This is a genomic window from Marinobacter shunpengi (genome assembly GCF_045449715.1).
GTDB lineage: Bacteria > Pseudomonadota > Gammaproteobacteria > Pseudomonadales > Oleiphilaceae > Marinobacter.
The window spans coordinates 1-203,171 of record NZ_JBJJLA010000011.1 but is presented as its reverse complement, the minus strand read 5'-3'; the positions used below and the strand labels follow the sequence as shown (position 1 = coordinate 203,171).

203 protein-coding genes are annotated in these 203,171 nt (G+C 62.0%); 112 read left to right on the top strand and 91 right to left on the bottom strand.

Features of this window, described 5'->3' with window-relative positions; genetic code table 11:
- The first annotated feature begins 78 nt into the window (after nt 1-78).
- From ACJO3T_RS06520 to ACJO3T_RS06480, 9 genes are all read left to right on the top strand, one after another.
- Entirely contained in the window at nt 79-504 is a 426-nt protein-coding gene (locus tag ACJO3T_RS06520) for a secondary thiamine-phosphate synthase enzyme YjbQ (RefSeq protein ID WP_406961617.1), read from the top strand.
- 55 nt (nt 505-559) lie between these two features.
- Nucleotides 560-1,174, top strand: coding sequence for a lysophospholipid acyltransferase family protein (locus ACJO3T_RS06515; RefSeq protein WP_406978102.1), 615 nt, complete (start codon nt 560-562; stop codon nt 1,172-1,174).
- 111 nt (nt 1,175-1,285) lie between these two features.
- A complete protein-coding gene (locus ACJO3T_RS06510; RefSeq protein WP_406961620.1) occupies nt 1,286-1,711 on the top strand; it encodes a hypothetical protein in 426 nt (141 codons plus the stop codon).
- A gap of 58 nt (nt 1,712-1,769) precedes the next feature.
- Nucleotides 1,770-2,435, top strand: a complete 666-nt coding sequence (locus ACJO3T_RS06505; protein WP_406961622.1) for a hypothetical protein — start codon at nt 1,770-1,772, stop codon at nt 2,433-2,435.
- A gap of 89 nt (nt 2,436-2,524) precedes the next feature.
- Nucleotides 2,525-3,142 (top strand): hypothetical protein, encoded by a 618-nt coding sequence (locus ACJO3T_RS06500; protein ID WP_406961624.1) that lies wholly within the window; start codon nt 2,525-2,527, stop codon nt 3,140-3,142.
- Nucleotides 3,143-4,231 carry a rhomboid family intramembrane serine protease gene (locus ACJO3T_RS06495; protein ID WP_406978101.1) on the top strand — a complete coding sequence of 363 codons (1,089 nt, stop codon included), beginning with the start codon at nt 3,143-3,145 and terminating at the stop codon, nt 4,229-4,231.
- Nucleotides 4,232-4,427: 196 nt separating this feature from the next.
- On the top strand, nt 4,428-6,539 hold the full coding sequence (locus ACJO3T_RS06490; RefSeq protein ID WP_406978100.1) for a PQQ-dependent dehydrogenase, methanol/ethanol family: 2,112 nt from the start codon (nt 4,428-4,430) through the stop codon (nt 6,537-6,539).
- A 317-nt stretch (nt 6,540-6,856) separates the two neighbouring features.
- Nucleotides 6,857-8,326, top strand: a complete 1,470-nt coding sequence (locus tag ACJO3T_RS06485) for an MFS transporter (protein ID WP_406978099.1) — start codon at nt 6,857-6,859, stop codon at nt 8,324-8,326.
- Complete coding sequence (locus tag ACJO3T_RS06480; protein ID WP_406961632.1) at nt 8,326-10,086, top strand: bifunctional protein-serine/threonine kinase/phosphatase; 1,761 nt, start codon at nt 8,326-8,328, stop codon at nt 10,084-10,086. Before ACJO3T_RS06485 ends, ACJO3T_RS06480 begins: the two co-directional genes overlap by 1 nt.
- A gap of 220 nt (nt 10,087-10,306) precedes the next feature.
- Here ACJO3T_RS06480 and ACJO3T_RS06475 read toward each other — a convergent pair whose 3' ends face one another.
- The gene (locus tag ACJO3T_RS06475) at nt 10,307-11,515 is read right to left on the bottom strand and encodes an MFS transporter (protein ID WP_406961634.1); all 1,209 of its coding nucleotides are present in this window, start codon (nt 11,513-11,515) and stop codon (nt 10,307-10,309) included.
- A gap of 164 nt (nt 11,516-11,679) precedes the next feature.
- On the opposite strand from ACJO3T_RS06475, the gene ACJO3T_RS06470 reads away from it, so the two are divergent.
- Together ACJO3T_RS06470 and ACJO3T_RS06465 are read left to right on the top strand one after the other, a co-directional pair.
- A complete protein-coding gene (locus ACJO3T_RS06470; RefSeq protein ID WP_406961636.1) occupies nt 11,680-12,336 on the top strand; it encodes a phosphoribosyltransferase in 657 nt (218 codons plus the stop codon).
- Nucleotides 12,337-12,463: 127 nt separating this feature from the next.
- Complete coding sequence (locus tag ACJO3T_RS06465; RefSeq protein WP_406961638.1) at nt 12,464-12,739, top strand: acylphosphatase; 276 nt, start codon at nt 12,464-12,466, stop codon at nt 12,737-12,739.
- Between the two features lie 28 nt (nt 12,740-12,767).
- Here ACJO3T_RS06465 and ACJO3T_RS06460 read toward each other — a convergent pair whose 3' ends face one another.
- From ACJO3T_RS06460 to ACJO3T_RS06430, 7 genes are all read right to left on the bottom strand, one after another.
- The gene (locus tag ACJO3T_RS06460) at nt 12,768-14,123 is read right to left on the bottom strand and encodes a PhoH family protein (protein WP_406978098.1); all 1,356 of its coding nucleotides are present in this window, start codon (nt 14,121-14,123) and stop codon (nt 12,768-12,770) included.
- A gap of 91 nt (nt 14,124-14,214) precedes the next feature.
- Nucleotides 14,215-14,709, bottom strand: a complete 495-nt coding sequence (locus tag ACJO3T_RS06455) for a CBS domain-containing protein (RefSeq protein WP_328187059.1) — start codon at nt 14,707-14,709, stop codon at nt 14,215-14,217.
- Nucleotides 14,710-14,784: 75 nt separating this feature from the next.
- Entirely contained in the window at nt 14,785-15,042 is a 258-nt protein-coding gene (gene minE, locus ACJO3T_RS06450) for a cell division topological specificity factor MinE (RefSeq protein ID WP_406961642.1), read from the bottom strand.
- 5 nt (nt 15,043-15,047) lie between these two features.
- Nucleotides 15,048-15,857, bottom strand: coding sequence for a septum site-determining protein MinD (gene minD, locus ACJO3T_RS06445; RefSeq protein WP_406961644.1), 810 nt, complete (start codon nt 15,855-15,857; stop codon nt 15,048-15,050).
- Between the two features lie 47 nt (nt 15,858-15,904).
- Nucleotides 15,905-16,648, bottom strand: a complete 744-nt coding sequence (minC, locus tag ACJO3T_RS06440; RefSeq protein ID WP_406978097.1) for a septum site-determining protein MinC — start codon at nt 16,646-16,648, stop codon at nt 15,905-15,907.
- Nucleotides 16,645-17,028, bottom strand: coding sequence for a HopJ type III effector protein (locus tag ACJO3T_RS06435; protein ID WP_406961647.1), 384 nt, complete (start codon nt 17,026-17,028; stop codon nt 16,645-16,647). The genes minC and ACJO3T_RS06435 overlap by 4 nt, the downstream gene beginning before the upstream one ends.
- Nucleotides 17,025-17,318, bottom strand: coding sequence for a DUF1244 domain-containing protein (locus ACJO3T_RS06430; protein ID WP_406978096.1), 294 nt, complete (start codon nt 17,316-17,318; stop codon nt 17,025-17,027). Before ACJO3T_RS06430 ends, ACJO3T_RS06435 begins: the two co-directional genes overlap by 4 nt.
- 96 nt (nt 17,319-17,414) lie before the next feature.
- Between ACJO3T_RS06430 and dinB the strand changes: the two genes are divergently transcribed.
- A complete protein-coding gene (gene dinB / locus ACJO3T_RS06425; RefSeq protein WP_406961650.1) occupies nt 17,415-18,482 on the top strand; it encodes a DNA polymerase IV in 1,068 nt (355 codons plus the stop codon).
- On the opposite strand, the gene ACJO3T_RS06420 is transcribed toward dinB, so the two are convergent.
- A complete protein-coding gene (locus tag ACJO3T_RS06420; protein ID WP_406978095.1) occupies nt 18,457-19,044 on the bottom strand; it encodes a phosphatase PAP2 family protein in 588 nt (195 codons plus the stop codon). The genes dinB and ACJO3T_RS06420 overlap by 26 nt on opposite strands.
- Nucleotides 19,013-20,230, bottom strand: a complete 1,218-nt coding sequence (locus tag ACJO3T_RS06415; protein ID WP_406978094.1) for a glycosyltransferase family 4 protein — start codon at nt 20,228-20,230, stop codon at nt 19,013-19,015. Before ACJO3T_RS06415 ends, ACJO3T_RS06420 begins: the two co-directional genes overlap by 32 nt.
- 201 nt (nt 20,231-20,431) lie before the next feature.
- On the opposite strand from ACJO3T_RS06415, the gene ACJO3T_RS06410 reads away from it, so the two are divergent.
- The 4 genes from ACJO3T_RS06410 (at nt 20,432) to ACJO3T_RS06395 (ending at nt 24,611) form a co-directional block, all read left to right on the top strand.
- Nucleotides 20,432-21,469 (top strand): NADP(H)-dependent aldo-keto reductase, encoded by a 1,038-nt coding sequence (locus ACJO3T_RS06410; RefSeq protein WP_406978093.1) that lies wholly within the window; start codon nt 20,432-20,434, stop codon nt 21,467-21,469.
- 260 nt (nt 21,470-21,729) lie between these two features.
- The gene (locus ACJO3T_RS06405; protein WP_406961658.1) at nt 21,730-22,047 is read left to right on the top strand and encodes a hypothetical protein; all 318 of its coding nucleotides are present in this window, start codon (nt 21,730-21,732) and stop codon (nt 22,045-22,047) included.
- Nucleotides 22,048-22,158: 111 nt separating this feature from the next.
- A complete protein-coding gene (locus ACJO3T_RS06400; protein ID WP_406961660.1) occupies nt 22,159-24,129 on the top strand; it encodes an acetyl-CoA hydrolase/transferase C-terminal domain-containing protein in 1,971 nt (656 codons plus the stop codon).
- 14 nt (nt 24,130-24,143) lie between these two features.
- Complete coding sequence (locus ACJO3T_RS06395) at nt 24,144-24,611, top strand: FKBP-type peptidyl-prolyl cis-trans isomerase (protein WP_328187080.1); 468 nt, start codon at nt 24,144-24,146, stop codon at nt 24,609-24,611.
- On the opposite strand, the gene ACJO3T_RS06390 is transcribed toward ACJO3T_RS06395, so the two are convergent.
- On the bottom strand, nt 24,527-25,354 hold the full coding sequence (locus tag ACJO3T_RS06390; RefSeq protein WP_406961662.1) for a lysophospholipid acyltransferase family protein: 828 nt from the start codon (nt 25,352-25,354) through the stop codon (nt 24,527-24,529). The genes ACJO3T_RS06395 and ACJO3T_RS06390 overlap by 85 nt on opposite strands.
- A gap of 61 nt (nt 25,355-25,415) precedes the next feature.
- Nucleotides 25,416-26,180 (bottom strand): GNAT family N-acetyltransferase, encoded by a 765-nt coding sequence (locus tag ACJO3T_RS06385; protein ID WP_406961664.1) that lies wholly within the window; start codon nt 26,178-26,180, stop codon nt 25,416-25,418.
- A gap of 342 nt (nt 26,181-26,522) precedes the next feature.
- Here ACJO3T_RS06385 and ACJO3T_RS06380 point away from each other — a divergent pair, with 342 nt between their 5' ends.
- Together ACJO3T_RS06380 and ACJO3T_RS06375 are read left to right on the top strand one after the other, a co-directional pair.
- On the top strand, nt 26,523-27,269 hold the full coding sequence (locus tag ACJO3T_RS06380) for a response regulator (protein WP_406961666.1): 747 nt from the start codon (nt 26,523-26,525) through the stop codon (nt 27,267-27,269).
- Nucleotides 27,270-27,304: 35 nt separating this feature from the next.
- A complete protein-coding gene (locus ACJO3T_RS06375) occupies nt 27,305-28,855 on the top strand; it encodes an ATP-binding protein (RefSeq protein ID WP_406961668.1) in 1,551 nt (516 codons plus the stop codon).
- 274 nt (nt 28,856-29,129) lie between these two features.
- On the opposite strand, the gene ACJO3T_RS06370 is transcribed toward ACJO3T_RS06375, so the two are convergent.
- Both ACJO3T_RS06370 and argF read right to left on the bottom strand, forming a co-directional pair.
- Nucleotides 29,130-30,197, bottom strand: coding sequence for an ABC transporter ATP-binding protein (locus tag ACJO3T_RS06370; protein WP_406961670.1), 1,068 nt, complete (start codon nt 30,195-30,197; stop codon nt 29,130-29,132).
- A gap of 34 nt (nt 30,198-30,231) precedes the next feature.
- On the bottom strand, nt 30,232-31,149 hold the full coding sequence (argF, locus tag ACJO3T_RS06365; RefSeq protein WP_406978092.1) for an ornithine carbamoyltransferase: 918 nt from the start codon (nt 31,147-31,149) through the stop codon (nt 30,232-30,234).
- Between the two features lie 335 nt (nt 31,150-31,484).
- On the opposite strand from argF, the gene grxD reads away from it, so the two are divergent.
- Nucleotides 31,485-31,811, top strand: coding sequence for a Grx4 family monothiol glutaredoxin (gene grxD, locus ACJO3T_RS06360; protein WP_328187094.1), 327 nt, complete (start codon nt 31,485-31,487; stop codon nt 31,809-31,811).
- A 110-nt stretch (nt 31,812-31,921) separates the two neighbouring features.
- Here grxD and ACJO3T_RS06355 read toward each other — a convergent pair whose 3' ends face one another.
- From ACJO3T_RS06355 to ACJO3T_RS06340, 4 genes are all read right to left on the bottom strand, one after another.
- Nucleotides 31,922-34,177, bottom strand: coding sequence for a DUF1631 domain-containing protein (locus ACJO3T_RS06355; protein WP_406978091.1), 2,256 nt, complete (start codon nt 34,175-34,177; stop codon nt 31,922-31,924).
- A gap of 223 nt (nt 34,178-34,400) precedes the next feature.
- Complete coding sequence (locus ACJO3T_RS06350) at nt 34,401-35,003, bottom strand: Yip1 family protein (protein WP_406961676.1); 603 nt, start codon at nt 35,001-35,003, stop codon at nt 34,401-34,403.
- Between the two features lie 164 nt (nt 35,004-35,167).
- A complete protein-coding gene (locus ACJO3T_RS06345; RefSeq protein WP_406961678.1) occupies nt 35,168-36,457 on the bottom strand; it encodes an HlyC/CorC family transporter in 1,290 nt (429 codons plus the stop codon).
- Nucleotides 36,458-36,515: 58 nt separating this feature from the next.
- Entirely contained in the window at nt 36,516-37,322 is an 807-nt protein-coding gene (locus ACJO3T_RS06340) for a cytochrome C assembly family protein (protein WP_406961680.1), read from the bottom strand.
- 227 nt (nt 37,323-37,549) lie between these two features.
- Here ACJO3T_RS06340 and ffh point away from each other — a divergent pair, with 227 nt between their 5' ends.
- The 10 genes from ffh (at nt 37,550) to recJ (ending at nt 47,691) form a co-directional block, all read left to right on the top strand.
- On the top strand, nt 37,550-38,938 hold the full coding sequence (gene ffh / locus ACJO3T_RS06335; protein WP_406961682.1) for a signal recognition particle protein: 1,389 nt from the start codon (nt 37,550-37,552) through the stop codon (nt 38,936-38,938).
- A 143-nt stretch (nt 38,939-39,081) separates the two neighbouring features.
- Nucleotides 39,082-39,324, top strand: coding sequence for a 30S ribosomal protein S16 (gene rpsP / locus ACJO3T_RS06330; protein ID WP_406961684.1), 243 nt, complete (start codon nt 39,082-39,084; stop codon nt 39,322-39,324).
- Between the two features lie 22 nt (nt 39,325-39,346).
- On the top strand, nt 39,347-39,874 hold the full coding sequence (gene rimM, locus ACJO3T_RS06325; RefSeq protein ID WP_406961686.1) for a ribosome maturation factor RimM: 528 nt from the start codon (nt 39,347-39,349) through the stop codon (nt 39,872-39,874).
- Between the two features lie 2 nt (nt 39,875-39,876).
- Nucleotides 39,877-40,623 (top strand): tRNA (guanosine(37)-N1)-methyltransferase TrmD, encoded by a 747-nt coding sequence (gene trmD / locus ACJO3T_RS06320; RefSeq protein ID WP_406961688.1) that lies wholly within the window; start codon nt 39,877-39,879, stop codon nt 40,621-40,623.
- Between the two features lie 40 nt (nt 40,624-40,663).
- Nucleotides 40,664-41,020, top strand: coding sequence for a 50S ribosomal protein L19 (rplS, locus tag ACJO3T_RS06315; protein ID WP_328187106.1), 357 nt, complete (start codon nt 40,664-40,666; stop codon nt 41,018-41,020).
- Nucleotides 41,021-41,146: 126 nt separating this feature from the next.
- On the top strand, nt 41,147-42,088 hold the full coding sequence (xerD, locus tag ACJO3T_RS06310; RefSeq protein ID WP_406961690.1) for a site-specific tyrosine recombinase XerD: 942 nt from the start codon (nt 41,147-41,149) through the stop codon (nt 42,086-42,088).
- Between the two features lie 237 nt (nt 42,089-42,325).
- On the top strand, nt 42,326-43,090 hold the full coding sequence (locus ACJO3T_RS06305; protein ID WP_406978090.1) for a thioredoxin fold domain-containing protein: 765 nt from the start codon (nt 42,326-42,328) through the stop codon (nt 43,088-43,090).
- Between the two features lie 95 nt (nt 43,091-43,185).
- Nucleotides 43,186-44,487 carry a homoserine dehydrogenase gene (locus ACJO3T_RS06300; RefSeq protein WP_406961694.1) on the top strand — a complete coding sequence of 434 codons (1,302 nt, stop codon included), beginning with the start codon at nt 43,186-43,188 and terminating at the stop codon, nt 44,485-44,487.
- A gap of 11 nt (nt 44,488-44,498) precedes the next feature.
- A complete protein-coding gene (gene thrC, locus ACJO3T_RS06295; RefSeq protein ID WP_406978089.1) occupies nt 44,499-45,899 on the top strand; it encodes a threonine synthase in 1,401 nt (466 codons plus the stop codon).
- A 43-nt stretch (nt 45,900-45,942) separates the two neighbouring features.
- On the top strand, nt 45,943-47,691 hold the full coding sequence (recJ, locus tag ACJO3T_RS06290; protein ID WP_406961698.1) for a single-stranded-DNA-specific exonuclease RecJ: 1,749 nt from the start codon (nt 45,943-45,945) through the stop codon (nt 47,689-47,691).
- A 120-nt stretch (nt 47,692-47,811) separates the two neighbouring features.
- Here the strand turns inward: recJ and lnt are convergent, their stop codons facing one another.
- Genes lnt through miaB form a run of 5 tightly spaced genes read right to left on the bottom strand, consistent with a single transcriptional unit; the run spans nt 47,812 to nt 53,029 of the window.
- Nucleotides 47,812-49,338, bottom strand: a complete 1,527-nt coding sequence (gene lnt / locus ACJO3T_RS06285) for an apolipoprotein N-acyltransferase (RefSeq protein ID WP_406978088.1) — start codon at nt 49,336-49,338, stop codon at nt 47,812-47,814.
- Entirely contained in the window at nt 49,328-50,176 is an 849-nt protein-coding gene (locus ACJO3T_RS06280) for a CorC family transporter (protein WP_406978087.1), read from the bottom strand. The genes lnt and ACJO3T_RS06280 overlap by 11 nt, the downstream gene beginning before the upstream one ends.
- Nucleotides 50,173-50,646 (bottom strand): rRNA maturation RNase YbeY, encoded by a 474-nt coding sequence (ybeY, locus tag ACJO3T_RS06275; RefSeq protein ID WP_406978086.1) that lies wholly within the window; start codon nt 50,644-50,646, stop codon nt 50,173-50,175. Before ybeY ends, ACJO3T_RS06280 begins: the two co-directional genes overlap by 4 nt.
- Nucleotides 50,643-51,623, bottom strand: a complete 981-nt coding sequence (locus ACJO3T_RS06270) for a PhoH family protein (RefSeq protein ID WP_406961706.1) — start codon at nt 51,621-51,623, stop codon at nt 50,643-50,645. Before ACJO3T_RS06270 ends, ybeY begins: the two co-directional genes overlap by 4 nt.
- A 59-nt stretch (nt 51,624-51,682) precedes the next feature.
- A complete protein-coding gene (miaB, locus tag ACJO3T_RS06265; protein ID WP_406978085.1) occupies nt 51,683-53,029 on the bottom strand; it encodes a tRNA (N6-isopentenyl adenosine(37)-C2)-methylthiotransferase MiaB in 1,347 nt (448 codons plus the stop codon).
- A 177-nt stretch (nt 53,030-53,206) separates the two neighbouring features.
- On the opposite strand from miaB, the gene trmH reads away from it, so the two are divergent.
- On the top strand, nt 53,207-53,914 hold the full coding sequence (gene trmH / locus ACJO3T_RS06260) for a tRNA (guanosine(18)-2'-O)-methyltransferase TrmH (RefSeq protein ID WP_406978084.1): 708 nt from the start codon (nt 53,207-53,209) through the stop codon (nt 53,912-53,914).
- Here trmH and ACJO3T_RS06255 read toward each other — a convergent pair.
- The 8 genes from ACJO3T_RS06255 to gatC all read right to left on the bottom strand — a co-directional run bounded on the left by ACJO3T_RS06255 (nt 53,846) and on the right by gatC (nt 62,243).
- Nucleotides 53,846-54,085, bottom strand: coding sequence for an addiction module protein (locus ACJO3T_RS06255; protein WP_406978104.1), 240 nt, complete (start codon nt 54,083-54,085; stop codon nt 53,846-53,848). The genes trmH and ACJO3T_RS06255 overlap by 69 nt on opposite strands.
- 86 nt (nt 54,086-54,171) lie before the next feature.
- Nucleotides 54,172-55,191 (bottom strand): nucleoid-associated protein, encoded by a 1,020-nt coding sequence (locus tag ACJO3T_RS06250; RefSeq protein WP_406978083.1) that lies wholly within the window; start codon nt 55,189-55,191, stop codon nt 54,172-54,174.
- Nucleotides 55,192-55,334: 143 nt separating this feature from the next.
- Entirely contained in the window at nt 55,335-56,993 is a 1,659-nt protein-coding gene (cysN, locus tag ACJO3T_RS06245) for a sulfate adenylyltransferase subunit CysN (protein ID WP_406961714.1), read from the bottom strand.
- A 1-nt stretch (nt 56,994) separates the two neighbouring features.
- Complete coding sequence (gene cysD / locus ACJO3T_RS06240; protein ID WP_406978082.1) at nt 56,995-57,903, bottom strand: sulfate adenylyltransferase subunit CysD; 909 nt, start codon at nt 57,901-57,903, stop codon at nt 56,995-56,997.
- A gap of 184 nt (nt 57,904-58,087) precedes the next feature.
- Nucleotides 58,088-58,534: a PilZ domain-containing protein gene (locus ACJO3T_RS06235; RefSeq protein ID WP_406978081.1), complete on the bottom strand. Its 447-nt coding sequence runs from the start codon at nt 58,532-58,534 to the stop codon at nt 58,088-58,090.
- 476 nt (nt 58,535-59,010) lie between these two features.
- The gene (gatB, locus tag ACJO3T_RS06230) at nt 59,011-60,462 is read right to left on the bottom strand and encodes an Asp-tRNA(Asn)/Glu-tRNA(Gln) amidotransferase subunit GatB (RefSeq protein ID WP_406978080.1); all 1,452 of its coding nucleotides are present in this window, start codon (nt 60,460-60,462) and stop codon (nt 59,011-59,013) included.
- Nucleotides 60,463-60,484: 22 nt separating this feature from the next.
- Nucleotides 60,485-61,930 (bottom strand): Asp-tRNA(Asn)/Glu-tRNA(Gln) amidotransferase subunit GatA, encoded by a 1,446-nt coding sequence (gatA, locus tag ACJO3T_RS06225; RefSeq protein ID WP_406978079.1) that lies wholly within the window; start codon nt 61,928-61,930, stop codon nt 60,485-60,487.
- 25 nt (nt 61,931-61,955) lie between these two features.
- The gene (gatC, locus tag ACJO3T_RS06220) at nt 61,956-62,243 is read right to left on the bottom strand and encodes an Asp-tRNA(Asn)/Glu-tRNA(Gln) amidotransferase subunit GatC (protein ID WP_406961725.1); all 288 of its coding nucleotides are present in this window, start codon (nt 62,241-62,243) and stop codon (nt 61,956-61,958) included.
- A 178-nt stretch (nt 62,244-62,421) separates the two neighbouring features.
- On the opposite strand from gatC, the gene ACJO3T_RS06215 reads away from it, so the two are divergent.
- From ACJO3T_RS06215 to ACJO3T_RS06185, 7 genes are all read left to right on the top strand, one after another.
- A complete protein-coding gene (locus ACJO3T_RS06215; protein ID WP_328189475.1) occupies nt 62,422-63,462 on the top strand; it encodes a rod shape-determining protein in 1,041 nt (346 codons plus the stop codon).
- 108 nt (nt 63,463-63,570) lie between these two features.
- Nucleotides 63,571-64,455 (top strand): rod shape-determining protein MreC, encoded by an 885-nt coding sequence (gene mreC, locus ACJO3T_RS06210; protein ID WP_406962369.1) that lies wholly within the window; start codon nt 63,571-63,573, stop codon nt 64,453-64,455.
- Complete coding sequence (mreD, locus tag ACJO3T_RS06205) at nt 64,455-64,931, top strand: rod shape-determining protein MreD (protein ID WP_406961727.1); 477 nt, start codon at nt 64,455-64,457, stop codon at nt 64,929-64,931. Before mreC ends, mreD begins: the two co-directional genes overlap by 1 nt.
- Nucleotides 64,932-64,956: 25 nt before the next feature.
- Nucleotides 64,957-65,565: a Maf family protein gene (locus tag ACJO3T_RS06200; protein WP_406961729.1), complete on the top strand. Its 609-nt coding sequence runs from the start codon at nt 64,957-64,959 to the stop codon at nt 65,563-65,565.
- Nucleotide 65,566: 1 nt separating this feature from the next.
- Nucleotides 65,567-67,051, top strand: a complete 1,485-nt coding sequence (gene rng / locus ACJO3T_RS06195) for a ribonuclease G (RefSeq protein ID WP_406961731.1) — start codon at nt 65,567-65,569, stop codon at nt 67,049-67,051.
- Between the two features lie 5 nt (nt 67,052-67,056).
- Entirely contained in the window at nt 67,057-71,019 is a 3,963-nt protein-coding gene (locus ACJO3T_RS06190) for a YhdP family protein (RefSeq protein ID WP_406978078.1), read from the top strand.
- A gap of 34 nt (nt 71,020-71,053) precedes the next feature.
- On the top strand, nt 71,054-71,887 hold the full coding sequence (locus ACJO3T_RS06185) for a carbon-nitrogen hydrolase family protein (RefSeq protein ID WP_406961735.1): 834 nt from the start codon (nt 71,054-71,056) through the stop codon (nt 71,885-71,887).
- 46 nt (nt 71,888-71,933) lie between these two features.
- Here ACJO3T_RS06185 and yjgA read toward each other — a convergent pair whose 3' ends face one another.
- The 11 genes from yjgA to ACJO3T_RS06130 form a co-directional block, all read right to left on the bottom strand.
- Complete coding sequence (yjgA, locus tag ACJO3T_RS06180) at nt 71,934-72,476, bottom strand: ribosome biogenesis factor YjgA (RefSeq protein ID WP_406961737.1); 543 nt, start codon at nt 72,474-72,476, stop codon at nt 71,934-71,936.
- Between the two features lie 17 nt (nt 72,477-72,493).
- On the bottom strand, nt 72,494-72,763 hold the full coding sequence (locus tag ACJO3T_RS06175) for an HPr family phosphocarrier protein (protein WP_406961739.1): 270 nt from the start codon (nt 72,761-72,763) through the stop codon (nt 72,494-72,496).
- Complete coding sequence (gene rapZ, locus ACJO3T_RS06170) at nt 72,760-73,650, bottom strand: RNase adapter RapZ (protein WP_406961741.1); 891 nt, start codon at nt 73,648-73,650, stop codon at nt 72,760-72,762. Before rapZ ends, ACJO3T_RS06175 begins: the two co-directional genes overlap by 4 nt.
- Before the next feature lie 65 nt (nt 73,651-73,715).
- The gene (gene ptsN, locus ACJO3T_RS06165) at nt 73,716-74,183 is read right to left on the bottom strand and encodes a PTS IIA-like nitrogen regulatory protein PtsN (protein ID WP_406961743.1); all 468 of its coding nucleotides are present in this window, start codon (nt 74,181-74,183) and stop codon (nt 73,716-73,718) included.
- A 93-nt stretch (nt 74,184-74,276) separates the two neighbouring features.
- Nucleotides 74,277-74,585: a ribosome hibernation promoting factor gene (gene hpf, locus ACJO3T_RS06160; RefSeq protein WP_328189485.1), complete on the bottom strand. Its 309-nt coding sequence runs from the start codon at nt 74,583-74,585 to the stop codon at nt 74,277-74,279.
- A 30-nt stretch (nt 74,586-74,615) separates the two neighbouring features.
- Nucleotides 74,616-76,121, bottom strand: coding sequence for an RNA polymerase factor sigma-54 (locus ACJO3T_RS06155; protein ID WP_406978077.1), 1,506 nt, complete (start codon nt 76,119-76,121; stop codon nt 74,616-74,618).
- Between the two features lie 233 nt (nt 76,122-76,354).
- Nucleotides 76,355-77,080 (bottom strand): LPS export ABC transporter ATP-binding protein, encoded by a 726-nt coding sequence (gene lptB / locus ACJO3T_RS06150; RefSeq protein ID WP_406978076.1) that lies wholly within the window; start codon nt 77,078-77,080, stop codon nt 76,355-76,357.
- An 11-nt stretch (nt 77,081-77,091) separates the two neighbouring features.
- On the bottom strand, nt 77,092-77,631 hold the full coding sequence (gene lptA / locus ACJO3T_RS06145; RefSeq protein WP_406978075.1) for a lipopolysaccharide transport periplasmic protein LptA: 540 nt from the start codon (nt 77,629-77,631) through the stop codon (nt 77,092-77,094).
- A complete protein-coding gene (gene lptC, locus ACJO3T_RS06140) occupies nt 77,615-78,235 on the bottom strand; it encodes an LPS export ABC transporter periplasmic protein LptC (protein WP_406961751.1) in 621 nt (206 codons plus the stop codon). Before lptC ends, lptA begins: the two co-directional genes overlap by 17 nt.
- On the bottom strand, nt 78,235-78,804 hold the full coding sequence (locus ACJO3T_RS06135) for a KdsC family phosphatase (RefSeq protein WP_406961753.1): 570 nt from the start codon (nt 78,802-78,804) through the stop codon (nt 78,235-78,237). Before ACJO3T_RS06135 ends, lptC begins: the two co-directional genes overlap by 1 nt.
- A gap of 10 nt (nt 78,805-78,814) precedes the next feature.
- Nucleotides 78,815-79,783: a KpsF/GutQ family sugar-phosphate isomerase gene (locus ACJO3T_RS06130; RefSeq protein WP_406961755.1), complete on the bottom strand. Its 969-nt coding sequence runs from the start codon at nt 79,781-79,783 to the stop codon at nt 78,815-78,817.
- Nucleotides 79,784-79,989: 206 nt separating this feature from the next.
- Between ACJO3T_RS06130 and ACJO3T_RS06125 the strand changes: the two genes are divergently transcribed.
- The 11 genes from ACJO3T_RS06125 to ACJO3T_RS06075 all read left to right on the top strand — a co-directional run bounded on the left by ACJO3T_RS06125 (nt 79,990) and on the right by ACJO3T_RS06075 (nt 88,868).
- Nucleotides 79,990-80,817, top strand: coding sequence for an ATP-binding cassette domain-containing protein (locus ACJO3T_RS06125; RefSeq protein WP_406961757.1), 828 nt, complete (start codon nt 79,990-79,992; stop codon nt 80,815-80,817).
- Entirely contained in the window at nt 80,810-81,604 is a 795-nt protein-coding gene (gene mlaE, locus ACJO3T_RS06120; RefSeq protein ID WP_406961759.1) for a lipid asymmetry maintenance ABC transporter permease subunit MlaE, read from the top strand. Before ACJO3T_RS06125 ends, mlaE begins: the two co-directional genes overlap by 8 nt.
- Nucleotides 81,604-82,062: an outer membrane lipid asymmetry maintenance protein MlaD gene (gene mlaD, locus ACJO3T_RS06115; protein ID WP_406978074.1), complete on the top strand. Its 459-nt coding sequence runs from the start codon at nt 81,604-81,606 to the stop codon at nt 82,060-82,062. Before mlaE ends, mlaD begins: the two co-directional genes overlap by 1 nt.
- Before the next feature lie 30 nt (nt 82,063-82,092).
- A complete protein-coding gene (locus tag ACJO3T_RS06110) occupies nt 82,093-82,788 on the top strand; it encodes an MlaC/ttg2D family ABC transporter substrate-binding protein (protein ID WP_406978073.1) in 696 nt (231 codons plus the stop codon).
- Entirely contained in the window at nt 82,785-83,087 is a 303-nt protein-coding gene (locus ACJO3T_RS06105; protein ID WP_406978072.1) for an STAS domain-containing protein, read from the top strand. The genes ACJO3T_RS06110 and ACJO3T_RS06105 overlap by 4 nt, the downstream gene beginning before the upstream one ends.
- A gap of 51 nt (nt 83,088-83,138) precedes the next feature.
- The gene (locus ACJO3T_RS06100; protein ID WP_406961767.1) at nt 83,139-83,381 is read left to right on the top strand and encodes a BolA family protein; all 243 of its coding nucleotides are present in this window, start codon (nt 83,139-83,141) and stop codon (nt 83,379-83,381) included.
- 69 nt (nt 83,382-83,450) lie between these two features.
- Nucleotides 83,451-84,713: a UDP-N-acetylglucosamine 1-carboxyvinyltransferase gene (gene murA, locus ACJO3T_RS06095; protein WP_406961769.1), complete on the top strand. Its 1,263-nt coding sequence runs from the start codon at nt 83,451-83,453 to the stop codon at nt 84,711-84,713.
- 40 nt (nt 84,714-84,753) lie between these two features.
- Nucleotides 84,754-85,407 (top strand): ATP phosphoribosyltransferase, encoded by a 654-nt coding sequence (gene hisG / locus ACJO3T_RS06090; protein ID WP_406978071.1) that lies wholly within the window; start codon nt 84,754-84,756, stop codon nt 85,405-85,407.
- A gap of 277 nt (nt 85,408-85,684) precedes the next feature.
- Nucleotides 85,685-87,004, top strand: coding sequence for a histidinol dehydrogenase (gene hisD / locus ACJO3T_RS06085; protein ID WP_406978070.1), 1,320 nt, complete (start codon nt 85,685-85,687; stop codon nt 87,002-87,004).
- Nucleotides 87,005-87,013: 9 nt separating this feature from the next.
- Nucleotides 87,014-88,072 (top strand): histidinol-phosphate transaminase, encoded by a 1,059-nt coding sequence (gene hisC / locus ACJO3T_RS06080; protein ID WP_406978069.1) that lies wholly within the window; start codon nt 87,014-87,016, stop codon nt 88,070-88,072.
- A gap of 52 nt (nt 88,073-88,124) precedes the next feature.
- Nucleotides 88,125-88,868 carry a Nif3-like dinuclear metal center hexameric protein gene (locus ACJO3T_RS06075; protein WP_406961777.1) on the top strand — a complete coding sequence of 248 codons (744 nt, stop codon included), beginning with the start codon at nt 88,125-88,127 and terminating at the stop codon, nt 88,866-88,868.
- Between the two features lie 42 nt (nt 88,869-88,910).
- On the opposite strand, the gene ACJO3T_RS06070 is transcribed toward ACJO3T_RS06075, so the two are convergent.
- Complete coding sequence (locus ACJO3T_RS06070; RefSeq protein WP_406961779.1) at nt 88,911-89,357, bottom strand: Z-ring associated ZapG family protein; 447 nt, start codon at nt 89,355-89,357, stop codon at nt 88,911-88,913.
- A gap of 313 nt (nt 89,358-89,670) precedes the next feature.
- Between ACJO3T_RS06070 and zapE the strand changes: the two genes are divergently transcribed.
- Entirely contained in the window at nt 89,671-90,768 is a 1,098-nt protein-coding gene (gene zapE, locus ACJO3T_RS06065) for a cell division protein ZapE (protein WP_406978068.1), read from the top strand.
- Nucleotides 90,769-90,861: 93 nt separating this feature from the next.
- On the opposite strand, the gene ACJO3T_RS06060 is transcribed toward zapE, so the two are convergent.
- From ACJO3T_RS06060 to ACJO3T_RS06025, 8 genes are all read right to left on the bottom strand, one after another.
- Nucleotides 90,862-91,800 (bottom strand): glucosaminidase domain-containing protein, encoded by a 939-nt coding sequence (locus tag ACJO3T_RS06060; RefSeq protein WP_406978067.1) that lies wholly within the window; start codon nt 91,798-91,800, stop codon nt 90,862-90,864.
- Between the two features lie 72 nt (nt 91,801-91,872).
- Nucleotides 91,873-92,439, bottom strand: coding sequence for a YfaZ family outer membrane protein (locus ACJO3T_RS06055; protein ID WP_406961785.1), 567 nt, complete (start codon nt 92,437-92,439; stop codon nt 91,873-91,875).
- A gap of 147 nt (nt 92,440-92,586) precedes the next feature.
- Nucleotides 92,587-92,790 carry a DNA gyrase inhibitor YacG gene (gene yacG / locus ACJO3T_RS06050; protein WP_406961787.1) on the bottom strand — a complete coding sequence of 68 codons (204 nt, stop codon included), beginning with the start codon at nt 92,788-92,790 and terminating at the stop codon, nt 92,587-92,589.
- On the bottom strand, nt 92,790-95,171 hold the full coding sequence (locus tag ACJO3T_RS06045; RefSeq protein ID WP_406961789.1) for a response regulator: 2,382 nt from the start codon (nt 95,169-95,171) through the stop codon (nt 92,790-92,792). The genes yacG and ACJO3T_RS06045 overlap by 1 nt, the downstream gene beginning before the upstream one ends.
- Before the next feature lie 31 nt (nt 95,172-95,202).
- Nucleotides 95,203-95,946, bottom strand: a complete 744-nt coding sequence (gene tsaA / locus ACJO3T_RS06040; protein ID WP_406961791.1) for a tRNA (N6-threonylcarbamoyladenosine(37)-N6)-methyltransferase TrmO — start codon at nt 95,944-95,946, stop codon at nt 95,203-95,205.
- Between the two features lie 8 nt (nt 95,947-95,954).
- Nucleotides 95,955-97,025 (bottom strand): hypothetical protein, encoded by a 1,071-nt coding sequence (locus ACJO3T_RS06035; protein WP_406978066.1) that lies wholly within the window; start codon nt 97,023-97,025, stop codon nt 95,955-95,957.
- 7 nt (nt 97,026-97,032) lie between these two features.
- Nucleotides 97,033-97,644 (bottom strand): dephospho-CoA kinase, encoded by a 612-nt coding sequence (gene coaE / locus ACJO3T_RS06030; RefSeq protein WP_406978065.1) that lies wholly within the window; start codon nt 97,642-97,644, stop codon nt 97,033-97,035.
- Nucleotides 97,645-97,791: 147 nt separating this feature from the next.
- Entirely contained in the window at nt 97,792-98,940 is a 1,149-nt protein-coding gene (locus ACJO3T_RS06025; protein WP_406961797.1) for an isocitrate/isopropylmalate dehydrogenase family protein, read from the bottom strand.
- A gap of 209 nt (nt 98,941-99,149) precedes the next feature.
- Between ACJO3T_RS06025 and ACJO3T_RS06020 the strand changes: the two genes are divergently transcribed.
- Entirely contained in the window at nt 99,150-99,920 is a 771-nt protein-coding gene (locus ACJO3T_RS06020; RefSeq protein ID WP_406961799.1) for an EAL domain-containing protein, read from the top strand.
- 15 nt (nt 99,921-99,935) lie between these two features.
- A complete protein-coding gene (locus ACJO3T_RS06015) occupies nt 99,936-100,292 on the top strand; it encodes a hypothetical protein (protein ID WP_406961801.1) in 357 nt (118 codons plus the stop codon).
- 10 nt (nt 100,293-100,302) lie between these two features.
- On the opposite strand, the gene ACJO3T_RS06010 is transcribed toward ACJO3T_RS06015, so the two are convergent.
- Nucleotides 100,303-101,220: a LysR family transcriptional regulator gene (locus ACJO3T_RS06010; RefSeq protein WP_406961803.1), complete on the bottom strand. Its 918-nt coding sequence runs from the start codon at nt 101,218-101,220 to the stop codon at nt 100,303-100,305.
- 134 nt (nt 101,221-101,354) lie between these two features.
- Here ACJO3T_RS06010 and ACJO3T_RS06005 point away from each other — a divergent pair, with 134 nt between their 5' ends.
- Together ACJO3T_RS06005 and ACJO3T_RS06000 are read left to right on the top strand one after the other, a co-directional pair.
- Complete coding sequence (locus ACJO3T_RS06005) at nt 101,355-102,044, top strand: histidine phosphatase family protein (protein ID WP_406961805.1); 690 nt, start codon at nt 101,355-101,357, stop codon at nt 102,042-102,044.
- Between the two features lie 31 nt (nt 102,045-102,075).
- Nucleotides 102,076-102,849 carry an SDR family oxidoreductase gene (locus tag ACJO3T_RS06000; protein WP_406961807.1) on the top strand — a complete coding sequence of 258 codons (774 nt, stop codon included), beginning with the start codon at nt 102,076-102,078 and terminating at the stop codon, nt 102,847-102,849.
- Nucleotides 102,850-102,920: 71 nt separating this feature from the next.
- Here ACJO3T_RS06000 and dacB read toward each other — a convergent pair whose 3' ends face one another.
- Nucleotides 102,921-104,447 carry a D-alanyl-D-alanine carboxypeptidase/D-alanyl-D-alanine endopeptidase gene (gene dacB, locus ACJO3T_RS05995; protein ID WP_406978064.1) on the bottom strand — a complete coding sequence of 509 codons (1,527 nt, stop codon included), beginning with the start codon at nt 104,445-104,447 and terminating at the stop codon, nt 102,921-102,923.
- A 345-nt stretch (nt 104,448-104,792) separates the two neighbouring features.
- Between dacB and ACJO3T_RS05990 the strand changes: the two genes are divergently transcribed.
- Nucleotides 104,793-105,206, top strand: a complete 414-nt coding sequence (locus ACJO3T_RS05990) for a GFA family protein (RefSeq protein ID WP_406961811.1) — start codon at nt 104,793-104,795, stop codon at nt 105,204-105,206.
- On the opposite strand, the gene ACJO3T_RS05985 is transcribed toward ACJO3T_RS05990, so the two are convergent.
- Entirely contained in the window at nt 105,207-106,325 is a 1,119-nt protein-coding gene (locus tag ACJO3T_RS05985; protein WP_406961813.1) for a PQQ-dependent sugar dehydrogenase, read from the bottom strand.
- Nucleotides 106,326-106,859: 534 nt separating this feature from the next.
- Between ACJO3T_RS05985 and ACJO3T_RS05980 the strand changes: the two genes are divergently transcribed.
- Nucleotides 106,860-107,075: a dodecin gene (locus tag ACJO3T_RS05980; RefSeq protein WP_406961815.1), complete on the top strand. Its 216-nt coding sequence runs from the start codon at nt 106,860-106,862 to the stop codon at nt 107,073-107,075.
- 17 nt (nt 107,076-107,092) lie between these two features.
- On the opposite strand, the gene ACJO3T_RS05975 is transcribed toward ACJO3T_RS05980, so the two are convergent.
- Complete coding sequence (locus tag ACJO3T_RS05975; protein ID WP_406961817.1) at nt 107,093-107,545, bottom strand: YaiI/YqxD family protein; 453 nt, start codon at nt 107,543-107,545, stop codon at nt 107,093-107,095.
- 177 nt (nt 107,546-107,722) lie between these two features.
- On the bottom strand, nt 107,723-108,535 hold the full coding sequence (locus ACJO3T_RS05970; protein WP_406978063.1) for a hypothetical protein: 813 nt from the start codon (nt 108,533-108,535) through the stop codon (nt 107,723-107,725).
- Nucleotides 108,536-108,863: 328 nt separating this feature from the next.
- Here ACJO3T_RS05970 and pdhA point away from each other — a divergent pair, with 328 nt between their 5' ends.
- The 5 genes from pdhA (at nt 108,864) to aqpZ (ending at nt 114,326) form a co-directional block, all read left to right on the top strand.
- Nucleotides 108,864-109,946 (top strand): pyruvate dehydrogenase (acetyl-transferring) E1 component subunit alpha, encoded by a 1,083-nt coding sequence (pdhA, locus tag ACJO3T_RS05965; RefSeq protein ID WP_406978062.1) that lies wholly within the window; start codon nt 108,864-108,866, stop codon nt 109,944-109,946.
- Nucleotides 109,943-110,971 carry an alpha-ketoacid dehydrogenase subunit beta gene (locus ACJO3T_RS05960; RefSeq protein ID WP_406978061.1) on the top strand — a complete coding sequence of 343 codons (1,029 nt, stop codon included), beginning with the start codon at nt 109,943-109,945 and terminating at the stop codon, nt 110,969-110,971. The genes pdhA and ACJO3T_RS05960 overlap by 4 nt, the downstream gene beginning before the upstream one ends.
- The gene (locus ACJO3T_RS05955) at nt 110,968-112,089 is read left to right on the top strand and encodes a dihydrolipoamide acetyltransferase family protein (RefSeq protein ID WP_406961825.1); all 1,122 of its coding nucleotides are present in this window, start codon (nt 110,968-110,970) and stop codon (nt 112,087-112,089) included. The genes ACJO3T_RS05960 and ACJO3T_RS05955 overlap by 4 nt, the downstream gene beginning before the upstream one ends.
- Before the next feature lie 281 nt (nt 112,090-112,370).
- On the top strand, nt 112,371-112,760 hold the full coding sequence (locus ACJO3T_RS05950) for a hypothetical protein (RefSeq protein WP_406978060.1): 390 nt from the start codon (nt 112,371-112,373) through the stop codon (nt 112,758-112,760).
- 876 nt (nt 112,761-113,636) lie between these two features.
- The gene (gene aqpZ, locus ACJO3T_RS05945) at nt 113,637-114,326 is read left to right on the top strand and encodes an aquaporin Z (protein ID WP_406978103.1); all 690 of its coding nucleotides are present in this window, start codon (nt 113,637-113,639) and stop codon (nt 114,324-114,326) included.
- Between the two features lie 157 nt (nt 114,327-114,483).
- Here the strand turns inward: aqpZ and ACJO3T_RS05940 are convergent, their stop codons facing one another.
- A complete protein-coding gene (locus ACJO3T_RS05940) occupies nt 114,484-114,675 on the bottom strand; it encodes a hypothetical protein (protein WP_406978059.1) in 192 nt (63 codons plus the stop codon).
- Nucleotides 114,676-114,848: 173 nt separating this feature from the next.
- On the opposite strand from ACJO3T_RS05940, the gene ACJO3T_RS05935 reads away from it, so the two are divergent.
- The 5 genes from ACJO3T_RS05935 to ACJO3T_RS05915 all read left to right on the top strand — a co-directional run bounded on the left by ACJO3T_RS05935 (nt 114,849) and on the right by ACJO3T_RS05915 (nt 119,222).
- On the top strand, nt 114,849-115,406 hold the full coding sequence (locus ACJO3T_RS05935) for a dihydrofolate reductase family protein (protein ID WP_406978058.1): 558 nt from the start codon (nt 114,849-114,851) through the stop codon (nt 115,404-115,406).
- 278 nt (nt 115,407-115,684) lie between these two features.
- Nucleotides 115,685-115,975: a type II toxin-antitoxin system RelE/ParE family toxin gene (locus tag ACJO3T_RS05930; RefSeq protein WP_406978057.1), complete on the top strand. Its 291-nt coding sequence runs from the start codon at nt 115,685-115,687 to the stop codon at nt 115,973-115,975.
- Nucleotides 115,962-116,255 (top strand): HigA family addiction module antitoxin, encoded by a 294-nt coding sequence (locus ACJO3T_RS05925; protein ID WP_406978056.1) that lies wholly within the window; start codon nt 115,962-115,964, stop codon nt 116,253-116,255. The genes ACJO3T_RS05930 and ACJO3T_RS05925 overlap by 14 nt, the downstream gene beginning before the upstream one ends.
- Nucleotides 116,256-116,326: 71 nt before the next feature.
- On the top strand, nt 116,327-116,953 hold the full coding sequence (locus tag ACJO3T_RS05920; RefSeq protein ID WP_406978055.1) for a DJ-1/PfpI family protein: 627 nt from the start codon (nt 116,327-116,329) through the stop codon (nt 116,951-116,953).
- Between the two features lie 226 nt (nt 116,954-117,179).
- Nucleotides 117,180-119,222 carry a PhoX family protein gene (locus tag ACJO3T_RS05915; protein ID WP_406978054.1) on the top strand — a complete coding sequence of 681 codons (2,043 nt, stop codon included), beginning with the start codon at nt 117,180-117,182 and terminating at the stop codon, nt 119,220-119,222.
- A gap of 75 nt (nt 119,223-119,297) precedes the next feature.
- Here ACJO3T_RS05915 and ACJO3T_RS05910 read toward each other — a convergent pair whose 3' ends face one another.
- The 3 genes from ACJO3T_RS05910 to ACJO3T_RS05900 form a co-directional block, all read right to left on the bottom strand.
- Complete coding sequence (locus ACJO3T_RS05910; RefSeq protein WP_406978053.1) at nt 119,298-120,353, bottom strand: NAD(P)-dependent alcohol dehydrogenase; 1,056 nt, start codon at nt 120,351-120,353, stop codon at nt 119,298-119,300.
- Between the two features lie 201 nt (nt 120,354-120,554).
- A complete protein-coding gene (locus tag ACJO3T_RS05905; RefSeq protein WP_406978052.1) occupies nt 120,555-121,112 on the bottom strand; it encodes a CBS domain-containing protein in 558 nt (185 codons plus the stop codon).
- A 90-nt stretch (nt 121,113-121,202) separates the two neighbouring features.
- Nucleotides 121,203-121,502, bottom strand: a complete 300-nt coding sequence (locus tag ACJO3T_RS05900; protein WP_406978051.1) for a hypothetical protein — start codon at nt 121,500-121,502, stop codon at nt 121,203-121,205.
- 259 nt (nt 121,503-121,761) lie between these two features.
- Here ACJO3T_RS05900 and ACJO3T_RS05895 point away from each other — a divergent pair, with 259 nt between their 5' ends.
- The 4 genes from ACJO3T_RS05895 to ACJO3T_RS05880 all read left to right on the top strand — a co-directional run bounded on the left by ACJO3T_RS05895 (nt 121,762) and on the right by ACJO3T_RS05880 (nt 124,822).
- Nucleotides 121,762-122,592, top strand: coding sequence for a helix-turn-helix domain-containing protein (locus tag ACJO3T_RS05895; protein ID WP_406978050.1), 831 nt, complete (start codon nt 121,762-121,764; stop codon nt 122,590-122,592).
- A 40-nt stretch (nt 122,593-122,632) separates the two neighbouring features.
- Nucleotides 122,633-123,241 (top strand): LysE family translocator, encoded by a 609-nt coding sequence (locus ACJO3T_RS05890; protein WP_406961868.1) that lies wholly within the window; start codon nt 122,633-122,635, stop codon nt 123,239-123,241.
- A 50-nt stretch (nt 123,242-123,291) separates the two neighbouring features.
- On the top strand, nt 123,292-123,843 hold the full coding sequence (locus ACJO3T_RS05885; protein ID WP_406978049.1) for a GNAT family N-acetyltransferase: 552 nt from the start codon (nt 123,292-123,294) through the stop codon (nt 123,841-123,843).
- Between the two features lie 76 nt (nt 123,844-123,919).
- Entirely contained in the window at nt 123,920-124,822 is a 903-nt protein-coding gene (locus ACJO3T_RS05880) for a hypothetical protein (protein WP_406978048.1), read from the top strand.
- Between the two features lie 47 nt (nt 124,823-124,869).
- On the opposite strand, the gene ACJO3T_RS05875 is transcribed toward ACJO3T_RS05880, so the two are convergent.
- From ACJO3T_RS05875 to ACJO3T_RS05845, 7 genes are all read right to left on the bottom strand, one after another.
- Nucleotides 124,870-125,730, bottom strand: coding sequence for a hypothetical protein (locus ACJO3T_RS05875; RefSeq protein ID WP_406978047.1), 861 nt, complete (start codon nt 125,728-125,730; stop codon nt 124,870-124,872).
- A gap of 20 nt (nt 125,731-125,750) precedes the next feature.
- Complete coding sequence (locus ACJO3T_RS05870; RefSeq protein WP_406978046.1) at nt 125,751-126,734, bottom strand: glycosyltransferase family 2 protein; 984 nt, start codon at nt 126,732-126,734, stop codon at nt 125,751-125,753.
- Nucleotides 126,731-127,873 carry a polysaccharide pyruvyl transferase family protein gene (locus tag ACJO3T_RS05865; RefSeq protein WP_406978045.1) on the bottom strand — a complete coding sequence of 381 codons (1,143 nt, stop codon included), beginning with the start codon at nt 127,871-127,873 and terminating at the stop codon, nt 126,731-126,733. The genes ACJO3T_RS05870 and ACJO3T_RS05865 overlap by 4 nt, the downstream gene beginning before the upstream one ends.
- Nucleotides 127,874-127,877: 4 nt before the next feature.
- Complete coding sequence (locus tag ACJO3T_RS05860; protein WP_406978044.1) at nt 127,878-129,368, bottom strand: alkaline phosphatase family protein; 1,491 nt, start codon at nt 129,366-129,368, stop codon at nt 127,878-127,880.
- 32 nt (nt 129,369-129,400) lie between these two features.
- The gene (locus ACJO3T_RS05855; RefSeq protein WP_406978043.1) at nt 129,401-130,912 is read right to left on the bottom strand and encodes a lipopolysaccharide biosynthesis protein; all 1,512 of its coding nucleotides are present in this window, start codon (nt 130,910-130,912) and stop codon (nt 129,401-129,403) included.
- A 400-nt stretch (nt 130,913-131,312) separates the two neighbouring features.
- Nucleotides 131,313-133,313: a Fe(3+)-hydroxamate ABC transporter permease FhuB gene (gene fhuB / locus ACJO3T_RS05850; RefSeq protein ID WP_406978042.1), complete on the bottom strand. Its 2,001-nt coding sequence runs from the start codon at nt 133,311-133,313 to the stop codon at nt 131,313-131,315.
- Nucleotides 133,310-134,260: an iron-siderophore ABC transporter substrate-binding protein gene (locus ACJO3T_RS05845; RefSeq protein ID WP_406978041.1), complete on the bottom strand. Its 951-nt coding sequence runs from the start codon at nt 134,258-134,260 to the stop codon at nt 133,310-133,312. Before ACJO3T_RS05845 ends, fhuB begins: the two co-directional genes overlap by 4 nt.
- A 180-nt stretch (nt 134,261-134,440) precedes the next feature.
- On the opposite strand from ACJO3T_RS05845, the gene ACJO3T_RS05840 reads away from it, so the two are divergent.
- Nucleotides 134,441-136,102, top strand: coding sequence for a multidrug ABC transporter permease/ATP-binding protein (locus ACJO3T_RS05840; RefSeq protein ID WP_406961888.1), 1,662 nt, complete (start codon nt 134,441-134,443; stop codon nt 136,100-136,102).
- Between the two features lie 75 nt (nt 136,103-136,177).
- On the top strand, nt 136,178-136,357 hold the full coding sequence (locus tag ACJO3T_RS05835; protein ID WP_328186311.1) for a hypothetical protein: 180 nt from the start codon (nt 136,178-136,180) through the stop codon (nt 136,355-136,357).
- A 105-nt stretch (nt 136,358-136,462) separates the two neighbouring features.
- Here the strand turns inward: ACJO3T_RS05835 and ACJO3T_RS05830 are convergent, their stop codons facing one another.
- On the bottom strand, nt 136,463-136,669 hold the full coding sequence (locus ACJO3T_RS05830) for a cold-shock protein (RefSeq protein WP_328186309.1): 207 nt from the start codon (nt 136,667-136,669) through the stop codon (nt 136,463-136,465).
- Nucleotides 136,670-136,900: 231 nt separating this feature from the next.
- Nucleotides 136,901-137,869: a ribonuclease Z gene (locus ACJO3T_RS05825; RefSeq protein ID WP_406978040.1), complete on the bottom strand. Its 969-nt coding sequence runs from the start codon at nt 137,867-137,869 to the stop codon at nt 136,901-136,903.
- Nucleotides 137,870-137,965: 96 nt separating this feature from the next.
- Between ACJO3T_RS05825 and ACJO3T_RS05820 the strand changes: the two genes are divergently transcribed.
- Nucleotides 137,966-139,546 carry a PQQ-dependent sugar dehydrogenase gene (locus ACJO3T_RS05820; protein WP_406978039.1) on the top strand — a complete coding sequence of 527 codons (1,581 nt, stop codon included), beginning with the start codon at nt 137,966-137,968 and terminating at the stop codon, nt 139,544-139,546.
- 87 nt (nt 139,547-139,633) lie between these two features.
- Nucleotides 139,634-139,831 carry a hypothetical protein gene (locus tag ACJO3T_RS05815; RefSeq protein ID WP_328186304.1) on the top strand — a complete coding sequence of 66 codons (198 nt, stop codon included), beginning with the start codon at nt 139,634-139,636 and terminating at the stop codon, nt 139,829-139,831.
- 86 nt (nt 139,832-139,917) lie between these two features.
- Here the strand turns inward: ACJO3T_RS05815 and ACJO3T_RS05810 are convergent, their stop codons facing one another.
- The gene (locus ACJO3T_RS05810; RefSeq protein ID WP_406978038.1) at nt 139,918-141,636 is read right to left on the bottom strand and encodes a hypothetical protein; all 1,719 of its coding nucleotides are present in this window, start codon (nt 141,634-141,636) and stop codon (nt 139,918-139,920) included.
- 183 nt (nt 141,637-141,819) lie between these two features.
- On the opposite strand from ACJO3T_RS05810, the gene ACJO3T_RS05805 reads away from it, so the two are divergent.
- From ACJO3T_RS05805 to ACJO3T_RS05790, 4 genes are all read left to right on the top strand, one after another.
- Nucleotides 141,820-142,143, top strand: a complete 324-nt coding sequence (locus ACJO3T_RS05805; protein ID WP_406961899.1) for an antibiotic biosynthesis monooxygenase family protein — start codon at nt 141,820-141,822, stop codon at nt 142,141-142,143.
- Between the two features lies 1 nt (nt 142,144).
- Nucleotides 142,145-142,411 (top strand): DksA/TraR family C4-type zinc finger protein, encoded by a 267-nt coding sequence (locus tag ACJO3T_RS05800; protein ID WP_406961901.1) that lies wholly within the window; start codon nt 142,145-142,147, stop codon nt 142,409-142,411.
- 137 nt (nt 142,412-142,548) lie between these two features.
- A complete protein-coding gene (locus ACJO3T_RS05795; protein WP_406961903.1) occupies nt 142,549-143,283 on the top strand; it encodes a helix-turn-helix domain-containing protein in 735 nt (244 codons plus the stop codon).
- 73 nt (nt 143,284-143,356) lie between these two features.
- The gene (locus ACJO3T_RS05790) at nt 143,357-143,740 is read left to right on the top strand and encodes a VOC family protein (RefSeq protein WP_406961905.1); all 384 of its coding nucleotides are present in this window, start codon (nt 143,357-143,359) and stop codon (nt 143,738-143,740) included.
- 20 nt (nt 143,741-143,760) lie between these two features.
- On the opposite strand, the gene ACJO3T_RS05785 is transcribed toward ACJO3T_RS05790, so the two are convergent.
- Both ACJO3T_RS05785 and ACJO3T_RS05780 read right to left on the bottom strand, forming a co-directional pair.
- On the bottom strand, nt 143,761-144,345 hold the full coding sequence (locus tag ACJO3T_RS05785) for a 2-hydroxychromene-2-carboxylate isomerase (RefSeq protein ID WP_406978037.1): 585 nt from the start codon (nt 144,343-144,345) through the stop codon (nt 143,761-143,763).
- Nucleotides 144,346-144,363: 18 nt separating this feature from the next.
- Nucleotides 144,364-145,092 (bottom strand): SDR family oxidoreductase, encoded by a 729-nt coding sequence (locus ACJO3T_RS05780; RefSeq protein WP_406978036.1) that lies wholly within the window; start codon nt 145,090-145,092, stop codon nt 144,364-144,366.
- Between the two features lie 112 nt (nt 145,093-145,204).
- Between ACJO3T_RS05780 and ACJO3T_RS05775 the strand changes: the two genes are divergently transcribed.
- Nucleotides 145,205-145,681, top strand: a complete 477-nt coding sequence (locus tag ACJO3T_RS05775) for a winged helix-turn-helix transcriptional regulator (protein ID WP_406961911.1) — start codon at nt 145,205-145,207, stop codon at nt 145,679-145,681.
- 65 nt (nt 145,682-145,746) lie between these two features.
- On the opposite strand, the gene arfB is transcribed toward ACJO3T_RS05775, so the two are convergent.
- Nucleotides 145,747-146,157 carry an alternative ribosome rescue aminoacyl-tRNA hydrolase ArfB gene (gene arfB, locus ACJO3T_RS05770; protein ID WP_406962371.1) on the bottom strand — a complete coding sequence of 137 codons (411 nt, stop codon included), beginning with the start codon at nt 146,155-146,157 and terminating at the stop codon, nt 145,747-145,749.
- A gap of 73 nt (nt 146,158-146,230) precedes the next feature.
- Nucleotides 146,231-147,100: a LysR family transcriptional regulator ArgP gene (locus ACJO3T_RS05765; RefSeq protein WP_406978035.1), complete on the bottom strand. Its 870-nt coding sequence runs from the start codon at nt 147,098-147,100 to the stop codon at nt 146,231-146,233.
- A 100-nt stretch (nt 147,101-147,200) separates the two neighbouring features.
- Between ACJO3T_RS05765 and ACJO3T_RS05760 the strand changes: the two genes are divergently transcribed.
- A complete protein-coding gene (locus ACJO3T_RS05760; RefSeq protein WP_406978034.1) occupies nt 147,201-147,809 on the top strand; it encodes a LysE/ArgO family amino acid transporter in 609 nt (202 codons plus the stop codon).
- Between the two features lie 8 nt (nt 147,810-147,817).
- Here the strand turns inward: ACJO3T_RS05760 and ACJO3T_RS05755 are convergent, their stop codons facing one another.
- Nucleotides 147,818-148,198: a ribbon-helix-helix domain-containing protein gene (locus ACJO3T_RS05755; protein WP_406961916.1), complete on the bottom strand. Its 381-nt coding sequence runs from the start codon at nt 148,196-148,198 to the stop codon at nt 147,818-147,820.
- Nucleotides 148,199-148,254: 56 nt separating this feature from the next.
- The gene (locus ACJO3T_RS05750) at nt 148,255-148,824 is read right to left on the bottom strand and encodes a DJ-1/PfpI family protein (RefSeq protein ID WP_406961918.1); all 570 of its coding nucleotides are present in this window, start codon (nt 148,822-148,824) and stop codon (nt 148,255-148,257) included.
- A 166-nt stretch (nt 148,825-148,990) separates the two neighbouring features.
- Here ACJO3T_RS05750 and ACJO3T_RS05745 point away from each other — a divergent pair, with 166 nt between their 5' ends.
- Nucleotides 148,991-149,578, top strand: a complete 588-nt coding sequence (locus ACJO3T_RS05745; RefSeq protein ID WP_406978033.1) for a CPBP family intramembrane glutamic endopeptidase — start codon at nt 148,991-148,993, stop codon at nt 149,576-149,578.
- Nucleotides 149,579-149,587: 9 nt separating this feature from the next.
- On the opposite strand, the gene ACJO3T_RS05740 is transcribed toward ACJO3T_RS05745, so the two are convergent.
- The 6 genes from ACJO3T_RS05740 to ACJO3T_RS05715 all read right to left on the bottom strand — a co-directional run bounded on the left by ACJO3T_RS05740 (nt 149,588) and on the right by ACJO3T_RS05715 (nt 154,976).
- The gene (locus ACJO3T_RS05740) at nt 149,588-150,094 is read right to left on the bottom strand and encodes a C40 family peptidase (protein ID WP_406961922.1); all 507 of its coding nucleotides are present in this window, start codon (nt 150,092-150,094) and stop codon (nt 149,588-149,590) included.
- A 105-nt stretch (nt 150,095-150,199) separates the two neighbouring features.
- Entirely contained in the window at nt 150,200-150,826 is a 627-nt protein-coding gene (locus ACJO3T_RS05735) for a hypothetical protein (protein ID WP_406961923.1), read from the bottom strand.
- Nucleotides 150,827-150,842: 16 nt separating this feature from the next.
- On the bottom strand, nt 150,843-151,244 hold the full coding sequence (locus tag ACJO3T_RS05730) for a DUF2721 domain-containing protein (protein ID WP_406961924.1): 402 nt from the start codon (nt 151,242-151,244) through the stop codon (nt 150,843-150,845).
- A 104-nt stretch (nt 151,245-151,348) separates the two neighbouring features.
- Nucleotides 151,349-152,740 (bottom strand): Re/Si-specific NAD(P)(+) transhydrogenase subunit beta, encoded by a 1,392-nt coding sequence (gene pntB, locus ACJO3T_RS05725; RefSeq protein WP_406978032.1) that lies wholly within the window; start codon nt 152,738-152,740, stop codon nt 151,349-151,351.
- A 10-nt stretch (nt 152,741-152,750) separates the two neighbouring features.
- A complete protein-coding gene (locus tag ACJO3T_RS05720) occupies nt 152,751-154,325 on the bottom strand; it encodes a Re/Si-specific NAD(P)(+) transhydrogenase subunit alpha (protein ID WP_406978031.1) in 1,575 nt (524 codons plus the stop codon).
- Nucleotides 154,326-154,400: 75 nt separating this feature from the next.
- Nucleotides 154,401-154,976, bottom strand: coding sequence for an NnrU family protein (locus ACJO3T_RS05715; RefSeq protein ID WP_406961930.1), 576 nt, complete (start codon nt 154,974-154,976; stop codon nt 154,401-154,403).
- 165 nt (nt 154,977-155,141) lie between these two features.
- Here ACJO3T_RS05715 and ACJO3T_RS05710 point away from each other — a divergent pair, with 165 nt between their 5' ends.
- From ACJO3T_RS05710 to ACJO3T_RS05685, 6 genes are all read left to right on the top strand, one after another.
- Entirely contained in the window at nt 155,142-155,462 is a 321-nt protein-coding gene (locus tag ACJO3T_RS05710; RefSeq protein WP_406978030.1) for a putative signal transducing protein, read from the top strand.
- Complete coding sequence (locus ACJO3T_RS05705; RefSeq protein WP_406978029.1) at nt 155,462-155,671, top strand: hypothetical protein; 210 nt, start codon at nt 155,462-155,464, stop codon at nt 155,669-155,671. Before ACJO3T_RS05710 ends, ACJO3T_RS05705 begins: the two co-directional genes overlap by 1 nt.
- A gap of 7 nt (nt 155,672-155,678) precedes the next feature.
- Entirely contained in the window at nt 155,679-156,338 is a 660-nt protein-coding gene (locus tag ACJO3T_RS05700; RefSeq protein ID WP_406961935.1) for a DUF2238 domain-containing protein, read from the top strand.
- Nucleotides 156,339-156,408: 70 nt separating this feature from the next.
- Nucleotides 156,409-156,798, top strand: a complete 390-nt coding sequence (locus ACJO3T_RS05695; protein ID WP_406978028.1) for a DUF2784 domain-containing protein — start codon at nt 156,409-156,411, stop codon at nt 156,796-156,798.
- A 12-nt stretch (nt 156,799-156,810) separates the two neighbouring features.
- Entirely contained in the window at nt 156,811-157,374 is a 564-nt protein-coding gene (gene thpR, locus ACJO3T_RS05690) for an RNA 2',3'-cyclic phosphodiesterase (protein WP_406961937.1), read from the top strand.
- Between the two features lie 35 nt (nt 157,375-157,409).
- Entirely contained in the window at nt 157,410-157,784 is a 375-nt protein-coding gene (locus ACJO3T_RS05685; protein ID WP_406961939.1) for a thiol-disulfide oxidoreductase DCC family protein, read from the top strand.
- Between the two features lie 17 nt (nt 157,785-157,801).
- Here the strand turns inward: ACJO3T_RS05685 and ACJO3T_RS05680 are convergent, their stop codons facing one another.
- On the bottom strand, nt 157,802-158,941 hold the full coding sequence (locus tag ACJO3T_RS05680) for an aminotransferase class V-fold PLP-dependent enzyme (RefSeq protein ID WP_406978027.1): 1,140 nt from the start codon (nt 158,939-158,941) through the stop codon (nt 157,802-157,804).
- Between the two features lie 223 nt (nt 158,942-159,164).
- On the opposite strand from ACJO3T_RS05680, the gene ACJO3T_RS05675 reads away from it, so the two are divergent.
- The 10 genes from ACJO3T_RS05675 to ACJO3T_RS05630 all read left to right on the top strand — a co-directional run bounded on the left by ACJO3T_RS05675 (nt 159,165) and on the right by ACJO3T_RS05630 (nt 170,437).
- Nucleotides 159,165-160,769, top strand: a complete 1,605-nt coding sequence (locus ACJO3T_RS05675) for an alkaline phosphatase family protein (RefSeq protein ID WP_406978026.1) — start codon at nt 159,165-159,167, stop codon at nt 160,767-160,769.
- A gap of 87 nt (nt 160,770-160,856) precedes the next feature.
- Entirely contained in the window at nt 160,857-161,333 is a 477-nt protein-coding gene (locus tag ACJO3T_RS05670) for a copper chaperone PCu(A)C (protein WP_406978025.1), read from the top strand.
- A 391-nt stretch (nt 161,334-161,724) separates the two neighbouring features.
- Complete coding sequence (locus ACJO3T_RS05665) at nt 161,725-162,534, top strand: polysaccharide biosynthesis/export family protein (RefSeq protein ID WP_406978024.1); 810 nt, start codon at nt 161,725-161,727, stop codon at nt 162,532-162,534.
- Nucleotides 162,535-162,556: 22 nt separating this feature from the next.
- Nucleotides 162,557-163,921 carry a Wzz/FepE/Etk N-terminal domain-containing protein gene (locus tag ACJO3T_RS05660; RefSeq protein ID WP_406961948.1) on the top strand — a complete coding sequence of 455 codons (1,365 nt, stop codon included), beginning with the start codon at nt 162,557-162,559 and terminating at the stop codon, nt 163,919-163,921.
- Entirely contained in the window at nt 163,918-164,799 is an 882-nt protein-coding gene (locus tag ACJO3T_RS05655; protein WP_406961949.1) for a CpsD/CapB family tyrosine-protein kinase, read from the top strand. Before ACJO3T_RS05660 ends, ACJO3T_RS05655 begins: the two co-directional genes overlap by 4 nt.
- Before the next feature lie 130 nt (nt 164,800-164,929).
- Nucleotides 164,930-166,174, top strand: coding sequence for a polysaccharide biosynthesis protein GumE (locus ACJO3T_RS05650; protein ID WP_406978023.1), 1,245 nt, complete (start codon nt 164,930-164,932; stop codon nt 166,172-166,174).
- Nucleotides 166,171-167,301: a glycosyltransferase family 4 protein gene (locus tag ACJO3T_RS05645; RefSeq protein WP_406978022.1), complete on the top strand. Its 1,131-nt coding sequence runs from the start codon at nt 166,171-166,173 to the stop codon at nt 167,299-167,301. Before ACJO3T_RS05650 ends, ACJO3T_RS05645 begins: the two co-directional genes overlap by 4 nt.
- Entirely contained in the window at nt 167,298-168,422 is a 1,125-nt protein-coding gene (locus tag ACJO3T_RS05640) for a glycoside hydrolase family 5 protein (protein WP_406978021.1), read from the top strand. The genes ACJO3T_RS05645 and ACJO3T_RS05640 overlap by 4 nt, the downstream gene beginning before the upstream one ends.
- A 24-nt stretch (nt 168,423-168,446) precedes the next feature.
- On the top strand, nt 168,447-169,664 hold the full coding sequence (locus tag ACJO3T_RS05635; RefSeq protein WP_406978020.1) for a GumK N-terminal domain-containing glycosyltransferase: 1,218 nt from the start codon (nt 168,447-168,449) through the stop codon (nt 169,662-169,664).
- The gene (locus tag ACJO3T_RS05630) at nt 169,661-170,437 is read left to right on the top strand and encodes a WecB/TagA/CpsF family glycosyltransferase (protein WP_406978019.1); all 777 of its coding nucleotides are present in this window, start codon (nt 169,661-169,663) and stop codon (nt 170,435-170,437) included. The genes ACJO3T_RS05635 and ACJO3T_RS05630 overlap by 4 nt, the downstream gene beginning before the upstream one ends.
- Before the next feature lie 20 nt (nt 170,438-170,457).
- Here the strand turns inward: ACJO3T_RS05630 and ACJO3T_RS05625 are convergent, their stop codons facing one another.
- Both ACJO3T_RS05625 and ACJO3T_RS05620 read right to left on the bottom strand, forming a co-directional pair.
- On the bottom strand, nt 170,458-171,579 hold the full coding sequence (locus ACJO3T_RS05625; protein WP_406978018.1) for a porin family protein: 1,122 nt from the start codon (nt 171,577-171,579) through the stop codon (nt 170,458-170,460).
- 310 nt (nt 171,580-171,889) lie between these two features.
- Complete coding sequence (locus ACJO3T_RS05620) at nt 171,890-173,344, bottom strand: undecaprenyl-phosphate glucose phosphotransferase (protein ID WP_406961963.1); 1,455 nt, start codon at nt 173,342-173,344, stop codon at nt 171,890-171,892.
- Nucleotides 173,345-174,264: 920 nt separating this feature from the next.
- Between ACJO3T_RS05620 and ACJO3T_RS05615 the strand changes: the two genes are divergently transcribed.
- Nucleotides 174,265-176,334, top strand: a complete 2,070-nt coding sequence (locus ACJO3T_RS05615) for a hypothetical protein (protein WP_406961965.1) — start codon at nt 174,265-174,267, stop codon at nt 176,332-176,334.
- Nucleotides 176,335-176,474: 140 nt separating this feature from the next.
- Here ACJO3T_RS05615 and ACJO3T_RS05610 read toward each other — a convergent pair whose 3' ends face one another.
- The 3 genes from ACJO3T_RS05610 to ACJO3T_RS05600 all read right to left on the bottom strand — a co-directional run bounded on the left by ACJO3T_RS05610 (nt 176,475) and on the right by ACJO3T_RS05600 (nt 182,846).
- Complete coding sequence (locus tag ACJO3T_RS05610; protein ID WP_406961967.1) at nt 176,475-177,860, bottom strand: sodium-dependent transporter; 1,386 nt, start codon at nt 177,858-177,860, stop codon at nt 176,475-176,477.
- Nucleotides 177,861-178,108: 248 nt separating this feature from the next.
- Nucleotides 178,109-179,290, bottom strand: coding sequence for an amino acid aminotransferase (locus ACJO3T_RS05605; RefSeq protein WP_406978017.1), 1,182 nt, complete (start codon nt 179,288-179,290; stop codon nt 178,109-178,111).
- Nucleotides 179,283-182,846: an indolepyruvate ferredoxin oxidoreductase family protein gene (locus ACJO3T_RS05600; protein WP_406978016.1), complete on the bottom strand. Its 3,564-nt coding sequence runs from the start codon at nt 182,844-182,846 to the stop codon at nt 179,283-179,285. Before ACJO3T_RS05600 ends, ACJO3T_RS05605 begins: the two co-directional genes overlap by 8 nt.
- 157 nt (nt 182,847-183,003) lie before the next feature.
- Between ACJO3T_RS05600 and ACJO3T_RS05595 the strand changes: the two genes are divergently transcribed.
- The 6 genes from ACJO3T_RS05595 (at nt 183,004) to ACJO3T_RS05570 (ending at nt 188,529) form a co-directional block, all read left to right on the top strand.
- Nucleotides 183,004-183,486 (top strand): Lrp/AsnC family transcriptional regulator, encoded by a 483-nt coding sequence (locus tag ACJO3T_RS05595; RefSeq protein WP_406961973.1) that lies wholly within the window; start codon nt 183,004-183,006, stop codon nt 183,484-183,486.
- Nucleotides 183,487-183,667: 181 nt separating this feature from the next.
- Complete coding sequence (locus tag ACJO3T_RS05590) at nt 183,668-183,838, top strand: DUF1328 domain-containing protein (protein WP_328185498.1); 171 nt, start codon at nt 183,668-183,670, stop codon at nt 183,836-183,838.
- Between the two features lie 225 nt (nt 183,839-184,063).
- Nucleotides 184,064-185,461, top strand: coding sequence for an alkaline phosphatase PhoX (locus ACJO3T_RS05585; RefSeq protein WP_406961975.1), 1,398 nt, complete (start codon nt 184,064-184,066; stop codon nt 185,459-185,461).
- 29 nt (nt 185,462-185,490) lie between these two features.
- Nucleotides 185,491-186,039 carry a hypothetical protein gene (locus ACJO3T_RS05580; RefSeq protein WP_406961977.1) on the top strand — a complete coding sequence of 183 codons (549 nt, stop codon included), beginning with the start codon at nt 185,491-185,493 and terminating at the stop codon, nt 186,037-186,039.
- A gap of 202 nt (nt 186,040-186,241) precedes the next feature.
- Nucleotides 186,242-188,089 (top strand): cation:proton antiporter, encoded by a 1,848-nt coding sequence (locus ACJO3T_RS05575; RefSeq protein WP_406961979.1) that lies wholly within the window; start codon nt 186,242-186,244, stop codon nt 188,087-188,089.
- 47 nt (nt 188,090-188,136) lie between these two features.
- Complete coding sequence (locus tag ACJO3T_RS05570; protein WP_406961981.1) at nt 188,137-188,529, top strand: nuclear transport factor 2 family protein; 393 nt, start codon at nt 188,137-188,139, stop codon at nt 188,527-188,529.
- A gap of 37 nt (nt 188,530-188,566) precedes the next feature.
- Here the strand turns inward: ACJO3T_RS05570 and ACJO3T_RS05565 are convergent, their stop codons facing one another.
- Nucleotides 188,567-190,036: an RICIN domain-containing protein gene (locus tag ACJO3T_RS05565; protein ID WP_406978015.1), complete on the bottom strand. Its 1,470-nt coding sequence runs from the start codon at nt 190,034-190,036 to the stop codon at nt 188,567-188,569.
- 318 nt (nt 190,037-190,354) lie between these two features.
- Here ACJO3T_RS05565 and ACJO3T_RS05560 point away from each other — a divergent pair, with 318 nt between their 5' ends.
- From ACJO3T_RS05560 to mdoH, 5 genes are all read left to right on the top strand, one after another.
- The gene (locus tag ACJO3T_RS05560) at nt 190,355-191,014 is read left to right on the top strand and encodes a class I SAM-dependent methyltransferase (protein ID WP_406978014.1); all 660 of its coding nucleotides are present in this window, start codon (nt 190,355-190,357) and stop codon (nt 191,012-191,014) included.
- Between the two features lie 228 nt (nt 191,015-191,242).
- On the top strand, nt 191,243-192,550 hold the full coding sequence (locus ACJO3T_RS05555; RefSeq protein ID WP_406978013.1) for a ShlB/FhaC/HecB family hemolysin secretion/activation protein: 1,308 nt from the start codon (nt 191,243-191,245) through the stop codon (nt 192,548-192,550).
- 155 nt (nt 192,551-192,705) lie between these two features.
- On the top strand, nt 192,706-194,241 hold the full coding sequence (locus tag ACJO3T_RS05550; protein WP_406978012.1) for a glucan biosynthesis protein G: 1,536 nt from the start codon (nt 192,706-192,708) through the stop codon (nt 194,239-194,241).
- A gap of 53 nt (nt 194,242-194,294) precedes the next feature.
- Nucleotides 194,295-194,582 carry a hypothetical protein gene (locus tag ACJO3T_RS05545; protein ID WP_406961991.1) on the top strand — a complete coding sequence of 96 codons (288 nt, stop codon included), beginning with the start codon at nt 194,295-194,297 and terminating at the stop codon, nt 194,580-194,582.
- Nucleotides 194,566-196,677 (top strand): glucans biosynthesis glucosyltransferase MdoH, encoded by a 2,112-nt coding sequence (gene mdoH, locus ACJO3T_RS05540; RefSeq protein ID WP_406961993.1) that lies wholly within the window; start codon nt 194,566-194,568, stop codon nt 196,675-196,677. The genes ACJO3T_RS05545 and mdoH overlap by 17 nt, the downstream gene beginning before the upstream one ends.
- Nucleotides 196,678-196,685: 8 nt before the next feature.
- Here mdoH and ACJO3T_RS05535 read toward each other — a convergent pair whose 3' ends face one another.
- On the bottom strand, nt 196,686-198,305 hold the full coding sequence (locus tag ACJO3T_RS05535; RefSeq protein ID WP_406978011.1) for a L,D-transpeptidase family protein: 1,620 nt from the start codon (nt 198,303-198,305) through the stop codon (nt 196,686-196,688).
- A gap of 188 nt (nt 198,306-198,493) precedes the next feature.
- Here ACJO3T_RS05535 and ACJO3T_RS05530 point away from each other — a divergent pair, with 188 nt between their 5' ends.
- From ACJO3T_RS05530 to ACJO3T_RS05520, 3 genes are all read left to right on the top strand, one after another.
- Nucleotides 198,494-199,231 (top strand): murein L,D-transpeptidase catalytic domain family protein, encoded by a 738-nt coding sequence (locus ACJO3T_RS05530; protein ID WP_406961997.1) that lies wholly within the window; start codon nt 198,494-198,496, stop codon nt 199,229-199,231.
- 98 nt (nt 199,232-199,329) lie between these two features.
- Complete coding sequence (locus ACJO3T_RS05525; protein ID WP_406978010.1) at nt 199,330-200,025, top strand: SDR family NAD(P)-dependent oxidoreductase; 696 nt, start codon at nt 199,330-199,332, stop codon at nt 200,023-200,025.
- A gap of 69 nt (nt 200,026-200,094) precedes the next feature.
- Nucleotides 200,095-201,237, top strand: coding sequence for a patatin-like phospholipase family protein (locus ACJO3T_RS05520; RefSeq protein ID WP_406978009.1), 1,143 nt, complete (start codon nt 200,095-200,097; stop codon nt 201,235-201,237).
- Between the two features lie 11 nt (nt 201,238-201,248).
- Here the strand turns inward: ACJO3T_RS05520 and ACJO3T_RS05515 are convergent, their stop codons facing one another.
- On the bottom strand, nt 201,249-202,691 hold the full coding sequence (locus tag ACJO3T_RS05515; RefSeq protein ID WP_406978008.1) for a phospholipase D family protein: 1,443 nt from the start codon (nt 202,689-202,691) through the stop codon (nt 201,249-201,251).
- An 82-nt stretch (nt 202,692-202,773) separates the two neighbouring features.
- Here ACJO3T_RS05515 and ACJO3T_RS05510 point away from each other — a divergent pair, with 82 nt between their 5' ends.
- On the top strand, nt 202,774-203,145 hold the full coding sequence (locus ACJO3T_RS05510) for a VOC family protein (RefSeq protein ID WP_406978007.1): 372 nt from the start codon (nt 202,774-202,776) through the stop codon (nt 203,143-203,145).
- Nucleotides 203,146-203,171 lie beyond the last annotated feature (26 nt).

Genomic DNA, 203,171 nt, shown 5'->3' with positions numbered 1-203,171 from the left:
CCCCCGGCACTCCAGCCAGCCCCCAGTGTCCAATCCTGTATAGTGATAGTTCCGCAAAGGTACGGAAGGGGAGCCAAAATGATCTGGGACCAGACCACCATCCAGCTTCAGGAATACCCGAGAGGCGTCCACCTCATCACCAACGAGGTTCTCTCAAACGGGCCGGAACTGGTTAACTGCCAGGTCGGCCTGCTGCACCTGTTTATCCAGCACACCTCCGCCTCCCTGGCCATCAACGAAAACGCCGATCCCGACGTACGTGGCGACGTCGAACGCCACCTCAACGTCATGGTGCCGGAAAACGCGCCCCACTATGAACATACCCTGGAAGGCCCTGACGACATGCCTGCCCACATCAAAAGCATCCTCGTGGGCACCAGCCTTACCATCCCCGTCAGCGACGGCCACCTGGCACTGGGCACCTGGCAGGGCATCTACCTCTGCGAACACCGTAACCGTGGTGGCGGCCGACGCATCGTGGCGACCCTGCAGGGGCGCTGGTAAACGCCGCCGGGGGTTGGGGTAGAATGACGCCTCGCCATGAGGAGGAGGCAGTACCGTGGCCCAGCAACACCAACCAACAAGAACAACACCCACCAGGCGTCAGCGCCTGGCCATGAAGCTCATCAACCTGGCCGGCTGGCGGGTGCCCCCGTTTCCGGACGTGGACAGGGCCATCGTGGTGGGCGGTCCCCACACCTCCAACTGGGACGGTGTTATCGGCCTTACCGCCGCCGTTGCCCTGGGCCTGAACGCCCACTTCCTGATCAAGCACAGCGCCTTCAAGGGGCCGCTGGGGTGGTTACTGCGTAAACTGGGTGGTATTCCCGTGGATCGCAGCAGGGCCGGTGGCGTGGTGGGGCAGGCTATTGAAACCCTCCGGCAGAGCGACCGCCTGATCCTCGTCGTGGCCCCTGAGGGCACCCGCAGCAACGCCCGCCAGTGGAAGACCGGATTCCACCACATCGCCCGGCAAGCGGGGGTGCCCATCGTGGTCACCGTGGCGGACTACGGCACCCGCGAACTGCGGTTTCCGCTGGTCCTGCAGCCTACCGACGATCTGGAAGCAGACCTGGAACAACTCTACCAGTGCTTTGCCAGCGTCACCCCGAAACACCCTGACAAACTGTCCGACCCGGTCAGGGAGAGATTTCAGGCCCGTCATCGGCAGTAGGCGGCAGATTCTCAAAGTGTGACGAGGTTTGCATTCCTCATGCGTGCCAATCCGTACTATTCCCGGGTTCGTTACACGGACGTCATACAACCAACTCAAGGAGATTCAAGAGTGAACGTGAATAAACCGGTTTCCCTCATTGGCGGTATCGTTGCCTCCCTGATGCTGGCCAACAGCGCCCAGGCCAGTTGCGACATGGCCGTCGTTGGTCATATGTACCTCTCCTACGTCAGGCAGATCACCCTGGAAGAAAGCCCGGCGGAAGCCTACAAGGCCGTCAAGGCGGATCTGCAGGCCCTGGCCGACGACCAGAAAGTGGAGAACTTCTCCATCACCTCGTCAGACATGTCCGTCAGTGCCGGCGGCTACAGCCGTGGGCTTAACCTGCATATTTCCGTGGGTGCCCAGATGGCACCTAACGCGGATGTCATCGATGCCTTCTTCCGGGAAACCCAGCCGGAAAGCTTCTCCTACTCCGAATCCGTGTGCATGGGTTACGGTGAGGACGAAGAGGCGGAAGAAACCGCAGACTCCTAGGCCCTCTGATCAGTCCAACAGTCAGGAGCCGGCACCTGCGGGTGCCGGCGAACCGCTCATGACCCGACCAGCCGTTCCGGCAGAGCAAGCCTACCTGGCGGCCCTCGACCTTGAAGCCGAGGGCCGTACCGATGAGGCATTGGCCGCCTACCAGTCGGTCATTGATCACCATGGCCAGTCGCTGTGGTCCGATGCTGCTACCCAGGCCATGGATCGCATTGCCGGGGGTGTTCCCCTGAGCATCCGGTTGAGTGAGGCCCGGGTACCTTTCTACAAGCGCTTCACCCGTCCATTGTCATTCCGGCATGCCCTGGTCACGGCCTTGATCGTGATTATCCAGTCAGCGGTAACGGGCCCGCCCGTTGCCGGGAGTTGGCTCGTTCTGGTGTCCATGCAACTCGATCCTGTTCCATTCATTTATATGGTGGGTGGTATTCCCGCCACGGTGTCGGGGGTGTTGTTCGCCGCCTGGATTCTGCGTTACTGCCATCTGAGAGGTTATATGCCTGAACATGTGGTACCTGCTGGCATGATCTGCGGTGCCATTGGCGTGGTTTTTTCCTATTGGGTGCTGTGGTTGATGACGACCGGCAACGCGCTGCCTGCGTGGGCTGTCATGTTCCTGGTAATCCATGGCCTGGCCGGTGGTGCATTCACGGGCTGGCTGGGGGCAAAGCTGGTCTGGTACCGGATGGACCGGGACGCTCCACCATACCCGGTTTAGAATACTGGACGACGCCCCCGGAAATCATTAGCCTACGATCTTTATCGTATGCATCTTATATCTACACAATTTATCAGGGAGGATGAACCGTGGCGTCACCCATTGCCAAGGGTAAGCAGATCGGCGGTCGGGCCGGTGAAAAGCTCAAGGACATGGACCACCACGACCTGGTCAAGTCCGGCTTCTGGATATCCCAGATGTTCGTGGTGGCGGCCACCATCATCGGCGTCTACCTGGCCGCCCACGCAGGCCTCAAGCAGGCTATTATCTTCGACAGCCTGACAAGCCAGGAATCCAGCTACTACCTGCGCAAGTCCCTCCACGACGAGCTGGCGGACAACGTGGCTGCACTGCATGCCTATAATGACGATACCCTTTCCCGCAGTCCGCCCCAGTCGGAGCTGGAGAATAACCGGCCGGTGTTGTCCAGGTTCGTCTGGGACACCATGCGCTATTCCCCCAATACCTTCGAAATTCCCAGTCCGTTCCTCACCGGTGCCCGACGGTTTCACCTGAAGGCGGACGAGATTGTCCGCAAGGCCGAGGGACGGGTGTATGGCGCAGGCTATGCGTCGCAGCAACTGACGGCCCTGCTGGACGACGTGGAGGCAAACCTGCTGCCGAACCTGCGGGATAACCATGAAGCCCTGGCAGCGGACCTGGCCGCCCAGGGTATCGATGTCACGGTTCTCAAGGAGACAGAGTAGATGAGCGCCAAGAAGTACTGCCCCACCTGTGAACGCCAGCCACTGGAGGAACATGACTTCCACGGGGAAGAGGTGGATGTGTGTCGCCAGTGCCAGGGTGTGTGGTTCGAGAAGAGTGACCTGGACAACCTCATCGCCGCCAAGTGCGACCAGGTGGAGGAAGCCGATTACACCGACAACCTGGGTGAACACCAGCGCCAGGCCCGGTGCGACTGCCCGGACTGTGGCAAGCGCATGCAGGTGTTCCATTTGCTGGAGGAATACCACCTGGACCTGCGGGTGTGCGTTGCCTGCTCCGGTGCCTGGGCCACCCGGGAGACCGTGTTCCAGGTGGTCAACTCCTCGGCCATCAAGCATGCCCTGGAAGACATGAACCGCAATATCTCCTGGAAGACCTGGGTGTTCGAGTTCCTGTCCCGCATGCCGGTGGAGTATAACGTCAAGGCCCGCCGAACCCCCTGGGTTACCTGGACACTCATCATCGTCAACGTCCTGATATTCATGGGGTATGCGTTCGACAACCAGGCTACCTGGCAGGTGATCGAGCAGTTCGCCATGACCCCCTCCGACATCCAGGCCGGCGAGAACCTGTGGACCCTGATCACCGCCACCTTCCTGCACGGGGGCTGGCTGCACCTGGCCGGCAACATGTACTTCCTGTGGCTGACCGGTGACAACCTGGAAGATGCCCTGGGCCACTGGCCGTTCCTGCTGCTCTACCTGTTGTGCGGTGTCCTCGCCGGCCTGGTGAGCGTGCTGGCGAACCTGGGCGGTACCATCCCCTCGGTGGGCGCCAGCGGGGCGATTGCCGGGCTGTTCGGCATGTACCTGATGTGGTACCCCAATGCCAGCCTGACCTTCATGTTCTTCTTCTGGCAGAAGAAACTGGCTCCGGTCTGGTACTTTGCCCTGTGGCTGGGTCTGAACTTCCTGGGTATGGTCCTGGGGGAGCAGGGCGTCGACTACTGGGCCCACATCGGCGGCTTCGCGGCGGGGCTGGCCATCGGGGCGGCCATGCGCGGCTATGTCTGGCGGTCGAACCCGTTGCTGGCCCATCTGGCCGGGCCGGAGGTCCAGGTACGGCGATAGCAGTGGGTTCGCCTGTCGCCATCCATTCGCCAGCGCCGGTTGGACAAACCACCAAGCGTAGTCAATAGTTCCCTACAGGTAGTGAAGATCGGTCAACTGTCCAGTCTTCACCGCCTGCTACCTGACACTACAAGAACAAAAGGATCGCTCCGCCCCGGTGGTTTGCCGAAACGGAGGAGTGAGGGAGATATGGACTATGCAACTTTGTACCCGCCTGACGGCTGTCGGGCTAGTGGGCCTGTGCGCCCTGTCGGCACAGGCCGACACTGCCGGTGGCATTGATACCGCCGCCATTATCGCCAATGACCGCACCACGGAAAACTGGCCAAGCTACGGCCTCAACTACGCGGAAACGCGCTTTTCCCGGCTCGACCAGATCAACGCCGATAACGTGGGCAAACTGGGGCTGGCCTGGTCCTATGACCTGAAGTCCCGCCGGGGTGTGGAAGCTACGCCGCTGGTGGTGGACGGGGTCATGTACGTGACCGCGTCCTGGTCCGTGGTCCACGCCATTGATGCGGCCACCGGCGAAGCCCTCTGGACCTACGATCCCCAGGTGCCCCGGGAATGGGCGGTCAAGGGCTGCTGTGACGTGGTCAACCGGGGCGTGGCCATCCACGACGGCAAGGTTTTCGTGGGGGCCTTTGACGGCTACCTCCATGCCATCGACGCCGCCACCGGCGAGCGCCTGTGGAAGGTGGATACCCTTATCGACCGCGACAAGCCCTATACCATCACTGGCGCGCCGAGGGTGATCAATGGCCGGGTGATCATCGGTAATGGCGGCGCCGAATATGGCGTACGGGGCTACCTCACGGCCTACGACGTGAAGACCGGCGAACAGGCCTGGCGCTGGTTCTCCGTGCCCGGCAACCCGGACGAGCCGTTCGAAGACGAAAGCATGAAACGGGCCGCCGAGACCTGGGACCCCGCCGGAAAATGGTGGGAAGAAGGGGGCGGTGGCACCATGTGGGATTCCATGGCCTACGACCCGGACCTGGACCTGCTGTACGTGGGGACCGGCAACGGCACCCCCTGGAACCGGCTGCAACGCAGTCCCGCCGGTGGCGACAACCTCTACCTCGCCTCCGTGGTGGCCCTGGACCCGGATACCGGCGAATACCAGTGGCATTACCAGCACACACCGGGGGACTCCTGGGACTACACCTCCACCCAGCACATTATCCTGGCGGACCTGGAGATCGACGGTGAAAAGCGCAAGGTGCTGATGCAGGCGCCTAAGAACGGCTTTTTCTTCGTCATTGACCGCACCAACGGTGAGTTTATTTCGGCGGAACCCTTCGTGCAGGTGAACTGGGCCGAGGGCTATGACGAGGACGGCCGCCCCATCGAAGTGGCGGGTGCCCGCTCACGCACCGATCCCTGGGAAACCATTCCGTCTCCCTACGGTGCCCACAACTGGCACCCCATGTCCTTCAACCCGGAAACCGGTCTGGTCTATATCCCGGCCCAGGGGGTTCCCCTGGTGGTGCAGAACAACCCGGGCTACGAGTACAACAAGCCGACGCCGGGCAGCCCCAACGCCGGGCTGGGCTGGAACACCGGGTATTTCTTTGCCAATGTGGCGCCGGAGGCAACGCCCTTCGGCACCCTGCTGGCCTGGGACCCGGTGAAGCAGGAGGAAGCCTGGCGTGCGGAGTACGTCTCGCCCTGGAATGGCGGCACCCTGTCCACCGCCGGCGACCTGGTGTTCCAGGGCACCGCCGATGGCCGCTTTATCGCCTATAACGCCCGCACCGGTGACCCGCTCTGGCAGACGCCCGTAGGGTCCGGTGTGGTGGCGGCACCCTCCACCTGGGAACATGACGGAGAGCAGTATGTGTCCGTTGCCGTCGGCTGGGGCGGTGTCTACGGTATCACCCAGCGTGCCACGGACACCGTGGGTCCGGGCCGGGTGTTCACCTTCCGGCTGGAAGGGGACGCGGACATGCCGGAATCCATGGTGCTGCGCCAGCCCGGGGAGCTGTTGCAGGGCGTGAGCTACAATCCGGACGATGTGGCGCCCGGTGGTGCACTGTATATGACCAACTGCCTGCTCTGTCATGGTGTACCGGCGGTCAATAACGGTGGCAACCTGCCCAACCTGGGGTATTCGCACCCGGCGATGATCCGCAATATCGAGGATATCGTCTTCACCGATGCCCGCAAGGTTTTGGGAATGCCCAACTTCAAGGGCGAATTGACTGAGCGTGAGCTGGAGCAGATCGTAGCCTTTATCCAGGGTTCCGCCGATGCCGCCCGGGCGGCCATGGCGGAGCAGGACAAGGCCGCCGCATCGGATAACTGACACTTCCCCTCAACACCCGTGTCTGGTGCACCTAGTGAGTGCGCCAGAAACGGGCCTGCCCGTAACTGGTGCGCCCCTCCGCACCCGATAATGCCCCTGCTATTCGTTAACTGCACGGTTTCAGGGAATTTTCTCCTGTTGGAACTGTTCTTGCAGAACGGTGAATGTCTTAGAAAACCGGTTACGGCTGCTGGCAATGGTGTCACCGCTGAAGAATCCGACGCTTGCCAGCGTCTCCGTAACAGCCTGCGAGCCCTTCAGCGTGACCCATCCCGCCGCCCGACCGGAGCAAGTTCATCCGTTTACAGGGCAGGTTTATGTCAGAACAGGCATTTCGATTCTTTTCCTTCCAGGGACGCACGCGAATCCTCCACCTTAGCTGGGTGGCGTTCTTCATCAGTTTCCTGGTGTGGTTCAACCATGCGCCCCTGATGTCCGCCATTCGTGAGCAGTTCGGGCTGTCCACCTCGGAGGTCAATACCCTCCTGCTGCTGAACGTGGCGCTTACCATTCCCGCCAGGATCCTCATCGGCATGGCGGTGGACGCCCTCGGCCCCCGCCGGGTCTACAGCCTGGTGCTGGTGTTGTCCGGCCTGTTCTGTCTCGCCTTTGCCATGGCCGAATCTTTCGCCCAGCTTGCCGTGACCCGTTTCCTGCTGGGCTTTGTGGGCGCCGGCTTCGTGGTCGGTATTCGCCTGATCAGCGAGTGGTATCCGGCCCGGGAAGTCGGGTTTGCCGAGGGCATCTATGGTGGCTGGGGCAACTTTGGCGCCGCCTTCGCGGCCCTGTCCCTGCCCACCGTCGCGCTGATGTTCGGCGGTGATGACGGCTGGCGCTACGCCATCGGCAGTACCGGGGTGATCGCCATCCTGTATGCCGGTATCTTCTATCATCAGGTGCGGGATACCCCGAAAGGCTCCACCTACTTCAAGCCCAAGAAGGGTGGTGCCATGGAGGTGACCTCCAAGGGCGATTTCCTGCTTTATTCCATAATGAATCTGCCGCTGTTTCTGGCCCTGGCGCTGATCGTCTGGCAACTCAGCCCGGCCCGCCTGGGACTGCTGGGGGATATCACGTCCCTGGCTCTGTACGGGGTGGTGCTGGTGATGGCGGCCGTGCAGTTCCTGCGAATCTGGCAGGTGAATGGCCATGTCTTCTCCCAGCCGGTGCCGGAGTTCGACCGCTACCCCTTCAAGCAGGTGGCCCTGCTCAACCTGGTGTACATGGCGGCGTTCGGCTCGGAACTGGCCGTGGTGTCCATGCTGCCACTGTTCTTCCTGGACACCTTCGACATCTCGCCTCTGATGGCCGGCGCCCTGGGCGGCACCTTTGCCCTGATGAACCTGATTGCCCGCCCCGGCGGCGGTTACATCGCTGACCGCTTCGGGCGCAAGTTCACCACCGGCCTGATGCTGCTGGGTATCTGTATCGGCTATGGCCTGATGTCCCGCATCGATGGCAGTTGGCCGTTGCCCATGGCGGTGGCCCTGGTGGTGGTCTGCTCGCTGTTTGTGCAGGGGGCCTGCGGTGCGGTCTATGCCTCGGTGCCTCTGGTCAAGCGCCGGCTGACCGGGCAGGTGGCCGGCATGACCGGCGCCTACGGTAACGTGGGCGGTGTGGCGTTCCTGGTGGTGCTGGCCATGGTGACACCGGCCCAGTTCTTCCTGGTGCTCGGGGGCATCGCCTTCCTGATCCTGGTCATGGTCTCCGTGTTCATGGAGGAGCCTGGCCCCCAGACCAGCGAGGTCATGCCCGACGGCACTGTTCGAATGATCGAGGTACCCTGATGGACCTGGTCTCCATGCGCCCGGACAAACCAGCGGAAAAACCGGTGCAGCCGGAACGGATGCTGGTACGCTGCGGCCAGTACACGGATGCCGGGCGCAAGCCGGACAATCAGGACTGCCTGGGGGCCCTGGTCCCGGAAGGGGAGGCCCTGCGCATGAAAGGCATGGCGGCGGCGGTGGCCGATGGGGTCAGTGCCGCCGAAGCGGGCCGGGAAGCGGCGGAGGCCTGCGTACGGGGCTTTATCAGCGACTACTACAGTACCCCGGATTCCTGGACCGTGGAAACCTCCGCCAGCCGCGTGCTGGGGGCGCTCAACCGCTGGCTCCATGGCCGTGGTCACCAGCGCCACGGGGATACCTCGGCCCTGGTCACCACCTTCTCGGCGGTGGTGATCCGCAACCGCATGGCCTACCTCTTCCATATCGGCGACAGTCGCATCAGCCTGGTGCGGGACGGTTGCCTGGAACGCCTGACCCGGGATCACCATGCCGCCATCGGCAACCAGCGTTTTGCCCTGTCCCGGGCCATGGGGGTCGAGCTCAACGTGGAGATCGACGTACACCGGGTCGCCCTCAAGTCCGGTGACCGCCTGCTGATGACCACCGACGGCATCCACGGCGTTCTGGATGACCGTGCCATGGTGCGGTTCGGGGGCCACGGGGATCCGGAGCAGGCGGCGGAAAGCCTGGGCAAGGCCGCCTATCGCCGTGGCAGCGACGACAACCTGAGCGCCCTGGTGTTGGTGGTGGACGAGCTGCCCCGGGAGGATCTGGCCTCCCACTACGAACGCCTCACCAATCTGCCGTTTCCGCCCCTGCTCAAGCCGGACCAGGTGCTGGATGGCTACCGGATCATCCGCGAGATCCATGCCAGCACCCGCACCCAGGTGTACCTGGCGGAACCGACGGATGGCGGTGGTAAGGTAATCCTGAAGACACCGTCCCCCAACTACGTGGATGACCCGGCCTATATCGACCGTTTCCTGAACGAGATCTGGGTCAGCCGCCGGGTGAGCAGCCCCCATGTGGTGCAGGGGCTGGCGCTACCGGAAGACCGACAGTGCCTGTATGCCCTCACCGAGCATGTGCAGGGCCAGACATTGCGGGAGTGGATGCAGGACAACCCCAACCCGTCCCTGGCCACGGTACGGGACCTGATCCGGCAGGTGGCCCTGGGCCTGCGGGCCCTGCACCGGCTGGAAATGGTGCACCAGGACCTGAAGCCGGAGAACATCATGATCGACCAGCGGGGCACCGCCAAGCTGATTGACCTGGGCTCGGTGCGCATCCGGGGGGTGGAGCAGATTGCCGGACCCTGGGCCAATGGCGCCTGGGCGGGCACCGCCAGTTACGCGGCCCCCGAGTGCCTGGATGGCCAGCCAGGTACACCGGCGTCGGACCGTTATTCCCTGGGTGTGATTGCCTACGAGATGCTGACCGGGGCACTACCCGGCCAGCCGCCGGACCGCCCCGGGGGCCGGCGGCGCACCGGTTATCGCAGTGCCCGGGAGATCAACCCGGAAATCCCGCCCTGGGTGGATGCCTGCCTGGGCAAGGCGGTCTCCGAACGGGTGGGCAACCGCTACCAGGCCCTGTCCGAGTTCCTGCAGGACCTGGAGCACCCCAACCCGAAACTGCTGCCGTCCTCCAGCCCGCCACTGATCGAGCGGGTACCGTCGGATACCTGGTGTTTCGTGGCCACCCTGTCGCTGCTGCTGAACCTGGTGTTATTGATGGTGCTCTATCAGACCTGGCCCTGAGCCTTGCCAGAGTGTGCCGGACTATCCATTGACCAGTGCCTGGCCGGTCAGGTGATGATCTATGACCGCCAGTAGCTGCCGGGTGGCGTGGGTCAGGCTGCCATCGTTGTGTATGGTGGCGAACCGGTGTTCCAGCCGGGCCGGCAGGCGGCGGGAGCGTGCGATGCGGGCGTCGATCTCGTCCGCGCTTTCCCGCCCCCGGTCCGGTCACCACACGGTATTACGCGACGGTGGCCACCCGTTGCTGGCTCTTGCGGCTGTACCAGCAGAGCACCACGCCGCCGGCCATCAGCGCGGAGGTGATGGCGAAGGCCCGGCTGAAGCCTCCCATGGATTCCACGATCACCCCGGCGGCGGCCGGGCCGACCAACTGGCCAATGGCGAAGAACAGGGTCACGAAGCTGACCGCCACCGGTGCCAGTCTTGGATGTACGGTTTCGGTGGATGCTGCCAGCACGGAGGTGAAAAGCCCGGACACGCAAAGGCCCATGACGATGTAATGCACGGCGAAGGCGGGCAGGGTGGGAGATACCACCGGCAGGGCCATGGCGAGGGAGCAGGCACCCATGGACATGACCAGGGAATTGGAGCGCCCCAGTCGGTCCGACACCCAGCCCCACAACGGCCCGGCTACCAGGCCCAGCAGCCCCATGGCGGCGGCCAGCCGACCGGCGACCAGCGACGGGATGCCGGACTCCAGGGCGTAGCTGTACATGAAGATGGTCTGCACGATATAGGTCAGGCCCACGATGCCGTAGATCAGCCCGACATTGATCACGTGGGGATTGCGATAGACCCCCGACCGGGCCGCCGGTACCGGGTCCGACGAGCTACCGCTACCTCCGCCCTGGGGCGGGTTGCGCAGGAACAGCCCCACCACCACGCCGGCAACTACGGCGAAGGCGCCGAACACGCCCCACACCATGCGCCAGCCCTGATCCGGCCAGGTGGTGGTGAGCCAGGGCACCAGAGCACCCGCCAGGAACAGGCCGAGGCCGACACCACCGTTGGCAAAGCCGATCACCGCGCCGCGCTTTTCCGGATACCAGCTTCCCAATAGTGAAATCAGCGGGGTGTAACCGAACGCGGTGCCAAAACCCAGCAGTGCCATCAAGGCCATACTCAGCCAGTAGTTGTCGGACAGTGCCAGCCCGGTGAAGCCGGTCGCCGCGAAGCACAGGCCGATAAAGATGGCCTGCTTGCCCCCGTAGCGGGAGGCAAAGACGCCTGCCACCATCAGCATGGTCAGATAGCCCAGGGCGGTGACCGTGCCCAGGTTGGCCCCTTCGGCATAGTCCAGGCCGAGTCCTTCCAGCATGCCGGGCATCACTAGGCCATAGGCCAGGCGGGCGAAGACCACCAGGGTAATGGTGCACAGCATGCCAATGGCAACCATCAGCAACAGAGGGGGACGGGTCGACTCATTCATGGGGGTTGGCTTTATCTTATTAGTAGACTATCTAAAAGTAAGTGAATCAGCACCACGGGTCAATGAGGGGCTGTCGGGGCCGGCGGAAAAGCCTATGAACTCCCTTGAACTGTCGGTTTCTGTCCACAAGCTGAAAGTTAGAGACCGCGCAAAAGGGGACAGCCATGGACTTGCCGATACCAAACCGCACAGAGGCCGGTCGTGAACTGGCCGCCGCGCTTGCCGCCGGGCCCGGCGGCCCTCCACCCCTGGTGCTGGCCCTGCCCCGGGGCGGGGTGCCGGTGGCGGCGCCGATTGCCGAGCGCCTGGAGGCGCCGCTGGACCTGATGGTGGTCCGCAAGCTGGGCTTTCCCGGCCACGAGGAATTTGCCATGGGGGCGATTGCCAGCGGCGGGGTGCGGATCATGAATGATGCCATGCTGCATCGCCAGCCGGTGTCACAGCAGGTCATCGACCGGGTGGCCCGGTCCGAACTGGCGGAACTGGAACGCCGGGAAAGGACATACCGGGGTGACCGGCCGGCGCCGGACCTGGTCGGGCGTCCCGTGATTCTGGTGGACGATGGCCTTGCCACCGGGGCCACCATGCGTGCCGCTATCCGTGCCTGCCGGGAGCAGGGCGCCACCTCGGTGTGCGTCGCGGTGCCGGTGGGTCCGCCCGATACCGTGGCGCAACTGCGCGGGGAGGCGGATGAGGTGGTGTGCCTGGCCACACCGGAACCGTTTGCGGCGATTGGCGAGTGGTACCGGGTCTTCGATCAGACCGGCGACGACGAAGTCCTGCAGTTGCTGGAGTCGGCCTGGCAGCGGGAAGGGCCGTAGCTTCTCTGTCCACGTTCAGGCGGTTTGTGAGAGCGGTCGTCCGGCTCCTGCATCGGATCGGCAGGATCCTGCTGGCGGGTATGGTTTATGCTGACTGACAGCACTTTACTGCGAACGGGAGATTGCCATGGCAAACGAACAACGTCACCTGCTGGTGGAAGGCCATGTACAGGGGGTTTCCTTCCGCGCCTATACCGAACAGAGGGCCAGCGAACTGGGCCTTGAAGGCTATGTAAGAAATCTGCCCGATGGCCGTGTGGAAGTGGTGGCCGAAGGTCCGGAAGACCACTTGCAGGCGCTGGAGGACTGGTGCTGGCAGGGGCCGCCCGCGGCCAGGGTCAGCCTGGTGAGGTCCGAGGCCCGGCCCGCCAGTGGCGGCTTCAGCGGTTTTTACATCCGCTGAAGCCGGTCTTCCATCTGGTTAGCGGTGGCTACAGGTTGGCCTCGGCGAATTCGGCCAAGACCGATCGTGGCACGCCCTGCAGGTGTACATGGGCACCATGGCGGAAGCCCTTGAAGCGCTCCGTCATGTAGGTCAGGCCTGAACTGAGGGCGCTCAGGTAGGGGGTATCGATCTGCGCCAGGTTGCCCAGGCAGATCACCTTGGAGCCATTGCCGGCCCGGGTGATGATGGTCTTGATCTGGTGCGGCGTCAGGTTCTGGCTCTCGTCGATGATGATCAGGCTGTGCTGGAAGCTGCGGCCACGGATGTAGTTCATGGACTTGAAGTGCAGGGGCACCTTGCTGAGGATGTAGTCCACGCTGGCGGTCATGTTCTCGTCGTCCTCGTGGAGAGCTTCGAGGTTGTCCACGATGGCCCCCAGCCAGGGCTCCATCTTTTCCGCCTCGGTACCGGGCAGGAAGCCGATGTCCTCATCCAGGCCCTGGGTGGACCGGGTGGCGATAATGCGCTTGTAGGCCTTGCTGGCCACGGTCATCTCGATGCAGGCGGCCAGCGCCAGGATGGTCTTGCCGGAGCCGGCGGAGCCGGTCAGGTTCACCAGGTGCACCTCCGGGTCCAGCAACAGGTTCAGGGCCATGGCCTGGTAGATATCCCGGGGCACCAGGCCCCAGACTTCCTCGTCCATCAGGTCCTGGTGGTGCATGTCCTGCAGTACCAGGGTGTCCTCGTCCACATCCACCACCTTGCCGATAAAGCCCTGCTGGTCGATCACGAACTCGTTGATGTTCAGCTTCGACAGTTCCCCTTCACGCTTGAGGATATGCTCGGTAACCGCCTCCCGCTGCACGGTTTCCACCTTCTGGATCTTGTCCCAGAAGGAGTTGGGGAACTCGTGGTAGCCCTTGGGCAACAGGTCGATATCGTCCAGCAACTGGTCGTTGTGGTAGTCCTGGGCCTCGACCCCGAAGCCCCGGGCCTTCAGTCGCATGTTGATGTCTTTGCTGACCAGGATGATGTCCCGGGACTTGAAGCGGGACTGCAGCTCCGCCAGGGTGTTGATGATCTTGTTGTCATTCAGGTGCTCCGGCAGGGAATGGTTGCCGGTGTGTCCGGTGCTCATGAGAATGGACAGGGTGCCCAGCGGCTTCGCCTTCTTCGCCCGCACGATGGGTACGCCCTTCTCGATATCCTTGGGGCTGGCATCCCCCAGCAACTTGTCGATATTGCGGATGGCCTGACGGCAGTCCGCGGCAACCGCCTGCTTGCCGGACTTGAGACTGTCGAGCTCTTCCAGGACCGTCATCGGCAGGATGACATCGTGTTCTTCGAAATTGAGGAGGGCGTTGGGATCGTGAATCAGGACGTTGGTGTCGAGAACGTACATTTTTCGGCGAGCTTGCGATGCTCTGGGCATAGGGCGCGATACCTCTCTGGCAGGCGTCTAGCAGGTTCAAACCCCCGTGGCAGCGTCGGGTTCAGTCACCGTCGGCACAGCGCCGGGTCAGGGATTTGTCGGATATGAGTTTCAGCATGTCGTAAGTGGTTATGATTCCCGTAATTTTCTTGTCCTTTCTGACGAAGATCCGATGCAGGTGTTCTCCCATCATGATATCCGCAATGTCTCTTACCGGCGTCGTCTCGTCAACCGAAAACACCTGCGGCGTCATGATATCGCGAACTTCCACCGGTAATCGGGTCATCTCTTCCAGGAAGGCCATGCGCAGCCGGCGCACTTCCCGCTGCTCCTCGGGGGTCAGTCGGGCCCAGGCCCTGGGCTTGCGGTCCGACGACCAGCGGAATTCGGCGATGTCCTTGAGGGTGGCAATGCCGACAATGTCACCGTGATCGTCCGCCACGGGGCTACCGGTGATTTCGTGTTCGGTGAGAAAGCGCGCAAGGTGATCCATGGTCCAGGATTCCGGAACTGCCTTCACGCTGGGGGTCATGATGTCGCGGGCAAGAACGGTCATGGGGTCCCTGTATCCTTCTGGCGCCTGCCATGCGCCGGTGATTACCGGCCCGGCCACTTCGGCCGGGCCAGCGGGTTATCGGTGTTCGGGCAGGGTGACGTTCAGCTCGAGAACCGAGCAGTCATCATTCCGGTCCACCTCCACCTGAACCATATCATCCTCAATCTGGACGTATTTGCGGATAACCGCAAGCAATTCCTGCTGGAGCTGGGGCAGGTAGTCGGGCTGATCCCGTTTGCCCCGCTCGTGGGCCACGATGATCTGCAGGCGCTCCTTGGCAACGCTGGCCGACCCGGTGTTCCTGCGGGACCGGAAGTAGTCGAGGAAGCTCATCCTGTTTACCCCTTGAACATCCGTGCGAAAAAGCCTTTCTTCTGGAGGTTCATGAAGCGGTGTTCCCGCTCCTCGCCCAGAAGCCGTGCGACGGCATCGTCATAGGCCTGACCGGCATCACTCTGATCTTCCAGGATGACCGGGGTGCCCTGGTTGGAGGCATTGAGCACCACCTGGGATTCCGGGATCACGCCCAGCAGGGGAATGGCCAGGATTTCCTCAACGTCCGCCACCGAGAGCATTTCGCCTTTTTCCACCCGCTCCGGGTTGTAACGGGTCAGCAGCAGGTGTTCCTTCACAGGATCCTGGCCCATCTCCGCACGGCGGGACTTGCTCTGCAGGATACCCAGGATACGGTCGGAGTCCCGCACCGAGGAAACCTCGGGGTTGGTGACCACAACGGCCTCATCGGCATAGTACAGCGCCATCAGGGCGCCATGCTCGATACCCGCCGGCGAGTCGCAGACAATATAGTCGAAGGTTTCCGACAGCTCGTTGAGGATCTTTTCCACGCCATCCTTGGTGAGGGCTTCCTTCTCCCGGGTCTGGGAGGCGGGCAGGATGTAGAGACTTTCGACCCGCTTGTCGCGGATCAGGGCCTGGTTGAGGGAGGCATCCCCCTGGATGACGTTAACAAAGTCATACACCACCCGGCGCTCACAGTTCATGATCAGGTCGAGGTTGCGCAGGCCAACGTCGAAATCTATCACCACTGTCTTGTGGCCACGGCGGGCCAGGCCGGTACTGATGGAGGCGCTGGTGGTGGTCTTGCCAACCCCGCCCTTTCCTGATGTGACAACAATGATTCTAGCCAAGGTTGCGATCCTGTGTGCTGATAATGGGTTTCCGGGATTGTCGCCCCTCAGGTACGTTCCAGCGGTGTCACCACCAGCAGGTCGTCCCTGAGCTGGACCTGCGCGGCGGCTTTCCAGCCCGATTCCTGCAGGTCTTCCGAGATTTTATAGTGACCGGCGATGGACACAAGCTCTGCTTCCAGAGACTGGCAGAATACCCGGGCGCTTTCCAGCCCGTGAACCCCGGCCAGTGCCCGGCCACGCAGGGGCCCGTAGACGTGGATGTTACCTGCCGCCAGCACTTCTGCGCCAGCCTGTACGGGTGCCAGGATGATTAAATCCCCTTCAGGAGCGTACACCTGCTGGCCTGAGCGCACCGGTTGGGATACCACCCGGGCCGCGACAGGTTCCACCGGTGCGGAGGGCGCGGCTTCCGGTGCGGGCTCGCTGGCTTCAGGGGGGGTATCCCGGTCCTGGCGGCTGTTGCCGGGCAGTATGGCCAGGGCGGCGTGACGGGCCAGCCGGCGCTGGTCATCGTTGCCGCCCCTGACGCCAACCACATGGATATTGTGGCGACGGCAGGTGCCCAGCAGTTTGAAGAAATCCAGCTCCCCGGTCGGGCCCTCGTAGTTATCGAGGCTGACAATAATGGGAATGTCCTTGAAGAAGCCGGGGGCCTGGCGGATCTTTTCCCGAAGTGCCAACTCGAAGGAATCCTCGTCAAAGAAAGCCAGCTCCAGGGCGGTGAGGGAAACGGTGGTGCTCTTGAGCTGGAATGCGGGCCGTTCAGAGGCCTGCGGGGCGTCAGTCATGCTGGATTATCCTGGTTTGGGGAAAGATGGGGCGTCAGTGGCCGCAGCGGGGGGGCATCAAAGCGGATGCCGGACCAGCCGGTGGTCATGAACTGGCGGATGTTGCCATGGCTGGTGCCCGCCGGGTCATCGAGCACACCCTGGTAGTGACGGCCGAACAGGGACAGTACCTGGGCCTCGGTCAGGTTGCCGAACTGACCCAGGGCAAACACCTTGCAGGATCCCTCATTCTCGCCGGCGTCATTATACAGCGGGCCGTTGCGGAAGCCCGTGGGCGCGTAGTCGAAATGGCGATCCACCAGCGCCAGGGTATCCTCGAAGTCGGAATGCCCGGCCTGCAGTGAGGCCAGGTGGATCCTCAGGGCCTCGTTCACTTTCATCCCTGGTGCTCTCCGTCATGGGCCTGTTTCGGTCCGGTCTGGTAGCGGGCTTTCCACTCCTCGTAGGGCATGCCGTAAATATGTTCCCGGGCTTCGGGATCGGACAGTTCCACGCCCCGGTCGGCGGCTTCGGCCCGCACCCACTTGGACAGGCAGTTGCGGCAGAACCCGGCCAGGTTCATCAGATCGATGTTCTGGATCTCGGTGTGCTCCTGCAAGTGCCTGACCAGTCTGCGGAAGGCGGCCGCTTCAATCTCGGTTTGTGTCTGCCCGGAGAATTCGGTGCTCATGGTGCTGGTGTCCCGTCGGGTAAATGTCTGACATTCTCGGCATGATACCGTAAGATACAAGGCTGTACATTTATACAGAGCCCCTGAAGCATAGCCATGCCGCGCAAGATCATCCACATCGACTGCGATTGTTTCTACGCCGCGGTGGAAATGCGGGACGATCCCTCGCTCCGGGATCTGCCCATCGCCGTGGGCGGGCAGGGCGGTCGTGGGGTGGTCACCACCTGTAACTACCGGGCCCGGGATTTCGGCGTGCGCTCGGCCATGCCCGGCGGCGAGGCCCGCAGGCTTTGCCCCGACCTGGTCATGGTACCCCTGGACATGCCCCGATACCGTGACGTATCCCGCCAGGTGATGGCGATTTTCCGGGAGGTCACCGACCTGGTGGAACCCCTGTCCCTGGATGAGGCGTTCCTGGACGTCAGCGACGTGGAGGCCTTTCAGGGCAGTGCCACCCTGATCGCCCGGCATATCCGCGAGCAGGTACGCGAGCGTATCGGCATCACGGTGTCCGCCGGCGTGGCCCCCAACAAGTTCCTGGCCAAGATTGCCAGTGACTGGCAGAAGCCGGACGGACTGTTCGTGATCACCCCGGATGAGGTGGATGACTTTGTCAGGGAGCTGCCGGTGGAAAAGCTGTTTGGCGTGGGCCGGGTTACCGCCCGCAAGCTCCATGACCTGGGGGTGATTACCTGTGGCGACCTGCAGCAGGTGGGGCAGCCGGAACTGGTCAGGGCCTTTGGCAAGCAGGGGTTGCGCCTGTGGGACATGGCCCATGGCCGCGATGAACGCCCCGTGGTGGTGACCCGGGTGGCCAAGTCGGTGAGCGTGGAGCGGACCTTTTCCCGTGACCTGCCGGGCAAGGCTGCCTGCCAGCAGGTGATGCCCGGTCTGGTGGATGACCTCAACCGTCGCCTGGAGCGCAAGAGTGACCGCAAACCGTTGCACAAGCTGTTTATCAAGATTCGCTACAGTGACTTTTCCACCCACACCCTGGAGCGCGTCAGGGAGCCAGGAGCGGCCCCGGAGCCGGAGGTGGGTGAGTTCAGTCCATTGCTGGACGAGCTGGTCACCGATGAGCAGCGACCGGTACGGTTGCTGGGGGTGGGGGTTCGTTTCCGGGAGGACAGCGCGCCGGTTACCCAGCTAAGGCTGTTCGAGTAGCCGTCAAGATCATCAGGAGCTCCGCGCCCCACACCGTGGCGATCAGCCCCATCAGGCCGCCGATCACGGCGCCGGCCAGCACGTCACTGGGATAGTGCAGGCCCAGCACCACCCGCGATGCGGCCACCGCCAGGGTAAACGGCAACACCAGGATCGCCAGGGCCGGCAGGGTCAGGGCCAGTACCGTGGTAAAGCAGACCGCATGCAGGGTATGCCCCGATGGGAAGCTGTAGCGATCCAGGGGCGGTGTGCCGCAATGGATCACCGGGAAGGAGATGAACGGTCGCTCCCGCACCAGCCAGCGCTTGAGCAACTTGTAGGTAATGGTGCAGGCAAGTCCGGCACCGGTCATCAGCAGGGCGATGGCCAGCCCCTCTTCCGGGTAGATCAGGGGTAGGGAGAGGATGAGGGCGTACCACAACCAGCCGTCCCCCAGCCGGCTGACCACCTTGAACAGGGTCAGCACCGGTCGGTAGCGGAGGCTGCGGTTAATGGACCGGCACAGAGCGAACTCCGCCTGGTCCACCTGGCTAAAGAAGCGGGATACCCGGGGTGACGGCATGGTAACGGTCTCTCCTGTTCAGCTTCAGGGTGAGTTGTTCGAACTGTTCCACCTGGCTGTCCCAGTCCAGGTCCAGGGCATCAAGCCTTGCCTGGTGCCGGATATTGGCCAGCAGCGTGTTCTGCTGCGCCAGAGTCAGGGCGTGTTCCACAAAGGCCTCATCGTCGTCCAGTCGCGCCATCATGCCGTTCTCGCGATGGCGTATATGCTCGCTGGCGGCGGCGTCATCGAAGGCCACTACCGCCAGGCCACTGGCCATGGCTTCGGTGACCACATTGCCAAAGGTATCGGTCTTGCTGGGAAACAGGAACAGGTCGCCGGAGGCATAGTGCCGTGCCAGTGCCTCTCCCTTCTGGATGCCGCAGAAGACGTAGTCCGGGTGTTTCTGCTGTAGCCGCCTGCGCTGGGGGCCGTCCCCCACCAGGATGAACCTGGCTCGCGGATGGAGGGCCCGGATGCGCTCGAAACAGGACACGGCGAGCTGCAGGTTCTTCTCCGACGCCAGCCGTCCCACATACAGGACCGCCCGGTCCTGGGGTTGCAGGCCCCATTCGGCCCGCAGTTCCTGGTCCCGCTTGTGGGGGGTGAACTGGCGACAGTCGACGCCCCGGCTCCACAGCCCGATTGGGTGGATGCCCATGGCGTCCACCTGGGCCGCCATGCGACGGGTCGGCACCAGGGTCAGGGCGGTGCGGTTGTGGAACCAGCGCCCGTAGCGTTTCAGCATCCGTTCCAGGAAGGCTGCGTGATAGTGGCGGCTGTAACTGTGGAAGTTGGTGTGGAAGCCGGAGCATACCGGGATGCCCAGCCTGCGGGCCACGGCGACCGCAGTCACGCCCAGGGGCCCCTGGGTGGCCACGTAGACCAGGTCCGGGCGCTGCCTTTTCCAGAGCGCCAGCAGGCGCTTGCGCCGGGTCAGCCCGAACTGCAGTTCCGGGTAGCCGGGCAGGGGCAGACCCGCAACCTTGACCAGATCCTGGCAGAGGTCGGTGGACTGGGCGGCATCCGTCGCCGGGGCCCGGTCCGAACGCTGCACCGGCCTGACCACCTGTACCTGGTGCCCATTCGCGCTCAGCCCCCGGCAAAGGTACTTGAGGGTGTTCGCCACACCGTTGATCTCCGGAGGAAAGGTTTCGGAGACCACGGCAATGCGACGATTCAGGGGCTGACTGCTGGCTTCATTCATTCAGTAACCTTGCTGGATGATTCTGTTGGTTGCGGTTAACCTCTTGATCTGTTGATGAGACAGATGGCTGTATTTCGTTATTCCACTATGGAAACCCAATGTGACAGCCAGACTTCAGCAATGTGACATTCCCTTGAAACCCGCGTCCTGACTGAGTTCCTGGGCGCGCACCTGTAACCGGAACAAGCCGTTGGAGGAAGGATGGAGATGCGAAAGCTGGGTCGTAGTGACCTGGACGTCAGCCTGATTTGCCTGGGTACCATGACCTGGGGAGAGCAGAACACCGAGCAGGAAGCCTTCGAACAACTGGATTACGCCGTGGGGGAGGGCATCAACTTCATCGATGCCGCCGAGATGTACCCGGTGCCGCCCCGGGCGGAAACCCAGGGGCTTACCGAACAGTACCTGGGCAACTGGCTGGTCCGCCGTGGCCGGCGGGACGACCTGGTGATTGCCTCGAAGGTGGCTGGGCCCGGCAACGGCCTGACCTACCTGCGGGACGGTCCCCGACTGACCCGGGACCACATCCGTGCCGCCTGCGACGCCAGCCTGAAGCGGTTGCAGACCGACTATATCGATCTCTACCAGGTGCACTGGCCGGACCGTAACGCCAACTTCTTCGGCCGGCTCGGGTACAGGCACAAGGAGAACGAAGACCAGACGCCCATCGAGGAAACCCTGGGCGCACTCCATGAGCTGGTACAGGAGGGCAAGATCCGACACATTGGCCTGTCCAACGAAACCCCCTGGGGCACCATGAAGTACCTGCAACTGGCGGAACAGCATGGTTGGCCACGACCGGTCAGTATCCAGAACCCGTACAACCTGCTGAACCGGACCTTCGAACAGGGGCTGACGGAAATCGCGCACCGGGAGGATGTCGGGCTGCTGGCGTACTCACCCCTGGCCTTCGGCATGCTGACCGGCAAGTACCTGGATGGCAAGCGCCCCGAGAACGCCCGTATCACCCTGTTCCGGCGGTTTGTGCGATACCAGGGGGAGCGTGCGGAGCAGGCTATCCGTGCCTACTGCCAGCTGGCCCGGGAACATGGTCTGTCACCGGCCCAACTGGCCCTGGCCTGGGTCAACAGTCGCCGTTTCCTGACCAGCAACATTATCGGTGCCACCAGCATGGAGCAACTGCGGGAGAACATCGGTTCCGCCCGTGTGGAACTGAGCGATGATGTGGTTGATAAGCTGGAAGAGCTGCATCGGGAGTTCACCTACCCCTGCCCCTGAGAATGGACGGCAGCAGCCTGGGAGGCTCCCTGCCCGATCGGGGCGGGGTGGTCTCCCGCAGGCTATGATTGTTCTCCCTGCCGGAAGCCGTGATCCAGCCTGGAAATATGCTGTTACAAATAATAACAAAAGGCTTCGAAAAGTCGGGCGCTGCTGTGCAAGGAATCACAGAGTTCCATGACCAAACCATTAGACTTTAGCCATAAATTGTAAAACCTATTTTACAAAGAGCTGAACGGCTCGTGCTGGCTGGATTTCTGATGATTATTCGTATTTTCGTCGCATTACTGATACTCAACACGGTGGCTTTCGTCGTCCGTGCTGAGGCGGGCGAGCGGGAAACACTGCCCGACGAGGTGTACAGTGGTGAACCTGCCGAAGTCCAGGACCGTATGTCCGGCGACTTTATCTATGACGACGAAGATGCCATTATGGATCTGGGGTCCCGCCTGCTGAGCTGGCAACTGTCCGGCCAACCAGGGGAGTCCCGCCGTTACGCGTCGGATCCTGCCCGGGCCGACCACTCCGTCGCCCTGATCAGGGAGGGGGCCGCCCTCAACCTGAGCTGGAAGTTCTGACCCCCTGTATCTGAAAGCCGCCTGTCACACCTTTCTCTCCTGAATTGTCAGTTTCCCGTTGACGTGGGATCATCGCCGGACAGCACCAACGACGGGAGACTGTTGCCTATTATGTCGGATACTCCGGAGAGGTTCAGGGAAACAACCGCCGAGGCCTGTGTCGAGGCCATCATTCACCGGGTGGGAAAGACTCTTGTGGTGGGCCTGCCGCTGGGGCTGGGCAAGCCGGTACGCCTTATCAATGCGCTCTATGAGCGGGCCCGACAGGACAGTTCCATTGACCTGCATATTCTCACCGCTATCTCGCTGCTTGCCCCCCGGGGCAGTTCGACCCTGGAGCGCCGGTTCCTGGATCCTTTCGTGAGGCGTCTGTACGGCGATGTCCCGGAACTTGCCTACGCCCGGGATGTGCTGGACAAGCGTCTGCCCGACAATGTGCGGGTATCCGAATTCTTCTTCAAGGCGGGCAGTTTCCTCAACAATGAGGACCAGCAACGCCACTATATCTGCACCAACTACACCCACGCGGTAAGGGACCTGATGGCCCAGGGGGTGAACGTGGTCTGCCAGATGGTGGCGCCGGCCCGGGAAGAGAGGGGTGACCTGAGCCTGAGTTGCAACCCCGACCTGACCCTGGATCTGCTGCCGTTGCTGAGGCAACGGGAAGCCGCCGGCCACAAGGTGGCGGTGGCCGGGGAGCTCAACAGCAACCTGCCCTGGCTGGGGCACCAGGCGGCGGTGCCGCCAACGGATTTCGATGTGCTGCTGGACCAGCCGGACACCGACTATCCCCTGTTCCCGGTCCCCGAGGGTTCCATCAGTCCCGCGGATCACCTGATCGGCTTCTACGCCAGCACGTTGCTCAGGGACGGCGGTACCCTGCAGGTGGGCATCGGTTCACTGGGGGCGGCGGTGGTCCACAGTACGATCCTCCGTCACAAGCACAACGATCAGTGGAATGCCCTGTATGAACGACTGCGGGTGGCCAGCCGCTTCCCCTTCGTCACTGGCGAGGGGGACACGGGCATCTTCCGGGAAGGGTTGTACGGCTGCAGTGAGATGATGGTGGATGGCTTCATGCACCTGATGCAGGCGGGCATCCTCAAGCGGGAAGTGTACGACGACCTGGAGACCCAGGAACGGGCGAACCGTGGTGAGCCGGTGCATGAGCCCGGTGTGGTCCTGCACGGTGGCTTCTACCTGGGCCCCGGTGATTTCTACCAGACCCTGCGGGACCTGGGCGAGAGCGACCGCCGTCGCATCGCCATGACCAGCGTGAATTTCATCAATGACCTCTATGACCACCGGTTTGGCAGCCAGCGGCTGAAGGCCGCCCAGCGCCGTCATGCCCGGTTCGTCAACTCGGCGATGATGCATACCCTGTCGGGGGCGGCGGTGTCCGACGGCCTGGACGATGGTCGCGTGGTCAGTGGGGTGGGTGGTCAGTACAACTTCGTGGCCATGGCCCATGACCTGCCGGAGGCCCGTTCCGTCATCACCCTGCGCAGTACCCGCCAGAGCGGTGGCGAGACCGTGTCCAATATCGTGTTCAGCTATGGGCACTGCACCATCCCCCGCCACCTGCGGGATATCGTGATCACCGAGTATGGCCTGGCGGACCTGAGGGGCAAGCCTGACGAAGAGGTTTACCTGGCCCTGATCCGCATTGCCGACGCCCGCTTCCAGCCGTCCCTGCTGGCCCGGGCACAGAAGGCAGGCAAGGTGCGCAAGGACTTCCGGCTACCGGACGCCTGGCGGGAGAATACCCCGGAGCATGTGAGCCGGATGCTGGCGTCCGTAGGGGAGGGGGACGCGTTTCCGCCGTTCCCGTTCGGCTGCGATTTTACCCCCGAGGAACTGACCCTGGCGAAAGCCCTGCAGGGGCTGAAGTCGGCAACAGCAGACACCCGTGGTAAGCTGCGCACCTTCGCCAGGGCCGTGCGCGTGGATGTGAAACGTCCGGAGCTGAAACCCTACCTGGAGCGCATGGGGTTGTTGTCCACTGGAGGGCCCTCGGCCTGGCTGAACCGCCGGCTGCTGACGGTTGCCCTGGAGCAGGCCGGCGCCCTTGAACAACCTTGAGAGTCCCGTTACTGATGCAACGACCCATGATCTATACCGTCCACTACCGCCTCAAGAACCAGACCGGTGAGGTGGTGGACACCTCGGAGGGGGGCGAGCCTCTGCACTTCCTGGAAGGTTCCGACAACGTCATCGAGGGTATCCAGAAGGCAGTCAGCGGACGCTCGCCGGGGGATTGCCTGGAAGCGACCATTCCGCCGGCCCTGGCCTACGGTGAGCACAATCCGGATCTGATCAGGAAGGTGCCCCGTTCTGCCTTCGAGGGAGTCGAGAACCTGCAGGTGGGCATGAAGTTCCAGACCAATACCGGCGAGGAGGCCCAGGTGGTGCAGGTGGTCGGCATTGACGGCAACCTGATCCGGGTGGACGCCAACCACCCCCTGGCGGGTTTTACCCTCTACTTCGATCTGGAGATCATCTCCGTGCGTGAAGCCACCGACGACGAGGTAGCCGCCGGGCAGCCTCTGACCCCCGCGTCCTGATGACTGCTCCGTAGCCCCTCGACGATCACGTCCCGGACCCGGTTGCTGAGGTCCCGGGCGCTCTCGCCGGGCTGCGGTACCACCGGCTGGTGCCAGGTAACATGCACCGACGGTGCCGGAGCGGCCAGCATGCGCATCAGGTGGTGGTGGAATTCGTCGTCGCCGATAAACGGAGCGATGTGGCATGGGTCACCTTCCCTCAGATAGGCAATGCTGACCGGCACGATGGGTACGTCCGCCGCGGTTGCGGCACCGATCAGTCGCGGGAAAAAGGGCAATACCGTCAGGCCCGCGGAGGTTGTGCCCTCGGGGAAGATCAGCACTGACTCGCCGGCTTCCAGGGTTTTCCGGATATCGTCCCGCCTTTCCGCGGCTTCACCGCTGCCGCGCTTGATGAACAGCGTCCCCGCCTGCCGGGCCAGCCAGCCCACCAGCGGCCAGTTACCCACTTCCGCCTTGGACAGGAAACGGACTTTCATGAGACCGCCGAGGACCGGAATGTCGGTCCAGGAAATGTGATTGCTCAGCAACAGCGCGGGCCCCGGAGGTAACGGTCCGGACTCGTGGATACGCACACCGATGCAGCGGCAGCAGCACTTGAAGCAGATCCTGGCCACCGGAGAACGGTTGAGCCGTCGAGGGCTTACCAGATCGGCGACCAGGAACAGGATGGCAATGATGGTGGTGATGCTCAGGATGAGTATCAGAAGGGGCAGTCTGATCAGCAGGCGCAACGCTGCCATAAATATCTCCACAATGACGCCGGAGTACAGGGCGGGGCTTTGCCCGCCCTGTACTCCGGCGTTAGCTGCCCGAGCCGCCCCGGCGCATGAAGTGGCGGCTGTATCGGGCGGACAGTTCACTGACTTCCAGCAGTACCAGCACGTCGGCGCAACGGAACTCCGGATCCCAGCAGGGTTCTCCGCACACCCTGGCCCCAAGGCGCATGTAGGCGCGGATCAGCGCCGGAATATCCACCGGGCGTTCCGAATCGACCTGGGTCAGGTGGGGCAGTGCACGTCGCGGCCAGACGCGGTCGTCTTCGCAAGAAAGATACCGGTCCTGGAGGTGGCGGGCAATACGCCAGGCCCTCAGGCCGCCATCGGTCATGCTGATACTGGCGCAGCCGATCACCCGGTCGATCCGGTGTTCGATCAGCCAGCCCGCCAGTGTGGCCCAGAGCAGGCTGATGGTGGCGCCGTTGCGATAGTCCGGGTGGACGCAGGTGCGACCCAGTTCAGCCACCCGTCCGGGGCGAGACAGCAGCTGTGACAGGTCGAACTCGTTTTCCGAATAGAATCCGCCGGATTCGCCGATCTGGTCCTGACGCAGGATCCGGGTGGTGGCCACCAGTTCACCGGTGGTGCTGTCGGTGACCATCAGGTGATCACACCAGGCGTCAAAGGGATCGGCGTCCAGGCCCGGGATGTCTGATCCCAGGTCCGAGTCATATTCGGCCGAGAATACGTCGTATCGGAGCCGCTGGGCCTGTTGCACCAGTTCCGGTTCCCGGGTGACCCGGGTCAGCAAACGACGGGAAACAGCAGCGCGAGCGGTTTGGGCAGTCATGGCAAGCTCTCTTTTTGTCCATTTCAGGACAAGGCTATGAAGGACCTGTGACACCCCCATGACCTCACAATGACGACTTTGTGACGGTGTCAGCTTTCCGGGGCAGGGCTACTATGGCGGCTGGCCCAGAAGCTGCTATCTTTTGTGACTGAAGGTAACAGTGCGTGGCATCATGTATTTCCCGCATCAGTATGTATAATCGTTGTTACATGATTCGGGTAAGCTGCTGACTTTACTCGTGACCGATAGCCGCCCCGAACCGGCAGGCGGGGCGAAATGTAAAGCAAGGCCGGGGCGCCCCCATGCATGGGCGCTCCCGAACGCATAACAACATAATCAGAGATGGACGGCGTGGAACAGACAAACGAAGGCTGGAGAATCCTCATTGTCGAGGATGACGAACGTTTGGCGGACCTGACACGGGAATACCTTGAGAGCAACGGTCTGGTGGTCAGCCATGAAAGTCATGGCGGCAACGCCGTTGAACGTATCCGCAATGAACGCCCTGATCTGGTGGTGCTGGATCTGATGCTGCCGGGGGAGGATGGTCTGTCCATCTGCCGGCGCGTGCGTCCCTTCTTCCAGGGGCCGATCATTATGCTGACCGCCCGCAGTGACGATCTGGATCAGGTGCTTGGCCTTGAAATGGGGGCTGACGACTACGTGGGCAAACCGGTCAAGCCCCGCGTCCTGCTGGCCCGTATCCGGGCCCTGTTACGTCGTGCTGGTGGCCCCGCCGGGGCCGAGGGCGAGGATGCCGGTGGTGAATCCGGCGAGGAACCGGTACGCCTGCAGTTCAACGACCTGGTGGTGGACCGTTCCATGCGGGAAGCCTGGCTCAATGACGAGAGCATCGACCTGACCAGCGCCGAGTTCGACCTGCTCTGGCTGCTGGCTCGTAGCGCTGGCCGGGTACTGAGCCGGGAGGAAATTTTCACCGCCCTGCGCGGAATCGAGTACGATGGCCAGGACCGCTCCATTGACGTCAGGGTGTCGCGCATCCGGCCCAAGATCGGGGATGACCCGGTACATCCCCGTCGTATCAAGACCGTTCGCAGTAAAGGCTACCTGTTCGTCAAGGAAGCCTGACCGAGAATCGGGCGGTACTGCCAACGGGACACTAGATGCCCTTTACCTTCACGATCAAGTTGTTCGCCCGTCTGGCCGGTCTTGCGGCGCTCATTGTGCTGATCTGTTCACTGGTCTGGAGTGGACTGTCCGCGGTCCGGCACCAGGCCTGGCAGGAACGCCTGACGGAGCCGCTGATGACCTGGTTGGCCCGTACCCCCATGCCGGAGCAGCAGTACCACTGGCTATCCCCCCTGTACGATTTCCGCGTGACCACCGCCGCCAGGTTGGGCCTGGAACCGGTGGTCCGTGAGCGATTGCAGTATGGGCAGACCGTGGTGCTGTCCGACCGGATCGGCCCGCGGGCCCTGGCCGCCCGGGAGAATGGCGGTATCGTCACCATGCGCCTGCGTAACCTGTACCGGGATCTGGCCGAAGCCACGGCGATGACGGTGCTGTGGCATCTGAACGAGGCCCGTCCCGCCGACCGAGCCGATACCGCGAGCCTGTTGGCCAGGGAGCTGAACGTTCGCCTCGATGCCATTGATAAGACCGGTCAACTGCCGCCACCCGAGGTCCTGGAGGAGGTGTCACGGCGGGGGATGGTGTTCTTCGGGGGGGCGCGGCAGGGGCAGGTGATGCTGCGACTGGAGGACGGTTCCCTGATGCATATGGCCATGCCGCCGGGCTTCCGGTCGCTGCCCTGGCCGGTATTCCTGCTGCTGGTGGGGCTGGCGGCGCTGGTGCTGACCCTCGCTGTGCGCCTGCTCATGCGCGACCTGGACCAGAATCTGCGAACCGTGGAGTCGGTGGCGGTGCGCATTGCCCGGGGTGAACTGGAGGCCCGCATAGAGCCGGGGCAGGGCAACCTGGTATCCCGCCTGTCCCGTTCCTTCAACGGCATGGCGGACCAGATCCAGCGGCTGGTGGAGGTGCAGCGGGAGATGATCCATGCGGTGTCCCACGAACTGCGAACCCCGGTGGCCCGGATTCGTTTCGGGGTGCAGATGATCGAGACGGCAAAGGATGAGCAGACCCTGCACCGGCAACTGGATGGCATCGACAACGATATCCAGGAGCTGGATGAACTGATTGACGAAATACTCACCTATGCCCGCCTGGAACAGGGCGGCCCGGTCTTCAGCCTGCGTCCGGGCAGCGTTACCGACATCGTGCGCCAAGTGGTGGAGGAGCAGCAGGTTATCCATCCGCAGACCCGTATCGAAGCCGTGATCCCCGAAGCATCGGAAATCTGTGCCGAGAGTGATATCGAACCCCGCTACCTGCACCGTGCGATCCAGAACCTGGTGGGCAATGCCTGCCGCTACGCGTCGGGCGAGGTCAGGGTCCGTTGCCTGCTGGATGAGGAGAACTGCCGCATTGACGTCGAGGATGATGGCCCCGGGGTTCCCGAGCAGGACTGGGAGAAGGTTTTCAGTGCCTTTGCCCGCCTGGATGACAGCCGTACCCGGAATTCCGGTGGTTACGGGCTGGGGCTTTCCATCGTCAAGCGGATCCTGTTCTGGCACGGTGGCCAGTCTTTTGTGGGGCGCAGTAACGAACTCGGCGGTGCCCGGTTCAGCCTGGTCTGGCCGCGCCGGCAGTAGCGGGCTATCTCCGGCCTGGGCCCGCCAGGGAACAGTCCGAGCCGACCCATAACATGATTTTACAAACAAACACCAAAGCACAACGGACCTTCCCGCCGGAACGACTAGGATGGAAGGTGAAAGGCAGGGTAATTTCCCCCAGCGGGTAAAGTGGTTGTTCTGCCAGGAGTGTTGTTCTTACGAACTTTCCTTGTTTCATTCGTCATTGTATGGCCGGCCATCCCCGATGACCGGTCTTTTTTTTGCCTTTGTTCCGGGAGGGGCCGCCGGGGCTTCAGGTGCGGGGGAAGGCGATCAGGTGGTCTGCCTCCACCCGCACGGGAACGTGTTCCCCCAGCCGGAAGTCCAGATGACTGCGGAACAGGGCCTCGAACTCGGTATCGTCCGAGAGGTGGAAGCGGTAAAGAGTTGAGGTACCCGCAAAGGTCTTCTCGACCACCTTGGGTTTCAGGTCGGAGTCGGCATCGTAGACGATGTCATCCGGCCGGATCAGGACATCCAGCAGGGTGCCCGGTTGCCACTGGCTGGTACGCTTGCCGACCAGCCTGCCCAGTTCCGATTCGATGGTGCCGGGCCCCAGGGCCTGGCCCGGAATGAACGCCCCCTGTCCCACAAAGCCCGCCACGAACCGGTTCGCCGGCTCATGGTAGAGATTGTAGGGCACGTCCCATTGCTGTACCTGTCCATCCCGGAGCACCGCCACCTGGTCACACATGGCAAAGGCTTCCTGCTGGTCATGGGTAACCAGCAGTGCGCTGATGCCAAGGTCCTTGAGGATATCGCGGACATCCAGGCTCAGGCGCCGGCGCAGGTCCGCGTCCAGGCTGGAGAAGGGCTCGTCCAGCAGGATCAGTGTGGGTTCGGGCGCCAGCGCCCTGGCCAGGGCCACCCGTTGTTGCTGGCCGCCGGAGAGCTGGTGGGGATACTGGTCCGCCAGGTCCTGCAGATGCACCAGCTCCAGCAGGCCAGCCGTCTTGGCGTGTCTTTCTCGGCGACTCAGCCCTTTCAGGCCGAAAGCCACATTGTCGGCAATGGTCAAGTGAGGGAACAGGGCATAGTCCTGGAACACCATGCCAATGCGCCGTTGTTCCGGTGGCAGGGTAAAGCCCGGTAGGCTGATGGCCTGGTCATTCAGCCGGATCTCTCCCGTACTGATGGGCAGGAAGCCGGCCAGGGCCCGGAGGATGGTGCTCTTGCCGCAGCCACTGGGGCCCAGGAGGCAGCCGATATCGCCATGGCCGAGGGCAAAACGGACGTCGGCCACCACGTTCTCCGCACCATAGCCGCAGCCCAGTGCTCGTACGTCCAGCAGCCAGCTGTGGGGCGGATTGGGTGGGGGCATGGGGTGACTCCGCGTGGGTCCCTGTGGTGATTGGTTAAGGTTCCAGTGTTCCCAGGATCAGGAATTCCAGCAATGCCTTCTGGGCGTGCAGTCGGTTCTCCGCCTCGTCCCAGACTACGGAGCCCGGGTGGTCCAGCATGTCATCGGAGATCTCCTCGCCCCGGTGGGCCGGCAGGCAGTGCATGAACAGGGCGTCACGGGCCGCCAGGTCCATCAATGCCGGATTGACCTGGTAGGGGGTGAAGATGGCCCGGCGGGCATCCGCCTCCTGTTCCTGTCCCATGGAGGCCCACACGTCAGTGGCGATCAGGTTGGCGCCACGGGCCGCTTCCCGGGGATCCTCGAACACGGTGACGCAGTCCCGGTGACTGTCCAGCAGGCCGCTGTCCGGCGCGTAGCCTTCCGGGCAGGCCACGTTCAGGTGGAAGCCGAAGATCCGGGCAGCGTTGATGTACGAGTTGCACATGTTGTTGCCATCCCCGACCCAGGTCACGGTGGCGCCGGCGATATCCCCCCGGTGCTCCCGGAACGTCTGCATGTCGGCCAGCAACTGGCAGGGATGGAAATCGTCGGTGAGGGCGTTGATCACCGGCACCCGGGAGACGCTGGCAAAACGGTCCACCTTGTCATGGGCGAAGGTCCGGATCATGACCGCATCCACCATGCTGGATATGACCCGGGCGGAATCCTCGATCGGTTCACCGCGGCCCAGTTGGGTGTCCCGGGGGGAAAGGAACATGGCGCTGCCACCCAGCTGGGACATGCCCGCCTCGAACGAGACCCGGGTGCGGGTGGACGACTTCTCGAAGATCATCGCCAGTACCCGGTTACCGAGACTGTTGCGGACCTTTCCCGCTTGCCATTCACGGCGCAGGAAGCTGGCATGGTCCAGCAGGCCCGTCAGTTCATTAAGGGTCAGGTCATTGAGTGTCAGAAAGTGTCTTACTGCCATGGCGATGTCCGTTGTCTTTCCCTGGCCGACAGCAAATAGGAAACCATCCGGGTTGCGGGGTTCGCACCGGCTATACGGCCCTGATTGTGGGGATGCCCCGGCATGCCTCGGGTACAGCGCTTGCAGCCTGTCAGGGCGTTCCTGCTTGTCCTCCGGGACCATGACGGTAAGAGCCCCTCGGGACGAAAAGAATCAAGTCTATAGGGTTCCCCGGGGGATGACAATCCGGCGCGGCGTGCCGCACCTGGCGATTACCATACCTGAGTCTGTTGGTCGGAATTGGGGTTCCCGTGTACAATGCAAGTCAGTTCGATACCGTTTGAAGAGGTGTGATTGTGGATATCAATGAGCAGATCAAAGGCCAACTGGAAGAAAATCCGATTCTTATCTATATGAAGGGCACCCCCCAGGCTCCCCAGTGCGGTTTCTCTTCTCGTACCGTGCAGGCGCTGATGGCCTGTGGTGAGCGCTTTGCTTTCGTTAACATCCTGGACAATCAGGAGCTGCGTGAGGCCCTGAAGAGCTACTCCAACTGGCCCACCTATCCTCAGCTCTACATTAACGGCGAGCTGGTGGGTGGTTGCGACATCGTGCTGGAGCTGTCCGAATCCGGAGAGCTGGCGGAGATGGTCAAGGCGGCCGCCAAGCAGCAGGAAGCCTGAGCTGCCGCTCACGTAGAAGTAGCCTTCCGGAAATGCGTTGACAGTCCGGGCTTACAGGCATGAAAAAAGCGCCCCACAGGGCGCTTTTTTTGTTTCGGGCCGGAATCCGGTCAGGCCTGCTTGCGGAGGCTTCCCACCACGGCGTCCAGGGCCCGGTCGATGAGGGCGCCCTGTTCCAGGACGGTGAGACGGCCCCTCTGCATCTCGTGGGCGAGGTCGACACGGGTTTTCTCGATGACTTTCAGGCCCATGCGGTTGACGAAGACAAAGCAGTCGGCCTCGTCGATAATCGTGGACAGCTTGCAGCGGAAGCTGGAGCCGTTCACCAGGCGGAACTCCACCCACTGGCCGACGTTGATCGATTCGATGTGCGGCAGATATTCCGCCACGCCGGCTTCCAGCGGCTCTTCCTGCTCAAAGGTCTCCTCGATGACCGGTTCCTCGGGCTCCATGTCATCCGGCTCCCTGGCCTCTGCCAGCGCCAGGTTGCGGAACGCCTCGGTCAGCTCATGCTTGAGCTGGGCCATCATCTCGTCCAGCCGTGACGAGTTGTAGGAAACCTCCTCCAGGCCGGCCCGCAGGGCCTTGAGCAGGCGGGGAACCACCCGTACCCACTGATCCCGCTCGTCGTCGTCCAGGTGGGGGTAGAGGCACCAGATCAGGTCGTCCACCACACGCACCGACTGCTCCCAGCGATGTTCCACATCGTTACGCAGATAGGCCAGGAACATGACGCGGCTCCAGCCGTTCACCAGGATGTCGTGAATGGTCGGGGGCACGGGGCGGCGGGCCAGTTTTTCCCGGAGCAGGCGGTCCACCGTGTCCTGGGCTTTCTGGGACTTGATGCGGCCTCGTTCGGATTCGCGGGTGCGCTGCTCCACCAGGGAGGCCTTGCGATTCTCCCGGGTCAGGAACTGGTCGAATTCCTCGCCCAGGGTTTCGAACAGCTGGATGTCGCCGTCGAACTCGTCGAGGATACGGGCGACGATGTTGTGGATCTGCTCGTAGAGCTTGTCGCGGGATTTCTCATCCGCATTGCTCCAGCCGATACCGGCCCGGGCCAGGGAGTTCAGCAGCTTTCTGGCGGGATGGTTGGCGCGGCTGAAGAAGGACTTGTCCTTGATCACCACCTTCAGGATGGGAATCTGGAGACGGCTGATCAGTACCTGGATCGGGGCAGACAGGTTGTAGTCGTCCAGGATGAACTCGAACAGCATGGAGACCAGGTTGATCAGGTCCTCGTCCATCTCCTGGAGGGCGGCGTGCTTGCCTTCCTCAGGCTGCTGGCTCTCCAGGACATGCTCGATCAGGTCCCGCAGATCCACGGTAACCGGTTCGCCGGCGCTCAGGTTGCCCTGGGGCGCATTTTGCCGGGCGGTGTTGGCGGACGCCTGGGACAGCATCTGCAGCAGTTCGGCACCGCCGACGATATGGATCTCGGTGCCACCATGGCCCTGGGCGTCACCATAGTAGCTGGTGCTGTAGCTGCGGTGGCCCCGCTGTTCGGCCAGTAGCTGCCGGATCTGTTGGAACAGAGCGTCGTTTTCCCGGACCTGGTAACTTTCCTGTGCTTCCGCGGCCCGGGTCTGGTCGCCGGTGGTTGCCTGGTGGCCGGAGGGCGACGGAGCGCCGCTGGTCTGCGGGGTTTCCTGGCGATTCTTACCCTGGTAGCGGAAATTGGGCACGATGCCGGCCTGGACCAGGATGCGGTTTGCCTCGTCCATCAGCATGCCGAGGTTGGCCACCACATAGCGGTCGAACTGCTTGAGCACGATGAGCCGTTCGCGGATCTGGATCTCAAAGGCGCCGGCGGCCTCGGCAAAGGCACGGCAGACATGGTCCGGCAACATCGGATTGACCGGCCGCTCCTCGGAGGCGTTCGGGTAGATCACGGTAAATCGTGTCTGCAGTTGCAGCAGGGGCCCCTGAAAATAGACGCGGGCCTTGGATATCATGGCGTTAAGGGCGACCTGCTCTTCCAGGTCGTCGTCCTGTACCAGAGACAGGCTCTCCGCCGAGGCGCTCTCCTGATGCTGGAGGTTGTCCTGGGACTGCTGGTCGGCGTTTGCCAGGGGAGGGTGGTCGAACAGTGCGCCCACGGAGTGCTGGAACTGCTTCTCGACACCCTTGCGCTTGATGCGGATTTCCCGCATCGCCTCGAAATAGCGGTTCTGCTCGTTGTTGCTGCGGGCGTTATTGGCAAGCTCGAACAGGGAATCATCCACGGCATCGAAAGCCCCCTGCAGAAGGTCGCCAAGGCCGGCTACCACTGTGTCCCGGATCCGGGACACTTCCGGAGGAACTGATACCGGCGACCCTGCACCCGGACGGTCGTGCAGGTAATGTATGCCGGATTGTCTGTTCATGGCTGACTCCTGATACGCCTCAACCGGATACGTTACCGAGCTTACTCTCTGGATTGGTACTTTATATGCGTAATCTATCGCAAAATATACTGAGGTTACACGATTAATTATTGTTAACCGGATAACGGGTTCAAACTCCGGGTATCCGGCACTTCCGTTATGCTCCTAATAAACAGGCCGGCCCTTGCGGGTCGGCCTGTTCGAAAACTGATGGTTGTCAGGATCAGCTGACGTACTGTGGCCCTATTCCCATGCTCCAGACCACCACGCTGATGGCTAGCAGTCCGACAAACATGACCAGGCCCACGGTGAGTACGGACGAGGCAAACATGAAGCCCCGGTCTTCCGGAATCTTCATGAGAATGGGCAGGCCCTCGTACAGCAGGTACACCGCGTACGCGATGGCTGCGGTACCAACGGCCATGTTCACCCAGATATTGGGATACACCGCGATCACACCCAGCAGGAAGATGGGGGTGGCTGTATAGGCGGCCAGGGTGACACCCCGGGGGGTGGATTCTTTCACGTCATAGGTGGCGGCGAAGAAATCAATGAACTTACCGATGATGTAGATCCCTACCAGCATGGCCATGTAGGCAAGGGCGCAGAGCTGGAGCGCGCTGCCGGTGGTCAATCGTATGAGCTGGGAACCCCCCACCTGCCAGCCGACCTGTGTGGTGCCATAAAAGGCAGCCGCGGCCGGAATCAGGGCCAGTAGCAGGATGTGGCCGAAATAGAGTTTGCTGACCGATTCCGAGTCTTCCCGGATCGCTTTCCACTCTTCATCAGGGTGTGTAAACAAACCAACTGTATGTGAAAGGCTCATGGACCTTCTCCTCAACTATTATTGTTGTTGAATGCTATTGCTGTTGGATACGTAGCTACTCGCACAACTCAAGTTTTGGGTAGGGGGGTAGGTCCGGTCAAGAAACTGGTTAAATCATGATCTTTCTAAAAAAACGTAGTTAGATCGCACGGATATAAGGGCGGTCAGCCGGTTTTCTTCCTGCGGAAGGATTTCTTTCGTGGCAGGGGGTGCACGATTGCAGCCTTCACCACATTATCCTTGATCTGCAGGACCTCGGTGCGATAGCCCCGTATCACCAGGCACACGTTGGTGTCGGGTATGGTTTCCAGGGTTTCCGTGATCAGGCCGTTGAGGGTCTTGGGGCCGTCGGTGGGCAGCTTCCAGCCCAGGTCCCGGTTGATGATACGCACGGCGGCCGTACCGTCGATGATATAGGTGCCATCGTCCTGGGGAATGATATCCGGGCTAGTTTCCGAGTAGTCGGTGGTGAAGTCCCCGACGATCTCCTCAAGTATGTCCTCCAGCGTGGCAAGGCCCAATACGTCGCCGTACTCGTCCACCACGATGCCGAAGCGCCGTTTGGCCTTCTGGAAGTTGATCAGTTGGGTGTTCAGCGGCGTGCTCTCCGGGATGAAATAGGGCTCTCGGGAGAGCTGCATCAGCATGGCCTTGTTGACGTCCTCCTGCATCAGCAGGCGGGAGATGTTGCGCAGGTGCAGCACCCCCTGGATGTTGTTGATGTCACCCTTGTAGATGGGCAGGCGGGTGTGCTGGCTGGTGCGGAGCTGGCGCAGGATGTCGTCGATGTCGTCTTCCAGGTCCACCCCCACAATCTCGTTGCGCGGCACGATGATGTCGTTGACCGTGACCTTTTCCAGGTCGAGGATGCTGACCAGCATGTCCTTGTGTTTGGACGGGATCAATGCGCCGGACTCGTTGACCAGTGTGCGCAGTTCCTCCCGGGACAGGTGGTCGGAACTGGCCTCGTCCGGAGAGATTCTCAGCACCCGAAGGATGGCGGTGGTGAACAGGTTCACCGACCAGACCACCGGGTAGAGGATTTTCAGCAGCGGCCCCAGTACGTAACTGGCGGGAAAGGCGATTTTCTCGGGAAAGAGCGCGGCCAGGGTTTTCGGGGTTACCTCCGCGAAAATCAGGATGACAATGGTCAGCAGTACGGTGGCAATGGCAATGCCGGCGTCCCCCCAGAGACGGATGGCGATCACCGTGGCGATGGACGAGGCAAAGATGTTGACGAAGTTGTTGCCGATCAGAATGACGCCGATGAGCTGGTCGGTGCGCTGCAACAGGGACTGCGCCCGGCGTGCGCCCCGGTGGCCGGTCTTGGCCATATGTTTGAGCCGGTACCGGTTCAGGGACATCATCCCGGTCTCGGAACTGGAGAAGAAGGCGGACAGGACGATCAGGCCGGCAAGGAGTATGAACAGCGCCGTAAGCGATGCCTCGTTCAAGGGAGCGGGTCCTTATGTTGCGGATGAACGGGAAAAATAGGAACAGGGCCGGTGGGTGTCAACCAGTCCGGTGGAAGATCAGTTCCAGCACGAATTTGCTGCCGTAGTAGGCCAGCATCAGCAGGGCGCATCCCGCCAGCGTCCAGCGGCTTGCGGTGATGCCGCGCCAGCCCTGTGTCTGGCGGCCGATCAGCAGGGCCGCGAACACCGCCAGCGAGATCAGCGAGAAGATGGTCTTGTGGGCCAGGTCCTGGGCGAACAGGTCGCTCACGAATAGCGCGCCGGTAACAATGGCCAGCACCAGCAGGATAACGCCGGCCCAGAGCAGCTCGAACAGCATGGATTCCATAGTCTGCAGTGGTGGCAGGTTACGCACCAGGGGGCTGTTGTAGTTGCGCTTGAGCTGGCGGTTCTGGAAATAGAGCAACAGCGCCTGTCCCGCCGCCAGGGTGAACAGGCTGTAGGCGGTGACCGACAGGGCAATGTGGGACAGGATGCCCCAGTCATCCCGCTGTATAAAGCGGGGCGGCGTGTGGGTGAGCAGGGCGAACACCACAGTCAGGCAGGCCAGGGGATAGGCCCCCAGGAACAGGCTGTCCACGGGCTTGGTCAGGTTCATGACCAGCAGGATCGCCACCACCAGCCAGGAAATCAGCAGGGAACTCTGGAAGAATCCCAGGTTCAGGGCGCCGCCGGTAAACAGGGTCTGCCAGAGCAGCATGCCGTGGGCCACCAGACCCAGGCCGCCGATTACCGTCACAATGTGCTTGTTGACGCTGATGCGTCCGCGAAAGCCCAGGGCCTGAAAGGCAGTACCAATGCTGTAGAGGAACAGGGTGGTGACAGCGAGAATCAGCGTTCCCATGGCATTCCTGGCTGGTGGTTATGTGATATGGTCCGGGCTTCCTTCGTTCAGGAGATGGAATTTGCCGGGCTGGTCGTTTCAGCGCGTTAGTCTGGTTATAATGTCGCGATTGTGCAACCGGAATCAACCGGTAAGTGCCTGACGTTATTCTATAGGGTCGTTTATACGCTGGCCCGGTACGACGTCGGCAACAGGCAATTCATTTTTCAGGGCTTACGGGTACCACCATGTTTGAAAACCTGACAGACCGACTCTCGGGGAGTCTCAGGAAAATTTCCGGCCAGGCCAAACTGACCGATGATAATATAAAGGAGACCCTGCGGGAGGTCCGCATGGCCCTGCTGGAGGCCGATGTGGCCCTGCCGGTGGTCAAGTCCTTTATTGAGGGGGTGCGTCAGCGGGCCGTGGGGCAGGAGGTTCAGCGCAGCCTGACGCCGGGCCAGGTGTTCGTGAAGGTGGTTCAGCAGGAGCTGGAACAGGTGATGGGTTCCGGCGATGAAAAGCTGAACCTGTCCGTGCGCCCGCCGGCAGTCATCATGATGGCCGGTCTCCAGGGTGCGGGTAAGACCACCACGGTGGCCAAGCTGGCCCGGCTGCTGAAGGAGCGGGAAAAGAAATCGGTGATGGTGGTCAGTGCCGACGTCTATCGCCCGGCCGCCATCAATCAGCTGGAAACCCTTGCCGGTGAGGTGGGGGTGGAGTTCTTCCCCAGTTCCACCGATCAGGACCCCGTGGCCATTGCCGAGGGCGCCATCGATGCCGCCCGCAAGAAACACCTGGATGTGGTGATCGTGGACACCGCCGGTCGCCTGCACGTAGACGAGCAGATGATGGGCGAGATCGGTCGCCTCCACAAAGCGGTGGATCCGGCGGAAACCCTGTTCGTGGTGGACGCGATGACCGGTCAGGACGCGGCCAATACCGCCAAGGCGTTCAGTGAAGCCCTGCCGCTGTCTGGTGTGGTGCTGACCAAGACGGATGGCGACGCCCGTGGCGGCGCCGCGCTGTCTGTGCGCCACATCACCGGCAAGCCCATCAAGTTCATGGGTGTGGGCGAGAAATCCGATGCCCTGGAGCCCTTCCATCCGGACCGGGTGGCCTCGCGCATCCTGGGCATGGGGGATGTGCTCTCCCTGATAGAGGACGCCGAGCGCAAGCTGGATAAGAAGAAGGCTGACAAGCTCACCCGGAAGATCAAGAAGGGCAAGGGCTTCGATCTGGAGGATTTCCGCGACCAGCTTCAGCAGATGAAGAACATGGGGGGTATGGCCGGCCTGCTGGACAAGTTGCCCGGCATGGGGCAGATGGCCCAGGCGGCCCAGAGCCAGGTCAATGACAAGACCTTTGGCCAGATGGAGGCGATCATCTGCTCCATGACGCCGAAGGAGCGCCGCTTCCCGGACAGCATCAATAACTCCCGCAAGCGCCGTATTGCGGCTGGTTCCGGCACCCAGATACAGGACATTAACCGCCTGCTGAAACAGCACAAGCAGATGCAGAAGATGATGAAGAAATTCGGCAAGAAAGGCGGTATGCAGAACATGATGCGGGGCATGCAGGGTATGATGCCTCCGGGTGGTGGCGGTGGTGGCATGCCACCATTTGGCCGTATGTAGAAATCGGGACGGGATGCCTGTTTTCTTTGCCGGGGAATTAGCATAGAATAGCGCCCCTTTCGAGTATGGGTCGACGTGTGGTTGCCATGGCAGCCGGCACGCATCGTACAAAGTTCGTACAACTGAACAGGATATTGGTCGAAATGGTAACAATCCGTTTGGCTCGTGGCGGCGCCAAGAAGCGTCCGTTCTACCACTTGGCAGTAACAGACAGCCGTAAGGCCCGCGATGGTCGTTTCATCGAGCGCGTAGGTTTCTTCAACCCGATCGCCCGCGGTCAGGAAGAGCGCCTGCGTGTGAACCAGGAGCGTGTTGACTACTGGATCAGCCAGGGCGCCCAGCCTTCCGAGCGTGTCGCTCAGTTGCTGAAGACTGCCGCCAAGTAACACGATTGTCCGGGGTCCTGGCATGGCACAGCATCCACAGGAAACTGTGATCGGCCGGATTACCTCGGTCTTCGGGGTCAAGGGGTGGCTCAAGGTCTACTCCTATACCGATCCCGTCGACGGCATACTGAACTACCATCACTGGACGCTGATCCAGGACGGCAAGCGGTTTGCCGCGGAGCTTGAAACCGGTCGCCGCCAGGGGCAGGGGATCGTGGTAAAGCTCAAGGATATTGACGACCGTGACCTGGCCCGGACCTACGGCGGTGCCGAGATCCGGGTGCCGACCTCCGAGCTTCCGGAACTTCCGGAAGGGGAGTATTACTGGCACCAGTTGGAGAAACTGGCCGTGTTTACGGTAGAGGGTGAGCGTCTGGGTAAGGTGCATCACCTGCTGGAAACGGGCTCCAATGACGTTCTGGTGGTCAGGGCCGACGAGGCCTCCATCGACCAGCGTGAGCGCCTGATTCCCTATCTTCCGGACCAGGTGGTTCGCGAGGTGGATCTGGCGGCAGAACGCCTGGTGGTGGACTGGGACCCGGAGTTCTGAGGGTGTGGATTGGCGCTGTCAGTCTGTTCCCGGAAATGTTCGGCGCGGTGACCGATGTGGGGATTACCGGCAGGGCGGTACGGGATGGTCTGCTGACCTTCCGTAGCTGGAACCCCCGGGAGTTCACCCATGACCGGCATCGTACCGTGGATGACCGGCCCTATGGTGGCGGCCCCGGTATGCTGATGAAGATCCAGCCGCTGCGGGATGCCATCCATGCCGCCCGCGAGGAAGCGCCGGGCAGGGCCTGTGTGGTTTACCTGTCGCCCCAGGGCGAAAGGCTCGACCAGCAGGTGGTGGAATCCCTGGCGTCTCAGGATAGTCTGATCCTGGTGGCAGGTCGCTACGAGGGTGTTGACGAACGCCTGATCTCGACGGAAGTCGATCGGGAAGTGTCACTGGGGGATTTTGTCCTCTCCGGTGGCGAACTGGCGGCCATGGCCGTCATTGATGCGGTTACACGCCTCATCCCCGGAGCGCTGGGTCATGCGCAGTCAGCGGAGCAGGATTCCTTCGCTGACGGGTTGCTGGATTGTCCGCACTACACCCGGCCCGAAGTTTACGAAGGTCAGGCGGTGCCGGATGTATTGTTAGGCGGTCACCACGAACAGATCCGGCGCTGGCGGCTGAAAGAGTCGCTGAGGCGAACCCGGGAGCGACGCCCCGACCTGCTGGCGCAGCGGGTGCAGACGGACGAAGAGCGTGAGCTGCTGGACGAGATTTTAAACGAACCGGGTGCCTCTGATTGAATCAGGGCATTGAGAGATTGGGTATCAGGAGCACATTACGATGAGTGGTAAGAACGACATCATCAGTCAGATCGAAGCGGAGCAGATGACCAAGGAAATTCCCGAGTTTGCACCGGGGGATACCGTGGTTGTTCAGGTTCGCGTAACCGAGGGTAACCGTGAGCGTCTGCAGGCCTTTGAAGGCGTGGTTATCGGCAAGCGCAACCGGGGTATGAACTCCTCCTTCACCGTTCGCAAGGTTTCCTACGGTGTGGGCGTTGAGCGTACCTTCCAGACGTTCTCCCGTCTGATCGACAGCATTTCCGTGAAGCGTCGCGGCGATGTTCGTCAGGCCAAGCTGTACTACCTCCGCGAACTGTCCGGCAAGGCCGCACGGATCAAGGAAAAGCTGAACTGAGTTCCAGTTCGGTTGGCATCAGAAGCGGCGGGTTCATGAACCTGCGACGGTTTCCGGAAAAGGGCGGCTCTGGCTGCCCTTTTTTGCGTTGCGGGCTCCGGTTTTCCGGCAGGAAGGTGGAACACCATGGCCAACAGGTCTGAGAAAACCTCCGTCAGGGATGAAGACCAGCGTCTGCTTCAGATGTTTCTGGATGCGATCTGGCTGGAGGACGGTCTGGGGGAGAAGACCCGGGCTGCCTACGGCAGCGACCTGCGCAAGCTGTCCCAGTGGCTGGCGGAGCGACCTGGATCGCCACTGCTGCAGCAGGCGAGGCGCGATGACCTGCTGGGCTGGATATCTGCGGCGTTTGTGGAAGGGCGCAAGAACGCCACCGCCGCCCGGCGGCTGTCGGGGATCAGGCGCTTCTACCGTTACCTGCTGCGGGAGAAGCTGATCGCGGAGGATCCCACTCTGCGTATCGAAAGCCCCCGGCTGTCCCGGCGGCTGCCGGATTCCCTGTCCGAAGGGGATGTGGAGGCGTTGCTGGACGAACCCCTGGGGGACCAGGTGCAGGATGAGCGTCTGGAACTGAGGGATCGGGCCATGCTGGAAATCCTCTATGGCTGTGGGCTGCGGGTCAGTGAGCTGGTGTCGTTGCGGGTGGATCAGGTCAACCTGCGTCAGGGTGTGGTCCGGGTCATTGGCAAGGGTGACAAGGAGCGCCTGATTCCCGTGGGTGAAGAAGGGGTGGACTGGCTCCTGCGCTATATGAACGAGGCCAGGGGTGATCTGCTCCGGGGCCGGATGTCCGATGATCTGTTTCCCGGCAACCGGGGCACGGCCATGACCCGGCAGGCCTTCTGGTATCGTATCCGGCACTATGCCCAGCGGGCCGGCATCCGCAAGAAACTGTCCCCGCACACCCTGCGCCATGCCTTTGCCACCCATCTGCTGAACCATGGCGCCGACTTGCGGGTGGTGCAGATGCTGCTGGGGCATGCGGACCTGTCCACCACCCAGATCTACACCCATGTGGCGCGGCAACGGCTACAGGATCTCCACCAGAGCCATCACCCGCGTGGGTAACCCGGCGTCCGGGTGTCGTAGCCCACTGAACTTTTTCACCTCGTCCCAGTCACATTACCGGTGTCGGGCAATTGCTTCGATACCATCGCTTTGGTTTACTGTGACCCCGATGGTTGTCGGAATGGCTTGGCCTGGATGGCTTGAAGGTGACACGACTTCCGGCAGGGATGCAGCCACAATGGCGGGGTTGCTGATTGCCCGGCATTGACTTCATTTACCCAGTACGCAGGATGATCCATGAGCCTTTCGTTCTTCCGTTTTTTCCCCCTTCCATCATCAATTGCCCTGGCCGCAGGCCTGGTGCTGGGCCTGACCGCCATTGCGCCCACGGCCCACGCTGAAAGCGCCGAGGACGTTATCACCCAGCGGCTGGGGGAGACCGTGCCGGGTTTGCAGGTGCACGGCGTGACGGAGTCGGCGGTGCCTGGTCTGTACGAGGTCCGGACCAACAACCGCAGCATGATCTACGCCACGGAAGACGGCGAGTACATTATTGCCGGTGAGATGCTGCAGCTTACCGACAAGGGTGTGGTGAATGTCACCGAGCAGACCCGGTCCGTTGAGAGGGCCAGGGTGATCTCCGGATACGACCACGAGGAACTGATCACCTACCGGGCCGAGGGTGAAGAGAAGGCGGTGATCGGGGTGTTTACCGACATTGACTGCCCTTACTGCCGCAAGCTGCATGACGAGATGGATCGCCTCAACGAACTGGGCATTACGGTCAACTACTACGCCTACCCCCGTTCCGGCCCTGGTACCCCGTCGTTCCGCAAGTACGAGTCGGTATGGTGTGCCGAGGACCAGCAGGCGGCCATGGACCAGGCCAAGGCCGGCGAAACGGTGCCCCAGGCGTCCTGCGACAACCCGGTGGGGGAGCAGTTCCAGTTGGGGGGGCAGGTTGGCGTTTCCGGCACCCCGGCAATCGTGCTGGAGGATGGCAAGATGATCAACGGCTACGTGCCGGCGGACAAGCTGGCTGAGGGTCTGGGCCTTATGTGAGCGTCCACCGGTAATGGCACGGCTGATGCTGTTCTGAGCCCTGCTAATCGGTATACTATGCCCGCTATTCATTCATCGGGCATTGAGGTGGAAGCTTGAAAGAAGTCAGGGTCGGAATCTGCGGACTAGGAACCGTCGGTGGCGGAACATTCAATGTGCTGGCCCGGAACGCCAGCCTGATTTCCGGTCGTGCCGGTTGCAACATCCGCACAGTGCGGGTGGCCACCCGTACCTGGCGGGATGATATCGACCTGGGGGAAATTCCCTTCAGCACCGATATCATGGATGTGGTCAATGACCCTGACGTGGATGTGGTGGTCGAGCTGATCGGCGGCTACGAAGCGGCGCGGGAACTGGTCCTGGCGGCCATTGCCCGGGGCAAGCACGTGGTCACCGCCAACAAGGCACTGATCGCCGTGCACGGCAACGAAATCTTCGAGGCCGCCGACAGGGCCGGCGTGGTGGTTGCCTACGAGGCTGGCGTGGCCGGTGGCATTCCCGTGATCAAGGCCATTCGCGAGGGTATGGCGGCCAACCGTATCGACTGGCTGGCGGGCATCATCAATGGTACCGGCAACTACATCCTTACCGAGATGCGCAAGGGCCGTGCCTTCAACGAGGTACTGCAGGAAGCCCAGGACCTGGGCTACGCTGAGGCCGATCCCACCTTTGATGTGGAAGGGGTCGATGCCGCCCACAAGCTCACCATCATGGCCTCTGCCAGCTTCGGCGTACCGCTCCAGTTCGACCGTGCCTACACCGAAGGCATCTCCCGCCTGACTCCCTACGACATTGCCCATGCCGAACTGCTGGGCTATCGCGTCAAGCATCTGGGTATTGCCCGCCGCCGTGAGGGCGGTATCGAGCTGCGGGTGCATCCCACCCTGGTCCCCCAGAGTCACCTGATTGCCCAGGTGGATGGCGTGCTGAACGCCGTGCTGGTGGACGGCGACGCCGTGGGCCAGACCATGTACTACGGTCCGGGCGCCGGTGACGAGGCCACGGCCTCCGCCGTTATCGCCGATATCGTGGATGTGGCCCGTGCCATACAGGGCGGCGGTGAAGGTCGCGTGCCATACCTGGGCTTTGCGCCGGAGGCCATCGAGGACCTGGAAGTGCTTCCCATGGAGTTCACCCAGTCTGCCTACTACCTGCGCATCCAGGCCCTGGATCGTCCGGGTGTTCTGGCCAAGGTGGCCTCCATCCTCAGTGAGCATGGCATCAATATTGAGTCCATCATGCAGAAGGAATCCGAGGTCCAGGATGGCCGGATTCCGGTGATTATCCTGACCCACACGGTCCAGGAGCGTCAGGTCAACCAGGCCATTGAGGAGCTGGAAGCCCTGGATGAGGTGGACGACCAGGTGGTTCGCATCCGCGCTGAAAACTTCAACTGACAGGTACGCACGTGAGATACATCAGTACACGGGGCGAAGCCCCCGCCCTGGGCTTCGAGGACGTTCTGCTGACCGGTCTGGCGACCGATGGCGGGCTCTATGTGCCGGAATCGCTGCCCCATTTCAGCCTGGAGGAAATCCGTAGCTGGCGCGGGCTGTCCTACAGCGAACTGGCCTTCCACATCATGTACCCGTTTGTGGACGACGCCATTCCGGAAGCCGATTTCCGACGGATGCTGGAAGACACCTACGACGTGTTCGCCCACAAGGCGATCGCGCCGCTGGTGCAGCTGGATGCCAACGAATGGGTGCTGGAGCTGTTCCGTGGCCCGACCCTGGCGTTCAAGGATTTCGCCCTGCAACTATTGGGTCGCCTGCTGGACTATGTGCTGGAGAAGCGCGGCGAGCACGCGGTGATCATGGGGGCCACCTCCGGCGATACCGGTTCCGCCGCTATCGAGGGCTGCCGTCGCTGTGAGCATGTGGATATCTTCATCCTGCATCCCAACGAGCGGGTGTCGGAAGTCCAGCGCCGGCAGATGACCACGGTGCCGGGGGATAACATCCACAACATTGCCGTGAAGGGCAACTTCGACGACTGCCAACGCATGGTAAAGGCCAGCTTCGGCGACCAGTCCTTCCTGGGGGGCAAGGCCCGGCTGGCGGCGGTCAACTCCATCAACTGGGCGCGGATCATGGCCCAGATCGTCTACTACTTCCAGGCGTCCCTGTCCCTGGGTGGTCCCGACCGTTCCATGGCGTTCTCGGTGCCCACCGGCAACTTTGGTGACATCTTTGCCGGCTACCTGGCGAAGAAGATGGGCCTGCCCATCTCCCAACTGGTGATCGCCACCAACCGCAACGATATCCTCCACCGCTTCATGAGCGGCAACCGGTACGAACAGCACAAGCTGGAGCATACCCTGTCGCCGAGCATGGATATCATGGTATCCAGCAACTTCGAGCGCCTGCTGTTCGACCTGCACGGGCGTGACGGTGCCGCCGTCAAACTGCTGCTGGAGAACGCCGCCAAGGGGCCGGTCAGCATAGAGGACTACCGCTGGCGTCATGCCCGCAAGCTGTTTGACAGTGATGCGGTGGATGACAGGACCACCTGTGAGACGATCCGCCAGGTCTATGACGACAACGAATACCTGCTGGATCCCCACACGGCCATTGGTGTCACGGCCGCCAGGACCTGTCGCCGTGACCAGAGTGTTCCCATGATTACTCTGGGCACCGCCCATCCGGCCAAGTTCCCGGATGCCATCGCCCAGGCCGGGCTCTCCGTGAAGCCGCAACTGCCGGCCCATATGGCCGACCTGTTCGAGCGGGAAGAACGTTACACGGTGCTGGAGAACAACCTGACTTCCGTCCAGGATTTCATGGCCAAGCACTGGAAGTTCGCCTGATGATCCCGGGAAGGGCTGCCTTCCCGGGCACCGTTGAGTGTCTATGACTCCCAAGAAGATCCTGCGTCGCCCCGGCCCGGACACTGATCCGGACTGGGGCAGTGACCTGCCGCCCCTGTTACGCCGGCTCTATGCGGCCCGGGGGGTGTCCTCCGATGCCGAACTGGCCTATACCCTCAAGCACCTGGCGTCGCCCATGCAGTTACAGGGCATCGACCGTGCCGTGGAACTGCTGGCCGACGCCATCGGGCAGCAGCAGAAAGTGCTGATCCTGGGGGACTTCGATGCCGACGGCGCCACCAGCACGGCAGTGGCCATGCTTGGACTGTCGATGCTCGGGCTGGGCCAGATCGATTTCCGCGTACCGAGTCGTTTTGCCGATGGTTACGGGCTTACGCCGGGGATTATTCACCGGTTGGTGGAGGAGGGTGAGACGCCTGACCTCCTGGTGACCGTGGACAATGGTATTTCCGCCCACGAAGGCGTGCGGGCCGCCCGGGAGGCAGGCATGCAAGTGGTGGTCACCGATCATCACCTGGCCGGTGACACCTTGCCGGACGCCAATGCTATCGTGAACCCCAACCAGCCGGGGTGCCCATTCCTGAGCAAGCACGCCGCCGGGGTGGGGGTGATGTTCTATGTGCTCACAGCCCTGCGCAAACACCTGCGGGAACAGGGCAGGCTGCCGCAGCCGGAGCCCAACCTGGGCAACCTGCTGGATCTGGTGGCCCTGGGTACGGTGGCGGACGTGGTGCCCCTGGACCACAACAACCGCATCTTCGTGGAACAGGGCCTGCGCCGCATCCGGCAGGGCCTGGCCCGGCCCGGTATCCTGGCGCTGCTGGAGGTGGCAGGCCGTGATCACACCGCCATCAGCTCCACCGACCTGGGCTTTGTGCTGGGGCCGCGCCTGAATGCCGCCGGCCGTCTCGACGACATGAGTATCGGTATTGCCTGCCTGCTGGCGGATGATCCGGATGAGGCCCGGCGACTGGCCCGGGAACTGGATACCTTCAACCGGGAGCGTCGCTCCATCGAAAAGGACATGAAGGCCCAGGCCCAGGACCTGCTGGCGTCCATGTCACTGGACATCGAGGGGCTGCCCTGGGGGCTGGCCCTGTTCGATCCGGATTGGCACCAGGGCGTGATCGGTATCCTGGCGGCCCGTATCCGCGAGCAGACCCACCGGCCTACCATCGCCTTTGCCCCGGACGACGACGGTGAGCATATCAAGGGATCGGCCCGGTCCATTCCCGGCCTGCATATCCGCGATGCCCTGGCGGTGGTGGATACCCGTCACCCGGGGCTGCTGAAGAAGTTTGGGGGCCATGCCATGGCCGCTGGCATGACCATCGCTGGCGACGACCTGGAACGCTTCAGCCAGGCCTTCGACGAGGCGGTGAGGGATTCCCTGACGGAAGCGGACCTGGAGGCGGCGGTGATCACCGACGGGCCGCTAAGCCCCGAGGAGCTATGCCTCGAAACGGCCCACCTGCTGAAGCGTGCGGGACCCTGGGGGCAACACTTTCCGGAACCCATGTTCGACGGCGAGTTCCGGGTGATCAGCCAGCGCATTGTGGGGGAGAACCACCTGAAGCTGGTGCTGCAACCGGTGGATGGCCGTGAGGCGGTGGATGGCATCGCCTTCAATACCGGGCCGGAAGTACCCGACTATACACGCAGCGGTGCCCGGGTGGTCTACAAGCCGGATGCCAATACCTTCCGGGGGCGTACCAGCCTGCAATTGCTGATTGATTACCTGGAGCCCTGCTCTGCACAGACCTCACGTTAACCATTCCCTCTCCCCCTTGAGGGAGAGAGGAAGCGCCCGCAGAGCGCCTGAGATTGGACGGCGGAGTTAGTTTCGTCCCCCTCTCCCTCCAGGGGAGAGGGGCTAGGTATGTAGTGCAGGTCAGGGCTTGGGAATCACCCGCTCCCGCACAAACACGATCAGTATCGCTACCAGCGTCAGCACCGGCCAGGAGCCGGTCAGCATGAACGGTGTGTTGCCACTGGCGGTGCGAATCTCGCCATCCATGACCGCGCGCTCAAACTGGGGAATCTGCCCGGCGATCTGTCCCTTCTCGTCGATCACCGCCGTTACCCCGTTGTTGGTGCCCCGCAGCATGTAGCGCCCGGTCTCCAGAGCCCGCATCCGGGCCATCTGCAGGTGCTGGTGGGGGCCGATGGAGTCCCCGAACCAGCCGTCGTTGCTGATGGTCACCAGCATATTGCCCCGGCGGGCGTTCCTGGCGACGAAATCCGCATAGGCCACCTCGTAGCAGATGGCTGGCGTGAGCCTGGCGTCGCCGGCCACCAGTGGGTCCTGGTATTCCGGACCGCGGCTGAAGCTGGACATGGGCAGGTCGAAGAAGCCGATAACGCCACGCAACCACTGTTCCAGGGGAACATACTCCCCGAACGGCACCAGTTTCTGCTTGTGGTAGACCCCGCCGTCCTGGGCGCCAATGGCCATAATGGAATTATGGAAGGTGTAGTCCTCCCGCGCGGCACTGTAGGTGTACCAGGGGATGCCGCTGATCAGCGTACTGCCTTCACCGAGTTTGGATTGAATATGCTCGATGATCGGGCCGGCCTGGTCCTGGGTGATGGGGATCGCGGTTTCCGGCCACAGGATGATATCCCGGTTCCAGTCGTCCTCGGTGAGCCCCAGGTAGATCACCAGCTGATCCCGCAGGAAATCCGGGTCCCACTTGATCTGCTGGGGAATATTGCCCTGCATGGTGGCGAAGCTCAGGGTGTCATCGGACACCTGGGTCCACGGGATACGATTCAGGGCCGGGCCGGCGAGCCAGATGGCGAGAGTGCAGGCACCAAGGATCGCCGCCTGTGTTACCCGCCTGGCGCGGACCAGCCCGTAAAGGGCATACAGGGCTGCGCCGGTGGCGGTGACCATCAGGGTGATGCCGTGGACGCCAGTAACCGGTGCCCAGCCCGCCAGCGGGCCATCCACCTGGGCGGTCCCCAGGTACAGCCAGGGGAAACCCGTCAGCAGCCAGCCACGAACCCAGTCCGCCAGCACCCACACCGCCGGAAACAGGATCAGGCGACGTACCGGGGTGTCCTTCGCCAGTTTGCCCCAGAACCAGAACGCCAGCCCGTGTACCAGCGCCAGGCCGGCGACGAACAGCGCCATCAGTGTGATGGCGATGGGGGTCGATGTATTACCGTACTCGCTGATGCTGATGTAAATCCAGGTCACCCCGGACGCAAACAGCCCCAGCCCGGTCAGCCAGCCGGCCAGGAACAGGTGGCGGGCAGCCAGGGGCAGGGCGGCGAACACGATCAGGGCGGTGGACAGGGGGCCGAACCACCACCAGTCCCAGGGGGAAAAGGTGAGTGTCTGCAGCGCCCCTGCCAGTAGCAGGATCAGACCGTTGAGCCAGCGTGGTGTCCTGGCCAGGGGGTTACTCAGCATCGTCCCGTGTCACCTGCAGTAACCGGATCACGCGGTTGTCGGCGTTGGCGATAGTGAAGGTGAAGCCGTGAAAGCTGGTAGTTTCGCCCCGGCGCGGCAGGTGGCCGAACTCCTTGAGCACGATGCCGCCAATGGTATCGAACTCCTGCTGGTCCATTTCGGTCCCGAAGAACTCGTTGAAGTCTTCCACGGAGGTCACCGCTTTCACCGCCCAGGAACCATCGCCGTGGGGCTTGATATTGGTTTCCTCGTCGAAATCGTGTTCGTCCTCAATCTCGCCGACAATCTGTTCCAGCACGTCCTCAATGGTGATCAGGCCGGCAGTGCCGCCGTACTCGTCCACCACGATGGCCATGTGGTTGCGGTTTTCCTTGAACTCCTTGAGCAGCTGGTTGAGGCGCTTGCTCTCGGGCACAAAGGTGGGTGGACGCAGGATCTCGCGGATGCGGTTCCAGTTGAGGTCGTTATTGAGCGCCAGGGGTAGCAGGTCCTTGGCCAGCAACACGCCGGTAACGTCGTCCTGGCTGTCGCCGATCACCGGGAACCGGCTGTGGGCGGAGTCGATGATTTCCTGCAGGAAGGCCTTGGGCTCCTGGGAAGCCTTGACGGTGACCATCTGGGAGCGGGGGATCATGATTTCGTCGACGCGCATGTCGATGACCTGCATGGCGCCTTCGATGATGCTCATGGCATCGGTGTCGATAATGTTGTGCTCTTCGGCGTCGCGAAGGATCTCCAGCACGTCCTCGACGGACTCAGGCTCGCTGGAGAAAGCCTGGGATATTCGCTCCAGCCAGGATTTTCGGTCCTGGCCGCGACTCGACTGATCGTCGCTCATGAGTGTGGTTCCGATTCCTCTGTCTCATAGGGGTTGCCGTAGCTAAGGTCGGCCAGCAACCGGATTTCCAGGGCTTCCATAGCCTCGGCCTCGTCATCTTCAATATGGTCGTAACCCTGAAGATGCAACAGGCCATGGATGACCATATGGGCCCAGTGTGCCTCTGGTGTCTTGTCCTGTTCGGCGGCCTCCCGGGCCACCACCGGCGCGCAGATCACCAGATCTCCGGCCAGAGGGACTGTTATACCGGCTGGCGCCTCAAATGGGAAGGACAGCACGTTGGTGGGCCGGTCCTTGCCACGATACTGGTGGTTCAGGGCCTGACTCTCCGACTCGTCCACCAGGCGCAGGGTGACTTCCGAATCATGGGCCTGTTGCCAGCCGGCCCGGGCCCAGCGGGTCAACTGGTCGTCTCCGGGCAGTTCACCGCTATCGATGACCCGTTGGATGTCGACCGTCAGTTCGCTCATACCGGGTCGTCTTCGTTGAAGCTGTCGTAGGCTTCCACAATCCGCTGCACCAGCGGATGGCGGACCACGTCGCCGGACTCGAAGCGGGTGAAGCCGATACCCGACACCTTGCCCAGCACGCTGGCGGCATGGATCAGGCCGGAGTTCTGCCCCCGGGGCAGGTCCACCTGGGTGGTGTCGCCGGTGATCACCGCGGTGGAGCCGAAGCCGATCCGGGTCAGGAACATTTTCATCTGTTCCCGGGTAGTATTCTGACTCTCGTCGAGAATGATGAAGGAATTATTAAGCGTCCGTCCGCGCATGAAGGCCAGGGGGGCGATTTCGATCACGCTCTTCTCGATCAGGCGGGTCACCTGGTCGAAGCCCAGCATTTCGTAGAGGGCGTCGTAGAGCGGACGCAGGTAGGGGTCTACCTTCTGGGCCAGGTCGCCGGGCAGGAAGCCAAGTTTTTCGCCGGCCTCCACCGCCGGGCGGACCAGCAGGATGCGTTTGACCTGTTCGTCCTTCAGGGCTTCCACGGCGCAGGCCACGGCCAGCCAGGTCTTGCCGGTGCCGGCGGGGCCAATGCCGAAGTTGACGTCGTGGTTGCGGATGTTGTGGACGTACTTCTGCTGGTTCTTGCCCCGGGGCCGGGCCTGCAGTTTCGGGGTCTTGATGACGATCTGGTTGCCGTCCCACTCGGAGGCTTCGGGAAGGCGCTCGAAGCCGGATTCCCGGATGAACAGGTGGACGGTTTCCGGGCTGATGTCGTCGGTGGCTTCGGTTTCCCGATACAGGTGGCGGATGACTTCGGTGGCGGCGGTGGCGTTCTCCGGCTGGCCTTCGATGCGGAAGTGGTGGCCACGGCGGCCGATGCGGACGTCCATGCGGCGTTCGATGTGCTTGAGGTGCTCATCGAACTGGCCGCACAGGACGGCGAGCCGGCGTTGGTCGGCGGGGCTCAGATCGAATTGTCGGGCTTCGGTGGTGGTAGTCAATCTTTCCTCTGTTCTGGTTTTGGGGGTTGGGCCACGGGAGAGGGTGCTGGAGTCAGCCCTCAGTATAGTTCGTCGTTGACCGGTATACCCCTCAGGGAGTTCGGTAAAGCTTCCTTGATTTCCACATCAATAAAGTTACCAACCACCTCGGGATTGTCGTGGCGGAAGTTGACGATGCGGTTGTTCTCGGTACGACCGGCGTATTCGCCCGGGTCTTTCTTGGACAGGCCGGTGACCAGGATTCGCTGGGTGGTGCCCACCATCTTGCGGCTGATGTCCATGGCCTGCTGGTTGATGCGCTCCTGCAGGATGGCCAGGCGCTGCTTCTTGACATCCATGGGGGTATCGTCCGGCAGGTCGGAGGCCGGGGTGCCCGGTCGTGCGCTGTAGACGAAGCTGAAGGACACGTCGAAGCCGATATCGTTGATCAGCTTCATGGTGTCCTCGAAGTCTTTTTCGGTTTCCCCCGGGAAGCCGATGATAAAGTCGGACGAGAAGCTGATGTCCGGGCGGATCCTGCGCAGGCGGCGCAGCTTGGATTTGTACTCCAGGGCGGTGTGGCCCCGCTTCATGGCCGCCAGGATACGGTCGGAACCGCTCTGGACCGGCAGATGGAGGTGGCTGACCAGTTCCGGTACCTTTTCGTAGACGTCGATCATGGCGTCGGTGAATTCCACCGGGTGTGAGGTGGTGTAGCGGATGCGGTCGATACCGTCGATGGTGGCAATAACCTCGATCAGTTCCGCCAGGTCCATGACATCACCGTCGTGGGTGTCGCCCCGGTAGGCGTTGACGTTCTGGCCCAGCAGGTTGACCTCGCGCACGCCCTGGCTGGCCAGGTGGGCCACTTCCACGATGACGTCGTCCACCGGGCGGCTGACTTCCTCGCCCCGGGTGTAGGGCACCACGCAGAAGGTGCAGTATTTGCTGCAGCCTTCCATGATGGAGACGAAGGCGGAGGGGCCGTCGGCGCCAGGCTCCGGCAGGTTGTCGAACTTCTCGATTTCCGGGAAGCTGACGTCCACCACGCCGACGCCGTTACCCTTGGTCTTGATCTCGGTGATCATGTCCGGCAGGCGGTGCAGGGTCTGGGGGCCGAACACCATGTCCACGTAGGGGGCACGATCGATGATGGCCTGGCCTTCCTGGCTGGCAACGCAGCCACCCACGCCGATGATCAGCTCGGGCTTGTGCTTCTTGAGACTCTTCCAGCGGCCGAGCTGGTGGAAGACCTTCTCCTGGGCCTTCTCGCGGATGGAGCAGGTGTTCAGCAGCAGGATGTCGGCGTCTTCCGCCGTATCGGTCATTTCCACCGCTTCGCCGGTCTTGAGCAGGTCCGCCATACGGGCGGAGTCGTACTCGTTCATCTGGCAGCCGTGGGTCTTGATAAATAGCTTCTTGGCCATGGGTCTCAACTAACGTGGTGAATTCGGCGCCTGCGGACGCTGGCAGAACTGGACCGGGTATTATAACGGTGTGGCTAATCATCAACCACCGTTGTCTCGGTTAGTTGGTAGCCGATTGTGGTAAAATGCCTGGCTCTTCGGCAACCGCCACTACCGAAAGCAGTTAATGAACCTGATATGACTCCTGAACGCCTTGCCCGAATCAAGCACATCCTGGACACTCGTCAGCCCGACATCAGCGTGCTGACCGACCAGGTCCACAAGCCCCGCAACCTGTCCGCCATTATTCGCTCCTGCGATGCCTTTGGCCTGGCCAATATGCACGTGGTGTGGCCAAAGGAGGGCTTCCGGGCGTTCCGCAAGACCGCCGGCGGCAGCTATAACTGGGTGCGCACCCACACCCATCCCACCATGGATGACGCGGTAGCGAGCCTGAAAGCCAGTGGCCACAAGCTATACGCGGCACAACTGTCAGACCGGGCGGTGGACTATCGTGAGGTGGACTATACGGTGCCCTGCACGGTGATCATGGGCAACGAGGTGGACGGCGTCAGCGCCAGCGCCTCGGACCATGCGGACGAGCACATTGTCATCCCCATGATGGGGATGGTCGAGTCCCTGAACGTGTCATCCGCCTGCGCCATCATCCTGTCCGAGGCCCAGCGCCAGCGAAAACTCGCCGGTCTGTTCGACCAGCGCCGCCTGCCGGACGACGAGTATAGGCGCCTGCTGTTCCAGTGGTGCCAGCCCACCGTCAAGCGCTACTGCGATGACCGCAACCTGCCGTACCCGCCCATTGATCCGGAAACCGGTGAGTTAATTGATGGGGTGGGGTGGATGAATGAAGTTCGCAGGCAGCGGCATCCGGATTTGATCAGCGACTGACACGCCCTTCGTCTGGCCAAGACCCAGGTAGTTCACCTGGTTTTCCTGAATCCGGGAAGTTCTGTGCTGTAGTTCTTCACCGTGCCATTGGAGTGAAGCAGGCAGCTCACTGTCGCGGGTCAAGGCGTCCCAGAGCTGTTCCATGGCTCTGATCTTCTCAAGACTGGTCATGCGGTCGACGTTGTCCATGGCTTTGTCCGTGCTCATGAGTGTGTACCCATCGTATGCATCAGATGCCGAACGGGTTCACGACACCTTCACTCGCTATCGCGCCCTTCCAGATACCGCTGCAACTGCTCCCGCAGGGCCTTGGGCAGTCGGGTGATGGTGAGGGCGTCCTTGTCCCGGTCGTAGTAGACCGCCTGGTTGACCAGGTCGGAGGAGAAGGACAGGCTCATGCCGCCGCCCGAGCCGGCGATGCGGACCAGTTTCTTGACCTTGCGGTGGTCCGGGTGCAGTACGCCACTCTCGGGTACTTCGGCATTCTGTGAGGCGAACTCCCGGAAGCGCTCCGGCTGGCTTTCATCCAGGTAGCCGGACAGGGCATCGATGGCCACCGGTTCACCCAGGGCGTGCTGCTCCTTGCAGAATTCATAGGCCTTGGCCCGTACCTCGCCGGCTTTCTCCGGTTCCGAGGACTTGGCGAAGGCTTCCACGGCGTCCAGGAAGGTGACGGTTTCCTTTTCAACATCGACCTGGTTGGTGAAGCCGCACAGGCGGATAAACAGGTCACCGCCTTCCCCGGTGCCACGGCCGTGGACCAGGGTCAGGTAGTTTTCCCCGGCGTTGTTACCCAGCCAGTCATCCAGTTCGATGCGCACAGCCAGGTTCAGCCTTGACAGGCTCAGTACGTCGGTGGCGTCCAGGGCCTGCTTGTTGTCGAAGCGCATGGCGCTGTCGGATTCCAGTACCAGCAGATAGACTACTTCGCCATCCGCCAGGGCCTCGTGGACCAGCATCAGGTGGCCGGCAAATTCTTCCTGGGCGCCGTTGAGCAGTTCCTGGAACTGGCCGAACAGGCGGTCGGTAAGTGAGGCGAAGGTCTGCTTCTCTTCCATGTAGTCCTTCAGCCAGGCGCTGAAGGGGCTTTCGCCGATATCCTCGGAGAAACGACCGTATTTCTTGCCGGGCTTGCTGTTGAACAGCCGCTTCATCTGCTTGTGGAGCATCTCGTAGTCGCCACCGGGTTCCTGCAGGGGCTCTCCGGATTGCAGGCGGGCGGGCTGGCCGGGTTGGTACTGGCTGGCAAAGGCGGTTCGGAGTTGCTTGATGGCCATAGACGAATGAATCCTGATGGATGGGTAAAATGGAACAGGGCCCGATTTTGCCATGGTCGGGCACGGGGTGACACCGGTATAAACGCAAACAGCCCCGGCTTCGTGAAAAGCCGGGGCTGTTGCGACAGGGATGGCAGTCCGTATTAGACGCGCTTGTCCCGGACCAGGCCCTGGATCAGCTCGTTCACCGCGTCGGGAATGGCGTCCTCGCTATCCGCAGTGACGCTGGCGGAGGCCACGTCGGAGCCGAGATTGACGGTAACGGCGATCAGGCCGTGGGCGGCCAGCAGTTGCGCCGCGCGACGGCGATCATCGGCGGAGCCGGCGTTCTCCTCGGTGAGCACGACCGAGGTCTTGCCCTGGTCGAACAGGGCCCGCTCCACGGCAATGGCCAGGTCTTCCGCCTTACGACCGTTGCAGGCCACGATGGCCGGTTTCTGGGCCAGGCGGCGCTCACGCTCTTCGGCAGTCACCGGATCGAGCGACTCCACCTTGCCTGCTGTGCCGGCCACCATGCCGGCGCCGACGGTGACGTTGGTCAGCCGGTCGATGACGATAAAGCTTCCGGTGGCGTGGTTGCGCGGGTAGGCGTCAAACGCGATGGGCTGGCTCAGGGTCAGTTCACAGAGGCCAATTTCGTTCAGCGCGAGCTGGCTGGGGTTGGCCTTCTGTTCCAGGGTGTTCACGTCGGTCTGGTGGTGAATCTTCTTCACCGTGCCGGAGGTGAAGGTGGGCCCCAGCTTGATGTCATAGAGACGACCGGTTTCCAGCGGGGCGTCGGTCATCCAGACAATGTTGGCGGTGAAGCGGTTGCCCACCTCCGGCTCATCATCCACCTTGACCAGCATGTCGCCCCGGCTGATATCGATCTCGTCGTTCAGGGTCAGGGTCACGGCCTGATCGATGTACGCTTCCTCAAGGTTGCCGTCGAAGGTGACGACTTCCTTGACGGTGCTGGTGCGACGGGATGGCAGGGCCATCACCGCATCACCCGGACGTACCACGCCGGAGGCGATAGTGCCGCAGAAGCCCCGGAAGTTGAGGTTGGGGCGGTTGACGTACTGTACCGGGAAGCGGAAATGCTCCAGGTTCTTGTCCCGGGAGACTTCCACGGTTTCCAGGATTTCCATCAGCGGCTGGCCGGTAAACCAGGGCGTGCTCTCGCTCCTGTTCACCACGTTGTCGCCTTCCAGCGCGGAGATGGGCACGAAACGGATGTCCTTCAGGCCCAGCTTGGCGGCGAAGGCCAGATAGTCTTCCTTGATCTCGTTGAACCGTTCCTCGCTGAAGTCCACCAGGTCCATCTTGTTCACCGCCACCACGATATGGCGAATGCCCTGGAGGGAGGCGATGAAAGAGTGCCGGCGGGTCTGGGTCAGCACGCCGTGACGGGCGTCGATCATCAGGATCGCCAGTTGTGCCGTGGACGCACCGGTGGCCATGTTGCGGGTGTACTGCTCGTGGCCCGGGGTGTCGGCAATGATGAACTTGCGCTTGTCGGTGGAGAAGTAGCGATAGGCCACATCAATGGTGATGCCCTGTTCCCGCTCCGCCTGCAGGCCGTCCACCAGCAGGGCCAGGTCCAGCTTCTCGCCGGTGGTGCCCATCTTGGCGCTGTCGCTCTTCAGGCTGGCCATGTGATCTTCGTAGATCATCTTGGTGTCGTGGAGCAGGCGCCCGATCAGGGTGCTCTTGCCGTCGTCCACGCTGCCGCAGGTGAGCAGGCGCAGCAGCTCCTTGTTCTCGTGCTGTTTCAGGTAGGCCTGAATATCTTCTGCAATCAGATCTGACTGGTGTGACATCTTAGAAATACCCTTCCCGCTTCTTCTGTTCCATGGACCCGGCTGAATCGTGGTCAATCACGCGGCCCTGGCGCTCGGAGCTGGTGGCCAGCAGCATTTCCTGGATGATCTCCGGCAGGGTGTCTGCCTCGGACTCAATGGCGCCGGTCAGCGGGTAGCAGCCCAGGGTGCGGAAGCGCACGGATTTCATCTCGGGCTTCTCGCCTTCCTTGAGGGGCATGCGGTCGTCGTCGACCATGATCAGGGTACCATCCCGCTCGACAACCGGGCGCTTGGCGGCATAGTAGAGCGGAACGATCTCGATATTTTCGAGGTAGATGTACTGCCAGATATCCAGCTCGGTCCAGTTGGACAGGGGGAACACCCGGATGCTCTCACCCTTGTTGATCTTGCCGTTGTAGATGTTCCACAGCTCCGGGCGCTGGTTCTTCGGGTCCCAGCGATGGTATTCGTCCCGGAAGGAGTAGACCCGCTCCTTGGCGCGGGACTTTTCCTCGTCCCGGCGGGCACCGCCGAAGGCGGCGTCAAACTTGTACTTGTCCAGGGCCTGCTTGAGGGACTGGGTTTTCATGATATCGGTGTGTTTGGCGCTGCCATGGGTAAACGGCCCCACGCCCTGCTTAACACCTTCTTCATTGATATGGACGATCAGGTCGAGGCCATATTCCTTCGCCTTGCGGTCCCGGAACGCAATCATCTCTTTGAATTTCCAGGTGGTGTCCACATGCATCAGGGGAAACGGCGGTTTACCCGGGTAGAATGCCTTGCGTGCCAGGTGCAGCATGACCGCGGAATCCTTGCCGATGGAGTAGAGCATCACGGGGTTATCAAACTCCGCGGCGACCTCCCGGATGATGTGGATGCTTTCAGCTTCCAGCTGTTTCAGATGGGTCAGGTTGTACGTGGTCATAGTTCCGCTCACCGAGTGCCTGGGGACGTGCCCAGACAGGGAAAAATAGGATTAATTTGAGGATGGGTACTATATCAGGGAGCGGTACTTATAAGAAGGTGAGCTAGTAGAGTTTACAGCTATAACAATATGCTGCCGGCGATGGGCCGGCCATCGCAGCATGGGTGTTTACGACCGTGGATGATCAGACCATGCGGTCGGCCAGCAGCCGGTGGACGTACTGGTCCACGTAGTCGAAACCGCGCCCGTCGAAATCCACGAATCGGATGCCCAGGTGGAACTCGTCCCTGGCCATGCGTCGCAGGTGGGCGATATGGCAGCGGGCCGAGAGCTGGACGGACTGCTGTGACAGTACCGGTACTTCAAAGCGGGCGGTGACGTCGATCCAGTCGCCGGGGGCGGGGGCCCGCTTGCCGGGGATCAGGGTTTCGGTGACCTTGCTGGTGCAGCGGATCATCATCCCGGAACGGGACAGGTTGCAGATTTCGCATTCGATGGCCGGCTGGCCGGGGCGATTGAGGGTGACGCTCAGATTTACATCGGCTCGCTGTTGATCACGCAGGTTGGGTTCCGCAGCACGGGGCTTGACCCGCATTGGCTTGGCGGACTCGACATCGAGTGGCTTTCCCATGGTGACACCTTGTTCGATCATGTTACCTGTCGTTCCCCGAAGCGAGGACGGTAACGAATCTCTGAAAAAGCCCCTGGTCCGCATCCTGCGATCCTAACAACTACCTCTTCTGTCGGTGACTCCTCGCCGGTCGGAAAATCAACCGGTGCCAGGCCTCTTTTTCAGAGGCTCGTAGAAACCTAACGTAACTTCGGGCCAAGATTATAATTTTAGCTATCTGCCGGAGTGTAATTGGTTGATTGCTGACCAGCAAGGTGGTGTGTCGTGACCTGGGTCATATAAATAAACATCCGTTTGAGATTTTGGCCTTGGGTGCATGGGCGTCGGGCCGGGGGATCTTTTCGTAGCAGCGCCATGGATGGCGCGGTGCAAGGTCGGTCCAGGGAAGGGCCGTGAATTGCGGCGGAAAAAGGGGTGCCACCCCGGTCCCAGCCACCCAGTTAGGGAAGGCTGGGACCGGGGTGGCTATCAGGCAGTCAGCCGCCGAGCTTCTTCTGCAGAATCTCGTTGAACAGCTTGGGGTTACCCTGGCCCTTGGAGGCCTTCATCAGGGGGCCCATAAAGCCGCCAAGCATCTTCTTGCGCTTCTTGGGATCTTCCTCGTTCTGGTACTGGGCCACCTGATCCGGCATGCCGGCCAGGACCTCGTCCACCATTTTCTCCAGTTCGCCAGTGTCGGACACCTGCTTCAGGCCCTTGGCGTCGATGATGGCGTCCACATCGTTGTTTTCACCGGTCCACAGCGCTTCGAACACCTTCTTTGCACCAGCGGAAGAGACCGTGTTGTCGGCAATGCGGGTCACCAGGGCGCCCAGTTGTTCGCCGGAGATGGGGGAGTCGGCAACAGAGCGTTCCTCGGCGTTCAGGCGTGCGGAGAATTCGCCCAGGATCCAGTTGGCGGACAGCTTCGCGTCCTTGCCGGACGAGGCGGTCTGTTCGAAGAAGGTGGCCAGCTTTGAGTCTCCCGCCAGCAGGCCGGCATCGTAGTCGTTCAGGCCGTACTGCTCCTGGAAGCGGGCCTTACGGGCATCCGGCAGTTCCGGCAGGCTGTTGCGTGCCTCGTCGATGAAGGCCTCGTCCAGCACCACCGGCAGCAGGTCCGGGCAGGGGAAGTAACGGTAGTCGTTGGCTTCCTCTTTTGTGCGCATGGAGCGGGATTCGTCGCGATCGCCGTTGTAGAGGCGGGTTTCCTGCACGATCTCGCCGCCATCTTCCAGGATGTCCATCTGCCGCTCCACTTCGTGGGCGATGGCCTGCTCCATGAAGCGGAATGAGTTCAGATTCTTGGTTTCGGTGCGGGTACCCAGGGTGTCGGAGCCCTTCGGCTTGAGGGAGATGTTCACGTCAAAACGCATGGAACCCTGGGACATATCGCCGTCGCAGATGCCCAGCGAGGTCACGATGCCATGGAGTTTCTTGGCGAACGCCACGGCTTCGTCGGCGTTGTTCATGTCCGGCTCGGTGACCACCTCGATCAGCGGGGTGCCGGCGCGGTTCAGGTCCACGCCGGTCATGCCGTGGAAATCCTCATGCAGGGACTTGCCGGCGTCTTCCTCCAGGTGAGCGTGGTGGATACGGACCCTCTTGCTCTCACCGTTGGGCAGGTCGATGTCCACAAAGCCCGGCCCCACGATGGGGCGTTCGAGCTGGGTGGTCTGGTAGCCCTTGGGCAGGTCCGGGTAGAAGTAGTTCTTGCGCTCGAACACCGAGCGGCGCTCGATCTCGGCGTTGACCGCCAGCCCGAACATCACCGCATAGCGGAAGGCATTCTCGTTGGGCACCGGCAGGGTGCCGGGCATGGCCAGGTCAACGGCGTTGGCCTGGGTGTTGGGCTCGGCGCCGTAGGCGGTGCTGGAGCCGGAAAAGATCTTGGTCTGTGTAGCGAGCTGAACGTGGATTTCCAGCCCGATGACGATATCCCATTGCATGTGACATTCTCCTCCGTCGGGCTTATTGGGGCTCGCGCTGGTGCCAGTCGGTCACCTGTTGGAACTGGTGGGCGGCATTGAGCAGCCGGGCCTCGGAGAAGTAATCCCCGATGATCTGCAGGCCCACCGGCAGGCCGTCGACAAAGCCCGCGGGCACCGACATGGCGGGGACGCCGGCCAGGTTGACGGCGATGGTGAACACGTCCTCCAGGTACATGGTGACCGGGTCGGTGTTCTTCTCGCCCTGAACAAAGGCTGGCGATGGCGACACCGGGCTCATCAGTACGTCGACCTCTTTGAAGGCATTGATGAAGTCCTGCTGGATCAGACGGCGTACCTTCTGGGCCTTGAGGTAGTAGGCGTCGAAGTAGCCGGCGGAGAGGGCATAGGTGCCCACCAGGATGCGGCGTTTCACTTCCTCACCGAAGCCTTCGGCCCGGGTGCGGGTGTACAGGTCCATCAGGTCCTTCGGGTCCTCGCAGCGGTAGCCGTAGCGCACGCCGTCAAAGCGGGACAGGTTGGCGGACGCCTCCGCCGGGGCGATCACGTAGTAGGCGGCGATGGCCAGCTTGGCGTTGGGCAGGGAGACTTCCTTCACCGTGGCGCCCAGTTTCTCGTATTCGCGGACGGCGTTGCGAACCTGTTCTTCCATGGCGGGGCTGAGCTGGTCGGAGAAGTATTCCTTCGGCAGGCCGATGGTCAGGCCCTTCATGGACTCGTTCAGGGTGGCGGTGTAGTCCGGCACCTCGCGATCGATGCTGGTGGAATCCTTCGGGTCGAAGCCCGCCATCACGTTCAGCATCATGGCGTTGTCTTCGGCGGTACGGGCGATGGTGCCGCCCTGGTCCAGGCTGGAGGCAAAGGCGATCATGCCATAGCGGGACACGCGGCCGTAGGTGGGCTTGAGGCCAGTGACGCCGCACAGCGATGCCGGCTGACGAATCGAGCCGCCGGTATCCGTGGCGGTGGCCGCCGGTACCAGTCGCGCCGCGACCGCCGCCGCTGAACCACCGGATGAGCCACCCGGTACCCGGCGCTCACCCCAGGGGTTGGTGACGGCGCCAAAATAGCTGGACTCGTTGGAGGAGCCCATGGCGAACTCGTCCATGTTGGTCTTGCCCAGGCAGACCGCGCCCGCCTGGCGGAAGTTGGCGGTGACCGTGGCGTCGTAGGGCGGGATAAAGTTTTCCAGCATCTTCGAGCCACAGGTGGTGCGGACGCCATTGGTGCAGAAAATGTCCTTGTGGGCGAAGGGAATGCCGGTCCAGGGAGTGGCATTGCCGGCAGCGCGCTGCTGGTCGGCGGCTTCGGCATCGGCCAGGGCCTGTTCTTCGGTGACAGTGATGAAGCTGTTGTAATGCCTGTCTTCCTGGCGGATGCGGTCCAGGAACTGCCGGGTCAGTTCCACGCTGGAGACTGTGCCGCTGGCCAGTTCGCGGGAAAGGTCTGCTACGGATTTGTTGTGCATGATGAGTCCTGGTGTCGCTGGTGGATCACTCGATAACGCGGGGAACGAGGTAGAGGCCATTCTCCGTGGCCGGCGCGATGGCCTGGAAAGCGGCCCGCTGGTCGCTCTCGGTGACCTCGTCCGGGCGCAGCTTCTGGACCGCGTCCAGAGGGTGGGCCAGGGGTTCTACCGACTCGGTATCGGCGGCGCTGAGCTGGTCCACCAGGTCGAGGATATTGCCCAGGTCCTTTTCCAGGGCGGACACCTGCTCATCATCCACCTGGATGCGGGCAAGCACCGCGACTTTTTCGATGTCCTTGCGGGAAATGGTCACGCATTGCCTCCGGGGTCGTGAAAAACGACCATGTTAACAGATCAGGGGGGGTGCGCAGTACCCTGACAAGGCGGTAACAGCCTGTAACGCGGCGGATCACGCCTTGCCTGCGGGGGTGCTCGCTGCTAAAGTTGCGGCATCATTTCCCTACGGCATTTCTCAGGTTGAAATAAAGCGAATGTTGAAACGTATCCGAGGCCTTTTTTCCAGCGATCTCTCCATTGATCTTGGTACCGCTAACACCCTTATTTATGTCCGTGAGCGGGGGATCGTCCTGAATGAGCCATCGGTCGTGGCCATCCGCACCAACAACTCCCAGAAGACGGTTGCGGCTGTCGGTACCGAAGCCAAGCGCATGCTGGGCCGTACTCCGGGCAATATCACCGCCATCCGCCCCCTCAAGGACGGTGTGATTGCGGATTTTGTGGTCACTGAGAAAATGCTGCAGCACTTCATCCACAAGGTGCATGAGAACAGCTTTATCACCCCCAGCCCCCGGGTGCTGGTGTGTGTGCCCAGCAAGTCCACCCAGGTGGAGCGCAAGGCCATCCGTGAATCGGCCCTGGGTGCCGGAGCCCGTGAGGTGTTCCTGATCGAGGAGCCCATGGCCGCGGCCATCGGCGCCGGCCTGCCGGTGGAGGAGGCCAGCGGTTCCATGATCGTGGATATCGGTGGTGGCACCACCGAGATCGCCATCATCTCCCTCAACGGCATTGTCTATGCCGAGTCCGTGCGGGTGGGTGGTGACAAATTCGACGAGGCCATCGTCACCTATGTGCGCCGTAACTATGGCAGCCTGATTGGCGACTCCACCGCAGAACGCATCAAACACGAGATCGGCTGTGCGTATGAGGGTGTCGAGATCCGTGAGATTGATGTGCGCGGCCGTAACCTGGCGGAGGGCGTGCCCCGTTCCTTCACCCTCAACAGTGAAGAAATCCTCGATGCGTTGCAGGAATCCCTCGCCCAGATCGTGCAGACGGTCAAGAGCGCCCTGGAACAGTCCCCGCCCGAACTGGCTTCCGACATTGCCGAGCGTGGCATCGTGCTCACCGGTGGTGGCGCGCTGCTTCGTGGCCTGGACAAGCTGATCAGCGAGGAAACCGGTCTGCCGGTGATTATTGCCGAAGACCCGCTGACCTGTGTTGCCCGTGGCGGCGGCAAGGCCCTGGAAGTGATCGACCGCAGCGGCATTGGAATGTTCTCCCAGGAGGGGTGATCATGGCACCAGGTGCCGTCCTGACAGCCTCGCTCCCGACACCGCCGCTGGAGGGAAACCTCAGCGGCGGTCGCGTAATCGGGGCAGGGGGGCTGTGCCATTAAGACCATATTCGTTCAGGGCCCGGTCCCCGGCTTTCGGCTCCTGGTGGTACTGGTGCTGTCACTGGCGCTGATCGTGGCGGATGACCGGTTCGATCGTCTGGAGCCGGTACGCAGCGGCATCGCCAGTGCCCTGGCCCCGGTGTTCTGGCTGGGCAATGCGCCGGACCGGTTCGGTGGCTGGTTTGCCGGCGTGATGACCCCTCGCGAAGATCTCCTGGAAGAAAACGAGGCCCTCAAGGCCCGGCTGATGATTCTGGAGCGCCGGGCCCTCAAATACGGCGCCCTGGCCGCCGAAAATACCGAACTCCGGGAACTGATGAACGCCTCCGCCTCCGTGGACGACCGTGTCGTGGTGGCGGAAGTGGTGGGGGTGTCACCGGACCCCTTCTCCCATGAGGTGATTATCAACAAGGGCGAGCGTGACGGCGTTACCGCCGGGCAGGCCATCCTTGACGCCAATGGCCTGATGGGCCAGGTGTTGTATACCTCCGCGTTCACCTCCCGGGTACTGCTGGTATCCGACAGCAGCCACGCGGTGCCGGTGGAAGTGCTCCGTAACGGCCTGCGGGCCATCCTGCTGGGCAACGGTGATATCGGTCAGCTTGAGCTGGTCCATGTACCGGATACCGCCGATATCCGTGAAGGGGATGTGCTGGTCAGCTCCGGGTTGGGCGGCCGCTTCCCCAAGGGTTACCCGGTGGCGGAGGTGTCATCCATCACCAAGGATCCCGGCGCCCCGTTCGTCACCATCCATGCCACGCCACTGGCCAGCCTGAGCCGCAGCAAAATGGTGCTTGTGGTCTTCCAGGAAGCCGGTGCCGCCAGTCCCGATGAACTATACGACCAGCAGCGCACCGCCCCGGATGGCAACGGCGGGGAGGGTAACTGATGCTGTCGATCATCAGCTATCCGGTCATGTTCGTCAGTATCCTGGTGTCCCTGGTGCTGAGCATCTCCCTGTTCCCGTCGGGGTGGTTCGAGTTCCGCCCGGAATGGCTGGGATTGATGGTGTTCTACTGGACCTTCCGGGCACCGGCCCAGTTTGGCATTCTCATGGCCTGGTTCCTCGGGCTGTTGCTGGATGTGCTGGAGGCAACGCCCCTGGGCGTCAATGCCCTGGGTATGGCGATGATCGCCTTCCTGGTGCTGACGGTACACCAGCGACTGCGGATGTTTCCCCTGATCCAGCAATGCGTGATCGTATTCCTGCTGCTGGGAATCAACCAGATGCTGGTTCACTTCATCAAGCAGCTTCTGGGGGCGGAGTCCGCCGGTTTTGACTACCTCTGGCCGGCTGCCACCAGTGCCGTGCTGTGGGTGGTGCTGTGCCCGGTGCTCGACAAGCTCAACCTCAGGCTCGGTTGAAGCAGGTAACAACGGGAACGATACCATGACGGAACGGGTCATACTGGCCTCGGCGTCACCACGCCGGGCGGAACTGCTCAGGCAGCTTGGTCTATCCTTTGATACATTGCCAGTCGATATTGACGAGACAGCGCACCCGGGAGAAGCTCCCGCGGACTATGTACTGCGACTGGCACGGGAAAAGGCCCTGGCTGGCTACCGGCGTAACAACCGGCCTGACGCCCTCGTACTGGGTTCCGACACCACCGTGGTTCTGGGCGATCGTATCCTGGGCAAGCCGGAGGATACTGACGGCGCCAGGCGTCTGTTACAGTCGCTGTCAGGCCGTGAGCATCAGGTGATGACCGGGGTGGCACTGGCTACCCGGGATGGCGTGGAGGCCAGGGTCATCGTGACCGACGTCCGGTTCCGCACGCTGGACCCGCAGGAGATTGACGCCTACTGTGCCACGGGCGAACCCATGGACAAGGCCGGCGCGTACGGTATCCAGGGGCGCGGGGGCGCCTTTGTCACCACGATCCGGGGCAGCTACAGCGCCGTGGTGGGACTGCCCCTGGATATCACCGCCGGCCTGCTGGCCGATGCCGGCCTGCCGGTCTGGAATTACTGGAATTCCTCAACAGACGGAGAATGACATGAGCGAAGAAATCCTGATCAACGTTACCCCCGTGGAAACCCGGGTGGCACTGGTTGAGAACGGGATGCTTCAGGAGGCTTATGTCGAACGTACCAGCCGTAAGGGCATCGTCGGCAATATCTTCAAGGGCAAGGTGGCACGGGTGCTGCCGGGCATGGAAGCGGCCTTCGTGGACATTGGCCTGGAGCGGGCCGCCTTTATCCACGCCTCGGACGTGTTACCGGTCAATGCCGATGACAACGGGGAGCCGTCGGATGGCCCCCGAACCGTACCGGATATCCGCACCCTGTTGCGGGAGGGGCAGTCGCTGGTGGTCCAGGTCACCAAGGACCCCATCGGTACCAAGGGCGCCAGGCTGACCACCCAACTTTCCATTCCCTCCCGCTACCTGGTATTCATGCCCGGTGTCCGTCATGTGGGTATTTCCCAGCGTATCGAGGATGAAGACGAGCGCACCCGGCTCAAGAATACCCTGGAAACCGCCATTGGCGAGCAGGAATCCTGCGCCGGCGGCTTCATTATCCGTACCGCGGCGGAGGGCGTCTGCGATGAGGATATCCTGGCGGACATGGCCTACCTGCAGCGCCTGAACCAGTCGATTATCGACCGCATCGAACACGCCAAGGCCCCTGCCATTGTCTATCAGGACCTGCCCCTGTTCATCCGCACCATCCGGGACCTCATCCGCCCCCAGACCGAGAAGGTCCGTATCGATTCCCGGGAGAGCCACCAGAAGGTCATGGAATTTGTCCGGGAGTTCGTGTCGGAATTCGAGAACAAGGTGGAGTACTACCCCGGGGAGCGCCCCATCTTCGACCTGTACAGTGTCGAGGACGAGATCCAGAAGGCCCTCAGCCGTAAGGTCCAGCTCAAATCCGGGGGCTACGTTATCATCGACCAGACCGAGGCGATGACCACCATAGACATCAATACCGGCGCCTTCGTCGGCCATCGTAACCTGGAAGAGACCATCTTCAAGACCAACCTGGAGGCGGCCCGGGCCATCAGCCGGCAGCTTAGGTTGCGCAACCTCGGTGGCATTATCATCATCGATTTCATCGACATGGATGATACGGAACACCAGCGCCAGGTGCACCGCATGTTGGAGAAGATGCTGGAACGGGACCATGCCAAGACCAAGATCACCGGCGTCTCCGAGCTGGGTCTGGTGGAAATGACCCGTAAACGGACCACCGAGAGCCTGGGGCAGATCCTGTGTGAGCCCTGTCCCATCTGTGACGGCCGCGGCTTCCTCAAGACCGGGGAAACCGTATGCTATGAGGTCTTCCGCGAGATCTTGCGGGTGAACCGAGCCTACGAGGCAGAGAGTTACCTGGTGATGGCGTCCCAGAAGGTGGTGGACCGACTGCTGGATGAGGAAGCCGACAATGTGGCGGACCTGGAAACCTTCATCGGCAAGTCGATCCGGTTCCAGGTAGAGCCATTCTACAGCCAGGAACAATATGATGTGGTCCTGCTCTGAGTGTGATGTCCCAGCAACCCCCACCGCCCCCGGCCGGCCCGGCCCCTGACCGAAGTCGCCGCCGACCCTTCCACGGCCTGTTGCTGACAGCCGCCGTCTGGCTGCTTGTATTCCTGCTGCTGATCGTTGCCGCCGCCACCACCGGGGCCCGGTATCTGGCCAGGCACATCGACGATTACCGCCCCGCTATTGAATCCGTGCTGAGTGAACGCCTGGGTCAGGACGTGACCATTGGCAGTCTGTCCGCAGACTGGCAGGGACCTGATCCGGTCTTGCAGGTGAACAACCTGCAGATTGACCACCATTCCGATACTGATGCCCGGGCGGTCGGCCTCCAGCACCTGCTGTTGCGGCTCGATGGTCCGCGGTCATTGCTCCGCCTGGGGCTGGTTTTCGAGAGGATGGAAGCGGACGGCCTGGACCTGGTCCTGGCCCGGGGGGGCGACCGCGGCCTGGGCATCGAAGGCCTGAACCTGCCCGAAATCGGTCCCGGCCTGGCGGACGGCGCCGAGCTGTCGGGAGAACAATGGCTGCAACCCCAGCGCTGGTTGGATGAGCTGGCGGGCCGTATATCGAATCCGCAGGTCCGCCTGACCCACCTGACACTGGGGCTGCGGGCGCCGGATACCGAAACCGTGTTCGTGGATATTCCGCAACTGGACCTGGCCTACAGTGACCAGCAGATGTCCGCCTCCGGTCGCGTCATGCGCCAGGGAACCCTGGACCAGCTCGCCACCTTCTCGATCCGGGGGCGCGACCTCTTCGAAGGCCGTTTTACCGGACGGGTGTGGGCGGACATCACGCCCGGTGGCGTGCTTGAGGCAATTACCCGTGGGCTTGAATGGCGCGACTTCCAGTTGCAGGAACTGGACGCCAGCGCCAGTGCCTGGCTGACGTTCAACAATGGCCGGCTGGAGCGGGTCAATGGCCGGCTCCGGATGCCCCGTCTGCGGCTGACCAGTGACCTGGCTAACCTGCCCGCTCTGGAGGAACTCACCGCGAGTGTCGGCTGGCGCCGGAGCGACGATGGCGGCAGCCTCCACATCCGGGACCTGCAATGGCGCTGGCAGGACGAGATGGTCACCGGCATGGCCGTGAAACTTGACCATGACCGGCTGTCGTTCCGGATCGGGGCCTCCGGGGTTTCCCTTGGCCCCCTGGTTCATATGGCGGTGACCTCGAACCTGTTGCCCGCCAGGGCGGAACCCGAAATCGCGGGCCTGAAGCCAGCGGGCCGACTGTCGTCCCTGCAGGTGCGGGTGCCACGAAACCAGCCCGGCGAGTTCGAGCTGTCGGCCAGTCTCGATGGCGTTTCCGTCCAGCCCCACCGGGGGGCGCCTGGGGGCCGTAACGTCCGGGGAGAGCTCTGGCTGAGCCGGCACGGCGGCAGGATCAGGGCCCGGGGTGAGGACATGATCCTGGACTTCCCGAAGTTGTTTGCCGGGCCCCTGACTTTCAGCCGGGGGGACGCGGATGTGGCCTGGCGGCTCGATGGCGGCATCACCCGGGTGTTTGCCCGGGACATGGAGGCCACCTACGGAGAGGGCACCCGGGTGGGGGGCGCCTTCGATCTGAGGCTGGACCGTTACGGCGAGGATAACCTGGGGCTGAAGCTCGCCATTGAGAATGCCGACGCCGGCATGCTGCCCTCGGTCCTGCCGGTGGGGGAACTGGATCGCGACCTCTACGAGTGGCTGACCACCGCGATCACCGGGGGCGAGGTGGTTAGTGGCGAGTTCTACGGCCATGGCCAGATCGGGGAAGGGCTGCCCCGGCACAGTTTCAGTACCGCCATGGAATACCGGTTCCGGGACGCCAGTATCGTCTACGACCCGCAATGGCCGGAGGTTACCGGCGCTGCAGGCACGGTCACCATCCACAACGGCGATGCCCGTGTAGTGCTGGACCAGGCGGTGACCGGTGGATTGCGGCTGAACCGGGGCGAGGTCTCGGTAGTCGGGGGTGACGGGGCACCCACAATCACCGTGGACACCAGTGCCCGGGTCAATGGCGAACAGGCGGGGTACTGGCTCAACGAGACCCCGCTGGGTGAGATGGCCGGCGAGGCGAGGCAGGGGGTGTCCCTGGGGGGCAACTACGAACTCGACCTGGCCCTGGGCGTACCCCTGGCGGCCGGACAGGCGGTGTCGGTCAACGCCAGGCTGCGGACGCAGAACGGCAGTCTCCGGTATCCCCCGGCCGATCTGGAGTGGCAGGACATCCGTGGCGGGCTGCGGTACAGCACCCGGGATGGCTTCAGCGATGATGCCCTGTCAGCGACCTTCATGGGTCAGCCAGTCAGTGTACGATTCCGGGCGGATCCGGCCCGGGGGGCGTTGACCATCATCCAGACCGGCCAGGCGGACCTGGTCACCCTGGCCCGTGAGCTGATGCCCCAGGAGCAGCGAGTACCCGGTGTGTCGGGAACACTGCCCTATACCGCCCGACTGGATTTCGTGCCCGGTGCCGACGCCCGTCTGGCGGTCACCGCCGATGCCTCAACGATCCGGTCGCAGTGGCCGGCGCCCCTGTCCCGGGAGACCGGTTCCGGCGACAACCTGGAGGTACTGCTGCGCTGGCCCGAGGGCGATCAACTGCTGCTGGAGGCCCAGTGGGGCGAGCGTCTGTCGGCGGCACTGGAATGGCGGGGGTCCCGCTTCCATGGTGGCCAGGTGGTCATCGGTGACGGATCGGCCCGCTTCCCGGTGGAAGGGGGGCTGCTGGTTCGTGCCGCATTTGACCGGTTCGCGCCTGCCCGCTGGCTGCCCTGGCTGGAGCAGTTGGGCGTGACCGGTGACGCCCCGTCGGGGGCGGAGTCCGGGGGTACCGGTCAGCGGTTTGACTGGCTGAACAGTGTCGATCTGAGGATGAACGAGCTGATCCTGGGAGATCATGCGGTTCCCGGTCTCCGGGTAACGGCACGGCCCAGGGAGGACGGCTGGCTGCTGACAACCAATTCCGATCGTGCGGTGGGTCGGGTACGGATTCCCGATTCCGGTGATCGCATCTGGGTCGACCTGGACCGGCTCAGTCTGGCCCGGGACCACGAACAGGATACCGGGGGTAGTGCCGTGCCGGCGTTGCTCACCCCCTCTGAACAGCTTGATGCGTTCCGGGGCATGGCGGCGGGGCAGTGGCCGGAGGTGGAGGTTCGTATCGCCTCATTGATCCTGGGGGACGATCCCGCCGGCTCCTGGTCATTCGTATTGTCACCGTCACCGGATCAGGTGACGTTGATGGACCTCCAGGGCCGCCTGGAGTCGCTGGTATTTGATGGTCAGCTTCGTTGGGGGGTCACCTCCGGCGAGGAGGTCACCCTGGTGCAGGGGGTACTGGAGGGCGGCGGGCTCCAGGGCCTGGCCAGCCTGGTGGGCAAGGAAATACCGATGACCAACAAGAACTCGGTGATCGACCTCAATATTGCGTGGCCCGGTCGCCCCGACCAGTTCGCCGCCGGTCGCCTGAGTGGGGAATTCAGTGTCAGGCTGGATGATGGCGTAATCCTGCAGAATAACGAGACGGCCCAGATCTTCCGGGTCTTCAACCTGCTCAACACCGACACCCTGCAGCGTCGCCTGCAGTTTGATTTCTCCGATCTCTATGAGGCGGGGGTCGCCTTTGATGCCATCTACGGCAAGGCAAAACTGGATAACGGCGTGCTGACCTGGGATCCGGACCTGCAACTGGCGGGCCCCTCCGGGGCGCTGAGGCTATCGGGGCTAACCAACCTGGCGGCGGAAACCCTGGACATGCGGCTGGTGGTGATCCTGCCGCTGACCCAGAACCTGCCCCTGGCGGCAATCCTGATGGGCGCCTCGCCGCCGGTGGGGGGTGCCCTGTTCGTACTGGATAAACTGCTGGGTGAACCGTTGAGCAAACTGACCAGTGCCACTTATAGTGTAAGGGGAACCTGGGATAATCCGAAGGTGGACCTGCGGAACATCTTCGATTCCGGGAACCAGGAATAGTCCGTCCAATCAGGCAGCCCCGATGGAGATCGCCATGGCGAATGCCCAGACCGTCGCCGCCATTCAGATGGTGAGCACAAGGGATATTGACGACAATCTTGACCAGGCCTCCCGGCTGCTGGCCCGGGCGGCCGAGCAGGGAGCCCGGGTGGCGGTACTGCCGGAGAACTTTGCGGTGCTGGATACCGCCAACATGCCGTTGCACGGTGGTCGCGAGGTGGCCTCAGACGGCCCCATCCGCAGTTTTCTGGCGGAACAGGCCCGCAAGCACGGGCTCTGGATTGTTGGCGGCTCACTGCCCATTGCTGCCCGGCCAGATGGCTCCGCCCTGGAGAACCGGGTAAGGGCCAGTTGTGTGGTGGTGGACGACCAGGGCACGGAAGTCGCCCGCTATGACAAGATCCACTTGTTCGATGCCATGGTGGAGGACAGTCAGGGACAGTACCGGGAATCGGACACCTTTGAACCCGGCGAGCAACTGGTGACGGTGGACACGCCCGTGGGCCGGCTGGGGCTGGCGATCTGCTATGACCTTCGCTTTCCTGAGATGTTCCGGCAGTTGCGCGAACGGGGAGTGGACTGGGTTACCCTGCCCAGCGCCTTCACCTGGCATACCGGCGACGCCCACTGGCACCCCCTGGTCCGGGCCCGGGCCATTGAGAACCAGGTCTGGATGGTGGCGCCGGGGCAGGGGGGGCAGAACAGCGAGCGCCGCCGCACCTATGGTCACTCGGTGATCGTCGATCCCTGGGGCAAGGTGGTCAAGGAGCTGGCCGAAGGGGCTGGGGTGCTCGTCACCGAGCTGGATCCGGACTACCTGCAGCAGGTCCGCAAGCGCATGCCGGTGTGGGAGCACCGGCGACTGTAGTCTGTCGATCAGCGGATGAACCCGAGGGAATGCCGGAACCGGCGAATCAGCCAGCCTGCTCGGCGTCGTCGATACACTCCCGCAGGTAGCGGAACAGTTTCCGGCCCTGGCCGGTGTTCTTGTCCGTCTTGACATCCCTCTGGGCGTTCCTCAGCAGGTTGCGGAGGTGCTGCACGTCCGCCGTCGGGCAATGGCCGACAAATTCCGCCACGGCGGCGTTGCCCTCGGCGATCAGGCGGTCACGCCAGCGCTCGGCCAGGTGATGGCGGCGGGTGTGTTCCTCGCTGCCGGCGTCAAAGGCTTCCACGGCGCGGCGCAGGGCCTCGGGATCGTCCTCGTTACGGATCACCTTGCCGATGTATTGCAGGTGCCGGCGCCGGGCCTCGTGCTGTCGGATACGGCGGGATTCCTGGATCGCCGCCTTCAGCGTCTCACTCATGGGCAGGGTGGCAAGCTGTTCATCGCCCAGGTCCAGCATGTGTTTGCCCAGCTCCTGCAGTGCCTGCATTTCGCGTTTGACCTGCGACTTGCTCTTGATCAGCTCGTCTTCGTCGCCGGTCGCTTCCCGGGATGGATCGTATTTGCTCACGGCTGTTCTCTCATGGGTTACTGGCCCTCACCAAAATAGTCATTAATCAATGCCTCAAGGGCTTCGATGGCCTGCTGTTCATCAGGGCCGTCCGCTATCAGTTCTACTTCCGTTCCCTGGCTGGCGGCCAGCATCATCACCGGCATGATGCTCTTGGCGTCCACCTCGCGGTCACCCTTGGACAGCAGTACATGGCTTTCGAAGGCCGATGCCGTCTCGACCAGTTTGGCGGCCGCCCGGGCATGCAGCCCGAGCTTGTTGATGATGGTAATGGGTTGGCGGATCATGCCGTACCGCTGGTTTTCGGGTTCAGGTGGGGCAGTTCCGTGTGCCGGGTCTGGACCCGGTTGTACTGCCGGCTGAAATAGCGGGACAGTTGTTCGCACACGTAGACGGACCGATGCTGTCCGCCGGTACAGCCGATGGAAATGGTCATGTAGCTGCGGTTGCTCTTGCTGAACTGGGGCAGCCAGCTTTCCAGGAAACGGGTCAGGTCATCGATCATACGGTTAGTCATGTCGTCGGAGCCCAGGAAATCAATGACCGGCTGGTCCATGCCGGTGTATTTGCGCAGTTGCGGGTCCCAGTAGGGGTTGGGCAGGCAGCGGACGTCCAGAACATAGTCGGAATCCACCGGCACACCGTGCTTAAACCCAAACGACTGGAACAGCAGTGCCAGCTCCTGCTCACGGCGGCCGATAATTCGCTGCTTGACCATATCCCGGAGCTCGTACATGGACAGCTCGGTGGTGTCCAGGTACAGGTCCGCCAGTTGGGCGATGGGTTCCAGCAGCTGCTTCTCGTAGCGGATGGCCTCGGTGAGCGAGGTGTCGTCGTCGCTCAGGGGGTGCTTGCGCCGGGTGGCATGGAAACGCTGCAGCAGGGACTGTTCGGTGGCATCCAGATAGATGATCTCGGTGGTCATCCCCGAGTCCAGCAGCCGCTGATGGATAGCCTCGAAATTGGCAATCTCGCTGGACAGGTTGCGGGCATCAATGCTGACCGCAATCTTCTCCAGCCGGCTGCCCGAGTTGCGTGAGGTGGCCTCGGTGGTCAGCGGGAACAGCAGCCCGATGGGCAGGTTGTCGATGCAGTAGTAACCCAGATCCTCCAGCACATGGAGGGCGGTACTCTTGCCCGAACCGGAACGTCCGCTAACGATGATCAGCTTCATGAAACTTGTCCCCTGGCGACTTGGCCGACATTGAGCGCGAGTATACGCGACATGCCGGGAAAGGATCAGGTGTTGCCGGTCATCTTCTGGTGGAGACCTTCGGCGGTCTCGCAGGCCCGAAGGGCATCGCAGAAGCTGCGGTCATTGAATTGCTCGGCAAGCTGGCTGAGTAGCTCCAGGTGCTCTGAGGTGGCTTCGCGGGGCACGATCAGTGTGAACAGGAGATCCACCGGCTGGTTGTCGATGGCGTCGAAGGCTACCCCTTCCTCCATCGTGACCAGGGCCCCGACCACGCGGGTGCACCCTTCGAGCCGGCAGTGGGGAATGGCAATACCCTGACCGATGCCGGTGCTCCCCAGCCGCTCCCGGGCTACCAGGTTATTGAAGATCTGGGTTTCATCCAGCTCCGGATACTGTCCGGCCACCTTTTCCGCGATAAATTCCAGAATCCGCTTCTTGCTGGTGCCATTGACCCGGCAATGGGTGAGTTCCGGCGCCAGTATGTTGTTGATGGTCAAGGTCGAATCGGTCATGGATGCTCGTCGGTCCCGATAAAAAAATGCTGCGGTACGAGTCCGTACCGCAGCGTTGTGAGTCAGATTATAGCCGTTCCGGTATCGCAATGGTTAGCGGGCAGTTGCTCCGTGCATCCGGTCAACGTTCTTTTCCTTGTGCTTGAGGATCTGCCGGTCAAGTTTGTCCACCAGGGCATCGATGGCGGCGTACATGTCATCGTTTTCAGCCTTCGCGTGGATTTCGCCGCCGACCACATGCAGCGTGGCTTCCGCGATCTGGCGCACCTTTTCCACCTCCAGGGTTACCTGACAGTTGCTGATGTGATCGAAGTGGCGCTCAAGTTTTTCGAATTTCTCGTTGATGTAATCCTTGAGGGAGGGAGTCAGTTCGACATGATGACCGGAAATGTTCAGTTGCATGGGCTTCTCCTGTTTGTCAGACCCTTTGTGTCAGACCAGTCGCTTCCGCTCGTTGGAGGGCGGAATATGCATGGCTTCACGGTACTTTGCCACCGTTCGCCTCGCCACCTTGATGCCCTGCTCTCCCAGCATGGTGGCAATCTTGCTGTCACTGAGCGGCTTTTTCGGGGTTTCCGCCGCAATCAGTTTCCTGATCATTGCGCGAATGGCCGTGGACGAGCATTCGCCGCCTTCCTCGGTGCTCACGTGGCTCGAGAAGAAGTACTTCAGCTCGAAGATGCCACGGGGCGTGTGCATGAACTTTTGCGTGGTGACCCGGGAAATGGTGGATTCGTGCATTTCCACAGCCTGGGCGATGTCCGACAGGATCAGCGGTTTCATCGCCTCTTCCCCATGGTCCAGAAAACCCTGTTGATGTTCAACTATTCGTGTCGCCACCTTCAGCAGGGTCTCGTTCCGACTCTGCAGGCTCTTGATGAACCATTTCGCCTCCTGGAGCTGATCCCGCAGATAGGTGTTGTCGGCACTGCTGTCGGCACGCCTTATAAGGGAAGCATAGCTGGCATTGACACGAATGCGCGGGGCAATTTCAGGATTCAGTTCCACCCGCCAGCGGCCCTTGTCCTTGCGTACGATCACGTCCGGAATCACGTAGTCCGGCTCGGAGGTGTCCAGGGCGTTGCCCGGGTGCGGGTTGAGGGCGGTGATCACCGCCAGCACTTCCCGCAACTGGTCTTCCTTCAGGCGACTGCGCCGTAACAGTTGTGCGTAGTCGCGGTTACCCAGCAGGTTGATGTAGTGGGTGATCACCAGTCGCGCCTTGTCCAGCCACGGGGTGTCTGCGGGCAATTGGTTAAGCTGGATCAGCAGGCATTCCTGCAGGTCACGGGCAAAGACACCGGGCGGGTCGAAGTGCTGCAGGCGGCGCAGGACGGCTTCCACCTCGTCCATTTCCACCGGGTCCTCGTCTTCGTCGTCCATCAGCCCGGAATGGATTTCCTCCAGTGCGGAGGTCAGGTAGCCGCGCTCATCCACGGCATCCAGCAGGGCATGGGCGATGGCGGCATCCCGCTCGCCCATGGGGGTCAGGTTGAGCTGCCACTCCAGATGGTCGTGCAGGGTCTCGGTAGTGGGACTGCGGCTTTCGAAATCGGAGTCATTGTCGTCATCGCCCCGGGAGGCGGGAGCCGGCGCGGACTGGTAGATATCGTCCCAGGCGGTGTCCACCGGCAGGTCGTCGGGGATGTTGTCGGACGGGTTGTTGTCCGCCGACCAGTCCGATTCCTCCCAGGTATTGTCGGCTGCGGACTCACCTTCCGAGGCGCTGACCGACTCCTCGTTGTTGTCCCGCTCGGCGTCGGAAGACTCGTCGGTGTCTTCCTCCTCGGAGGTTTCCAGCATCGGGTTGGAGTCCAGGGCCTGCTGGATTTCCTGTTGCAGGTCCAGTGTGGAAAGCTGGAGCAGACGGATCGCCTGTTGCAGTTGTGGGGTCATCGTCAGGCTCTGACCCATCTTTAACTGTAAGGAGGCTTTCATCACCATGGTTTCACATCCATCGCCCTTCTGAGGTAGCCGGTAACAGAATCGTTGCTAAAAAACACTGATTCAGCTCAAAAAATAGCTGAAGTCAGGCAAAAAAATCAGCATTACCGGATACTTGGAAATAACAAGCAAGTTCTTTGCCGAGTGTACCCCCTTGCTGCTGTCAACACAATTGCAGGGCGTGCGGACTGTGTTGCAGTGTGTAATGGGCACGGTCTGGCGTCGGATTACAGCCTGAACTCGTTCCCCAGGTAGACTTCCTTCACCTGCTGGTTGGCCAGGACTTCATCCGCGGACCCAGAGGCAATGATGTGGCCGCTGCTGACGATGTAGGCCTTTTCGCATATATCCAGCGTTTCCCGCACGTTATGGTCGGTGATCAGTACGCCGATCTGCTTGTCCCGCAGGTGGCGGATGATCTGCTTGATGTCGCTGACGGAGATGGGATCCACCCCGGCAAACGGTTCGTCCAGCAGGATAAAGGCCGGTTCCATGGCCAGTGCCCGGGCGATTTCCACCCGCCGGCGCTCACCCCCGGACAGGGCCATGCCGGCGCTGTCACGGATATGGGTAATGTGGAATTCATGCAGCAGTTCTTCCATCTTGTCCTGGCGCTGCTTCTTGTTGAGGTCTTTCCGGGTTTCCAGGATCGCCATGATGTTGTCGCTGACCGACAGCTTCCGGAATACTGACGCTTCCTGGGGCAGGTAGCCGATGCCCTGCCGTGCCCGCCCGTGCATGGGCAGGGGGGTGATGTCCTTGCCGTCGATGCTGATGTGGCCGTGATCCGCCGGCACCAGGCCGACGATCATGTAGAAGCAGGTGGTCTTGCCGGCGCCATTGGGGCCCAGCAGTCCCACGATCTGGCCGCTCTCGATGCTCAGGGATACATCGATAACCACCTGTTTCTGTTTGTAGCTCTTGGCGAGATGATTTGCCTGCAATAGTGCCATGGAAACAGCCGTCAGTTGTTGTTGCCGGAGTTGTTGCCCCGGGGCTGGATAACCATTTCAACCCGTCCGGACCCCTCGCCCTCCGCGGTCCGGCCCTCACCGGTAACCACGCGGTTGGCGGTGTTGTAGTTGATCACGGCACCACGGAACTCGTCACCGCCTTGCTTCACCACGGCCTCCCGCTCGAAACGTAGCAGGTTGTCGGGAGCGGAATAGTGGATGAGCAGGGCTTTGGCGTCCACCGGGCCTTCGGTCTCGGTAGCGGGCCGGGAATAGGTGGCAGGTTGTCCGCGGGCGTCGATACGGTCAAGGCCCTGGGCGTTTCGGTGGACATCGACCCGGTCGGCGGTGAGCAGGATCCCCCCCTGGCGGACCTCGACGTTGCCCCGGTAGATGGCGATGCCCTGGTTGTCGTCCAGGCGGGCCGAATCCGCGGTCACCCGGATCGGTTCGTTGGAGTCCAGGTTGAAGGCCAGGGCGGGCAGGGCCGGGCCCAGAACCAGCGTTGACAGCAGTAGCAGGCGACCTGCCAGGTTACTGACGGGTTTCATAGATCCCCTCGACTGAGTTTTCCAATTCCAGCACCCGTTCATCGAACCAGCCGGTCATGCCTCGGGCGTGGGTGATGCTGCCCGGCGACTTCAGGGTGACGGGGCGATCGGTTGTCGCCCTGCCGGCGGGATTATCGATGCGAAGGTACTCGGTGAGCAAGATGGCATTACCGCCTTCCACGCTTCGGGTGACTTCCACGTTGCCTTCCAGTTCCATCACTTCGGTGTCCATGTGGTACAGGCCATGGTTGGCGTCCAGCAGCCAGCGCAGGTCGGCCTCATGATCATACAGAGTGGCGTCCGGCGCTTCCAAAACTGCCTGCCGGCGGTCGTCGAACTGTTCCGTACGAGGGCTTGAGGCTACCAGCTTGGGGCGGCCCTGGGTATCGAACGAGCGGAATTCACCGTCATTGATAAAGGTGTCGGGCTCACTGGCGCCCCGTAGCTCCATGGCGTCGGTATCGACGGTGGCTGGCTCATCGCTGTGCCACAGCAGGAAACCCAGGGCCACGACGGCGATCAGCAGGCCGGGGTTGCGGATGCCCGGGCGGGCCAGGAAATCCAGGACCCTCAGCAGCAGGTGGCGGGGATTCTCTGACGCCATCAGGTGTCCCCCAGCCAGGTCAGCAGTTCGCCGTCCAGGTGCCCCCGGGCCGACAGCAGCAGGTCGGTGAGCTCCCGCACGGCACCCGAACCGCCGGCGGCGTGGGTGCAGAAATCGGCGTGCTGGCGCACGAACCAGTGGCCGTTAGGCACGGTAACACCAAACCCGGCATAGCGGATGGCGGCCAGGTCTGGCAGGTCGTCGCCAATGTAGGCCACCTGGGCCGGCTGCAGTTGTCGCTCGGCCATAATTTCCCGCAGGGCGGCGATCTTGTCCTCCCGGCCCTGGAGCAGGGTGGTGATGCCGAGGCTGGTCATGCGCCGCTCGGTGAGCGGGGACTGGCGACCGGTGATCACCGCCACCTCAATGCCGGCGGCCATGGCCTGCTTGAGGCCAAGCCCGTCGAGGATGTTGAATGCCTTGAGTTCATCGCCGCTGGCAGAGAACAGCAGGGAGCCGTCGGTCATCACGCCGTCCACGTCCAGGGCCAGCAGGGCAATCTCCCGGGCCCTGGTGAGTGCGTCGTCCGGCCACTCCGGCCGGCTGTTGGGTGCCGTCTCCTCGGTCATTACCACTCCGTCAGATCACGCCGGCGCGCAGCAGGTCGTGCATGTTGAGGGCGCCCACCAGTTCGTCGTTGCGGTCCAGCACGGGCAGGGCGTTGATCTTCAGCTCCTCCATGATGTGCAGGGCCTCGGCGGCGAGCTGGTCCTCATGGATGGTGCGTCCGTTGCGGGTCATGACATCACGGATCAGGGTCTTGTGGATGTCGATGGACCGGTCCAGGGTCCGGCGCAGGTCGCCGTCGGTGAAGATACCCACCAGCTTGCCGTCCTCGTTGATGACCGTGGTCATGCCGAGGCCCTTGAGGGAGATTTCCAGCAGGGCGCCGGACAGGGGGGTGTTCTCCTGTACCTTCGGTACCCGGTCATCGATGTGCATGATGTCGGACACCCGCAGCAGCAGTCGCCGTCCCAGGGTGCCACCGGGGTGGGAGAAGGCGAAATCCTCGGCGCTGAAGCCGCGGGCCTCCAGCATGGCCACGGCCAGGGCGTCGCCCATGACCAGGGTGGCGGTGGTGCTGGAGGTGGGGGCCAGCCCCAGGGGGCAGGCCTCCTTGGCCACGCTGATGTCCAGGTTGGCCACGGCCTCCCGGGCCAGGGTGGAATCCGGGTTGCCGGTCATGCTGATCAGGGGGGCGCCCATGCGCTTGATCAGGGGCAGGATGGTCAGTACCTCAGCGGTGTTGCCGGAATTGGAAATGGCGAGTACCACATCCTGGGGCGTGATCATGCCCAGGTCGCCATGGCTGGCTTCACCGGGGTGGACAAAGAACGATGGCGTGCCGGTACTGGCCAGGGTGGCGGCTATCTTGTTGCCGATATGACCGGACTTACCCATGCCGGTCACCACCACGCGGCCCTGGCATGCCATCATCACCTCGCAGGCATGGACGAAGTCATCGCCGATGCGCGTGGACAGGGCCTCCACGGCCTGGCGTTCCACTTCGATGGCCTGCAATGCGGCAGAGACATAAGGCTTGTTCATGGGGCTCCTGGATTGCTCCGATCCGGGGCTGGTGCCACCGGGGGTGTAACAGGGGCGACAGTATATCATCAACCCGGCCTCCGGGCCTTCCCGCAGGGGGTGTTCGCTGGCTGCCGGGCCTCTCCTGCCAAACTTTAACACCCCCGACCATTGAGCGGCAGCGCAAGTTGGCATACTGTACGCCAAATTTTCCGGCAGTTTCTGACATGTCTGACTCATCCTGCATCACTCTCGATGATGTTGTCTTTACCCGGGGGAACCGGCGCATCTTCGACGGCGTGACCCTGAGCATCCCCCGTGGCCGGATCACCGCCATCATGGGGCCCAGCGGTACCGGCAAGACCACCCTGCTGCGGCTGATCGGTGGCCAGCTCAGGCCGGATAGCGGCCGGGTCACGGTGGAGGGTGAGGACGTGCCCAGGCTGGGCCGCAAGGCCCTCTACCGGCTGCGTGAGCGCATGGGCATGCTGTTCCAGAGTGGCGCGCTGTTCACCGACCTGAGTGTGTTCGAGAATGTGGCCTTCCCGCTGCGGGTACACACCGCCCTGCCGGAGGACATGATCCGGGACATCGTGCTGATGAAGCTGGAGGCCGTGGGACTGCGGGGTGCCCGGGACATGATGCCCGCTGAACTCTCCGGGGGCATGACCCGCCGGGTGGCCCTGGCCCGGAGCATCGCCCTGGACCCCGAGCTGATCATGTACGACGAGCCCTTTGCCGGCCAGGATCCCATCGCCATGGGCGTGCTGGTGAAACTGATCCGTGACCTCAATACCACCATGGGACTGACCAGCGTGCTGGTCTCCCATGACGTGCCGGAATCCCTCAGTATTGCCCATTACGCCTGCATCATCGCCGACGGCCAGGTAATCGGCGAAGGCTCGCCGGACGAGCTCAGGAATCACTCGTCGCCCCGGGTGCAGCAGTTCCTCCATGGTCAGCCGGACGGGCCGGTGCCGTTCCATTACCCGGCACCGGATGCCGGAGCGGACTGGGGCAGCGCCGACCGGGTGGGGGAGGGGCGCCATGGTTGACGGGCTGGTGGATCGTGTCGCCGGGCTGGGGCGCAGCGCACTGGCCGTGGTGGCCTCCCTGGGGCGGGCATCTATGTTCCTGTGGGGCGCCCTGGCCGGGGTGCCCCGGCCGGCCGTCGGGTTGCCGCTGCTGGTGCGCCAGCTCTATACGGTGGGGGTGCTGTCACTGGCCATCGTGGTGGTGTCGGGGCTGTTTATCGGTATGGTGCTGGCGCTTCAGGGCTACTCGATCCTCAGTGACTTCGGGTCGGAAAGCGCCATTGGCCAGATGATTGCGTTGACCCTGTTGCGGGAGCTGGGGCCGGTGGTGACGGCATTGCTGTTTGCCGGCCGGGCCGGTTCCGCCCTGACGGCGGAAATCGGCCTGATGAAGGCCACGGAACAGCTTTCCAGTATGGAGATGATGGGCGTGGATCCCCTGCGCCGGGTGATCGCGCCCCGCCTGTGGGCCGGTTTCATCTCCATGCCGGTACTGGCGCTGATCTTTTCGGTGGTGGGCATCTGGGGCGGTATGCTGGTGGGTGTCCAGTGGCTGGGTGTATTCGAAGGCTCCTACTGGGGCAACATGCAGGCGTCCGTGGCGTTCCTGGATGATGTGGTCAACGGCCTGGTCAAGAGCCTGGTGTTCGGGTTCGTGTGCACCTGGATCGCGGTGTACCAGGGGTACGACTGCGTGCCGACCTCGGCGGGTATCAGTTCGGCCACCACCAGGACGGTTGTGTATTCATCATTGGCGGTCCTGGGGCTGGATTTTGTCCTCACCGCTGTCATGTTCGGGAGTTTCTGATGGCCCAGAGAACAACGGAAATCATGGTTGGCCTGTTCATCCTGGCGGGTGGTGCGGCGCTGCTGGTGCTGGCACTGCAGGTGAGCGGGCTGACTTTCAAGCCGGGTGGTGAGACCTACACGGTGTCCGCCTACTTCAACGATGCTGGCGGTCTGGCGCCGCGCTCCCGGGTCTCCATGGCCGGTGTAACCGTGGGGCGGATCCGCGAGGTGGCCCTTGACCAGGAGACCTTCCAGGCGCGGGTGGTGATCGATATCGAGGCAGGGTATGACAGCATTCCCGCCGACAGCTCAGCAATCATACGTACATCGGGCCTGCTGGGTGAACAGTATATTGATATTTCACCGGGTGGGGACCTGGAATCCCTGGCGGACGGAGATACTTTCTACGAAACCCAGTCAGCGCTTAACATTGAGCGTGTGATCAGCAACTTCGCCTCCGGTCAGGGTGGCGAGTAGTCAGGCAAGGACATAAAACAGGAGAGACCCATGACCGCGGTTCGATCGATCAACCAATACGCCATCATGCCCTGGGCGCTGGCCGTTTTCGCGCTGGTAGCGGCCTTGCTGGTACGGCCCGCCGCCGCCAACAGCGAGCAGTTGGCGAGCTATGTGGACGAGAACACCCAGAAGCTGGTGCAAAGGCTCAATGAGGAAAAAGGGCTGTACAACGAGGACCCGGATGCCTTCTACCGGGAAATGGAAAAGACCCTTGAGGGCTTTGTCGATTTCCGCCGTATTGCGGCCCGGGTCATGGGCCGTTACGCCAGACAGACGACACCGGAACAGCGTGACGACTTCGTGGTCCGTTTCAAGCGCAGCCTGTTCGAGAGCTATGCCCAGGCCCTGGTGAATAACTCCGATGGCTTTGAGATCGCGGTCCAGGGTGCCCGGATCAACCCGAGGGACGAGGACCGGGCCTCCGTGGACATGCTGGTCACCACCGAGTCCGGTGACCGCTACCAGGTAACCTATTCCATGTACCGCAACACGGATGGCGGCAACTGGATGATGGAAAATGTCATTGTGGAGGGCGTGAATATCGGCCTGGCCTTCCGTGACCGGTTTGCCCAGGAGATGGAGTCCCGTCGCGGTGACGTGGACGCGGTGATAGAGAACTGGGGCGACGCCGTGGCCTCCCTCAACCTGGACGAGGAAATGGATAAGGGCGCGGACAACGAATGAGTGCCAGCGCTGAGCCCGCCGGTGACTGTCTGACACTGGCCGGGCGCATCCATGCCGGCAATGTGCTCGAGATCAGGCGGCGGGGTGAAAGCTGGCTGGCCTCCCTGTCGTCGGGCACCAACGCCCGCGTGGACCTGGCCGCCACCTCCACCGCCAGCAGCGTGTTGCTGTCGCTGCTCCTGTGCCTGCATCGTCAGGCGGACCGGCGGCAGGTCTCGCTGACCTTCATCGGAGTACCGGACGACCTGCTCGGGCTCTCCCGTCTCAACGGTGTTTCCCGCTGGCTGACCGCCTCCTGATAATCCGGTACAATTCCGCTTTCGTTTCGCACAAATTGAGGTTATACGCGTATGCAACCCCAGGACGTTGCCGAACTGGTTCGCAAAGAGCTGCCCGACTGCGAGATCGAGGTACAGAGCGAAGGGAACCATTACCTGGTCGTGGCCGTTGGCGACCGCTTTGAAGGCATGTCTCCGGTGAAGAAGCAGCAGCTTGTCTATGGCGCGCTGCGGGAGCAGCTGGATGACGGTACCATCCATGCCCTGACCATTCGCGCATTCACTCCGGCCCAATGGGCGGCCCGGCAACAGTAAGCCGACGTACAGCGGCCGGTTCCTGACTACCGGTTCATAACGGTTGGCTCACAACTACAGGAATTCATCGTGGACAAACTACTTATCCGGGGTCGCCAGCCGCTTGACGGCGAGATTCGCATCTCCGGAGCCAAGAACTCAGCCCTGCCGATCCTGGCGTCAACGCTGCTGGCGGATGAGCCGGTAACGGTGGGCAATCTGCCGCACCTCAACGACATTACCACCATGATCGAGCTGCTCGGCCGCATGGGCATTGAGGTGATGATTGACGAGAAGATGAGTGTGCAGGTAAATGCCAGTACCATCAAGGAAACCGTCGCGCCTTACGAGTTGGTGAAGACCATGCGGGCCTCCATCCTGGTGCTGGGGCCGCTGGTGGCCCATTTCGGCGAGGCCGAGGTGTCCCTGCCCGGTGGTTGTGCCATCGGCAGCCGGCCGGTGAACCTGCACATTCAGGGGCTGGAGCAGATGGGCGCCGAGGTGCGGGTGGAAAATGGTTACATCCACGCCAAATCCAATGGTCGCCTGAAGGGCGCCCATATCTTCCTGGACACGGTGACCGTGACTGGCACCGAGAACCTGATGATGGCGGCGGCCCTGGCCGACGGTGTCACCATCCTGGAAAACGCCGCCCGGGAGCCGGAAGTGGTGGACCTGGCGGAATGCCTGATCGCCATGGGCGCGGATGTCCGGGGTCATGGCACCGCCACCATCGAGATCCACGGTGTGGAGCGGTTGCACGGCTGCCATTACGATGTGCTGCCGGACCGGGTGGAAACCGGTACCTATCTGGTGGCTGCTGCCGCCACCGGTGGCCGGGTGCGGCTGAAGGACACCCGGGAAGACCTGCTGGAAGCGGTGTTGCTCAAGCTGGAAGAGGCCGGGGCCCATATCAGCACCGGCAAGGACTGGATCGAGCTGAACATGAAGGGTAACCGGCCGAAGGCGGTATCCCTGCGCACGGCCCCCTATCCGGCATTCCCCACGGATATGCAGGCCCAGTTCGCGGCCATGAATACCGTGGCCGAGGGTACCGGCACCATCGTGGAGACGGTGTTCGAGAATCGCTTCATGCATATCCAGGAGCTTGGCCGTATGGGGGCCGATATCACCTTGGAAGGCAACGCCGCGATCATCAAGGGTGTGCCGCATCTGACCGGCGCGCCGGTGATGGCCACGGACCTGCGGGCTTCCGCGAGTTTGGTGATTGCCGGGCTGGTGGCGGACGGTGACACCATCGTGGACCGCATCTACCATATCGACCGTGGCTATGAGTGCATCGAGGAAAAGCTCCAGCTGCTGGGCGCGAGTATCCGCCGGCTGCCGGCCTGAGGCCGGACCGGACAAGACATTCAGACCGGACTGATCACCGATGACCGAGACATCGATTACCATTGCGCTGTCGAAGGGGCGCATCCTTGACGAGACGATTCCTTTGTTGAGGGAAGCCGGCATTGAGTTTGTGGACGACATCAAAAAGTCCCGCAAGCTGGTGTTCCCGACCACGGATCCGAATGTGCGCCTGCTGATCATCCGCGCCACGGATGTGCCCACCTATGTACAGTATGGTGGTGCGGATCTGGGGGTGACTGGCAAGGATGTGTTGATGGAGCATGGCGGCGAAGGGCTGTATGAGCCCCTGGACCTGAATATTTCCCGCTGCCGGCTGATGACTGCCGGGGTGAAGGGGCAGGAAGCGCCCCAGGGCCGCCTGCGGGTGGCTACCAAGTTTGTGAATCTGGCCCGGCGCTATTACGCGGCCCAGGGGCGGCAGGCGGATATCATCAAGCTCTATGGGGCGATGGAGCTGGCGCCGTTGCTGGGGCTGGCGGATGAGATCGTGGATATCGTGGATACCGGTAATACGCTTAAGGCCAATGGGCTGGAGCCGCGGGAGCTGATTGAGAATATCAGTACCCGGCTGGTGGCGAACCGGGCTTCCATGAAGATGAAGCATGAGCTGTTGCAGCCCATTGTTGAGAAGATGGGGCAGGCGGTTGAGGCTCGGCGGGTCGTCGAAGCCTGATTTTTGGTTTTGGCTTGGGAGTACGGCTCGCGCCCGGCTAAGCGGTAAGGCTTTCCGGGACACGCCGTGAATCCATCCATGGAGGCTCTTCAAAAACGTCCGTGTTTTTGAAGGTCCCGGAAAGCCTTACCGCTCATCCGGGCTCCTTTGGGAGTTGCCTTCAGGAGGCTCAAGGAACGCCGCCCCTCGCGTTCGACGGTCCCGGAAAGGCTTCCCGGCCCGCCCAAACTACTCCGGAGTGTTATCTCCAAACTGTGTATAAACCTCAGGGTGACCTATGACAGACGTGACTATTACCCGATTGTCTGCTTCCGATGCAGGCTTTGATGACGCGCTCAGCAAGCTGTTGGCTTGGGACGACAGCGTTGACCATCAGGTAAACGAGTCGGTCCGTCATATTCTGAGCGAGGTAAAGCTACGGGGCGATCAGGCGGTGATGGAGTTTACCGCGAAGTTTGATCAGCTTGAGGTGGCCTCCATGGCCGAGCTGGAGATTTCCCAGACGCGTCTGGAGCAGGCCCTGGAGAGCATTCCGACCGATCAGCGGGACGCCCTGGAAGCCGCTGCCGATCGCATCCGTGACTACCACCAGCGTCAGAAGCAGGATTCCTGGCAGTACGAGGATGCCGATGGCACCGTGCTGGGCCAGAAGGTGACGCCGCTGGACCGGGTGGGGCTGTATGTGCCCGGTGGCAAGGCGGCCTATCCGTCGTCGGTGCTGATGAATGCGCTTCCCGCCAAGGTGGCGGGTGTCGGCGAGGTGATCATGGTGGTGCCCACCCCGGCGGGGGTGGTGAATGACATGGTTCTCGCCGCTGCTGCCATTGCCGGTGTCGACCGGGTGTTTACCCTTGGTGGCGCCCAGGCGATTGGGGCGCTGGCCTACGGGACCGAGACAGTGCCGGCGGTGGACAAAATTGTGGGGCCGGGCAATATCTTTGTGGCTACGGCCAAGCGTGAGGTGTTCGGCACCGTGGGCATCGATATGATCGCCGGGCCGTCGGAGATTCTGGTGATCTGTGACGGCAAGACCGATCCGGACTGGATTGCCATGGATCTGTTCTCCCAGGCGGAGCACGATGAGCAGGCGCAGTCCATTCTGGTGAGCCCGGACGCCGCGTTTCTGGATGCGGTGGAAGACAGTATCCGTAAGCTGCTGCCGACGATGGAGCGCGGTGAAATTATTGCCCGGTCCCTGTCCGACCGTGGTGCGCTGATCCAGGTAAAGGACCTGGATGAGGCCGCGGTGGTGTCCAACCGGATTGCTCCAGAGCACCTGGAGCTGTCCATTGAGGAGCCCCAGGCGCTGGTGGAGAAGATCCGTCATGCCGGTGCCATCTTCATGGGCCGCTATACCGCCGAGGCTCTGGGCGACTACTGCGCGGGTCCCAACCATGTGCTGCCCACCTCCGGTACGGCGCGGTTCTCGTCGCCGTTGGGGGTCTATGACTTCCAGAAGCGCTCGTCGCTGCTCGGGTTTTCCGCCGCCGGTGCTGATCGCATGGGGCGGGTAGCTTCGGTGCTGGCCAGGGGGGAGGGGCTGACGGCCCACGCCCGGTCCGCCGAATACCGCGTCGATTCCGACAGCGAGTCCTAAGGAGCCGTCATGAGCAAGTTCTGGAGTCCCCTGGTACGTGAGCTCAAGCCCTACGTGCCGGGGGAGCAGCCGAAGATGCAGCGGCTGGTGAAGCTGAATACCAACGAGAACCCCTACGGCCCCTCGCCCAAGGTGCTTGAGGTGATCCGTCAGCAGGCGGACGACAGCCTGCGCCTGTACCCGGACCCGGAGAGTGAGCGGCTTCGTGGGGTGATTGGCGATTACTATGACGTATCGCCGGAGCAGGTCTTCGTGGGCAACGGCTCGGACGAGGTGCTGGCCCATATCTTCCAGGGGCTGCTCAAGCAGGACAGGCCTATCCTGTTTCCGGACATCACCTACAGTTTCTATCCGGTTTACTGCGGGCTCTATGGTGTGGAAAGTCGCCTGGTGCCCCTGAACGGGGACTTCGGGATCAACCCGGAGGACTACCGGGTGCCCAACGGTGGCGTGATCTTCCCGAACCCGAATGCGCCCACGGGCCGGTTCCTGCCACTGGATGATGTGGAACAGATCGTTGCCGGTAACCCGGACAGTGTCGTGGTGGTGGATGAGGCATACGTGGATTTCGGCGGTGAGAGTGCTATCGCCCTGGTGGACCGGTACCCGAACCTGCTGGTCACGCAGACCCTGTCCAAGGCCCGTTCACTGGCCGGGCTGCGGGTTGGCTTTGCGGTGGGGCATCGGGACCTGGTGGAGGCCCTGAACCGGGTCAAGAACAGCTTCAATTCCTACCCCCTGGACCGGCTGGCGCAGGCGGGTGCGGTGGCCGCCTTTGAAGACGAGGCCTGGTTCAACCATACCCGCAAGCAGGTGATCGCGGAGCGGGAGCGGGTGACAGAGGCCCTGACTGAGATGGGCTTCGAGGTGCTGCCGTCCGCCGCCAACTTCATCTTCTGTCAGCATGGATCGGTGTCAGGCGATACCCTGGCCGCCCAACTGCGTGAGCGCGGTATTATCGTGCGATACTTCGACAAACCCAGGATCGACAACTTCCTGCGTATCACCATTGGTACCGACGGACAGAACGACGAATTACTGTGGGCACTCGGCGAACTGACCGGCTGAGAACGGCCGGGTTTTCCGGGCCTGCCTGTCCGCTGACCGATAGGAGTCACTCATGGCAACACGCAACGACATCCTCCAGACCCTTAACCAGTGGCTGACCCCCGAAAACTTCCAGGACTACTGCCCTAACGGCCTGCAGGTGGAAGGTCGCGACGAGGTCTCGAAGATCGTCAGCGGCGTGACCGCCTCCCAGGCCTTTATTGATGCGGCGGTAGAAGCCGGCGCCGATATGATCCTGGTGCACCACGGCTATTTCTGGAAGGGCGAGCCCCAGCCGGTCACCGGCATGAAGAAAGCCCGCATCAAGACCCTGCTGACCCATGACATCAGTCTGGTGGCCTACCACCTGCCGCTGGATGATCATCCGGAGTACGGCAACAACCGCCAGCTGGCGGAGACGCTGGATATCCGCAACCCGCGACCACTGGGTGGATTGCTGTGGGAAGGGGAACTGGCGGAGCCCATGACCCCGGAGGCCTTTGCCGGTTTCCTGCAGGAGCGGCTCAGCCGCCAGCCCCTGCACGTGGGCGCCGGGCCCGAGCAGATCCGGCGGGTGGCCTGGTGTACCGGTGCCGCCCAGGGATTCCTGCCCTCGGCGGTGGAGGCGGGCGTGGATGCCTACATCAGTGGTGAGGCGTCGGAGCCCACCACCCATACCGCCCGGGAATGCGGCATCCATTACTTCGGGGCTGGTCACCATGCCACCGAACGCTACGGTGTGCAGGCACTGGGCAAGGCCCTGGCGGAGACGTTCGGGGTCTCACACCAGTTCATTGACTGCGATAACCCGGTGTAACGGCGACGCCAGGCCGGTTGGCCTGGCAGACGCGGTCTCAAGTCAGGCCTTGGCCTTTTCCTCGTCGGTCAGGCCGTAACCCTCGTCCAGGGTGCCTTTCTCGTCGGGATCCTTCTTGGGCGCATAGTCCCTGGGGGGTTCCGCCACGTCGCCATCGCCGCTCTTGGCTCCGGTCAGACGGGCGCGCTGCTTCTCCTGTTCAAGCTCGTCCAGCCACTCGTCGTCGTTGGCCAGGCGGTTGGCGCCGCGGGCCATGTGGTGATTGACATCGCGGAAGGCATCGTTGAAGCGCCGCAGCAGGTGCGCCGATTCCATGAAGTGTTCGTTTACCTGTGCCTGGTAACGGGTGTACTCGTTGCGCAGTTCTTCCATCTGCTGTTCGGTACGGCGCTGTCGCAGGGTCGTGCCCTGGCTGGAGCGGCCAATCAGAAGGCCAATGATCAGTCCTACGGCTAATGCGGCAACAGCTGCCAGAATCAGGTTGGTCATAGGGTTATCGTCCTGTCGGAAGTCCTTTTTAGCGTCAAGGGCGGTGTTGTCCGGAGGAGCGGGTCGGTCGCACCACCGGTTACCCCGCTATGCCTCCAGCCCGCCCCGGCCGGGAACATTATGATTTCAGTATACCCGTTTAGGGCGGGCCCTGCCCATGGTCTCATACCCCTACGAAGGTTTTGTTGATTTATTGCAACTTTGATCTGTCGGGTGTTTACCGGCGTTGCCCGCAAGATGGCGATTTTTATGAAAATCAGCGACAATAGCGACCCTTTCGATTACCACTGCTCCCGACAGGAGAAGGCTCTGAATGACACCCTGGGAACGATACCAGCAAGACCTGGAACGCCCTGATTTCAAGGCGGATGCGGCTCAGGAAGACGCTGTGCGCCGACTGCATGCGTTGTACGAGAAACTGGTTGAAGCGGAGAACGAGCGCAACCGGCCGCTGAAGAAACTGTCGCTGAAGGTACGGAAAGGTCGTGAGGAACCGGTCAAGGGGCTCTACTTCTGGGGTGGCGTTGGTCGTGGCAAGACCTATCTCATGGACACCTTCTATGAATCACTGCCCTTCGACCGCAAGATGCGGGTGCACTTCCACCGATTCATGCAGCGGGTGCACAATGAACTCAAGGCCCTGAAGGGCGAGAAGAATCCCCTGGAAAAGGTCGCGGCCCACTTTGCCGAGGAGGCCCGGGTCATCTGCTTTGATGAGTTCTTCGTGTCCGATATCGGCGATGCCATGATCCTGGCGACACTGATGGACGGGCTGTTCAGCCGTGGCGTGTCGCTGGTGTGCACGTCCAATATCGAGCCGGACGGGCTGTACAAGGACGGTCTGCAGCGGGCGCGGTTCCTGCCTGCCATCGACCTGGTCAAGAAGTACACGGATGTGGTGAATGTGGACGGGGGAGTGGACTATCGCCTGCGGACTCTGGAACAGGCCGAACTCTATCATTCGCCCCTGGACGAACAGGCGGATATCAGCCTGCAGAAGAGTTTCGATGGCCTGGCGGTGGAAGCTGGCAGCCATTCCCTGAACCTGGAAGTCAACGGTCGCAAGCTGCAGGCCCGGGCCCATTCCGACGATGTGGTGTGGTTCGAGTTCCGGGAGCTTTGCGATGGCCCCCGCAGCCAGAATGACTACATCGAACTGGCCCGGGAATTCCAGACCATTATCGTGTCCAACGTACCGGTGCTGGGGGGCGACAAGGATGACCAGGCCCGCCGGTTCATCAATATGATCGATGAATTCTACGATCGTAACGTCAAGGTTATCCTTTCCGCGGAGGCCCCGATTACCGAGCTGTATGCCGGTGGCCGGCTCGGTTTCGAGTTCGAGCGCACCGAGTCGCGGTTACTGGAGATGCAATCCCGGGACTACCTGGGCGCGCCCCACAAGGCCTGAGAGCCTTGATAGCCGCGTTGCGCCGGCTCGATTTGGACTCGCCAAACCTTCGCCACCGCGCCTTGCTCTCAAGGCGCTCAGTGACTCAACAGGTTAGTCGACAGAAGCGGTGTTGGTGTCCTCGGCCGGCTCGTAACCCGGCTGCAACCGCTCCTCCGGAGCCGTGGCCAGGTCCATGAGCCCTTCGATATTGTCACGGCTGACAATGGTGTCCCGGTATTGCTGGTCATACCACACCAGGTTGTTGTAGCGGATCATGCTCCGTAACTCCTGGATGTACTCGTGACCCCGTTCCGAATAGTCCCCCAGGCCGGCGGCCAGTTCGCTGCCGGTGGGGTAGCCACCGCTCTGATGAGCCTTTTCCCGCAGTACCCGAAGCTCATGGTAGGCCGGATGCCGGTTCAGGTTCTGCACGTAGGCCCGTACCGAGTGATAGGCGGAGCGGAAACGGGCGACTTCGTAGTTGGCGCCCTCGGGCCGGCTCAGGGGGACCAGGCCGCAGCCCGGCGAGAAGCACCACTGGCCGAACAGGTTGTTGCCCTGGCGAGCGAACCGGGAGGTACCCCAGGCGGACTCGTTGGCGGCCTGGGCGAGTACCAGGGAGGGCGGTATGGTGTCCAGACGGCGCAGCAGCCGCCGGAACATCTCATCGCTGCCGGTCTCCTGATCCACCCGCAGGCGTTCGGCCTGCTTCGCCAGCCACTCGATATCGTTCTCGCTGAGGGTTTCCTTTACCTGCAGGTCCAGCAGGTGCTGGCGTTGCAGCAGTATCCGGCTGTTCACCAGCAGGGTGCGGCTGTACAGGTAGGAGAAGAAGGCGGCCTTCTTTTCCGTCACATCCTGATAGAGATGGAAGTCAGGCAGGGGATCGAGGATCCACCGGGGCAGTTCCGGCAGGGTGGCCAGTTCCACGTCCTCTTCCGCGTCATCCGTGCGGGGTTCCGGCGGCGGAGGTGGGGTGTGCAGGACGCCCCACAGCGCCGCCAGGGTAAACGGGATGATCAGAAGGAGACTTCTTGAACCGGCAGACATTCGAATCCTCGCAGTGACTGTGACATCGGGAGTGTAACAGTCACTACGAGGAAAGGTCTGTTCAGGTTTGTATCAGAAGAAGATCTTCATGCCGGCCATGACACCTTCATCCAGGTTGATGTCGGCGCTGCTGTCGTCCAGATCGGTGTTCACATAACGGTAGCCCGCGTACACGTCGGCATTGCGGATGACCCGGTAGCTGACCCTGGCTTCGATGTCGGTGACAGCGTCGGAGTCCCCGAACGACAGGATGCTGGGGGCGTAGTGGGCGCTGCCACCGACCGACAGGCCCGGAACGTTGGGAATGTTGACCGTGGCATAGCCGCCGATGCCAACGCCGCCGCCATCCAGGTCGTCATCGTCCCACAGCAGGCCCCGGAAGCCGATGCCGGCAGTGGTCGGCAGGTTGCCCAGGGCGGTCTGGCCCTGGGCGTGGAACTCGCCATTGATCAGGTGACGGCTACCTTCGTGGTAGGTGTAGCCGGCGCCGGCCTGGATGTCGGACCGGGCATCAAAGAAGTTGACCTGGCCCTTGACGGACTCGTTGGTCAGGCTGAAATCCGCGTCGGCGGCCAGGGCCGGTGCTGCCGCGATTGACAGGGCAGCGGGCAGGGCAATGGCAGAAGTCCTAAACAGCATGGTGGGGTACCTCTGGAGTTGGTTGATTCGTTCCGATCAGATGTTGTTGTGAACGTGGTGGCATATTACCGGTGGGGCGTACCACGCTCAACTTAAAGTCCGTTCAGCCGCCGTTAACGACGGTACGGACGCGGTTGATGGTCGGTTTCAGTGGGAGTGATCGGCGTCCTGCTGTTGCAGGGACTCCATCAGGTCATCCTCCGACACCGGCTCCTGGGAGGGAATGCGGTAATCCTCGCTGGCCCAGGCGCCCAGGTCGATCAGGCGGCAGCGGTCGGAGCAGAAGGGGCGGTGGGGGTTGCTGTCGGTCCATTCCACCGGGGTCTTGCAGGTCGGGCAATCTACAAACATCAGGATTCTCTTGCGGCCTCGGGTTGGGTCTCTGAACAGTATTGTTCCAGAACCGCCCGCAACATGTCGATATTGACTGGCTTGGCCACAAACACATCCATCCCCGCCTCGCGGCTGCGCTCCTCGTCCTGTTCCATGGCGCTGGCGGTCAGGGCGACCACGGGGGTGTGCGGCAGGCTGTGCTCCTGCTCTTCCTGGCGGAGCTGGCAGGTGGCCTCGTAGCCATCCAGTTCCGGCATCACGCAATCCATGAAGATCAGGTCGAAGTGCCCGGCGCGCCACTGCTCAAGCGCCTGTTGGCCATCGACGGCGGTGCTGACCCGGCAGCCCAGCTTTTCCAGCAGGCGCTGGGTCAGGGCCCGGTTCACCGGGTTGTCCTCGGCCAACAGGACGTCCATGGGGCCGCAGGGCAGGGGCATCGGTGTCGGCAGCGGCGCCATCGGGGCCTGCAGAGAGAAGCGGGTCAGGAACCGGCGTTCGCCCCGGTCGGCATCCTCGAACAGCTGGTTCAGCATGGGCGCCAGGCGGGATTCGCGCAGAGCCTTGCTGAGAAAGGCATCGGCACCGGATTCCCGGAAATGCTCGCCATCGCCCCGCTGCGGGTTGGCGGACAGCACGAAGATGCGGGTACTCTGCCACCCCGGGTTTTCGCGGATCTTGCGGCACAGCAGGTCGCTCTCCATATCCGGCACGAACCCGTCCAGGATCACGGCATCAAAGGGTGTGCCGGTTTCGTCGGCGGTGGCCAGGGCTGCGAGGGTCTCGGCGCCGGAACGTACAGCCTCGATGTCCACTTCCAGCCGCGACAGCATCTCCAGGGTAATCTTGCGGGACAGAGCGTAGGAGTCGGTCACTAGGATGCGCCGACCCCGTACCTTGCCAAGGTTGGCCCGGGTTTTCGGGGCCCGGTTGCTGGCTTCCGGCAGGCTGATCTCCAGCCAGAAGGTGGAGCCTTCGCCGGGGGTGCTCTCCACGTCCAGGTGGCCGTCCATCAGCTGTACCAGTTGCCGGCAGATGGTCAGGCCCAGGCCGGCCCCCGGCAGTTGCCGGCGGGACCGGGCGTTGAACTGGACATAGGGCTCGAAGATCAGCGGCAGGTTATCGGCGTCGATGCCGATACCGGTGTCCTCCACCGACAGCCGGAGCTGGGCATTGCCACCCTTACGCCCAAGCAGTTCGGCGCTGACCAGGACATGGCCGGAGTCGGTGTAGCGGATGGCATTGGAGGTGAGGTTCAGCAACACCTGGCGGACCCGGATCGGGTCGCCCACCAGGTGTTCGGGCAGGTTCTCGTCCACCCGCAGCTCCAGGGCCAGGCCCTTGTCCCTGGCCCGGGGGCCGAGCATGCTCACCATATCGTTGAGGGTTTCCCGCAGATCGAACTCGATGGCGTCCAGCTCCAGCTTGCCCGCCTCAATGCTGGAGATGTCCAACAGGTCGTTAATGATGGCAGACAGGCCTTCCGCCGCATGCATGAGGGTGTCCACATAGTCCTGCTGTTCCTGGTCCAGCCGGGTGTCCTGGAGCAGGCTGGCGTAACCCAGCACGGATTGCAGCGGGATCCGCAGTTCATGGCTCAGGTTGGCCAGGAACAGGTTCTTGGCGTGGTTGGCGCGAATGGCTTCATCCCGTTCGTCCATGGACTGGCGGCTGGTCTGCCGCAGGTCCCGGGTTTCCTCCAGCAGACGTTCCCGCATCTGGTTGAGGGCGTGCTCCATCTCGCTCAGTTCGTCGGGCCGGGACGGTGGCGTACGGTTCAGGCGCAGGGGTTCGATCAGGGCGTTGAGGTTGAGGCGGGTGGTGTAGTTGGCCATGGCCTCCAGGTGGCGGGACAGCATGATACGCACAATCAGCAGCAGCCCCAGGGTACCCAGCATGACGATAATCGACTGGAACAACAGCAGTACAATGGCTCGTTCCCTGACCGCCGCCTGCACCTGGTCCGCCGAGGAGGTCAGGATGAGCCGGCCGACATTGGGGCTGTTCACCAGCTCCGAGCGGGTCATCCTCAGCGGATGTTGATGGCTGATCACGTCCCCTTCCGGGTAGTCGCCGATGCTGAATTCACGGCCGTCGGCGGTGACAATCCGGGCGTGCTGGATAACCTCGAAGGACAGCAGGTCGCCCAGCATGTGTTCCACTTCACGGAAGTTCATCAGCCAGAGTTGCTGGCTGAGATTGCCCTCGATGATTTCAGCGGTTTTCTGTTGCAGGTTGCGTATTTCGGCGAGCCGGCGGTTGGTCTCACCGGCCAGTTGCAGCCCGGTGGCCACTACCGCTACCAGCATGCTGAAAAGCAGCACGTAGAGCAGCAGGCGCGCGGCCAGCGGTCGAACGCTGAGGTTGCGGGTAAAGGCAGCAATCACTCGTGATGCAGACAAGGCACATGATTCCCTGTGATACAGAATTCCGTCAGGCAGTGTAACAGACTGTCAATATAACAACACCGACCATGTCAAACCTGAAACGGACATTCAGGTCATAAAGATGCGCGCCGTAGATACGGTCTTCGTCCTGACGGCCTCGCCGGAACGAGGGTCTGGGATCGTAACTGGTGACATCTTCAATTAATCCTTTCAGGTCAGGGTAGCGCTCCTCCCCAAGCGCGGCAAGCTGGGCTTGTGCTTCTGTCGAAAAGCGCACGGGAAGGCGGTCCGGCGCTTCCTCGCCAGCCCAGCCGACCCGGGCATCGGGCACCGAGTCGGCGAACGGCAGGTAGGGCTTGATGTCCAGTATCGGGGTGCCATCGATCAGGTCATGGTCGCGGATGCGAAGGATCAGGTCACCTTCCCGCCGGGCCAGGCCCTCGTTGCGTACCACCGACAGCCCCAGGCTGTTGGGACGAAAGGGCGAGCGGCTGGCGAACACGCCCACCTTGCGGTTGCCCCCCAGCCGTGGCGGGCGCACCACGGGGCGCCAGTCGGCCCTGACCGCTTCATGAAACTGGAAGGTCAGCCACAGGTGGCTGCAGCTCTCCAGGCCCCGGAAGGCATCCTCCCGGTTGAAAGGGGGCTGGATAACCAGTTCGGCCCAGGCATGGCGGGTCAGGCCAGGTTGCCGGGGTACCGCGAACTTGTCCCGGAAGCAGGAACGGGTATAGGCCACCGGGGTCAGTGTCAGGGCGTCTTCGGCGGGTATGGACGGGTGGCGCGGCACAAGGGCTCCTAATCGCGTAGCACGTTGCCGGAGAAGAACATCTCAACACGCAGCAGCAGCGAGGTATCGTCCTTGAAGTCATTCTCCCGTTCGAACTCGATGGACGGTATGACTTCAGCGTACAGCCAGTCATGGTAGAGGCGGTAGCGCCAGGTGACATCGGCGAAGATGCTCTCATGCCGCCAGTTGGGCTCGCTGTCACCCAGCACCCCGAAACGGGGGTTCAGTTCCGAGCGGTTGTTCAGGTGCTTGTGGAAATCGAAGATCTGCGCCACCTCGAAATTGCGGTCATCGTGGTGCCAAACCGCTTCGGAGCTTGCCAGGAAGGTCCAGCCGTCGCCGATGTCCTTGCCGAAACCAAGCCAGGTGGAAGCCCCCCAGCCATCCTGGTGGAAATAGTACACCCGCTGGCGTGCGGACAGTTTCCAGTCAGCCAGGTCCCAGCGGCCACGGGCGGTGGCACGCCAGAAGGCGTCCGGGGGAAATCGCAGGCGCGCGCCCACGTCGTTGCTCAGGTTGATGGCGTCGGTAATGTCGGTCAGGTAGCTCAGGGCGCCAGTGGGGTCGGTGTCGGTGCGCTCATCGGAGGTCAGTTGCCGGTTCCGTCGACGTTCATCGAGGGGGACCAGGTCATCACTCTCGCTCTCCACCACCACCCGCAGTTTTTCTTCCGCAGTGGGCAGGTCCAGCTTGAAGCGGGCCTCGGGGTCAAAGTCGAAGAGTTCGCCGGTGCGTGATTCCGTGGCCAGCCCAAGGCGGAGATAGCTGGCATTGTTGGGCACGGCGCGGGGGTTACCGGACAGCGTGCGGTCCGCCCAGGCGCCCAGTGCCTGCACCCGCCGCGACTGGGTGTGTTCCTGGCGGATCACCCAGTTGGAGAAGTGTATCCAGTAGGAATCCTCCGGCTCCAGCCAGTACTCGTCCGGGGTGAAGGTGAAGAACTCCGGTGGCAGGCGGTCCGGTGACAGTTCATCGGACGGGCGGATTTCCGCCCGGGTGATGCCGGCGGCCAGGGTTGCCGCCAGGAACACACCAAGTACGGGCCAGGGCCGGACGCCGGTCGTGAGATCAGGTACCACTAGTTGCTCAGCCCCGGGTCATGTCCGTTAGTTGTTGATGCAGCGATGCCACCTGCGACCGGACCTGTTCCAGGGGCTGGTCGTTGTGGATGACATAGTCGGCACGTCCGAGCCGGTGCTGGCGGGGCATCTGGGCGGCGATAATTCGCTCCACCTGGTCCCGGTCGTTGCTGTCGCGGCTCATGGTCCGTTCGATCTGGGTTTCCTCGGGGACATCCACCACAATGGCCTTGTCGACCAGCGTGTGCTGGTCGGTTTCCAGCAGCAGTGGTGACACCAGCAGAACGTAGGGCTGGTCGTAATCGGTGGGCTGGAGCTGTCGCGCCAGTTCGTCACGGATGGTGGGGTGCAGCAGCCCCTCCAGCCATTCCCGCTCGTTGGCATCCTGGAAGATGATGGTGCGCAGGGCGGCCCGGTCGAGGGTACCGTCCGCCTGCAGGATCTGATCCCCGAAGTGTGCGGCGATTTCTGTCAGGGCGGGGGTGCCGGGCTCGACCACTTCCCGGGCAACGATGTCCGCGTCCACCCAGTGTACGCCCAGATCGCCAAACATGGTTGCCACAGTGGATTTCCCGCTACCAATACCACCGGTCAGTCCGATTACTGCAGGGTTGCCCATTCACACCTCTTTTTCTTGTGGTTGACGACGCTGCCGGAATCGATTGTCCGCACAGGCGCCGCCGTGGAATCCTGGCGGATTTTGCCATGGACCCGGTACCACTTGCACCTTTCCTGTTCCGTTATCGCAAACGGGCCAAGGCGTTATTCAGAGTCTCCCTCGCACGGAATCGCCGATTTCTCGGGTGTCACGACGGGTTCCGCCGTTTTCCGCCAGGTCGGCGGCAACGGCATCAAAAAGCTCAAGCCCGGCGGTGCCCAGCAGCGGTTCCCGGCGGCCCAGCCACTCCAGCATGCGGGCGGTGGTGAACAACATCGCGGTGGGATCGGCAATGCCCTGGCCGGCGATGTCCGGGGCGCTGCCGTGGGTGGGTTCGAACATGGAGGGCAGATCCGGGTTGTCCGGGTTCAGGTTGCAGGACGGGGCCACGCCCATACCGCCGGAGAGCACGGCGGCCAGGTCGGTCAGGATATCCCCCTGAAGGTTGCTGGCCACCACCACGTCGAACGCCCAGGGAGACTGCACGAATTTCATACAGGCGGCGTCGATCAGCTCGTGGTGAGTGGCCACATCCGGGTAATCGGCGGCCACTTCCTCAAAAACCTCGGTGTACATATCACCCCAGTAACGCAGGGCATTGCGCTTGGTCACTACGCACACCTGGCTCTCGCACCGTTGACCGGAACGGGTGGGAAATTCCCGCTTCTGGCCATCCCGGCGACGGGCATCGGCCCGCAGGCGGGCCTGTTCGAAACCGTAGCGGATGATGCGTTCGGTGCCACGGCGGGTGAACACCTCCATCTGGGTGGCCACCTCATGCTCGGTACCCTGGCGCAGGCGACCGCCCTGGCCCACGTACTCGCCCTCGCTGTTCTCCCGGATCACCAGCATGTCGATGTCCCGGGCGCGGTCGTCCGCCAGGTACTGCCGGGCGCCGGGCAGCAGGCGGGCGGGCCGTTCGCAGACCCACTGGTCGAAGCCCTTGCGCATATCCAGCAGCGGTGCCAGGGACACGCTGTCCGGCAGCAGGTAGCGGTCCGGGTCGTCCATGGGGCCCGGATCTCCCAGGGCGCCCAGCAGGATGGCGTGGTAATCCCGGAGCTGTTCCAGCGCGTCCCCGGGCATGACTTCACCGTACTGCTCGTGCCAGGCGTGGGAAGGCCAGGGAAAGCGGGTCCACTCGACGGGAAGCTGGTGCTTTTCCCGTAGTGTCTCCAGGCAATGAACCGCCTCGGTTACCACTTCCGGACCAATCCCGTCACCGGGCATGACAGCGATACGCAGGGGCTGGGGCATGGGGCCGCTCCTTGAGAGGGAATTTACAGAGTTTTGCAACAGGACCCCCGAGTAATGCGTATTCTTGGTACAGAATCCGGGCGTCCGGGTTGATAGACAGTGTAGACACCCGGGCGGTTTTCGTCAGTATTTCAGGACGTTTACCCCTGGCGGGACGCTGTCTATAGTGAGTGAGGTAAACCTTGGTTCATCAGATCAGAGGAGTAGGCGTGGAACGACCCGAAGTACTGTTTGACGAGTCCCACTGTGATCAGTGTGCCTGTGGTGAGGGTCTGGACTTCCAGTTCTCGTTCGCCTACCAGCCGATTGTCGATGTTTCGGATAACAGTGTGTTTGCCTACGAGGCCCTGGTCCGGGGGCCGGAGGGCGAAAGCGCGTGGAGTGTCCTGTCGAAGGTGAACGAGCGGAACCGCTACGCGTTTGACCAGATCTGCCGGGTCAAGGCCGTCAAGCTGGCGTCCCGGCTGGGTATGGAGGCCATGCTCAGCATCAACTTCATGCCCAATGCGGTCTACCAGGCGGAATACTGTATTCGCACGACACTGGCGGCAGCGAAAACCTACAATTTCGATACCCGCAGGATCATCTTTGAACTGACGGAGAGCGAGGATCTGTCTTCAATTGATCATCTGGTTTCGATTATAAAAGCCTATCAGGACATGGGGTTCAGTACAGCCATTGACGACTTCGGCGCGGGTTTTTCCCGTTACAATATCATGACGGCCAGCCCGCCGGACCTGCTCAAACTGGATATGGGCCTGATCCGCAATATCGACCACGAGCCAAACAAGCAGGCGGTGGTCAACGGTATTATTACCATGATGGCGGAACTGGGTGGCCGTATCGTGGCCGAAGGCGTGGAAACCGTTGAGGAATATGCCTGGTTGCGGGGCCGTGGTATCCGGTTGTTCCAGGGCTACCTGTTCGCCCGGCCCGGGTTCGAATTGTTGCCCAGGCCGCATTTTCCCGATCTCGGATAATCTGGAGAGAATCCCTTGTTCTATCGTCTGGTGACCCTGGCTGGCGGCGTACTGTTTGTCGGCGTGCTCTATGGACTGATCTGGCTGTTCTGCCGCTGGTTCCTGCGTGGTCACCAGGTGACCGACCAGCTCAACGACCGTGCCACTGTACTGGCGACCTGGACCTTCACCGGGGTTTGCCTGGGGATCGTTTTCGCCGTGTTCGGTGCCTTCGTGCTCGGGCCCTGGGCTTTCTATCGCACGGCGCGGGCCCACGATGTGGCGGTATCGGACGGCGCCGCTGTCTGGTGGGGGCTGGGCGTGGTGACGCTGGCCATGGCCCTGACGGCGGCCGGGTTCGCCGGTTTCCTGTGGCTGGTCGGGGTCTTCTGAGCCAGGACTGTTAGCGGATCAGCTTTTGCTGTTCAGCCACCACGGCGTGGAACTGTTCCCGCAGCCAGATCAGCGCCGGTTCCTTTTCGTAGGCCCGGTGCCAGTACAGGTGCGCGTCCACGTCCGGTAGTCCTTCCGGCGGGTTGAGGATCCGGGTATCCGAGCGGGTGGCGATCTGCCGGGCGTAGGCTTCCGGCATGGTCAGCAGCAGGTCGGAGGTTTCCACCACCTGGCAGGCGGCATAGAAGTGCTGACAACGCAGGCGGATCTGTCGTTGCAGGCCGAGCCGTGACAGCTCGAAATCCTCCACACCCGGCCCCTCGCTGCGGGACGATACCAGGATGTGCCGGGCCGAGAGGTAGTTCTCCATGGTCAGTGGTTCCGCGGCCAGGGGGTGGTCTTTCCTGACCAGCACCACCAGGCGGTCCTTGCGCAGTCGTTCATGGGCGGTCTGGTCACTGACCGGTAGCAGCACATCCACCGCGAAATCCACCTTGCCGGCGGCCAGCAGGCTTTCCATGTCCCGCCGGGCGATGCGCTGGCTGTTGATCTCGATCTCCGGGTAGTCGTCCAGCTTGCGCACCAGTTGTGGCAGGAAGGTGGACTCCAGCACATCCCGCAGGGCCAGGGCGAAGGTCTTGCGGTGGCTGGCCGGGTCGAAGGCGTGGAACTGGTTGACGGCGCTGTGGATCTGGTTAAGCCCGGGGCGCATGGATTCCACGAACCGGCGGGCCAGGGGGGTTGGCACCATCCGATTGCCCTGGCGTGAAAACAGAGGATCGCCGAAATGCTCCCGCAGGCGCGCCAGGGAATGACTGACCGCCGGCTGGGTCAGGTGGAGCGCCCGCGCGGCCCGGGTCAGGCTGCCTTCCCGATAGATGGTATCGAACACGTGAAGAAGGTTAAGATCTAGCCGGTTTGAGGCCATGGATTGCTCCCGGGATTGTTGCGGCGATAAGTTCGGATTATGGTCAGGGATAAGAATAATTCAGTCGTGTAATAGTATACAGGCCTATAGACTGCCCCGTTGCGAAAAAAATGGGTGTATCGGAGGACCGAGTAGTGGCAACCATTTACCTGATCCGTCATGGCCAGGCCAGCTTCGGCAATGACAACTATGACCAGCTTTCACCCACGGGCTGGGAGCAGGCCCGCGTTCTGGGGCGCTGGCTGGCCGGCAGGGTGCACCCGGATGTGGTGATTGGCGGTGACATGCAGCGCCACCGGGAGACTGTGGAGGCCATCGCCAGCGGCTACCGGAGCCCCTTTCCGGACATGCAGGTTGCCACCGGCTTCAACGAATTTGACCACACCGCCGTGGTGCACCGTTTCAGGCCGGAGTGGGCGGACCGCGAACGGATGCAGGCGGACCTGCAGGCGGCGGACAAGCCCGCGAAGTTCTTCCAGCAAACCTTCGTCCAGGCGGTGGACCGCTGGACCAGTGGCGAGTACGACAACGAATATCCGGAAACCTGGCCCCAGTTCAAGGCGCGGGTGCAACAGGCCCTGGATGACCTGGTCGACTGGGCCAGCGGTGGCGATGTGTTTGTGTCCACCTCGGGCGGTCCCATCGCGGTGATTATGCAGAGCCTGCTGGGGATCAGTGACCGCAAGGCCCTGGGCCTCAACGAAGTCATTGCCAACACCAGTGTCACCCGGGTGCTGTACTCCGGGCGCCGTCGCAGTCTGGCGGTCTTCAACAATTACAGCCACCTGGAGGCGGAAGGGCCGGAGATGGTCACCTTCCGCTGAGGCGGAATCCGACACGATTAAGGAGAGAAACATGAGCAAGAAGAATCTGTTTGACCTGCAGGGCAAGGTGGCCCTGGTCACCGGTGCCAGCCGGGGGATTGGCGAGAGTGTGGCACGCCTGCTGGCGGACAACGGTGCCCACGTTATCGTCAGTAGCCGCAAGATCGACGGTTGTGAGGCGGTCGCCAGCAGCATTCGCGAGAACGGTGGCAGCGCCGAGGCCGTGGCGTGCCATATCGGCGAGATGGCACAGATCGAGTCCATCTGGCAGCACATCCGCGACAACCACGGCAAGCTGGATATCCTGGTGAACAACGCTGCTACCAACCCCTACTTCGGCAAGATCGAGGACACCGACATCGGTGCCTTCCAGAAGACTGTTGACGTGAACATCCGGGGCTACTTCTTCATGTGTGCCGAGGCGGCCAAGCTGATGAAGGCAAACGGCTGCCAGGGCGCCATCGTCAACGTGGCCTCGGTAAACGGCGTCACACCGGGCATGATGCAGGGCATCTATTCCATCACCAAGTCCGCGGTGATTGCGATGACCCGTTCCTACGCCCGCGAGCTGGGCCCGGACAATATCCGTGTCAACGCGCTGCTGCCGGGGCTGACCGACACCAAGTTCGCCAGCGCCCTGACCAGCAATGACAGCATCCGCGACCGGGCCCTGGAGCATATTCCCATGCACCGTATGGCCGACCCGGACGAAATGGCCGGCACCGTGCTGTACCTGGTGTCCGATGCCTCCAGCTACACCACCGGCACCTGTGTCAACGTGGATGGCGGTTACCTGACGGTCTGATCAGGCAGGGTCGCCGTCATGAAAAAGCCCCGGCAGTACCGGGGCTTTTTTGTGCGTCAATGAAAACCGCGTTACTGGGTGCCGGCCTGGGACAGGGCGGTACCGGTGGGCGGGTTGGTGTGCAGGGTATACAGCACCTTGTCGAGGATGGACTGCCCCTTCCAGGCGGGTGAGTGGTTGATGATGCCCACCACCGCCCAGGTGGTGTTATTGTCATCCCGCGTGAAACCGGCCACGGAGCGCACATCCTGCAGGGAGCCGGTCTTGATGCGGCCCATGCCCTCCATGTCCAGGTCACGCAGGCGCCGGGCCATGGTGCCGTCCATGGCCGTCAGCGGCATGGAGGTCATCAGGTCGGCACTGTAGGGGCTGGACCAGGCATTGGTGAGAATGGCGGACAGTTGCCGTGCAGTCATGCGGGCATGGCGGGACAGGCCGCTACCATTGTCGATAACCATACCCTGGGTATCGATGCCCTTGCCTTCCAGCCAGTCGTAGATGGCGCGGATACCGGACACGCGGTCGTCGTTATCCGCCGGGTGACGGTTTTCGGCGCCTATGGTGATCAGCAACTGGCGGGCCATGACATTGCTGCTCCACTTGTTGATGTCACGGACCATGGTGACCAGGTCCGGAGACGTGGTGCTGGACACCAGCCGGCTGCCGGACGGGGTCACGCCCTGGCGCCAGCCACCGCTGATGGTGCCGCCCAGTTCCTGCCACATGGAGATAATAAGCTCGCCGCTGTACTGGTCCTGGGGCAATAGCGACAGGTAGGAGGTGGTACGACAGCCTTCCGGCAGTTCCCCTTCCACGGTCACGGTGACATTGCCCCGATTGTCGAAGACCGGTTCCCAGGTAAACCGGCGGCGGCTCGGGCAGGGGCCTTCCTCGATGGCGGTGATGCGGTTGTCGATGGTGATGGCGGGCAGGGCAGGCGTCGCCCAGGCCTGGGTGCCGCGCTCATCGGCGCGGACCTGGAAGTGCACCAGGTTCATGTTGAGCAGTACCGGTGACGGCTCCACCAGGAATGGCCGGTGGGGATTGTTGCCGTTGTCATGGAACTTGGGCAGGCCGTCCGGCAGCGCGAACACCCGGCCGTCCAGCACCACATCGCCCTCGATATTACGCACGCCCATGGCGCGTATTTCCCGCAGGACCACCCAGAGGCGTTCGATGGTCAGCTTGGGGTCACCGTCGAAATAGACATAGAGGTCGCCCTTGAGGGTGTCACCCTCGAAGTCGCCATCGGTGTAGAAACGGGTGGTCCAGCGATAGTTGGGCCCCAGGATTTCCAGGGCGGCATAGGTGGTGAGCAACTTCATGATGGAGCCGGGGCTCATGACGGTATCGGCATTGATAAACTGCTCGATACCCGGGCCATCAAGGGGAACGGCGGCGACGCTGAGACCATTGACGTCGTCCAGGGATTCCTGGGCCAGCCCCTGGACTTCATTGCTCCAGAGGCGGGGTTCGGTGGTGGTTCCTTCGGCCGCGGCGGTGACCGGCAGGGAAAGCAGGGCTGCCGCAGTCAGGCCCGCGCCCAGGGAGCGGTAAAGGCCGGTCAGGTCGACTGCGATGGATCGAAGTTGCCACATTCCACAAGCTTCCGTTCTGTTGGTTTCAGTGTCCCTTCGACAGGACACCAGGTGCTTCGCCAGCGTTTGTTGTCAGGCGCCCCGGGACGATGCCGGTCCACAGTCCGGCATTCTGCGCAGACTCTAGGTCAGACAGAAACAACAACTGGATTAACAATAGCTCATTTTCTGTTCCGCTACTATGTTCTGAGCCTATACATAACGTTAAAAAATGACAGCAGGGTGCCGGAATTACAGCAATTTTGTGACGAGAAGTTACAGAATGTGCTGCCCGCGTTAGCGCGGGTTGCTAGAATGCCGGCCAAACGTTCACTGATGTATTCGATAAATCAAGGGGTTGGGGAAATGCTGACAGGACACTGCCTGTGTGGTGAGGTGAAATTCGAGTATGACGGCCCCCTGGGGCCCGTGGCCCTGTGCCACTGCAGCCAGTGCCGCCGCGCCCACGGCAGTGCCTTTTCCGCCAGCGCCCCGGTGCAGAAGGTGCATTTCCGGTTTACCGGAGGAGAGGACCGGATTACCGAGTACGAGTCCCGGCCCGGCAAGTATCGGGCGTTCTGCCGCACCTGCGGCAGCCAGCTCTATAGCCGGGTGGACGCCATCCCCGGCATCCTGAGGTTGCGGGTGGGGGTGATCAACGAGCCCCTGGGCAGGGGCCCGGCCGCCCATGTCTTCACCGGTTCCAAGTCAGACTGGTTCACCATCACCGATGACGTGCCCCAGTACGAGAAGACGGAGCGGGCCAACGACCCCCACTGATTATTCCGCTGGCAGGATGCGCAAAACCTGGCCGTCGGATTCGTCGGTCAGCAGCCACAGGTGCCCATCCGGCCCCATGATGACCGAGCGGAGTCGCTTACCGAAATCCGTGAGCAGGTCCTCCTCCCCGGTGATTTCACGGCCATCCAGTTCCAGTCGCACCAGTTTTTCCATCTTCAGGGCCCCTACGAACAGATCACCCTGCCATCGGGGAAAGTCATCCCCGGTATAGAAGGCCATGCCGGACGGGGCAATGGATGGGTCCCAGTAGTGCAGGGGCTGGGCCATGCCTTCCTTGTGGGTCTGTTCGGTGATGGTGGTTCCGCTGTAGTTGATGCCGTAGGTGATCACAGGCCAGCCATAGTTGGTGCCCGCCTCGATCACGTTCACCTCGTCGCCACCGCGAGGGCCGTGTTCATGGCTCCACACCGCACCGGTATCCGGATGCAGGGTCATGCCCTGGATGTTCCGGTTGCCCAGGGTGAACAGGGTATTGGCGCCCTCCTGACCGTGGAAGGGGTTGCTGTCCGGGGCATCACCGTCGATGGTGATCCGGTGCACCGCCCCGGCATCGTCGTTGATGTCCTGGGCCCGGTCCCGTTCGCCCCGGTCACCCACGGCCACGTATAGGTAGCCGTCTTCCGGGATCACCATACGACCGGCAAAGTGCCGGCTGGCACCGGAGCGGGGCAGGGCCTCGAAGATAACACGCACGTCCTGCAGGGCCTGGTCACGGTATTCCGCCCGGGCAACCCGGGTGGTCAGGCCGTCGCTGTTGCGGTGGGCATAGCTCAGGAACAGCAGCCGGTTGTCCTCGAAATCCGGGTGCAACAGCACGTCCAGCAGGCCGCCCTGTCCGGTGGCTGCTACCTCAGGGACACCGGAGACCGGCTCGGCCAGCAATTGCCCGTTGCGGATCACCCGCAGGCGACCGGCCCGTTCCGTCACCAGCTTGTCGCCGCCGGGCAGGAAGGCAATGGACCAGGGGTTTTCCAGGCCAGAGGCAACGGTCTCCAGCCTGAAATCCGCCTGGTTTGAGGTGTAACGGTCCGCCGCCATGGTGGCCAGGGGAGTGGCTGCCAGGGTCAGGGCGGCGGTCAGTGTCAGCAGTCGTTGCATGGTCGTCTCCGCAGGTTGGTGGCGCTGTGTGAACGGCGCTGTGTGGAGGGAGAGCCTCAATGGTTTGATCATATCAACCACGCCGGGCCCGGCGTGGTGAGTAAGATTACTGTTTCTTCATCGGACGAATGCCCGTCCGGGGACCACCAAATTTACGAACGGGCTGATGACTGGATCATTATTGCAAATAAGAATCAATATCATTAATGTGTGAGGTAGGTTGTAATCACGCAATCCATTTCCGTGATTGCCTTGGCGATAGGGAGACAACCGTGTTCGAGCACGAACTGAAAGAGGGACTCAAGATTGCCGCTGCCGCCGGCCTGTTCATTCTGACCCTGGCGACCATCGTCGCTTTGGTGGGAACCGGAGTCTGACGCCAGCCGCGACAGCGAAAACCTGTGGGTTAAAAGCCACGTAATCGACCAGGTCCTTGAAGACCGGTACGACGGGCCTCAGGGATATCCTGTGCCATACTGGGGTTGTCACCCCGGTGACGCGCTTTTACGAGGAAACCGACAGGAGGCTTTTCCCATGTCTGATCATCACGTGTACAAGAAGACCGAGGTGGTAGGCTCCTCAAGGACCAGTATTGAAGACGCCATTGAGAATGCCCTGGCGGAATGCGCCAAGAGCATTCGCAACATGGAGTGGTTCGAAGTCACCGAAACCCGTGGCCATATCGAGAATGGCAAGGTGGGCCATTACCAGGTCAGTCTCGTGGTGGGTTTCCGTCTCGAGAACAGTTAGCCTTCCTGTTATCCCGGTCAGCGGTGGTGGTTCTTCTGCAGCCACCGGTCCAACTGGTCGGCAAATTCCTTGCGGTCCTGTTGGCTGAAGGCCGATGGGCCGCCGGTCACCTGCCCGGCGTTACGCATCTCTTCCATGAAATTCCTCATGGCCAGACGCTGGCGGATATTGTCGCGGGTGAAGGCCTGCCCCCGGGGGTTGAACACATCCGCCCCCTGCTCAATGGCCTCCGCCGCCAGGGGAATATCCTGGGTAATCACCAGGTCGCCGTTGCTGAGCTGGGCCATGATTTCATTGTCTGCCACATCAAAGCCGTGGGCCACCTGCCGGGACTTGATCCAGGGGCTGGGGGGGAGCTTGATGATGTGGTTGGCAATAAACGTGGTTTCGATCTGCCAACGGGTAGCCGCCCGGCAGAGAATTTCACGGATGGGCACGGGACAGGCGTCGGCATCGACCCAGATCGGCATGGTAATGGCCTCCGGAACAGGAATGGCGGGAGTGTAACCGGCTGCGGACGGTATTGGTAGCCGATCACCCTGTCCGGCCTGTGCCCACCGGGGATGCTCCCCAGGGTAACTGCGGCCCTGAAACACGAAAGCCCGACAGATGCCGGGCTTTCAACGATCAGAAGGCCGCCTCTGGAATTACAACGTCTGCAGGAACCCGTTGATGGTCTCACGCTGGTTCTTGGCGTCTTCCTTCGTCTGGAACACCACCTTCTGGCCATCGCGCCCCAGGTTCATGCTGTCGGCGAAGCCGCAGTCCACCTCGGAGACTTCCCGGACCCGTTCCTTGAAGCCGTCGTCGCTGAGGCAGAGGTATTCCATTTCCGCCGCCACCTGGCCGCAGTAGCCGGAGATGCTCAGGCTGTTCAGCTGTTCATTGCTGAGTGCCTCCCAGTCAACCCGGGTGGTTACCGGGCTGCCGCACACCTTGCTGGCGGACTCGTCGATGGCCTGCAGTGCACTCTGCTGGCGTTGCAGGGCCTTGCCCCGATCAAAGCGGGCCAGTTCGGCCTGTACGCCTTCGGTCATCTGCTGCTCGTACTGGGCCGTCAACTCATCAAGGCTGATCTGTGCGCTGCGTTTCTCGTCGGTCTTGACCGCGTAGGGTTCCTGATGGCCGGGTACGTAGACGGTGTAATCTGTGGGTGCCCAGTAGGAGTTGGTGTACACCACCAGCGAGCGCATCTTGCCGTCAACCTCGGCCCGGTAGGCGCGGCTGCTGTCCTCGCGCTCCTCGATATCGGCCAGCATGACCACCCCGTCCAGGGGGTGGTTAACACCGCTGAGTTTTACCAGTGCCTGGCTGTCGTCGGCGGTATGGGCCACAACGGCCTCCAGGTCGCTATCGCTGACCAGGGCCAACGGGCTATCCCCCAGCTCCAGGGCATGGGCCGACAGTGACAAAAGCGCAAGGGCTGCAGAAGCAACAAAAGTGGAAAGGGTCCGGGTCATGGGGTGAGTCCTTGTGTCCTGTTGAGCGGGGGATACCAGTGCGTCCGTCAGCGATTTATAAACAGACGTCTAGCTTCCTACCGCTGCCGATTTTGATGTCATTCCCTGTCATGCACAAGACGATAGTACATAACGTCTCAGATTCTATTTCGCAGCGAGAACTGTGTCTCGTTTTCGTTGATCAAACTTTCATCATCGACTAAAACCTAAAGGAGTACAGCTAATTCTGTACCCCACGTAAGCCGGTGTGATCCACCGGTCAGTGAACCAACAGCCAGCGTGACCCGACGGCCACAAGCCGGAACGGTGACGGTGTGAGGAGACGGGGATGAAACAACATCACGACTTCACGGTGGTGAGCGCCCGCTATCTGGATGAAGCCGGCCAGCCACTGGACAACCTGCCTGAACTGGCATCGGATACCCCGCGACTGCGGGACGCCTATCGCAACATGGTGCTCACCCGCACCCTCGACCAGAAAATCATTGCCCTGCAGCGTACCGGCAAGTGCGGCACCTATCCCTCGGTGCTCGGCCATGAGGTGATTGGCACCGCCATCGGCCAGTGCATGGACCACCACGACGTGTTCGTACCCTATTACCGGGACCAGGCCACGCAGCTCATCCGCGGTGTCCCCATCGTCAACATGCTGCTCTACTGGGGCGGCGACGAGCGCGGCAGCGCCGGCTGGGAGCGCTGCCCCGAGGACCTGCCCATAGCCGTCCCCATTGCCACCCAGTGCTGCCATGCCGTGGGCATCGCCACCGCCATGCGTATCCGCGACGAAAAACGGGCGGTGCTGGTCACCCTGGGTGACGGAGCCACCTCCAAGGGCGACTTCCTGGAGAGCATCAACCTGGCGGGCGCCTGGCACCTGCCGGTGGTGTTCGTGGTGGCCAACAATCAGTGGGCCATTTCCACGCCCCGGGGCCTGCAGACCGGCAGCGAGACCATCGCCCAGAAGGCCATCAGCGGCGGGCTGCCGGGCCAGATCGTGGACGGCAACGACTATTTCGCCGTCAGTGAGGCGGTGGACCATGCCCTGGAGCGGGCCCATGGCGGCAAGGGCGCGTCGGTGATCGAGGCGGTCACCTACCGCCTGGGGGACCACACCACCGCCGACGATGCCACCCGCTACCGCAGCGCGGAGGAGCTCAAGGCCGCCTGGGAGCAGGACGGTATCAAGCGCTTCCAGAGCTACCTGCACAATGCCGGACTGTGGGACGCCGACCAGGAGAAAGAGTTACAGGCCCACTGCAAGGATATGGTGGAGAAGGCCGTACAGCGGTATCTGGACAAAGCGCCGGAACCACCCACCGCCATGGTGGACTACCTCTTCGATACCCTGCCGACAGCCTTGCAGGGCCAGCGTGAAAAACTCGCCCGCATCGGGCAGGGAGGTAACCCATGAACGCGTCCGTGGAGAAAGCCATCAACCACCAGCAGGGGGATGAAGTGAGCCGCGACGTCACCCTGGTGGAGGCCGTCAACATGGCCCTGGCCCGGGAAATGGAGAACGACGACAACGTGGTGGTGCTGGGGGAGGACATCGCCACCAACGGCGGCGTGTTCCGGGCCACCGTCGGCCTGAAGGAACGCTTCGGCTACAAGCGGGTGATGGACACGCCCCTGGCGGAAACCCTCATCGCCGGCACCGCCGTGGGCCTGGCCACCCAGGGCTTGAAACCGGTGGCGGAGTTCCAGTTCATGGGCTTTATCTACGCCGGCCTGGAGCAGATCATCAGCCACGCCGCCCGCATGCGGAATCGCACCCGGGGCCGGCTGCATTGCCCCATTGTCTATCGCGCGCCCTTCGGCGGTGGCATCCATGCCCCGGAACACCACAGCGAGAGTACCGAGGCCCTGTTCGCCCACATCCCCGGCCTGCGGGTGGTGATCCCCAGTTCCCCGCAACGGGCCTACGGGTTACTGCTGGCGGCCATCCGCAACCCGGATCCGGTGATCTTCCTGGAGCCCAAGCGCATCTACCGGGCCGTCACCCAGACCGTGAAGGACAACGGCGATGCGCTGCCGCTGGACACCTGTTTCACCCTGCGGGAAGGGGACGACGTCACCCTGATCAGCTGGGGCGCCTCTATCATGGAAACCCTGCAGGCCGCCGACCGGCTGGCGGAGCAGGGGGTATCCGCGGAGGTGATCGACGTGGCCACCATCAGCCCCCTGGACCGGGAAACCCTGCTGTGCTCCGTGGCCAAGACCGGTCGCGCGGTGATTATCCACGAGGCCTGCCGTAACGGCGGCTTCGGCGCGGAAGTGGCGGCCAGCATTGCCGAGGGCGCCTTCCTGGACCTGCAGGCGCCGGTGGTTCGCGTTACCGGCTACGACACCGTCATGCCGTACTACCGCAATGAGGCCCATTATCTGCCGAAGACGGAAGACATCGTCCAGGCGGTGGAGGAGGTGATCGCACTATGAAGTACTTCAAGCTACCCGACCTGGGCGAAGGCCTGCCGGAAGCGGAAATCGTGGAATGGCATGTGAAGGTGGGCGATACCGTGGAAGTGGACCAGACCCTGGTCAGCGTGGAAACCGCCAAGGCCATCGTGGAAGTGCCGTCACCGGAGGCCGGTGTGATCGCCAAGCTGTTCGGCGAGGCCGGCGACATCATCCACACCGGTGAACCCCTGATGGCGTTCGAGGGGGAGGGGGATGACAGCGGCACAGTAGTAGGAGAGCTAAAGGGCTCCGATAAAGGTGAGGAAGGCAGCCAGGAGGACCAGTTCATCATCGGCGCCGCCCCCTCCAGCAAACGGGCCAGGGCCAACCGCGCCACCCCGGGCGTGCGGGCCCTGGCCGAGCGCCTGGGCGTCAGCCTGGAAGCCATCAAGGGCAGCGGCCCCGGCGGGCTGATCACCAACGACGACGTGCACCGCCAGGCCAGCCACCAGAAACAGCTCGGCGAAGCCGAAGGCCTGCGTGGCCCCCGGCGCACCATGGCCAAGAACATGGCCCTGTCCCACGCCCAGGTGGTGCCGGTGTCCATCTTCGAGGACGCCGATATCCACGACTGGCCGAAGGGCACCGACATCACCATGCGCCTGGTGCAGGCCATCGCCCACGCCTGCGAGGCCAGCCCGGCCCTGAACTGCTGGTTCGACGGCGACAACCTCAGCCGCCGCCTGCTGGACGAAGTGCACATCGGCATCGCCGTGGACACCCCGGACGGCCTGTTCGTCCCGGTGCTGCGGGACGTCAACCACCGCACCATGGACGACCTGCGAAAAGGCCTGGAAAACCTCCGCGAAGCCGTCGCCACCCGCAAGATCCCACCCCAGGAAATGCAGGGCGCCACCATCACTCTGTCCAACTTCGGCACCATGACCGGCCAGTACGCGAACCCCATCGTCAGCCCTCCCCAGGTGGCGATTGTCGGCGCCGGCAAGATCCGGGAGAAGGTCGTGCCTCACGAGGGTAAACCAGCGGTGCGGCGAATCATGCCCCTGTCCGTAACCTTTGATCACCGGTCCGCAACCGGGGGAGAGGCTGCGCGGTTTATGGCGGGGTTGGTGGATTCGTTGCAGAGCGTGCCGTGATGCGGAGCGACCCTTGACCCAGGCCCCGCCCCGGCGGGGCTTTTTCGTTTGAGGCAGGGTAAAGATTGGTGTAAGTTGAATTCATTAAAAAATATTTAATGATTGGGCGGTAAAAGGAATACGCCAGATGATTGCGGAGATTCTTTGGCTGGACCTGTAAGTCATTTTTATTTTTGAATGTTTTTTAAGTGCGCAAGCGGTTCATTTTGCAATAATGAAGCGGTCAGATTTTTACAATCATAAAGAGGTCTATTTAACTGCTGTTATGCATCGGGACAAGTATGAGCACTAAGCCTATTCTTGAGAGTGATTTTTACCATGACGGAAGAGGCCCTGAGCTTCAAAGAGTCGTGTGGAAACTAAGGGGAGCTGTCCTCGTCGGCTTCGAGTATTTCAATCCTGACGATAAATATGTCCCTGACAATTTGAAGCACTTGGTGTTAGAAGGAGTTGAGGCGTATAGCATGGCCTCTGAAGAGGTACACGGTAGCATTCTGGTCACTGGAGATAGTAGAGTAGCGATATTTGAGGTTATGGATTCCAAGTGGCTGGCCTCACTAAATCAAGCGCACCTTTCTGATTGCACGCACTACCAGGTGATGTTCTACGACGAAGTCTTTGACCTGGTATGTAGAGGCATAAAGTCAGGCTTTGGACATATCAATGTATAACAAGTGACTGTGGTGTCAATTCCGTAAATTAGGCCATTTTTTCACGCCACGGATCCTGGTTTTTCATCATGGTATTGAGCACCGCAATCATCTTTCTCATGCAGGCAATGAGGGCAACTTTCGGTATCTTCCCCTAGGCTTTCAGGCGCTCGTAGAATCGCTGTAAGCGGTCCACGAACCTCATCTTAACCACCTGACCGGAATTCGCCAGACTGCAAGCCTCTGATGAAGGAGGCTGACCATGAACCATCAACTGATCTCATCCCAAGCCTTCTGGTTGGGACACTTGTACCACGTGCATGCATTAGGTCAGAGCCTGAGTGCCTATACTCAGGAACAGGGACTCAGCTTTGCGGACTTGATGACCTGGCGACGCTGCTTACGCACTTCAAAGGCCGTTTTCTGCAATGCCGGCATAGCCTGAAGAAGCACCAATGCATCCAAAACTCCCGCATCAGCCAATCGCCGGAATGGCTCTGGCCGCCAGGTCTGATTCTCTTTCGCAAACACACGTCTCGAGCTATACCGACTGGATGACGCACCGGGTAGACAGTCTGCAGTGCAAAGAGATCTACAGTCATCGAATGTCGGTGGCGGAACCGGTATTTGCAACATTGGCACCACAAAATGGTTAACCGCTTCAGTCTGCGGGAAAGGAAGTAGGTGCAGGGCCAGTGGCAGCTATACTGCCTGATGCACACTGTTGAGAAACCGGCCAATAAAAGGAGACTGAGCGGATATTGCCGACAGCAAAAAATGCACCTGCCAGAGGTGGGTGATCAAAGAACAACTGCAGTGGTTGGTGGAAACGGCCCGGAATCGAGTTTTTCTACAGCCTTGTTGGACAGGATGGTCAACAATACGAAGGAGGACAGTATGAAGAAATATAGCGCAGAGTTCTTTGGAACATTCTGGCTGGTTCTTGGTGGATGCGGCAGCGCCGTTTTAGCGGCTGCGTTCCCGGATGTTGGCATTGGCCTGCTTGGCGTGGCACTGGCGTTTGGTCTGACCGTGCTCACTATGGCCTTCGCCATCGGGCATATATCTGGCTGTCACCTCAACCCGGCCGTTTCTTTTGGTCTCTGGGCCGGTGGTCGCTTTCCCGCAAAAGAGCTGCTGCCCTACATTGTTGCGCAGGTCTTGGGCGGGGTTGTAGCAGGGGGCGTTCTGTATCTTATTGCTTCCGGTAAGCCAGGCTTTGATTTATCCGCCGGCTTTGCCTCAAATGGATACGGTGCCCACTCGCCTGGCGGGTATAGTTTGCTGGCAGCCCTGATAACTGAAGTGGTCATGACCATGATGTTTCTCCTTGTCATTATGGGCGCTACTGACAAACGGGCACCACAGGGTTTCGCACCGATTGCCATTGGTTTGTGCCTGACTCTCATCCATTTGATTAGCATCCCGGTTACAAACACCTCGGTGAATCCTGCACGCAGTACGGGCGTTGCTGTGTTTGTAGGCGATTGGGCGATTTCACAGCTTTGGCTTTTCTGGGTAGCTCCGATAATTGGCGGTATGCTCGGTGCGGCGATCTATCGGTTTATCGGTAGTGAAGAAAACTAAGCAGGAAAATGCCCAGCACATATGAGCCTTCTCGGAATCAATAGGCAATAGTCATTTTTTGGGGCAGCGCCAGCGGCCAATCGTGAACCCATGAGCGAGAACGCCTGCTTCGCTAGTCTCGCGGGGCTGTCAGGCACTCGGGAAAATCGGGACAGATTTATGTTCTGGGCCGTCCGGGTGGCCTGGCTTTGATGCGGAAGCCAATAAGGCGCTCGACCTCCTCGATGAAGCGGTCGCCGCTCTTCAGCTTGTTTTTGTCGATGGCAGCCTGTATCGCCAGAAAATAAATCTGTCCCGGTTTTCGGTCCTGGAGATAAAATGCTACTGAACCACTTAACCAATCAATCAAGTTCGTTCCGGCCCTCTGGGCCTGCACCGGACGCCCTTTACGCTGCGCTCCAAGGGCGCCGCTTATTTTCGCGTTAGGCGACACAAGGTGAGTGCCTCGCGACTTGGACTTGGGCTTGTGCCTTTGGAGCCAGACGACGAGCGGCTCGTCACAAATCTAGAACGGAGGACACAATGGGACTCTTGACCTTCAGCATCAACGCCACCCTGGACGGCTGCGTCGATCACGAGGAAGGAATTGCTGACGACGAGACACACGCCTTCTTCACCCGCCTCATGGACGAGAGCGGGGCCATGCTGTGGGGCCGGGTCACCTACGAGATGATGGAGGGCTACTGGCCAGCGGTCGCCCGCGGCGACGCGGAGGCACCGCCAGCGATGCGCGAGTGGGCGGTCAAGCTGGAGGCCAAACCGAAGTACGTGGCTTCCTCGACGCGAAAGGACTTCCCGTGGGCCAACAGCCACCCTATCTCCGGCGACCTACGCACGGCCGTACAGAAACTCAAAGACGCGACCCCGAACGGCGTACTTCTCGGCAGCGGCAAGCTCGCGACCGAACTGGATCGGCTGGATCTGATCGACGAGTACCAGTTGCTCGTCCATCCCAGGATCGCCGGCCACGGCCCGACTCTGTACGAGAGCGGGCTGCCCAGCACGCGACGGCTCGAGTTGATCTTGGTGAAGCCGCTCCGCAATGGCGCGGTTGCCATGCACTACCGACGCGCGCGCTGACTGGGAGATTGTCATGTCACCTAACAAGTGACTGTGGTGTCAAACTTGGACTCCCGCCGCTTTGCGGCTTCAAGCTGGCGCGTGAACCGGCGTTAAGGCTCCGAGTTACCCACCACCGAATAGTAGACACCGTAACCATCCCCTAAAATCGGCGCTCTGATCGATCGCTGACGCATAAAACCGGTTGCAGCGGATGGTCTGCTACGCAGCCTCCGGGCGGGGAGTCATAATGTCTAAGCTCCATTGTTGCGCGATGCGCAACATGCTGCCATCCTCTCATGATTAAATCATTCCGTCACAAAGGACTGAAACGGTTCTACTCGACCGGCAGCACCGCAGGCATACAGCCTGACCACGCCAGGAAACTGCGTATGCAGTTGGCTGCTCTGGATACCGCCACTTCGGTGGAGGACATGGATATCCCTGGCTTTCGGCTTCATCCATTGAGGGGAAAGACAAAGGGCGTTGGTCGGTTCGGGTTAACGGTAATTGGCGCATGGCGTTCGAATTTCAGGACGGCAACGCCTACATTCTTGATTATGAGGATTATCACTGATGGCCATGCATAATCCGCCGCATCCTGGTGAATTCATTCGGGAAGTGTACCTGGAGCCTTTCGGTATCAGTGCCCGTCAGCTTGCGTCCAGTCTGGGGGTTTCACCCTCCACGTTGTCTCGGCTGCTCAAAGGGGATAGTGGTATTAGCCCGGAGATGTCTCTTCGGCTATCCAGGGTTCTCGGGCGTAGTCCTGAAAGCTGGTTGGCGATGCAGGATATCTACGATCTTTGGGTGGCCCGCAATACGGTCAATCTGGATGGAATTCATCCCCTGGACTTCGAAGCAGCTTAGCCAGTGGCTGTGTAACCGTCCCCTGCCTGCTGCACCACCCTGGGGAAGGGTGGCTCTGAAAGGAGAAAACCATGAACTTCGGAATCGTCATCTTCGACCAGGCTGAAGAACTTGATTTTGTGGGTCCGTGGGAGATGGTCACCATGTGGAGCCGGTTTGCCGATGGGCCGGAGGAGTGCCTGCTGGTTGCCGAGAAACCAGGGCCCGTGACCTGCGCAAAGGGCATGTCGGTCAATCCGCACACCACCTTTGCGGAATGCCCCCCGCTTGACTATCTGCTGGTGCCGGGCGGTGAAGGAACACGGCGGGAAGTGTCGAATCCGGAGATGCTGTCCTTTGTTTCGACCCAGGCCCAGAGTGCCAGGGCTGTTCTCTCGGTGTGCACCGGGTCGTTTGTGCTGCATGCGGCCTCGCTTCTTTCCGGCAAGCGCGCGACAACACACTGGCGCTCCCTGGACAGGTTGCGGGCGTTGGGGGATGTGGACGTCCTGGAGCAGCGTTATGTGCAGGACGGAACGGTCTGGTCGTCTGCCGGGGTCTCCGCCGGCACCGATATGGTGCTGGCCTTTATCGCTGAGGTTGCGGGTGAGGCGGCGGCTGGCAAGGTTCAGTTTGGTGCCGAGTATTACCCGTCCACCAGAAAGTACGGGGGCTTCGAGGAACACGCGAAAGCGCCAGCGTATGTGAGAAGCTCCTGAGGTCTGCGGTTTCGGAACACGCCGGAAGTCACGCCCCTGCTGCAGCCTCAGGACAGGCTACCCACGACTCATCCACTTTTGATGTTTATGTGAACGTTTTTTTATCTGTAGATCAGACACATAGCATTCATCGTAACGAAACGTAACCGTCACGGTACCGTCAACTAATTCTCTCATCCTGCCAAGGCTATCAACATCACAACCATGGCCGCGAGAGAGAATAAAGATGGACCAGAAACACTACAGTATTGAACACATTACCGGTGACCACGAGCACGAGCCGGTGGTCAACCATTCCGGCAACCGTCCCTTCCAGTCCGTGCTGTCTGCACGTATGGAGCGCCGTACCGTGATGAAGGGCGGCGTGGGCGCCGCGCTGGCGAGCCTGATGGGGGTGTCTGCGCTTGGCCTGGTGGGCTGTTCCAGTGACGACGATGACGATGATAGCGCGGAGCAGCCCGGCGACGGTTCCTCCGGTGGCTCGGTGACCCTGGGCTTCGAGGCGGTTATGCCGTCTACTGCCAATGAAATTGTGGTGCCAGCCGGCTACACGGCTACGGTATTCCTGCCCTGGGGCACCCCGATTACCGGCGGCTATCCCGAGTTCCAGCCGGACGGCACCAACACCGGAGCCCAGCAGGAAGAGCAGGTGGGCATGCACCACGACGGTATGACCTTCTACCCGATCGACGTCAAGACCGGCGGCAACAGCTCCGAGGAAGGGCTGCTGGTGATGAACCACGAGTACATCGACATTGACGCCCTGCACCAGAATGGTCCGACCGTTGATGCCGGCGTTCGCACGGTAACCGATGAGGTGCGCAAGGAAATCGCCGCCCACGGGGTCAGTGTCTGCCATATCCGGAAAACCGACGACGTCTGGGACCTGGTGTTCGGCAGCGAATACAACCGCCGCATCACCGGTGCCACCGGGATGGACATCCGCGGGCCGCTGCGTGGCCACGACAAGCTGGTCACCGCCTACAGCAATGATGCCACCGCCACCCGCGGCACCCTGAATAACTGCTCCATGGGCCCGACACCCTGGAACACCTACCTGGCTGCCGAAGAGAACTGGCACGGCTACTTCAAGAACGACGATACCCCGCTGCCCCGGGAGCATGCCCGCCATGGCATTGGTACCGGCACACGCTACGCCTGGGAAACCGCCACGGGCGGCACCAACGGCGAGTATGAGCGGTTCAATGCCACCAGCGTTGAGGCGTCCGCGGACCTGGACTATCGCCACGAGCCGAACACCTACGGCTACATGGTGGAAATCGACCCGTTCGCGCCGGAGTCCCGCCCGCAGAAGCGCACCGCGCTGGGACGCTTCGGCCACGAGGGCGTTATCTTCGCCCCCGCCACCGAAGGCGAACCGGTGGTGTGCTATTCCGGTGACGACAGCCGTTTCGAGTATATCTACAAGTTCGTGTCCGCCCAGCCGTACCACGCCGACACCGCCAGCGGTGACCTGCTGGACGAGGGCACCCTGTACGTGGCCCGCTTCAACGAGGATGGCACCGGTGACTGGCTGGCACTGTCCCTGGACGATGCGGATTTCGTCAGCGCGATGAACGCGGCCGTCGGCACCCAGGTGGGCGATATCCAGTTCGATACTCCCTTCGCCGACCAGGGCGAAGTGCTGCTGAACACCCGCCTGGCCGCCGACATCATGGGCGCCACCCCCATGGACCGCCCGGAGTGGGGCGCCGTGGATCCCAACACCGGCGAGGTGTACTTCACCCTGACCAACAACACCCAGCGGACTGAAGACCAGGTCAACGCCGCCAACCCCAATGCCAACAATGAGACCGGTCATATCATTCGCTGGAGCGAGGATGGTGGGGATTACGCCGCCACCAGCTTCCAGTGGGATATCTTTGTGTTTGCTGGCGTGGCTGGTACCGAGACGGTAGTGGACGGCGAAGCCGTGGTGACGCTGGACGAAAGCAATATCTTCAACAGCCCGGATGGCCTCTGGTTTGACGGCAGCGGTCGTCTCTGGATCCAGACCGACGGAAGTGATGCGGCGCCCTACCAGAACAACATGATGCTGGCTGCCAACCCGGAGACCCGTGAGATCAAGCGGTTCTTCGTTGGCCCGGTGGGCTGCGAGGTCACCGGTGTGACCAGCACGCCGGACCAGACCAGCATGTTCGTGGGCATCCAGCACCCGGAAAGCTGGCCGGCCGGTTCTGCCGCAGGCCATCCCCGTTCATCGGCGGTGCTGGTGACAAAGGATGACGGTGGCGTGATCGGCGCCTGATAGCCTACCGTCGCAAGAAAAAAGCCGGCCCCCGTGGCCGGCTTTCTCGTTGGCGGCTTGGTCAGGAAAACGCCTTCAGTCGTCCTTCAACGACTTCATATCAATCACGAACCGATATTTCACGTCGCCCCGCTTCATGCGCTCATAGGCGTCGTTGATGTTGTGGATATCCAGCATCTCGATATCGCACCCGATGTCGTGCTCCGCGCAGAAATCCAGCACCTCCTGGGTTTCCGGCATGCCGCCGATCAGTGACCCGGTGAGGATGCGGCGCTTGCCGATCAGGTTCCGTGAATGCACCGTGGGCTCGATGGGTTCGATCATGCCCACCAGGATGTGGGTGCCGTCCACCTTCAGGGTTTCCAGGTAGGGGTTCAGGTCGTGGTGGACCGGGATGGTATCCAGCAGGAAGTCGAAGTTCAGTGCCACTGCCGCCATCTGGTCCGGGTCTGTGGAGACGACCACGTGGTCGGCCCCCTGTTTCCTGGCCTCCGCCACTTTGCTTTCGGAGCGGGTGAAAATGGTGACCTCGGCCCCCAGGGCCCTGGCGAACTTGACGCCCATATGACCCAGGCCGCCCATGCCCAGCACCCCGACCTTGTGGCCCGGGCCCACGCCAAAGTGCTTCAGCGGTGAATAGGTGGTGATGCCGGCACAGAGCAGGGGCGCGGCGGTGGCCGGGTCCAGTTGTTCGGGCACCCGGACCACAAAACGGTCGCTGACCACGATGCGCTCGGAGTAGCCGCCGTAGGTGCGCAGGCCATCGTGGCGGTCGGTGCCGTTGTAGGTGGGGGTCATGCCTTCCCGGCAGTACTGTTCAAGGCCCTGTTCGCAGGAGGAACACTGACGGCAGGAATCCACCATGCAACCAACGCCGACCCGGTCTCCCACCTGGAACCCGCTGACATCACTGCCAACGGCGGTGACGCGCCCGATGATCTCATGACCGGGTACCACCGGGTACAGGGTGCGGCCCCAGTCGTTCTGGGCAAAGTGGATATCGGTGTGGCAGACACCGCAGTAGTCGATCTCGATGGAGACATCGTCCGGTCGGGGCGTTCGGGGCTGGAAACCGAAAGGCGCCAGTCCGGAGGTTTCCGATTGGGCCGCGTAGGCTTTCACATCTGACATGGTTGTCCTCATTTTTTGGTTTTTGGCGGACGGGGTTGGAACCATCCAATCTCGCATGTGCCCGCAGTCCTGTAAAGGATGGCAATAGGGGGCACCGGGAGTGCGTTGCATTCAGGGAAGGTGTGGCACGGCTGCCGATCAACAGCCGTGCGGCGGCCCGTTCAGGCCAGGCCGGCAGGCATGACACCTGCCGGCTGATCATCAATGGACGGCGCTGAACACCCGGAAGAAATCCGACCGGTCCTGGATATCGATCGGCAACCGGAGTTTCCGGGAGATGTCGCTGGAGGAGAAAATTCCCCGCACCGAGTGGGTATGCTGGTCGACCACCAGGCAGTGTTGCTGGCGATAGTCCTTGAGCAGGGTGACGACATCGCCAATGGTGGCTTTGGCCACCTCGTCAATACCCATTGCCATCAGTTCGCCCTTGGGGACCATCAGGTCCGTTACCGCGATGTCGCTACGGGAATAACCCTCGGCAACCTTCTGCACGATCTTGCGCTCGGCAAGGTCGTCGGAGCTGATAACGCCAACAAACCGGTCGGCCTCGTCCACCACGAACTTCAGGCGAACGTGGGTGCGGATCATCATTTCCCGGGCCTGGACCGCGGTGACCGAGGCGTCGATCACCAGCGGCTGGACCAGGCTGAAGTCGGTGAAGAACTCCAGCGCGGGTGTTTCCAGGGATACGCTGGAGGTGCCATGGGGCGACGCCAGCTCGTCGACGCTGGAAACGGGGTAAAGGGTCAGTTTCTTCATGGAGACCACTCCTGATTTCTCGACCAGGCCCCTATGGGCCTGACATAACGGATTGGGTCAGGTGCGGGCAGGGCCCCGTCCTGTTGTGCGTTAAATCCGGTGGTCGAGAAAGGGAGGGGCGCGAATGCGGTGGTTGTCCTGGAAGTCTGTACCGGTTTCGGAAACCAGTACCTGTTGGTGGGGCGTACCGGAGGCAAGTGTCAGGGCTTCGAAGCCGGGCGATAGCACGGCATCGCCGGTATCCGTAGCGGGCTCTTTATCCCTGTCGACATCCAGTTGATGCGCGGTGTCAGCCCAGCCGGTGTCGGAGACAATACGATCCTGCCCCGTAGCAGGGCCGGCGGCCAGCAACACGATAAGCAGTAACAGTATGCGCACTACGGTTTCCATGCCCGGTTCTAATGATCAAACGGGACATCAGCGGCCACTATGGGGCCACAATGTCCGGCCATGACACTGATATTAGTCAAAACTTATCGTTAGTATGTCACTCTGTTTGCGGGCACGGAAGCGGGGCGGTATCCGTTATATCCGAAACTGACGCCCGACCGCCCACTCAGCAATATTGTCCAAGCAAGCCAACCGGGATGGCGTTAGAGTATCGGTACGTCGGGGCTGATAGGGCCCGGAAACAGGCCGGGAGAGCGTTGTGGAACAGGACAGCCAGTTTCAGTTCATCAAGAGCGAGCACTTGCCGGAGGTGACTGCCCTGCAGGCGGCCATGGACGGGTTTACCTATGACAAGCATGCCCACGAGGAATACGCCTTTGGCGTGACACTCAGTGGCCGGCAGGATTTCTTCAGCAGTGGCGCCTTCCACCGCAGCACCCCCGGCAATGTGATCCAGCTCAATCCGGATGAGGTTCATGACGGCCACTCCGGTGTCGAGGAACCGCTGAGCTACGTCATGCTGTACATCCACCCGCGCCAGATCGAGCCACTGCTTGCGGAGGCGGCGGGTGTCAGTTCCACGGGGGACCTGCGCATGCGCGAGACGCTGATGCAGGATCCGGTCCTTCGCAACCACATCCTGGAGCTGGTGCGGCTGATTGCCAGCGGGGTGGGCAGCCGCATCGAACAGGAACACCTGCTCTACCAGATGGCCTCCCGCGTGGTGCAGCGGGTGGGGCGCTATCAGCCGGATGAACGGGTCCGCCGTGCCGACCGGCTGCTTGTGCATGCCAAGGCGTTCATCCACGAGAATGTGGATGCGGACCTGTCCCTGGACGACCTGAGCGAGGCGGCGAACCTGTCCAAGTACCACTTCGTACGGCTGTTCCGGCGGCAGTATGGCATTACCCCGCACCAGTACCTGATCAACTGCCGCATCAACGCGGCGCGATCAGCGCTGGAGACGGGCGCGTCCCTGGGCGATGTGGTCTACCGCTATGGCTTCTCCGACCTGAGCCACTTCAACCGGCGCTTCAAGCGTATCTATGGCATGACTCCTAAGCAGTACCAGGCAAGTGTCATTGCCTAGGTAACACCCGCGTCTCGCAGACATCCCAAGGGTAAACACCATGATTGAGATAATCGCCTATGCCGTGGGCGTGATGTACACGCCTGGGCCCGTGAACCTGCTTGGCCTGAATGCCGGCATCAATGGCCAGTGCCGTGGATCGGTCGGATTCTTCGTGGGGGTGGGGAGCGCCATGCTGATCCTGTTCCTGCTGTTCGGCTGGGTCGGGACATCACTGGTGTCGGGGCATGGATTGATGGTGGTCAGTGTGCTGGGCTGCAGCTATATCCTCTACCTGGCCATCAGGATCCTGCGGGCCACCGTGGATACGGACGCGGTGGGCCCGGGCACCCGGGCGCTGCGTTTCCGCGAGGGGTTGGCCATGCAGCTGCTCAATCCCAAGGGTGTTGTGGCGACCCTGCCCATTGCCACCATCCAGTTTCCCGGCGCCGGTATCCAGGGCGCCAGCCTGGTGTTCTGGTCGGTGGTGCTGTCGGTCCTGGCCATTGGCGCGCCCGGTAGTTATTCCCTGGCCGGGGCATTGTTGGGTAGCCGTATCCGGAACCCGGTTTTCTTCCGCTGGTTCAACCGGGGGATGGCGGTGCTGCTGATTTACGTGGCCGTTGCCATCGGGTATGAATATATAGCCCTGCCAGTGATCCATGGGTAGGAGACCATGCGAAATCGCTGAACCCATCTGCACCAGAGTCGTCAGGAATCATGCCTGCAACCATCCAGACCCAACGCCTGCACCTTCGTCAGTGGAAACCGGAAGACCGTGAGCCCTTTGCTGCATTGAACGTCGATCCGGAGGTCATGCGCTATTTCCCCTCCCCGCTGACTCGGGCGCAAAGTGATGCCATGGCGGATAAGTGCGAGGCGTTGATACAGGAACAGGGGTGGGGGTTCTGGGCACTGGAAAGCAGGCCGGCCGGGCGGTTCCTGGGATTTGTGGGATTGAATAGGCCCCAGGCGGACCTGCCCTTCAATCCGTGTGTGGAGATCGGCTGGCGGCTGGTACGCTCCGCCTGGGGGCAGGGTTACGCCACGGAGGCGGCCCGGGCGGCCTTGGCATTCGGGTTTGATGAACTGAACCTGCCGGAAATCGTGTCGTTCACGGCTGTTCTCAATACCCGCTCGGAAGCGGTGATGAAACGCCTGGGAATGGTGCGTGACCGAACCACATTCGGGCACCCGGCCGTACCGGTGGGTTCACCCCTGCGGGAGCACTGCCTGTACCGGACGGTTCCCACTGGAAAAATGCGGCCCTGAGGGGCACCCGCCTGCACGGGCCACCCTGGCACCGTTGATGCATCCATGGATGAGAGCATCCAGCGGGAGGGCAGGTATGGCCAGAGGGAATATCGTTTACAGGGCGTATCACAGGATATACCGGTATCTCCGGGTCCGGTTGCTGGTGGGCAGGCTGAGGCTGGGGCAGTTCCGGGCGTTCCACGGGAACGAAGCCGCCAACCTGGTGGTCAGCCTGACGTCGTTTCCCGCCAGGATCGATGATGTGTGGATCACCATCGAGTCCATCTTCCAGCAGCACTACAAACCTTCCCGGGTGGTGCTGGTCCTGGCGGAACCGGAGTTCCCGGGCAGGAGGCTGCCCAGGTCCATCGAACGTCAGGTGGCGCGGGGACTTGAAATACTGTGGGTGCCGCACAACACGAGGAGCTACAAGAAACTGCTGCCGGTCCGGCACAAGTACCCGGACAGCGCCATCGTTACCCTGGATGACGACATTATCTACGAGCCCTGGCGCTTGGGACGACTGGGGGCGCATTCCCGGGAACATCCCGGCAGTATCATCGGTTTCCGGGGGCGGGAAGTCTGTCTGCGGGACGTTGCCGGCTTCCGGCCCTATATGGACTGGCCGTTGGCCACGTTGAACACACCTCCCTACCGGACGTTGCTCACCGGTGTTGGCGGTATCCTGTATCCGCCGGGGGTGATGGACGGGGATATGCTGTTTGATATGGCGTCGGCCCAGGAGCTTGCGCCCACGGCGGATGATATCTGGTTCTGGGCGGTTGCCCTGTCTTCCGGCGTTCCGGTGCGCTGCCTGGGCTACCAGGAGCATATCGCCATCCGGATGAATGACATCGAGAATTCACTGCAGAAGATCAACTGTGATGAAGGGCGCAATGACCGGCAGCTGGCGGCGGTGGCCAATGCCTATAATCTCTGGGACAGGCTGACAGCAGGCAGTGCGGCCCACGATGTCGGCACCGGACAGGCGCAGTGATCCGTGGCACCTGAAGGCCCCGGACTGGATGGGTTATCCCCAGGGCGTCAGGCCGTGTGCTCCGGCAGGATCCGACGGTCGTGATCCCGCTTGCTGAAATACTGCTCCACCTTCTGGTAGGCCCGGTCATTGCCACACACCGGTATGCCCATATAACCCGCCATCCATTCCCATAGCCGCAGGCCGATTTTCTGCAGCAGGGCGACCTGCCTGGGGTGGTTGTGGTTGACCAGTCCGTCATTGTGTTCAATGAAATTCAGCTCCCGCAGTACCTCGGGGATGATCCGGACACGGGTGTCATTGCGCAGCAACAGCTTGGAATACCAGAGGTCATCGGCGGTTGGCGCCACCTCAAGGAAGCCGTCGTCCAGGATATCCTGCTCGCGGAACATGGACCGTGACAGCACGGCGCCACCGCCGAAGGTGATGATGTAGCCTTCCGAGACCACGGCGGGGTCCCGGAGGATGTCCCAGTTCATGTAGGACATGGTCCTGCCGAAGGCGTTGTAACGCTTCTTCCTGACCCGCCCCGCGATGGCTATGCCGCTGCCGGGTTCATAGGCCTGGAGCAGGGTGCTGAGCCAGTGCTTGCCGTAGGCGATATCGTCGTCCGCCGTGATCAGCAGGTCGTCCGGTCCGGCGTCCCGCAGGGCGGGGATCAGTTTGCGGTAGGGGCCGGTATTGGTTACCCATCGTAGCCTGATCCGTTGCTGCCAGTCGGCCGGCAGATCGCTGAAATACCGGGTGAGTTCCTCCTGATCAGGAATGCCACCGTCACGCAGGTAAGGTTCGGTGGATACCCACAGCCTGATCTCGTCCGGTTGCCGGGATTGCAGGCATAGCGACATCAGGGTGATCTTGCACAGTGGGAGTCGCTGGCAGGTTGTCGTCAGGTTGACCGTTATCATTGGCATAGTCCTTTCGAATGCTATACGGGTTCCCCGAGGAATCGCCTCGAGAGTGCCCTGACCACCCGGCCCACTGACATGGGGGCGCTTGGCGGCGTGGTGGTCAGCCCCCCCAGGCCCGCCGGATAGCAGTCCATGATCAGCTCCACCGCTTCTCTGATTTCCGCCCCGAACGACGACATGGTGCGGGTATCGTCCAGCCGGTAGGGGGGCCACGACAGTTGCTGGCGGTACATGTTGGTAATCTCCGCCAGTACCTCGTCGCCGCTGTCCCGGAACAGGCTGACCGCAATGGCGTAGGCCCTCAGGGTCTGCAGGCAGGCCTTTTCCACGCTGCCGGATGTGCTGACGCTGGTATCCCGGAACACATACTCGTAGAGCATATCCTTCATCAGGTGCACCGTATTGGCGTCCTTGAAGCATCCGATGTTGAGGATCAGGTCCTCGTTGATGTTCTGGCGCCAGGGAAAGCGCAGTTCGGCGTAGGGCATGATGAGTTCGCGCCGGAACAGCTTGTTCCAGAGCATGCCGGTACCGAACCGGAACTGGCAGAAACGGGGAAAGATATCGCGGGTAATGGTGGCATTGTCGCGGAACCGCAGCTTGGGGCTGATGACTTTGCGCTCGCCGGTCACCCGGTAGGCGCCGCAGACCACGATATCGGCCTGGTGCTCCTCGCCGGCGGCCTGCATGCGTTCGAACATCTCCGGCCGGGCAATATCATCCGCATCCAGGAAACCTATCCACGGAGCGGTGGCGGCCCGCAGGCCGTTCAGGCGGGTCTCATGGACGCCCTGGTTGTGTTCGTTGTGGACGGCCCGGATCTGTGGGTGCTTCGCCGCCAGCCGGTCGATCAGGTCTCCGGAGCCGTCGGAGGAACCATCGTTTATCAGGATGATCTCAAGGGCCTTGAGGGACTGGTTCAGCAGGCTGTCCACGGACCGTTCCAGGGTATCCGCCCCATTGAACACCGGCACGATGACGGAGACGAGTGGATCGGTCATGGTGTTGCCTCCCGCAGGTTATCATCCAGGAACTGCCGGGCCAGGGCCTGTTGCTGGCGGCGGACGGTATTGACCCGGGGCCAGTCGATCTCCGACTGAAGTTGCTCGGTGGTGATGTCGTCCGCCTGCTCCACCAGCCGGTCCAGCAGGCCGAAACGGGTCAGCAGCGACTGGAAGCGCGACAGCCCCCGGGTGCGGTTGCCGACGGCAATAAAGGGCTTGTTGAACAGTATGGAGAACACGGTGCCGTGGAAAGAATCCGTCACCACGAAGTCCGCATCCCGGAAGCCCTGTAACCAGGCGCCGACACCAGGGTAGAGGCTCTGGTCGAAGGTGTCCTTACGGACTTCCCAGAGTGATTTCCGGGGTTTGATGGTGAAACTGTCCCTGCCGAGCAGATCCACCACCCGGTGGACAATCTGCTGTTTCGAGGGCTGGGTGTCCAGCACGTAGGTCAGCACCTTGCCCTGGTTATCGGGCCCGGCGGGGTTGTCGATCACCGTTTCGTATTCCCCCCGTTCCAGCAGGAAGGTGGGGTCGGGGATGCACTCGGCGGTACGCCCCAGGTGCTGTTCGCAAAGTCGGACGCCGGATTGTTCCCGCACCGACACCGCATGGAAGCGCCCCAGCAGGTCCCGGCAACGGTCGGTATCCCGGGGTGAGAATTCCCAGTCGTCCACGCCGAAGGAGGCCGCGTAGCTCAGCCGCCGGGCCGGGCTGCCGATATCGTCCAGGAAATCCAGGAAATAGTTGGCCAGGCTCGGTGAGTAACGGGGCCGCCACACCTGGTCACTGCCCACGATGTAGGCATCGAACGGATTTTGCCGGTAATAGTCCCGCAGTGCCTTTTCCGAGGTGATGCACGGGGAGAGGCTGATATGCTGCTCCCGGAACCGGGCCAGCTCACGGTACACCTGTTCCTGTTTGCGCCGGGTGGGAACGGTGCCGATCCGGCCCAGCAGGTACTTGGCGGTGTTGATGGCATACTCCCGCAACGACTGCAGCGGCTGGTCCGGCGGCCGGCGGTCCAGGGTCTGGACCTCATGGCCCTGGTCCCTGAGGTAATTCTGCAGGGCGAAGGCCTGGAGCAGTCCGCCGTAGTTGTGGCCGAGTGGCTGTGTGAGGATCGCGATCTTCATGGTGTCAGGCGGCACCTTCGAAGTGCCGGCAGATCATCCGGTAGACCACCCGCAGGTCGTTGGGATCGTCGGTCTGCAGATGCTGTTCCAGTTCCTGGCTGAACACGAACAGCGGGTCGTGGCCCTTGGCGCCGGTATGGGGGTAGCGGATTCCCGCCAGGTTTTCGTCCAGTGGCTTGAGGTTGCCATTGTCGCGGATAAATTCCCAGTTACGGCTGGAGAAGTAGATGCTGTCGGGCTTGTGGAGGCGGATGTCGGGCATCAGCCGCTGGAACTGCGCGCCGGGATATTGCCGGCGGTACGGCCTGGCCTCCAGTTGGTATTCCTTCGCTTCCTCGCTGGCGTTCAGGTTCTCGCAGATCTCGTCCACCAGGCGTTCGTGTTCCTGCTCGCTGGATACGGGGCCGCCGAACCGCGACCGGTCGTTGATGAAGATGCCAGCAAAGTTCCCGGTGTCGTAGAAGGTGCCGAAGGCCCGGGTGCGACCGGGGCTGAACTTGGTCAGGGGCCGGCGGATCAGGGGCGGGGACTTCTTGCCGAAGTACTTCACGGCGATCCGGTCAGACTTGTTGCGCAGGCGGATCAGGCCGCCCCGGGCCTTGCGCTCGGCATTCGACATGCGGCTCAGGTAACCGGCCCGCTCCAGCCAGACATCCACGTTGCCCTCATGCTTGAACAGGGCGGTGCTGTGGTCCCCCACAAAGATGTAGTGTTCCGGCTCCAGGGTTTCGAACAGCTCTCGGATGCTGTTGTCCAGGTTGGTGTAGTGCTCGATCACTTTCTGCTGGGTGGGGGTTTCCGGCTGGAAGTCGCCACCGTTCTCCCGGGCCTTGCGGATCGCCTCCGCGGCCCGTTCGATCTCGAACCGGGCCAGGTACTGCACCTCGGTGGTGATCCGGAAACAGTGGAAGCCGAACTCGGGTTTCTCCTTCCGCGCCAGTTCGATGAAGGTGTCCTTCTGGGCATTCTCCGCCTGACGGATTTTCTCCAAAAACCCGGAGACCGTGCTCTCACCACCGGGCAGCCGCACATCGAACACGTAATTGTGCTGCTCCAGCAGCGGTTTGCAGGTCTGGGGGTGCATCATGGTGGGCGGGATGGCGCCGCCCGCCTTGACGCCACCGCCGCCACCGGCCACCAGGAACCCCTTGACCTGGTCCGCCGGCCCGGTGGTGGGAATGTTCATCAGGCCCACCGAGGTGCCCGCCTGGTTCAGTCTTTTCCAGATGGGTTCATTACGACTGTAGGACAGCATGTCCGACTTGGAATAGGAGGCGTTAAAATCCAGGCCCCCCTCGGCCACCGGCATCAGGTAGAACGCCTTGTTGTCCGACGCGTGCTCACCGGTGAGGATTTCCGCCCAGCCCCGGCTGATCAGGTCCTCATCCAGGTTCCGGCTGGCGGACCGGGCAAACAGCGCCTGGGTAAAGGGCATGGGCATGGCATCGATGATGTTCCGGGAACCACCGTCGATTCCGATGACAAGCAATTTCATGATCACCTCCCTGTACAGGACACGATTATGGATCAGTGACTGTTACGCTTTCGCATCCAGGCCGTCTGGACATAGCCGAGCAGCTCGACGATATCCTCCCGGGTACGCCGGACGGACAGCGAAAGCAGCAGATAGAGACCGGCACCGATGGCACCGAACAGTAACAAGGCAACAACAGGATTCTGTGGTTCGAACACCGTGCGCAGTGCGTACAGCAGCGCCGCGGTGGTCAGGCCGATCAGCAGGCTGGGAACCAGCGCTCGCAGGTGGTCGGCCATGGTGATGGGCAGGAACCGGGTGGAGTAGACCAGGAATAGCGGCATGCGGATGAAGAACCCGGAGATGGCGTGCGCCACCACAATGCCCATGACGCCCCAGATGGAACCGATGGCGATAGCCACCAGCAGGATGAAGAAGGTGATGACCTTCCACTTCAGCAGGGCTTTTGATTCGCCGATGGCCACCAGGCTGATGGCGGTAAACGTGGTGATCGGGGTGACCACCGAGAAGGTGGCCAGGAGCTGGAACATCAGCACGGCCTCATCCCAGCCGTCGCCCAGCAGGACCGCCACCATCCAGTCCGCCGTGACCACCATAACCAGGGTCACGAACACGGTGGTCAGGGCGATCTTGCCGGCCAGGGACACAATCGCGGAGCGCAGGCGGGGCTTGTCTTCCGCCACCCGGGCCAGTGCCGACTGGAACACATTGAACACCGGTGGCAGAAGCTGTTTGGAGGGGATGGACGTCAGCTTGAAGGAGCGGTCATACAACCCCAGGGGCTGAGCACCGCCCACCAGGCCAATGCCGAAGGGCGTGATGTTGGTGGCGAAGTAACCCACGAAGTTGGCGCCGGTCAGGTTGACGCCGAATCCCAGCAACGATCGCACCCCGCTGCCCCGGGACAGCCACCCCGGTACCCAGCGGGCGGCCTGCCACCGCATGATGCTCATGACCGCAATGGTCGCGATCTGCTGGCCCACCAGGGACCAGTAGCCAAAGCCGTACCAGGCCATGGCAATGGCCACGCCGACGCCGAACAGGTTGGCAACCACCTCGATCACCGCAAGGGCCCTGAAATTCATCTGCCGTTTGAGGATGGCCTCATGCTGCACCGAGAGCCCGCCGATCAGGAAGAACAGGCTCAGGGCGCACATGATCCCGATCAGGCTGTCCTCGCCATACACCCACGCCACCAGGGGGGATGCGGCTATGTAGATGAGGCACAGGAGCAGCCCCAGGGCGACGTTGGTCCAGAACAGGTTGGACACCTGCGCATGGGTAATGTGGGGACGCTGGATAGTGGCCATGGACAGGCCGCCTTCCATGAACACGATGGCCAGACCGGTAAACACGGTGACCATGGCTACCAGACCAAAATCCGTTGGCTGCAGCAGGCGGGCCAGGACGGTAATGGAAACGAGCTGGAACAGCAGCTTGAGGCCCTGGGCCGTCACCGTGAAGCCGACACTGCGTACGGAGTGGGCCTTGAGGTCCCCTTCAAGGTGCTGGTTCGAAAAGACACGATCGGCGTTGGTAGACAAGGTAAGTCCGTTTTAACCGTCTATGAGAGTGAATGCCACAGGCCGCATCCGGACCTGCACTTTCCGCGACGTTACATCGCCATTGCTACACGGCCATGAAGCGAATTCAGTTGAGCATTTGATTAGGGTATCGCCTTAACCGGCTCCTGGCCCACTTAACAGATGGCAATGAAACGGTACCCGCCATCGGCGAGGTTGGCTGGTATGGCCACACCGCGATGCAATGCATTATGGGTGCCAACCCGGACCTGAAGCACAAGTGGAAAAGGGGGAGGGGATATCCGGCGATTCCTGGCCCACACGTCAATTCCCTGGCGAGCGGTAGAGTGCCGAATCACCCCTGGAGGATCAACGTGCCGGGATAAGAGACGGGTAGCCTGGGAATCCGGGCCGTGGCCCATCAGTGCCTGCGCAGGCTCCACATGAAATAGGCGCCACCCAGCAGCGCCGAGATCAGGCCGGCGGGGATTTCCTGGGGAAACAGGATCTGCCGCCCCAGCCAGTCGGCCATCACCATCAGGGTGGCCCCGATCAGGGACGCGCCCAGCAGGTGGGGCAGGGCCCGGGACAGGCCCAGCATGCGGGCCAGGTGCGGTGCCAGCAGGCCCGCAAAGCTCAGGGGCCCGACTATCAGCGTGGCGAAAGCGGTGAGTACCGATACCAGCGCCAGCAGTAGCAGTCGCACCCGGCTGACGCCAACGCCCAGGGCCCGGGCTGAATCCTGGCCCAGGGGCAGCAGGTCCAGCCAGCGGGTCACCAGGGGCGTCAGTGCCACCATGACGGCGGCGCATAGGACGGCGATCGTGCCGGTGAGGGTGTCCACGTAGTAGGTGGACCCGGACATCCAGGCGATCATCTGCTGCACCCGTGGGTCGCCGTTGGCCAGGATCATGCTCCGTATCGGGTCGAACAGGGCTGTGATGGCGATGCCGGTCAGTAATAGCCGCTCCGGCTGGAAACCGCTACGACGGTTCAGCAGCACCAGCACCATCAGGGTGACAAAGGCGCTCAGAGTGCCGGCCAGCAGCAGGATGGGCAGTGACACCGTGGCCATCACCACAATGGTGACGATCAGGCCGATGGCGGTGCCGGAGCTGATGCCAAGGACCTCCGGACTGGCCATGGGGTTGCCGGTGATGCGTTGGATGGCGGTACCGGCAAGGGCCAGCAGGGCTCCGGCGCCCATGGCTGCCAGTATCCGGGGCAGGCGCCACTGGCTGATGGTGGACCATTGGTCCAGGCCATCCAGCGCCCAGCCTTCGGGCACCCGGCTCACAAACAGGGCCACCATCAGGGTAACCAGTAGCAGCACCAGAAGCCGGACCAGCAGACGGGGGGCATGAACCCGACGGGCGTGGAGGCCGGCGGCGGACGGCGTAGCGGGGCCGCCCTTCAGGGCCAGGCGGGGTATCAGCCACAGCAGCAGCGGCGCCCCAAGCAGGCCGGTCATGGCGCCGGTGGGGATCACGGCGGGTAAGTTTCCGGCCACCTGCAGCAGGACCAGGTCCGTGGTCAGCAACAGCAGGGCCCCCAGCAGGGGCGCCCACAGCAGGCGCTGTATCAGGGAACGGGCCCCCATCAGCCTGGCGATGGCCGGGGCGGCCAGGCCCACGAAACCGACGATACCCACCAGGCTGACGGCCGAGGCGGTGATGAATACGGCAACGCCCAGGCCCAGTAGCCGCAACTGCCGCACCGAGGCACCCAGGCTGCGGGCATTGGCTTCATCCAGTTCCAGCAGACGCAGGGGGCGCGCCAGCAGCCCTGCCACCACCGCGGCCATGAGCAGCCTGGGCAGCAGGTGCAACACGTCATCCCAGTTGTTCTGTGCCAGTGAACCGGCCGCCCACACCAGCAGTCCCCGGAATTCCTCCTGGTTGAACAGGATCAGAACGGTACTCAGGGCCCCCAGGTAGAGGTTGACCACCAACCCCGCCAATACCACCGCCACCGGGGCCAGCCGCCGGCGCCAGGACAGGGCAATCACCAGCAGCAGCGAGGCCACGCCACCGGCCAGGGCCGGCCATTCGCCACCAAAGGCAAGCAGGCCGGGGGCATAGAGGGTGGCGGCCAGCAGGCCCAGCTGTGCGCCGCTGGCCACGCCCAGGGTGGTGGGGGCGGCAATGGGGTTGCGTAGCACCTGCTGCATGAGCACGCCCGCCAGCCCCAGGCCCGCGCCGACCATCAACGCCATGGCCATGCGCGGCAGCATGCTGTACCAGACCACGGCCGCCGTCATGTCATCGCTTTTCCGCGATGTCAGCAGCGAGAGCCAGTCAACGACGGAGCCCGCCGCCTGGGACAGGGTCTCCTGCATCAGGTTAAATCCAAGCCAGCCACAGGCCAGGGCCAGCAACAGACAGATGGGGGCCGGAGAAACGCGGAGGGCGAGTCGGTTCATGAGTCAGCCGCCCCGGGCCGGGACCCGGATGTTGCCAGGGATTCGCCAAGTTCCTCCGCGAAACGGGCGGCGGAGGGCAGGCCGCCGAAGCTCCAGACCGCCGGCAGGTGCAGGACCTGACCCGCTTTCACCGACGGCAGCGACTGCCAGAGGCGATTGCTGGTCAGGTGATCCCCAACGCCCATGGGCATGGGGTCCACCACCACCAGGTAGCCGGTGGTGGTCAGTTCTTCCAGGCCCGCAGTGGCGTAACCCCAGAGGTTGGTGCCACCCCGCCAGGCATTGTCCAGCCCGAGCCGTTCGAGGACCATGTCGTATACACTGCCCGGGCCGTAGACCCGCACGTGGCGATCGTCGATGAACTGAACCACCAGCAGCTCCGGCACGGCGTCGGGCAGCCGGTTCCGCACATGCTCAATGCGCTCGCGATGTGCCTTGATGACCTGGTCGGCCCGTGCCGGCACCCCGGCGACGTCGGCGACTTCCCGGGTGGCGGTGACCAGGTTCTGCCACAGGTCCCCTTCCGGTTCGTAGATGGACAGGGTGGTGACCGGCACAATCCGGGACAGGGTGGGTTCCAGGGCCGCGAACAGGGGGGATAGCAGGAACCGGTCAAGGTCCAGGGACGCCACCAGCTCCCGGTTGGGCTGGGCCCGCAGGCCAATGTCCACCACGGTGTCGGGCAGGGCGGGCTGTTCCACCCAGGCCTGGTATTCGGCCACCTGGCCCACGGCAACGGGTTCCACTCCCAGTGACATCAGGGTTTCGGCAATGGTCCAGTCGACGGTGGCAAGCCGTGGGACGGAGGAATCCGCGCTGGCTGTCGCAGGGAACAGGAGACTGGCAAGGAGCAGGCAGCACCTTGCTAGGGTGGCAGCCAGCGGGGCCTTGACGGCAGGCCGTACGCCGTCACGGGCCAGTGAGTGTCGGGGAGTTGGTAACAACATCGGGTGAAGACCGAACCTCGGGAACTGCGCTGCACCGGTTAACCAGGCTGTCGGCCCCGGCAACCGGGAAAACCCGACAGGATGCATCCGTGTTTGCATGCAGGGTGGCTGTGCGCGAAAATTGATTGATTCGCATTATACATTCGCCCGACCCACCGGGCCACTCACCCTGGAGACCAGATGGAACTACTGGCCATCGTCTATCGCCAATACCGGACGTCCTTCCTGATCATCATGTTACTGAGCCTGGCCAGCGCCGTGGTCGGTATTGGAGTGATCGCCTATATCAACTCGAAGCTGATCGAGTCGGTAGCCGCGCCCTGGCAGGTGCTGCCGGAGTTTCTCGGGCTGGTTCTGCTCCTGCTGGTGGTCACCCTGGGGGCGCAACTGGCGTTGACCACCCTTGGCCACCATTTTGTCTACGACCTGCGGGCGCGTCTGATCAAGCGGATCATGGATACCGACACCGAAACCCTGGAGCAGATCGGCAGTGCCGGGGTACTGGCCAGCCTGTCCGCCGATGTGCGTAACGTCACCATTGCCTTCGTGCGCCTGCCGGAGCTGGTCCAGGGGGTGGTGATCACCATCGGGGCGGTTGCGTACCTGGCATGGCTGTCGCCGGGCATGCTGGCGGTGACCGCCCTGTGGGTGTTCTTCACCATGCTGGTGGGCTGGTTCCTGGTGCAGAACGTGTACCACCACCTGGCGAGGGTGCGGGAAACGGAGGATGCCCTTTACCGGGACTATGAATCGGTCATCGACGGCCACAAGGAACTGGCCCTGAACCGCAGCCGGGCCAGGGAGCTGTACGAGGGGGATTATGACACCCACTCCCGCACCTACCGCAGCCATATCATCCGCTCCGACACCTTCCACCTGTCGGCGGTGAACTGGTCCAACATCATGATGCTCGGGGCCATCGGCGTGGCTTTCTTCCTGGCCAATGGCCTGGGCTGGGCCAACACCAATGTGGCCGCCACCTATTCCCTGACACTGCTGTTCCTGCGTACGCCGCTGATCCAGGCGGTGGGCGCCCTGCCTACCCTGCTCAATGCCCAGGTGGCGTTCCGCAAGCTGGAGTCCCTCAATCTGGCGGAGTACCAGCGGGATTTCGGTGAAACCACCCCGGCACGGGACTGGCAGACCATCGAGCTGAAGGGCGTCACCTATCAGTACCCGGACAGCGACGGCAATGGCTTTATGGTGGGGCCCATCGACCTGACCCTGCACCGGGGCGAACTGGTGTTCCTGATCGGTGGCAACGGCAGTGGCAAGTCCACCCTGGCACGGTTGCTGACCGGGCTATACCGGCCCCGGGCGGGGCAAGTGCTGGTGGACGGCACGCCCGTGGAAACCGAAGACGACTGGCAGCGGTTCCGCCAGCGGTTCTCCACCGTTTTCACCGATTTCCACCTGTTCGACCGGCTTATGGGTCCCAACGGCGAGGATCCGGACCCGGAACGGGTGGACACCTGGCTGCAGCGATTACAGATGAAGGGCAAGCTGCTGTTCGACGGTAACCGGGTGACCAATCCACAGCTGTCCCAGGGCCAGCGCAAACGCCTGGCGATGCTGCTGGCGGTGGCGGAGAACCGGGATTTCCTGCTGCTGGACGAGTGGGCGGCGGACCAGGACCCGCAGTTCCGGCGCACCTTCTACCAGGAGCTGCTGACGAACCTCCACGAAATGGGGGTAACGGTGTTCGCGATCAGCCACGATGACCACTACTTCGAGCGGGCGGATCGCCTGCTGGAAATGAAGGAGGGACACCTGAGTGAACTGACGGGTGAGCAGCGTGACCTGGCCTCAAGGGATGCGGTGGCCCGCCTGAATCAGGTGTGAGTGCCGGGCAGGCGCCCTTGTCCGGAGCAGGGAAGCTGCGTAGTCTGAAGGAAACGGACCGGGAGTGGTAAGTCCATGACAACGCTGTTCATCATACTGGTCGTGCTGTTCGCGGCCCTGTTCATCATCGTCCCCCTGCTGGAGAAGCACGCCTCCAAGGGGGATGCCATTGATGACCGCAAGCTCTCCCGCTGGATCATTCCCCTGATGGCTCTGGTACTGGTGCTGTCCATTGCCCGGTACTATTTTGGATAGCTGCCTGTTTGGGTGGCCACCTGGAATCAGGGGCTCTCGGGGTAAATTACAGGCAATAAAAAAGGCAGCCGAAGCTGCCTTTTTGCATGCTATTGAACCTGTTATTTACAGGCCAACAACATTTTCCGCCTGAGGACCTTTCTGGCCCTGAGTCACGGTGAACTCAACCTGCTGGCCTTCAGCCAGGGTCTTGAAGCCGTCGCCCTGGATGGCGCTGAAGTGCACGAATACGTCGGGGCCGCCTTCACGAGTGATAAAGCCGAAGCCTTTGGATTCGTTGAAGAACTTAACGGTACCGGTAACTGTAGACATATCTTTTAATATCCTGAAATCAATCTTCTAAATACGCTGCCAGGATCCCCGGATGGGTCTGGTCAGCATTGTTCGGAAACAAGAAACATGCGGGATCAAAAACAGGACGTGCACTACGAACTTCGACAGGGCGTCTTATTGATGAACTGCTTTGCTAACTCTTTCCTACGGCGACCAATGTAACCTGCCTTGCCAGCAAATTGCTACTGTTATTTTTCATCGTGGGTATATTTACTCATCTATCTCAATCAGCGTCAGGTCCTGATTCAGGCGATATCGCTGGAAATCCCGGGCCAGGTGCAGGTTGCCGCTGTAGGCCTGCCGCGCCTCGGCGGCTATGTCCCCGATCACCGGCCCCCGGTTGCCACCGAACTGGTAGCGGGAACTGAAGTGGGTGAGTATCAGGTTGGGAAGCTGTGCCGCCTCGGCGAAACCGGCCACCTGCCGGGCGGAACTGTGCTGGGGCCAGGGGCCGACCCGGTCCGCCACATCCTGGGTGTAGGTGGCCTCGTGGACCAGCAGGTGCACGTCACGGCAGGCATCGGTCAGCAGTTCCGGGGTGTCGTTGTCGCCGGCCACCACCACCTTGCGCGGCGACCGGGGAATGGTGGTGTAGTCATCGACGCAGGCCAGTCTGCCGTCCGGCAGGCGGATGTCCTGGCCCTTCTGCAACCGGCCCCAGTCCGGTCCGGCTTCAATGCCATCCGCTTCCAGCCGGTCGGTCAGCAGCTTTCGCTCCAGCCGGGTCTCCTCGAACCGGAAGGCGTGGCAGGGTACCCGGTGGGACAGGGGAAAGCTGGTGACCCGAACGGCATCATCCTGCCAGCGGAAGTCCGCGGATTCGGCGTTGATGAACGACAACTCAAAGCCCAGGCTGGAGTCGGTGTTGGCCAGGGCGGCCTCGATGAACGGTTGCAACTGCGGTGGCCCGATCAGCGGCAGGGGCTCGGTACGCCCGGACATGGAGGCACTGGTGAGCAACCCGGGCAATCCGAAGGTATGATCACCATGGACATGGGTGATAAAAATGGCCCGTAGCTGCATCACCGAGAGTCGGGTACGCAGGAGCTGGTGCTGGGTGCCTTCGCCACAGTCGATCAGGTACCACTGCCTGGGGCCGCCGTGCTGCAGCGCCAGGCCGGTGACATTGCGCGCCCGGGTCGGGGTGCCGGCGGAGGTGCCGAGAAAGGTAAGTTCCACCACTGTTCCTTGTCTGGTTTTGCGCTTCGGTCACCCGGGTGTCGTTCCGGGGCCCTGTACCGGCTGAGGATATCAGAATCCAAGAGGGAGGTAGGCATGAGTGAACGGACATCCTGGTCCCGGGTCATCCTGGGCTTTGCCACGGCCCTGGTTGTGGGCGCGGCACTGGGGTCGGTGGTACAGACCCAGGTGAATCTGATTGCGTTGCTGGGGCTGGACGTGGAGATCGGTATCGGCACGTGGCTGGCGACCACCCTGGAGGACCTGCTCAAGTTCGGGCCTGTGTACCTGGTGATGTTCGGTGTCAGTTTCCTGGTGTCCCAGATTGTGGCCATGGTTGGCACCCGGTTTGTGCTGACGTCATGGCGTACGCCGGTCTGTGCGCTGGCCGCCGCCGTCGGGCTATGGGCCACCTTCAAGCTGGTGGACCACCTGGCCCCGCCACCGACGCTGATTGCCGCCACCCGTGATGTCGGCGGCATGTTGGCGATGCTGGCCTCGGCGGCCATTGCAGGCTGGTTGTTCGCCCGGATGGCAACGGGCCGGTCCGGCGCCCGTCGTCACCCTGGCGCGGCTGCCGTGCTGGCCCTGGTGACACTGTTGGGGTTCCCCGATGGCGAGGTTCGCGCGGAGACGGTGGATAGTTACCGGGTGGAAACGGTGGTGTCCGGTCTTGAGCATCCCTGGTCCCTGGCGTTCCTGCCGGATGGCGGCATGCTGGTTACCGAGCGGCCGGGTCGATTGCGCCGGATCACACCGGACGGTGAGCTGGACCCGGAACCGGTCAGCGGAGTGCCCGAGGTGCTCCTGGGCGGACAGGCAGGGATGTTTGAGGTCTCACTGGCGCCGAATTTCGGGGACAGTCGCATGCTCTACCTGAGCTACGCCTGCGGTACCGTCCAGGCCAACCATACCTGCCTGGCCCGGGCCCGGCTGGAAGGGAGTGAACTCCGGGATCTGGAAGAAATTTTCAGGGCCAGGCCCGCCAAGGTAGGCACGGCCCACTATGGTGGTCGCATCGCCTGGTTGCCGGATGGCACGCTGGTACTCTCCCTGGGGGATGGCTTTGACTACCGGGAAGAGGCACAGCGGCTGTCGAGCCACATCGGCACCCTCGTCAGGCTGCGGCCCGACGGCACGGTGCCGCCGGACAACCCGTTTGTCGACGACCCCGATGCCCTGCCGGAAATCTACAGCTACGGCCATCGCAACGTGCAGGGGCTGGTCTACGATGATGCTGGCGAACGGCTGATTGCCCATGAACATGGCCCCCGGGGCGGCGACGAGATCAATGTGATCGAACCCGGGGCCAATTATGGATGGCCGGTTGCCACCCACGGCCTGGATTACACCTGGGCGCGAGTGACGCCCTATACCGAATACCCTGGAACCGAGCCGCCCCGGCTGCACTGGACGCCGTCCATCGCGCCGTCGGGGATGGCCCTGTACACCGACGACCGGTTTCCCCGGTGGCGCGGCGACCTACTGGTGGGTGGCCTGGTGACCCGCGCGGTTCACCGGGTTGAGCCTGGCTCCGGGGACGCCACGGAACGGGAGAGACTGTTCGGGGAGCAGGGGGAGCGGATCCGCGATGTCCGCACCGGCCCGGACGGTTCGGTTTACCTGCTTACGGATAGCCCGGAGGGACGCCTGCTGAGGGTGACGCCGCAACAATAGAGGGCGGCTGTTGATATTGTTTTACAGGTCCGTGGCTGACTTCTAAGCTCAATAATGGGTTCCCTGAAAAGCAGAGGAGAACCAGCCATGAGCAAAGCCATCAACGGAAAGTTCCAGGACATGGACCAGGCCCGCAATACCCGGGATGATCTGATTGGCAGCGAGATCCCGCAGGATCGGATCTTCATTGACAAGGAGGCGATGGAAATCCGGGTCATGCTGCCTGAGGAAGAGGCCCGTGAGGTCTGGGAGATCTTCGATCGCCATGGTGTGACGCACGATTAGAGGGTTCCGGCTGCAAAACCGGGACGACCCTGGCCGTTACACAAAAAAGGCCCGCGCAAGGCGGGCCAGAGGACAGGTAGGTCAGGTTATTCGGTGACTTCGGTGATGAACATCAGATCCATATCACCCTGGTACACCAGTGTGGTGTAGGGGCTGGAGCCTTTCACTGGCAGGTACGTCCATTCGGCCTCGCCTTCCACGTAGGTCAGGGAGCCAGAAGTCAGGACGGACCAGCCATCATCGTTAATGAAATTCTGGTCGCCGGTGACGCCAAACTGCATATAGCCAGTGCCGTCGCTGCTCAGCTCCAGATCAATGGTTTCGCTGTCTGACGCCGTCATCTCATAAGTGCCATCCTTTGTTGTCTCCGCACCGCCGTCGATATCGGCAAAGCTGAGGGTCTGGGTCACGCCACCGATAAAATCGTTGCCGCTGGCTTCGACGTATACCTGCTTGGTGTCACCATTAAAGTCTTTCAGGGTTACCGCATAGCGACCCAGGCGACGAAGGGTGAATTGTTCACCGCCTTCTGACTCGGGCAGGTTGTCGGACAGTGTCAACTGACCCGTCGGATGAAGCTGGGCCGGACCATCGACAAAGCCGTTTCCTCCATCATCCCTTGCAGGGTTGTCGTACAGTCCGCCCGGGCCATCAAGTTCCGCGGACACACTGGTCACCGCGAAGTTGTTGCCGTCAAAGCTGTAGGTACCCCACTCAGAGGAAACGGCCACGTGGAGTTCACCGTCATAAGCTTCCGTGTTGTCGTTGTGGACAATGACGTAGTGGCTGTCGTCAAGAATGGTGAGGATGTTGTGGCGTTCGATTTCTTTCGTTTCGTTATAACCCTCACCGAGGTACCAACTGCCTACCAGGCTGTCCTTGGCATTGCGTACCGCGTCAAAAACAATGTCGTCAGGCTCTTCAGCGGTATTGAGGACCAGCGCGCCGTCCTTCAATGCCATGTTCCAGGTGGTGGAGGTGCCGTTGTGAACCAGGCCGCCGCTGTTATCGGACTCGTAGGTCACAGTCAGTACCAGTTCGCCGGCGGCGCTATCCCAGGCGTAGGTGCCATACTCGGCACTGGCGGCATCCTGGTCGCCATCATCGGCCTTGGAGTGGGCAATCAGGTATTCGGTTTCGTTCAGGAAGGTCAGAACATTGACGTTGCCCCAGTCTTCCACAAGTACCCAGCTACCGATCAGATCGCCAGATTGGGTGGCCTGGAAGTGGGCAATCGCATCGTCCTCGGTAACCAGCGTCTTGCCCGTGGACTCAAGGACCGTACTGGCCAGGGTATCAGAATCAGACTGACTTAAAGTCTGAGCCAGGTCGATGTCCTGCAACGCGGTATGAATGGCCTCGGTGATGGTAATGCCGTTGCTGGCGTCGCCGTCGTCATCCAGGGTCTGCAGCAGGCGCAGGATATTTACGACGGTTGGATCGGAACTCCAGTCGGTTGCGCCGCTTCCCATATCCGCCGGGGTGATTCGACCGGTGGCTTCTACTGCCGGCAGTTCGGTACCGCCGATGCTGAAGGTGACCGTGTCGCCCGGTGCGTAGTCGTACTCGCCCAGTTCGTTGGTCGTTCCGGTCTTACCGCTTGAGGTCGTGTAGTTGATACCGGACACTGGGCTATCTACAAATACGCCGGTTTCGCTTGCGGTGACGTCTCCGCCGTTATTGTTGTCTTCACCGCCGCCGCCACCGCTGCTGTCGCTGCTGCTGCCGCCCCCACCACCACAGGCGGTGAGGGCCAGAGCCGAGGCAATGGCGGATACTAAAAGAACGTTCTTGAACTGCTCCATGGGAACTCCTTCAACATGGTCTGGATTATTGTTACCGCCTCTTAATGTTGTCAGGAGCGCCGGTTAGGGGAATCACCCAAATGGGGGATATAGCCGTAAAGAAATGTTAAATACCGCAACGGAGTGTGATCGGTCATTGTGGGGATAGCGTTCCGTTGATCCGTCAAAATCGGGGAGGTAGGTATGAAATTCATCTTTGAAGCACGGGTAAGGGAAGGGCACACCGCCGAGGAATACGCCGACGCCTGGGTCCGCGCCAGTGAACTGATCCAGCAGGCACCTGGTGCCCGGGGTACCGAGTTGCACCGCAAGATTGGCGATCCCAACACCCTGATTGCCATCGCCAGTTGGGACAGCAAGGAACAGCGAGACGCCATGGAAGGCCAGCACAACCCGGAAATTGCTGACATTATCCGCAGCGCCGCCCCATTTGTGGACATCACTCCGATTGGCGAATTTGAGGACCCGGAGTGGGTGGTAATGCCGCCGGACCCGGAGGGTTACTGAGATGGCCGGTGGCTGGTCAAAGGATGGTGCGGTACAGGACCAGATTGACAGCACCGTGGAGGATGCCCTCGAGCGGGCACGCTCGAATCTGCCCCAGGGTGACAGCCTGACGCACTGCGAAGAATGTGATGATCCTATTCCGGAAGCCCGGCGCAAGGCCTTGCCGGGTGTTCGCCTCTGCGTGCGCTGCCAGAGCGAGAAGGATCGTGAGCAGTCGGATGTCAGTCTGTTCAATCGCCGGGGCAGCAAGGACTCCCAGCTACGCTGACGTCTCCTGATGTAAGGTTATCTTCTGGCAAGGGGGTGTCGGCCATACTGCTGCTGGCACTGGTGGCGTCCTTCGCCATTCGATGAAAGTCGGCGGTAATCGGCTATAGTGATGATGCTATCGAGTAAGGAAAGGCCATGGTCACCGAGCCCCTGGAATTCCATCTTCCTGCACCGCCCCTGCGACCATTGGTCAGCCATTACTGGCGCAGCCGGGGTAACACGGACCCCGACTACGCAGTCATACCGGATGGCGCCGTGGATCTGGTGCTACAAGTGGAAGGCCCTCGACTAAGGGCGCTGGTGTACGGAACGTCCACCGCCTGTCGCCGGGTGCCCCTGGTCACCGGGGGCGATTATCTCGGCGTCCGCTTCCGGCCAGCCCGTGCGCGGCATCTCCTCCAGGCGGCAACTCATGAACTGACCGATACCTCTGAACCGGTCCATGACGTGCTTCGTCTTGATCTGGGTGACGTGCCAGAGATCATGGATCAGGATACTGTCTTCGACCGGCTGAATCAGCGCCTGTTGGCAGAGCTTGGTCGCATGACCCTGGATATCACGCTGGCGGACCGGGCGGTTGCCTGTATTACTGCCCACTGCGGCCAGATTTCTATTGACGCCCTGGCGGAAGAACTGGGATGTAGCCGGCGGCGCCTTGAGCGAGGCTTCCTGCCAGCGGTGGGGGTTCCGCCCAAGGTGTTTGCCCGAATCTGCCGGTTCGGCCATGCCCGCGATTTACTGGATGGGACGGGCCATGAACTGGCGGATGTGGCACTGCAGGCCGGATACTACGACCAGAGCCACCTGAGCAACGAGTTCCGGCAGTTTGCCGGTCTGTCCCCCTCCCAGTACCGGATTTCCACAGATTGACGCATTTTTCCAAGAACCGGCTACTGGCCTGGCCTGATACTGGGTGGAAATCCACAGCAGCAGGAGGCAGACCATGACCACTATCCGTAAACTCTGGTCGGGTGTCGTCACCGATAAGGTGGCAGAATCACGGGACTTTTACGTCCGTTATTTCAACAGTGAGGTGATCTATGAGGGGGAAGACCTCTGGGTGGTGGTTCTCAGCCTGGGGGAAAGTGAGCTGGGCTTCATGAAGCCTGGACTTGAGTTCCAGTCTTCCCTGTTCCAGGCGCCGTTTTCCGGACGGGGCCTGTGGTTTACCGTGGACGTGGATGATGCGGACGCCGAGTTCGAGCGAATCCGGGCACTGGGCGCCCCCATCGAAGTATCGTTGCGTGACGAGCCCTGGGGCGACCGGCACTTCTCCATCCTTGATCCCAATGGCATTGGGGTGGATATCGTCCAACGCCTGGAATAGGAGTGGGCCGGCGGGCCCCTTCAGGCCAGGGCTTCCTCCACCATCCACAGGCGGTCCTGGCCGAAGAACATCTCATTGTCCACGAACAGGGTGGGGGCTCCGAATACGCCCCGCTCGACCGCCTCGACGGTGATTGCCTTGAGCCGGTCCTTGACGGCCTGGTCGCTGGCCCGGGCCATGACGTCCTGCGGATCGAAGCCCGCGCGGGACAGAACCTGCGCGACCACCTCCGGCTGTCCCATGTCCTGCTCGTCCACCCACAGGGCGTTGAAGACCGCCGTCAGGTAGTCATCGAACCGGGGCGTGTCCAGGAAGGCCACGGCGCCCCGCATCAGATGGAGTGTATTCACCGGGAAATAGGGATTGTGGTTCAGGGTGACCCCGTAGCGGCGGGCGAACCGCTGCATGTCCATCCGTGAGTATCGGCCCTTGGCCTCGATGGCGGCCGGGGACTGGTTGCCGGTGGCCTGGAACACGCCGCCCAGCAGCATGGGTTTCCACACCAGTCCGGCATTGTGGCGGCTGGTGATCCCGGGCAGCTGGGTCCAGGCCAGGTAGCTGGCCGGGCTGCCCACATCGAAGTAGCACTCCAGTGTCTTGCTCATGGTCATTCTCCGTTTGCGTCAGAAGGTTTCCAGCCAGGGGCGCAGGTCCAGCTCGTGGGTCCAGGCGTCCCGGGGTTGGCGGTGTAGCTGCAGGTACTGCTCCGCGATGTGGTCCGGATTGAGGATGCCATCCTGGCCCTTTAGGGCGTAGCGGTCCGGGAAGTTGTCGCGGATGAAATCGGTATCGATGGCGCCGTCGATAATGCTATGGGCCACGTGTATCCCCTGTGGCCCCAGCTCCCGGGCCATGCTCTGGGCCAGGGCCCGCAGGGCGAACTTGGCGCCGGCAAAGGCGGAGAAGCCGCTGCCGCCGCGCAGGGACGCCGTCGCCCCGGTAAAGATAATGGTGCCCTGTTGCCGGGGCAGCATGACCTGGGCCGCCTCGCGACCGGTCAGGAAGCCGGCGAAGGCTGCCATTTCCCAGACCTTGCGATACACCCGCCCGGTGGTCTCGGTGATGGGGAAACGGACGTTGGCGCCTATGTTGAAGACCACCACGGTGACCGGGCCGATATCCCGTTCTATGCCGTCGAACAGCGCCGTCATGGCGTCTTCATCACGGGCGTCACAGCCGAAGGTGTGGGCCGTGCCACCGTCGCCCTCGATGGCTTCCCTGAGGGGCTCCAGGGCGTCGGCGTTGCGCCGGGTCACGCACAGGGTAAAACCTTCGCGGGCAAAGCGGCGGGCGATGGCTCCCCCGGTGGCGTCGCCAGCGCCAATGACAACGGCGACCTGTTGCCTGGACATGGCTGTCTCCTCTTTATCGACAATGGGTTCTTTTTTGGAACTAACTGATAGTCGGTTCCAAAAAAGAACCTGTCAAGTTATTCTGGTATCACATCCATTTCCGGGGCCATCCATGCGCTGGCAAGAGCTTGACCAACAACCCTGTTCCCTGGCCCGTACCCTGTCTGTGGTGGGGGACCGCTGGACGCTGATGGTCCTGCGGGACTGTTTCCTGGGCGTTCGCCGGTTTGACGACTTTGAAAAGCGGCTGGGTATTACCCGGCACGTGCTTACCGACCGTCTGAAGAAGCTGGTGGAACAGGATGTGCTCCGCAAGGTGCCGTATCAGCAGCGACCGCTGCGGGAGGAATACCGGCTGACGGAGAAGGGGCTTGAACTGCATCCCGTGATCCTGGCCCTGGTGAGCTGGGGTGACCGGCATATGGCAGACGACCAGGGAGCGCCCCTGCAGCATATCCACAAGGCGTGTGGCCAGGTGATGAAACCGGTGACGGTCTGTTCGGAATGCGGGGAGCTGGTCACGGCCCGGGATATCCGCGTCCAGGTGGGGCCCGGTTGGCGGGAGGAGAGCGGGGAAGTACTTCCCTGACCGGACTGCTGGCTAGGGCGGAGCCGCCCGGTACTCACCGATAACCGGTATTCATGGGGCAATGATTACATGACTTTGCCGCGCAGGGCTTTGGTTTTGCCTTTCTGGGTTTTTTTGTCCACCCGTTTGCGCTGGGATGACCGGGTAGGTCGGGTGGGGCGGCGCCTTTTCTGCACTTTTACCGCATCCAGAATCAGCGCCTTCAGCCGGTCCAGCGCATCCTGACGGTTCAGTTCAAAGGTACGGAAAGACTGGGCCTTGATGATGACCACGCCGTCTTTGGTGATGCGATGGTCCGACAGGGCCAGCAGCCGTTCCTTGTAGAAGGGCGGCAGGGTGGACCGGTTGATATCGAAGCGCAGGTGAACGGCGCTGGCCACCTTGTTGACGTTCTGGCCACCGGCACCCTGGGCCCGGATCTGGGTCAGCTCGACCTCCCAGTCGGCCAGTTCCACTGCATTGGACAGGCGTATCAGTGTCGGCATAAGTCAGACGGACTCCACAGAATGAACGGCGCAGTGTAACAAATCTGTCTGTCCGTCTCCGGGTTCAGGGTTTCCAGGCGGCCAGTAATACCTCGGTGAGGCGGTCCATGAGGCTGCCTCCATGGCGCCAGAAGTGCCAGTACAGGGGCACGTCCAGGTGTTGCCCGGGCACGATGCTGGACAGTACGCCCGTGTCCAGTTCCCGCCGGGCCTGGCTTTCCGGCAGCATGCCGTAGCCCATGCTGCTGGTGGCCAGTTTGAGGAAACCTTCCGACGACGGGCACAGGTGGTAGGGAAACCGGCCGTGGTAGCCGCACTGGGCCAGGAACCGGTGCTGGAGCTGGTCGTTGGGGCCGAACACGATCACCGGGGCGCAGCGGAACGCCTCCATGGTGGGGCCGTCCGGGAAGTACCGGGCCTGGTAGGCCGGTGTTGCCAGGGGCAGGTAGGTCATGGTGCCCAGGGACACGCAGCGGGCCCCGGCCACCGGTTGCGGGCTGCTGCACAGGCAGGCGGCGACGTCCCCTTCACGCATCCGTTGCAGGCCAATGTCCTGATCCTCGATCACCAGGTCCAGCAGCAAGCCTTCCTGCTGGCAGAACTCGCTGAGGGCATCTGCCCACCAGGTGGCGAGGCTGTCGGCGTTCAGGGCAATCCGCAGGCGGCTGGTGGACTCCGCCAGGGTAGGGATGCTCTGGGCCAGGTCCCGTTCCAGCAGTTTCACCTGTTGTACATGGTTCAGTAGCCGCTGGCCGGCCGGCGTGGCATGGGGCATCGGCGAGCGGATCAGCACCGGCTGCCCGACCCGCACCTCCAGCGAACGCAGCCGCTGGGATACAGCAGACTGGCTGATGCCGAGGGCGTCGCCGGCCCGTTCAAACCCACCATGCTCGATCACCGCCGACAGGGCTTCCAGTAGTTTGTAGTCGATCATAAGTAAAACTGATGTAGCAGTAGCAATATGAATTTCCAGTATATCGGGAAATGGCTATGCTTGCCTCACTTAGGGGAAAACATCGGAACAAGAGGCGGACATGTTGGACAGTTACCTGACCGGATTACTGGTGTGTGGCGGGATTATCGTGGCGATCGGCGCGCAGAATGCCTATGTGCTGAGCCAGGCGATCCGACGGGAACACCACTGGTGGTCCGCCGGCCTGTGCATGCTGGCGGACGTGGTGCTGTTCAGCGCCGGTATGCTGGGGGTGAGTGCTGCCCTGATGGCGGTGCCGGAGGCGCTGGAAGTCCTGCGCTGGCTGGGCGTGGTGTTCCTGGGGTGGCTGGCGGTCCAGGCCCTGGTGCGGGCCAGCCGTGGCCGTGACCGGTTGCGGGTGGGCGAGGTGAAAAGCCGGAGTCTCAAGGGGGTGCTGTTTAGCACGCTCGCGGTGACCCTGCTTAACCCCCAGGTCTATCTCGACACCCTGCTGCTGATCCCGTCCATTGGCGCCCAGCAGGAAAGTACGGCTACCTTTGTGGCGGGTGCCAGCAGTGCGTCCATCCTCTGGTTCGGGGCCCTGGCCTGGGGCGGGGCAGCGCTGGCGCCGGTGCTGTCGAAGCCCCTGGCCTGGCGCATTATCGACGGGGTGATCGGGCTGATGATGGCGGGCATCGCCCTTCATCTGGCGGTCAGCGGTCTGAGCTGACCAGCCTGTCAGTGCGTGGCGTTACCTCCGCTGGCATTCACCACGGGCGGCTTCGGTTCCTGTTCCAGGATCTTCTCTGCGTCCAGTGACGCGATGGATACCCGCTGATCCCTGGGCACGTCGCCACTCAGTTGCAGGGCCAGGTAGCGCATGGCGCAGACCCGCAGGAAGGACGTGAAGTTGCCCAGGTCATGGCCCGCGTCGATGGATTCATGGTACAGCCGGGTGACCAGTTGGGGCACGTTCATGCCGTCCCGGTCCGCCAGTTCCGCCAGCACGTGCCAGAAGGTGTTTTCCATGCGGATGCTGGTGACCATGCCATCAATGCGCAGGGAATGGGTCTTGCTGACCCAGAGATCCGGGTCGGCGTTGATGAAGAGCTTGCACATCACGGGATCTCCTCCGCCTGGGTTCCCGGGCCGGACAAAGCCGGCCCGGGTAGCCGTCAGCGGTCCAGCAGTTTGAAGAACTGGGCCAGCCAGGCCGGATGGGCCGGCCATGCCGGTGCTGTTACCAGATTAGCATCGGTGACCGCCTGGTCCACTTCAATGTTGGCGAAGGAGCCACCGGCCAGTTCCACCTCGGGCTGACAGGCGGGGTAGGCGGAACACTTGCGGCCTTTCAATACACCCGCTGCCGCCAGGATCTGGGCACCGTGGCAGATGGCCGCCACCGGTTTCTCGGTCTCGAAGAAGTGCTTCACCATCTGCTGTACCCGGTCGTTCAGGCGCAGGTATTCCGGTGCACGTCCGCCGGGGATCACCAGGGCGTCGTAGCTGGCCGGGTCCACCGAATCAAAGTCGGCGGTCAGGGCGAAGCGATGGCCGGGCTTCTCGGTGTAGGTCTGGTCCCCCTCGAAATCGTGGATGGCAGTGGCGACAGTCTCGCCGGCCTTTTTGTCCGGGCATACGGCGTCCACGGTGTGGCCGACGGCCATCAGGGCCTGGAAGGGCACCATGGTTTCATAGTCCTCGGTGAAATCACCGGTGATCATCAGAATCTTTTTACCGCTCATGGCCTTCTCCTTGTCGTTGTCTCGGCACAGTTGCCATTGATAACGCTATCAGGGTTGTCCCGGCTGCGGGTATTAGCGGATTACTACATGGGATTGGCGCTTGCCTTTGGTTCTCGGCCACGTAAAGTGAGCGCGGTATTGGTGACGAATCACGGGGCAGGCTGGCATGGCGACACGTCGAAAACGGGGACTTTCACCGCTGGCGGGTTTGATGTTCCAGGCGGGCATCGTGCTGGTCGGGCTGATACCCCTGATGGTGTTTGATATACCGGTGGCGACGGAAGGTTTGAGTACCACCGGCTATCTGCTCCTGGGTACCCTGGCCGGGTTACTGACCTACGGCGCACTGTTGCTGCTGTCGCTGATGGATGTGCTGTCCTCCGACACCATGAAGAAGCATATCCGGGACCTGCATCGGTTCGTCCGTTCCCAGCGCTGGCCGGTGCTGGTCGGGCTGGCGGTGCTGGCCGGCATTGGCGAGGAACTGCTGTTCCGGGGCGTGATCCAGGGCTGGGTGGGGCAGCACCTGGGCACGGTGGCGGGCATCCTGGTCGGGGCCATGGCATTCGGCCTGGCCCACGCCATGTCGCGGGCCTACTTCCTGGTAGCCACGGCCCTGGGGGCGCTGTTTGGTGTTGCCTATGCCCTCACCGACAGTCTGCAACTGGTGATGGTCTGGCACGCGGTGTACGACTTGGTGGTGATTGCAGTGCTGCGCTGGTACCCGCAACTGTTCGGTCTCGGAACCTCCTGAAACGCGCCCTCAATCGAAACGCCGGGCCTGGGTCATGCGGCCCCGCCAGTAGTAACCGTTCAGGGACGACTGGGTAACGCCCACGGAGGTGGAGGCATGGATGAAATCGTCACCGCCCATAAAGATACCGGCGTGGCTTTCCTTGCCCCGGATATTGAAGAACACCACATCACCGGGCCTCAGCTGGTCCGGTGGCACATAATCTCCCTGGTCCAGCAACTGGGAGGTCGTGCGGGGCAGTTCCATACCGAACGCCTCCTGGTAGGCCCTGCCGATAAAGCCCGAACAGTCGAAGCCACGGGCATTGGTGCCGCCATACCGGTAAGGCGTACCCTCATACCGGGCGAACACGTCCTCCAGGGCGGCGATGCGATCGTTGTCGGCCTCTGTGGTGGGCTGGTACACCGGTGTGTAGTCCTGGTCACCCCGTTGGCTGACGTCGGGCCCGGACGCACAGCCCGTCAGTAACAGGGCGATCACCAGCAAAAGGGGGCCGGGCTGGTGTAAAAAACGCATGGGTCGCTTCCTCGATAGTGTTCCAGACGAAACTCTACAACCCGGTTGCGATTCTGTCAGGCGCTGGCTGGCAGATTTGCGCAGTATTTACAGATAAGAGCCGTTTCAGAACCGGAACGCCAGGCCCGCACTGGCTTCAACCTGCCCATAGCCGCTACTGTCGAAGCGCACGGCACAGCCACCATCGCAGAATACCGCCCCTCCGCTGTCGAGCACGGTGTAGACGCCGCGCAGGTCGAACCGGGCCAGCAGGCTCTCCGTCAACGCCAGCTTGTAGCCGCCGCCGATGGCAATGGACGCCCGGTGGTGGTCATCCAGCCCGGAGGGCTTCGGATCCAGCCGGGTAACGCCCACTACCCCGGATACAAACCCCCCGGTGTTCTTGTGACCGGGAAAGTACAGGCCACCGAACTGGAGCTGATAGATGGTTACATCCACCGAATAGCGATCCTCGGTGAGGAATTGGTTCGAGGTGGAGGCGGTGGTTTCCTGCCGGCTGAAGTACAGCTCCGCCTGCTTGCCCGGTTCCTTCAGGTCGAAGTTCATGACCACGCCGAAGCTCTCGGAATCCTTGAACTCCAGGGTGTCCTCTTCGTCGGTATCCCGGTCGTTAACGTCAAATTCGCCGCCCATGCGGAAGCCCGCGAAGGGGGCGATTTCCACTTCGGCCTGGGCAGTGGCGGCTGCCGTAACCAGGGTGATGGCGAGAAGGCAACGGGCAAAGGCTGACATGGCTTGGGCGTCCTGTTCAGGGAGAAGCCCGGTGGCGGGCCTCGAAGTTTTCCAGTTCCACATTAATCGCATTGGTGGAAATAATAATCTCATAAAGGGAGTACAGCAGCGATACCGACAGCAGTACAAGGCTCAGGCCGAAGGTGATGGCACCGGCCATCTGGGCCCCCAGGAACAGCATGAACATGGACACGGTGCACACGAAGAAACTGAGCACCCCGAATGCCTGCATGCGCTTGGTCAGCGTGATACGTTTGCGCAGCATGCCGATCTGGCGGGCGATCAGGGCGTGGTCCTCCTCCGAATCCATCTGCTTGAGCTGACGGATGAGCTGTGCCAGCACCAGGAAACGGTTGGTGTAGGCCAGCAGCAACAGGGAAATGGCCGGAAACAGCAGGGCGGGTGTGGTCAGGGTCAACGACGGCAATCCTTCTGGTGTAAGAGAACGGGACACCAGGCAGTATAGCGGACCTGGTCGCACCAGGTCCGCTCACCACTCTTTGTCTTACCGGACTCTTTGTCTTACCGGATGGCACCAAGCAGTTTGTCCACGGACTCCTTGGCATCACCGAACAGCATGTAGCTGTTGTCCCGGAAGAACAGGGGATTCTCGACACCGGAATAGCCAGTGGCCATGCCCCGTTTCAGGATCACCACCTGCCGGGACTTCCAGACCTCCAGCACCGGCATGCCGGCGATGGGGCTGGTCGGATCCTCGGCGGCGGCCGGGTTGACGGTGTCGTTGGCGCCGATGACTAACACCACGTCGGTTTCCGGGAAATCGTCGTTGATCTCGTCCATTTCCAGCACGATGTCGTAGGGCACGTGGGCCTCGGCCAGCAGCACGTTCATGTGCCCGGGCAGGCGGCCCGCCACGGGGTGGATGCCGAAGCGCACGTTGACACCCCGGTCCCGCAGCGTTTTGGTAATTTCGCTGATGCCGTTCTGGGCCTGGGCCACGGCCATGCCGTAACCGGGAACGATGATCACCGAGTCGGCGTTACGCAGTTCCTCCGCCAGTTCATCGACGGCGATCTCCTGCACCGTCTGGTCGGTATCGCCACTTGAGGAACTGGAGGAGGTCTGTCCAAAGCCACCCAGGATCACGCTGATGAATGACCGGTTCATGGCACGGCACATGATGTAGCTGAGGATGGCACCGCTGCTGCCCACCAGCGCGCCGGTGACGATCAGCAGGTCATTGCCCAGCATGAAACCAATGGCCGCGGCCGCCCAGCCGGAGTAGCTGTTGAGCATGGACACCACCACCGGCATGTCGGCCCCGCCGATGGCCATGATCAGGTGAACGCCCAGGACCGCCGCAATCAGGGTCATCACGATCAGGAAGATGATACCCATGGCCATGCTGCCAGTGCCCAGGAAGGCGGCGCCCAGCAGCACGCAAAGGATCACCGCGGCCAGGTTCATCCAGTGGCGGCCGGGCAGGGTCAGGGCCTTGCTGTCGATACGCCCGTCCAGTTTGCCACAGGCCACCAGCGAGCCGGTAAAGGTCACGGCACCGATGAAGATGCCCAGGAATACCTCCACCAGCTTGATAGTATGTTCAACACCCACCATCACCACCAGCGGGTCGATGTAACTGGAAAAACCCACCAGCACCGCCGCCAGGCCCACGAAGCTGTGCAGCAGGGCCACCAGTTGCGGCATCTGGGTCATTTCCACCTTGTTGGCGATGGGCAGACCAATGGCAGCACCCAGCAGCATGGCAATGATAATGGCGGTGAGACTGCCGGGATCAAAACCGGCAACGGTGGCGGCAATGGCGATGAGAATGCCGGCCACCCCGTACCAGTTGCCCCGGCGGGCGGATTCCTGGTGCGCGAGTCCGCCCAGGCTGAGGATAAACAGTACGCTGGCCACCACGTAGGCGACGCTGATCAGTCCTGCACTCATGGTTGGCCTCCTACCTGTGGAACATCTTGAGCATGCGATGGGTGACGCGGAATCCGCCGGACACGTTGATCATGGCAATGAACACCGCGATAAACGACAGGATACCCACGGCAGCGTGTTCGGCTTCGGCCAGGTGAAGCAGGGCACCGATCACGATAATGCCACTGATGGCATTGGTCACACTCATCAGTGGGGTATGCAGCGATGGCGTCACGTTCCAGATCACCTGCCAGCCGATAAAGCAGGCCAGCACGAACACCGTGAAGTGGCTCAGGAAGCTCTCTGGCGCATAGGCACCCACCCCGTAAAGGGCGAGCGCGGTTACTGCCAGCAGCGCAATCTTGCCCGCGGCCTTCCGAGCCGGTGAGGGCGCCGGCGCCGCTGGCTTTGCCGGCGAGGGCTCTTCCGTGCCCGGTGGTGGCGCCGTGGTGGCCGGTTTCTCCGGTTCGGGGGGCGGCCAGGTAATGTCATTATCCCTGACCACGGTCAGGCCACGGATCACCGCGTCTTCCATGTTGACCACCGGCTGGCCGTCCTTCTCCGGGGTCAGCTCGGTCATCATGTGCACCAGGTTGGTGGCGTAGAGATCACTGGCCACCTTGGCCATACGGCTGGGCAGGTCGGTATAGCCGATCAGCCGCACGCCATGCTTCTCCACGATACTGCCGGGCTCGGTCAGTTCGCAGTTACCGCCGCGTTCCGAGGCCAGGTCCACGATCACGCTACCGGGCTTCATGGTCTTCACCATGTCAGCGGTGATCAGTTTGGGCGCGGGTTTGCCGGGAATCAGGGCGGTGGTGATAATGATATCCACCTCCCTGGCCTGCTCGGCGAACAGGGCCATTTCCGCCTTGATGAACTCGTCGCTCATCTGCTTGGCGTAGCCGCCCCCGCCGCTGCCTTCCTCGTCGCCAAAGTCCAGCTCCAGGAATTCGGCGCCCATGCTTTCCACCTGCTCCTTCACTTCCAGGCGGGTGTCGAAGGCCCGTACCACTGCCCCCATGCTGTTGGCGGTACCGATGGCCGCCAGCCCGGCCACCCCGGCACCAATCACCATCACCTTGGCCGGTGGCACCTTGCCAGCCGCAGTGACCTGTCCGGTGAAGAAGCGGCCAAACTGGCTGGCGGCCTCGATAACGGCCCGGTAGCCGGCGATATTGGCCATGGCGCTGAGGGCGTCCATTTTCTGGGCGCGGCTGATCCGGGGCAGGGCGTCGATGGCAAAGGTGGTGACCTTGCGGTCCGCCAGTTTCTTGAGTAGTTCCGGATTCTGGGCCGGCCAGATGTAACTCCCCAGGAGGGCGCCCTCGCGAATCATGTCCGCTTCGTGCTTGCGGATGTCCGGATGCTCCGTGGGCGCCCGTACCTTGAGGATAATGTCCGATTCCCGCCAGAGGCTGGTGGTGTCCCCGGCAATGGCGGCACCGGCCTCCCTGTAGACATCGTCGTGATAATCGGCGGCGTCACCGGCGCCGGATTCTATCACCACGTCATAACCAAGCTTGATCAGCTTCTCCACGCTGGCGGGGGTGGCGGCCACCCGCCGCTCGTCTGGATAGATTTCCTTCGGGATACCAATTTTCATTGTTGTTGACTCCTGCCATTGGTCTTCAGAATCATCGTACTCGTAGACGACACTAGTACCTCCCCCAGATTCTCATTACATCACCACCGGGGGCACGCCTGTCAGCCACTGGTGGATCCACATAACGAACAGCACGTAGATGATTAGTCCGCCAATCACGGCGATGGCGTCGTTTGCCGGTTTGGTGGGCAGGGCCGGCACCGGGTGCCCGCTCCGGCGTTTCAGGGAGATCCGGTCGATCACCGCCCAGGCCAGGAAACTGCCGAACAGTACAACGTCGTGAAGCATGCCATTGGCCAGCAGGTGAGCCACCGCCCAGAGCTTGACCGCGATGAGCGTCGGGTGCTTGACGGTACGGCTGATCCGACCGGGAAAGTAGGTCGATACCAGCAACGGGAATACCGGCACCAGTAACAGCAGGGCCACATGGCGTAGCCAGGCCGGTGGTGCATAGAGCAGGGTAGGCTCCATCCGGGCCAGGCCGTAGCCCCAGACAATCAGAATCAGGCCGACGGCGGACAGTGCCGAGTAGAGCCCCTTGAAGGGGCCTTCCCCCAGTCTTTCCAGAAGCCGGTGTCGGAAAGGTTCGTTGATGATCGAGAGCGAGTGAACGCCCAGGAAGATAATCAGTCCAAGGATAAGTACCAGCATAGACTCGGTTTTCCATTTGTCGTTTGTGCGCAGTCTAGTTTGTTCCGGTGACATCTGCGTAACCGATTCGGCGCACGGGTGGATAACTGGCTATAGTTAACGTGTCCCTGCCGGTTTGCCACAGGACCGGGCGGGAGCTTCCGCAGCTGCATCGGGAGTCATACTATGCAGATAGCCTACAATGCCCGGGACCTCACCGAGGCCCATATCATCGCCGGTCTGCTGGGCGCCCACGGCATCGACAGTCATGTGGGCGGGCACTACCTGCAGGGTGGTCTCGGGGAAATCGGTGCCGCCGGTTTTACCAATGTGCAGGTGGATGACGACGACTACCTGGAAGCCCGTCGCCTGATTGCGGAGTATGAAGGGGCGGCCACTACCGACGGTCGCCGTATTCCGTCGGCGGATGACGCCGGCGAGTTCTATGCCCGCTGGTTCCTGTTGCTCATGCTGGCAGTGGCCGTGGGCTTCGTACTGGTGCTCTGATGTCGGTTTCTCCCCCGTTGGCGCTGGCCGGCCTGCTGGCGCTGGTGATGTTGTCCGGCTGTGCCACCGGCCAGCCCGGCGAGGATGGCCGTTACCCGGGTGACGCCCGCGAGTGTGATAGCCTGCCCCTGTATGAACGGCAGGAATGCCGGGAGCGGCACCCGCCGCTGCATGAGCCCTACGATCTCACACGACCGGAACTGTCATGAGGAGCCGATGCGTATACGGGTAACCCATCAGCGCATTACCTTTGTGCTGCAATGCGTGCTGTTTGTCGAGGTGCTGGTGGCGCTGTGGGCCCACCGCTGGTCCACGGGCTTCTTTACCTCGCTGATCATCCTGGTCACCTTCCTGCCGGTGCTGTTGGAACGACGTTTCAGGATTCACATTCCACCGGAAATGCAGTTGCTGGCCATTGCCTTTGTGTTCGCCTCCCTGTTCCTGGGGGAGGTTTGGGACTATTACAACCGTTTCTGGTGGTGGGACATTGTGTTGCACACCTCCTCTGGTTTCCTGCTGGGTATACTGGGGTTCCTGCTGGTGCATGTGCTGAACGAGGTGGAGCGGGTCCAGTTGCACATGAAACCGGGATTTGTTGCCTTCTTCGCGTTCCTCTTTGCCCTGGGGGTCGGGGCGTTGTGGGAGATCTTCGAGTTCACCATGGACCAGGTCTTGGGTACGACCATGCAGAAACCGATGCTGGGGGATCCGTCGGGGCTCACCGATACCATGTGGGACCTGATCGTCGATGCCCTGGGGGCACTGGTCATCAGCGTGTTGGGCTGGCGATACCTGAAAAATCCGCAGAAGGCGTCCTTCCTGGAGCGATGGATTGGTGAGTTTGTCGAACGTAATCCACGGTTCTTCCGGAAATAGGCCATAGGGATATTCAGAGTCTCCCTGGGAGGTACCCCATGACCACCGCTAACCCCGGAGCAGTTCGGCGATGATCTGGCAATGGCTGGCGGACGCGGTGCTGGCCCTCCACGTGGGGGTGGTGCTGTTCGTGGTCCTGGGGCTGGTACTGGTGTTCCTGGGCAACGGCCTGGGGTGGCGCTGGGTCAATCACCTGTGGTTCCGGCTGGCGCACCTGGTGGCGATCGGAGTGGTGGTGCTCCAGACGTGGCTCGGGGTGATCTGCCCGCTCACCACCCTGGAAATGTGGTTGCGACGCCAGGCCGGCCAGGTTGGCTACGATGGGAGTTTTATCGAACACTGGCTGCAGCAGTTTCTTTACTACGATGCACCGGCCTGGGTGTTTATTGTGCTTTATACAGGGTTTGGTCTGCTGGTGGTGGCAAGCTGGTGGTGGTTCCCACCGCGGCGTCGATCCTGAGGAGTTTCCCCGATGCCCAGACTCTTCCTGGGGCTGGAATTGCCCGAGCCGGTCAAGGACCGGATGCTGGACTGGAAAGCCGATATTTCCGGCGCCCGCTGGCAGCGCCGGGATCAGCTCCACCTGACCCTTTGTTTCCTGGGTCAGCTGGCCCCTGACCGGGTGCCGGTGGTCTTCCGGGCCATGGCGGACCTGGACAGTGACGCCTTCGAGCTGCAGCCGGTGTCGGTAGGTTGTTTCGGCCCCTCACCGCGACCCCGGACCCTGTGGGCTGGGGTCGATCCGGAGGAACCGGTGAAGGCGCTACACCAGGAGGTCACCGGCAGGATCCGCGATGCCGGGCTGCCGGTGGAGGTTCGCCCGTTCACGCCCCACATCACCCTGGCCCGGTTTGGCCGGCGGGCGGGAGGGCCCGTGGACGCCTTCCTCCTGGACTATCGCGAGGCCGCAGCGCCGGGGTTCCTGGTGGATCGGGTCAGCCTGTTCCTGAGCCAGACCGGGGACGGTGGCTCACACTATCAGGTACTGGCGTATTTTCCCCTGCGGCAGGCCCACACAACGGGCCCGGGGTGTTAGGGTAAAGAGACACGTCACCGGATGGAGGAGACACCATGGTCGATTCCAGTGACAGACTTCGCGTGTACTACGACGGTTCCTGTCCCAGTTGCATCCGGGACCGGGAACAGTACGAGAAGCTGGCCGGGGATGCCGGCAACAACGTTGAATGGGTGGATATCACTGGTCGTGACGAGGCGTTACGGTCCGTCGGTATCGAGCCACAGGCGGCCCTCAAGGAACTGCACGTGGAGGATGGCCAGGGGCACATCCATCGGGAGATGGATGCGTATATCCTGCTGATGTCCCGGGTCAGGTTGTTGAAGCCACTGGCCTGGGTGATGGGCCTGCCGGTGATCCGGCCATTGCTGGCACGGATCTACCACTGGATGGTCAACCGGCGGCTGGAGCGCACCGGGCGGATGCCTTAACCCCTTAACCGTGACCTTCAGGCTTCCTGAGCCCGGATGGTGGCCAGGGCCTGGCGCAGGTTATCCACGGTCCGGTCCAGGTGGTTGAGCTTTTCCAGTCCGAACAGGCCGATGCGGAAACTGCGGAAGCTGTCCGGCTCGTCGCACATCAGGGGCACCCCGGCGGCGGTCTGCAGGCCCTGTTGCCGGAACAGGCTGGTGTTGTGGATATCGATATTGTCGGTGTGCAGCACCACCACGCCGGGGGCTTCGAACCCTTCCGCCGCGACACTGTTGAAGCCTGCCTCTGCGAACAGTTGCCGGACCCGGTTGCCCAGCGTCCACTGGCGCTCCTTCAGCACTTCCAGCCCGGCCCGTTCGGTTTCCATCATGGCATCCCTCAGGGTGGCCAGGGTGTCAGTGGGCATGGTGGCATGGTAGGCATGTCCACCGTCCTCATAGGCCCGCATGATGTTCAGCCATTTCTTCAGGTCGGCGGCGAAACTGCTGCTGGTGGTCTGTTCAATGCGCTCCAGGGCCTTCGGGCTCAAGGCAATCAGGGCCGCGCAGGGGGAGGCGCTCCAGCCTTTCTGCGGGGCGCTGATCAGCACATCCACGCCACAGGCCGACATGTCCACCCAGAGCGCGCCGGAGGCCACGCAGTCCAGTACGAACAGGCCACCCACCCGGGCCACGGCGTCACCGATGGCCGCCAGGTAGTCGTCCGGCAGCACCATGCCCGAGGCGGTTTCCACGTGGGGCGCGAACACCACCTCCGGCTTCTCCGACAGGATGGTGTCCACCACCTGGTCAATGGGAGGCGGGGCATAGGCAGCCTGGTGACTGTCGGCCACGGGTCGGGCCTTAAGGACGGTTTCCCGGGAGGGGATCTTGCCCATGTCAAAGATCTGGCTCCACCGGTAACTGAACCAACCGTTACGGATCACCAGGCAATGCCGGTCATGGGCAAACTGGCGTGCCACCGCTTCCATACCGAAGCTGCCGCCGCCCGGCACAACCACCGCGGCCTCGGCCCGGTAGGTTCGCTTGAGGGTGGCGGAGATGTCGCGCATCACCTGCTGGAACAGCGCCGACATGTGGTTCAGGGAACGGTCGTTGAAGACCACCGAGTACTCGAGCAACCCGTCCGGGTCGACCTGGGGAACCTGTCTGGACATGGGGATACCTGTAGGTTGTTTGACTCCTAATGATAACAATCATTTCATTTCCCATGGCCATGACGCAATCGGCAAATCCCGAGGTCTAACAGGATTTTCATGTGGAAAAGACATCCATGGACGCAGGCGACACAGTAAAGTCAGATAGCACACTCGCGAATGCGCGCGACGTGGAACGGACGTGAGTGGTCGTCAATGCTTTGTTTTCTCCGGTACCGATAGTATGGCGCGTCTGGCCTTTCTGACTTTCCTGCTGAATGCGTTCCTGGTGGCCCTGATGGTACCGGGCGATGCCAGCCTGCCCTGGATTGCCGCGGAAACCCTGGTGCTGGCGGGGTTGTTCCTGTGGTTGCCCGACCGGTGGCTGCGTCTCGGACTGGCCCGGGGTGTGGGCCTGCTCTACGGTGTGTCGGCCCTGTTCGTCATGCTGGACGGCCTGGTCAGGATGAGTCTCGGGCGCCCTCTGAACCTGTATCTCGATGTGTCTATTATCCGGGCCAGCGTGGATTTGCTGGTGTCCAACCTCGGCATACCGGGTACCGTCATGGTGTGCGCCCTGGGCCTGCTGCTGTGCCTGGCCCTGGCAGCGCTGGTGTCGCGCCTGCTGCTGGGTATCGGTGAGCTGGGGCCGCAGGTGGCCCGCCGTCCCCTGGCTCTGGGCCTGACCCTGGTGGTCATGGCGGGCCTGGTGGTTCCGGTACCGTTGGTGGGTGCCACAGCCATCAGGATCGGAGCCTCCCAGGCAGATCACGTAATGGATGCACGGCAGGCCAGTCGGCAATTCCGGGAGCAGTTGTCCCTGCGCCGGGATATGTCGGCAATGGATGGCGTGGCCCTGGAGGGACTGTCCGGCACCACGGTGGTGCTGGCGTTCGTGGAATCCTATGGTGTGTCCGCGCTGATGGATGATCGTTACCGGCCGACCGTGGCCGCCTCCCTGGAGCGGTTGGGGCAGGTGGCGGAAGAACGCGGATTCCATGTGGTGTCCGGCCGCCTGCGGTCACCGGTACAGGGCGGGCAGTCGTGGCTGGCCCACGGAACGCTGCTCAGCGGGCTGTGGATCGATAGCCAGCAGGACTACGATGCGCTGCTGGCCAGTGGCAGCGCCACCCTGATCGATGATTTCCGGCGCACCGGGCATGAATCCGTTGCCGTAATGCCCGCCATCACCCTGGCCTGGCCGGAGGGGCGGGCTCTGGGGTACGACCGTATACTGGATGCGGACAGCATGGGCTACCTGGGCCCCAACCTGAACTGGGTGACCATGCCGGACCAGTACACCTGGTCGAGGATGCACGATGTGGTCCTGGGGGACTCCGGTGGGCCGGTTTTCGCGGAGCTGTCGCTGATCAGCAGCCATGCACCCTGGGTGCCGGTATTGCCGGTACTGGAGGACTGGCAGTCCATCGGCCGGGGCGAGGTGTTCGAACCCTGGCGTCAGGCCGGGGAAGCGCCGGCCTCCCTCTGGCAGGACCCGGACCGGGTCAGGCAGCACTATGCCCGGGCGATCTCGTACAGTATCGACGTAGTTGCCGGTTACCTTGACAACCGCATGAACGACCGGACTCTGCTGGTCGTCATGGGCGACCATCAACCGGCGCCGCTGGTAACCGGTGAGGGGGCGAGCCGCGACGTTCCCGTGCACCTGATCAGTGCGGATCAGGGCCTGCTTGAGCCATTTGCTGGCACTGCCGGGCAGGAGGGTGGCCTGGTGGGGTTTCGGGGAGGCATTTGGCCTGATGTAGGGCAGGAGGGGCCGACCATGGACCGGTTCAGGCCGTTCCTGCACCGGCATTTCCGGGCACGCGGCAATTTATCGCACCCTTAAGGCTTGTTTTTGGCGGGTCCTGGAGGAAGACTGGGCACAGTAAACAACACTCTCTGAATACCCCCGATACTCATAAGGGACAACCTGATGTTGCCAAGAGCGCTGACTTTGACACTGGGGTTGCTGGCTATCCCCGCCGCCACCATGGCCCACGACTATAGCCACGGTGACCTCGTGATCGACCATCCCTGGTCCCGCCCAACACCTCCCGGAACACCGATGGGCGTAGGGTATATGACCATCCACAACCATGGAGAGGGCCCCGTTGTTCTGGTCGCCGGTGAAACGCCGGTCGCAGCGAATGTCTCCATCCATGAAACCGTCAGTCAGGACGGCCTGATGAAAATGCGCCCGCTGACCTCGGGGCTGACCATTCCAGCAGGAGAAACCGTCGCCCTGAAGCCGCACAGCTATCACTTGATGCTGGAGCAGCTCGAGGCGCCCCTGGAGCCCGGTGATAAAATCCCCCTGACCCTGACATTTGATGGGCTTGAGCCCATCGAGGTCTGGCTGCATGTGGACGATCAGGACGCGGAACCAGCAGTGGACCATTCAGACCATTGATCCCCGTGATGCCCCGGTTGTCGCCGGGGCCGTTCCTCCTGCCCCCCGAAAATCACAGTGTTTTTCCCGCCTTGTGTCCTCCCGGCAGGTTCCATGTGATGAAGATCTCATAACATGCCTGTCATGTTCTGTCGCTAAACTGGAAAGTGTCGATAATTCTGATAGTTACGATACCCTGAATTCCACCTATCCACGACCGCGACACGTTGATGATGCCGTGAAGAGGTGCGCATAATAGGTTGCGTAGGGGTTGCTTAAGGGCCCTTACAGAACGTGTTTCGAATGCTTACCCGGGCCTTGTTCCCAAAGGCCCAGCAATTGCATGGAACCGATCAGGTTTCGCCACCCGGCGTACCTGACATGCTGATGCTCCAACAAGGGATGGATTGGGATGATAAAGAGCATTACTTTCCGGAGATCGATTCTGGTACTGGCATTAATGCTGCTGACCACCATGTCGGCCAATGCGCAGGATGCCTATGAACTGGGGATCGGTGACCGGGTCAGCATTTCCGTATTTGGTCAGGATGACATGAGCACCACCACGGAAGTGGCGGCGGATGGCACTATCACCATGGCGTTGATTGGTCGCGTGAACGTTGAGGGCATGACCCCGCCATCGGTCAGCCGACTACTGGAATCGCGACTGGAGAACGAAGGCTACCTCCGCAATGCCAATGTCAATGTGGTGGTGGAAGAGTATCGCAGTAACACTGTATCGGTGCTGGGCCATGTCAACCAGCCGGGCAAGATCGCGCTCCGGGGGAACACCTCGTTGACGGAGATCCTGGCCCTGGCAGGTGGCATCAAGAGCGGCGGTGGTGAGCGGCTGGTGTTGATCCGGGAAGGCTCGGATGGCATCCAGATCCGCCAGGAGTATTTCCTTAACGAACTGCTGGACCGCAAGGCCGGCAGTCAGCCACCGGTGATGGTGCACAAGGGCGATACGCTGTTCGTGCCCAAGGCGGAGCAGTTCTATATTCATGGTCAGGTCCAGAAGCCCGGCACATACACCCTGGATCGCCCCCTGAACGTCATGCAGGCGCTGTCCGTCAGTGGCGGCTTCAACCCCCGCGCCAATACCAACGGTGTGGTTCTCTATCGCAAGCAATCCGACGGTACCGTCAAGACCCTGGATGTGGATCTGTCTGATCCGATCCGCGATGGTGATGTCCTGTTCGTCAAGGAAAGCCTGTTCTGAAACCGCTTCCAGGGAGAGAGGCATGAGCCTGAGCAGTCTGTTGCGAATCCTGTTGGCCCGATGGTGGATCACCGCCGCCCTGGTGGTGGTCTGCATCGCTGCCATGGCGGTGGTCACCATGTTCATGCCGCGCAAGTACACGGCGTCCACCGAACTGATCATGGAGGGCAATGTACAGGACCGGGTGACCGGCGAGTCGGTTTCCGCCCGATCCGGTTACATGTCCACGCAATCGGAAATCATCCGCAGCCGGCGGGTGGCGGAGCGTGTCTACGAATACCTGCCTGACGATATCCGCGCGCTGGTGGATGAGCGGGCCGCGGAGGTGCAGCCAGAGGGCAGAGTTGACCCGGCGGGGTGGTTGTCCGGTTATGTCCGCAGGAACGTGACGGTTGAACCCGGCAAGAACAGCAGCGTGATGGCGATCACCATGACGGCGGAGGACCCGGAGGTGGCGGCCGGGGCGCTGAACAGCCTGGCAGCCGCCTACATCGACACCAGCATTGAGCTGCGTACCGACCCGGCTCGCCGTTTCTCCGTGTGGTACCAGAACCAGATGGAACTGCTCCGCAATAACCTGCGGGAGGCCCGTGGCAAATTGTCCGGCTTCCAGCAGGAACATGGCATTGTCGGGCTGAATGAGCAGCTTGACCTGGAAACGGCCCGCCTGTCGGACCTGTCCTCCAGACTGGTGGAGGCCCAGGACCAGAGCACCCAGGACCTGTTGCGCCAGGGTGAGGGCAATGAAGCCTCGGCCATTCCCAACAATGCGGCCATCCAGAACCTGCGTTCGGAACTGGCCAGGGCCGAGGCGGAACTGGAAGACATGTCCACCCGCTACGGTGAGCGTCACCCGGAATACCGTCGCCAGCGCTCCGAAGTGCAGGCCCTGCGGGGAAGCCTGGCCAGGGAGCGGAGCATTGCCGCGGAAAGCCTGGAGTCCACCGCCGATGTTTCCCAGAGCCGGTTGAAGGAACTGCGGCAGTCATTTGATGACCAGAAAGCGCGTGTACTGGCTCTGAAGGCCAAACGTGACGAACTGGAACTGCTGCAGCAGGAAGTACAGATGGCCCAGGATGCCTATAACTCCGCCTCCGGTCGGGCCCAGGCCAACACCCTGGAGAGCCGGCTGGCGGAAACCAGCGTGACGGTGCTCAACGAGGCCATTCCACCCTCGTTGCCGACATCGCCGAACCTGAAACTGAACCTGGTGATTGCCACCGCGCTGGGCTTCATGCTCGGGGTGGCCCTGTCGCTGTTGCTGGAGCTTGGCAACCGCCGGGTGAGAAGCCGGTCGGATATCGAGGAAACCCTTGGTATCCCGGTACTGGCCTATTTACCTGACACCGCCGGCACCTATCGCCAAAGAGAGGCCCAGACGGTATGACTGAAGTCGCGCTTCCGCTGTTCCGGGATGGCTCGCACATTCCGAACCAGACTGACCTGATGGGCCGGCTGATGGTCCAGAAGGGGTTGATCCATGGTGACGACCTGGACCGCATCCTGGGCCTGCAGAAACAGAAGGGTATTCGCTTTGGCGAGGCCGCCCAATCCCTCGGCCTGGTAACGGCCGAAGACGTCAAGGCGGTACTCGCCGAACAGTTCGCCTATCCGGTGGTTGCCCGTCCCGCCAGTGAGGTCAGCCTCCACCCCCGGGTGATTGCGGCCTACCAGCCCACCCATCCCCGGGTGGAGGCGCTTCGCAGCCTGCGCAGCGAACTGATGCTGCGCTTCTTCAACCAGCCGGAGAACAAGGTGCTGGCGGTGGTCGGCGTGGATGGGGAGGCCGGTATCCGGGACCTGGCCACCAATCTGGCCGTAGTGATCGCCCAGACTGGCGCCCGTACCCTACTGATTGATGGCAACCTGAGGGATCCGTCGCTTCATGAGTGGTTCGGGCTGCCTAACTTGAGAGGGTTGTCCGACGCCCTGGCCGGTCGCTCATCGGCTATTCCCCGGCATTGCCCACCATTGGATTCCCTATGGCTCCTCAACGGCGGCACGGTGGCACCCAACCCCCAGGAACTGCTGGCGCACAAGCGCTACCAGACGCTGATGACTCAGCTCGGGGCCAAGTTCGATGCCGTGCTGATCAATACCCCCGCGCTGAATGGCAACCTTGATGCCCAGCTGGTGGCGGCCCGCTCCGGTGCCGCGTTGATGGTTGCCCGGGAGAATCACACCCCCCTGAAGGCACTGGATAAGGCCTCCCATCGGTTGAGGGAACTGGGGGTGGCCGTTACCGGGGTGGCACTTTCGCACTAGGGGGAGTCTCCCCAATGCTTCACGCCCGGAAGCCGTGTTGTAGCCGGGATCACTCATACGGGGCAGTGCAGGAACGCGTGCGCCCCAGGCAGGGAACGTCATGCCAGCAGAGTATCCGGCTCAACATGTGATGCTGAGGCCACTTGGCATGGCCATTGTGATCGGCGCCGTCTGCTATCAGGTGGTGTTGTGTCTGGTCAATACTCATGTATTCCCGGCGTCCCGGCCCCTGGTGGGGCTGGCGGAAGCCATGCTGATGCTGGCCTGCCTGCCGTTGCTGCTGCCCCGTTTGCTGCCGGGTGTGGTTATCCTGGCCTCGCTGACCGGGGCCATGCTGTGTCTCCTGGCCCTGTTCCGGGGAGGGTTGGACGTCAAGGGTTTCCGGGATGTGCTGATTCCGATCTGGTTCTTCTGGCTGGGCAGGAACCTGGGGGATGTCCGGCTGGCGGATCGGATACTGAAGATCACTGTCGCTGTGGTGCTGGTGGTGGGCTTTTACGAACTGTTTGCCCTGGATAGTTTCACGGAGACACTGGATATCTTCGGCTACTACGTCAACATCGGCAGCCTGCAGCCCATCACCGAATACGAGCGGGACAGTCGGTTGCAGATGAACGGCATCCGCCCCGAGGACATGGGGCGGACATTATTGCCATGGTTACTGGACAATCACCGCGTGTCGTCGGTTTTCCTGGAGCCCGTGTCCCTGGGTAACTTTGCCACCCTGGTGGCCGCCTGGGGGCTCAGCAAGGGCCGCGATGAACGCGCCCTGACGTGGCTCTTCCTGGGCGCTGGTGTCGTCATGATGGTGATGGCGGATTCCCGCTTTGCGCTGCTGTCAGTGAGCCTGCTGGTGTTCGTAAGGCTGGTTTTCCGGGGCTGGATGCTCTATCTGCCTGCCGCCATGCCTTTTCTCATTATGGCGGCGCTGGTGGCCCTGGGCTCGTTCAGTGACATCGGCTACAGCGACACCTTTGTCGGACGTCTGGTGGCCAGTGCCTGGGGGTTGATGAGTTTTGATGCCGCAATGTTGATGGGCGCGGATGGTAACGCCTGGTTCCCTGACCAGGGTTATGCCCACCTGCTGTCCAGTTTTGGCATTGTGCTGGTGCTGGGCTTCTGGCTGACCATCTGGATGATGCCGGTGCCGGACGAACGGGCCGCCCGTTTCAGGTGCTTCGCGGCCATCTATATCTCCCTGATCCTGACTGTCAGTGGTACGTCCCTGTTCGCCATGAAGACGTCCGCGCTGCTCTGGTTCCTGTTTGGTACTGTCCTGGCCGATCCCTTCCGTTTGCCCGTTCCCCGGCACCTGCGGGCCGGGTGGACCGGCTGGGGTGGCTTTACGGCTTATCGCAAGGAGGCAGACGCATGAGCCTGCACGTGGTGCACGTGATCCGGCAATACTACCCCTCGGTGGGCGGCATGGAGGATGTGGTGAGGAACATCGCCTCCAGCCAGCGTGCCACGGGTCGACAGACCGCATCAGTGGTTACCCTGAACCGCCTGTTCCGGAATTCCGGGGAACTGCTTGAACCCGCCGATATCGTGGATGGCGTGCCGGTAACGCGGCTGCCCTACCGGGGCTCCAGCCGCTATCCGTTGTGTCCGTCGGTTCTGCGGGAGATCAACCGGGCCGATGTGGTGCATGTCCATGGGGTGGACTTCTTCTTTGACTACCTGGCCGCCACCCGTCTGGTCCATCGGCGCCCCCTGCTGGTATCCACCCACGGTGGTTTTTTCCACACCGAGTTTGCCAGCCGGCTGAAGGAGATCTGGTTCCGCACCATTACCCGGGCCTCGTCCCGCGCCTACGACCGGGTTGTGGCGACCAGTGAGAACGACGGGAACCGGTTTCGTGACATTGTTCCCGACGGCCGGTTGGAGGTTATCGAGAACGGGGTGAATACCGACAAGTATGCGGGCCGGGGTCGCGAGGAAATCAACCGGACCCTGATCTACTTCGGTCGCTGGTCATCCAACAAGGGGCTCCTGGAGGCCCTGGACCTGATCCGGGTGCTCCGGGAGCAGGATGGTCGCTGGCATCTGATCATCGCTGGCCGGGAGTACGATTTCAGCCTGGAATCCCTCGACCGGGAAGTCCGCCGCCGGAATCTCGGGGATGGCGCGGTGACGCTCGAAGCCAGCCCCTCCGACCAGAGGCTGTCGGAACTGATGGGGCAGGCGTCCTATTTCCTGTGCCTGTCGCGGCACGAAGGGTTCGGCCTGGCCGCCATTGAGGCCATGAGCGCGGGGCTGACCCCTGTGCTCAGCGACATTCCGCCGTTCCGCAAGTTGAAGGAAGCCTCCGGTATTGGTCTCTGTGCCGATGCCTCGGCGCCGGAGGCACTGGCAGACCATGTGCAGCACCTGCATGAGCAGGGACAGGTCGCTTATCAGGAGCGCCGCGACGAAGCTATGGTCTTTGCCCGTCAGTACAGCTGGCCGCGTATTGCGGACCGGTACATTCAGCTCTACGACACTCTGGGAGGACCCCGATGATCCACCACCGCTTTTCCCCTGAAGCTGTTTCCAGGTCTGCCACCCGCTCCCTGATGCCCTGGGTGCTGGGGCTTATCACCGCCTTTGCCGGCATCTCGTCCGCCTCGGCGGTATGCCTTCAGGACGCGCCCCTGCGGGGCGTCAACCTGTCCGGTGCCGAGTTCAACAGCAGCAAGATTCCGGGGAGGATGTTCACCGACTACACCTATCCGTCCCCGTCGGACTTTCAGTACTTTGCCGACAAGGGGGCCAATATGATCCGTCTTCCGATCCGGTGGGAGCGGGTTCAGCGTGAACTTCAGGGGGAGCTGGACGGGGCGGAACTGAACCAGATACGCAAGGCGGTGGCCAATGCCCGCGACAATGGCCAGTGTCTGTTGATTGATCTCCACAACTATGCTGCTTACGAAGGCGATATCATCGGTGAAGACAGGGTGGCCACCGAGGACCTGGTGGATGTCTGGTCACGTCTGGCCACCGAACTGGATGACACCGATCATGTCGCTCTGGGGCTGATGAATGAGCCATACACCATGGATCTCCCCGACTGGGCGGTGGTGGCCCAGGACACGGTGACCGCCCTGCGCCAGCAGGATATCGACCACCTCATCATGGTATCCGGCGGTCGCTGGAGCGGTGTGCATGAATGGTTCAAGCAGAGCGCGGGCAGCAGCAACGCGGCGGAGTTCAAGGATTTCCAGGACCCCCTGGATCGTAGCGTGCTGGAGGTTCACCAGTACCTGAACCAGGGATATTCCGGCACCAGGGATGATTGCCTGCCCCCGGAGCATTTCGACAGCATGTTCAGGAATATTTCCCAATGGGCGGACGAGAACGATCAGCAACTGTTCATGGGCGAATTCGGCTCACCGGCCCGTGAGGAGTGCCTGGCGTCCCTGGAGCGGCTCCTGGAGCTGACCAACAACCCTGTGATCTGGCGGGGCTGGGCCTACTGGGCGGCCGGTGCCTGGTGGGGGGATTATTTCCTGACCGTGCACCCTAAAAATGGTCAGGACAGGCCCCAGATGGCCACCCTGGAAGACTACTTCCAGGACTGGTCCTGCGCCGATGTGAGCAGTGACCAGTGCCCCGAACCCCCTGAAAACCTGGCGACAGACTGACACAACAGGAAGGACACCCAAGTCATGGAATCCGTGATACGCAAACCGGTCCAGCGTACGGGCGATACCCCCAGCCAACCCGACCGCAGGAAATCCCCGGGACAGTCCCGGCCAGGCCGTATTGGTGCCGGGCTGCGGTATCTGGTGCTTTCAGCCCACGACTATCGCTCTCCCAGGAAAGCGAACATCCACTTCATTACCCGGGAACTGGCCAGGCGTGGTGAGACCCGCTTCTTCTCCCTGCGTTACAGCCTGTTGTCCCGACGCACGGGGGATCCGAGGTTGTCCCTGGACCGGGAGGCCAACCGGGTGGGAACCCTTGACGGTGTCGAATGCTATCTCTGGAAGACGCCGATCCACCCGTTCAACACCCGTCGTCCGGATCTGCGCAAGCTTGAGGAGCTGATGTTCCGGGGCTATGTGGCGCTGGCCAGCCGGGTGCTTAAACGCTGGCTGTCGGAAGCGGATGTGGTGGTCTTCGAGAGCGGGGTGTCGCCGGTGTTCTTTGACCTGGCCAAACGCCTCAATCCCCGGGCCAGGACCATCTACATCGCGTCGGACGATCTGGATACCATCGAGGTGGCGGACTACGTGAAGGAGGCGTTCCGCCGGGCGGCGCCAAAGATGGATACCATCCGGATACCATCCCGGGCGCTGGCGGAGCATATACCGTCCAAGGACAACCTGGCCCTGGTGCCCCATGGTATCGACCACCAGTTGGCCGGTGACGAGGCGCCGTCCCCCTACCGGGACGCGCTTAATGCCGTGTCGGTGGGATCCATGCTGTTTGATACCGGCTTTTTTGCCGAGGCGTCCCACCGTTTCCCCAATGTGCACTTCCATATTATCGGGTGTGGCCAGCCCCACCACCCGTCCTATGGTCCCAATGTCACGGTGTATGACGAGATGCCCCATGAAGACACCGTGCGCTATATCCGTCATGCCGACATCGGTATTGCGCCGTACCGCTCGGAGGCGGTTCCCGCCTACCTTGCGGACACCTCGATGAAGCTGATCCAGTATGATTTCTTCGGGGTACCGGCGGTGTGCCCCCATGCCGTGGTGGGGAGCTACACCAGCCGTTTTGGTTACAAACCCGGCGACGGCGTCTCGGTGGAACAGGCCATCAACCAGGCCCTCAAGGCACCCCGGGGGGCGTCCCGCCAGCACCTGACCTGGTCGGAGGTGACGGACCGGATCCTGGCACCTGCAGAATTCGATGACACCCGGATATCGCCATGACTGCCTACGAGAAGCCAGGTTTGTTCCCCCTGTTGCCACTGGCGGGTTACCCGGTTGCGGCACTGACCACGGACCAGCTCAAGGCTCAGCTGATCCGGGACCTGGATCAGGGCCGGCGGCGGATGTTGTTCTTCGTGAACACCAACTTCGTCAATCAGTGCACAGCCCTGAAGGCCGCCTTGACTTCCCCCGAGGTGATCCTGGTGAACGACGGGGTCGGGATGGACCTTGCCAGCATACTGATCCACCGGCGGCGCTATCCGGACAACCTGAATGGAACGGATTTTGTGCCGGCGCTGCTGGACGCCCTGGTTGAACGCCGCCGGGAAGGTGGTGAGGGTGGGGAAGCGCCCCGGGTATTCCTGCTGGGCGCGAAACCGGGGGTTGCCCGTCAGGCCGCACAGGTACTGGAAGCCCGCGGTGTGGCTGTTGTCGGTGCGCTGGATGGTTACCAGGAGTCGGCGGACAACGATCGCGTGTTGGCGGAGATGAATGCCGGGGGAGCCGATATCGTACTGGTGGCGACCGGCAATCCGCGCCAGGAAACCTGGATACTTGAAAATGCCCCCCGGCTGGAGGCCCGGCTGTTCATTGGCGTGGGGGCACTGCTGGACTTCCTGGCCGGGGACAAGCCCCGGGCACCGGAAACCATTCGTCGCATGCGGCTGGAGTGGCTTTACCGGCTTAGCCTGGAACCCCGCAGGCTGGCCCGCCGCTATACGGTGGATATCGGTCGTTTTCTGGTTCGCTGTATCAGGGAACACCGGACCTAGCCTGGCGTCCCTCCATTAATTCAGAGCGTGAGATCCAGCCCGACCTTGACGATGGTGGCATCGAACTCCCGGTCATCCACGGGTGAGCTGCGGTCGACCCAGGTACTGCGGAAGTAGAATTCCAGGGCATCGGTCATCTGGTAACGGGCAATCAACGGGTTCAGCACCTGAACCCGTTCAGACCGTGCCTCGCGACGTGAGTTTGCCTCGAAGTCATTGTTTGCCCAGGAGTAGCCGGTGCTCAGCAGGATCTTGGGGGTGGCCTGCCATTCAGCGTCCAGGTAGATGCGTTCAATCTCGGACGGGCTGTTTGAGCGTTCACCGATGGGCGGCTCGGTGTACTGGATGCCGGTGGTCAGTTTGGTCTTGTAGGTGGGCTTCCAGCGCCCTTCCACCAGTGCATAGCCCCCGGAGCCGTCGTTGGCTTCACCGTCCCGCTCGAAGACCCCCAGGCGCCCCTCAAGTTGGGTCTTGGGGCTGACGATCCAGTTGGTCTCGAATTCCACGGTGGTGTAGTCGTAGTCAAGGTCGTCGCCCTGGGGAATGTCACCCGGGCGAGCGCGGTCCTGGTTGGGGTATTCCCGTTGACCGCCGATCAGGTTGAGGCCAGCGCTGGAATTCCGGTCACTGGTATACAGCACGCCGATGGAGGCCTGCTCGTCGATATAGTCCAGGGCCGTCTGGCTGTCGTTGGAGTGCTCCTGCTCGGACCGACGGGCCCTGAGAGGAATATTCCAGTGGGGGCCCAGGGAATACACGACCCCGCCGCTGATCACCTCGTCGGTAAGGATATCCTTGCCCTCGAATTCGGCGCGATCCACCAGGTTTTCGCTGTAGTTCCAGGACAGGTAGGGTTTCAGCTTGCTGCCGATAGTGCCCTGCCACCCGACACCGCCGGACCAGGTAGTGGTGTCCAGTTCGTCCCGTTCACCGAACTCGTCCCGGGTCACGGCGGCCCTGGCGTTGAAGTGCTGCCGGCTGAGGGTCTGGTTCAGGCGGATGCCGGCAGTTCCCGTGGTGATGTGCTCCGGGTCATTGTCCGGTACGCGGTCATAGTTGCTGTCGCGGGTATGGCCGAGATCGGCATTGAACTGGAATCTGTCCGGTCGTTCGGCGTCCTGTGCCATTGCCGGTGCGGCCATTGCCGCCAGACCTGCCACCAGAATCGTGAGGCAAGGTGCGGTTACCGTCGGGAGAGCAGGGAAGGGGATTGGCATATTCATCCGTGTACCCATGGGAAAGTCCTTTACCTGGCGAAATATCGGTCCGCTGGATGTCTGTCGCCGGACGTGGGGCTGTGCCAGGATACTGATTTCGCTCGAATCAAGTTACCCCATCCGTGTATCGAAGAAAAGCGTCCGCCACGTGTCCGGGATTACGGTTTGCCACCATCCGGTTAAGAAAGTGTCATGGGAGGTGAGCGCGGTTCAGGTCGACCGGGCGGATGTCCCTTCAATAGGCCTGCTGGCCCACGAAACCCCGGAAGGCGGTCCACCAAAGGATCTTGATATCGAGCCACAGTGACCAGTTACGGATGTACTCGAGGTCATAGGCAATCCTGCCCACCATTTTGTCCATGGTCTCGGTTTCACCCCGGAATCCGTTGACCTGGGCCAGCCCGGTAATGCCGGGTTTCACCTTGTGGCGAAGCATATAGCCCTGGATATGGCTGCGGTAGAACTCATTGTGTGCCACCGCATGGGGACGGGGGCCGATCAGTGACATGCTGCCACCGAGCACGTTAAAGAGCTGGGGCAACTCGTCCAGGGAGGTACGCCTCAGCATGGCACCGAAGGGTGTGATGCGGGGGTCGCCCCGTTTGGCCTGGGGAACATCGGGACCATCTTCACAGACTTTCATGGACCGGAATTTCCAGACCTTGATCTTCTCCCCCCGGACACCGTATCGGGTCTGCTTGAAGAACACCGGTCCCCGGGAATCAAGCTTGACGCCGATGGCGATGGCCAGCATGGGAATGGCGACGATGGCCAGGATCGCCAGGCTGGCAGCCAGGTCGAAAAGGCGCTTGGTCCAGGCCTGATCCGCCAGTGGTGAATCGTAGATACTGACCGCCGGAATGCCCTGGATGCCGGTCAGACGGGAATGCAGCAGGTCAAAGCTGAACACGTCCGGTATGAGGTAGGCGGATACTGTGGTATCGGCCAGGTCGTGCACCAGTTCACGGACACGGCGTTCCGCGGCCATGGGCAGGGTAATGAACACCATATCGAGTTCCCCGTTCCGGGCCGCCTGCTTGAGTTGCTCCAGGTTGCCGGAAACCTGGATCTGGTCATTGTCCAGGCGTCGGCTGCGGTCTTCGGTCAGCAACCGGTCATCGTAGTAGCCGGCAATCTGATAGCCCATCCAGGGCAGGTTCCGGATGGCGGTGGTGACCCGCTGGCCGAGCGATGTAGCACCGACAATGCCCACCCGTCGCTGGGCGGACTGTCGGCGGAAACGTGTCAGCACCAGCCGGCGCAGCCAGTGGCAGGCGATGATGGTGACGGGGGTGAGGGCAAGCCACAGGGCCACGGCGCGAATGTTGATACTGGCCATCAACTCCATGGCCACGGCGAAGGTGCCCAAAACCACGGCGGTACCTGCCCAGGCCAGGATGAGTCGGTGGGCGAGTGCCGGGGTGGAGAAGCCCTGCCAGAGGTGGTACACCTCATTGCTCTCCGCGAAGAACACGAAGGCGATGATGGCCAGTACACCCAGCCAGGTATAGGTATGGCTCCAGGTGGTATCCCAGAACTGGAGCACGCCCCAAAGCACGAAGATAACCAGCAGGCTGTCGAACGCACGAAAGAACGCCAGGATATTGGAGCGGTGCAGGCGAATAGAGGCTGTGGTCCCGGAAGCTGGCGGAAGCACAGTCGCCTTTTGCTCCTTTTGTTGACTGCCCATAAATCCCTCCATGAATATCCCTGGGTCACCAAACAGAACAAGGACGCATATGCCCTGCATTAAACGGGCCATAAAAGTCGGGGGAAACTGTCTTGGTGTGTTCTTAGGATTCTAAAAGAAAAAACGGGGCGAAAGACATGTCACGAGGATAGATATAAAAATAAAAGATAATTCTGTTTGCACCGGAATAAGGCAGTTATTTCAACGGTGCACAGCCATGCGGCACCTTCTTTTGTATGGTGTTTGGTGTTTGTTAAATTAATTTAAATTTCTGTTTTTAATGGATTTTAATGGAATGTTAATGGTGATTAATTAATTGTTTAACATTTATGCTTTCAGGGTTTTTGGTTTGCATTTCTATTTATTCAGGTTCCGAGTTTCTTTTTTGTTAAAACTGCATATATAAATGTCATGTATATTAAGTGGATTGATAGTCTGGCAGTATTTGAGAGCTTTACTGTGACTCGAAATTCATTTCGACGTATCGCTGTTTCTGTCGGGAGAGAAGGGCAGCCGTGGCTCGATGCCTGGGATGGGGAACCTGGGGCCCGTCTTCGTATCCCGCTGTTTCACCGTGTTTAAATTTGTAACCTGACGCCGGAATAAGCATATTTATGCTGGCTATTCTGTGATGTGTTGATACCTTTATGGTTAATTTCAGGAAATGTATACCAATTCTCCACGGGCAGAATGTCATGAGTAGTCAAAACCCTTCTGATAGCAACAACAACGATAAGACGGCGCCCGCTGAGGACGTGCCGACCAGTGTGGCCTCCGATGCCAGGGTGGTCAGCAAGCCAGGCGCCTCCAGATCCCGCAGCAAGGGCGCCGGCGGCAACACCCGGGTAGCCAGCCCGACACGGAAGCCTACTCGCCCTTCGGCCGGCAAAAAGTCGTCCACGGAACTCCAGGAACCATACATGTATTTCACAGAGAGGGATCTCGACCAGATCCTGGCCAATCTGGATCACCTGAGGGATTCGGTTTTCCCCCGGGTGTTTTCCGATAGCCAGAAAGAGGAAGGCAAACAGCAGTTCTTTCCGTCAGTCTGCCTGATCGGGCTGGGGCGTTGTGGTTCCAATATCGCTCTGGATGTGGCCGAGCTGGTGCATAGTGCCCGTTCCTACTACCTGCAGGAACTGGACAATGACGAACGTCGTAGCCGGGAGAAGGAAATCGGTCCCTTGCGGTGGATCCGCCAGAGCCTGAACCTGCCTCCGGCCAACAGCGTCAAGCCAGTGTTCCTGATTGAGCCTATGGTGATGCTGGGGGACCTGGACAAGGACATTGAGGGCCGTATCCGTTTCTCCCGGCGGGCCGACGAGAGCACGTTCCTGGAGGACTACAACAAGATGAAGATCATGGACCTGTCGGAGGTCCATGCCGGTGGTGCCGGTAATGCGCCGATCCTGGGGCAGTATCTGGCGCGGATCATCCTGAACAAGGATACCGACCATTTCTCCAATGAGGACTGGAAGTTCATCCATTCCTACCTGATCGATTCCTGTGGCATCAAGGCGAACCAGTCACGGCTGTATTTCTACATCTTCAGTGCCGGTGGCGGTACCGGTTCCGGCATGGCGTCGGAGTTCGGGCTGGCGCAGCAGTATTCCTACATGCGCAAGACCTTCGACCCGAAGCTGGAAGACCGGGAGATGGAGAACCGCGACCATTCCTTCGTGTTCGAGCCCATCTTCACCAGTGGCATCTGTATCCTGCCCAATATCCAGGACAACCGGGTGGAGATGTCGGAAGCGTTGCACATCAACGCCGGTCGCCTGCTGTGCAAGTACCTGGCGGAGGAGTGGGACTTTTCCTACAACTTCGACGTGGACCAGACGCGCGATGCCGACATGATGCACCGCATCCGGCCCTGGAACGCCATGATGCTGATTTCCAATGACATCATGCGTTATGCCGAACAGCAGGACGAGGGCAAGATCCGCGATGTGGACGTCAACGCCATGGAGAAGTATGCCAACCAGTACATCTCCCAGCAGATCTTCAACATCCTCACCGCACAGGCGGTGACCACCGACTACGACGAGGATTACTTCCGTCGTGCCGGTGTGGACATTGGCGAGACCATCCGACTGGATGCCAACGACCTGTTCATGAGTCTGGCCGGCCCGGTGGCGGTGGCCTACGCGGAATCGGTGGTGCCCACGGATGCCCATGCCACGGAATTCCGCAGCATTAACGAGGACTCGCGGCTGGATATCGATGACCTGTTCTACCGCTCCATCGACCTGCCACACTTCAATAAGGTCACGGAGGCGATCGAGGGCGTGAGCCTGCTGCCCATCGAGGCAGGCCGGTACCGCCAGGCGCTTAAGCAGTACAAGGAGTCCGGTTACGACGCCAGCCATCTCAAGGATCTGCACTTCTTCAAGAACTGCTCGTCCATCGTGTCCATCGTGTCGTTGCCGAAGGACTACAAGCTGTCCTACATGGACCTGAACCGCCTCAAGACACACCTGAATGCGCTGTTCCCCAACACCACGCTGAAACGCTACGCGCTGGTGATCGGAGCCTCCGCCAACCTGTCCCTGACCACCCTGGTGGTGAAGAGCCCCTGCCTGAGCGACGACTTCCTGACCCTGATTGTCGCCTACATCAAGCGCTGCTTCGCCAATGACAGCGCTCGTTACGACGACAGTCTGGATGAGGCCATGCTGGACTTTATCCGGTCGCCGGAGTTGGATGAGGAGCTGGTGGACAGCATGCTCAATGAGTTTGAGAATCCGGCCAAGATCCTGGATACCAACTGGTATGCCATCAAACCCATGTACGAGAAGAAGTACCGGGAGATGTGCCACGACCAGAACAATTTCGTGTCTATCAACGACATCCGGCTTAGCCGGGACAACGTCAAGAAGGCCATCAAGTACCTGCGGGAGATCTACCGTCACCGCATCAGCAAGACGCGGATGATCAGTCTTAATGATGGAAATGGCGGTGAAGGCTTCACTCTGTCTGGAGATGAGTGATGCCCGGGACCCGGTAACAGGCTGGTAAAAAAAGGCCGGGATTCCGCCGCAAACCTGGAATCGGCGGGCCCCGACCGGAAAGTCCAAGCGTCGTAGGTATAAAGGTCGGCCCTTTCCCCCTGGGAAAGGGCCTTTTTACGTCACCCGATAAGGTTATACAGGAACACCACGGCGATGCCCGCCGGGGTCAGGTACTTCAGCACGACCATGAAGGCCTTGTAGGCACTGCCCTGCAGGCCGATATCCTCCGCCAGTCCTTCCCGTTTCATGGCCCAGCCGGCGAACAGTGCAATGGCCAGCCCGCCCAGGGGCATCATCAGATTGGAGACCAGGAAGTCCAGCAGGTCGAATACGGTCTTGCCCTCGAAGAAGGCGATAAAGCCCAGCGGATGGACGCCTTCCCACACGTTGAAGGACAACACGGTCCCGATGCCGATAAACCAGATGGCCAGCCCGCCGCCGAGGGCGCTCCTGGCCCGGCTGATGCCTTTGTGTTCTTCCAGCCATTCCACCACCGGTTCCAGCATGGAGATGGCGGAGGTGATGGCCGCCACCAGCAGCAGGGCGAAGAAGACGGTGCCGAAGAGTGCCCCACCGCTCATCTGGCCGAAGGCCAGGGGCAGGGTGACGAAGATCAGTCCCGGGCCGGCGCCGGGTTCCAGGCCGTTGGCGAAGACCAGCGGGAAGATGGCCAGGCCAGCCAGCAGGGCGACGCTGGTGTCCAGCACGGCGATGGTCATGGCGGTGCGGGCGATGTTGACGTTCTTTGGCAGGTAGGAGCCGTAGGCCATGAGTACGCCGATACCGATGCTCAGGGTGAAGGCAGCGTGGCCCAGGGCGGTGAGCACACCGGCGGTGGTGAGCCGGCTGAAGTCCGGCGAGAACATGAAACTGACGCCCTGGCCGAAACTGCCGCTGTTCATGGCGTAGAAGACCATGACAATCAACAGGATGAACAGCAGCGGCATGAGGGTGTTGACGGCTTTTTCCAGGCCGGAGCGGATGCCTCGGCCGACGATGAAGATGACGACGGCCATGAAGATGGCGTGCCACAGCAGCAGTTCCCAGGGGTTGGCGAGCAGGGCGCCGAACTGGCCGCCGATGGCTTCGGCGTCGGCACCGGTGAAGAGGCCGGCGGCGGCCTTGCCGATGTAGACCAGGGCCCAGCCGCCAATGACGGCGTAGAAGGAGAGCACCAGGAAGGAGGCGATGACCCCGTTCCAGCCGATGGCGCGCCAGCCCCTGGCGGTGCCTTCGGTTTCGGTGAGGGTGCGCATGGTGGCGACGGGGCTCTGGCCGCCGCGACGGCCGATCATGGTTTCGGCGATGAGTACGGGTACACCGATAAGGAAGATGCATGCCAGGTAGATGAGTACGAAGGCGCCACCGCCGTTTTCGCCAGTGATGTAGGGGAATTTCCAGATGTTGCCCAGGCCGACGGCGGAGCCGGCGGCGGCCAGGATGAAGGCGAGTCTGGAGGACCAGAGGTTGTTGGCCTGCTGGTGTGGTTGGGTCGTTTGGGTCATTGGGTTCTCCGCTTACTTGTTTTTGTCGGAATTTGTTGTCGGGCTCTCGTTTTGTAGGTCTTCTTGTCCGTGCTGGCAGCGGGACCAGGATGCTTTTCCAGGACACGCCGTGAATCCATCCATGGAGGCTCTTCGAAAACGTCCCTGTTTTCGAAGGTCCTGGAAAAGCATCCCGGACCCACTGCTTCAGACCTTGGAGCTGCCCGCTAAGGTTCTCTCGAATTTTTTAGGGATACTGTCAGAAGGATTTACAAAACACTCCTGATGGCTTCCGCGACTCGCGGCAGCACCTTGTCGTTCAGCCCCGCCACATTCACCCGGCTGGAATCCAGCATGTAGATGCCGTGGTCTTCCCGCAGTGTCTGCACCTGGTCCGGGCTGATGCTGAGGAACGAGAACATGCCCCGCTGCCGCGCGATGAAGCTGAAGTCGCCGGCCGGGGCCAGGGCTTCGGCAAAGGCGTGGCGCAGGTGGAGGATGCGATCGCACATGCCGTTCAGTTCGTTCTGCCACTGCAGGCGCAGGTCACTGTCTCCCAGTATGGTTTCCACGATCGCGGCGCCGTGGGCCGGGGGCATGGAGTAGTGGGAGCGGATGACGCTCAGCAGTTGGCTGGTGGCGGCCTGGTTGATGCTCGCGGTTGCCGAGATCAGCATCAGGGCACCGGTTCGTTCCCGGTAGAGGCCGAAGTTCTTGGAGCAGGAGGCGGCCACCAGCATTTCCGGTACCTGACTGGCCAGGTGGCGGAGGCCGGCGGCGTCTTGCTCCAGACCATCGCCCAGGCCCTGGTAGGCCATGTCCACGAAGGGCAGCAGACCCTTGCGTTGGATCAGGTCGGTCACGCTCTTCCACTGCTCGAGACTCAGATCGGCCCCGGAGGGGTTGTGGCAGCAACCGTGGAGCAGTACCACGTCGCCGGCCTGTGCCCCTTCCAGGCTTTCCAGCATGGCGGCGAAGTCTACCTGTAATGTGTCGCGATTCAGGTAGGGATATTCGCGGATGGCGAGTCCGGCGCCGCCCAGCAGGGGCAGGTGGTTGGCCCAGGTGGGGGTGCTGACCCAGACGGTGGTGTCGGGCTTGCACAGGCGCAGGAATTCCGCCGCCATGCGCAGGGCGCCGCAGCCGCCGGGGGTCTGGACCACGGAGGTGCGCTGGTCACGGATAAGGTTGTTGTCTGCGCTCAGGATCAGATTTGTCATTGCGTCGTTGTAGCCGGCGGAGCCCGCCGGGCCGACGTAGCTCTTGGTGGTTTCACCGTCCAGCATCCGCCGTTCTGCTTCGTGGACGGCGGCCATGATGGGGGTGTTGCCGGCGTCGTCCTTGTAGACGCCGATGCCCAGGTCCACCTTGTGCGGGCGCGGGTCGTCCCGGAAGGTCTGCATCAGTTGCAGGATCGGGTCCTGGGGCAGGGGCTTGAGCGCTTCAAACATGGTCTGCCTCCTTTTCATCAGTCTGGTCATCGGCCTGATGAGTGCGGATCAGGGTGGGGCGACCGGTGTCCAGGGCCTTGTAGAGTTGTGCCTGCTTTTCGCCGATGGCTTCTGCCGCCTGTTCCCGCACCGGGCCATAGCCCCGCACGTCTGCCGGCAGTTCCGCCAGTTGCAGGAAGGTGTCGTAGTTGCTGGCGTTCAGTTCTTTTATGATTCGCTCTACCAGCCCCTGATAGTCCCGCAGCAGGGTCCGGTCCAGCTTGCGGTCGGCGGAGTAGCGGAACGGGTCGATGGCGGTGCCCCGCAGTCCCCGGAATTTCGCCAGCAATCGGAACGCCCGGAACATCCAGGGGCCGAACTTGCGTTTCTTCGGGCGGCCCTGGGCGTCGGTACCCTTGTTCATGATCGGCGGGGCCAGGTGGAAGTGAACCTGGAAGTCGCCTTCGAAGGTGTCGTTCACTTCCTTCATGAAGTCGGTTTCCGCAAACAGGCGGGCCACTTCGTATTCGTCCTTGTAGGCCATGAAGCGGTAGAGCTGCTGGGCCACGGCCCGGGTCAGCAGGCCGTTGGTGTGGCCCAGGCTTTCCTCGGCCTTACGCACATTGGCGACGCTGGCCCGGTACTGGTCCGCCCAGCGGCGGTTCTGGTAATCCACCAGGTGGTGGTAGCGGGTGTCGATGAGCTGGTCCAGGGTGGGTTCCGGCTTTACTTCAACGGCCTCAACCTGATTGTCTTCCAGCAGGTTGGTGATGGCCGGCAGGTCGACGGCGGCCAGGCGGCCCCAGCCGAAGGCTTCCCTGTTACGTTCGACGGCTACACCGTTGAGCTCGATGGCTTTCATCAGCGCGGCTTCGGACAGGGGCAGCAGGCCTTTCTGCCAGGCGAAGCCGAGCATCATGACGTTGGAGAACACGGTGTCGCCCATCAGCCTGTCAGCGATGCCGTTGGCGTCCAGGCGGGCGAAGTGGTCGTCGCCGACGGCGTTGCGGAGGATATCCAGGCGTTTGTCCGCCTGCATGTCCGCGTCCCGGTAGAGCACGTAGTCGGCGGTGGGCAGTTCCGCCTCGTTGGCCACCACGCGGGTGTGGTCGGGCCGCAGTACGCTCAGGGCTTTCTGGGAACTGGCCACCACCAGGTCACAGGCGATGACGGCGTCGGCCTGGCCGTTGCTGGTACGGACCTGGTGCAGCCGGTCCGGGGAAGGCGCCATGCGCACGTAGCTGAGCACGGTGCCGCCTTTCTGGGCGAAGCCCATAAAGTCCAGTACCGACGCACCTTTCGACTCCAGGTGGGCCGCCATGGTGATGAGCTGGCCCACGGTGACCACGCCGGTGCCGCCAACACCACCCACCAGCAGGTCGTAGGAGCCGGCCATGGCGGGAAGTTCCGGGGCAGGCACGTCGGCCAGCTTGCGGGTCAGTACCGAGCCGGTGTCCATGCCCCGGCTCTTGCGTAGCTGGCCGCCCTCGATGGTCACGAAGCTGGGGCAGAAGCCGTTGACGCAGGAGTAGTCCTTGTTGCAGGACGACTGGTCAATCCTGCGCTTGCGGCCCAGTTCCGTCTTGCGGGGCACCACTGACAGGCAGTTGGACTGGACCGAGCAGTCACCGCAGCCTTCGCACACATGGTGGTTGATAAAGGCCCGTTTGGCGGGATCCGGGAACTGCTTGCGCTTACGGCGACGGCGCTTCTCGGCGGCGCAGGTCTGGTCGTAGATCAGTACGGTACAGCCGGGGATATCCCGCAGTTCCCGCTGGACCTGGTCCAGTTCACTGCGGTCATGGAAGGTGACGTCCTTCGGGAAGCGGTCCTTGTGACCGTCGTACTTCTCCGGTTCATCACTGAGTACCACCACCCGTTTGACACCCTCGGAGGCCACCTGCTGGGCGATGGCGTCAACGGTAATCTGGCCGTCCACCGGCTGGCCGCCGGTCATCGCCACGGCGTCGTTGAACAGGATCTTGTAGGTAATGTTGATGCCGGCAGCCACCGCCTGCCGTATGGCCATGGAGCCGGAGTGGAAATAGGTGCCTTCCCCCAGGTTCTGGAACACATGGGGGTTGCCGGTGTAGCGGCTCTTGCCGATCCAGTTGACGCCTTCACCGCCCATCTGGATCAGGGATTCGGTGTTACGGCCCATCCACGAGGCCATGAAGTGGCAGCCGATGCCGGCCAGGGCCTTGCTGCCTTCCGGTACCTTGGTGGAGGTGTTATGGGGACAGCCGGAGCAGAAATAGGGCAGGCGTTTGACTCCGCCGGGGTCCTGGGCGGTGGTCATGGTGTTGATGGCCATCAGCCGCTCGTTGAAGTCGATGTCGAAGAACCGGCCCAGGCGGGCGGCCAGGAAACCGGCCACCAGCTTGGGGCTGAGCTCTCCCACGTAGGGGATCAGTGGCTGGCCCAGTTCGTCCTGTTTGCCGGTGATCAGCACCTCGCCAGGGCGGTCCGGCTCGGACATATACTCCTTGATCTGGCTCTCGATGATGCCGCGCTTTTCCTCGATCACCAGCACTTCCTGCTTGCCGTGGACGAAGTCCAGCACGCCCTTGCGCTCCAGGGGCCAGACCATACCGATCTTGTAGATGTCCAGGCCCATGTCCCGGGCCTTGTCTTCATCGATACCCAGCAGATCCAGGGCTTCCAGCAGGTCCAGGTGGCCCTTGCCGGTGGTGACGATGCCGAAGCGGGCGTCGCGGTTGTTATACAGGCAGCGGTCGATGGGGTTGGCCCGGGCGAAGGCCTGCACGGCGGCCAGTTTGTGTTCAATGCGGGTTTCCAGTTGCGGCCCGGGCAGGTCCGGCCAGCGGTAATGGAGGCCGTCCGCCGGTGGCGTGAAGTCGTCCGGAGTCACGAACTCGGGCAGCGGTGGCAGTTCCACCGAGGCGGCGCTTTCCACCGTTTCGGAAATCGCCTTGAAGCCCACCCAGCAGCCGCTGAAACGGGACAGGGCATAGCCCCAGAGGCCGAATTCCAGGTACTCGGCGATGTTGGCCGGGTTGATGGTGGGCATGAAGAAACTCATGAACGCCACATCGGACTGGTGAGGCATGGAGGAGGACACACAGCCGTGGTCATCCCCGGCCACCACCAGCACGCCGCCGTGGGGCGAGCTGCCATAGGTGGTGCCGTGCTTGAGGGCATCACCGGCCCGGTCTACGCCGGGGCCCTTGCCGTACCAGAGGCCGAATACGCCATCCACCTGGCGATCGTCGTCGGTTTCCACCTGCTGGGTGCCCAGCATGATGGTGGCCGCCAGGTCCTCGTTGATGGCGGGAACGAAGTCGATCCGATTCTGTTCCAGCAGGTCACCCGCCTGCCACAGGGCCTGGTCATAGGCCCCCAGGGGCGAGCCCCGGTAGCCGCTGACCATGCCGGCGGTGTTAAGGCCCTGCCTGCGGTCCAGGGCGGCCTGCATCAGCGGAATGCGAACCAGGGCCTGGGTGCCGGTGAGGAATACGCGACCGGACTCCCGCAGGTAGCGGTCCTCCAGCTTGTAGTCGTCCAGTTGTGGAGTATCCGGATGAAGGATATCGGGTTGACGGGTATCGGTGGACATGGCGCCCTCCTTTTGTTGATTTTATGAACAAAAGTCTAAAGGGGGACGCGCTAAATGTGTTTGCTTTTTGAACATCGCTGACGGGTATTTGCGAAATAAAACGCAGTGATCAACAATAAAAACGAAAGACTCTTTGATAAAAATCAGGTGTTACCAAATGAAACAGGTTGAGCTCGATAAACTGGACCGCCGCATTCTGGACGTACTCCAGCAGGATGGCCGTATCAGCAACCAGTCGCTGGCGGAACAGGTCGGGCTGTCACCGGCCGCCTGCTGGCGGCGGGTTCGTGGGCTGGAGGAGGCTGGGGTGGTTACCGGCTATAGCGCCCGGCTCGATCCCGAGGCCATGGGTCAGGGGCTGTGTGTACTGGTGAACCTGTCCCTGCAACGGCACACCATCGACAGCACGGCGGAAATCGAGCGGGAGGTGAGCAGTTACCCGGAAGTGCTCCAGTGCTTTGCGGTGACCGGCAATGCGGATTTTGTGCTTCGGGTGGTGGTGCCGGACATGGCCAGCTATGACCGTTTCCTCAATGAAAAAATATTTACCCTGCAGGGCATTGCCCAGGTCAATTCCAACTTTGCATTGCGGGAGATCAAAAATACCCAGATGCTGCCTGTGAACGTTTCTGCAGAATAGGTTTCCGGACCTCATGCAGGTAGATATATCCGTTCAGGGTATAATGATGAGTATTAAATGTTGGTCAGGAAGCCGCTGATTTCTTGAGTTCTTCCACCACAGCGCCAATGGTTGAAGTGCGTTACCCAAACTCATGTTGCGTTGGCACCCCATCCTGGTGGCCAATCCTAAGGAGGGAACGATGCTTTACTGGGCTGTTGTCTGTCTGATCATTGCCATTATTGCCGGGGTCCTTGGCTTTGGCGGTATTGCCGGAACTGCCGCAGGCATTGCCAAGATCCTTTTCTTCATCTTCCTGGTGTTGCTGGTGATTTCTCTGGTAGCCAACGCAATGAAGGGGCGTAAGCCCTGACGTGCGGGTTCTCAGGTAAGCCAATTCGGTCAGGCCGGCTCTTGCCGGCCTTTTTTGTGTCCGGCACATCATGGCCATATGACATGTGTACATTTTCCAGCTATACGTCTTTAAACCGTCAGGGAAACATCAAGGATCAGACACCCGACGGTAAAACCTGCTCTCTATGGTGACAGACAGCCGGGCAATCAGGCCCGGTCATACAACCAGAACAGAGAGAGACGTATGAAACAGACCAATCCCGCACAACTGCCTGAACAGTCCCGATCGGATTCGCTGAGCCTCAATCGTCGTTCCCTCCTGAAAAGCAGCCTGCTGGGCGCTGCCGGCCTGGCCTTTGGTGGTCTCGCCAGTCGCGACCTGCGCGCCGCCAGCCTGCCGTACAGTCCAGATTACGGCCCCCTGTCCCTGAAGGCCGATGAAACCACCGGCCTGTACCTGCTGGCCCTGCCGGAAGGTTTCCGTTACCAGAGCTTTGGCTGGACCGGCGACACCATGTCCGACGGCATCGTTACCCCGGGCGCCCACGACGGCATGGGTGTGGTGGCCGCCAAGGGCAACACGGTCACCATGATCCGCAACCACGAGATCCGTGGTGTCGGTGACCCGTTCACCCGTCTTGCCTATGACCCGCGCACACCGGGCGGCAACACCACACTGACCTTTGATACCTACCAGGGCAAGTGGCTCGACAGCTATGCAGCGCTGTCCGGTACCTCCACCAACTGCGCCGGCGGGCCCACCCCCTGGGGCAGCTGGCTGACCTGTGAGGAGACTACCCTGGGGCCGGAGACCGAAGCCGGCGTCAAGACCCACGGCTGGGTGTTCGAGGTGCCCGCGTTCGGTCGCCCGTCCGCTGAACCCCTCAAGGGGCTTGGCCGTTTCGTCCACGAGGCGGTGGCGGTGGATCCGGTGACCAGCATTGTCTACGAGACCGAGGATCGCGGTACCTCCGGTTTCTACCGCTTTATTCCCAACACCCACGGTCGCCTGCAGGACGGCGGCAAGCTGCAGATGCTGAAGGTGTTGGGCGAGGATCAGGCCAACCTGGCAGAGGGGTACCCTAACGACACCACCTGGCAGGTGGAGTGGGTCGACATCGACAACCCGGAAAAGGCCCACGAGGACGGCACCACCAACAGCCTGGGTGTGTACAGCCAGGGTCGTGCCAAGGGCGGTGCCCGTTTCGAGCGTGGCGAGGGCTGCTGGTACGATAGCGGCTATGTCTACTTCGTCTCCACCTCCGGTGGTGATGCCGGGCAGGGACAGATCTTCGAGTACGACCCCCGCAGCGAAACCCTGCGCCTGGTGTTCGAGAGCCCGGCCGCCGACGTCCTTAACTCGCCGGATAACATCGCGGTCAGCCCCCGTGGCGGCATCATCCTGTGCGAGGACGGCAGCCGTCCCAAGCAGATGCTCCATGGCCTGACCCGTGACGGCCAGATCTTCCCGTTCGCCGAGAACAACGTGATCCTCGCCGGTGAGAAGAACGGTATCTCCGGTAACTACACCGGTCGCGAGTGGTGTGGCGCCACCTTCTACAACCAGTGGCTGTTCGTGAACATCCAGACCCCGGGCATCACCTTTGCCATCACCGGCCCGTGGGACAACGGCGCCCTCTGATCGACTTCACAAGGAAAAGGATCGACGTCATGAAACAATGGATCGCAGCAATGACCCTGGCACTGGCCCCGCTCAGCGCCTCTTCCGCCATCATCTATGAAGGCGCACTGGACGACGGTGCTGTCTACAGTGGGAGCCTGGAATCCGAATCCGGCTGGTCCGAATCCAACGGTTCCTGGGTGGATTTCTGGTCCTTTGATGGTACCGCTGGCGAAAGCATCAGCCTGTTTGCCGGCAGCGACACCACCGATGTGGCCTTCTCGCTGTACACCGGTACGCCGGACAGCTTTTCCCAGCCGTTCTACTTCAACAATGCCGGTGACTGGGACCTGTTATCCCTGGTGACCCTGTCATCCACCGCCGGCAATGAATCCCTGATGGATTTCATCCTGCCGGAAACCGGTACCTTCACCCTGGCCCTCGGTGGTGAGGTGCCTCCCTACCTGGCCGACGGTGAGGGCACCTGGAACTATGATGTCCAGCTCACCCGTTCCGCGGCTGTCTCCGCGCCGGGCTCCCTGGGGCTGCTGGCCCTGGGGCTGTTGGGGCTGGGTGCCATGCGAGCCCGTCAGGCCTGATCCTGCCGTACACGCTACCCGTCTGCCGGGTCGGGTAGTTTTCTGCGCGGCAGGCTGCAATGGCCTGCCGTGTACAGCTTTTCTCCTCTGGCGTATCCTGTGACTCGATCAGGGCTGACCGGAACCGGAGTTGTCAGCGTCCTGTCCGGGCGAGGTCTCTCTGTCGTCCCGCCGAATCAGAAACCAATGGAACCGGGTGTCTATGAGCGTAAGTATCGTTCTCGTACTGGCCAGTATTGGCGTCGCATCTCTCTTCTGTCAGTGGCTGGCCTGGCGGCTGCGGATGCCGGCGATCCTGTTCCTGCTTGCTGGAGGCATTGCCGCCGGCCCGGTACTGGGCTGGCTGCAACCGGAACCGCTGTTCGGTGACCTGCTGTTTCCAATGATTTCCCTGGCGGTTGCGGTGATCCTGTTCGAGGGCAGCCTGACCCTCAAGTATGACGAGATCAAGGGCCATGGCCGCATGGTCCGCAACCTGGTGCCGGTGGGGTCGGTGGTTACCGCCATCATCGGTACCCTGGCAGCCCGGTGGATCCTCGATGTGTCCTGGGAGGTGGCGCTGCTGTTCGGGGCCATTTCCATTGTCACCGGTCCGACGGTCATCGCGCCGCTGCTGCGATCGGTACGGCCCAAGCAGAACCTGGCCAATATCCTGCGCTGGGAGGGCATCATCATCGACCCGGTGGGGGCGCTGCTGGCGGTTCTGGTGTTCGAGGCCATCATCTCCTGGGGACAGGGTAATGTGTTCTGGCACTCAGTCTATATCTTCGGCAAGACTGTGGTCGTGGGTATGGTGTTCGGTGCCGTGGCCGGCTGGCTCAATGGCGTTGCACTGCGCAAGCATCTGCTGCCCCATTACCTTCACAACGCCGGCACCCTGACGTTCATGCTCGGGGTCTATGCCCTGTCCAATGAACTGGCCCATGAATCCGGCCTGCTCACGGTCACGGTGATGGGTATCTGGATGGCCAACATGAAGATGGTGCCAATCGACGACATCCTGGAATTCAAGGAATCCCTCAGTGTCCTGCTGATTTCTGCCCTGTTCATCATCCTGGCGGCGCGGGTGGATTTCGCCGCCATTGCCGAGCTTGGCTGGGGGCTGGTGGCGGTACTGGCGATCCTCATGTTGGTGGCCCGCCCACTCAGCATCGTTCTGTCGGCCATCGGCACCAGACTGAACTGGCGGGAGCAGGCCTTCCTGAGCTGGATTGCCCCCCGGGGCATTGTTGCCGCAGCGGTATCGGCACTGTTTGCCTTCCAGCTTGAGAACCAGGGCTACGAGGACGCCAGCACCCTGGTGCCGCTGGTGTTCATGCTGATTATTGCCACCGTGACCATCCAGAGCCTCACCGCACGACCGGTGGCCAAGGCCCTGGGTGTGGCGGAGCCCGCCGCTTTCGGATTCCTGATCCTGGGAGCCAACAGTGGGGCCCGGGCCATCGCCCTGGCGCTGCAGAAGAATGAGATTCCCGTGGTACTGACGGACACCAACTGGGAGAACGTGCGACAGGCGCGGATGGATGGGCTGAAGGTGTACTTCGGTAATCCCACGTCCGAGCATGCCTCCACCCACCTGGACCTGACCGGGGTGGGCAAGCTGCTGGTGATTTCTCCCTACAAGCAACTCAATTCACTGGCCACCTACCACTTCCTGGACTGGTTCGGCGCCAACAGTGTGTACAGCCTTCCGGAAGGAGAGCAGGACTCCAAGGCCAGCCACCAGACTGCCGAGAAAATCCAGCAGACCCGTGGCCTGTTCAACGATCTTTCCTATCCCAAACTCGCCAGCCTGATGAGCCGTGGCTATACGGTGAAGACCACCCAGTTGAGCGAGAACTTCACCTATGACAATTTCCTGGCGCAGCATGACGGCGAGGCCCGGCTACTGTTCGTGATCAATGACAAGGACAGGATCCACCCGATCCTGGCTGGCGAGAAGGTGGCTCCTGAAACCGACTGGCAGCTCATCAGCCTGGTGCCGCCCAAGGCCGCCAGGGACCGCAAGGCCGAGGATGAATCCTCGCAGGAGAAATCCGGTACCGCCTGACCGACCAACCTGGCGACATCCAACGACAATAACCTGGAGTAGACAACGTGATCGATACCCTCAAGACCTGGCACCAACTGATGCAGAACCGTGACGTCAACGGACTGGATGACCTGCTGGCTGATGATGCCGTGTTCCATTCGCCTGTGGTGCATACCCCACAGGAAGGCAAGGCCATCACCAGAGAGTACCTGGCGGCGGCGTTTTACGTGCTGGGCAACGATCAGTTCGAGTACCTGCGGGAGATTGTCGACGGCAACAACGCCGTGCTGGAATTCCGCACCGAACTGGATGGCATCGTGATCAACGGTATCGACATGATCCAGTGGGATGACGAAGGGCGCATCCGTGACTTCAAGGTGATGGTGCGCCCCCTGAAGGCGGTCAACAAACTGCATGAGAAGATGGCGGCAATGCTCGAGGCCCGCAAGGGCGGCTGAGAGGAAAGGGGAGGGCCCGGCTTGCCGGGCCCCACGCTTACATCCTGTCGAGCTCAAACATCTGATTGGTGTTGCCGCTGATACAGGTCCACTGCATCAGGTTGGCGCCTGCATCCTGGGAGAAACCGTCCACATCCAGGCATTTCTCGCTGTGTTTCGGGATGATCCGCCAGCGGCCGGTACCGGCACTCTGGAAGCGGAACAGTTGGTTATCGTTGCCCAGCCAGTCCCAGATCATCACATTGGCACCGTTTTCCGTGGACACGCCGGATATATCCAGCGCCTTGTCGGGACCGTGGGACGGTGCGATGCGATAGTAGCCACCGCTGATGTGGGTGACGTTCCACTTCTGGCAGACATTGTCCAGCCAGTTCCACTGCTGGATATTGGTGCCGGCGCTGGTATCGCACATGGCCAGGTCCATGGCCTGGCCGCTATGCACCGGCGTGATGCGGAAGGTGCCGTCGTCGATATTGGTGCTGCCACCGTTGTCATCACCGGGGTCTGATGGCGGTGTCCCGACACGGGCGCACCCCGACACGTTGATGCTGGAGCTGTTGGTGCGCACCAACTGGCAGTTGGGGTTGCCGTTGCTCACCGAGCCGCTGAGGACGTGGGTGTTGCTGGCGTCTTCCAGGAAGATCCCCTGGGCCGTACTGTTGGCGATATCCACATGGCGCACGGTGGTGCCGTTGCTGCCGGACACACTGAAGAAGCCGCGGCCGGAGTTACGGGAGTAGACGCTCTCCACCTCGACGTTGGGGCCATTGTTATTGGCGACCCGGAAGGTGGCGTAACCGCCGCCCTGATTGTTGCGGTTGCCCCTCACCACACCCACGGTGCCGTTGCGGGAATCGTTGAGCAGCAGGCCGGAACCGCCGCTGTTGTTGACCGTCACGTCGCCAATGTTGAAACCATCCACGCCGTAGGTCTCGACACCGTGGGTACGGGAACCCTCCACCCGGATATTGCCACTGATGGTCAGGTTGCGGGCCGGGCCCGTGGAGGCATCCACCCGGATGCCCAGACCCACCGGATTACTGATGTTCAGGTCCATGGTGATGTTGTGCAGGGTGACGTTGGAACAGCCCCGGAACCACATGCCATAGCGGGGATTGCCCTCCACATTCAGGTTGCGCACCGTGACGCCGTTGCGACGATCGCAGTAGACCGGCACCACCAGTTCACCACCGTTGGCGGTGATGGTATTGCCGTGGAAGTCGAGCACGGTACCATCCCGTGGTCGTATGCCATACACTTCGCCCCCATCGGAACCGGAACTGCCCGAGGTGCGGACGTTCACGGTGCCGGGGCCCATATTGTTGATCGCGGCATTCACCGCATCGATCATGCGGGTACCGGTATAGACATTGTTGCCGTCCACCGACGCACGCCAGTAGAAACCGCTGCGCTGGACTTCGGCATCGGCCAGGGCGGTGAGAGGAAAGGCGGCCAGGATGGCAAGGGCGATGACCCCGCCGCGCATGGCTGTTGGCATTGAAAGCATAGCGAGTACTCCGGGTTGTCAGGGCCGTCCGGTAGGTCTGGTAACAACGCTGGAGAAACCAGTTTTCCTCAATCACAGGCTCGTCGGGCATCGACAACCCTGTGCTGCGGACGACTGCCGGCCCCTTGGATTATTGTTTTACTGCGGTTGGTTAGCCTGGTGTCCCGTTTGGTCGGCGAACTAACCAAACGGGACACTAACCTGGGCGTGGAGGTCGGCTGCATCACCTGAATCCCGCCATGTCGGGAGCGGGCGTTTGTCTGGTTGATTGATGGCTTCCTGGTTCTCAAACTCACGGATCGTAATCTGGAGATCTTCTTGACGACTCAGCGCCTGGCGGCCCGGGATTTCTGCAGTGTCTGCCATGGTGGGCCCCTGGCGGAGTTCGCCCGTGTGGGTGATCGTCTGTACCGTCGTTGTGGGCAATGCCGGGCCACGGTCATGGACCCGGATGGATGGCTGTCGGAACAGGACGAGGCGGAAGTGTATCGGCTTCACGACAATGCCGTGGACGATCCGGGGTACCGTCGTTTCCTGGACAAACTGGCCACGCCGCTACTAGGCAGGCTGTCGCCAGGGCAACATGGACTGGATTTCGGCTGCGGCCCGGGGCCGGCACTGGCGGCCATGCTGGAGGAGCGGGGGCTGACGGTCACCGGCTATGACCCGGTGTTCTTCCCGGACGCTGGGGTGCTGGCGCGGCAATGGGATTTCATTACCTGCACGGAGGTGGTTGAACACCTGCGTGACCCCTGGGGCGTCTTCCGGCAACTCGATGGGATGCTCAGACCCGGAGGCACGCTGGGGGTGATGACCTGCTTCCAGACTGACGATAGCCGGTTCGTGAACTGGCACTACCGCCGGGATCCCACCCATATCGTGTTCTACCGGGAAGAGACGCTGCACTGGCTGGCCGATCGGTTCGGCTGGTTGCTGGAAATCCCCCGCAAGGATGTCGCACTGTTCCGCAAGACGTGACACTCCGTAATCCCTGAAACCCTGTATCCAACTGTAAACAGCGCCTGTCGTGAAAGTGGGCGCGTTATAACTTGATGCCGGGGTTTCAAAGACTTGCGGAAGCCTCTGTTTCGTAAGAAATATTAAAATTGTAAAGTCCTGCTACCGTGGGGCTGAAATCATGGATTGGTTGTAATCATCCGGTTTAGCATGACGGCACAAAACCGGCACCCGACACCATTGAGCCCCATGCCATACATCTCATTCAGTACACGCCAGACCCTTCCGGTCATCATTGCACTAATGACAACGGTGGGGCTGTGTGCACCGTTGATGGCGGACAGCGCATCCACTGGTGTCGATGCCGGGCAGCACCAGCGCACCATGGGACTGCTGCAACAGAGCCTGGCGTGGGTACGGCGCGGTCAGGAGGCGACGGCAACATCCGGGGCGACGCCTGAATCTGCGCCCGTGACCGTGGCTACCCGTACGGATGCTTCCACTGCCGCCATTCCCATCTCATCCAGTGCGGCCAGGGACCAGTGGATCGGCGAGAAGTTCTTTCTGCGGGGTGAAGACCATGAGGCCGAGCAGAGCGACCGGGTCCGGGTGGGGTTCGAGACGGACCGGGTTCCCGGACTCAGCAATAACCTGTCCGTGGACGGCAACTGGTCCACCTCCCAGCGGCCTGGCGACAGCACCATGGACATGGGCCTGACCTGGCAGGTGCCCATGGGAGACAACCACCTGGAATTTCGGGGCCGCATCCACGAATACGAGAACGAGGTGGACGACGGTGACGTCAAGCGGTTTGGGGGCTCCCGGCAGACCCTGGAAATCGACCTGGCCCGTAACCTGTACCGTGGTGACAGTGCCAGCCTGGATGCGCGGGTTGTTACCACTGACGTCACCAGGCGCTGGTATCAGGATGGCGACCTGAGTGATGAAGCCCGGCGCAGCTATTCCCTGTTGCGTCTCGATGGCCAGGTGGAACGGTACCTGCCGTTGCTGGATACCTACGGTGATCTCGGTTTTTCCGTTGAGGGCTGTGTGGCACTCACGGACGGTGTCGAGCAGGAATCCTGCGGGGAAGGGCTGGGAACCTTCCAGCGCTATAACCTGAGCGCCAACCTCCGGCGCCAGTGGCTGAACATGGACTGGGCGCTCCAGGGGGAATACCAGTTCACCCCCAATGAACTGCCTTCCTGGCGCCACCTGGAGGTGGGTCCGGGCATGATGCACGGGTTTGGCGGCCAGGCCCTGCGGGGCCGGGAAGGGGGCTGGCTGCGACTGGATAGCGAAACCCGCAGCCGACCGTTCTGGTCCCCCATGGACCTGTACACCAACATCCGCTTCTCACTACTTCGGGGGTGGACCGAAGCCGCGGTGGAACCTCACCTGACCAGTCGGGCCAGCGTGGCGGAGGTGTTCTGGCGAATCAGTGGTGAGCACCTTTCCGGCGGGCTCCGGGCTGGCACCCTGCTGGACACTGCCGGGCCCGACGTGGTGACCACCCATGTGCCGGATGTGTCCGTCGACCTGACCTGGACACTCTAGTATTCCTTCTGTGGCTCCTGCTCCGCCTTTGTGTCGTATCACTTACAAAGACGTCACTTGCTGCCCGGTCCGGGTGGAGTTACAAACAGGGATGTCATGTTTGTTCGGGGCGGCGTCTGCCCCTTTTACCAAAACACACCCAGGGAACCCCACGTATGCTACGTCCGCTCGCAGGACTGCTGTGCATCTGCCTGGTGGCGTCGAAGGCTACCGCTGCTGAGTCCTTCGGTTTCTCGGATGTGGCCGCAAAGGCCCGGGACCTGGCTCAGCAGGGGTGGAGTGCGCCTGCCGGTATACCGGATTTTCTCAGGGAGATCGAATACAGTCGCTACCAGGAGATCCGTTTCCGGGAGGACCGTAACCTCTGGCGCGATTCCGACTCGTCCTTCCAGGTGATGCTGACACCGGCCGGCAAGCATTTTACCCACGCCGTGGTGCTGAATGAGATCCGTGACGGCGAGGTCCGGCCGATTCCTTTTGCCCGTGACAATTTTTCCTACCCCAGCGAGGAGTTCGCCAAGCGAATTCCTGCGGATCTGGGGTACGCCGGTTTCCGTTTGACCTACCCCCTGCGTGGGCCGGATATCAACAACCAGTTCCTGTCCTTTGCCGGTGCCAGTTATTTCCGGGGTGTGGGGCGCAACGACGGCTTTGGTCTGTCCGCCCGCGGGGTCGCCATCGATACCGGGCTCTCCAGTGGTGAGGAATTCCCCTCGTTCATCGAGTTCTGGCTGGAAAAACCGGAGGGAGGGACCGAAGAGATGGTGCTCTATGCCCTGCTGGATGGCCCCAGCCTGACCGGCGCCTACCGGTTCACCGTCCGGCCAGGTGATGCGCTGGAGGTGGACGTACAGGCCCAGCTGTTTTTCAGGAACCAGGTGGACCTGGCGGGCTATGCCCCCCTGACGAGCATGTTCTACTACGGCGAGAACACGCTCCGTCCCGTGGGGGAGTGGCGGCCCCAAGCCCATGATTCCGATGGCCTGCTGGTGGCGGACGGCGACTCCGGGGAGTGGCTTTGGCGTCCGCTTATCAATCCGGCCTCGCTGCGCATGAGTTACCTCAGGGCCAATAACCCGAAGGGGTTCGGGCTGATCCAGAGGGACCGGGACTTCCGTGATTTCCAGGATCTGGAGGCACGCTATGAACGTCGGCCCAGCGCCTGGGTTGAACCCCGGGGTGACTGGGGCAAAGGCAATGTGGTGCTGGTGGAAATACCCACCCGTTCGGAAGTGAATGACAACATTGTTGCCTTCTGGGCGCCGGAGGAATCTCCCGGTGCGGGCGACAGCGTGGAACTGGCCTATACCCTGACGTTCGGACCGCCGGAAATCACCGGAAATCCCACCGGCGCGGCCATACATACCTTCGTGGGTGATGGCAACCGTATCGGGGGAGGCGACCAGGAGGGGGCCTACCGGATCCTGGTGGATTTTGCCGGTGGCGCCCTGGACAAGACCGATCCCGGGGCGGACGTGGTCAGCCATGTCAGTGCGGGTGGTGATACCAGGGTGCTGGAGCACTTCGTGGAGTATTCGGAGCCGACCGGGCAATGGCGCCTGTCGATGCTGGTGAAGCCGCCCCCGGATCAGACACTGGACCTGAGGGCCTTCCTTTCCAGAGATGGGGAACCACTGACCGAAACCTGGACCTATGAATTGCCGCCGGGGCTTGATTTACGGTCCCAGTAACGGGAGCCGGACCAGGTTGTTGGAGACAGGTGTTGGAGAGACAGGAGAGAGCTGTGGAGAAAACCATTTGTCAGTACGCTCTCGATCGCGTGATGCTTTACCTGCAGAACTACGGGGTGAAACCGTCTCCCGAGGTCTGTCGGCGGGCACTGGCCCTGATCGACGATTGCCTGGAAGATGCCGGTAGCGCAGCCTGCGATGGCCCCGGGGGGCTGCCGGGCGGGGTTCTGGCCATGGTGTTCGACCGGCTGCCGGAGGCGTTCAGCCTTCCGGCGCTGGACCTGCCTGTCCAGCGCCCACCCATTCGTCGAGGGAGCATCGGTTATGGGCCTCCCGTATGAACTGAAAACGGTGTCTTCAGCGGCATCAGTTGGCGGACAGTGGCAGTTGGTAGCAACGGTCAGGCGGTTTCTGCTGGCGGTGCTGGTGCTGGGGCAGACCCTGGTGGCCACCTGGTTGATGCTGCGGGTATTGCCTTACCATGGGGGCACGTGGGTAGAGATCGGTCTGGCAGGCCTGTTTGCGGTTCTCTACGCCTGGATCGCCGTTGGTTTCTGGACCGCGGTTTACGGTTTTGTGCTCAGGCTGGCAGGCGGTGACCGCTGGTCACTGGCCCGTCGACATGATGAGCGGGAGCTGGCGGCGACCCCCCTGACAAGGACCGCCGTGGTCATGCCTATTTACCATGAACCGGTGCAGCGAACACTGCGGGGGCTGCGGGCTATCTACCGGGATCTGGAACGGGCCGGACAGATTGAGCACTTCGAGTTCTATATCCTGTCGGACAGCCGCGATCCGGAGGTGTGGCTGGAAGAACAGGCCGCCTGGCAGGGCCTGTGCAACGAACTCAATGCCAATGGTCGCCTGTTCTATCGTCGCCGTACGGTTAACCTGAACTACAAGAGCGGCAACGTGGCGGACTTCCTGCGCCGCTGGGGCCGTCGCAGCCGTTACACCGTGGTGCTGGACGCGGACAGCCTGATGGGCGGCGATACGCTGATCCGGATGGTTCGCCTGATGGAACTTGAACCCCGGGTGGGGATCCTCCAGACGGCCCCCGGTGTGGTGCGGGGGCGTTCCCTGTTTGCCCGCATCCAGCAGTTCGCCAACCGGCTATACTCCCCCCTCTTTGCCACCGGCCTCGCTGGCATCCAGATGGGCGATGCTGCCTTCTGGGGGCATAATGCCATCCTGCGTACCGATGCGTTCATGGCCCATTGCGGCCTGCGCAAGTTGCCCGGAGCCGGCCTGTTTAGAGGGCCGATCCTGAGCCATGATTTCGTCGAGGCGGCGTTAATGGGACGGTCGGGCTACGAGGTGTGGCTGGAGCCGTCCCTGGTCGCCAGTTACGAAGAGTCACCACCGAGCCTGGCGGACGAGCTGTCCCGGGATCGTCGCTGGTCCAAGGGCAACCTGCAGCACCTGTGGATCATGTTGCGGGCCCCTGGGTTGCGGTTTGCCCACCGGATGGCGTTTTTCAATGGCATCATGGGATACCTGTCCTCGCCCCTGTGGTTGCTGTTCCTGGTGTTGACCACTGTGGAGGCAGCCCAGCTTGCCCTGATGCCCATCGACTATTTTCCGGACGATCAGCCGGGGCTGTTTCCGTTGTGGCCCGAATGGAGCCCCGGGCTGGCCCTGACCCTTGCCCTGACCACGGTCACCATGCTGTTTGCGCCCAAGCTGATCGCCTGGCTCGATGCCCTGGTCCATCGCCGGGCCCGGTCCTTTGGTGGGGCCTTCAGAACCCTGTTGAGCGTGGTGATGGAGGCGGTGGTGTCGGTGCTGCTGGCGCCTATCAAGATGCTGTCCCATTCGGCCTACGTCCTGGGTGCGTTGTTCAATCTCTCCCTCAGTTGGGCGGGGCAGAACCGGACCGAAGAAACCCGCTGGCGCGAAGCCCTGGTCTCCCAGGCCCCGGGCATGGCCGTCGGCCTGGCCTGGTCGGCTTTTGCCTGGTACCTGGACCCGCTGTTTTTCCTGTGGTCATTGCCGGTGGCCGTACCCCTGGTGCTGTCTGCCCCGACGGCGGTATGGCTCAGCCGGATGAGGGCGGGGCAGTGCCTGCGGCGGCTCGGCATCCTGTGCACACCTGAGGAAACGGCGCCCTGCCTCCTGCTCCAGGATACTGCCGATGAAGAGTCATTGCTGCCTCCCCTGGGCCAGTTGACCCGATTTGAGGAGGCGGTACTGTTGCCGGCGGTCAATGCCATGCACTGCAGCCTGGCGCGCAGCCATCCGGGCCGGCTGCGGCGGGAAACCCTGCAGACACTGGCCCGGCGATGCCTTGATCGCGGACCCGGAGCCCTCGACCGCGCGGAACTGAGCCAACTTTGCCGTGACAGCGATACCCTGGCCTGGCTCCACCATGCGGCCTGGCGGTCCGACCCGGATACCTGGTGGGGGCGGAAGCTTGCCCAGGCCGTGGCGTCGTGATGTCTCCCTTACGGCTCCTCATCCAGCAGGTCGACCACCAGCCGGTCTTCCTCGTAGGTGTCGGGGCGGTACCGTACAAGGCCATCGGGGTCTGCTTCGGCGGTCCAGTAGGCCATGACCAGGGGAATACGGGCCGGCAGGGAAAGGTTCCGGGTCTTGCCCGAGGAGCGGGCGTTGCTCAATTGCCGTCGGGTGCTCTCCGAGGCTTCCCGGAACAGTCGCTCGCTCAGTTGCACCGCATTCTCGACCCGCACGCAGCCGGAGCTGTAGAACCGGTCCGGCGTGTCGAACAGCCAGCGGGAAGGGGTGTCGTGCAGGTAGACTGCAAAGGGGTTGGGGAACCGGATGGCCACTTCGCCGAGGGCGTTGCCGGGGCCGGCGGCCTGCCTGAGCATCAGGTTGCCGGGCTGGCTCCAGTCCACCTGGTCCGGATCCAGCGGAGTACCGCTGCGATCCAGTACGGTCAGCCGGTTGCGCCAGAGGTAGTCGGGGTCGGCCTGGATCGCCGGCAGGGTGTCCTCATAGAACACGGTGGGCGGAATGGTCCAGGTGGGGTTAACGGTGATGTGGCTGATGGCTGAGGTGAGTGCCGGGGTTTTCCGCTCTGGCCGGCCGACCTGGGTGTTGCCGTGCCAGACCTCCGCGCCATCCCGGATCAACTGGACGCGGGCACCGGCAATATCCACCAGCACCATGTCACTGGTGAGGTAGGGGGCAATCCAGCGCAGTCGCTCCAGGTTGGCCCGGGTGCGGGCCTTCCACGCCCCCGGCGCCAGGTTCAGTGCTTCCAGGGTGGCTTTGCCCACCAGCCCGTCGTCGTCCAGGCCGTGGTCGCGCTGGAAGGCTTTTACGGCCCGGGTAATGTGCTGGTCAAAGCGGGTTTGTTCCGGCGGCATCGCCGCCGGATCGGAAGGAGTCGCCGGCCCGGGCAGGTAGCCCTGGGCGTTCAGGCGGGCGACGAGGGCGTCCACCCTGGGACCACTGTCGTCCTGCCTGAGCGTGGGGCCCGGCGGCACCGGTGGCCAGCTCTCCGGCAAGTGGCGGTATTGCTCCCGGTAGGCGGTGCGCAGGTTCTGGTACCGCTCAATGGACGGACGTGACCGCTGATAGGCCTGCCGCAGGCCGTTGCGGTGGTAGAAATCACGGTGGATGTCGATGGCAAACTGCTCGGCATCCGGGTGTTTGGGCGCCTGATGCCACATCAGGCCTAACTCCTGCGGGTCCAGCCGGCCCCGGGTCAGGTCTGACAGGGACCACGCCAGGGCGAGGGTTGCCAGCTCGGCCTGGCAGGGGGTGGGCGGCATGTCGGCCGGTAACTGGTCGGCAATCCGTGCCAGGTTGGACAGCTGGTAGTTCTGTGGATTCAGGCCGTCAAACCTGAGCCGGTCCAGTTCCCGCAGTAGCCGTTGCCATTGCAGGCGGTCACGCCAGCGTTCGGTATGGGGCTGGATGTTGGCCAGCTCACTGGCAGCCTGTTCTACAAAGGCCGGTGGATCCGGCGCTGCCGGGCAACCCGCCCGGAGGCTTTGTGCCTGGCCGGGGCCGGCGAGGATCAGCCACAGGCCGACGGCGCCGAGGGTCTGGACCACGGAGTGACGTAATTGTGCCCCTGGGCTCGAGTCCCGCATACCGAGCGTCCTCCAGCAGCCGTTCCAGCGGCTGTCGCTGTGCGCAGAAAGTGTTGCAGTTTGTATGGATTTTGTACAATTCGACCCATTTCCCACATTATTCCCGGGAATTTATTGCACAATAGTGACCATTGAATCGCCGGCACGGCAACATCAGAATCCCCCGACCATGGCATGAGGAATGGTAAATGGTAGTCAGAGGCCTGAAACGCGCTCTGTTGGTATCGGTTTGTGCGCTTTCGTTCAGCCTGCCTTCAATCACCAGTCTAGCAGCGGTCACCGAGGACAGCCTGTTTTCCGGGCTGGCCGATTCCGCTCCCAACCTTAATCCCGAGGTGCTTCGCTACGCCCTTATGGCCACCCAGTGTGCCGTTCGCCATGGCGAAAGCTATCCGGACAGGCTGGCGGTGATTGATTTCTCATTGCCTTCCAGTCAGAAACGGTTATGGATATTCGACCTGCGGCAGCGCAGCCTGATCATCCGCGACCTGGTCGCCCATGGCCGTAACTCCGGTGACCTGGAATCCACGCGCTTCTCCAACGTGGAAGGCAGTTACCAGTCAAGCATCGGTCTGTTCCGGGCGGCGGAGAGCTATCGGGGCAAGCATGGCTATTCACTGCGCCTGGATGGGCTTGAGCCGGGGTTCAATGACCACGCGCGCGAGCGGGCTATCGTGATCCATGGCGCCGACTATGTGGACCCGTCCTGGATCGACACCTATGGCCGTATCGGACGCAGCCTGGGCTGCCCGGCAGTACGGGAGGAAATCAGCCATCAGGTAGTGGATTCCCTGAAGGGCGGGCAACTGGTCTTCAAGTACTATCCCGACGAGGAATGGCTCAGCCGTTCCGGCCTGCTGAACTGTGGTGATGCCACGGTGGCGGGCGCGTCGTCCGGCACCCCGGGCGACAAACACGGGTCCTGAGAGTCACTTGGGAATGGCCGGGTCTTTTACGCCCCGGTCGGTTCTCGGCTATTCTGATTGCTCCAATGACAATACAGGAATGGCAGGAGAACCCTTTCATGTCAGACAATTCCCCTCAAGGCCCCCTGGCGGGCAAACGTATCCTGGTCACCCAGGCCGACGCCTTTATGGGCCCCGTGCTGTGCGACGTGCTGCGGGAGCAGGGCGCCACCGTTATTGCCAGCCATGATGATATTACCGACCCCGAGACCCCGCAACGGATTGTCAGCGAAGCTGGCCCGATCGATACCCTGGTGGCCAACCTGGCCGTACCGGCGCCCTCCACCCGGGTAGGGGATGTGTCCGAGGATGAGTGGCGTGATACCTTCGCCGCGCTGGTGGATCCGTTGCCGCGCTTTATCCAGGCGTTACTTCCCGGGATGCGTGACCAGGGCCATGGCCGGGTGCTGGTCATGGGCAGCGCATCGGCCCTGCGGGGTATGAAACGGGCGTCCACCTACAGTGCGGCCCGTGGCGCGCAGATGGCCTGGGTGCAGGCGGTTGGCGTCGAGCTGGCACCGGAGAACATCCAGGTTAACCTGATTGCCCAGAATTTCGTGGACAATCCCACCTATTTCCCTCCCGAGATCCAGGAGAACCCGAAGTTTCAGGATCGACTGAAGCGCGAGGTGCCCCTCGGACGCCTCGTTGGCGCCAGGGAGGACGCCCAGTTTGCCGCCTACCTGTGCAGCGATGCCGCGAGCTGCTTCGTGGGCCAGGTGTTCCCGGTCTGTGGTGGCTGGGTCAACCGATAACACGATACCGGCACGCTGGCCCAGGCCGGCGGGTCCGGATTGTTGATTCAGCAGGACTGGGAGGCGTTCATGGAAACCGGTATCGTGCTGACGGGCGGTGGCGCCCGTGCCGCCTATCAGGTGGGTGTGCTCAGGGGTATCTCGGATATGTATCCGGACTGGGAGAACCCGTTCGGAGTGATCGTCGGTACCTCGGCGGGGGCCATCAATGCCGCGTCCATGGCTGGCGGCAGTTCCATATTCCGGCACAATATCAGTCATCTGGAGGGGCTCTGGTCGGAAATTACCGTTAACCGGATCTACAAGAGCCAGACGCTGGAGATCTTCCGCAATATGACCGGTGTTGCCCGGAGGCTGTTCATGGGGCAACTGGACGGTTCTCCCGTGGCCCTGCTCAATAACAGTCCCCTGCGGGCCATGCTTGAGGAGGAGCTGGACTTCGGGGCCATATCGGCCGCCATCGATGACGGCCGTCTATCGGCCCTGGGTGTCAACGCCTGCGGTTATTCCACCGGCCAGAACGTGTGTTTCTTCCAGGGCAAGGACAGCCTGAAAAGCTGGACGGTGGGCCAGCGTGCCGGCGCACGCACGCACCTGGGGCTGGACCATGTGATGGCATCCACGGCCATTCCCACGGTGTTTCCGCCGGTGCAGATCAACCGGGAGTACTTCGGCGACGGGGTGACCCGGCAGATGGCCCATGTCAGCCCGGCGCTGCGGCTGGGGGCCGACCGGGTGCTGGTGATTGGGGTCAGCGCCAACAGCATGTGCCCCACCGAACGACCGGAACCACCGGGCACCCCCACGTTCTCGCAGGTGATAGCCCAGGTGTTCAACGGCATGTTCCTGGACACGCTGGACTACGATATCGACCGTCTCAGGCTGATCAACCGACTGCTGGAACTGATTCCGGAGGAGAAGCAGAAGGAGCTGGATTTCCGGCCCGTCAACCTGCTGGAAATTTCTCCCAGCCAGCAGATCAATGCCATCGCGGAGAAGTACCTGGACGGGATGCCACTGGTGCTGCGTAACCTGGTGGGCGCCTCGGACCGGCATCATGGCACTGCCGCCAGCCTGGCCAGCTACCTGCTGTTCGACCCCCGCTTCTGCCAGGAACTGATCAGTCTGGGTTACCACGACGCGCAGCAGCACGCCAACCAGATCAACCGTTTCTTCCACGAGCAGCCAGTATCTGGACAGGAGGAGGGCTGAAATCAGCCCCGTCAGAAGGTGGAAAAGCCGGTGGCCTCCATGAAACGGTATTGCCAGTACCGGAACCGTGACTCGTCGGCATTGGCGGAGTAGGGCAGGCTGAATACCGGTGTCGATCCCGGTCCGTTCATCCACAGGCGGTCGAACAGTTCGGTCGCCGTGACCATGACTGGGGTATCGGCGGTGCCGGTGACCAGCATTGAGGTCTCCAGGTTGTAGTTGTCGATATTGCGGCGGGTCAGGTTGGCTGACCCCAGCAGCAGCCGCGCCAGCCCCTGGCTGTCCCGCAACATCAGCAGCTTGTTGTGGCACTGTTCGCCGTCGGTATTGCACCAGCGTACCTCGATATCCGCCTGGTGCAGCTCGAACGCCACCTGGCGGTTGGGTATGCCGTTCTTGGCGTGGCCAAAGGCATCCTGGTTCTGGTCCAGCAGGATCCTCAGGGTGGCTCCGCGGTTATGGGCTGCCTTCAACGCTTCAACGGTGCCCCGATGGGACAGGTAGAACATGGCCAGGTCGAGCCGGTCACCCTGGCCAGCGCGGTCGATCAGGTCGATGGCGGCTTCCCGGATGGCGGCTTCGGTCAGTACCTGGCCGTGCAGGTCGGCCCCGTCCGCCTCCGGGGGATAGATCTTCCCGGGCAGAGACCAGTCGGGGACCGTTACCCCGGAAAGGGCCATGACTGCCTCCTCCGTGGCCAGCAGGTCCAGGGCGGCGGGGCCGGTGAAGGTGATGGCCGTGTTCCAGTGGCGGCTGCTGCCGTCGTGGGGGTTGGCGGAGGTGACCAGGCCTCGGAGCTGGTCGCCCTCATCCACCACCAGGGTCTTGCGGTGGTTGGCCTTGAAATTGAGCAGGGCGAGATAGCTGCGGAGGGTCACCTTGCCATCCTCGAAGGCATTGGGCAGCCAGCCACCGTCCGGGTTGTTGCCGAACCACTGGCAGCATGCCCGCCACAGGGCGGACCAGGTGGGATTGGAATCCCGCAACGGACGCAGATTGGTTTCCACCAGGGTGATTCCTGCCTGCCGGAGCCGTTCAAAGTGAGGCTGGCGCATACCACCGTAGACCGTATTCAGCGGATCAGTGATCACCACCACATCCAGCTCCGGCACCGCCTGCTTGCGCTCCACCAGTGCCTGGGTGAGTTTGTCGGCAAGGGGTTCGAAGCTGCTGTCCGGAGCGCTGTTATTGAACAGGAACATGTCGATGACAATCATCCGCCGGGCCTGGGCAATCAGGTCGAAGACTTCCCGGAAGATGCCCTGGCTCTGGAAATGACCGCCAGCGGGGGTACGCCAGCTCACATCCGGAATCAGCCGGGCGTCGTAGAGTGGACGGCTTGGCGCAGTCCTGGACAGGCCTGCCGGCATGGGTTTGAACGTGTTATAAAGACCTGTTGCCAGCAACAACGTAAATATAACGGCAGCCACAAGCTTGAACGAGATCAGGTGCATCCCTGCGGGGTCTCCTGTTTCGGGTAATATCCGATTATTTATGAGAGCAGTATAAACAAACCAAATAAAAAGGGTTTTCCATATGATAGGTTACGTTACTATCGGTGTCAGTGACATGGGGCGGGCCAAGGCCTTCTACAGCGACCTGCTGGCGGACCTGGGTGCGAGTGTCCTGATGGACATGGAGCGTATCGCGTTTCTGGGCAAGAGTATGGGCAAACCCATGCTGGCCGTCTGCACGCCCTATGACAAGGAGCCAAACCACCCGGGCAACGGCAACATGGTGGCCATCAATCCGGGTTCCAAGGAGATGGTGGACAAGCTGTACCACAAGGCGATTGAACTGGGTGCCACCTGCGATGGTGAGCCCGGCCAGCGTATCCCCGACCGTTTCTACGGTGCCTATATCCGGGATCACGATGGCAACAAGGTGGCCTTCTTCCACTTTGGCTGAGTTGGCGTAGCAGGGGGAAGCGCCGC

Bases quoted from the DNA above. Each gene is read 5' to 3' on its own strand.
- ACJO3T_RS06485 (WP_406978099.1), top strand. From the start codon at position 6,857: ATGTCAGAACAGGCATTTCGATTCTTTTCCTTCCAGGGACGCACGCGA.
- ACJO3T_RS06125 (WP_406961757.1), top strand. From the start codon at position 79,990: ATGTCTGACTCATCCTGCATCACTCTCGATGATGTTGTCTTTACCCGG.
- ACJO3T_RS06130 (WP_406961755.1), bottom strand. From the start codon at position 79,783: ATGAACAAGCCTTATGTCTCTGCCGCATTGCAGGCCATCGAAGTGGAA.
- ACJO3T_RS05960 (WP_406978061.1), top strand. From the start codon at position 109,943: ATGAACGCGTCCGTGGAGAAAGCCATCAACCACCAGCAGGGGGATGAA.
- ACJO3T_RS05835 (WP_328186311.1), top strand. From the start codon at position 136,178: ATGACAACGCTGTTCATCATACTGGTCGTGCTGTTCGCGGCCCTGTTC.
- dinB (WP_406961650.1), top strand. From the start codon at position 17,415: ATGCCGCGCAAGATCATCCACATCGACTGCGATTGTTTCTACGCCGCG.
- ACJO3T_RS06495 (WP_406978101.1), top strand. From the start codon at position 3,143: ATGAGCGCCAAGAAGTACTGCCCCACCTGTGAACGCCAGCCACTGGAG.
- ACJO3T_RS06410 (WP_406978093.1), top strand. From the start codon at position 20,432: ATGGAGATGCGAAAGCTGGGTCGTAGTGACCTGGACGTCAGCCTGATT.
- ACJO3T_RS05630 (WP_406978019.1), top strand. From the start codon at position 169,661: ATGACTGCCTACGAGAAGCCAGGTTTGTTCCCCCTGTTGCCACTGGCG.
- ACJO3T_RS05800 (WP_406961901.1), top strand. From the start codon at position 142,145: ATGGCCGGTGGCTGGTCAAAGGATGGTGCGGTACAGGACCAGATTGAC.
- ACJO3T_RS05815 (WP_328186304.1), top strand. From the start codon at position 139,634: ATGAGCAAAGCCATCAACGGAAAGTTCCAGGACATGGACCAGGCCCGC.
- ACJO3T_RS05975 (WP_406961817.1), bottom strand. From the start codon at position 107,545: ATGCCGATCTGGGTCGATGCCGACGCCTGTCCCGTGCCCATCCGTGAA.
- hpf (WP_328189485.1), bottom strand. From the start codon at position 74,585: ATGCAACTGAACATTTCCGGTCATCATGTCGAACTGACTCCCTCCCTC.
- ACJO3T_RS06070 (WP_406961779.1), bottom strand. From the start codon at position 89,357: ATGACCAACCTGATTCTGGCAGCTGTTGCCGCATTAGCCGTAGGACTG.
- ACJO3T_RS05935 (WP_406978058.1), top strand. From the start codon at position 114,849: ATGGGACTCTTGACCTTCAGCATCAACGCCACCCTGGACGGCTGCGTC.
- thpR (WP_406961937.1), top strand. From the start codon at position 156,811: ATGCCCAGACTCTTCCTGGGGCTGGAATTGCCCGAGCCGGTCAAGGAC.
- ACJO3T_RS05755 (WP_406961916.1), bottom strand. From the start codon at position 148,198: ATGTGCAAGCTCTTCATCAACGCCGACCCGGATCTCTGGGTCAGCAAG.
- ACJO3T_RS06215 (WP_328189475.1), top strand. From the start codon at position 62,422: ATGTTGAAACGTATCCGAGGCCTTTTTTCCAGCGATCTCTCCATTGAT.
- ACJO3T_RS05670 (WP_406978025.1), top strand. From the start codon at position 160,857: ATGTTGCCAAGAGCGCTGACTTTGACACTGGGGTTGCTGGCTATCCCC.
- ACJO3T_RS05640 (WP_406978021.1), top strand. From the start codon at position 167,298: ATGATCCACCACCGCTTTTCCCCTGAAGCTGTTTCCAGGTCTGCCACC.
- ACJO3T_RS05520 (WP_406978009.1), top strand. From the start codon at position 200,095: ATGGAAACCGGTATCGTGCTGACGGGCGGTGGCGCCCGTGCCGCCTAT.
- ACJO3T_RS06505 (WP_406961622.1), top strand. From the start codon at position 1,770: ATGACCCGACCAGCCGTTCCGGCAGAGCAAGCCTACCTGGCGGCCCTC.
- cysN (WP_406961714.1), bottom strand. From the start codon at position 56,993: ATGTCACACCAGTCAGATCTGATTGCAGAAGATATTCAGGCCTACCTG.
- ACJO3T_RS05685 (WP_406961939.1), top strand. From the start codon at position 157,410: ATGGTCGATTCCAGTGACAGACTTCGCGTGTACTACGACGGTTCCTGT.
- ACJO3T_RS05820 (WP_406978039.1), top strand. From the start codon at position 137,966: ATGAGTGAACGGACATCCTGGTCCCGGGTCATCCTGGGCTTTGCCACG.
- ACJO3T_RS06025 (WP_406961797.1), bottom strand. From the start codon at position 98,940: ATGCCCCAGCCCCTGCGTATCGCTGTCATGCCCGGTGACGGGATTGGT.
- ACJO3T_RS05585 (WP_406961975.1), top strand. From the start codon at position 184,064: ATGAAACAGACCAATCCCGCACAACTGCCTGAACAGTCCCGATCGGAT.
- ACJO3T_RS06520 (WP_406961617.1), top strand. From the start codon at position 79: ATGATCTGGGACCAGACCACCATCCAGCTTCAGGAATACCCGAGAGGC.
- ACJO3T_RS05590 (WP_328185498.1), top strand. From the start codon at position 183,668: ATGCTTTACTGGGCTGTTGTCTGTCTGATCATTGCCATTATTGCCGGG.
- ACJO3T_RS06405 (WP_406961658.1), top strand. From the start codon at position 21,730: ATGATTATTCGTATTTTCGTCGCATTACTGATACTCAACACGGTGGCT.
- ACJO3T_RS06000 (WP_406961807.1), top strand. From the start codon at position 102,076: ATGAGCAAGAAGAATCTGTTTGACCTGCAGGGCAAGGTGGCCCTGGTC.
- ACJO3T_RS05955 (WP_406961825.1), top strand. From the start codon at position 110,968: ATGAAGTACTTCAAGCTACCCGACCTGGGCGAAGGCCTGCCGGAAGCG.
- ACJO3T_RS06460 (WP_406978098.1), bottom strand. From the start codon at position 14,123: ATGTACGTTCTCGACACCAACGTCCTGATTCACGATCCCAACGCCCTC.
- ACJO3T_RS05710 (WP_406978030.1), top strand. From the start codon at position 155,142: ATGCAGATAGCCTACAATGCCCGGGACCTCACCGAGGCCCATATCATC.
- ACJO3T_RS05700 (WP_406961935.1), top strand. From the start codon at position 155,679: ATGCGTATACGGGTAACCCATCAGCGCATTACCTTTGTGCTGCAATGC.
- lptB (WP_406978076.1), bottom strand. From the start codon at position 77,080: ATGGCACTATTGCAGGCAAATCATCTCGCCAAGAGCTACAAACAGAAA.
- ACJO3T_RS05555 (WP_406978013.1), top strand. From the start codon at position 191,243: ATGCCATACATCTCATTCAGTACACGCCAGACCCTTCCGGTCATCATT.
- rpsP (WP_406961684.1), top strand. From the start codon at position 39,082: ATGGTAACAATCCGTTTGGCTCGTGGCGGCGCCAAGAAGCGTCCGTTC.
- ACJO3T_RS06110 (WP_406978073.1), top strand. From the start codon at position 82,093: ATGACCGCGGTTCGATCGATCAACCAATACGCCATCATGCCCTGGGCG.
- ACJO3T_RS06010 (WP_406961803.1), bottom strand. From the start codon at position 101,220: ATGGCCTCAAACCGGCTAGATCTTAACCTTCTTCACGTGTTCGATACC.
- ACJO3T_RS05950 (WP_406978060.1), top strand. From the start codon at position 112,371: ATGAGCACTAAGCCTATTCTTGAGAGTGATTTTTACCATGACGGAAGA.
- pdhA (WP_406978062.1), top strand. From the start codon at position 108,864: ATGAAACAACATCACGACTTCACGGTGGTGAGCGCCCGCTATCTGGAT.
- ACJO3T_RS05920 (WP_406978055.1), top strand. From the start codon at position 116,327: ATGAACTTCGGAATCGTCATCTTCGACCAGGCTGAAGAACTTGATTTT.
- ACJO3T_RS06465 (WP_406961638.1), top strand. From the start codon at position 12,464: ATGGCAAACGAACAACGTCACCTGCTGGTGGAAGGCCATGTACAGGGG.
- ACJO3T_RS05780 (WP_406978036.1), bottom strand. From the start codon at position 145,092: ATGTCCAGGCAACAGGTCGCCGTTGTCATTGGCGCTGGCGACGCCACC.
- minC (WP_406978097.1), bottom strand. From the start codon at position 16,648: ATGACTGACGCCCCGCAGGCCTCTGAACGGCCCGCATTCCAGCTCAAG.
- ACJO3T_RS06420 (WP_406978095.1), bottom strand. From the start codon at position 19,044: ATGCCGTCACCCCGGGTATCCCGCTTCTTTAGCCAGGTGGACCAGGCG.
- ACJO3T_RS05665 (WP_406978024.1), top strand. From the start codon at position 161,725: ATGATAAAGAGCATTACTTTCCGGAGATCGATTCTGGTACTGGCATTA.
- ACJO3T_RS06250 (WP_406978083.1), bottom strand. From the start codon at position 55,191: ATGGCCATCAAGCAACTCCGAACCGCCTTTGCCAGCCAGTACCAACCC.
- ptsN (WP_406961743.1), bottom strand. From the start codon at position 74,183: ATGACCGATTCGACCTTGACCATCAACAACATACTGGCGCCGGAACTC.
- ACJO3T_RS06385 (WP_406961664.1), bottom strand. From the start codon at position 26,180: ATGACTGCCCAAACCGCTCGCGCTGCTGTTTCCCGTCGTTTGCTGACC.
- ACJO3T_RS05735 (WP_406961923.1), bottom strand. From the start codon at position 150,826: ATGTCAGCCTTTGCCCGTTGCCTTCTCGCCATCACCCTGGTTACGGCA.
- miaB (WP_406978085.1), bottom strand. From the start codon at position 53,029: ATGGCCAAGAAGCTATTTATCAAGACCCACGGCTGCCAGATGAACGAG.
- mdoH (WP_406961993.1), top strand. From the start codon at position 194,566: ATGGGCCTCCCGTATGAACTGAAAACGGTGTCTTCAGCGGCATCAGTT.
- trmH (WP_406978084.1), top strand. From the start codon at position 53,207: ATGACTCCTGAACGCCTTGCCCGAATCAAGCACATCCTGGACACTCGT.
- ACJO3T_RS06470 (WP_406961636.1), top strand. From the start codon at position 11,680: ATGGACTTGCCGATACCAAACCGCACAGAGGCCGGTCGTGAACTGGCC.
- ACJO3T_RS05985 (WP_406961813.1), bottom strand. From the start codon at position 106,325: ATGCAACGACTGCTGACACTGACCGCCGCCCTGACCCTGGCAGCCACT.
- ACJO3T_RS06075 (WP_406961777.1), top strand. From the start codon at position 88,125: ATGGCAACACGCAACGACATCCTCCAGACCCTTAACCAGTGGCTGACC.
- ACJO3T_RS05805 (WP_406961899.1), top strand. From the start codon at position 141,820: ATGAAATTCATCTTTGAAGCACGGGTAAGGGAAGGGCACACCGCCGAG.
- ACJO3T_RS05675 (WP_406978026.1), top strand. From the start codon at position 159,165: ATGGCGCGTCTGGCCTTTCTGACTTTCCTGCTGAATGCGTTCCTGGTG.
- ACJO3T_RS05660 (WP_406961948.1), top strand. From the start codon at position 162,557: ATGAGCCTGAGCAGTCTGTTGCGAATCCTGTTGGCCCGATGGTGGATC.
- pntB (WP_406978032.1), bottom strand. From the start codon at position 152,740: ATGAGTGCAGGACTGATCAGCGTCGCCTACGTGGTGGCCAGCGTACTG.
- ACJO3T_RS06305 (WP_406978090.1), top strand. From the start codon at position 42,326: ATGAGCCTTTCGTTCTTCCGTTTTTTCCCCCTTCCATCATCAATTGCC.
- hisG (WP_406978071.1), top strand. From the start codon at position 84,754: ATGACCGAGACATCGATTACCATTGCGCTGTCGAAGGGGCGCATCCTT.
- hisD (WP_406978070.1), top strand. From the start codon at position 85,685: ATGACAGACGTGACTATTACCCGATTGTCTGCTTCCGATGCAGGCTTT.
- zapE (WP_406978068.1), top strand. From the start codon at position 89,671: ATGACACCCTGGGAACGATACCAGCAAGACCTGGAACGCCCTGATTTC.
- gatB (WP_406978080.1), bottom strand. From the start codon at position 60,462: ATGCAATGGGATATCGTCATCGGGCTGGAAATCCACGTTCAGCTCGCT.
- ACJO3T_RS06190 (WP_406978078.1), top strand. From the start codon at position 67,057: ATGTCCCAGCAACCCCCACCGCCCCCGGCCGGCCCGGCCCCTGACCGA.
- ACJO3T_RS06185 (WP_406961735.1), top strand. From the start codon at position 71,054: ATGGCGAATGCCCAGACCGTCGCCGCCATTCAGATGGTGAGCACAAGG.
- ACJO3T_RS05695 (WP_406978028.1), top strand. From the start codon at position 156,409: ATGATCTGGCAATGGCTGGCGGACGCGGTGCTGGCCCTCCACGTGGGG.
- ACJO3T_RS05575 (WP_406961979.1), top strand. From the start codon at position 186,242: ATGAGCGTAAGTATCGTTCTCGTACTGGCCAGTATTGGCGTCGCATCT.
- ACJO3T_RS05870 (WP_406978046.1), bottom strand. From the start codon at position 126,734: ATGACCGATCCACTCGTCTCCGTCATCGTGCCGGTGTTCAATGGGGCG.
- ACJO3T_RS06200 (WP_406961729.1), top strand. From the start codon at position 64,957: ATGACGGAACGGGTCATACTGGCCTCGGCGTCACCACGCCGGGCGGAA.
- ACJO3T_RS06370 (WP_406961670.1), bottom strand. From the start codon at position 30,197: ATGCCCCCACCCAATCCGCCCCACAGCTGGCTGCTGGACGTACGAGCA.
- ACJO3T_RS05970 (WP_406978063.1), bottom strand. From the start codon at position 108,535: ATGACCCGGACCCTTTCCACTTTTGTTGCTTCTGCAGCCCTTGCGCTT.
- ACJO3T_RS06475 (WP_406961634.1), bottom strand. From the start codon at position 11,515: ATGAATGAGTCGACCCGTCCCCCTCTGTTGCTGATGGTTGCCATTGGC.
- minE (WP_406961642.1), bottom strand. From the start codon at position 15,042: ATGAGCTTCCTCGACTACTTCCGGTCCCGCAGGAACACCGGGTCGGCC.
- mreD (WP_406961727.1), top strand. From the start codon at position 64,455: ATGCTGTCGATCATCAGCTATCCGGTCATGTTCGTCAGTATCCTGGTG.
- mlaE (WP_406961759.1), top strand. From the start codon at position 80,810: ATGGTTGACGGGCTGGTGGATCGTGTCGCCGGGCTGGGGCGCAGCGCA.
- ACJO3T_RS05635 (WP_406978020.1), top strand. From the start codon at position 168,447: ATGGAATCCGTGATACGCAAACCGGTCCAGCGTACGGGCGATACCCCC.
- ACJO3T_RS05600 (WP_406978016.1), bottom strand. From the start codon at position 182,846: ATGTCCACCGATACCCGTCAACCCGATATCCTTCATCCGGATACTCCA.
- ACJO3T_RS05765 (WP_406978035.1), bottom strand. From the start codon at position 147,100: ATGATCGACTACAAACTACTGGAAGCCCTGTCGGCGGTGATCGAGCAT.
- ACJO3T_RS06235 (WP_406978081.1), bottom strand. From the start codon at position 58,534: ATGGGAAAGCCACTCGATGTCGAGTCCGCCAAGCCAATGCGGGTCAAG.
- ACJO3T_RS05910 (WP_406978053.1), bottom strand. From the start codon at position 120,353: ATGTCAGATGTGAAAGCCTACGCGGCCCAATCGGAAACCTCCGGACTG.
- ACJO3T_RS05885 (WP_406978049.1), top strand. From the start codon at position 123,292: ATGCCTGCAACCATCCAGACCCAACGCCTGCACCTTCGTCAGTGGAAA.
- ACJO3T_RS05790 (WP_406961905.1), top strand. From the start codon at position 143,357: ATGACCACTATCCGTAAACTCTGGTCGGGTGTCGTCACCGATAAGGTG.
- ACJO3T_RS05610 (WP_406961967.1), bottom strand. From the start codon at position 177,860: ATGACCCAAACGACCCAACCACACCAGCAGGCCAACAACCTCTGGTCC.
- ACJO3T_RS05745 (WP_406978033.1), top strand. From the start codon at position 148,991: ATGGCGACACGTCGAAAACGGGGACTTTCACCGCTGGCGGGTTTGATG.
- hisC (WP_406978069.1), top strand. From the start codon at position 87,014: ATGAGCAAGTTCTGGAGTCCCCTGGTACGTGAGCTCAAGCCCTACGTG.
- ACJO3T_RS06280 (WP_406978087.1), bottom strand. From the start codon at position 50,176: ATGAGCGACGATCAGTCGAGTCGCGGCCAGGACCGAAAATCCTGGCTG.
- recJ (WP_406961698.1), top strand. From the start codon at position 45,943: ATGACTCCCAAGAAGATCCTGCGTCGCCCCGGCCCGGACACTGATCCG.
- ACJO3T_RS05580 (WP_406961977.1), top strand. From the start codon at position 185,491: ATGAAACAATGGATCGCAGCAATGACCCTGGCACTGGCCCCGCTCAGC.
- ACJO3T_RS06395 (WP_328187080.1), top strand. From the start codon at position 24,144: ATGCAACGACCCATGATCTATACCGTCCACTACCGCCTCAAGAACCAG.
- ACJO3T_RS06430 (WP_406978096.1), bottom strand. From the start codon at position 17,318: ATGAGCACCGAATTCTCCGGGCAGACACAAACCGAGATTGAAGCGGCC.
- lptA (WP_406978075.1), bottom strand. From the start codon at position 77,631: ATGAAACCCGTCAGTAACCTGGCAGGTCGCCTGCTACTGCTGTCAACG.
- ACJO3T_RS05565 (WP_406978015.1), bottom strand. From the start codon at position 190,036: ATGCTTTCAATGCCAACAGCCATGCGCGGCGGGGTCATCGCCCTTGCC.
- ACJO3T_RS05905 (WP_406978052.1), bottom strand. From the start codon at position 121,112: ATGAAGAAACTGACCCTTTACCCCGTTTCCAGCGTCGACGAGCTGGCG.
- ACJO3T_RS05925 (WP_406978056.1), top strand. From the start codon at position 115,962: ATGGCCATGCATAATCCGCCGCATCCTGGTGAATTCATTCGGGAAGTG.
- ACJO3T_RS06100 (WP_406961767.1), top strand. From the start codon at position 83,139: ATGCAACCCCAGGACGTTGCCGAACTGGTTCGCAAAGAGCTGCCCGAC.
- gatA (WP_406978079.1), bottom strand. From the start codon at position 61,930: ATGCACAACAAATCCGTAGCAGACCTTTCCCGCGAACTGGCCAGCGGC.
- cysD (WP_406978082.1), bottom strand. From the start codon at position 57,903: ATGACCACGTACAACCTGACCCATCTGAAACAGCTGGAAGCTGAAAGC.
- ACJO3T_RS06400 (WP_406961660.1), top strand. From the start codon at position 22,159: ATGTCGGATACTCCGGAGAGGTTCAGGGAAACAACCGCCGAGGCCTGT.
- ACJO3T_RS05595 (WP_406961973.1), top strand. From the start codon at position 183,004: ATGAAACAGGTTGAGCTCGATAAACTGGACCGCCGCATTCTGGACGTA.
- aqpZ (WP_406978103.1), top strand. From the start codon at position 113,637: ATGAAGAAATATAGCGCAGAGTTCTTTGGAACATTCTGGCTGGTTCTT.
- ACJO3T_RS05880 (WP_406978048.1), top strand. From the start codon at position 123,920: ATGGCCAGAGGGAATATCGTTTACAGGGCGTATCACAGGATATACCGG.
- ACJO3T_RS05715 (WP_406961930.1), bottom strand. From the start codon at position 154,976: ATGCTGGTACTTATCCTTGGACTGATTATCTTCCTGGGCGTTCACTCG.
- ACJO3T_RS05525 (WP_406978010.1), top strand. From the start codon at position 199,330: ATGTCAGACAATTCCCCTCAAGGCCCCCTGGCGGGCAAACGTATCCTG.
- ACJO3T_RS05860 (WP_406978044.1), bottom strand. From the start codon at position 129,368: ATGAAATTGCTTGTCATCGGAATCGACGGTGGTTCCCGGAACATCATC.
- ACJO3T_RS05510 (WP_406978007.1), top strand. From the start codon at position 202,774: ATGATAGGTTACGTTACTATCGGTGTCAGTGACATGGGGCGGGCCAAG.
- ybeY (WP_406978086.1), bottom strand. From the start codon at position 50,646: ATGAGCGAACTGACGGTCGACATCCAACGGGTCATCGATAGCGGTGAA.
- ACJO3T_RS05615 (WP_406961965.1), top strand. From the start codon at position 174,265: ATGTATTTCACAGAGAGGGATCTCGACCAGATCCTGGCCAATCTGGAT.
- ACJO3T_RS06155 (WP_406978077.1), bottom strand. From the start codon at position 76,121: ATGAAAGCCTCCTTACAGTTAAAGATGGGTCAGAGCCTGACGATGACC.
- coaE (WP_406978065.1), bottom strand. From the start codon at position 97,644: ATGGGCAACCCTGCAGTAATCGGACTGACCGGTGGTATTGGTAGCGGG.
- ACJO3T_RS05865 (WP_406978045.1), bottom strand. From the start codon at position 127,873: ATGAAGATCGCGATCCTCACACAGCCACTCGGCCACAACTACGGCGGA.
- ACJO3T_RS06355 (WP_406978091.1), bottom strand. From the start codon at position 34,177: ATGAACAGACAATCCGGCATACATTACCTGCACGACCGTCCGGGTGCA.
- ACJO3T_RS06480 (WP_406961632.1), top strand. From the start codon at position 8,326: ATGGACCTGGTCTCCATGCGCCCGGACAAACCAGCGGAAAAACCGGTG.
- ACJO3T_RS06415 (WP_406978094.1), bottom strand. From the start codon at position 20,230: ATGAATGAAGCCAGCAGTCAGCCCCTGAATCGTCGCATTGCCGTGGTC.
- ACJO3T_RS06490 (WP_406978100.1), top strand. From the start codon at position 4,428: ATGCAACTTTGTACCCGCCTGACGGCTGTCGGGCTAGTGGGCCTGTGC.
- ACJO3T_RS05530 (WP_406961997.1), top strand. From the start codon at position 198,494: ATGGTAGTCAGAGGCCTGAAACGCGCTCTGTTGGTATCGGTTTGTGCG.
- mlaD (WP_406978074.1), top strand. From the start codon at position 81,604: ATGGCCCAGAGAACAACGGAAATCATGGTTGGCCTGTTCATCCTGGCG.
- ACJO3T_RS06340 (WP_406961680.1), bottom strand. From the start codon at position 37,322: ATGGGAACGCTGATTCTCGCTGTCACCACCCTGTTCCTCTACAGCATT.
- ACJO3T_RS05785 (WP_406978037.1), bottom strand. From the start codon at position 144,345: ATGAGCAAGACACTGGAGTGCTACTTCGATGTGGGCAGCCCGGCCAGC.
- ACJO3T_RS05605 (WP_406978017.1), bottom strand. From the start codon at position 179,290: ATGTTTGAAGCGCTCAAGCCCCTGCCCCAGGACCCGATCCTGCAACTG.
- ACJO3T_RS05930 (WP_406978057.1), top strand. From the start codon at position 115,685: ATGATTAAATCATTCCGTCACAAAGGACTGAAACGGTTCTACTCGACC.
- ACJO3T_RS06105 (WP_406978072.1), top strand. From the start codon at position 82,785: ATGAGTGCCAGCGCTGAGCCCGCCGGTGACTGTCTGACACTGGCCGGG.
- ACJO3T_RS05740 (WP_406961922.1), bottom strand. From the start codon at position 150,094: ATGCGTTTTTTACACCAGCCCGGCCCCCTTTTGCTGGTGATCGCCCTG.
- ACJO3T_RS05750 (WP_406961918.1), bottom strand. From the start codon at position 148,824: ATGAGCGGTAAAAAGATTCTGATGATCACCGGTGATTTCACCGAGGAC.
- rplS (WP_328187106.1), top strand. From the start codon at position 40,664: ATGAGTGGTAAGAACGACATCATCAGTCAGATCGAAGCGGAGCAGATG.
- ACJO3T_RS05625 (WP_406978018.1), bottom strand. From the start codon at position 171,579: ATGGCCGCACCGGCAATGGCACAGGACGCCGAACGACCGGACAGATTC.
- ACJO3T_RS06435 (WP_406961647.1), bottom strand. From the start codon at position 17,028: ATGAAAGTGAACGAGGCCCTGAGGATCCACCTGGCCTCACTGCAGGCC.
- ACJO3T_RS06175 (WP_406961739.1), bottom strand. From the start codon at position 72,763: ATGATCCGCCAACCCATTACCATCATCAACAAGCTCGGGCTGCATGCC.
- ACJO3T_RS05900 (WP_406978051.1), bottom strand. From the start codon at position 121,502: ATGGAAACCGTAGTGCGCATACTGTTACTGCTTATCGTGTTGCTGGCC.
- ffh (WP_406961682.1), top strand. From the start codon at position 37,550: ATGTTTGAAAACCTGACAGACCGACTCTCGGGGAGTCTCAGGAAAATT.
- ACJO3T_RS05775 (WP_406961911.1), top strand. From the start codon at position 145,205: ATGCGCTGGCAAGAGCTTGACCAACAACCCTGTTCCCTGGCCCGTACC.
- dacB (WP_406978064.1), bottom strand. From the start codon at position 104,447: ATGTGGCAACTTCGATCCATCGCAGTCGACCTGACCGGCCTTTACCGC.
- ACJO3T_RS06375 (WP_406961668.1), top strand. From the start codon at position 27,305: ATGCCCTTTACCTTCACGATCAAGTTGTTCGCCCGTCTGGCCGGTCTT.
- ACJO3T_RS05760 (WP_406978034.1), top strand. From the start codon at position 147,201: ATGTTGGACAGTTACCTGACCGGATTACTGGTGTGTGGCGGGATTATC.
- ACJO3T_RS05875 (WP_406978047.1), bottom strand. From the start codon at position 125,730: ATGATAACGGTCAACCTGACGACAACCTGCCAGCGACTCCCACTGTGC.
- ACJO3T_RS05890 (WP_406961868.1), top strand. From the start codon at position 122,633: ATGATTGAGATAATCGCCTATGCCGTGGGCGTGATGTACACGCCTGGG.
- rimM (WP_406961686.1), top strand. From the start codon at position 39,347: ATGGCACAGCATCCACAGGAAACTGTGATCGGCCGGATTACCTCGGTC.
- ACJO3T_RS05915 (WP_406978054.1), top strand. From the start codon at position 117,180: ATGGACCAGAAACACTACAGTATTGAACACATTACCGGTGACCACGAG.
- yacG (WP_406961787.1), bottom strand. From the start codon at position 92,790: ATGTTTGTAGATTGCCCGACCTGCAAGACCCCGGTGGAATGGACCGAC.
- ACJO3T_RS05680 (WP_406978027.1), bottom strand. From the start codon at position 158,941: ATGTCCAGACAGGTTCCCCAGGTCGACCCGGACGGGTTGCTCGAGTAC.
- ACJO3T_RS05650 (WP_406978023.1), top strand. From the start codon at position 164,930: ATGCTGAGGCCACTTGGCATGGCCATTGTGATCGGCGCCGTCTGCTAT.
- ACJO3T_RS05655 (WP_406961949.1), top strand. From the start codon at position 163,918: ATGACTGAAGTCGCGCTTCCGCTGTTCCGGGATGGCTCGCACATTCCG.
- ACJO3T_RS05535 (WP_406978011.1), bottom strand. From the start codon at position 198,305: ATGCGGGACTCGAGCCCAGGGGCACAATTACGTCACTCCGTGGTCCAG.
- ACJO3T_RS05795 (WP_406961903.1), top strand. From the start codon at position 142,549: ATGGTCACCGAGCCCCTGGAATTCCATCTTCCTGCACCGCCCCTGCGA.
- ACJO3T_RS05550 (WP_406978012.1), top strand. From the start codon at position 192,706: ATGCTACGTCCGCTCGCAGGACTGCTGTGCATCTGCCTGGTGGCGTCG.
- lptC (WP_406961751.1), bottom strand. From the start codon at position 78,235: ATGGCGTCAGAGAATCCCCGCCACCTGCTGCTGAGGGTCCTGGATTTC.
- ACJO3T_RS06135 (WP_406961753.1), bottom strand. From the start codon at position 78,804: ATGACCGAGGAGACGGCACCCAACAGCCGGCCGGAGTGGCCGGACGAC.
- argF (WP_406978092.1), bottom strand. From the start codon at position 31,149: ATGGCAGTAAGACACTTTCTGACACTCAATGACCTGACCCTTAATGAA.
- ACJO3T_RS05720 (WP_406978031.1), bottom strand. From the start codon at position 154,325: ATGAAAATTGGTATCCCGAAGGAAATCTATCCAGACGAGCGGCGGGTG.
- ACJO3T_RS06060 (WP_406978067.1), bottom strand. From the start codon at position 91,800: ATGTCTGCCGGTTCAAGAAGTCTCCTTCTGATCATCCCGTTTACCCTG.
- ACJO3T_RS05645 (WP_406978022.1), top strand. From the start codon at position 166,171: ATGAGCCTGCACGTGGTGCACGTGATCCGGCAATACTACCCCTCGGTG.
- ACJO3T_RS05980 (WP_406961815.1), top strand. From the start codon at position 106,860: ATGTCTGATCATCACGTGTACAAGAAGACCGAGGTGGTAGGCTCCTCA.
- ACJO3T_RS06255 (WP_406978104.1), bottom strand. From the start codon at position 54,085: ATGACCAGTCTTGAGAAGATCAGAGCCATGGAACAGCTCTGGGACGCC.
- ACJO3T_RS06380 (WP_406961666.1), top strand. From the start codon at position 26,523: ATGGACGGCGTGGAACAGACAAACGAAGGCTGGAGAATCCTCATTGTC.
- ACJO3T_RS06350 (WP_406961676.1), bottom strand. From the start codon at position 35,003: ATGAGCCTTTCACATACAGTTGGTTTGTTTACACACCCTGATGAAGAG.
- rapZ (WP_406961741.1), bottom strand. From the start codon at position 73,650: ATGAAGCTGATCATCGTTAGCGGACGTTCCGGTTCGGGCAAGAGTACC.
- xerD (WP_406961690.1), top strand. From the start codon at position 41,147: ATGGCCAACAGGTCTGAGAAAACCTCCGTCAGGGATGAAGACCAGCGT.
- ACJO3T_RS05830 (WP_328186309.1), bottom strand. From the start codon at position 136,669: ATGTCTACAGTTACCGGTACCGTTAAGTTCTTCAACGAATCCAAAGGC.
- fhuB (WP_406978042.1), bottom strand. From the start codon at position 133,313: ATGAACCGACTCGCCCTCCGCGTTTCTCCGGCCCCCATCTGTCTGTTG.
- ACJO3T_RS05845 (WP_406978041.1), bottom strand. From the start codon at position 134,260: ATGTTGTTACCAACTCCCCGACACTCACTGGCCCGTGACGGCGTACGG.
- rng (WP_406961731.1), top strand. From the start codon at position 65,567: ATGAGCGAAGAAATCCTGATCAACGTTACCCCCGTGGAAACCCGGGTG.
- ACJO3T_RS05515 (WP_406978008.1), bottom strand. From the start codon at position 202,691: ATGCACCTGATCTCGTTCAAGCTTGTGGCTGCCGTTATATTTACGTTG.
- ACJO3T_RS06055 (WP_406961785.1), bottom strand. From the start codon at position 92,439: ATGCTGTTTAGGACTTCTGCCATTGCCCTGCCCGCTGCCCTGTCAATC.
- ACJO3T_RS06455 (WP_328187059.1), bottom strand. From the start codon at position 14,709: ATGACCGTTCTTGCCCGCGACATCATGACCCCCAGCGTGAAGGCAGTT.
- ACJO3T_RS05840 (WP_406961888.1), top strand. From the start codon at position 134,441: ATGGAACTACTGGCCATCGTCTATCGCCAATACCGGACGTCCTTCCTG.
- lnt (WP_406978088.1), bottom strand. From the start codon at position 49,338: ATGCTGAGTAACCCCCTGGCCAGGACACCACGCTGGCTCAACGGTCTG.
- ACJO3T_RS06390 (WP_406961662.1), bottom strand. From the start codon at position 25,354: ATGGCAGCGTTGCGCCTGCTGATCAGACTGCCCCTTCTGATACTCATC.
- ACJO3T_RS05990 (WP_406961811.1), top strand. From the start codon at position 104,793: ATGCTGACAGGACACTGCCTGTGTGGTGAGGTGAAATTCGAGTATGAC.
- ACJO3T_RS05810 (WP_406978038.1), bottom strand. From the start codon at position 141,636: ATGGAGCAGTTCAAGAACGTTCTTTTAGTATCCGCCATTGCCTCGGCT.
- ACJO3T_RS05620 (WP_406961963.1), bottom strand. From the start codon at position 173,344: ATGGGCAGTCAACAAAAGGAGCAAAAGGCGACTGTGCTTCCGCCAGCT.
- ACJO3T_RS05705 (WP_406978029.1), top strand. From the start codon at position 155,462: ATGTCGGTTTCTCCCCCGTTGGCGCTGGCCGGCCTGCTGGCGCTGGTG.